This is a genomic window from Candidatus Rhabdochlamydia oedothoracis, assembly GCF_019453995.1.
In the GTDB taxonomy this organism is placed as follows: domain Bacteria; phylum Chlamydiota; class Chlamydiia; order Chlamydiales; family Rhabdochlamydiaceae; genus Rhabdochlamydia; species Rhabdochlamydia oedothoracis.
The window spans coordinates 685,795-916,480 of the sequence record NZ_CP075587.1; the positions used below are offsets into that span (position 1 = coordinate 685,795).

Consider the following 230,686-nt stretch of genomic DNA (forward strand, 5'->3'; position numbering starts at 1 on the left):
CAAAATCCATCTAATACTTGAGTCTACACGCAAAAAAACACGTCCACGAATAGTTGGTCTATAGTGGTTCCGATTCAATCATATAGAAAAATATTTGTTTTGTGTTAAGCTGTTGAGCATGAAAAAACTGATCCCTAGTCAGATAGCTGACTTAGAACACAAATTAAAGCGTCCAAAAAGACTATTCTGAACGGAATAGGCTTTGTGTAATCTTGGGCTATGATGAGGTGTAATAGACAAGACTTAAATTGACACTTAGTGGTAAATAGCAAAGAAAAACAGCTTTTGCAACTAAGGCATCATGCCTTGGTTGTAAAAGCAGAACCAAAGTGGTAATTTATGAATATAGCAATAGAGAGAAAAGTGATAAAAAATAAACTAGGCCTTTTAAAATTAGCAAAAACGCTAGGAAATGTATCTCAAGCATGTAAGCACATGGGATATTCAAGAAAAAGCTTTTATACATACAAAGAGCTTTATGAAAAAGGCGGAGAAGCCGCATTACAAGAAATCTCTAGAAGGAAACCCTGCCCAAAAAATAGAGTGGAAGAAAAAATAGAAACTAGCGTATTTGCATTTGCTATAGAAAAACCTGCATATGGACAGATCCGAGTTTCCAATGAGATGAAAAAGAAGAGAATTCTTGTTTCTCCTGGAGGGGTCAGATCGATATGGCTAAGGCATGATCTAGAAACATGTAAGAAGAGACTAAAGGCGTTAGAAGCAAAAGCAGCTCAAGATCAAGTGATCTTTACAGAAGATTAATTAAGAGCGCTTGAAAAAGCTAAAGAAGAAAAAGAAGCGCATGTTTTCTGTTTCCTGAATGGTTTTTTTCTTTGATATAAAAAGTTCTTTGGTAAGTTCTATGGGTTGCCTGGATCGATCTATCTTAGGCCCTTTCAACCTTGAAGTGCACAAAAAAGAACATATAAATACTTGAAAAAACATCTATTGTGCACCCGAGCATAGCATGTTTGTAGATAATCTCGTAAACACTTCTAGTGGAGTTTCGAAGTTGAGAGCCTTTCTAGGTCTGTTATTTAGTAAAGTTTCCACCCTTTCTATATCCTTGGAAGTCGTATCTAAAAAGCTTTGTGTTTTAGGAAAATATTGCCTAACTAGTCCGTTTGTATGCTCATTTAAGCCTCTTTCCCAAGAATGGTAGGGCGTTGCAAAGTAGAAGTCTGTCTCTAGCTCGAAACTAACCATTTGGTGATAGGCAAATTCTTTTCCGTTGTCTGCTGTTAATGTGTGTACAAAATCTTTGATAGGTTTAAGTTGTTCAATTAACGCTTGACTTACTTCCTCTGCAGTTTTATGAGAAACTTTGGCGAGCTTAGTTAGCTTGGAAGTTCTTTCTACCATTGATACAATTACGCCTTTATGTCCTGCCCCTATGACTGTATCTAGTTCCCAGTCTCCTAAACGAGTCTTTTTTTCTACAATACAAGGCCGTTGCTTAATATCTATACGACCAGGCATGTTCCCTCTTCCAGAAGCTCCCTTTCTCTGCTTGTTATATTTTTTCCCTCGATGACGGAGCTCTCTATAAAGCTGTCCTCCCTGTCGTTTATCTTTCCAGATATGATTATAGATGGTCTCATGACTAACATGTTCTTTACCATGTCTTTTAAGCCATCCGGATATTTGTATAGGGCTCCATTGCAACTTGATTTTTTCTTCAATACGGGTAACTATTTGAGGAGTCATTTTTTTATTGGGCTGAGAATTTTTTCTAAGAAATGCTTTTTCTTGAGCTTGCTGATGACGGTATCCTCGTTGCCCTTTATTTCTCTTAAGTTCCCTACTAATAGTGCTATGATGAACTTTTAGAATGTTTGCTATTGAGCTAGATGTATCTCCTCTAGCTTTTAAAATATAAATCTGACATCTTTGGTCATAGGTTAGGTGATGGTAGCCTTTAGGCAAGGTCTCTCCTTGTGTTTGATTGTTAAAAATCACAATAGAGATTCTTTCATCGCCTGCCTATTCTTTTTTTAATTCTTCTGTGCACTTCAAACTTGAAAAGACTTTATTAAAAACCTCGCTAATTTTACGAAACAAAAAATCCATGATTTTTTTATTTTTAGCATCAGGATTATCAATAAACTGACTGGAAGGACCTAAAGATACAAGATTTACAGAAGAAGACATTGTTTTCTTTCCTATAGGTTAGCTCTAAAATAGAAAAGCAATAGAGTAGTAAAAATTCAATTAATAATCATTAATTAGCTTTATCTTTTTTGGCTTGTGATCTTCCAACCAGACCACGGGCTTAACTTACACCACTCTTTTAGAGTTCTAGTACATATACCGTATTCTTTTTCGATTACAGCTTTTGCAATGCCTGAATGAATAAGATCTAGAATCTGTTGTTTTTTTTGTTCTGATGAATCAGTTTCCTCTTGAAAGAAGCGATATGGTTGGTAACGCAGGTGATATTTTATTTTTCTCCGAGGAAGTGATTCCTTAACTGAATTAGGTATTTGTTTTTTCTCGGCTTTATTTAGTAAAGCTTCAAATTTAGCATCTCCTTCATTTATAAACCTTGCTAAAGGTGAGAAATAAATAAAGGGGTGGGGATCTTTGAGGATTTTATCGACTTCGGCTTCGATCTGATTAAAATTAAGCGATGATTCTTGTTCGTTTAGGATACGTTCTTGAGGGTTTTTAGTAAAGAGTGCATGAGAACTCAAAATACATTTTTTTGTAATAGTCATAATAAGAACTCTTGAAAGATTGTTATCTTTCCATATGTATATTATTGTATAATTACAGTCAATTTCTATTAATTATTTTAATTTATAAAATATATTATTAACTGCTGGAAAAGAAGAAAATAATCTTGCAAAAACTGAGGAATTATAGAGCTAAGAAAACTCATTCTGATTTTCTTAGCTCTAAGTAATGCTGGAGTATTTTCATATCAGGGCTTACGCATGAAGAATTTCCTTTGCACCTACTAGATCTAATAAATAATCTTTACGACATGATGCAATGAAGCGCCGTTTACGTAAACTGACCTTGCTTGTCTTATCTTTTTGTAAAAGATTCAAAGTAGCCCGTCGGGCTATAGATAGATTTTCAGCTCCATTTCCTTTTCTAACACGACTTAAATCCTCTCGGAAATTAACATCAAGTTGCCAATGCAATTTGTTTTCGATGCTCCAGTGATTACGCACTTCCTTTGCAAGACGTTCTGCGTTAGCAGGTAGAATTGAAATAAAATACCGAATTTCACAGCTATTCCTCTCTTGCGATTTCTTCTGTACTTTTACGCATATCAAGCTATGCAGCTTCTTCCAAATCTGACGCTGAGGTAACCAATCTAATTTTTCAGTCGCCCATACTTCTCTTATCTCACTACGTCCTCGAGTATATTTTTCAGACCGCCAATAATCACAGCTAGCTTCTTCCGGTATAACGTCCTGTGCTTGTTCAAAAAAGTTATGAGCTTCTGCATGTAATTGGTCTTGACTGCCTTTAAGAGCAATAACATAATCTCCTCCCTGGGAACAAATCTGTTCTATGAACCTATCTTGAATTGAATATAAATTTTCGCTATGATACCAGATCTTTTTATTTTTTAACTAAAGACAGATGACATGAGCAAGCAAGGATTAAATGAAGAACAGTTTAAAATACTCGAACCTCAAATGGAAAAATGGGTAAATCGTAACCATTATGGAAGAAAATTAGCGCCATGGAGACCTGTAGTGAATACTATTTTCTGGGTGCTTCGGACAGGAGCTCCTTGGAAAGATGCACCTAGAAACAAGGAGTTTTCTCATCCCTCAACAGCACACGCATGGCTTGGAAGAATGCAATCTGCTGGATTTTTAGATCAATTTTTAGAAGAGCTGCTTAAGCTTGCCGAACAGCTGGGGTGTATTGATGCCCAGAGACTCTCTGTAGATGGTTTTTTTTTCCAGCGGACGCGGAGGAGGAGAGCAAGTTGATTATGGCTACAAAGGTAAAGGCGTGACATCGCATTTACTGGTAGAAAAATCAGGAAAGCCTCTTGCAATCACTTTTACATCAGCATCCGGGGATGAGAAAAAACAAGTGATCCCTCTGCTTAGGAAAGTCATTCCCTTCATTAAAAAAGCATGGAATCAGGGAAAAGTACCCATACTTGAAGCAGATAAAGGTTATGACTCAGAGCAAACACGTATCGATGTTCTTTCCCATGAGGTTTTTCCTCTGATAGCTCGGAAAAGAAACACTAAGGGATATAAGATAAAAGGCATTTGCTACCTTGAAAAGCAACGTTGGGTCGTTGAGAGAACGATTTCTTGGTTAAAGACATGCTTCCGTCGTCTTACAGTGCGCTGGGAAAGAAAGGCAATATATTGGAACGGACTATTAATGTTTGGACTACTGGGATATTGGATGAATTTCTTAAGTCGGCAAGTATCTTTAAAACAGTAAATTTAATTCAAGATAGGTTCATACTCGTTTACATTCAAATTAAGAGGTTGAATATATAAACGTTTTTATAAAAAGAATAACCTCTTCTTGCAAGATAGAGCAGCTTTTTCAAAAAAACCCAGTTATGCAATTCTTAACATGCGTTGGCCATGATTTTCATATTGTGTTGCTTGAACTAGCTGTTGATTTCTTGTCATTAGAATGAAGAACTAATATATTGTGAAGTAATAACAAGGGAGATTTGTGTGTTTTTAGAGCGTTTCCAGGAAAAGATTCATTCTAGCCCACATGATGTATTAGGTTTACACCTAGGCATTGATGGTAAAAAAGTGATTCGCCTTTGGCGTCCTGGAGCAGAGAATATTTATTTAAAAGTATTTGGATCCATAGTTCAAGCTAAAAAGATCGACAGCAAGGGATTATTTGAATATGAAGTCCCTGAAAAAACAGAATTTAGAGATTACCGTGTTTATCATCAAAATGGTTTGCTAGCAAGCGATCCTTATGCCTTTGGTCCTATTTTTGGCGAGTTGGATAAACATTTGTTTGCACAAGGTGTTCATTACCGTCTCTATGAAGTTATGGGAGGGAAAGTAAGCACGCATCAAGGAATTGCAGGAGTAAAATTTACAGTTTGGGCTCCTAATGCAAAATGGGTTTCTTTAGTAGGCGATTTTAATCATTGGGATGGTCGTGTTAACCCCATGCGCAGTTATGGGGGCATTTGGGAGTTATTTATTCCAGGGATTGGTAATTATCAAAAATACAAGTTTGAAATTCATACCGATGGGGAAGTATTTCTTAAAACAGATCCGTATGCGAACTATTGTGAGTTAAGACCTGCTAACGCTTCTATTGTATTTGATGTTGATCGATATGAGTGGCAAGATCAAGTTTGGCGAGAAAAACAACTAAAACGCAATAGAGATAGTTATCCTTTGAATATTTATGAGGTTCATCTTGGGTCCTGGAAGAAAAGAGATGGGCATTATCTCAATTATAGAGAGATGGCTTTTGAACTAGCTCAATATTGCAATCAGATGGGATTTTCTCATGTAGAACTTCTCCCTATTACAGAATATCCTCTTGATGAATCGTGGGGATATCAAGTAACCGGTTTTTTTGCCCCAACTAGTCGATTTGGAACTCCTGAGGATTTCCAATATTTTGTAGATTATCTACACCAGCAAAATATTGGAGTCATTTTAGATTGGGTCCCCGCGCATTTTCCCCTAGATAGTCATTCTTTACATCTCTTTGATGGAACGTGTTTATATGAGCATAAAGATATACGCCAAGGATATCACCCTCATTGGAGTACTTGTATTTTTAATTATGGTAGATTTGAAGTGTCGAATTTTCTGATCGCAAGCGCTCTTTTTTGGCTTGATAAGATGCATGTTGATGGCTTTCGAGTAGATGCAGTAGCTTCCATGCTTTATTTAGATTATGGAAGGGAAGCTGGTGAATGGATCCCTAATGCGTATGGAGGCAGAGAAAATTTAGCCGCCATTGAATTTATCAAACATCTTAACTCCATTGTACACCAATTATTCCCTTTTGCATTGATGTGTGCTGAAGAGTCTACTTCCTTTACCGGTGTAACGCATTCTTTAGAAAAAGGTGGTCTTGGTTTTAACCTTAAATGGAATATGGGCTGGATGAATGATAGTTTGCAGTATTTTTCTAAAAATCCTCTTTTTCGCAGCTATCATCAAAATATACTTACGTTTAGTTTACTATATGCTTTTTCTGAGAAGTTTATTCTTCCCCTATCTCATGACGAGGTCGTTCATGGTAAAGCTAATCTACTCTCTAAAATGCCAGGGGACGATTGGCGAAAATTTGCAAATGTACGCCTATTCTATAGTTGTCAAATCTGTTATCCAGGAAAGAAGCTAGTTTTTATGGGGGTAGAGTTAGGTGTGTGGAAAGAATGGAACTCACAAGAAGAGCTTCCTTGGGGGCTTTTAGCCTATGAAAGACATCAAATGCTTCAGAGATTTTTTCAGCAAATGAATGCTTTTTATCAGAAAAATTTCGCACTATGGCAGTGGGATTTTGATTCTAAAGGATTTGAATGGATAGATTTTTCAGACCAAAAGAATTGTTGTATTAGCTATTTAAGAAAGGCCGAGCAACAACTTTTGTTTTGTGTGCATAATTTTAGTGCTAATTGTATACCCAATTATGTAATTCATTTGTTAAATGTAGTACGAATAAAAGAAGTATTTAATACAGATAAAAAAGAGTATGGTGGTTCTGGTAAACTAAACTCTTCTGTAGAAATCATGAATAATCTGCAAAAAAAACCAATCGGTGTACAATTTCAACTCTCTCCACTTGCAACAATGATTTTTGAGGTGCAATTTGTCTGCTAAACAAGTTTCTTTTACACATAAACAGTACACGCAATACATAGAAGAGATCCATAAACACGATCGGCTCTATTTTCTCGAAGCCAAACCCGTTATCTCAGATTATGAATATGATCAGTTGGTAAAAAAAGTAGAAGAAATGGAGAAAATGCATCCAGAGTGGATTGATCCCTCCTCTCCTACTCAGCGTTTAACAGACCAACCTTCTAAGGGATTTATTCAAGTAAAACATACAACTCCTATGCTTTCCCTAAGCAATACCTATTCCCAAGAAGAGGTGGAAGATTTTATTAAACGCATGCAAAAATGGCTAGGTCCTCAAAACTTGCAGTTTTGTACAGAGCTAAAAATGGATGGGGTAGCTATAACCGTCTGTTATCAAGATGGCAAATTGCTACAGGCTCTCACTCGAGGGGATGGAAAAGTAGGTGATGATATTACCGCAAATATTAAAGCTATTCGCTCTATTCCTCTTTGTATAAAAACAAAAAAGAGAATAGAGGTTAGAGGAGAAGTATTTATGTTGCATCGGGTTTTTCAAAAGCTCAATCAATCCAAGGTAGCTGTAGGAGATGAGTTATGGGCAAATCCAAGAAATGCAGCAGCGGGGTCTTTAAAGCTACTTGATGCAAATCAAGTAGCTAAACGTTCTTTAAGCGCTGTGTTTTATGCTTTTGCTAATGAAGCAGAGGCTCCTTGCACAACTCAATATGATTGCCATCACTATTTAAAATCTTTAGGCCTTCCTAGCTTTTCCGATGCATATATCAAGCGTTGTCACACAGCAGATGAGATCATGGAGTTTGCAAAACAAATTGAGAAAAAAAGGCATCATCTTGCGTTTGATATTGATGGGATTGTAGTTAAAATAGATCTACTAAAAGATCACGCAGAGCTTGGTGTTACAGGTAAAAGCCCTAGATGGGCGATTGCTTATAAATTTGCTCCTGAGCAAGCCGAAACAAAAATTAGAGATATTACCGTGCAAGTAGGCAGAACAGGAGTATTAACCCCAGTAGCTGAATTAGAACCTGTATTGTTAGCTGGTAGCACAATTGCTCGGGCTACTTTACATAATCGAGAAGAAATAGAGAGAAAAGACATTCGTATTAAAGATTATGTAATCATTGAAAAAGGAGGCGATGTCATTCCTAAAGTGCTGCAGGTTAACTTAAAGAAACGCATAAAATCCTCAACTCCCTGGGATATGCCACATTTTTGTCCCAGTTGTGGTAGCAAAGTGGTGCAATATGAAGGCGAGGTTGCTATGCGCTGTCCTAATACTAAAAATTGTCCTGAGCAAGTTATGCGTAAAATCTTCTTTTTTGCAAGTAAAGATGCTATGAACATCGAACATTTAGGGGACAAGGTGACTAAACAACTCATCGCAAAAAAATTGATTCGCAGCGTAGCCGATCTCTATCAATTGACTAAAGAAGATTTAGCTCAATTAGAAGGATTTAAAGAAAAATCGATTCAAAACTTGCTAAATAGCATTGATAAATCTCGCCATGTAAGTTTGGATCGGTTTATCTTAGCTTTGGGAATTAAATATGTAGGAGAAGGCTCTGCCGAATTGCTTGCACAAGCAGCTAGGACAATCGATAGGCTTTTAGAAATGCACATGGATGAACTGCGGAAAATTCAAGGAATTGGAGAAAAAACGGCTATTGCTGTTGTTGAGTATTTTAAAGATCCAAATTATTTACAGGAGATAAAGGCTTTACTCGAAGCTGGGGTAAAACCTCAATCGATGCAAACAATTCAGATTGAAAATCACTATTTTGCCAATAAAATATTTGTGTTAACCGGTACTTTAAAAGAGTATAGTAGAATAGATGCTGCTCTTCTTATTAAAGAAAGAGGAGGCAGGGTAACAAATTCTGTGAGTCGTAATACCGATTATCTTCTAATAGGTGAAGATCCAGGGTCTAAATTGGCTAAAGCACAAGAATACAAAGTCCATATATTAAATGAGCAAGCTTTTAAAAAGCTGCTATAGGAGAGAAGATGTATAAAAAACTGGTTAAAGGCGCTCTTATTGGAGGAGTTACTGTTTTTATTTGGAGTATGCTCTCTTGGATGATTTTCCCTTGGCATACACAGACCTATTTTAAATTTACAAATGAAGCAGAAGTTGCAAAGGTTCTCAAAGAAAACACTTCACAGAGCGGAATTTATATTTTACCCAATACGAGTCATTATTCTAATAACACACCTACGAAAGAGATGAGAAAAGCAGAAGAGATCTTAAAGACAGGTCCTTTTGTATTTGCCTCCATAAAATTAGGAGGAATGAAAAAAATGGGGCTTACAACTCTAATGATCTCTTTATGTTCCTATATTCTAGCAGCAGCAATGATATCCTGGATGCTTTTACAAACACAAGGACTGCGTTTTTTAGAAAAGGCACTTTTTGTGACAATGATTGGGTTATTAACAGCGATTATAGGTGTATTACCTAATTGGAATTGGTGGCATTTTTCTACAGCTTATACCCTTATAACTTGCTTAAACCTAGTTATTGGTTGGGCATTAGCAGGCTTATTAATGGCTAAAACTCTTAAGACTTGAATGGGGAACAAGCTCTCCAAGTAGGGTTTGATTGCTAAATCCGATAATTTTTACGGTTTGCAAAGAGCCAATTAAAGAAGTATCTCCTGCAAAAATCACACTTTTCCAACATCTACTGCGCGCTTTGAGATTTTTATCTTTAGTGCATTTTTCTACTAGCACTTCTATACAAGAACCTAATATCTCTCGTCTTTGTTCTGTACAGATTTGCTCATGTAACTGTAAAAGACGCTGCAGACGCTCTTGTTTTACCTCTTCTGGGATATCATCTTTCCAGCGAAATGCAGGGGTCCCTTTACGGGCGCTATAAGAAAAAATGAAAGCTACGCTGTAACGAATTTCTCTCAAGACATCATAGGTTTGCTGAAACTCTTGCTCTGTTTCTGTTGGGAAACCGACAATGATATCTGTGCCAAGCGAAACATTGGGTACAATTTTTTTTAATAAAGCTACTTTTTCTAAGTAGGTTTCCAAAGTGTAAATACGATGCATTTTTTTCAAAATGCGATTAGATCCAGCTTGGATCGGGAAATGCACAAATTCACATACAGAAGGAAGATCTCGGATAGCTTGCATAAGTTCAACGGTGATATCCACAGGATGAGATGTCATAAAACGGATGCGTTGTAAACCCTGTATTTGATCTAAGCGGTAGAGCAAATCGTGGAATAAATAACCCCATTCTGCTTTATCCTTGCCATAGCTGTTGACGTTTTGCCCAAGCAGTGTAATTTCTTTGTAACCTTTTTCCACAAGGAGCTTACATTCTTCAAGAATTTGATCAGGATGGCGAGAAACTTCTTGCCCTCGCGTATAAGGAACAACGCAATAGGTGCAGAACTTATCACATCCTCGAATAATGGAGACAAAGGCTTTAATAGGATCATCTCGTTTCGCTACCAAATAATCCAGATTTTCTTCAAACCGATCCACAGTTCGAATGGTTTTTTTACCTTTTAGCAAAACCTCATCAAGCACCTCATTCAAATCGCTAATATTATTCGTACCTAATACGAAATCCACATGAGGAAGCTTGCGAAACAAAGAATCTTTTTTAGCCATTGCCATACAGCCTGTAATACCAATTATGGGTCTTTCTAAGAAATTTTTCCTCATCCGACCTATCTTGCCAAAGGCTTTGCGCTCAGCTAGATCGCGAATAGAGCAAGTATTAGCGATAAAAAGATCTGCTTGATCCTCTTCTAATACGCGTTTTAATCCTCTTTTTTCCAAAAGACCAACCATGATTTCCGTATCAAGCTCATTCATTTGGCAGCCATAGGTCTTTACGAAAAAAGTTTTTACTTGTTGTTTACGCATAATGATCTTCTTTGAATTTAAAAATTAAGAGGAGTCTAGCTTAAAAAGGAGCTTTTAGCAAGCTTATCTCAAGCAAAAGTCTTAAGTTCTTGGCAAAAAAAGAACAGACAAGTAAACTATCGTTTCTTTAATAAATAAACTTAAAACTCTTTTAAAGGCTTGTAGATGAATGCAAAACAAGATAAAACATTTTTTGTCACCAAAGAGGATGCTCGCCTTAACCGCAGATGGTTCAAACTAGATGCGTCAGGTAAGACTTTAGGAAGATTTGCTAGCGAAGTAGCTAAAATCTTAAGAGGGAAACATAAAACAGATTTTACTCCTAATACCGATACAGGGGATGGTGTCATTGTTGTTAACGCAAGTAAAATTGCGGTTACTGGTTCAAAAGATGCTCAAAAAATTTATCGCTATCACACAGGAGCTATGAGCGGAATGCGGGAAATCCCTTATCGTGTTATGCTTGATCGAAAGCCTGAATACATCATTTTAAAGGCGGTTAAAGGAATGATGCCAAAAACTAGGCTCGCAGAAGCTCAACTAAAAAAGTTGCGTATTTATGCAAAAGAGGAGCACGATATGCATGCACAATCTCCACAATCCGTTAACATCTAATAGGGACTTATGAAAGAACAAGAATTTATTGGAACGGGCAGAAGAAAAACAGCGGTTTCTTCTATTCGCCTACGTCCCGGTACTGGAAAGATAGAAGTAAATGGAAAAAAATTTGAAGAGTACTTTCCTTTAGCCCTGCAAAGAACAACCATTTTATCCCCTTTAAGTGAGGTGGATAACCCTGAGAACTACGACCTTATCATCCGTGTAAAGGGTGGTGGCATTGAAGGTCAGGTGATTGCGTCTAGACTGGGCATTTCTAGAGCTTTAGTTGAGCAGAACATAAACAATCGGCCAGTCTTAAAGGGTTTAGGCTTTTTAACCCGTGATTCTCGTAAAAAAGAACGTAAAAAGTATGGACAACCAGGAGCTCGTAAGCGCTTCCAGTTCTCAAAACGTTAGTTTCTCTCCTTGTTTTAGGGCTTTATTATTTAAAGCCCTTTTTCGATGGTCCTAAACAAGCAGTGATTATCTAAATTTTAATTTATAGATAAAGAATATATTATGCTCCAAAAACATTGGAGTCATAAATGAATATCTCTTACCCTAACTGCTGTTCACATACAGTAAGAGCCTGTTTAAAATCTTTTCAGTAAGGTATAATGATAGTTTTCATAAAACCTTTGGAGGTAATTATGACCCGCTCTTATCCAAGCGATATCTCTCGTAAGCAATTTAGCAAAATCCATCTAATACTTGAGTCTACACGCAAAAAAACACGTCCACGAATAGTTGATCTATAGTAGTACCGATTCAAACGGCTAGCTTAATGGGGTTCAAGTCAACGACTTGAAACTTGTCGTTAATCCTATATTTTTCTATACGATTGAATCGGAACCAATATATTACCCATAGATTATCCTAAATGCAGGGCCAACGCATGAAGATTTTGCTTGATAATTGAGAGATAAAAAATGATTCTGGCTCCTTTTTCATAAGGAGTATAAAATGGAAGGATTCATTCATTCTTCATCTATTATGATGCATTTTTCGAAATTACCAGATCCAAGAAAGGCGCGCAATCAACTATATAGCCTTCATGATATACTCGTTTACATTTAAATTAAGAGGTTTAATATATAAACATTTTTATACAAAAGATAACATATCCTTGTAAGATAGAGTGGTTTTTTCAAAAAAACCCAGTTATGCAATTCTTAATTTGAAATCAAACTAGTCTAATAAAAAATTTCGTAATAATCGATATTATGAAAAATTCTTAGATTTTAAGAAGGCGATTTGTTCTTTTTTTGAAAATATTCCTAAATATCGGGAAGAACTGCAGCCTCTTTTATCTAAGAAATTTTACTTAGTTAAATCTTAATTTAAAGATAAACGAGTATACAAGTTATGCAAGAGATCTATTAACGCAATTCGAAAGAAAGTCATTTGCTTGTTTGGAGAAACGGCAATTCAAATCTATGGGCTAATTCCAAAAAAGTGCCCTAAGGGGGTGGGAATGTAGGTAAGAGGTATTATGAATACATATTTGCGAACTGAAAAATATTTTAGCAGAACATTTTGATTGGAACAAGTCTAGACTAACCGTATTAGTCAATAGATCTATTTATGAAACTTTTAGAACCAACTTTAGAAAAGATCAAAAAGCGATACCCTATAACTGTGTTTGCTTAAAAAACGCTTTAAGAATCCAATTGATAGAGCGTACTGTATTTTTTTTGTAAGTAATCAATAAAGGGTTTTTCTGAAAGAATAGACCCTGTAATTTTTTGACAGAGTTCTTCTTGTGTATATTGCCTTCCAAATTTATGAATATGTGTTTGTAGCCAAGTGCGAATAGGGGAGAGATTTCCTTGTTCTGCTTGTGTTCCCCAATTAGGCTGATCTTTTTTGAACTGAGAGAAGAATTGCGCTGCATAAAGATTTCCCAAAGCGTAGGTAGGAAAGTATCCTATCATTCCTAAAGACCAGTGGATGTCTTGCAAGCAACCTTGGCTGTCGATCTTTGGATCAAGGCCCAGATAATCACGCATGCGCGTATTCCAAGCTTCAGGGATATCTTTAACCGATAAAGATCCTTCGATGAGCTGCTTTTCTATTTCAAAGCGTAATAAAATGTGCAGATTGTAACTAATTTCGTCGGCTTCGATTCGTATGAAATGGGGTTTTATACTATTAATAGCTCTATAAAACTGATCTAAAGTAATCAATCCAAATTGTTTAGGAAGATTTTGTTGTAATATGGGAAAAAAATACTGCCAAAAATGCCTGTTTTGACCAATTAAGGTTTCCCAAAAACGAGATTGGCTTTCATCAATCCCTAAAGAAAGTGATTCAGCAAGAGGAGTCCCGTAATGTTCAGCAATAAGGCCTATATGGTATAAGCCATGGCCTCCTTCATGCAGTGTTGCGCTAATGGTGCCTAGAATATTTTCTGGATTTACAGCTACAGTCATACGGGTATCTTTAGGTTGTAGGCCTGTACAAAAGGGATGTACAGAGTAATCTAAACGAGAAGAAGAGAGAGAAAATCCCATTTTTTCCAAAATCAAATGAGCAAATTCTAGCTGTATGTGTTTAGGACATAGCTGATAAAGAAAATGATTTTCTACAGGGCTTTTAATAGATATTTCTTTAAGCAATTGTTTTAAAGGCGGTTTTAATTGGTTAAATATATTTATCAGATCAGAGGTTTTAGCGTCCGGCTCATAGGTGTCTAATAGAGCATCATAAGGATGCTCTTGATAGCCGATAATATCTGCTTTTTTGCGGCAAAGAGAAATCACTTTTTGTAGATGAGGAAGAAATAGTTTAAAGTCGTTATGTTTTTTTGCCATTTGCCATACATGAGCTGCATTAGATGTCACAGTGGCAAATTTTTTGACAAAAGAAGAGGGAATTTTAGCCGCTAGCAGATAATCTCTACGCCATCTTTTCAAAGCGATTATTTGTAGGAGGGTTAGATGAGGGTCTTTGATTTCTTTTGTATCCAAATCAATTAAAGAATTTAAGCTTTTTGCAAAGGCTTTGCTTGTTTTTTTTTGATGAACCAAGCCAGAAAGAAGAGCGATTTGTTCGGGGCGATATGCAATTCCTTCTGCTGGCATGTAGATTTCTTGATCCCATTCGAGCAGATAGGTAATAGAAGAGAGATGGGCTATTTGTTTAGAGAGCTTAATGAGTTTTTGATAGGGATGCATAGATTATCCAATGATTTGCCTATCTTTAGATTAGATCAAAACTCTAAAAAGATGAAGCTAGATTTTAGTTATTTGCTATCTGCTTTTTATTAAATATACGTATAAAATAAGAGCTTATGCTATGAGCTAATGGGGTGCAGAAGGCAATGCTTAAGAAAAATAAAGTAATTCCACCACTACCCACAACCACATCAGAGAGCCAATGAGCGCCTGTGATCAACCTAGGTATACAAAGAAAACCAGCATAGAACCAAGCTACAATGGCAAAACGCCAACCAGCTAAATAAGAGAAGCTAGCGGCAAAAAGCAAGGCTGTTGTGGCATGGTCTCCCGGGAAGCTTGTTTTAGATACATCTTTGATTTTCATCCAAGGGATTTCCTGTGATAGCATTACGCTATTTTCAACTACTAAAGAAGGACTAGGTCTTGGTATGGAAATAAAATTACGAAAAAGCATACAATTTACAAAGAAGAGAATAAAAGCAATATATAAAATGCAAAAGAGCAATTGTGCGATACGTATTTTACGTAAAGAATACGGAGATTTTTGTATCCATACAGTGAAAAATACCAATATGCATAGATCTTCTACCCAGTCTGCATATTTGTGATTTGCGCAAGCCCAAAATACTTGCCAATAGTGACTATCTAATAGAGATTGATTGACCAGTTTAAAAAATGCAATGTCTAGCTTTTGCCAATAGATAGCTGCTTTGGGCCACAATAAGCTTGCTAGTAAAAGCGCTAGAAGAGTTTGTAAAAGAAAAAGGGATCTGAGTTTATATGAGGTGGTCATTGTACTCTCTTAAAGTATCGGTAGGAAAATAGACTAAAGCAAATGCAAAAAGGCATAAGGATTGCATAAAAAGCAGAAATGGTTTCATTTTCGCTTAAAATTAGAGCTGCATCTAGTAGAGTAAAAAAAGCAATAAATCCAAATAGGGCCAAAGCATAGGTTAAAAAGATAGGGAAAGAGCGTCTATGACTTATGCAAAAGGGGGCAATGGCAAGAACCGCTAATAAAGATAAAAGAGGCATAGTAATTTTCAATAAGAAATAAGAAAGAGCTATAGGATATTCGTAAGGGCTTACTCTCTTTTTAACTAAGTCTTTAAACAGAGTGCTGATCTTTTGATTCTCTAGAGAAAGAGGTGGTTTGTAATTTTCTAGAAGGCCTTTAAATAAGGTAAAAAGGTATTTTTCAAAAGACTCTACTTTTTCAAAATGCCCTTTACTATTTCGCTTAAGCTGGTCTACAAAAAACCCTATGGGCTGTTTTAGATCATAACAAAGAGATTTCATGCGCCAAATTTCGTCAGCACTGCGGATCCAAAATACATCGGTTAGTAGTTGTTTTTGAGGGTCTTTAGCTTGATAAATGAGTTTAGATTGGTCAGATAAAGACATCATGTAAAGATGGCTATCTTTAGAAGAGGATTTCCAATGCTGTTCTTGGAATTGATCGACAAAAGTTAAACTAGAAGGAAGTATCCATTCATTACTCATATAATTGAAAAGAGCTAAAGCAATAGCTAGATAAAAGAAAGGGCGTAGAATCACTTTTAAAGATAAACCGGAAGCTCTTAGAGCCACCAATTCCCCCCTTGTCTTGAGTGCAAATAACACCTTTATCGTAGTGATTAAAACACCTAGGGGAATCAATAAGTCAGCTCTTTTAATGAATTCAAATAGATAATATAAAAACATATGAGAAAAAGTAATTTTTGTGTCTTGCATAAAGTCTTGCATGTGTAAAGAATAATCTATTAATGCATAGATGGAGTAAAAGCAGCCTAAAAAAAGAAAGAAAAAACTGCTTATTTCTCGGATGAGATAGCGTTGCCAAATTTTCACATGCATTATTCAATCCCTTTAGAAACCAATTTTAGCTGTCTATAGCTAGCACAAACTATTAAAAGGTGGGGGATGAGTAATAGGCTAATAGCTAAAAGCGCGTTAGGATACATGGATTTAGCAATAATAAAACATAACATAAAAAAAGCTACTAAAGAAATAGCCCACAAGATTTTTTTCTTGGATTGATTGCGACCAATCTGCAGCCCTAGGTAGGTGCCAATCAATGTAAAGGTAAACGCGGCAAAAGCGATGGAGATTCGTTTAGCTATTTCAATGAGTATTTTCTTGGGTATTTTAGAATGTGCTTCTAAGCTCTCTTTTGCCAGGAGCATACGCAATGTTAGGTAATCGTGATGAGATAACCAATTTGTATGCTGCATAAACTGACCAAGCTGAATGGCCTTTATTTTCATGTGATCTTGATTTTCAATCATAAGATGATCAAAACCCTGCTCTTGTTTGGAATCAAAAGAAGAAATATAAGAGATTGCACTTCCTTCTAATTCTTCATTAACCAAAGAGAGATTTCTGAAAGAAAACAAGCTAAGGCGCTTGTTAGAGCTATTGTTAATAGCAATAATAACATCCTCTGCAGACGTAGCTCCTTTGGAGACCTGCAGGTCTATATACATATTTTTAAGTTTGACAGGGCTTTCTTTTTGTAAAATAAATAAAGGATTAAAAGTTACTGTTTCGTAGATGAGCATTCTTGCTTTGCTGCGACAAATGGGGGCTAATTCAAAAGCAATCATAGCATTGAGCAAAACCAATAGAAATCCTGAAGCTAAAATGGGGCTTACAATTTTTTGCAGGCTAAGGCCAACCATACGTAAAGCTGTAATTTCTTGATGATAGCTCAGCCTTTGAAGAAGCAAAATGGAAGAGATTAGGCAAGAAATAGGAATAGCAATCGGCAAAATATAGGGGATTTGATATAGAGAGAATAGAATAATCTTGGTAAAAGAAGCTTCAGATGTGATAAATCTAGCAATTTCTTGAAAACGAAGCACAAGTAATACACTAATAAATGCGCTTACACAAAGAAAGAAAACTTGGAAGTAGTTGCGCAATAAATAGCGCCATAAAATGGGCATAAGCGTAAAATAATGAATTAAAAGTCATGCATCATTCTAGGGGATTGCGAAATATTTCAAAAAGAGTAAAATGTTAAAGATAAAAGACCCGCTTAAAACCGTAAAAGATTTTCTAAAATCCAAAAATGCATCTAACCAACCTATTTTAATGGGTTATTCAGGAGGATGTGATTCTAAAGCTTTGCTTTACTTAAGCTTAGAATGTTCTTTATTATTCAAATTTTCCCTCTGTGTGGCTCATATTGATCATGGATGGCGAGAAGAGAGCGGTAAACAGGCTAAAATGCTGCAAGAAGAAGTAGAAGAGCTTGGATTGCCCTTTTACTTAAAAGTTTTACATTTTGAAGATTTTGAAAAAAAAAATCTAGAACAACAGGGTCGAGAAAAAAGATTACAGTTTTTTAAAGAACTTTATCAAAAATTAGATTGTCAGGCTCTTTTGTTAGCACATCAAGCAGAAGATCAAGCAGAAGTTGTTTTAAAAAGAATCTGTGAAGGAGCTCATCTTACGTCACTTCGTGGAATGCAACCAGATATGAGATTAGAAGAAATGCGTATTTGGCGTCCTCTACTCCCGGTTTCTAAAAAAACTCTTCGTAGTTGGTTAGAAAAAAGGTCTCTTGTTTCTATAGAAGATCCTACAAATGAGAACTCTCAATTTTTAAGAGCAAGAATGCGCAAAGAGATTTTTCCGGAATTAAGTCGCCTTTTTGGTAAGGAAATTGCTGGAAATCTTTGTAAATTAGGAAAGCAAGCACAAGAACTAGATAGCTATTTTTATCAAAAAAATCTTATCTTATTCACAACGCAAAAAGAAGATTGCAGCAAAGTAGAATGGGATTTAAATCCCTTTCTGCCTTTAGATAGAGTGGAACTCCATTATGCTGTTAAACAATGGTTGCGCATGCAGAAAGTGATATTACCTAGTTCTTTTATGGATATAATCATGGAATTTGTAGTAAAAAATAAAATTAAAAAAGAATTTATTTATAAGGAAAAATTATTAAAAATTGATTCCGGGCGGCTTATTTTAATAAAAAATAGTATAAAAAAATAGTTATTTAATATTTATTATATAATTCTAAATCATTTAGATTCATATAATTCAAACAAATTAATTTGAAAATTAAAGAAAAAATAATTTTCTTTTTGCTAAGATGTGAAAAAGCCCCATCTTGCAAGATTTCGTACTTTAGAGTGGAATATGCTTGTTTTCAGTGATTTGATTGTAAAACTAAGAGATAAAAATAGCTTTACTTTAATCGAGATTGAGTGGTTTAATCTTTTAATCCAAGAGAGTGTTTAAATACTATGAATAATGACAATTTAAAACCAGAATCTAGTCCTAAAAAAAGCTTGCCAGGAGGATTTTTTATTCTACTACTAGCAGCCGTCTTAGTGATTTTGACCATTCAGAATTTACAGGACGATAAAGCTGCTAAAGTTTCTTTTAGTTATCAGGTAGAGCATCTTGTGAATTTGGATCTGATCCAAAAAGACGAGAGCCGTAAAGCAGCATTAAATGATAATTTAGTGACCTTTACCGGCAGGTTTAAGGACAAACAAAGCGATGAAGCAAAAGGCCATTATCGCTACCTTGAACTTCTTTATTTAAATCATGAACTTAGCGGAAAAAAAGAAGAACTTGCTTCTGGGATTGGTCAATCAAAAAGACTAGTGGAAGAATCAGCAGATCTATTACTCCGCTTAAGTGGGCAGCCGATTCCCAAAGAGGGATATGTTGTCATAGACCCTATTTATAATACTCCTAATGAAAACCATAGCGTTGTCATTAAATCCGTTTCCAATCAAGGATTAATAAGTCTTAATGACCTAGAAAAAATATTTCCCTTGCTCTCTCGAGAAACAAACCCCACAGAAACCGCTACTTTTGGTAAAGATTTACTGACCTTGATTGAGAGGTTTCGCTCTCCAGCTCTTGGTATCGGTAATGAAAAGATGAAACAGCAGCTTAAAGAGCTCTATCAAGAAGTGAACCAAGCTTCTTCTTTAACTCCACAAGAGCAAATTTCCATCTATCGAAGTGCTCTTACTTCATTAGATCAACTCGTTTCAGAGCTCAATCAAGAACAACAGAATGTATGCCTGCTTCAATTAAGAAGTGTACGGAACTATAAAACTCAGTTGGAAGATTATGCTAGCGTGCTTTCTCTATTAGAAAAAAATGAAGCGCAGTTTGAAAAATCTAGACAAAATGTTGCAAATGTCACTTGGTATTTTAATAATCAAGAGTTATCCACTCGGATGCTAGAAAAACAAGATCCTGAGGTTTATGCCCATTGGTTCTCTCAAGCTAAACAAGAATGGGATAACTTTGGAGTGAATAAAGGAGCTGTATTTAAGGCTCCAGATCAGCCACGTAATCTTGTATTGGAAAAGACCTTTAAAAGCGAAGAGCCCTCTCCTAATTACTTTAGCTATATTTTGACGATCTTGCCAGTAGTGCTTGTTGTTGCTGTATTGTATTTTATCTTTTCTCGTCAGATGAAAGGAGTAGGGACAAATGCAATGAATTTTGGGAAGTCTCCCGCTCGTCTTTTAACTAAAGATAAAAATAAATTTACTTTCAAAGATGTAGCTGGTTGTGAAGAGGCTAAAGAAGAATTACAAGAGATTGTTGATTTTTTAAAAGAACCTGGCAAATTTACCGCTTTAGGAGCCCGCATTCCTAAAGGTGTTTTAATGGTAGGTGCTCCTGGAACAGGAAAAACTTTAATAGCCAAGGCTGTTGCTGGAGAAGCCGATCGTCCTTTTTTCTTTATCTCAGGTTCTGATTTTGTAGAAATGTTTGTCGGTGTGGGTGCAAGCCGAATTCGAGATCTCTTTGATCAAGCTAAAAAGAGTGCTCCTTGTATCATTTTTATCGATGAGATTGATGCTGTGGGACGCCATCGCGGCTCTGGAATTGGGGGAGGACATGATGAAAGAGAACAAACGCTCAATCAACTTCTTGTCGAAATGGATGGATTTGATACGAATGAAGGGGTCATTTTAATTGCTGCAACCAATCGCCCTGATGTACTAGATAAAGCGCTATTGCGCCCTGGTCGATTTGACCGAAGAATTGTGATCGATCTTTCCGATATTAAAGGTAGGTATGAAATTTTAAAGGTACATGCTCGTAAAATTAAACTGGATCCTACCGTGGATCTCATGAATATTGCTCGTAATACACCGGGCTCATCAGGTGCTGATCTAGCAAACATCCTGAATGAAGCAGCTTTGTTGTCAGCTCGTAAAGGTCGTTACGCAGTAACAGCAGCTGATGCTGCAGAAGCTTGTGATAAGGTGCGTTATGGCAAAGAGCGCAGAAGTTTGGAAATCTCTCAAAATGAAAAGAAAACCACAGCTTATCATGAAGCAGGGCATACCGCAGTTGCTCTTTTTGTCAAACACTCAGATCCTGTAGACAAAGTTACCATTATTCCTAGAGGGCTGTCTCTTGGTGCTACGCATTTTATGCCCAAGAAGAATAAATTAAGCTATTGGAAAAAAGAACTCCTGGATGAGCTTGCTGTACTTATGGGAGGGCGTATTGCAGAAGAGATTTTTATTGGAGATATCTCAAGTGGTGCGCAAATGGATATTTCACAAGCTACAAGACTTGCTCGTCGTATGGTGTGTGCATGGGGAATGAATGAAAAATTAGGTACTGTTGCCTATGACAAAGGATCCGATAATGGGCAATATATAGGAGTATCTAACTACCATGAAAAAAGCTATTCTGAAGCAACAGCGGAAGCTATTGATGAAGAGGTAAAAAAGATTCTTCATGAAGCAAATGAAAAGGCAACACAGATTATTTCAGAGAAGAAGGACGGCCTGCAAAGGCTTGCAGAAGCTTTAGTGGAATATGAAACCGTAAACGGTGAAGAAGCCCGCGCTCTCATCGATGGAACTTTTGACATCGAGAAAAAGAAACAAAGTTTAGAAGAAGAAAAGCTGCAGAAAAAAGTACCTCCGCCACCACAAATATCATCTGATCGGACCTTCCCGATTAGTGATAGTCCTTCTTCTCAGCAGATTTAAATCCTTACGAAAAGCTCTTTTTAAAAGGGCTCTTTCAACCTCGAAGTGCACAAAAAAGAACACTATAAATAATTGAAAAAACATCTATTGTGCACCCGAGCATAGCATGTTTGTAGATAATCTCCTAAATGCTTCTAGTGGAGTTTCGAAGTTGAGAGCTTTTCTAGGTCTGTTATTTAGTATAAGTTTCCACTCTTTCCATATCCTTGGAAGTCGTATCTAAAAAGCTTTGTGTTTTAGGAAAATATTGCCTAACTAGTCCGTTTGTATGCTCATTTAAACCTCTTTCCCAAGAATGGTAGGGCCGTTGCAAAGTAGAAGTCTGTCTCTATTCATCAAAAAAGAATATGAAGCAATAAAAAAAGCCTTATTTCAATATGAAAAAACAGTAGATGCAAAAAACCAACCAACTTTTAGAGGAATGCGTAGAAACCTATTGATGATTTTTCAAAAATGTGAAAAATCTTTTAATGTAATCAATACTTCTCAAGTACCATGTATTACAGATCTTAAAAACCTTAGAGCTTGTTTAAAATCTTTTCAAAAGTAGAGCAATAAAAGCGAGAACCACCATATTCAGGCTTGTATACTAGTTTGATTTCAAATTAAGAATTGCATAAATGGGTTTTTTTGAAAAAGTTGCTCTATCTTGCAAGAAGAGGTTGTTCTTTTTATAAAAATGTTTATATATTAAAACTCTTAATTTGAAATCAAACTAGTATACTGACCCCTAGCCAGAGAGCTGACTTAGAACACAAGTTAAAGCATCCAAAAGACTATTCTGAACGGAATAGGCTTTGTGTAATTTTGGGCTATGATGAGGGTATCTCAACAAAAAATCTTGCTAAAGCACTTCGGATAAGCCCTATCACTGTTCAGGAATACCTCAGAGAATATGATTCCGAAAATAAAACTGGAAGTAGCCCTCGAGGCGGTAGCAAATCAAAACTTTCACAAGACCAAACAGAGTCTCTACTAAAACACCTACAGGAAAAGACCTATCTTAAAGTCAAAGGGATCATAGCTTATGTGCATGAGCAATATGGGATAAAATATTCCCGAAGTGGCATGAAGGAGACCTTAAACCCTGATGAAGAGATCTATTTCATAGATGCTGTGCATCCTGAACATCAGTCCCAAGCCGTATGTGGATGGATCAAAAAAGGCGTTCAAAAGACTTTGCAGACATCCGGGAAACAATTGCGATTGCATTTTGCTGGAGCTCTTTGCCTGACAGGAATGAAGATTGTTACAGAGGAATATAAGACAGTTGATGCCGATGCAATGCTCGATTTTTTCAAGAAGCTAGAAAAACAGACAGAGGCTCGAATTATTCATGTAATTTTGGATAATGCGAGATCAAACAAAAATAAGAAACTAGAAGAGTTTCTGATGTCTTCTAGGATTAAAGTGCACTATCTCCCTCCTTATTCGCCGAATTTGAATCCTATTTGAATCGGCACTAGTATATGCGATAACGCTGCCTACTATAGGTCAAAAATCGTTGCAAATTACCTAAAAACATCCAGAGTAGAAATCAAATTCTTGCCTCCTTATTCTCCCGATCTCAATCTGATTGAACGCCTTTGGCGATTCATGAATAAAAAAGTCCGCAATAATCGATATTATGAAAAATTCTTAGATTTCAAGACGGCAATTTATGCCTTTTTTGAAAATTTTCCTAAATATCGGGAAGAACTGCAACCTCTTTTATCTAGGAAATTTTGCTTAGTTAAATCTTAATTTAAAAACAAACGAGTTCTCTAGTTGCACACAAGGGGAATATAAATTCTCTTAATTCTTCATAAGCTCTCCGAGCCGATATTTTGCTTGCAAAATAAAAGGCGTTTTTTAAGATCTTAGGACAGCAAAGTTTAATGCGGGGGGTAAGTCCAGGGTTCTCTGCGGAGTCTTTTTGAAGAAAACTATTTTAGATTCTTCGCTCCATTATGCTATCCGAAATGAAATGGGCAAGACAATGTATATTACGGCTTCTAAGAGCCAACTCATTTGTCGTCTTTACCTATTTCTTCGGTTTTCTCCTGCAAAAAATTTTAGTCACTTTTCCTAATGTTTTTATTTCTAAAAAAATGCGTTTTTAAGCTGCCTTTGGCTCACCGTAAATAAATTCTTTTTGTTCAATCAGCATCTTGTGCATAATTACGGATAACTTTCTACCTACTGCTAAGGCGGCTTTCTTCATTCCTTTTTTTCTCATGATTTTTAATCCCCAAGCTTTTAGCTTGCTCCATTTCTTACTTCGTGTCAGCATTACTATTCCGGCTTCAACTAATAGAGATCTAAGTTCACTGGATCCACATTTTGAAATTCTTCCCTGTCTTTGCACCTCTCCGGAGGCATACTGTTTAGGCGTCATACCAAGATAGGCTCCTACTGATTTAGAATCGTTAAAACGAGTGGGATCAAAAATTTCTGTTTTATAGGTTAATGCTGTTACAGGTCCTACGCCAGGGATTGTCATAAGCCGTTGTACTTCTTTATCTTGACTGACCAGCTTAAGCATTTCTTTATCCAGTTTTTCTACTTCCTCAACTACCTTATCAAAGGTATTTAATAGAGAGGTTATGCTCAGAACAATACTTTTTTCCTGTTTTTCTATCTGCTTTACAACCACAGACGAAAATCTTTTGGATCCCACAGATCCCAATCGTATTCCGTAACTTTTAAGCAAGCCCCTTACAGTATTTCTGCGTTTGCTGTTTAATTAGCGCTCTTCTGGAAACTAACAAAATGCTTTTTTCTACTGAATCTTGGGGCTTACAGTGTACTCGTGTATACATACCTGATCGAAGGGCTTCTGCGATTCCTCGTGCATCATTTTTGTCTGTCTTATTTATTTTCAAAGCAAGAATCGTACTCAGCTTCCTTGCATCCATACATAGGGGATCTATAGCTCTTTTTCTAAATCCTGTGACTAGGTAATGAGATAAACATCCACTTTCAAAGCCAACAACGATTTCTTGAAAATCTCTTTTGGAAAAATCATCTGCTAGTAAATCAGGATCTGTTTTTTCTGAACCTTCATGGACAATCTTACCTTGTTCATTTAATACACAGATAAAAGTTCTTTTCATTGATACATCTCATCCAATATAATGCTTCATGGGTTGCTCCTCATTTTTTTGCTCTTTAATGAGCGGTTTTGAGATTTGAAAAAATCTCGTTTATATTGGAGAGTTTAACCTACTCCGTTTAAGGAGCAACCCCTTCTTTGTATGCAATTATGGCATGTATAGTAAAATAACTTCATAGAACATATCGCTTTTTAATAAGGCTTTACGCCCAGGAAATGCAAAGTCAGGGTGCTTAATCAGCACGTCTTCTATCCAACGGATATTAGGAAAGATCTACCTGATAAAATCAAAAAAAGTATATCGTTTTGTTAAACGAGCATTAAGGCAACAGGCTGTTGCCCAATTTTTAAATTGCTTTTAAGCTTTAGCTGAGGGTTTTTAATGGATAAAAAAGAAAAAGTTCCTTTAATTGGTTTAGGCACATGGGAATTATCGGGTAAATCTTGTGTTTCTGCGATAAAAATGGCTTTAGAATTAGGCTATCGTCATATTGATACAGCGCTGATTTATGAAAATCATCGAGATGTTGCAAAAGCAATTCGGGGATTTAATCGACAAGAATTATTCATTACCTCTAAATTTTTTCTAAATCAAAAGAGCGCTGAAGAAAGCTGTGATCTAGCTTTACAAGAATTAAATTTGGACTATCTTGATTTATTTCTAATTCATTGGCCTGATCGAGAAAAGCCGATGGTGAAAGTTCTAAAAGAGATGGAAAAATTAAAAAAACAGGGTAGGATTCATCATATTGGGGTGAGTAATTTTACGAGACATCATCTGCAAGATGCGATAGATAAGGGCATTCAGATTGATTACAACCAAGTGGAGTTTCATCCTTATCTTTATCAAAAGGAGCTGTGCCAGTTTTGTCAAAATCACCAGATCGGCTTAATTGCTTATCGTCCTTTGGGTAAAGGAGAGCTTGTTCAGGAGGAAATATTTAAAAAGATAGGGGATAAGTATCGAAAAACACCTGCACAAATCATCTTGAAATGGCTGATTCAAAAGGAAATAGCAGTGGTGGTTAAAGGTTCTTCTAAGAAACACTTACAAGAAAACTTTCATGTGTTTGATTTCTTTTTACACCCTGAAGATATGAAACAGATTAACGAATTAAACCGGAATCAACGGTTTTGTAAAACCGATTATTCCGATTTTAATTATTAAAAACCTTAGCCTCCGCAGCCTCTTCTGCAGTCTCTATGTGCTACATCTTTTTGAGAGGTTGGAAGAGTTGCTTTATGACTGATCTTAACTTGGCCACGATCGTTAATATCTAAGACTTTAACTTCAATGATATCGCCTAGTTTTAGTACTTCTTCTACATTTTGAACCCTGCTATAAGAGAGCTCAGAGATATGACAGAGGCATTCTCTGCCATAGATTTCTACAAAAGCACCAAAATTAACAATGGATACCACTTTCCCTTTATAAGTTTTTCCAATCTCTACATCAGTTGTTAGGTTGTGAATCATCTCTTTTGCTCTGTTCATCGATTCGCTATTGGTGGATGCAATGCTAACACGACCACTATCATCGATATCGATTTGCGCACCGGTTTCTTCAATAATGGCGCGAATTTGCTTACCTGCTGGTCCAATTAATGTTCCAATTTTTGAAGGTTTAATCATAACGGTTTCAATACGAGGAGCATAGGAGGAAAGATTTTCTTTAGATTTAGGACATGTTTCAAGCATTTTGTGTAGAATGTGAAGTCTTCCTTGCTTAGCTTGAGCTAATGCTGCTTGCATAACCTCGATGGTAATCCCTTCTACTTTAATATCGAGTTGGAAAGCGGTTATTCCTTCCATATCTCCTGCAATTTTAAAATCCATATCGCCTAAAGCATCTTCTAATCCAAGAATATCGGAGAGAATAGCAAATCTTGTATCTTCTAAAATTAATCCCATAGCAATTCCTGCTATAGGTCTTTTAATCGGTACGCCTGCATCCATTAAGGCTAGGCAACCCCCACAAACAGATGCCATGGAGGAAGATCCATTAGATTCTGTGATGTTTGATTCTAAGCGAATAACATAGGGAAATACATCTATGGAAGGAATGGTCTTTGCTAATGAGCGCTCTGCTAATTTGCCATGACCAATTTCTCGTCTTCCAGGGGCTCCCAAGCGTCCTACTTCACCGACTGAAAAAGGAGGAAAGAAGTATTGTAAATAAAAGCGATCTGAAACCTCTCCATCTAAATTTTCAGAGCGTTGCGCCATATTTTCTCCACCAAGTGTACAAACAGATAAAGATTGAGTTTCTCCTCTTGTAAATAAAGCGCTGCCGTGTGTACGGGGTAAAAAAGAAGGCTTAATATCAATAGAGCGAACTTGATCTGATCTTCGGCCATCAGCGCGTATGTTTTCATTTAAAATCATTTTACGTAGAAGTTCGGCTTGAAGTTTTTTAAATGCGCTTTTAATCTCCAATTCTGTGTATACAAGATCTCTATCAGTATATTGAGTGAGCATTTCTGTAAATAGCGCTTTAATAGCGGACTCTCTATCCAATTTTTCTTTGATCCTTAGTGCAGTATTTAGATGAACGCTTATTTTCTCACGCATGTCATCGATCAAATCTGTAGATAAGAGTTTTAACTCTCCAGGGTTTTTGGGCTTGCCGATCTGTGTTTGCCATTTACTTAGAGTTTGGCAAATCATTCTAATGGCAGCATGACCTTTTTCTATAGCTACTAAAATCTGCTCTTCTGCAAGAAAATCAGCGTATCCTTCAATCATTAAAATAGCTTCTTCTGTTCCAGCTAATATGAGATCTAATTTAGAGGATTTCTGTTCTTCCACAGTTGGATTGATGATAAATTTCCCTCCAATCATTCCAACGCGTACAGCTCCAATAGGTTTAATTAAAGGAATATCGGAAATGACAAGTGCTGCTGAAGCCGCACAAATAGCTAAAGGCTCGGGCGCATTTATTCCATCATAGGATAAAACATAAGAGAGGACCTGGACTTCATTAAAGTATCCTTTTTCAAACATGGGCCTTAGAGGTCTATCGATTAATCGACAAACGAGGGTTTCTTTTCCCGTAGGACGTCCTTCGCGTTTAATAAAACCACCTAAAGTTTTTCCTGAAGAAGAGAATTTTTCCTGATAATCTATGCGTAAAGGAAGAAAATCTGTTTCTGCAGAAGGTATATTTCCTTGGCAAGCGGTGCTTAATAAAAGGGTTTCTCCGCAAGTTAAAATAACGGCGCCGTTTGCTTGACGAGCCACTATGCCTGTTTCAAAAGTTATGGTTTTTCCTTCTTCAATAGATACAGTTATTTCCTGATGGTCAAATTGCATGAGATATTATCTCCTTAAATAGTTTTTTAGTGGAGGCTACTTTAGTTGGAGGATGAATTGACCATTTCTTAAGAAGAGAACTCTTCCTAAGAGATGGGCACTTCATCAATTCGTCAACTAAAATATTACCCTGAAAATACAAAAGCTTAAGTAAAACTATAGCAAGAAGAAAGATATGCAACAAGTCAAATGCAGAGCTTTTAAGATGTTAAAGAAAAAAACCGCTAGGCGAAGAGTCCTAGCGGTTAGGGTGTAAGCACTCAAGAATTTGCGATTTTAAAATTTTTGACGCAAATTTAGTCGTTTGACTAAACTTTGGTATCGCTGAGTATCAGTGGAATTGAGATAGTCAAGAAGCTTACGCCTCTGTCCAACAAGCTTCATTAAGGTAAGTCTGGAGACAATATCCTTGGATTCACGCTTAAGATGCTCATTAATTTCTGCAATTCTTTCTGAAAGGATAGCAATTTGTACATCTGCCGATCCAGTATCTTTTTCATGCAATTGAAATTTCTTCGTGATCTCTTCTTTGGTACCTTTATCTAAAGACATTATAAAAAATCTCCCGTAAAGATTGAGAGTTAAAACAAATAGGCAAACTTTAAATTGTAAAGCATAGGCTCCATTATAACGCAAACCTTTAATGAAAGCAACAGAAAAGCCTTTTTTATAAATGATTTTTGCCTTTTTAAAAAATTAGTTAGCATTGTTTTAAAGGCGCGCATTCCTCTGTATATAGTGGTCCCGATTGAACGCTTGTGGAAGATCTTAAGGGGAAAGACGGTATATACTAGTGCCGATTCAAACGGCTAGCTTAATGGGATTTAAGTCAACGACTTGAAACTTGTCGTTTATCCTACATTTCAAAATATCTGTTATTTTCGGTATCTCTTCTAAGAAGAATCCTCTAATTGCCTGAAAAAAAGTCACCGACGTTTCGTAATATCGATTGTATACCGTCTTTTCCTTTAAGATCTTCCACAAGCGTTCAATAGGATTCAAATTCGGCGAATAAGGAGGGAGATAGTGCACTTTAATCCTAGAAGACATCAGAAACTCTTCTAGTTTCTTATTTTTGTTTGATCTTGCATTATCCAAAATTACATGAATAATTCGAGCCTCTGTCTGTTTTTCTAGCTTCTTGAAAAAATCGAGCATTGCATCGGCATCAACTGTCTTATATTCCTCTGTAAAAATCTTCATTCCTGTCAGGCAAAGAGCTCCAGCAAAATGCAATCGCAATTGTTTCCCGGATGTCTGCAAAGTCTTTTGAACGCCTTTTTTGATCCATCCACATACGGCTTGGGACTGATGTTCAGGATGCACAGCATCTATGAAATAGATCTCTTCATCAGGGTTTAAGGTCTCCTTTAAAGCCCTATATTGTTCTATGAAAATTCGTTGTTTTTCAGGATCTAATTTCCCAGGAATCTTTTTAGGACGTTTATAAACAAATCCGTGCTGTATGAGCCAATCTGTCATGCCACTTCGGGAATATTTTATCCCATATTGCTCATGCACATAAGCTATGATCCCTTTGACTTTAAGATAGGTCTTTTCCTGTAGGTGTTTTAGTAGAGACTCTTTTTGGTCTTGTGAAAGTTTTGATTTGCTACCGCCTCGAGGGCTACTTCCAGTTTTATTTTCGGAATCATATTCTCTGAGGTATTTCTGAACAGTGATAGGGCTTATCCGGAGTGTTTTAGCAAGATTTTTTGTTGAGATACCCTCATCATAGCCCAAAATTACACAAAGCCTATTCCGTTCAGAATAGTCTTTTGGATGCTTTAACTTGTGTTCTAAGTCAGCTCTCTGGCTAGGGATCAGTTTTTTCATACTCAATAGCTTAACACAAAACAAAATATTTTTCTATACGATTGAATCGGAACCACTATATACTAGTGCCGATTCAAACGGCTAGCTTAATGGGATTTAAGTCAACGACTTGAAACTTGTCGTTTATCCTACATTTCAAAATATCTGTTATTTTCGGTATCTCTTCTAAGAAGAATCCTCTAATTGCCTGAAAAAAAGTCACCGACGTTTCGTAATATCGATTGTATACCTTCTTTTCCTTTAAGATCTTCCACAAGCGTTCAATAGGATTCAAATTCGGCGAATAAGGAGGGAGATAGTGCACTTTAATCCTAGAAGACATCAGAAACTCTTCTAGTTTCTTATTTTTGTTTGATCTTGCATTATCCAAAATTACATGAATAATTCGAGCCTCTGTCTGTTTTTCTAGCTTCTTGAAAAAATCGAGCATTGCATCGGCATCAACTGTCTTATATTCCTCTGTAAAAATCTTCATTCCTGTCAGGCAAAGAGCTCCAGCAAAATGCAATCGCAATTGTTTCCCGGATGTCTGCAAAGTCTTTTGAACGCCTTTTTTGATCCATCCACATACGGCTTGGGACTGATGTTCAGGATGCACAGCATCTATGAAATAGATCTCTTCATCAGGGTTTAAGGTCTCCTTTAAAGCCCTATATTGTTCTATGAAAATTCGTTGTTTTTCAGGATCTAATTTCCCAGGAATCTTTTTAGGACGTTTATAAACAAATCCGTGCTGTATGAGCCAATCTGTCATGCCACTTCGGGAATATTTTATCCCATATTGCTCATGCACATAAGCTATGATCCCTTTGACTTTAAGATAGGTCTTTTCATGTAGGTGTTTTAGTAGAGACTCTTTTTGGTCTTGTGAAAGTTTTGATTTGCTACCGCCTCGAGGGCTACTTCCAGTTTTATTTTCGGAATCATATTCTCTGAGGTATTTCTGAACAGTGATAGGGCTTATCCGGAGTGTTTTAGCAAGATTTTTTGTTGAGATACCCTCATCATAGCCCAAAATTACACAAAGCCTATTCCGTTCAGAATAGTCTTTTGGATGCTTTAACTTGTGTTCTAAGTCAGCTCTCTGGCTAGGGATCAGTTTTTTCATACTCAATAGCTTAACACAAAACAAAATATTTTTCTATACGATTGAATCGGAACCACTATATGCTCGTTTGTTTTTAAATTAAGATTTAACTAAGCAAAATTTCCTAGATAAAAGAGGTTGCAGTTCTTCCCGATATTTAGGAATATTTTCAAAAAAAGCACAAGCAGTTGATCTGTTTGAGCGAGTTCTTTTTCTAGATTTTGCAATTCTTGTGAAAAAAGCTCTTTAGCTTCCTCATTCACTTTTCCAGGAATCAGCTTAGGCTTTTTATAGGTAAAGTTTAACCGATGCAATAAAGAAACCATAGCTGATGGTGTATAACATATTCCAAAGTGGTCTTTGGCAAAATTGACAACTTGTTTAGCTGAACTGGGAGCTTCTTCTTTTACATAGATTTTTAGTTGTTTAAGTTGGCCTTGATTGAGCCGGCATGCTTTTCCTGCATAGTTCAAATTCAGCAAGGCTTCTTTGCCACCTTCTAAATAAGTTTTATATTAACGCCTTATCGTATCCTCATCTAGGAGTAAAGCATGTGCTACTTGTGGGTATGTCCACCCTTCATCTAACAATAAAATAGATTTGATTCTATCGCATAGCCTTTTATCCCGTTCATGGCGATGACGAGCCTTGAGGATGTCTTTTTGGTTTCTTGTTAAAAAGTTCGCTTCAGGTTGCATAGATGTAAGATTTATAACTCAATCAATGAGAAAAATTCAATGAATTTAGTGTTTGAAAAGTCTTTTTTCTAATGCATTTCAGTATACAATCGATATTACGAAACGTCGATGACTTTTTTTCAGGCAATTAGAGGATTCTTCTTATAAGAGATACCGAAACTAACAGATGTTTTGAAATGTAGGATTAACGACAAGTTTCAAGTCGTTGACTTGAACCCCATTAAGCTAGCCGTTTGAATCGGCACTACTATATATTGATTTAAGAAATTTTTACAGCTAGAATTTTTATATTAAAACCTTGATATTTGAGTGTTCTTAAATGGTTTTACCCTACTGCTTAAAGCTTTTAGATTTTTGTGGAAAGCGATATTAAATTTATGCAAAAAGCGCTGATAGAGGCGAAAAAGGCCTACAGAAAACAAGAAGTTCCTGTAGGTGCTGTGCTTGTATTAAATGACCAAATTATTGCGCGAGGCCATAATCAGACAGAAGGTAAATCAGACCCAACTCAGCATGCAGAAATCATTTGTTTACAAAAAGCTTCAAGAAAGCTCAAAAATTGGCGGCTTTTGCAAGCCACTCTTTATTCTACTTTAGAACCTTGTTCTATGTGTGCTGGAGCTTTGTTACAAGCTCGTGTTGCTCGTCTTGTATGGGGAACTCCTTATAAGCGCTGTGGAGCTAATGGAAGCTTTGTAAACTTATTTTCTTTAAAACATCCTTTTCACCAAATTAGGATAACCGCTGGTGTTCTAGAGCAAGAATGTTCAGAGATTATGATTCATTTTTTTAAACAGAGGAGAAAGGAAAGACATGGAAAGTGTTTTTGATGATTTAATAAGATTTCAAAAAAAAAGATTACTTGTTTGTGCGCAAAGAATTGTTCCTGGGATTATCGAAGATGACCTGTTGCAACCCAACGACTTTCCTAACCTCGAGCTTCATCCCCATTTTCGATATGAAGAAGGTGTGCTTGAGGGACTGCTAACAGCTCGTATGGCCTACTTATCTTTAGCTCAGAGCTCTTAAATTCTTGTTTTTAAATGAAAAAGCGATTAAATTACATGATCAAAACCTATTTTTCTCTTAAGGAGTTATTATGAAAAAGAAAGGCCACCCTATCTATCAAGAAGTCCTATTTGTTGATTCTGCAACTGGATTTTCCTTCGTTTGCGGTAGCACTCTGCAGACCAAGGAAAGACAAGTCTATGAAGGAAAGGAATATCCTGTATACAGAGCTCCTATCACTTCTGCATCTCATCCATTTTTCACAAAAGACAAAAAATTAGTTGATTCCGAAGGCAGAGTAGGTCGATTTGTTAATCGATATGCTAAAAAGGTAAAACAAAAGCAAGAAGAGACTGTAGAGGAGCTCGTTGAGAATAAGGTCGGTAAAAAAACCAGCCGTAAAAAAACAAAATAAACTTAAAAAAGCAATTAGGTAGCATATGCAAGAGCAGATAGGTAAGCTTCTTTTTCGATTTGAACAAGTAGAAGAATTACTGGCTCAAGCAGATGTGCTCTCTGATCAAAAACGTTACCAAGAGCTTGCGCAAGAGCATTCTTATCTATTAGAGATAAAAGATAAATGGCTTCTTTGTGAAGATCTGCAAAGACAGCTAGAAGAAAATCAAAATTTGTTAAAAGAAGAGAAAGATCTTGTTTTTGCAGATTATATTCGACAAGAAATAGAGGAATTGGAGAAAAAAATTTCTGTTTCTACTTCTGATTTAAATCATTTATTGATCCCTCCTGATCCTCTTGATAGTCGTAATGTCATTTTAGAAGTCCGGGCTGGTACAGGAGGCGATGAAGCAGCTATTTTTGTCGGAGACTGCGTTAGAATGTATAAATTATACGCAGATTTTAAAGGCTGGAAGCATGAGCTTTTGTCTTGTACTCCATCTGAGATGGGCGGATTTAAAGAATATTTCATGGTTCTCTCTGGTCATAATGTGTATAGATGTTTGCAATACGAGGCAGGAACACATCGCGTTCAGAGAGTTCCTAAAACCGAAGCGCAGGGGCGAGTGCACACATCAGCGGTTACTCTTGCAATTTTAGTTGAGCCGGATGAGAGTGAAAAAATTGTTTTAGATGAGAAGGATCTTAAAATCGATACATATCGAGCTTCAGGAGCTGGTGGTCAGCATGTAAATACCACAGATTCTGCTGTGCGCATTACTCATGTTCCAACCGGACTTGTTGCTACTTGTCAAGAAGAGCGTAGCCAGCATAAAAATAAAGATAAAGCAAAACGTCTTTTAGTTGCTAAACTTGCAGAAAGAAAAAAATTGAAAGCAGAATCGGAAATGGCTTCTCTTCGAGCCTCTCAAGTAGGAACAGGGGATCGTTCAGGAAGAATTCGCACCTACAATTTCCCTCAAAATCGCGTAACCGATCATCGGATTGATTTAACCCTTTATAAACTTCATTTAATTATGGAAGGGGACCTTAATGAGATTATTAATGCTTTGATTGCTTATTTTTATCAGAAGAAACTCGAGATTGTTGGAAATCAATTTTCATGAGATCCTTAGGCGAAGTTTTACAAATAGCAACACAATTTTTGCAACAAAAAGAAATTGTACAAGCCAAGCGCTCTGCGGAAGACCTTCTAGCTTTTGTATTGAAAAAATCTCGCTTAGATCTTTATCTGCAATTTGACTTGCCTTTAGAAGAAAAAGAACTCGAGCATTTTTGCTCCTTGGTTAAGCGCTTATCTTTAAAAGAGCCTATAGAATATATTTTAGGACGGATTGAGTTTTACAACTGTCTTTTTTCTTTGAATCCTTTTGTTTTGATTCCTCGCCCAGAAACAGAAATCTTATTAGATCACATTTGCCGAGAAATCGAGCTAGAAGAAAAAAAACCGCAAATTGCCTGGGATATTTGTACAGGATCCGGTTGTTTAGGTGTCGGCCTAAAAAAAAGATTTCCATTTATGAATATAACTCTTTCCGATCTTTGTCCCGATGCTTTACATGTAGCTTCTTTAAATGCCAAGCAAAACCAAGTAGAAGTAGAGGTTTTATTAGGGGATTTTCTAAAGCCATTTGAAGGAAAAAAAGTAGACCTTGTGATTTGTAATCCCCCTTATGTTTCTTTATCTGAGTATGAAACATTAGATCTTAGCGTAAAAGGATTTGAGCCAAAACAGGCTTTTGTAGCAGAAGAAAACGGTCTGGCTTTTTATCGTCTTTTGAGTCAGCAATTACCCCAGTTTTTAAATCAAGGTGCTAAGGTTTATTTAGAAATAGGAGCTACCCAAGGGCAAAAAATAAAAGAATTATTTGCTAGCCCGTCTTGGACACGGGTTCTTATAGAAAAAGATTTGAGTGGCCATGATCGTTTCTTTTTCCTTGAATTTGAATCTTAATCCGCTTATCCTAAAAGGCAGTATTTTTTTGGTGTATATGGTGTAGAACATGTTTGATTCGCTAACCCAAAAGTTTCAAGGGATTATTGCTTCTCTAAAAGGGAAAAAAACCTTAACAGAAGATAATATAACCGATGCCGTAAGACAAGTGAGAATGGCTCTTTTGGACGCAGATGTAAACTACTCTGTTGCAGGAAGCTTAGTTAAAAAGATCCAAGAAAAGGCTCTTGGAAAAGATGTACTCAAAGCACTTTCTGCTAGTGAGCAGTTCATTAAACTTGTACATGATGAGCTTGTTTTGTTTATGGGACAACAAGAAAATCCCCTTGCATTGCAAGAAAAACCAACGGTTATTATGTTATGTGGGCTCCAGGGTTCAGGCAAAACAACACAATGTGCAAAATTAGCTTATTACTTAAGAAAAAAACATCCCAATAAGAAGGTCCTTTTAGCTGCTTGTGATTTACAAAGACCTGCTGCAGTGGAACAACTTAAAAAACTTGCAACTGAGATAGAAGTTCCAGTTGTTGTCTTGAATCAAGAAATGAATCCTATTGAAGTAGCAAAAGCTGCAAAAGAAAAAGCTGTTTTAGAAGGATTTGATGTTCTCATCATTGATACAGCAGGACGGCTACATATCGATGAAGAATTAATGCAACAGCTTATAGAAATTAAACAGGTCGTTAAACCACAGGAAATACTTTTTGTAGCAAATGCAGCTACTGGGCAAGATGCTGTAAAAACAGCTTTAGAGTTTGATAAGCATGTGCAGATTACTGGAACTATCTTAACTATGTTGGATGGTAGTTCACGAGCAGGAGCTGCTATTTCCATTCAAGAGGTAACAAAAAAGCCTTTAAAATTCGAAGGGATTGGAGAAAAAGTTAGCGATCTACAGCTGTTTAATCCACATTCCATGGCAGATCGAATCTTAGGGATGGGAGATGTAATTAATCTCGTGCGTAAGGCTGAAGAGATCACAAGTAAAGAAGAAGTGAAAACCCTAGAAAAAAAAATGTTAAAAGGTTCTTTCACCTACGATGACCTTTTAAAACAAATGAAGCTGCTCAATAGTATGGGACCCCTTAAAGGCTTATTAAAAATGCTCCCAGGTGGGGCAGAGCTTGCAAATATGGATTTTGATGAAAAAGAGTTTGTTCGTCGATCTGCGATTATTTCTTCTATGACAAAAAAAGAACGCTTGGAAAAAGTGGAATTAGTGCCTAGTCGAAGAAGAAGAATTGCAGATGGGAGTGGAAATTCTATCGATGAAGTGAACCGCATGATTAAAGAACATAAAAGATTGAAACATATCTTTAAAGACATGCCAAGCTTAAAACAAAAAATGGCAAAAAACAAAATCCCATCTTCTTTTAAAGGATGGAAATTTTAAAGAATACAGAGGAACCTTATGGCATTAAAAATTCGTTTTAGGCAACAAGGATCTGCAAATAGGCGAACCTATCGTCTAATATTAGCAGATGGACGAGAAAGACGTGATGGCAAATATATTGAGAAATTTGGTTGGTATGATCCTTCTAAAGCAACAAATAATTGTCTATTAGATGAGACAAGAATTAAGTATTGGATCGATCAGGGAGCGCAGTTTACCCCCGATGCCGAAGCTTTAGTTGCGCGTGCTCTTCCTGAACTAATGAGAGAGATTCGTTTAAAAGAGCAAGCTCGCCTTGTCAAACAAGCTAAGAAAAGAAGAACTAGAAAAAAGCAACATGTACCAGCTGCTTAAAGTTTTATATTATGCAGATTGATATTCTTTCTCTTTTTCCTGAATATTTTGAAGGTCCTTTTAAAGTAAGTATTTTGAAAAAAGCTCAGGAAATAGGGCTTATACATATCAATCTCATAAATATTCGCGATTTTGGTGAAGGCAGGTGGAAAAAAGTAGATGATCGTCCTTATGGTGGTGGCCCTGGAATGGTTTTAATGCCAGGTCCTGTAACTAGAGCGGTTCATAGTGTAAAAAAAGAAAATACTCATGTGATTTACCTCTCTCCTCAAGGAAAACTATTAGACGTAAAAACCTGCCAGAGGTTAGCTGCTTATCCTCACTTGGTGTGTATCTGTGGACATTATGAAGGGATTGATCAGAGAGTGATTGAAACGCAAGTAAATGAAGAGATTAGCATTGGAAATTATATTCTTACCAATGGCTGTTTAGCATCTATTGTTCTTGTAGACGCAGTTGTACGATTTATTCCTGGTGTTTTAGGAAACGAAGATTCTTTGCTAGATGAATCATTTCAAGAAGATGGAATTTGCGAAGGACCATGTTTTACAAGACCTGGGATATTTGAAGGAAAGTGTGTGCCTAAAGTTCTTTTGAGCGGTAATCACGCTGAAGCTCGAAGATGGAAAGAAAAGGCAAGAAAGAAACAAAATGATATGCCTTGGGCGGATAAGCAATAATTATTTAGTTGAAAAGGAAATACAATGATTCAAGATATGTTAATACAATCAATCGATGAAGATCAGTTAAAAACCGATCTTCCTGTGTTTTGTGTAGGTGATACGGTTCGTGTGCACCAACGCATTATAGAAGGAGAAAAAGAAAGAATTCAGGCTTTTGAAGGAATTGTCATAGCTCGTAAGGGAGCCGGTATTTCAGAAACATTTACTCTTTATCGATATTCTTCAAGTGGAATAGAAAGGGTATTTCTCTTGCATAGTCCACGAATCAATAAAATTGAAGTGATGAAAAAAGGTAGTGTGCGTAGGGCGAAGTTATATAACTTCCGCGGTAAATCGGGTAAGGCGATAAAAGTAAAAGAACGGATATATAAAGCTCCATCTAAAAGCTAAAGGCTTTATCTTTTTATGATGACTCCTCAAAGCGAATATAATCGACTTGAGAGAATGACAAGGTATGAGCGTGCTTTATATAAACAAGGGTACGCTCGGTTAGCAGGAGTTGATGAAGCAGGAAGAGGCCCCCTGGCGGGACCTGTTGTAGCTGCTGCCTGCGTTTTACCCAAAAATATTCTTATCTGTGGAGTCGATGATAGTAAAAAACTAACAGCTGCTGAAAGATCTACTATTTTTGCAGCAATCATCAAACTCGATGGAATTGATTATGCAATGGGGATAGTTTCTGCAGAGGTCATTGATCGCATAAATATTCTTCAGGCGACATTTGAAGCAATGAGGATCGCGCTTTCTGGTTTAAAGAATTCAGCTGATTATCTTTTAGTTGATGGGAATCAGTTTATTCCCAAAGTTACAATACCGGGTAAAGCTATCATTAAAGGAGATGCTACTTCGCAGTCCATTGCAGCAGCTTCTATTTTAGCAAAAAAAACGCGAGATGACCTCATGCAAGATTATCATAAGCAATGGCCTGAATATGGATTTTCGCAGCATAAAGGGTATCCAACAAAAAAACATTTAGAAGCTCTTGAACATTTTGGACCTTGCCCTATTCATCGTCTGAGCTTTGCTCCGCTAAAAATCCAAATATAGTTGCTTTCTATCAAAGAATTTTACATAATAATGTTCCCATGATTAAGAGTATGACGGCCTATAGCCGATGCAGTAAAACTACCTCTGATGGGCGCTATACATTAGAGCTTCATTCAGTCAATCGCAAAATAATGGATTTTGCCATATACTTGCCTAAAGATCTTTTGCGATTTGATGTCGATTTACGTAAATGGCTAGCTCAAGAGCTAGAGCGAGGGCAAATTACTGTACGTCTTTTAGTGCAACACGAGAATATCAATTCGGATAGTAATTATATTTTGCAATTAAAAGAATCTAAGGAAAAATGGGAAAATATTTCTCGTGAATTAGGGTATAACCCAGATAAAACCATTGATTTCCCTTTTGTTCTCTCTCATTTTTCTCCACCTATTTACTTTAATCAAGCAGAAGAAGAAAAAATTAAAACATTTTTATTTGAGCTAACCCAAGAGGGTTTAAAGCAATTATTAAGAATGAAGTGCGAAGAAGGTAAAGCCCTTGAGATTGATTTGCAAAATCGACTTAAAAATATAGAAGAGGCTTTGCAAAAAATTCATCAAAAAAAAGAGCTTCCCATAGAGAGGTATCGTAAGAGAATTTTGGAGGTTTTGAAAACTTATCAGGCAAATTCCCCTGATTTAGTAGAAAAAACAGGTAGAGAAGTGGCTATTTTTGCTGAAAAAATGGATATTGCGGAAGAACTTATGCGTTTAGAGACTCATATCTTTCATTTTCGTAATTATTTACTCTCTTCGGAAAAAGCAGTTGGTAAAATACTAGAGTTTTTAATGCAGGAAATGCAACGAGAGATTAATACTCTAGCTAGTAAAGCAAGCGATAGCGAAATCATACCTATAGTAATCTATATAAAAAGCGAGTTAGAAAAAATGAAAGAACAAATTCAAAATATTGAATAACGTATCATAGTCTATGTTATCAAATTTTTTAACCGGGCTTGTATTTGTTTTAAGTGCTCCAGCAGGAACTGGGAAAACTACTCTTGTACGGATGCTATCTAATGAGTTTGACTCTATCGTAGAGAACGTTTCTTATACAACACGCCCTCCTCGCTCTAATGAGATAGATGGAAAGGATTATTTTTTTATTTCTGAAAAAGAATTTGAATCTAAAATAAAAGAAGGGGATTTCCTTGAATATGCAAAAGTCTTCGGGTATAATTATGGCACCTCCTGTGAATATGTAAATTCTCAGCAGAAAAGAGGTAAGCATGTCTTCTTAGTAATTGATACACAAGGGGCAATACAGCTAAAAGAAAAGAATTTTGCTGCCATTTATATTTTCTTAAGCCCTCCTTCGCTTGAAGTGCTTGAATCTAGACTCTTAAACCGTAAGACAGAAAATAAAAAAACTCTAGCTCGAAGGTTATCTTGGGCAGAGCAAGAATTAAAAAAAATTAGTTATTATGACTACCATATTGTAAATGATTCCTTGAAGCATGCTTATGCTATTTTACGCAGCATTGTCATTGCCGAGGAACATCGTGTACGCTAACTTTCAACTTAAGGTTTTTTATGCCACCGCTGTCTAAACATCCTCTTACAAATGAGTATTTACGAGGATTATTTAAAAGTAATTTTGAATTAGCTAATCAAGTCATTGATTTGGCGCGTTTTTATATTCGTTCTGGTAGGGAAGTAAATTTAACAAGGTTGCTCGATGAAATTAAATGCAATCCTCAAAAGGATTATATTGAAGTATTAAGACAACTAGATTCTGAAGAATAATTGCAATTTCATGGCTCAAAAAATTTTGATTACATCTGCGCTCCCCTATGCAAACGGACCTTTGCATTTTGGTCATATTGCAGGGGCTTATCTTCCCGCTGATTGCTATGCCAGATTTATGCGTCTTTGTGGCCATGATGTTCTCTATGTTTGCGGATCAGATGAATATGGCATTGCAATCACTTTAAGTGCAGAGCTAGCTAAACATAGCCCTCAAAAGCATGTGGATTTATTTCATGCGATCAATCAGCGTTTATTCGCTCAATTGAATTTTTCCTTTGATCATTATTCACGTACGACTTGGCCAAAACACAAAGAAACCACTCAGCAGTTTTTTTTAGATTTATTACATAATGGGTATATTGAAGAAAAAACAACAAATCAGCTTTATTCAGAAAAAGAGGGCAAATTTCTAGCAGATCGCTATGTAATGGGGACTTGTCCTAAATGCCAATTTTCTCAAGCAAGGGGAGATGAGTGTCAAAGATGTGGTGCAAATTATGAAGCAACAGATCTTATACAGCCAGTTTCTAAGATTTCAGGTTTGCCTCTTGTATTAAAGCCTACTACTCATTGGTTTTTGCGCTTTGATCTTTTTAAACAAAAATTATCTGATTGGCTTATTTCTAAGGACTGGAAACCCAACGTTTTGCATTTTGCAAGCTCTTATGTAGAAGATTTAAAGATGCGTTCGATCACTCGTGATATGGATTGGGGAGTACCTGTTCCTTTACCTAATGCTCAAGGAAAAGTGTTCTATGTTTGGTTTGATGCGCCCATTGGCTATATTTCAGCTACTAAAGAGTGGGCAGAAAATCAAGGAAAACCCGAGGAATGGAAGAAGTATTGGTTTGATCCTACGACAAAACTTGTACAATTCATAGGCAAAGATAACGTCCCTTTTCACGCTTTATTTTTTCCTGCAATGATTATGGGACAGAATCAGCCTTACAAGCTTGTCGATGAGCTGCCTGCCAATGAGTTTTATAATTTGGAAGAGAAACAATTTAGTAAGTCAGATGGCTGGTATATTGAGTTTAAGTCCTTTTTTTGCTCTTTTTCAGCAGACCAGATTCGTTATACAATTGCTGCAAATGCACCAGAAACCCAAGATAGCGAATTTACCTGGAAAGATTTTCAAATGCGCTGCAATGTAGAGCTTTTGGGTAAGTATGGAAATCTGGTAAATAGAGTGCTTGTATTTACTAAGGAGCTGCTTTCTGCTAAAGTTCCTCCTAGATTAGAACTTCTTGAAGAAGATCGATTGTTTCTGGATAAAATCAAAAACATAGTTAAGCAAACAGAAACAGCTTATGCCTCTTTTCATTTGAGAAAAGCTTCACAACTTATCATGGAATTAGCGCAAGCTGGTAATGTGTACTTTGATTTGAAAAAACCTTGGATTTTAGCTCGCAGCCCATCTACTTTTTCACAAATGCAGACAACTATTTCCTGTTGTCTGGAATGTCTTAAAGCCTTAGCGCTTATTTCTTGCCCCATTATTCCCCAAAGCGCGCAAAAGATTTTCTCCATGCTTGGGTTTAAAGTTTCCTTAGAAACAGCCAATTGGTATCAGGTTTTAGAATCAACCATTGTTGTAGGGACAGCTTTGCCTGAGCCTAAGATTTTATTTAGTAAAGTAGAGGATGAGGTTATTGTGGAACAACAGAAAAAACTTTATGCTCATACTCTACCCCACAAGAATCTAGAGATTTCTATTGATGATGTGCGCAAACTAGACCTGCGAGTAGCGCAGATCATAGATGTAGAGAGGGTTCCTAAATCTAAAAAATTACTAAAGCTTTCCTTAGATTTGGGAGAGGAAAAAAGGCAAATTGTTTCTGGAATTGGTGAAAAAATAACCGATTTAACCTCTTTAATCGGTAAAAAAATAGTGGTAATTACCAATCTAAAGCCGACTAAAATCATGGGCATTGAAAGTCAAGGGATGTTATTTTCTGCAGATACAGAGCAAGGATTTGAGCCTTTAGAAGTGTCTTTAGCTGCTATCGGTGCAAAAATTAGCTAGTTTATACCTTAATAGTTTTATTTTTTTAGACATAAAAGTTCTTTGTGAGTTCTCTATTAGCTTATTCTAAATATGATTGGTAATATAAGAGATACTTACCAAGTATATAGTGGTTCCGATTCAATCAGATAGAAAAATATTTTGTTTTGTGTTAAGCTATTGAGTATGAAAAAACTGACCCCTAGCCAGAGAGCTGACTTAGAACACAAGTTAAAGCATCCAAAAGACTATTCTGAACGGAATAGGCTTTGTGTAATTTTGGGCTATGATGAGGGTATCTCAACAAAAAATCTTGCTAAAACACTCCGGATAAGCCCTATCACTGTTCAGGAATACCTCAGAGAATATGATTCCAAAAATAAAACTGGAAGTAGCCCTCGAGGCGATAGCAAATCAAAACTTTCACAAGACCAAACAGAGTCTCTAACACCTATAGGAAAAGACCTATCTTAAAGTCAAAGGGATCATAGCTTATGTGCATGAGCAATATGGGATAAAATATTCCCGAAGTGGCATGACAGATTGGCTCATACAGCACGGATTTGCTTATAAACGTCCTAAAAAGATTCCTGGGAAATTAGATCCTGAAAAACAACGAATTTTCATAGAACAATATAGGGCTTTAAAGGAGACCTTAAACCCTGATGAAGAGATCTATTTCATAGATGCTGTGCATCCTGAACATCAGACCCAAGCCGTATGTGGATGGATCAAAAAAGGCGTTCAAAAGACTTTGCAGACATCCGGGAAACAATTGCGATTGCATTTTGCTGCAGCTCTTTGCCTGACAGGAATGAAGATTGTTACAGAGGAATATAAGACAGTTGATGCCGATGCAATGCTCGATTTTTTCAAGAAGCTAGAAAAACAGACAGAGGCTCGAATTATTCATGTAATTTTGGATAATGCGAGATCAAACAAAAATAAGAAACTAGAAGAGTTTCTGATGTCTTCTAGGATTAAAGTGCACTATCTCCCTCCTTATTCGCCGAATTTGAATCCTATTGAACGCTTGTGGAAGATCTTAAAGGAAAAGACGGTATACAATCGATATTACGAAACGTCAGTGACTTTTTTTCAGGCAATTAGAGGATTCTTCTTAGAAGAGATACCGAAAATAACAGATATAGTTATTTAAAATATTATTGATAAAGTTGTATATTTTTCTCCAACAAAATATATGGAGGTAGAGAAATGCCTAAACCTTATTCAATGGATCTAAGAAAACGAGTGCTTCAATACCTAGAAGAAAATAACGACAAAATGAAGGCCAGCCAGCTATTTCAAGTTGGGATTGCAACTGTCTACCGATGGGTAAAGCGTAAGAAACAAAGAGGAAACGTAGAACCTCTAAAAAAGAAAAGCACTTATAAGAAAATTGATGATCAGAGATTAATCGCTTATGTAGAAAAAAACCCCGATCATTTTTTATCAGAGATTGCAAAGCATTTTGGTTTGACTTTGCAAGCAATCTTTTACGCTTTGAAAAGACTCAAGATCACAAGAAAAAAAAGATTGCGTTTTATAAGGAAAGGAATGCGGAAGCAAGAGCGGAATATCTAAAAAAGATAGAAGCAATTTCTCCTGAAAAAAGGGTCTATTTGGATCAGAGCGGAATCAGTCAATATGTGCATAGGCAATATGCGAGGAGCGCGAGGGGAAAACAAATATTTGGAGGAATTTCAGGAAAACGATTTGGTAGACAGAGTGTAATTTCGGCACTACAAGGGAAGAAATTGCTGGCACCGATGTGTTTTGAAGGAACTTGCAATACGGATCTATTTAATGTATGGCTAAAACAGGAATTGATTCCAAATTTGACTCATGGCCAAGTTTTGATTCTCGATAACGCGAGCTTTCATAAATCAAAGACAACTAGAACATTGATAGAGGAAAGTGGATACGAAATGCTCTTTCTCCCGCCTTATTCACCGGACTTAAATCCTATCGAAAAATATTGGGCCAATATGAAAACGAAAATCCGAGAACTTTTACCTACTGTAGCTAATTTATCCGAAGCCTTAGATCAAGCTGTTTTATCAATGTCGATTTAAATAACTATATTTTGAAATGTAGGATAAACGACAAGTTTCAAGTCGTTGACTTAAATCCCATTAAGCTAGCCGTTTGAATCGGCACTACTATATACTCGTTTGCATTCAAATTAAGAGTTTTAATATATAAATATTTTTATACAAAAGATAATACCTTCTTGCAAGATAGAGCAGTTTTTTCAAAAAACCCATTTATGCAATTCTTAATTTGAAATCAAACTAGTATACTCCTTATGAAAAAGGAGTCAGAATCATTTTTTATCTCTCAATTATCAAGCAAAATCTTCATGCATTGGCCCTGACTCTTTCATGGAGAAGCTTAGATTAGAATTTCGAATCAATCTCTTTTTATTAAAAAAAATTGACTATAAAAAAGTTATCTGCGAAAATTTTTATTCCATTAAGAATGTTACACATTTTGAACCGAATACAAGTATTTAACGATGTGCATTCTACTATTCAAAATGCATTAGAAAAAAGACTTTTCAAACGCTAAATTCATTGAATTTTTCTCATTGATTGAGTTATAAATCTTAGATCTATTCAACCTGAAGCGAACTTTTTAATAAGAAACCAAAAAGACATCCTCAAGGCTCTTCATCGCCATGAACGAGACAAGAGATTGTGTAATAGAATTAAAACTATCCTGCTCTTTAAGTTTATACGAATTTTTGCATAGCTTGTTTTAATCCTGTATGACGTTTTAGGACAGTTTCATTTTTTACGGCAATAGCCAATGCCTTTTTTGTACCTACAAAAATTACCCGTGCCTTAGCACGGGTAATTCCTGTATATAATAAATTGCGATAAAGCATCTTAAAATGAGATGTGTGCACAGGAATAATTACACAAGGGCATTCACTACCTTGATATTTGTGGATAGATACTGCATAAGCTAAAATTAGCTCATCAATTTCTGTAAAATCGTAATTGATGATTTTCAAATCAAAGACCACTTTGAGCGTTTGTTCAGTAAGATCCATTTCTGTAATTTTTCCTACATCTCCATTATAAACTTCTTTTTCGTAGTTATTACGGATTTGCATGACTTTATCTCCTACTTGAAAAGAGCGCCCCATGCGATGTAGAGCTGTAGGACAGGGATTGAGTTTTTGTTGTAGAACAACATTTAGATTTTCACTGCCAATAAGTCCTCTTTTCATAGGGGATAATACTTGAATATCATCAAAACGATGAAAGCGATATACCTTAGGTAATTGATTTACGATCAGGTTTACAATAGTATCAATGACCTCTTGTAGGTCTTCTTTTTCTATAAATTGAAAATCGCTACGTGGATGATAGGAAATATCAGGAAATTGTCCCTGGTTGATCCTATGTGCATTGGTGACAATTAAAGAACCTGCTGCTTGACGAAAGATCTTTTTTAATTCCACTACAGAAATCCTTTCTGAAGCAATCAGATCTTTAAGTACATTTCCTGGACCGACACTGGGTAATTGGTCGATATCTCCAATAAGAATTACCCTCGCATCATCAGGGAGGGCTTTGAGCAAGTTGTACATGAGTTGCGTATCTATCATACTTGCTTCATCAATAATCAGTAAATCACAGCAAATAGGATTTTCTTTATTGCGTTTGAACTTCCCTATTTTAAAATCCATTTCTAAAAGACTATGAATAGTGGATGCTTTTTTTCCAGTAATTTCACTCATTCTCTTAGCGGCTCTTCCTGTAGGAGCTGCTAAGACAATCTGATTTGCAATCCTCTCAGTAATTGTTAATATGGCTTTAGTAATTGTGCTTTTTCCTGTCCCTGGGCCACCTGTTATAATGAGAGCCTTGGCCTTAAGCCCACAGGCTACCGCTGCTAGTTGTTCTTCTGCTAAATCGATTAAGAGTTTTTGTTGGACCCAGGTTAAGGCCTTATCTAATTGTACTTCACGTATTCGACAAGGATGCTGTGTTAAACGCATCATCTCTCGAGCAATCCCCATTTCCATTAAAAAAAGAGGCTTTATCCATACCGTCTGTTCTTCTTTAACAACTTCCTCTGACTGGATTAGCGAAGAAATACCTTCTGTAATTAGATCTTTAGAAACCTCTAGTTTTTCTTCTACTTTAGGAGCTAAATCCTGGACGGGATAGCATGCATGTCCTTCTTGACTTAGTTCCCATAGAGTATGTTCGATCCCTGCACAAATTCGTTCTTTAGCGTCTTTTGCAATTCCTAATCCTTGCGCGATTAAATCCGCTGTTTTAAAACCAACTCCGTGAATATCTTTAGCTAAGCGAAAGGGATTAGAGCGCACTTTTTCAATACTTTGAGCACCGTACATTCTAAAAATTTTTTGTGCAAAAGAAGGGCTAACATTATGGCCCCTTAGAAAAATCATCACATCTCTAATAGCTTGTTGTTCATGCCAACAAGTTTTAATTTTTTCGACCCTTTTTTCTCCAATACCAGCTACTTCTAATAAGCGGTCGGGCCTTTGATCAATCACATCTAGCGTATTTAGTCCAAAGAGTTTGACTATGCGTTCTGCATAAATAGGTCCGATTCCTTTAATCATTCCTGATTCTAAATACTTTTGAATCCCTATTAGATCAGAAGGGGCTTGTAATTCAAAAGCCTTTACCTCAAATTGCTGTCCATGTTCAGGGTGAATACGCCAAGTACCTTTACAGCGAATGGTTTCCCCTGGTTGGACAGAGGGCATAATCCCTACAATACAAGTCAGTTCTTTTTTTTTAGGTTCTTTCAAGCGAGCTACAGTGAACCCTTTTTCTTCTTCTGCAAAAACAATTGTATCGATAAACCCGTAGATCTCTTCCATGATTACTCCTAAAAAGATTAAGTTTACATTTTTTTATCAGAAACGCAAAGCTATTATTGCTCTAAAATACAACTCTTTATAAAATGGTTCTTCTGTTCCGGGTTAGCTCAGCGGTAGAGCAGTAGACTGTTAATCTATTGGTCGCAAGTTCGAATCTTGCACCCGGAGTTTGCTGGTTGATGTGGCATTGTAGATAGGATCAAAAATGGCTAACCCAGTGTCACAAGCAGCCTTTTTTCATCCAATTCAAAAGTTTTCAAACTTATGAAGAGTTTATTTGATTATTTTTGCTATAATAGCTGCTGCTTTAATTAGCTATTTTGGAAACTATCAAAGCGGGTTTTTTAAATACTTTTCGTTCTCTTTCGGGATTGCAAATTAGAATTTAGTCTTTTCAAGTTTGAAGTGCACAGAAGAATTAAAAAAAAGAACAGGCAGGCGATAAAAGAATCTCTATTGTAATTTTTAACAATCAAACACAAAAAGAGACCTTGCCTAAAGGCTATCATCACCTAACCTATGACCAAAGATGTCAGATTTATATTTTAAAAGTTAGAGGAGATACATCTAGCTTAATAGCAACCATTCTAAAAGTTCATCATAGCACTAGCAGACAACGGAAAAGGATTTGCCTATCACCAAATGGTTAGTTTCGAGCTAGAGACAGACTTCTACTTTGCAACGCTCTACCATTCTTGGGAAAGAGGCTTAAATGAGTATACAAACGGACTAGTTAGGCAATATTTTCCTAAAACACAAAGCTTTTTAGATACTACTTCCAAGAATATGGAAAGGGCGGAAACTTATACTAAATAACAGACCTAGAAAGATTCTCAGCAAACATGCTATGCTCGGGTGCGCAATAGATGTTTTTTCAAGTATTTATATGTTCTTTTTTGTGCACTTCGAGGTTGAAAAGGCCTATCTTAAAACTCCATAAGTTTAAAGGTTACGTAGCCATTTTATCAAGAAATCAATGATAAATGCAAGAGAGTTTTTTAAAGTCTTTCGAATATAAGTTCTGTTTTTTTAATCAGGATTTTCCTTGCTCTTTAAGGTTTTAAGACCAAAAGAAGATGAACTTTAAATGAAGTTGTTCTAGATTTATATTCCAAAACAGTAAATGAGGCTCTTATGCATCAATTCTTACTTTCAAAATTCATGACTTGTCTATTATTTGTTTTTCCCTGTGGATACTCTTTTTCAGCTGAGGAAAATTTTCTTCTCATCAATGGCACATCGAATGAGAAAATATTAGAGCTAGGCCCTCATATCTATGAACGCGTTGCTCCTTGCTCTACCTTTAAGATTGCTTTAAGCTTGATGGGATATGATAAAGAGATCTTAAAAGATGAAAAGACTCCAACTTGGTTGTTTCAAGAAGGGTATGATAACTTCTTAGAATCCTGGAAAAATCCTCAAACTCCACAATCTTGGATGAAAACCTCTTGCGTCTGGTTTTCTCGTGTTTTAGCAATACAATTGGGATTGGAAAATATGCAAAAATATTTAACCTTATTAGAATACGGTAATAAAGATATATCTGGAGGGTTAACAGAAGCATGGCTGGTTTCCTCTTTAAAAATCTCGCCTAAAGAACAGGTGGATTTCATCCAAAAAGCTCTGCTTGGAAAGCTGCCTATTTCAAATGATGCCATACAAATGACAAAAAAGTTGTTATTTGTAGAGCAATTGCCCGAAGGATGGAGATTAGAGCTCTTTCAAAACTAGGAAATAAAAAAGCCCTTGTATAAAATAATGCCCTTAAAAATACGTAAGGGCATGATGAAATTTGAAAAAGCAAAAAGTTTAGACAACGAGAAATTCCGAAGATTAACCGGAGTAAAACGTAGCACATTTGATCAAATGAGCTTGATTTTGGAGATAAGTCACAAAGAGAAAAAAGCCCGAGGAGGCCGCGTCAATAAATTAAAAATAGAAGACATGTTACTGATGACCTTAGAGTATCTAAGAGAGTATAGAACCTATTTTCACATAAGCCAGAGCTATAATATCAGTGAAAGTACAGCTTATAAAAAGTCTTTTCAAGTTTGAAGTGCACAGAAGAATTAAAAAAAGAATAGGCAGGCGATGAAAGAATCTCTATTGTGATTTTTAACAATCAAACACAAGGAGAGACCTTGCCTAAAGGCTACCATCACCTAACCTATGACCAAAGATGTCAGATTTATATTTTAAAAGCTAGAGGAGATACATCTAGCTCAATAGCAAACATTCTAAAAGTTCATCATAGCACTATTAGTAGGGAACTTAAGAGAAATAAAGGGCAACGAGGATACCGTCATCAGCAAGCTCAAGAAAAAGCATTTCTTAGAAAAAATTCTCAGCCCAATAAAAAAATGACTCCTCAAATAGTTACCCGTATTGAAGAAAAAATCAAGTTGCAATGGAGCCCTATACAAATATCCGGATGGCTTAAAAGACATGGTAAAGAACATGTTAGTCATGAGACCATCTATAATCATATCTGGAAAGATAAACGACAGGGAGGACAGCTTTATAGAGAGCTCCGTCATCGAGGGAAAAAATATAACAAGCAGAGAAAGGGAGCTTCTGGAAGAGGGAACATGCCTGGTCGTATAGATATTAAGCAACGGCCTTGTATTGTAGAAAAAAAGACTCGTTTAGGAGACTGGGAACTAGATACAGTCATAGGGGCAGGACATAAAGGCGTAATTGTATCAATGGTAGAAAGAACTTCCAAGCTAACTAAGCTCGCCAAAGTTTCTCATAAAACTGCAGAGGAAGTAAGTCAAGCGTTAATTGAACAACTTAAACCTATCAAAGATTTTGTACACACATTAACAGCAGACAACGGAAAAGAATTTGCCTATCACCAAATGGTTAGTTTCGAGCTAGAGACAGACTTCTACTTTGCAACGCCCTACCATTCTTGGGAAAGAGGCTTAAATGAGCATACAAACGGACTAGTTAGGCAATATTTTCCTAAAACACAAAGCTTTTTAGATACGACTTCCAAGGATATAGAAAGGGTGGAAACTTTACTAAATAACAGACCTAGAAAGGCTCTCAACTTCGAAACTCCACTAGAAGTGTTTACGAGATTATCTACAAACATGCTATGCTCGGGTGCACAATAGATGTTTTTTCAAGTATTTATATGTTCTTTTTTGTGCACTTCAAGGTTGAAAGGGCCTTTCCAGATATGATTATAGATGGTCTCATGACTAACATGTTCTTTACCATGTCTTTTAAGCCATCCGGATATTTGTATAGGGCTCCATTGCAACTTGATTTTTTCTTCAATACGGGTAACTATTTGAGGAGTCATTTTTTTATTGGGCTGAGAATTTTTTCTAAGAAATGCTTTTTCTTGAGCTTGCTGATGACGGTATCCTCGTTGCCCTTTATTTCTCTTAAGTTCCCTACTAATAGTGCTATGATGAACTTTTAGAATGTTTGCTATTGAGCTAGATGTATCTCCTCTAGCTTTTAAAATATAAATCTGACATCTTTGGTCATAGGTTAGGTGATGGTAGCCTTTAGGCAAGGTCTCTCCTTGTGTTTGATTGTTAAAAATCACAATAGAGATTCTTTCATCGCCTGCCTATTCTTTTTTTAATTCTTCTGTGCACTTCAAACTTGAAAAGACTAAAGATAAACGACAGGGAGGACAGCTTTATAGAGAGCTCCGTCATCGAGGGAAAAAATATAACAAGCAGAGAAAGGGAGCTTCTGGAAGAGGGAACATGCCTGGTCGTATAGATATTAAGCAACGGCCTTGTATTGTAGAAAAAAAGACTCGTTTAGGAGACTGGGAACTAGATACAGTCATAGGGGCAGGACATAAAGGCGTAATTGTATCAATGGTAGAAAGAACTTCCAAGCTAACTAAGCTCGCCAAAGTTTCTCATAAAACTGCAGAGGAAGTAAGTCAAGCGTTAATTGAACAACTTAAACCTATCAAAGATTTTGTACACACATTAACAGCAGACAACGGAAAAGAATTTGCCTATCACCAAATGGTTAGTTTCGAGCTAGAGACAGACTTCTACTTTGCAACGCCCTACCATTCTTGGGAAAGAGGCTTAAATGAGCATACAAACGGACTAGTTAGGCAATATTTTCCTAAAACACAAAGCTTTTTAGATACGACTTCCAAGGATATAGAAAGGGTGGAAACTTTACTAAATAACAGACCTAGAAAGGCTCTCAACTTCGAAACTCCACTAGAAGTGTTTACGAGATTATCTACAAACATGCTATGCTCGGGTGCACAATAGATGTTTTTTCAAGTATTTATATGTTCTTTTTTGTGCACTTCAAGGTTGAAAGGGCCTTTATTAGCCTTTCTTTGCACAGGTTATACGGCTGGAAAAAAAATAGATTATTGGAATGTCCAGCGTAAAGGAGCAAACTATTTCAATCAAACCCCTTCTTTGTGTGCAATTATGACATGTCTATTAGATGGATTTTGCTAAATTGTTTACGAGAGATATCTCTTGGATAAGAGCGGGCCATAATTACTTCCAAAGGTTTTATGAAAACTATCTTTATACCTTATCGAAAAGATTTTAAACAGGCTCTTAGAAGCTCATAAATGCAGTTTTCAAAGAGCTTTTGAAACTGCAGTTCGTACAGGAACCTCTCTTATATTTAGTCAAGATGGCAAAATTGTAGAGGTAAAGTCGCCTTATCGATATGAGCTTGTTCGAATCAAAGAAAATAAAAAGAAGAAGTAGCGAATTTCTTTTTTTATACCAGCTATTTATAAGAATAGCTTCCTTCTGTGTTTTTAATTTCCTAGAGGTTTCACTAAATGCTTAAGAGATGAATTAAAGCTCTTCGTTCTGGGGTCTTGGTTTGTAGAAGATTTATTAAATAATACTTTATTTTTTCTCTAAAATTAGATTAGAGTTTAAATAAATATGTAATATTTTTTGATCACTTGCAAACACTTGAGGTATTATGGCTCAGTTAATTACAGTTGAAGAGGCAAATCTACAGCAGATAGATTATCATCAGAGGTATTGTGAAGAACTAGAAAAAGGAAATATCCTTTTTTTTCCAAAATGCCCCTTTGATTTTCCTCAAGAAGAGCTGGATTTTTTACTTTCACAAAAGCAGACAGGTGCGGCTAATCGCAAAAACATTGCCTATAAACCACAATCTAATAAGATCACAAATGTTGTTGCTTTGTCAGAAGAACAAAGGATGAAGATGTTAGACATCATGCAGAGCTACTCTCGAAAAACAATGGATTTATTAGCTCATCTTTTAGCTCCTTATGCAGATAAATGGAAATTGGATTATGCGAGTTTTCGACCTTTTCAGGAAAAAGGTAGGCAATTAAGAACAAGAGCACGTAACGATCTTTTGCACGTGGATTCTTTTCCTTCTCGCCCGGTACATGGAGATCGCATTTTACGTTTTTTTACCAATATTAATCCCTTGGAAAAACGACATTGGATTACTTCCGATCCTTTTGAAACTTTAGCAGAGCTTTTTGGCGGAACCAATAAGTTGCCTTTTCCTCAAGGAGTTCATGAAACCTTTTCAGGACGCTTAATCCGAGCTTTAAAAAAAAGTGCTCATAAACTAGGTCTGCCGATTACCCTGCGTTCTCCTTATGATTCTTTTATGTTGAATTTACATAATTTTTTAAAAGAGAACGAGGAATTTCAAGAAATTTGTTCGAAAGATTATTGGGAATTTCCTCCGCATTCTTGTTGGGCTGTATTTACCGATCAGGTTTCACATGCAGCAATATCAGGACAATATGCATTAGAACAAACTGTGATTATTCCAAGATTATCCCTTATTATACCAGAGGCTGCCCCTGTTTCTATTTTGGAGAAAATCACAAAAAGCTCCATGGTAGATTCTTTATTTTTAGCTCATTGATCTAACTTTTCTGTCAAAAGATCTAAAAAAAGCGCTATTTCTTTTTTTATATCGTTTGAAGGACCCTTGTAATGGTTGCAAAAAATAGCAAATGCATATTGTTTTTTGGCTCCAAGAGTTAGGTATCCGGCCAAATTGTAGATATTACCCATGCTTCCTGATTTTGCTCGTAAATGAGCATAAGGAATTTTTGGGAAAAACCGGGGTGTTCCTGTTTGGTTTAGCTCGGGTAGAGAGGTGTATATAGAAAGATATACATCAGAGCTTTTAATATGAGATAAAAGTGTAACCATTCCTTTAGGAGTTAATAGGTTGGTTCGAGAAAGTCCTGCTCCATCATGGACTTGAGAGGGGATATGTAAATTTTTTAAAAAAGACTCTATGTATTTTGTCCCTTGTTTGCTATTGCCTTGACCAATTGCTTTTAAAAGATGTTCTGCATAAAGATTAATGCTAAATTGATTCATTGGTTGTAGTAGTTCCTTTAAAGAAACAGACTTATAGCGAGTAATCACTGTTTGTTGTGGGATGCTTGTATTTTTTTCTCTAATAAGCTTAATGCCTTTTGTTGGTTTTAGTTGTTTGCTCAAGAGTAAACCACAAAGTAGAGCGGGATCGGGTATTGCAGCTTTTATAGTAAAGCTAGTTTGATCTATGGGAATGGTTCCTCGATAAAATTGGATAGGAGAATACTCAGATCCAAAAACGTACACTTGGTCACCAGAGCCAGCTGGACCTGTAGTTACTTCATTATAGAAAGTTAAATTAGGAATAGGGGGATCTATTTTGATGACGGTCGTAGGATCGTTTTCTTTTTTACCTGGCTGAAAGGTGATGTAATAGGTGTTTTGATTTAAAGTAAATCCTGAGGCGCCAGCTCCATAGTAATTGCCTAAGTCTTCAAAACTCCAAGATCTAGAAGCTAATGCTGTTTCAAAACAGCTTGTATCGATAAAAAGAGTTCCATTGATCTTAGTAATAAGAGATTGAAGATCTGCTTCCCATTGTAATAGACTTGTTAAGGAAACAGTCGGATCTCCTCCTCCTCGAATCCATAAGTTTCCTTGTAAAGTTTTTTCCTGATCGATATGACCTTCATACTCTAAACTAGTTGTAAATCGATAGTCTTCTCCTAAAAGGGCGATTGCTACTGCACTAGTTGGAATTTTCATCAAAGAGGCAGGTATGAAAAATTGCTCAGCGTTTCTTTGATAAATGGGTTCTCGTGTGTTAAGGTTTAATACATAGATTCCAATATGCGCTCTTTGAAATTGCTTCTGACAGAAGCAATCGGAGAGCTCTTTTGCAGAAAGGTTTGCTAAAAAAATTAGGAGGAAAACAAAGTACTTATACATAGATTTTAAACATTCAAGTTCTTTTAAGAACACGATCAACTTTTAATCTTTTTGCTGCTATTGTTTTTTATATGTTGCTCATGAAAACTCTTAAAAAAGGAGATACATGGATATAAAAAATTTTATTGAGTGTTTTACTTTATTTATTGTTTTTCCAGCTATTGTTTGTTCTGGTACATATCTCACTTTGAAGCTACGTTTTATCCAAGTCTTTCAATTAAAAAAAAGCTTTCTTTGTGTTACTAAAAAAAATACAGGCCAAGAAGGCAACATTAGTCATTTTGGTGCTATATCCTCTGTTTTAGCAGGGAATTTTGGCACAGGAAACATATCAGGCATGGCTGTAGCCATAGCTACGGGAGGTCCAGGCGCTTTAGTATGGATGTGGGTAATGGCCTTTTTTGGAGCAGCCATTCAATATGTAAGCTGTGTTTTGAGCATTTCTTTTCGTCAAAAAACCGCAAAAAATGAGTATGTAGGTGGTCCTATGTACTATTTAAGAGATGGCTTAGGTTATAAAATGCTAGCTATCTTGTTTGCTGTTTTTACTCTTTTTGGCTCTATTACAGTAGGAAATTTTGCACAAATTAATTCTGTTGTTCTTCCTTTAGAAAAAATGGGGTTCAATCCTTTATATTGTAGCATGATCCTTGCAGTAGTAGTGGGCATAGTGATTTTAGGGGGCATTCAAAGAATTGCAAGCTTTGCTTCTTATATAGTTCCTTTTAAAGCGCTCATTTATTTAAGCACCGCTTTTGTCATTATCGTTTTGCAATACGATAAAGTCCTGCCTTCTTTTAGATTGATGTTTCAACATGCTTTTGGTTTTTCTTCTTTTGTAGGAGGGGCTTTAGGAATAGGAGTGCTTAAAGCAGTGATTACAGGATTTGATCGGGGGCTTTTTGCCACTGATGCAGGAACGGGAATAGTGCCTATTTTACAAGCAAGCGCTCATGCTAAAAATCCTATTACTAATGGAATTACCACTTTAATTACCCCTTTAATTGTTATGATTGTTTGCACAACTACAGGACTTGTATTGATCATAACAGGAGCGTGGCAGATTCCCGATCTATCTAGCACTAATATGGTTACCTATGCTTTTTCCCAAGGATTAAATTCTGCGATAGGAGGGTATATAGTTATTATAGCGCTTATCTTGTTTGCCTATACCACGATTTTAGCCTGGTCTTACTGTGGAGAAAAAGCTTTAGGTTTCTTAATAGGTAATGAAAAAGCGTATTATTTTAGATTTTTTTATTTGCTTTTAGTTCCTATAGGAAGTGTGATGAAAGTAGATATGATTTGGAGTTTAGCAGATATAGCTATTGCTCTAATGTTAATAACTAATTTAATCGGAGTTATGAAGCTATCAAAAAAAGTGATTGCTTCTAGTCATCAATTCGAATTATCCAATTGATCTTACATCTTTTCATAAGCTGCCTTAATGGACACAATAGCGGGACTGAAGGTTGTGATTAGGGCATCTGCATCAGAGAATAAATGAGCCCCGATAGGGTCTTTTACAGAAAGTAAAATAAGAGGTTTCTTTGTCTTTAAAAGAGATTGAATCAACGTAATTTGCTGAGGATTTTTCCATACACCGTAACAAAAACATGCACAAGAAGAAGTATTTTGGGCTAATTCTTGAGCCTTTTTATATTTATCCTGACAAGGATTGAGGTTAAAAAAGAAATAATCACTCTCTATTTGAGAAAAGCGAGTTTGTTCAATATCTGTTCTAAGAATTTTAGGGGCAAGTAAAACAATTGCTTTTTTCAAAGAAATAGGTGTATTTTTTGTTTTTTAGGATTTAGATTTCAAGAAGGCAATTTATGCCTTTTTTGAAAACATTCCTAAATATCGGGAAGAACTGCAGCCTCTTTTATCTAGGAAATTTTACTTAGTTAAATCTTAATTTAAAGATAAACGAGTATATCTGTGAAGCAGAGACAAGACCATTGCACCAATTGTAATAAAGAATTCCTCCCACATATAGCTTTACTACATAAATGGTTTCTGTATGATTTTTTGAGGTTTTTTGTTATCATGTATCCTTTGTTAATTGCTCTCAGGAGGAAAAAAGATGTTATGGAAATTTGCTTTAAGCTCAATTGCTTTTTTAATGATGCCTATTTGGGCTATGGCTTCTCTTATGGTAGGAATCTCAAAAGAAGAGATCACACCTCCCATTAATAGCCCTTCAGCTGGATATGCAAGGAATACGAATATGATAGGAGTGCATGATCCTCTATGGGCAATGGCACTCTTTATTGATAATGGAGAAAAACAGATTGTTTTGTGTAGTGTGGATCACTTGGGATTTAACTATGAAATGGTTCAAAGGGTTATAGAAGAGGTTCATTTAGAAAAAAGCTTATCTAATTGTGAGATATATATAGCCTCTTCTCACACTCATTCCGGTGGAGGGGGGTATTTAGACATTCCTGAATTAGGGGAATATTTAGCAGGATCTTACGATCCTAACTTGAGTGAATTATATGTAAGGCAAACCGCTAAAGCCATTATTGAAGCAAGTAAGAGTCTAAACCCAGCCAAAATAGGAATTGGATATGGCAAAGCAGAAGATATAAGCCAATATCGAGGTACTTGGCCAGTAGGAGCTACACCTTTATCCGATGTGACCGTGATTAAAGTAACCAAAATGGACGATAGTCCATTAGCTGTGCTTTTTAACTATTCTGTCCACCCTACAGTTCTTACTGGTGAAAATCTGCTTTTTTCTGCAGACTTTGTAGGATATGCAAGGGATTATATCTCGGAAGAAAATGGGCAAACGATCTATTTTAATGGAGCACAGGGAGATATTATTCCTTATATTAACAGTCAAGAAGAACAATGCTCAGTGATAAGTAAGACTTTATCTCAAATAGTGCAAAATATTTTTACTTCTCTTAAAGAAAATGGACAAGCCACTATTGATGAAGCACAGGAATATATTCATTGCGATGCTTTAGGTAAATCTTTAGCAGAAACGGTACAGAAGATCTTACATTCGATCAGTACTAAAGAATCGTTGCACATTAAGACAGATAAACATGTGTACTCTTTTAAACCACAACCAACGCCTTTTGGGCTAACTTTACCTATTGAGGAGTATCAAAGTGAAATTAACTTACTTGTTTTTGATCATGTTCACGCCTTTGTGACTATTCCAGGAGAGCTTAGCTGTTTCTATGATCAAAGACTCAAAAAACTAGGAGAAACACTTGGTTATCAACAGGTATCTATTTTTGGACTGGTAAATGATGCACATGGTTATATGATTCCTCCTAAGGCATTCAATACTTCCTCTACAGAAGCTCATTTTTCTTTTGGAGGGGAACATTATGCAGAATTGGTGGAACAAAAAGTATCAGCTTTATTAGAAGCAAATAAAGCCTTGTAGATTTATCTTTTCTGAGTTGATTAAGAAAAATTTTAATTAGCTCAGTCTGTAATCATTTATCTTATTTTATTTGTTCTAATATTTTGTGATTTGTAATAATCAAACTATATATAATATTAAAATAAGAGTGTTTATTAATGATTATTAGTTTATCAGAATATTATTATACTAATAGATTTATTCCTGCTTCTACAGATCCCACAATATTAAAGGTAGTTAAGGTAAGTGCTCTTATTTTCTTAGGGCTCTTTGCCTTCTTTCTAGATTGCACACATAAGTTATTGGCTTACAGAAATATTACACAGGAAAAAGATCCATTAAATCTTTCTAACCTAAAAGAAACGCCGCATAGCGCAGAAAAAATTCAAAGTACACCACCAATTGTAGAGCAAATTTCCATAGAAACGCACGTGGATAAATATGCGATGAACTTGGCAGTACAAAGAAAGACGTTAGAAAAGTATATATTATTGAATAACTTTCAAGTAACTCCTGAGGAGTTCTTTAAAAATTTAAAACTGTTTATGGCAGAAAAGCCTATAAATTTTAAGCTTGTACCGGTTTTTAAAGAAGGCCTTTTCTCTATATATAAGCACTTGATTAAAGTTATAGAGAGCTTGTTAAAACAACACTCTAGTAATGAGCTATCCAACGATTATGAAAAATATACTTATGCTATAAGAGATCTTCTTCAGACAGAGGAGTATAAAAAAAATAAATTCTCTAACTCTATCTGCCTTCTTATTCAAGAGCTTTGTTTTGCTAAATTTATGGATACGGTTCTTACTGATCTTCAAGAAAAGACTCTTGAAAATAGGATCAAATTTGATCCATCGCGAAATATGACCCTTACTAATATAAGCAAATGGATAGAGGAAGATAATAGAATTCTAAGAAAGCTACCTAAAGGGGTAAGACAATCATTTTCATTAAATTGCGAAAAGGCCTGTAATGCGGCAGGCATCAACTCTGATCAACTTTCTAGTGCAAACATACCTGAGTTAAGGTCGGTTCATAAGGTTAAATGGGGCATTATTGAATCATATGACGTTTACTATATTCGTTATCCAACGCCAACCATTGAAACAACAAAATCGTTTTGTGCTCGGATTACAAGAAATAATGCTACTGTTATAGCTCCCGAATTTCTAGGATTTTTAGATAGTATACAGAGAAAAAAAATACGCTTTCTATATGTAAATCACCAGTATATGGATAAGAAAGGCAATGGTTTTTTACTATCCGCAGATAATAATCGCGCAGAGGCTATCCAAAGACTTGAAGAGACATATACCGAAGTCTTCTATTTTCTTTCCCTTCCCTTTGATGGTCCTACTATTGAAGAAATAGATAAAAAAAACCTTGCAAAATGGAAAGAAAATTTAGTAGATAATGTAATAGGAGAAAAAGAAGGATTTAGGATTCCTAAAAAATTCAGAGAATTTGCTACGAGCAAAAGAGAAGAGATAGAGCATTTACTTAACAAATTGCTCAGTCTCTATTTTTCTGGGAAATCAGAGTTTAATAAGATAGAAAGACGGGTTTTATTGGTCATTTTTTATTCTTATTTGAAGGAGTATTTTAAATCGGAATATCAAATTCGTATAATGGCATCGGTTTGTAAGGATAACAAAGACCGAGGAAATGTTAGTGCCTGTATTGATGAGGTCTTATTTAATCTTAGGTTAGGAAAAGAAAAGGATCAACAAACTTTAAAAGATCTGCATTTACGCATTCTTAGTCCTTTTATCTTTAGAAATGAGGGGATTGTAGAGCACAGGTTGCAGTTTTTAACAGATCTTCTCAATCACATCGCTAAGTTAGACGATGATCAAAAAGAAAAGATTCGCGCCTTTAAGGTAAATGAGCAATACCAAATTGTCGATCAATGGATATCTAGATCTAATGACGGTATTATTGTTTAACTTATCAATTCGTCTTTTAGTACTACTTTTGTATTAAAAATCTTCTTGAAAGGATTCAGAATTCTCTTTATACCTTTTTCTGGATTTTTGATTACATCCTTGATCATGTTTTGTAGATTTTGCTCTTGTAGAACATGTTTGATCATCTCTTTTATGACAAGAGAGGTGATTTGGTTAGCAGGAATGCCTTCTTCACTGCTGACGTCGTTTAACTCAATTCGATCAATGCGGCGAAGGCGTTTGACAGAGTTTCCTTCAGAGATATAAACTAGATCTACATCAATATTGGTTAAAATCAATTTACGGATTAAAACGGTACGGAAAGTGCTTGTAGAGGAAGTGTTAATTTGATCTATAATCTTGGACCAATTTCCATCCGTGCTTAAAGGGGCTTTAAATTCTAAACCTAGATAGACATTATCGATTTTGATTTGATCGATAATAACGTGTCTTTTTAAATAATTGGTGAAAGGGGCTATAGAAAATAATCGATCGCAGGAAAAAGCTTTTGGTAAAACAGACCCTGATGAGTTACCGATAGTAATTTTATCTATATCGATCCTATTCCAATTGAGATGGATATCATCTATCTGTACAGGGACATGTATTTTTTTGGATAAGTTATTAGAAACAATATCGGGTAGTCTAGATTTAGCGATAAATGCAAAAATAATTAAAGCTATAAGAATAACAACGACGAGCTTTACCAATCCAAAGCAAAATGATTTCACGAGAACCTCTTTTTTTTATCTTAATTTTCAAAATAAATAAAAAAAATATTTGATGCAAGAAAACAAAAAAAGGCGCTTAAAGATTTAAGCGCCTTTTTGCAATTTACAGATTAATAATCTGCGCCTGGCATGCCGGCAGGACTTGGCATCTTCTCTTCTGGTTCTTGCGCAATGATCACTTCCATTGTCAAAAGCATTGCAGCAGTAGATGCTGCTGTTTGAATAGCGAAAATAGATACGTTTGCAGGATCGATAATCCCTTTTTCTAACATATCGCAATAGCTATCATTTAAAGCGTCCCATCCTTCATACGTGCTCATTTTTGCTACGTTTTGAACGATAACAGAACCTTCACAGCCTGCATTCTCAGCAATTTGACGTAAAGGCGAGCTTAGCGCTTTTATCACAATATTTACCCCTGCTTTTTCATCAGGATCGGTTAAACTATTGCATAGTTGTTCTAGTTCTGGGATACAGCGAATGAAAGAAACTCCACCACCTGGCAAAATACCACCTTCTACAGCAGCCTGAGTTGCATGAACTGCGTCATCTACGCGATCTTTTTTCTCTTTCATTTCCACTTCAGTAGCCGCTCCTACACGGATAATGGCTACGCCGCTTGCAAGTTTAGCAAGACGCTCTTCTAGCTTTTCGCGATCGTAGTCAGACTCAGAATCTTTGATTTGAGAACGCAGCAAGGCTTTTTGTTCTTCAATTTTTGCTTTATCTCCAGCACCTTCTACTAGAGTGAAGCTATCTTTACCAATAACCGCTTTTTTAGCGCGGCCTAGCATGTCAAGCGTTACTTTCTCTAATTTAAGACCAAGCTCTTCTTTGATCAATTGGCCACCGGTTAGAATAGCGATATCTTCTAGAATCGCTTTGCGTCTATCTCCAAAACCAGGAGCTTTTACAGCACAGATCTTAAGACCTGTAGTCAAACGATTGTATACAAGCGTTGTTAAAGCTTCGCCTTCTACATCTTCTGCGATGATCAAGAAAGGACGGCCTGTTTCAGCAACCGATTGCAAAATAGGAACAAATTCTTTAACGGAAGAAACTTTTTTCTCATAAAGTAGAATATAAAGATCTTCAAAAATGCATTCCTGTGTTTCTCGATTTGTTACAAAATAAGGGGATACATAACCGCGATCCAGGCTCATTCCTTCTACAACATCAAGAATTGTTTCTAGTCCTTTGCCTTCTTCAACCGTTATGGTTCCATCTTTGCCCACTCTTTCCATGGCCTTAGCAATTGTTTGTCCAATATCTGCATCTCCGTTAGCAGAAATTGTTGCTACTTGCTCAATCTCGAGTTTGTCTTTAATAGGCTTGCTCAGCTTCTTAAGTTTTGCAATAGTTGCATCGGTAGCTTTATCAATTCCTCGTTTAATTGCTGTAGAATTAGCTCCAGATGTAGTGTGACGCAAGCCTTCGCTGTACATAGCTTCGACTAGAACAGTAGCAGTAGTGGTTCCATCTCCTGCTTTATCAGCTGTTTTACTAGCTGCTGCTTTAATCATTTGAGCGCCCATGTTCTCGTGCTTATCTTCTAGCTCGATTTCTTTAGCAACTGTTACACCGTCTTTTGTTACAACAGGTGCACCATAAGATTTTTCGATAGCAACATTTCGTCCTTTAGGACCTAGAGTTACTTTAACTGCAGAAGCGAGTGTACGCACCCCTTTTAAAATCTTCTGACTAGCTTCTTCTTTAAATTTCATGTTTTTGGCCATATTAGATAACTCCTTTTTGGCTTAATTGATAAGTGCAATAATTTCGTTTGCTCGTAAAATAACGAATTCTTCATCTTTAATCGTTAATTCTTGACCAGCGTATTTATCGATTAAAACCTTGTCTCCCTCTTTAACTAGAATGGGAATTGGTTTTCCCTCAGGTGTAGTAGCACCTGCCCCAACAGCAATAACCGTAGCAAATTGCCCTTTTTTCTTGGCTGTATCCGGGAGCACAATACCGCCTTTTAGTACCTCTTGTTCTTCTGTATGCTGAACAAGAACGCGATCTCCTAAAGGTTTAAATTTTTTTTTAGTTGCAGTTGTCATTTTCATCTCCTTTTAAGTAAAGAGTTTGAAGGAAATCATAAAAAGAGAGAAGATCTCTCTTTGTAAATTTGTAAAAAAACTTCAAGCTTCATTGTAGAAAAATAAGGGAATTTTGACAACGTAAATTAGCACTTTTGATGTTATAGTGCTAAAAATCATCAATTAAAAAATTTAATACCAAACACTCTTATAGAGATAGAGTTGACTAATCAAAGAGGTTTTGCGTATGATAGCATCTTCATTAAAGTTCTTAAAAGGTACTATTCATGACAACAGAAGAGGTTTATACCCCGTCTTTTAATTCAAGAGAGCAAATGCAGAAAAATGATTGCTGGGATGTAGAGCAGCTATATAGCTCCTGGGAAGTTTGGGAAGAGCAAATGCAGCTTTTTGCAAGAGAAAAACAAACCCTTCATTGGCCAGAAATTGCAATTTTTGAATCTAGCTGGCAAAAAAATCCAGAGCAATTAAAGAGTCTCATTGAGACGTGTATGGAGCTTGAAAGACAGCTATCCAAGCTTTATACCTATGCGCATTTAAGACATGACGAAGACGTAGCAGAAGAAGTTGCAAAAATAGCTATGTCGCGCATTAGTACGATTTTATATGCCTTCCGTCAAGAAACAGCATGGGTTGAACCAGCTTTATTGCGAGCACCGGAAAAAGCATTAGATGCTTTTATTACAGATCCTGTTCTAGCTTCTTATCGTTTATACTTAGAAAGGATTGTCCGCCTTAAAAGTCATACTTTATCTCAAGAGCAAGAGGAACTAATGGCTCTTGTAGGCAAATCCTTAGAAACCTCTAGCCAAGCATTTGGCGCTTTTAATAATGCAGATTTGAAATTTCCAGATATATGTGATAGTAAAGAGAATAAGCACGCCTTAACTCATGGTAAGTATTTAACCCTTTTGAAAGAAAAAGATCGTACATTAAGGGAAAATGCATTTAAAACATTACATCGTGGTTTTTTGTCTTATGAAAATACGCTTAGCGAATTACTGCAGGGTCAAATACAAAAGCATGTCTTTGAAAGAAAAGCGCGTAAATATTCTTCTTGTTTAGAGGCGGCTCTTTATGTAAATGAGATCGATCCTCAAGTCTATTTTTCTTTGATTCAGTCGGTGCATGAGCATTTACCTTCTCTACATCGTTATATTTCTTTGCGTAAAAAATATTTAAAAGTTTCAAGTTTGCATGCCTATGATCTGTTTGTACCACTGGTAAAAGATGTAGAAATGGATGTTGATTACGATACAGCGGTAGAGTGGATTGTGGCTTCTTTAGCTCCCTTAGGAGTAGATTATCAAGAAACTGTCAAAAGGGGATTAACACATGAGCATTGGGTAGATCGTTATGAAACCCCGCGCAAACGCTCAGGTGCCTATTCAAGCGGGTGTTATGATAGTATGCCCTATATTTTGATGAATTACCAGGGAACATTTAATGATATGATGACCTTAACTCATGAAGTAGGTCATAGTATGCATTCCTATTTCAGCCGTTTAAACCAACCTTATCAGTATTCTCAGTATGGCATTTTTGTAGCAGAAGTAGCTTCTACCTTCCATGAGGAGCTGCTCTTTCGCTATTTGTTTAATCAAGCACAGACAAAAGAGCAAAAGGCATTCTTAATCAACCAAAAGTTAGATGCCATCCGATCTACCTTAATTCGGCAAACCATGTTTGCAGAATTTGAATTATACATGCATGAAAAGGTGGATTCCTCTCAAGTTTTAACACCGGCTGTCTTAAAAAATCAATATAGAAAGCTAAATGAAGAATATTTTGGTAAAGATTTTAGTTTAGATGCAGAATTAGATGTTGAATGTTTACGCATTCCTCATTTCTATTATAATTTTTACGTATACCAGTATGCAACAGGAATTAGTGCTGCTCATGCTTTAGCAGAAAAAGTTTGTAGTGAAGAAACTTTTGCTCAGGAAAAGTATTTACGGTTTTTATCTGCCGGTTCTAGCAAGAATCCTTTAGATCTTCTAAAAGAAGCAGGTGTAGATATGCGCTCTACAGAATCCGTTAAGATTGTCATGCGTTCTTTTGATCAATTGGTAACTCAATTGGAAAAATTTCTTGAAGCGCCTTAAAGCAAATTTGGCTAGATAGGATAGTTCAATATAAAGTATAATTTTTTATGGCAGCGTTATATTAGGGTGAAATAAATAAAAAGCTGCTTTATCATAAAAAATTATATTAGAGTTTTGTTGAAAAACAAGGCTTGCTTTTAATGAGTGTTTTTAATTCTAAAATGAAAAAAAAATACAAAGGCTTTTTTATTGTAGCTAATGAAAAAGGCCTACATACACGTCCTTCAACGGAATTACTTAGATGTGCTACAAGCTTTAAAGCAGAGGTTACATTAAAATACCAACAAGAGATTGTGAATGCTAAATCTCTTCTGGGTATTTTGATCTTAGCTGCTGATAAAGGAGCTAAGATCGATGTAGAGGCTATTGGAGAAGATGCAGACGAAGCTGTAAAGGCAATACTTACACTAGCCCGTAATAAATTTAACATTAATTATTAGAGCCTGTTTAAAATCTTTTCAAAAGTAGAGCAATAAAAGCAAGAACCACCATATTCAGGCTTGTATGTAGTTTTCTTTCGCAAGAAAAATTTGCAAAGAGTGTGCAGGAGATATTAGGATGTATAGTAGAAATAGCTAAAAGAAATACACTTCATACTTTTACAGTTATTCCCAAAAGATGGGTTGTAGAGCGTTCTTTTGCGTGGATAGAAAAATGTCGCAGGCTATGGAAAAATTGTGAAAGAAAACTACATACAAGCCTGAATATGGTGGTTCTTGCTTTTATTGCTCTACTTTTGAAAAGATTTTAAACAGGCTCTAAAACACAAAGCTTTTTAGATACTACTTCCAAGGATATGGAAAGGGTGGAAACTTATACTAAATAACAGATCTAGAAAGGCTCTCAACTTCGAAACTCCACTAGAAGTGTTTAGGAGATTATCTACAAACATGCTATGCTCGGGTGCACAATAGATGTTTTTTCAAGTATTTATATGTTCTTTTTTGTGCACTTCGAGGTTGAAAGGGCCCTTTGTGTGCAATTATGGCATGTGTAGTTATGCATCTGAAGTAGCGGGAAGGAGTCCAGGCATGATCATGGTGTTGCTCCCGATTCCTTTTTCTCTTGCTTTTCAATTAAGCGGGGTCTTAAGCAAGATGGTAGCTATAGAAAATCGTGATTTTTCGTTACAGGTCTATGGTGCTGGGTTTGGATTAATTGCTCTTCTTGTATTTAAAGGAGAGTTTGATATTGAGCTTATTCCTCAACAGGGATAGCTTTTTCGAGAACTTCTTTTCTGCAAAAGACGGGAATATTGTTTAAAAGAGAAAGAGTGATGCAATCGCTAGGCCTAGCATCAATTTCTAAGATTGTTGTTTTTTCACCGATTTTTTGTTCCAAATATAAACGTGCAAAGTAGATGGTATCTTCTACATCATGGATAACAATTTGCGCTGTCCGAATATCAAAACCCGAAAAAATGGCATGAATGAGATCATGGGTAAAAGGGCGTGGTTTTTTTTTCTCTGTTAGGTGCATTTGAATGTTATTTCCCACTTGGGGGTCTGTATAGATAGCAAAACGCTTTTCTTCCGTGCCCAGGATAATCACGGTATAAGAGCGTGATTGCATAATTTTATTGAAAGTAATGGGAATTAACTCAGAATCCATACTTTTCCTCTTTTAATTTGACTATTTATTGTTTAATTACAATTTGTCCATCGAAAAATCCAATAATTACTCGTTTAGCTAAATTAAAAAAGAAACCGGTATCTATAACTCCTGGAATTTGGATCAATTTTTGATGTTCTTGTTCTGGAAAAGCAATGAATGTAGGGAAATAGATGTCGAAAAGATAATTTTGATTATCTGTAATATACAAAGATTGATCAGCATTTGTACGTAGAAGACCTTTATAGCCCGCTTGTTCAATATGGTGTATGGTAGCTCTTGCAGCAAAGGGGAGAATTTCAACAGGCAGCTTGATTTTTCCTAACTCTTTTACTATTTTGCTCTCATCTATAATTACAAGCATTTCTCGACTCATACTTGCCATAATTTTTTCTCTTACATGAGCGCCACCAGCTCCTTTAATCATACGCTTTTGAGAATCGATTTGATCTGCTCCATCTACGGTTAAATCAAGAGAACATAGTTTATCGATATCTAAAAGATGGAGACCGCCTTGTTTAGCTTGTGTAAAAGATTGTTGAGAGCTAGCAACAATTTCTATTTTTAATCCTTGATGAAAGCGTTGGATCAATCTTTCAATAAAATAAAAAGCAGTAGAACCGGTTCCTAGCCCAACTAACATATTATTTTCAATTAGTTCAGCAGCTTTGTAACCAACCTTTTTTTTTATTTCTTCTCTAGACATAAACTAATCATGTATTTAATCATCATTGCTAATGATTACCTTACAAGATTTGTTACAATACCTCAATCAGCTTTTGCAGCCTGAGTTGTTTTCAGATGTGTGCCCAAATGGTTTGCAGATAGAGGGTAAAAAGACTATTTCCCGTGTTGCATTTGCTGTATCAGCTAGCCTAGCAACCATTAAACAAGCGATAGCCTTAAAAGCAGATGCTCTTATTGTGCACCATGGGATTTTTTGGGATAAAACCTCTTGTATTCTTTTAGGTTCTAAAAAACAAAAATTTCAGCTTTTGCTGGAAAATGAAATCTCTCTATTAGCTTATCATTTACCACTAGATGCGCATCAAACAGTTGGCAATAACTGGAAAGCAGCTCGTGATTTAAATTTAACAGACTTAAAAGCATTTGGATCACTATGTGGAAATAAGATTGGAGTAAAGGCTCAAATTAAGCCCACTCTAGTAGAGAGTTTTCAAACAAAATTAGAAGCGTACTATGAACATGTAGCGCATACGTCATTAGGGGGTAAGAAGCAAATATCTTCTGTTGCCATTGTGTCAGGAGGGGCGCATTGGATGATAGAACAAGCTATTCAAGAAGAGGTAGATTGTTTTATCACAGGTAGTTTTGATGAACCAATCTGGGACTTAGCTTATGAGAATGGGATTCATTTCTTTGCTTTAGGTCATTTTTCTACAGAAAAAGTGGGTGTAAAATGTTTAAAACAAATCACAACTAAACATTTTGCTATTCCTGCCCATTTTATCAATCTTTTTAATCCATTTTAGATTTTGTTAAATAAAAAATTGATTATATATATATATTACTTTATCATGCGAACATTGGCTTGATTTTAAGGAAATAGATAGGAGCTTTGGATGAAATTTGGAAATGAAAAAAAAATTGCGGAAGAGAGTTTAAAAACAAAAAAAGTAAGAGAAAAATTAAAAAAACATCTAGAATCTTTCGATCAAAAAGTCACAGCTCCTGCTCTTAAAAAGAAGTTAATTGAAATCCATAGATGGATTGAAAGGTACGCTTCTCAAAGAGTTGTATTAAAAGAAAAAAGCATATCTTTGTTCGATGAAAACCGCAATGCTGCAGAATTTAGTCAGCGAGTTGGTATTCTAGTAGAAAAGTTAAAACAAGACATGCAAGTGATCTACAACAAAGATCGTTCTTAAATAACATTCAAAAGTTGATGGAAAATCCCTTCTAATTTAAGATGGAGCCTTTGTTTTCATTAAAAGATCCCATGATTATAGAGCATTTGCAAAAACGCGGTTTGTTGGAAGCTACTACTAGTGATGAACTGACAAATCTTCTTCAAAAACCTACCAAAGTATATTTAGGATTTGATCCAACAGCAGATAGTTTGCATATTGGTCATTTAGTTGGTATTATCGTTTTGCACTGGTTTCAAAAATTTGGCCATACTCCTGTTGTTGTTTTAGGAGGGGCTACTGCACGAATTGGAGATCCTTCGGGTAAAAGTATAGAGCGTCCCTTACTCGATACTCAAACAATTATCACTAATGTGCATTCTATCACCAAACATTTTGAGCAAGTGCTTGATTTTTCAGACCCTTCTACGCGTCCTCTTATTCTCAATAATGATCAATGGTTCAAAGAATATGGATTTATTGATTTTTTACGAGATATAGGAAAGTATTTTCGATTGAGTACTATGCTAGCTAAAGATAGTGTAAAAACCCGTCTTTCTTCTGAAGAGGGAATAAGTTTTACAGAGTTTAGCTATCAATTATTGCAAGCTTATGATTTTTATCGTTTGTATACCGATCATAACGTACAGGTGCAGTTAGGTGGTAGCGATCAATGGGGCAATATTACAGCTGGAATCGATTTTGTACGCAAAAGAATAAGTGCGCAGGTGTTTGGATATACTTTTCCTTTACTTACTCGCATGGATGGCAGAAAATTTGGTAAAACAGAAGAAGGAGCGATTTGGCTTTCTAAAGATAAGTGTTCTGCTTATCAATTTTATCAGTATTTTTATCGAACCCAAGATGCAGAAGTTATTCGTTTAATGCGCATGCTTACCTTTATGGACTTAGAAGAAATTGCAGAATACGAGAGATCTATAAAGAGTTCAGAATATGTTCCCAATACGGCACAAAAGCGTTTAGCAGAAGAGGTGACTCAGCTGATTCATGGAAGCACAGGACTGCAAATCGCTCAAAAAGTTACCCAGTGCTTAGCTCCTGGTGGTAAAGCAATTTTAGAATTTGATGTGTTAAAAGAGATTTCAGCTAATGATATGCCCGTTGAATATGTACAACAGTCCGAGTTAATTGGTCAAAAATATATAGATATTTCTGTGAAAATAGGCCTTGTTTCTAGTAAAAGCGAAGCAGCAAGGCTTATTCATAATAGTGGCGCGTATCTCAATAATCAAAAAATTCATGATATCAATTTTTTAATTGAACCAGAAATGGCAATTGCAGGTCGGTTTTTAGTTTTCAGTTCTGGTAAAAGAAAAAAAATATTAGTTTCTATTAAAAAATAGTTTGAAGACAAACTACATTTTTCACTCTCTTTGTTAAGAGATGTCGATTTTTTTTTATAAAAAACAACTTGATTGAAAATCAAGACGATACAACAATGAGCCTAGTGAATGTAAATAGATAAATACCGCTCTTTTCTTTTGAAAGAGAAAAGAGAGGTATTTTGAAAATGCTTATATTTAGAAACAAGGAGAGCAAGATTTATGGCAACAATTACTAAAAAAAAGTTGATTCAGATGATTTCTAGACATCGAGGATTGCATCCTAACGATGTACGCAATGTGATTCAATCATTTTTAGATAAAACAACGGATTATCTCTCTGAAGGAAATCGTCTGGAATTACGCGATTTTGGGGTTTTTGAAGTAGTAGAGCGGAAGCAGAAAATAGGTCGTAATCCTAAAAACGCAGCTGTTCCTATTATCATTCCGGCTCGATTGGCTGTAAAATTTACTCCAGGTAAGAAAATGCGTAAGCTAATGGAAAAGAAAAGAAAACTAGCCACAGCCACAGAGCACCAATCTGTATATAAAAATGTGCCGATTAGTTAACTCAAATCAAGTTGCATTTCTTGTTGTTAAATAGTTGAAATGCAACTTTTTATCTCTATATAATGGGGTGCTCTCTATTCATTATTTTATTTTAGTTTAATCTGAAATAGTTTACAATCTTTACTATCTTAGTTGGATTAATCGATATTTTGTTAAAATTAAACGTATTATGAGTTTAACCCTTATCATCTAATCCTTAAACGAGGAGAGGCTACATTTGGCTATTGCAAGAATTCTACTGATTGGTTCAACTGCCTTGTTTTCTATGATAGCAATTACAGCTATGATTAAAAAAAGTAGAGCTCATGATGAGCAAGTAAGTGGCCAAATAGAGAAAAACCCGAATCCTCCTATAATTGTGCAACAAAAAGTAGAAATAAAAAAGCCTTATACTAAACCGCTTTCGCTAAATGGAGACTTGCCTTGTATAAATCGGATTTATCAACTCTTTTCTAAAAATTCAACTTCTCAATTTCCGATTGTCGAGACGATTTCTTATAGCAGCTCTGTTTCTTGGTTAGTAGGTAGGCCTGCTTGGTTAAATGATTACGCTGACTACTATCAAACCTCTTCTTCTTTTATTTTACGCAGTCTAGGTGCAAAAGGGGAGTATCCTTCACAAAGAAGGATAGTAGAAGGAAATCGCTTTAATGTATTTCGCAGAGATAAAAAAATGGAATTTTATCTGCTTGTAGATATTTCTCGTTGCAAAATGGGATTTTATTATTTTGATACGGGAACTAATGAGAGGGTATTGTTAAAAACATATTCTATTGGTTTAGGCAAATTAGATCCTAGCAAACCCTCTGGTAGTTTAACGCCTCTTGGCAAATATCTTTTGGGAAAGAGAGTTGCTACTTATCAATTGGAAAGCAAAGGGGTTTACCAAAATAAAACGGTGGAAATGATTACAGTATTTGGTACTCATTGGATCCCTTTTGAGCAAGAAGTAGAACGTACTTCTGAACCAGCTAAAGGCTATGGATTACAAGGTTCTCCCTGGGTTGCTGATTCTAGCGGACAGCTTGTAGAGGATTTGACGTGCATTGGAGACTATAGCAGCAATGGATGTATTCGATTAGCCTCAAAAGATATAGAGGAGCTTTTTTCCATTGTAATTACCAAGCCAACATTTATTGAAATTGTGAAAGATTTTAAAGAAGCCACCCTGCCTGGTATAGAAGTGGCAACGCCTTCGCGTTAGAAAAAGGAAAACATTATGTTAGCCCATGAAAAACAGATTGTAGAATACGAAAAGACAATATCTCAATTAAAAGAGCAAAATAAAAAAGATAGCACTTTGTGGACAGAAGATGAAATAGAACAGTTAGAAACAAAGTTAGAAAAACTAAAAAAAAATATATGTTCTCAGCTAACCCCTTGGGAAAGAGTTACCATTAGTCGCCACCCTAAAAGGCCCAAAGCAACTGATTATATTCGCAATTTAACGGAAAAATTTATTGAATTACATGGAGACAGGGCATTTGGGGACGATCCTGCAATTATATGCGGGTTGGCAAAGATAGATGATGTGAATTTTATGGTGATTGCACAAGAAAAGGGTCATGATACAGAAAGTCGTTTGCATCGCAATTTTGGAATGCCTCATCCAGAAGGATACCGTAAGGCTTTAAGATATATGCGTCTTGCCGCTAAATTTCACCTGCCTATTTTGTGTTTAATCGATACTCCAGGTGCTTATCCAGGTCTTGCTGCAGAAGAAAGAGGTCAGGGATGGGCCATTGCACAGAATCTTTTTGAAATGAGCCGTCTTTCTACTCCAATTATTGCTATTTTAATAGGGGAAGGATGCTCTGGTGGAGCTCTTGGAATAGGAGTAGCCGATGTAATAGGGATGTTAGAGCATTCTTATTATTCCGTAATTTCTCCAGAAGCAGGTTCTTCTATTCTTTGGAAAGACACTAATCAGAATGAAACCGCAGCTAAAGCTTTAAGAATGCATGTGGAAGATTTATTAAAATTCAAGATTGTGGATGCAAAAATTGAGGAGCCTTTAGGTGGTGCTCATCACGATCCATCTTTTATATATGCTCAAGTTAAAAGATATGTTCTTGAGCAATATAAGAGGCTAACACATATAGATCCCGATGTTCTTGTTGAACAACGCTATCAAAAATATCGGCAAATTGGTAAATTCTTAGTTGAAGATACGGGGTTACCTCAAGAGTAATCCTTAGATTCAAGGAATTACTATGAAATTACTTTTAGATGCTGCTCTAAGAAGCTGTCGCCATTTATATTTATTTATCATCACTTTCTTTACATTGCTTTGTCTAACGATTTCTAGTCAAATGGAGATGTTCGCTCTAGGTGTATTATCCAATAATGGAGCAGATTTTTTTATCTTATTTTCTAAAGAAAACAGTCGAGATGTGGTTGCTTTAGAACAAGTGCAAGAGAAATGGGACCTGATTGATAAAGATCACACAGGACTTATCACAAAACAACAAGCCACCTCTTTTATTGCACAAAAAAGCGAAGGTAATCCATTAAGTTGGATGCTTGCTAAGGTAAAGCAAAAACTCCGCCTTTCTCATAATATTAAAGCTTTGATCCTAGTCCTGATTTCTGTTGCGATCTTTAAAGCAATTTGGCTTTTTGCAAGCCGCTATACTACACAATTACTTGCTATTCGCGTTAGCCGGGATTTGCGCCAGCAGTACTTTGAGCATATTCAATCCTTACCGATGAGTTTTTATCAGCAGCATAATATTGGTAGCCTTTCTGCTCGAGTCGTTGGTGATGCAGGACAGATAGCTACTTCTATTAATTCTTGGCTAACGAATTATCTGCAAACGCCTTTTACGATTATTACTTGTTTGTCCATGTGCTTTTATCTTTCTTGGCGCTTATCTCTTGTCATCTTTTTTGGAGTGCCTTTAATTATTATTCCCATTGTATTTTTAGCCCGTAGAGTTAAGAGGGTTTCTCGCCAACTACAAAAAAATCAGGAGAGTTTTGCCAATATATTGATCGAATTTTTAGCTGGCATACAGACGGTTAAGATTTTTTCTATGGAAGGGTTTTCTTTGAGAAAATACAAAGAACAAAATGAACGTATGGCTGTTTTAGAAAGTAAAACAGCCAAATATGGTCTTTTGACTCGTCCTATCTTACATGCGATTACCACTTTGTGTTTAGCCTGTGTTGTTTTATTTGGTCTTTATACAATTGGGATGAGCTTATCGCAGTTGATCGTATTCTGTGGCATGCTTCAGCTCGTGTATGAACCCGTTAAAAAATTTGCTGATGAAAATGGAAATATCCAGCGCGGCATTGTAGCTGCTGAGAGGATGTTTGAAGTACTACACATTAAGCCCGATATTCAAGATCACCCAGATGCAACGGAACTTACCGGGTTTTTTGATTCGATAGAATTTGATAAAGTGTGGTTTCGTTATCAAGGGGATTGGATTTTAAAAGATATCTCCTTTACCGTTCGCAAAGGAGAGACTGTAGCCATTATTGGCCCCACAGGAGCTGGTAAATCAACAATTGTACAATTAATGCCTCGTCTTTACGATATTCAGCAAGGAGAAGTTCGTATTGATGGAAAACCTTTAAAAGCCTATACGCAAAAATCCTTACGGGAGCACATTGCTTTTGTTTCTCAAAAACCTTTTTTATTTTGTGATACAATTAGTGCTAATATTGCTTTTGGATGTCCCTTTACTAGCCAAGAAATTGAAGAAGCAGCTAAAAAAGCCCACGCTGAAGAATTTATAGTGCGCTTACCCGATCAATATGAGACAATACTTGCGGAATCAGGACAGAATCTCTCTGGAGGACAACAACAACGCCTGGCTATTGCAAGAGCCCTTGTTAAAAAAGCACCTATTCTTATTCTAGATGAAGCAACATCTGCGCTCGACTCCATTAGCGAAATGTATATTAAAGATGCGATTATCAATTTAAAAGGGGAGATTACTCAGATTATCATTGCACACCGTCTTTCTACGATTGAACACGCAGACAAGATCATTTATCTTTCCCAAGGAGCTAAAATTGCTGAGGGAACCAAAGAGCAGCTATTAGAGAACTGTCCTGAGTTCCGAAGAATGTGGGAGGTTCATTATAATCTAGAAAAAACTCCGGAAGAATCCCTGTCTTAATATCTCTTTATCTCTAGGGGTGACACTGTCAATGAAGTGCTACCTATACTCGTTTGTTTTTAAATTAAGATTTAACTAAGAGCCTGTTTAAAATCTTTTCAAAAGTAGAGCAATAGAGCTCTTTCAAAACTAGGAAATAAAAAAGCCCTTGTATAAAATAATGCCCTTAAAAATACGTAAGGGCATGATGAAATTTGAAAAAGCAAAAAGTTTAGACAACGAGAAATTCCGAAGATTAACCGGAGTAAAACGTAGCACATTTGATCAAATGAGCTTGATTTTGGAGATAAGTCACAAAGAGAAAAAAGCCCGAGGAGGCCGCGTCAATAAATTAAAAATAGAAGACATGTTACTTCGGCGAATAAGGAGGGAGATAGTGCACTTTAATCCTAGAAGACATCAGAAACTCTTCTAGTTTCTTATTTTTGTTTGATCTCGCATTATCCAAAATTACATGAATAATTCGAGCCTCTGTCTGTTTTTCTAGCTTCTTGAAAAAATCGAGCATTGCATCGGCATCAACTGTCTTATATTCCTCTGTAAAAATCTTCATTCCTGTCAGGCAAAGAGCTCCAGCAAAATGCAATCGCAATTGTTTCCCGGATGTCTGCAAAGTCTTTTGAACGCCTTTTTTGATCCATCCACATACGGCTTGGGACTGATGTTCAGGATGCACAGCATCTATGAAATAGATCTCTTCATCAGGGTTTAAGGTCTCCTTTAAAGCCCTATATTGTTCTATGAAAATTCGTTGTTTTTCAGGATCTAATTTCCCAGGAATCTTTTTAGGACGTTTATAAGCAAATCCGTGCTGTATGAGCCAATCTGTCATGCCACTTTGGGAATATTTTATCCCATATTGCTCATGCACATAAGCTGTGATCCCTTTGACTTTAAGTCCCTTTGACTTTAAGATAGGTCTTTTCCTGTAGGTGTTAGAGACTCTGTTTGGTCTTGTGAAAGTTTTGATTTGCTACCGCCTCGAGGGCTACTTCCAGTTTTATTTTCGGAATCATATTCTCTGAGGTATTCCTGAACAGTGATAGGGCTTATCCGGAGTGTTTTAGCAAGATTTTTTGTTGAGATACCCTCATCATAGCCCAAAATTACACAAAGCCTATTCCGTTCAGAATAGTCTTTTGGATGCTTTAACTTGTGTTCTAAGTCAGCTCTCTGGCTAGGGGTCAGTTTTTTCATACTCAATAGCTTAACACAAAACAAAATATTTTTCTATCCGATTGAATCGGAACCACTATATTTCATATTTCCTCTCAAAATTTACTTTAAAATCTATATTTTTTATTTTACATTTTTTATAGATTCTTTTAAAGAATGTTTTGCTTAAGAGGGAAATACATTAAGTCTTTGTAAGAAGTGGAGTTAAAATTCCTAATTTTTCAAAACCTTGCTTTAACTCTTTATTTTCCGGTTTATCAAAAGCACCACTAGATGCTAGCCATGTGACATAATTACGAGGAACCTCTTCTAAAGGCTTGCCTTGATGTTTACCAAATGGCATGCGAGATACAACTTGGGGTTTAGAAAGAAGTTGCAATACCGTTTGAATGGGCAAATCATCAATCATAACGCTAAAAACTTGGTGCAGTATAATTACATCATCAAGCGCTCTATGTGCTTGATTAGCGGAGAAACCATAGGTTTCTCTTAAAAACTGTAGAGAATGCCTAGGGAGATCATTGCGGTATTTACGTGCCCATTTAAGGGTGTCAATATATTGAAAAAAGGGAAGAGGAACTTCTGCTCGTTTAAATTCTGCTTCCAAAAACAATTGATCAAAGGCGTCATTATTGTGAGCGATTAACACCGTATTATCAGGGCAAAATTGTGTGAATTTTTCCGCAATTACTTTAAAGCTAGGAGCATCTTTTACCATTTCATCAGTAATGTGATGGATAGCACTAGCTTCTTTTGGAATAGGGCATTCTGGGTTGATTAACTCTACAAAGGAACGATCTTCTATCGGATCATAAGCAGCAATTTCAATAATTCGATCTTTAGCAGACTTTACGCCAGTTGTTTCTGTATCGTAGTAAATAGGTCGTAATTTTTTCATAAACCCTCTGTTTTTAACGGATTATAGATTACAAAATTAAATTGATCTATCATTTTATCCTAAAAATAAGAATGGTTAGATTCTTAGCTTTTCAATTTTTCTCATATGTAGTATCCTGATTGTCAATAAATTAGGAGTTATAATTATGCGCTTATTAAGTGTGATTTTTGGGATCATTTGTCTTTCTGGTTGTTACCAAATGCGTGGTGATGAGGATTTGCGTACAGTTCCGGTAACAAACAATCCCACTATTGTACCAAACAAAGGTGGATTTCCTCCTTTTCCTTCAATGTGATTGATTTATTTATTTTAATTGCGCTAGTTTAAGTCTTAATGAAAAAAAATCGAATATGAAAAAGCAAACCGTAATTGAATACAACTTTTTTCCAAGTAATTTAGAAAAAGAGATTGCCTTACTTGGCAAAAATAAGCTCCTTTTTGCGCTTGAGCAAATGCTATTGATACGCAATTTTGAAAATCGAGCTGAAGGGGCCTACCTGCAGGGTAAAATTGGTGGTTTCTTTCATTCTTATATTGGTCAAGAGGCAGTGCAAACAGCTGCTGTTTTTGCAATGGGGAAAGATCAGTGGTGGGCTACTTCTTATCGTTGCCATGCCTTGGCCCTATTATTAGGAGCTACTCCCATCGAACTCATGGCTGAGTTATTAGGTCGTATTAATGGTAATGCAAAAGGACGAGGTGGTTCGATGCATTTTTTTACAGAGCAGCTTTTAGGAGGGTACGGAATTGTAGGAGGACAAATCCCTATTTCAACAGGCGCTGCTTTTAGCATTAAATATAAACAAAAAAATGCTTTAAAAGAGTCCAAACAAGTTTCTGTATGTTTTTTTGGAGAAGGGGCAGTAGCTCAGGGTTCTTTTCACGAATCACTGAACTTAGCTTCTTTGTGGGATCTTCCTTGCATATATGTGATTGAAAATAATCACTGGGGTATGGGAACCCATGTAGCAAGAGCTCTTTGTTTAGAGCCTATTGCAGAGACAAAGGCGCCTAGTTTTAATATGAAAGGGTATACTTTAGATGGCATGGATTTTTTTAACTGCTATGCAGGTTTTTCTTCGGCATTTGAAGAAGTTAAAAAAACATCGCGTCCTATTTTAATTGAGGTGATTACAGAAAGATTTAAAGGACATTCCATTTCAGATCCTGCTTTGTATCGCAGCAAAGATGAATTAAAAAATAACATGCAAAAAGATCCTATCTTTTTGTTAATGCAAGTTATGCAAAAAGCAAACATGATCACAGAGAGCGAGTATCAATTTCTTAACCAAAAACAAAAGCAAATAGCAATAGATGCTTTAAAATATGCAAATCAAAGTTCTTGGCCCGATCTGGTAACATTAGGGCAAGATGTATTTGCTCCATCAGAAGAGAATAACACATGAGCACCCAACTAACGGAAATGCGAGAAGCGTTGCGACAAGCTCTTGATGAGGAAATGCAGAAAGACCCACGTGTTTTTATCATAGGTGAGGAAGTAGCAGAATATAACGGAGCTTATAAAGTCACTAAAGGGATGTTAGAAAAATGGGGTCCTGATCGTGTAATAGATACACCCATTGCAGAACTTGGTTTCTCCGGACTTGCCATTGGAGCTGCAATGACAGGCTTAAAACCTGTGGTTGAGTTTATGAGTTTTAATTTCTCTTTTGTAGCTTTTGATCAAATCATATCTAATGCCATCAAAATGTATTACATGTCAGGCAATAGATTTTCCGTCCCGATCGTTTTTCGTGGGCCTAATGGAGCAGCAGCACAGGTTTCTTCACAGCATTCGCATTGTGTAGAGGCCCTCTATGCTAATTTTCCTGGATTGATTGTGATTGCTCCTAGCAATCCTTATGATGCAAAAGGCCTTTTAAAGTCGGCTATCCGTCAGAACAATCCCGTGCTTTTTCTGGAAAATGAGCTTTCCTATGGAGATAAAATGGAAATCCCCACAAAAGAGTATCTAGTGCCGATTGGAAAAGCGCGTGTTGTTAGAAAAGGAAATCACGTTACATTAATATCGCATAGTCGGATGGTTTTGCTTTGTGAGGAAGCTGCAAAAGAACTGCAAACCCGAGGAATTCAAGTAGAACTCATCGATTTAAGAACCATTAAGCCCCTTGACATCGATACTATTGCAACTTCTGTACGTAAAACCCATTTCTGTGTTCTTGTAGAAGAAGGGCACATATTTGGAGGAATTTCTGCAGAAGTAGGTTTTCAGATTATAGAGCATTGTTTTGATGATCTTGATGCTCCTCTTGTAAGAGTTGCGCAAAAAGAAACCCCTATGCCTTATTCCAAGGTATTGGAAAAGCAAACTATGCCCACTAAAGAGCAAATTATCGAAGCGGTGCAAAAAGTTTTAGCTTAAAGGAGTGTCTATGCCATTTACTGTAACCATGCCAAAACTATCTCCTACAATGGAAGAAGGAAATATTGTAAAGTGGCTTAAGAAAGAAGGCTCATATATCAAAGAAGGGGATGCTTTTATCGAAATTGCAACAGATAAATCTACAGTAGAGCATGCTGCTTTAGATGAAGGATGGTTGCGTAAGATCTTAGTTCAAGAAAATCACACAGCACAGGTAAATCAAGCAATCGCCATTTTTACCGAAGAAGAAAATGAAAGCATAGAGGGATATCGACCAGAAGGGATTTCTCTTACTCAAGAAGAACCTCCTCAAGAACCCCAAAAACAACCAACTTCAAATACAGAAGAGCCTTTAGAGGCTACAACTAGAATAAAAGCATCTCCTTTAGCTCGCAAAATTGCAAAAAAACAAGGATTGAATTTAAATCTTGTTAAAGGATCAGGTCCAAAAGGTAGAATTATGAGTCGAGATCTTGTCTTTGCATCGTCAAGTACTAATATGAAGCAACAAGAGCTTCCTAAAAGAGCTGCTGGAGAATTTGAAGAAGAGTCTCTATCTCCTATGCGTAAAGTGATTGCTCAACGTCTGCAAGATGCAAAAAGTTTTATTCCTCACTTTTATTGCGCACAAGAAGTGCAAATGGATAAAGTGGTCTCTCTAAGAGAAGAGTTAATTTCTTTAGGCATTAAACTCTCTTTTAATGATTTTATCCTGCGTGCTACCGCTTTAGCTCTAAGAGAGTATCCTCATGTAAATTCTGGGTTTAATCCCGATTCTCGCACAATTATACGTTTTAAGACCGTAGATATAGCAATAGCTGTCAGCATACCCGATGGGTTAATTACGCCAATTGTTCGCGCAGCCGATGATAAAAATCTACAAGAGCTTTCTAAAGAAGTAAAATCATTAGCTGGAAAAGCGCAGGCAAATAAGCTAAAGCGGGAAGAATATGAAGGGGGCTCATTTACCATTTCTAATTTAGGAATGTACGGCATTTCAGAATTTGTAGCGATCATCAATCCACCACAAGCTGCTATTTTAGCTGTAGGAGCGATTGAAGAAAAACCTATTGTAGTGGATAAAAAAATAGTCATAGGCAAGACGTTAAAACTTCAATTGTCCGCTGATCATCGAGTATTAGATGGAATAGATGCGGCTAAATTTTTAAAAACCCTACAAAAGTATTTAGAAGCGCCGTCTATGCTTCTCTTAGAGCCTGTTTAAAATCTTTTCAAAAATAGAGCAATAAAAGCGAGAACCACTATACCCAGGCTGGTATGTAGTTTTCTTTCGCAATTTTTCCATAGCCTGCGACATTTTTCTATCCACGCAAAAGAACGCTCTACAACCCATCTTTTGGGAATAACTGATGAAGTGTATTTCTTTTTGCAAATTTTTCTCCAGAATATCCTCCATCTGCTAAAACATTTTTTACACCGAACAAATGGTTTTTATGTAGTGAAAATGCTTCTATACACCCATTTCTGTCAGTGATATTAGCGGTGGTAATGTGAATCGCATGAGGAAGCCCTTGGGTATCGAATGCTATATGTCTTTTTATTCCTGATATTTTTTTCCCTGCATCATGTCCTTATCTTCTCCGCTGTATCAGTATTTTTAACACTAGATCTCTTGCATAACTAATAAGCAATCTAAAATTTTAAAGTATTTTAATCCATGAGATATGATTGTTTGAGCGATATAGCTGGAAATGCTTTTGTTAAGATTAGGAATCTATAAATGAAAGCTTTAAAATAGGGGGTTATGCAAGAAATCTACTTTGAGCATCTTTATTCCAAAGAGTGAAATAATAATCACATCATTCCCATTTAGGATATTCTATGGGTAACATACGCCACTGGCAACCACTTTTTAAAATGTACAAAATTCCACAAAAAATATCATATATAGTGGTTCCGATTCAATCGTATAGAAAAATATTTTGTTTTGTGTTAAGCTATTGAGTATGAAAAAACTGATCCCTAGCCAGAGAGCTGACTTAGAACACAAGTTAAAGCATCCAAAAGACTATTCTGAACGGAATAGGCTTTGTGTAATTTTGGGCTATGATGAGGGTATCTCAACAAAAAATCTTGCTAAAACACTCCGGATAAGCCCTATCACTGTTCAGAAATACCTCAGAGAATATGATTCCGAAAATAAAACTGGAAGTAGCCCTCGAGGCGGTAGCAAATCAAAACTTTCACAAGACCAAAAAGAGTCTCTACTAAAACACCTACAGGAAAAGACCTATCTTAAAGTCAAAGGGATCATAGCTTATGTGCATGAGCAATATGGGATAAAATATTCCCGAAGTGGCATGACAGATTGGCTCATACAGCACGGATTTGTTTATAAACGTCCTAAAAAGATTCCTGGGAAATTAGATCCTGAAAAACAACGAATTTTCATAGAACAATATAGGGCTTTAAAGGAGACCTTAAACCCTGATGAAGAGATCTATTTCATAGATGCTGTGCATCCTGAACATCAGTCCCAAGCCGTATGTGGATGGATCAAAAAAGGCGTTCAAAAGACTTTGCAGACATCCGGGAAACAATTGCGATTGCATTTTGCTGGAGCTCTTTGCCTGACAGGAATGAAGATTTTTACAGAGGAATATAAGACAGTTGATGCCGATGCAATGCTCGATTTTTTCAAGAAGCTAGAAAAACAGACAGAGGCTCGAATTATTCATGTAATTTTGGATAATGCAAGATCAAACAAAAATAAGAAACTAGAAGAGTTTCTGATGTCTTCTAGGATTAAAGTGCACTATCTCCCTCCTTATTCGCCGAATTTGAATCCTATTGAACGCTTGTGGAAGATCTTAAAGGAAAAGAAGGTATACAATCGATATTACGAAACGTCGGTGACTTTTTTTCAGGCAATTAGAGGATTCTTCTTAGAAGAGATACCGAAAATAACAGATATTTTGAAATGTAGGATAAACGACAAGTTTCAAGTCGTTGACTTAAATCCCATTAAGCTAGCCGTTTGAATCGGCACTAGTATAGATCAACTATTCGTGGACGTGTTTTTTTGCGTGTAGACTCAAGTATTAGATGGATTTTGCTAAATTGGTTACGAGAGATATCGCTTGGATAAGAGCGGGCCATAATTACTTCCAAAGGTTTTATGAAAACTATCATTATGCCTTACTGAAAAGATTTTAAACAGGCTCTTATAACCACATCTTACGTTTGAAAAACCATAGAAAAAGTAAACTAAATCCAAAAATTAAAGATAAAATAATGGCAAAAGCATGCATGTTATCTGCGAAAGGTAGTGCTATGTTCATCCCATAAACACTGCTTACAATAGTGGGAATATTAAAGATAATAGTTAATGCTGTTAGCAGTTTAATTGTTTTATGTAAGTTATTAGTGAAAATGATCTGATAAGAATCTCTTAAGCTTCTAATACTTTTTAAAGCATTTTCGCAAATGGTTTCTGATTGTTTTAAAGAGTGGAATACATCTTCTAAAAGAGCTTGGTCTTTATCTTGCAGAGGAATGTATTTTCCAGATGGAAGTTCTTTCAATACCAATTCCATCGGCTCTAAGCTAGAGAGATATTGATTTAGAATTTCTTCCTGACGGGTTAAAATAGTGATATCCTCACTATCTACACTGATGATTTCTTTTTCTTGCATTAAGACGTAATAACGCACCTTTCTGATCTGCATAGTGAATTCTTGAATTACCCGCATACATAAATGAATAACTAATTTAGAGCGTTGTGTTGTAGCAAAGGTATTTGGTTTATTCAAAAATCCTCGTAATATGCCATTTTTTTGAGGACTAATGGTAATAAAGTAGCAAGGGGTAATGATCATGGTTAGTGTTTCTGTATATAAACCAACAGCATTGTCTAATTCGATAGGACAACGAGAAAAGATCAGTACATTATTTTTAATATGCTCAATACGAGCAATTTCATAACGATCAAGACTATCTTGAAGGTCACTATATTCCAACCCAATCAGTAGACCTACCTGATCTAAATCAGCAGCTAATGCTTCTTCCACATGAATCCAGCAGCCATCTTTAGCAGAGGGGATCGGAATAAAAGATTCGTCTTTTGCTGTTTTAAAGAAATACTGGATCATTTTGCCTTAGTTTTGTCTATTTAGTTTAAGCTATGGCAAAATGCAGAATTTAAGTGCAATACTAAAAAAGATTTAATGAGTGTTAATAAGCATTTCTAATGTTGTCTTACCATTATATCCATTTCCCCAAGAATGCTTTCTTAAGGAATAGCCAAACCATTTTATTCGAGTTAATGATTGAGCAGGATCTTCAGCATTATATACAGAGAAGTCTTTTAATGCTTCTTCTGGAGAATATAAGGCGATAAAACTGTAATACAAGCTATTACCTTGTTGACATAAAACATCTAATCGTTTTTCTGTTTCTGCATCATTTTTTTGACAGACGTAATAAAGAGCGGAAAGACCTACAATGATTACTTTAGCAAAACTTTCAATGGCAGAAGCAACAGCCCATAATCTGCAAAAGATCTGGATAGAAGGGTCTTTTGCTGTTTGTTGAGGGCTCAATTTATTATGGTAGTAAAAATACCAACGTTCAAAAGCTAAATGACCTCGTAAAAATCCTTTAGCACTAACAGAAGAACTTGTTGTATCCATAATTGTATCTAAAATATTTTTCATAACTATTTCCTCTTTTTAGAAACTTAAAAAGAATATTTTATATGAATTCATTATAAAATAAAATATAAAAATAATTTTAAGTTTAATATTAGTCTTTTAAAGTTTGAAGTGCACAGAAGAATTAAAAAAATAATAGGCAGACGATGAAAGAATCTCTATTGTGATTTTTAACAATCAAACACAAAAAGAGACCTTGTCTAAAGGCAACCATCACCTAACCTATGACCAAAGATGTCAGATTTATATTTTAAAAGCTAGAGGAGATACATCTAGCTCAATAGCAACCATTCTAAAAGTTCATCATAGCACTATTAGTAGGGAACTTAAGAGAAATAAAGGGCAACGAGGATACCGTCATCAGCAAGCTCAAGAAAAAGCATTTCTTAGAAAAAATTCTCAACCCAATAAAAAAATGACTCCTCAAATACTTACCCGTATTGAAGAAAAAATCAAGTTGCAATTTGAATCGTCTGATGAAACTTCTCACAGATTCCGTTGGTTTGAGGATGCCTTGCCTTTGTTCGATTATGTTCAATATCTTCTATTGTAAGATAGAGCTCATATTCATGGTATTCCCGACTCCCACAGTACTCTGTCCCTCTACGGTTAAGTATTCTTAACACTCTTAACTCTTGTTCTTCAAACCAGGGTATTGTTTTATCATTTAATACTTCTGCTGCTACTAGTGCATTTTTTCTGTCATACAACTTAAGCAGAAGCAACTTTACTATAGGTGTCAATCACTGTTTGCTGATAGATCCTTCCCACACCTTTAATATATTTATTTAAATCGACATTGATAAAACAGCTTGATCTAAGGCTTCGGATAAATTAGCTACAGTAGGTAAAAGTTCTCGGATTTTCGTTTTCATATTGGCCCAATATTTTTCGATAGGATTTAAGTCCGGTGAATAAGGCGGGAGAAAGAGCATTTCGTATCCACTTTCCTCTATCAATGTTCTAGTTGTCTTTGATTTATGAAAGCTCGCGTTATCGAGAATCAAAACTTGGCCATGAGTCAAATTTGGAATCAATTCCTGTTTTAGCCATACATTAAATAGATCCGTATTGCAAGTTCCTTCAAAACACATCGGTGCCAGCAATTTCTTCCCTTGTAGTGCCGAAATTACACTCTGTCTACCAAATCGTTTTCCTGAAATTCCTCCAAATATTTGTTTTCCCCTCGCGCTCCTCGCATATTGCCTATGCACATATTGACTGATTCCGCTCTGATCCAAATAGACCCTTTTTTCAGGAGAAATTGCTTCTATCTTTTTTAGATATTCCGCTCTTGCTTCCGCATTCCTTTCCTTATAAAACGCAATCTTTTTTTTCTTGTGATCTTGAGTCTTTTCAAAGCGTAAAAGATTGCTTGCAAAGTCAAACCAAAATGCTTTGCAATCTCTGATAAAAAATGATCGGGGTTTTTTTCTACATAAGCGATTAATCTCTGATCATCAATTTTCTTATAAGTGCTTTTCTTTTTTAGAGGTTCTACGTTTCCTCTTTGTTTCTTACGCTTTACCCATCGGTAGACAGTTGCAATCCCAACTTGAAATAGCTGGCTGGCCTTCATTTTGTCGTTATTTTCTTCTAGGTATTGAAGCACTCGTTTTCTTAGATCCATTGAATAAGGTTTAGGCATTTCTCTACCTCCATATATTTTGTTGGAGAAAAATATACAACTTTATCAATAATATTTTAAATAACTATAGTATCTACATAAATAGGTATCTTGTGCAACAAGATAGCCAGGGTGTTGTGTTTCTATTTCAACATGCGCTTCTTTTTCTTCTTTAGCTTTTTCAAGCGCTCTTAATTGATCTTCTGTAAAGATCAAGTGATCTTGAGCTGCTTTTGCTTCTAACGCCTTTAGTCTCTTCTTAAATGTTTCTAGATCATACCTTAGCCATCAGGGCTTACGCATGAAGAATTTCCTTTGCACCTACCAGATCTAATAAATAATCTTTACGACATGATGCATAGATGTGCTGATAATATCATGAAGGCTATATAGTTGATTGCGCGTCTTTCTTGGGTCTGGTAATTTCGAAAAATGCATCATAATAGATGAAGAATGAATGAATCCTTCCATTTTATACTCCTTATGAAAAAGGAGCCAGAATCATTTTTTATCTCTCAATTATCAAGAAAAATCTTCATGCGTTGGCCCTGCCTTAGCCATATCGATCTGATTCCTCTAGGAGAAACAAGAATTCCCTTCTTTTTCATCTCATTGGAAACTCGGAGCTGTCCATATGCAGGTTTTTCTATAGCAAATGCAACTACGCTAGTTTCTATTTTTTCTTCCACTCTATTTTTAGGGCAGGGTTTCCTTAGATTTCTTTCATAACCCCTTATTTTAAAGCTTTCATTTATAGATTCCTATCTTAACAAAAGCATTTCCAGCTATATCGCTTAAACAATCATACTCTCATGGATTAAAATACTTTAAAATTTTAGATTGCTTATTGGTTATGCAAGAGATCTCTTCTAGAGATTTCTTGTAATGCGGCTTCTCCGCCTTTTTCATAAAGCTCTTTGTATGTATAAAAGCTTTCTTTTGAATATCCCATGTGCTTACATGCTTGAGATACATTTCCTAGCGTTTTTGCTAATTTTAAAAGGCCTAGTTTATTTTTTATCACTTTTCTCTCTATTGCTATATTCATAAATTACCACTTTGGTTCTGCTTTTGCAACCAAGGCATGATGCCTTAGTTGCAAAAGCTGTTTTTCTTTGCTATTTACCACTAAGTGTCAATTTAAGTCTTGTCTATTACAAATAAGATTGAACCGTAAACCAAACCTTTTTCTTCTGTTCCTATATTTGCCACGTCGATACCCAAGGGCTTCCTCATGCGATTCACATTACCACCGCTAATATCACTAGACTTCTTTCGAAATTAAATTTTTGAGAGTAGATTTCTTGCATAACCCCTTATTTTAAAGTTTTCATTTATAGATTCCTAATCTTAACAAAAGCATTTCCAGCTATATCGCTCAAACAATCATATCTCCTGGATTAAAATACTTTAAAATTTTAGATTGCTTATTGGTTATGCAAGAGATCTACTGACAGAAATGGGTGTATAGAAGCATTTTCACTACATAAAAACCATTTGTTCGGTGTAAAAAATGTTTTAGCAGATGGAGGATATTCTGGAGAAAAATTTGCAAAGAGTGTGCAGGAGATATTAGGATGTATAGTAGAAATAGCCAAAAGAAATACACTTCATACTTTTACAGTTATTCCCAAAAGATGGGTTGTAGAGCGTTCTTTTGCGTGGATAGAAAAATGTCGCAGGCTATGGAAAAATTGCGCAAGAAAACTACATATAAGCCTGAATATGGTGGTTCTTGCTTTTATTGCTCTACTTTTGAAAAGATTTTAAACAGGCTCTTAGATTTTAAGAAGGCGATTTGTGCTTTTTTTGAAAATATTCCTAAATATCGGGAAGAACTACAGCCTCTTTTATCTAAGAAATTTTACTTAGTTAAATCTTAATTTAAAGATATAAGAGAAAGGCTGGTTATAAGATATTTTGCTGTGCTTTCAATCGCATAGTCTTTAGGTCATGAGAGGTTTCTAAAGCTTTCTCTAGTTCTTCTACTCTTTTTTTTAACTCTTCAATTTGCGCTAAGTACTTTGGAATATTTCTAACACGTGCTTGTTCTCTGTTGTACTTGGGAAGGGGTATGACAGGACTGCCTCCGTATTTGCCTGGTTTATCAATAGATTTACTGACTCCACCACGGGTAGCAATCATGACATTACTGGCAATTTCCACATGGCCTACAACACCTACTTGTCCGCCAAACATAACATTTTCACCTGTTTTCACAGAACCAGCAATCCCTGTTTGAGATACAACGATATTATGAGATCCAAGGCTTACATTGTGGGCGATCTGAACGAGGTTATCAATTTTTGTTCCTTTACCTATTCTAGTTACTTTAAAACGAGCTCGATCGATTGTGGTATTGGCACCTATTTCTACATCATCTTCAATAATAACAGAACCGAGTTGTTCTAATTTGGAATGTTGGCCATTTTGATCTGTCGTATATCCAAAACCACAAGAACCAACGACAACCCCCGGTTGTAGAATAACGCGATTACCAAGGATGATTTTTTCTCGAATGGTTACATGGGAATAAATGATGCAAGCTTCTCCAAGACAACTATTAAGACCCACAAAAGTGAAGGGATAGATGATGCATCCATTGCCAATTTTTGTATTTTCGTCGATTACAACGGAAGGGCCTATTTGTACATTTTGGCCAATTTCTGCACTCTCGTGAATAACTGCAGTAGGATGGATTCCTTTAAAACCTGAATTATTTTGCGGGAGCAAGAGAGCTTTTATAATCTTTTGAAAAGTAATGGAAGGGTTATCAGATAGAAGAAAATTTTTTCCTTCTTCTACAGGAAAAGTGTTGTCTACACAGATTACTCCCGCCTTAGACTGGCTCATCGATGTACAGTAACGAGGGTTAGCTAAAAAGGAAGCATCTTCAGGGCCTGCATTTTCTAGTGAGTCAACATTATTAATGAGATGGTGGGGATTGCCTACTAAAGTTGATTCTGTAAACGCAGCAATTTCTTGTAGAGTAAATTTTTTCATATGATTAATAGGCACTTATTCATCTAGATAAATGCCCAATTCCTTCTATTTTTAATTCTTTATACACAAAGGAACTATTTTACTACTTCGTGCTTTGTTTCATTAGGAGTTTTTTTTTGTGTTTGAGCTATTTGATCAAATCTTTCATCTAATTTTTTAACCACAGTGTTGGTTATATCTAATTCCTTAGGATAATAGTGGCATGCATCGCTCTTTAAAATAATACAACCATCTTCTTTGTTCATTTCCTCTAGCGCTTGATCAATATTGCTTTGTAGCTTTTGGCCAATCTGCATCTCTTTCTGATAGAGAATTTGCTGACATTCTTCATACATTCCTTTCAAATCTTGACTCAATCTAGCATAATCATTTTCTAATTTCTGCTTTGTTTCCGGATTCATGCTATCTAAAATGACTGGATCGCTTAGCTTTTTCACAATATCTTCGAGCTGTTTGCTTACGTCTTCAATTAAGGCTGCTTTTTGATTTTTAAGATTTTCGAAGGCTTCTTGCTCTTGTTTGCCTAACTTAGAATTCATAAAACAGTCCCTGGTGTTTACTACCTTGTACTCAGTAGCTATTAAAGACGTGCTAAGGACTGTAAAAAACAATACGGTCGAGATAAATGGATTTTTCATAAGATATACTCCTTGTTAAAATTGTCCACCCATAGAAAAGAAAAATCTACGCACTTCATTGCGTCCTGAAGGGTTGATTGGAAAACCCATTCCTAAAGTGATAGGAACTCGGTTTGCTATTTCAATACGTACTCCAAAACCTGCACTAAATTTAAAGTCTTTAATATACCAGTGTTTCAATCCAATACTCCCTGCATCTACAAAAATAAATCCATCTACAAAAGGGAGGATTTGATGTAAATATTCAAGAGATAGTACAGTAGAGGAAATACCACCGGTGGGATCTCCATTAGAAAAATGGTCTCCTAAATCAAAGTCGCGATAACCACGTACAGAGTTAATTCCCCCAATAAAGAAACGCTCTCCTAAAGGAATTTGCGTAGGTTGACTGGTTCTGCCAACAGGTTCAATAAAGTTAAAGTCAAAACGAGATTTAAAGGTTCCACATTTCCAAATAGGTATATAGTAACTATTTAAATAAGCAAAACGCCAAAAATAAAAATCTCCTCCTAAACCAGCAAACTCTGTTTCTAAGCGTGAACGAAATCCTTTGTGTGGTTTAAAAGGGCTATCAGTAGAATCAAAAGTAAGAGATGGTCCAAATCCTGATACAATCCCTTCTTGATGCGCCTGCTCTCTTTCTAATGGAGCAGCGCTTTGGGATATATGCGTTCTGGAATTATTGAAACGATATTTTATTCCAAAGGTCCAGAAACTATTAAGAGGATAAGAGGCGTGTAAATCAAAACCTAGCTTTTGAATATCGTACTTTTTAGACGTTAATTCGCTATAGGTATTAAATACATCAAAGCCCACTCTCCATAAACTATCGCAAAAATAAGGATTTAACCAAGAGAGCGTGTAGGCTTGTTGTTTTTTTCCGAAACTTAGACGAAGATGCGCATATTCACCCCCTCCTCTGAGCGCTGCAGAGCCTTCTGAAAAAAGACTTGCAAAACCTTTAATATTAAAATTCGCTTCAGAGAAATCCAATCCGCCAAAAATGCTTTCTGCACTACTAAACCCTACAAACAAGCTAGCATGACCGGTTTTGCTTTCTTTAACCTCAATGTAAATATCTCGGTAATTTTCACCAAATTGCTCTTCATCTTCTGTACGGACTGCATATACATTTACACTTTCGAAATAACCAACATTTTGCAATCTGTTTTCTGTAGCTTGCAGCTTTGCTGTATCAAAGGTTTCACCTGGTATGAGAAGTGATTCGCGCAAGATGACATGGGCTTGTGTAGCCATATTCCCATATATCCGAATCATGCCAATGCGATATTTTTTTCCCTCATCAATATGAAAAGAGGTATTAAAAGCTGTATCGTTTACGCATGGTTGGGCTTCAGCTTGGATATTTGCTTCTAAGTACCCCTTGCGTCCATATAGATCTTTAATGGCTTGCAAGGTTTTTCGTAATTTTTCAGGCGAATACACATCGCCTTCGTGGATGAGAAGGAGCTTTTCGATTTCTTCGTTGGAAAATAATTCATTACCTTCAAATTGAATGGCATTAAAATGAAAAATAGGCCCTTTTTCTGCGGAGATAACCAGAATAATTTTTCCTTCTGTTTCAGCTTCATGAATTTGTATATCAACCTTTGCATCTGCATACCCTAAGTTTTGAAGATAATTCACAATGGCTAAACGGTCTTGTTCTAATCCCTCCTCATGATAGGTCCCTTTACCTGTTAGCCAGCTGAGTAGATTATATTTTTTTGTATAGATCATCCCCAGCAATTCGCTTATTTCTTCTTTTGTGAAACCCTGAAAGATCATATCTTCAATTCGGCCTGAGCGTCCTTCATGAACTTCAATATTAATGGATACTTCATTTGTCTTTGGATGCGGTACGATTATATATTGTAGCTGTGATTCGAAATAACCTTTTTTAACGTAGTATTCTTTAACTTTGTTAAAAGATTTATTGAAAGACTGCCGATTGAAAACAGCATTAGGCTTAAGACCCAATTCTTTTTGCAAAGCTGTGGTTTTAATTTTTTTATTTCCATTCCATGTAATCGAGCGAACTTTAGATCTTGGCCACATTTTTAATGTGATATACACCTGTTGGTCCCGAACCTGTATAGAAGGTTCTACTCGATCGTAATCTGCAACAAGTGTTTTTAAATCCGCGTCAAAATCTGCTTGAGAAAAAATATTTCCCACCTTGCTTTTGAGCTTGGAAAGCACAATTTGAGGATTAAAAGAGGTGTTTATGCTCAAGTTCTCTACTTGCAAATCAATGTCTGCAATACGACACTCTTCAAATACTATTGTTGAAGAAGAGGTAAAAGCTGACGACAAAGAGCAGAGGCTGGTAAAAGCGATTAAAGAGAGATAAGTAGCAAACTGTTTGATCATTTGATATTTCATCCGATATGGTGTTTTATTCTAAGAACGATACAAATGGATTGATTATAAGAAAATTGCTGAAATTTTTGCAAACTACTAACTTTTATTGATTTTTTTAAAAAGAGCGTCTTCCTGTAAAAGATCTTGCAAGAGTGCCTCCATCGACAAAATCTAAACAGCTTCCTATAGGCAATCCAAAAGCTAAACGAGAAATATGCACATCGTTTTCTAGTTGTTCTTTTATGTATAAAGCTGTAGCTTCCCCTTCTAGGGTAGAATCTAAAGCTATAATTACTTCTTTAACCGAGCGATCTTTCACTCTTTGTTTAATCTTCTCCATGGGCAGGCCATCTGCATTTTTCCCTTCAATAGGAGAGAGTAACGATCCTAATACATGATATAGCCCTTGGTACATCCCCATTTCTTCTAGAGCATAAGCGTCTTTTACAGAGGCAATTAAGCACAGTTGAGAAGTATTGCGACTAGGTAATTGGCAAAAATGACAATCATTTTCTTCTGTTAAACAAGAGCATTCAGGGCAAAAGGAAACCTTTTGATTTAATTCAGAAAGAGTAGCGGAAAAATGCAACACATCTTCTAAAGGCCAATTAAATACTTGAAATGCAAATCGCTCAGCGGTTCTATTACCCACGCCCGGGAACTTTTTAAATGAATTAATGAGTAGTTGAAGGTGCTTAGGGTATTTAAGCATTTTTTTGGTTTTTTTGGTTAATTTACAATACGATAATGGAATTTGCATAGACGTGCAATGGAAATTTTAAATGATAAAAGACTTAAGTAAAGGCAAAAAACAAAACACTTTCATTTTTTAGCAGACTAAGATAAACTATTTTCGATAGAGTGTTAAACATGCAAATTTTGGTTTATGGTTCAAAAAGCGCGTATTATTTCTACCGGTTCCTATCTTCCTAAAAAAGTGTTATCGAATAGCGATTTAGAAAAAATGGTCGATACTTCTGATGAATGGATCGTCTCTCGCACAGGAATGAAGGAGAGAAGGCTAGCAGCAACAGATGAGCCTACCTCTGAAATGGGATTTCAGGCAGCTAAAAAAGCTATTGAGAAAGCAGGTATTAATGTAGAAGAAATCGAGCTTATTTTATTTGCTACTTTGACACCGGATTACCCTTTCCCCAGCACAGCCTGCTTAATCCAAGCTCGTTTAGGTGCTTTTAGTGCAGCAGCGGTAGATTTGCAGGCTGCTTGCACCGGGTATATTTATGCTTTATCTCAAGCTAAGGCCTATATTGAATCAGGGATGTATCGATCTATTTTAGTCGTAGCTTCTGAAAAACTCTCTTCCATTGTTAATTATAAAGATCGAGCTACTTGTGTTCTTTTTGGAGATGGTGCAGCAGCCTGCGTTGTTGCAAAAGAAGGAAAGGGATTATTCATTTCAGATGTTTGTTTAGGAGCTGATGGAAGATTGGCTGAGCTATTAATGATACCGGCTGGAGGGTCTAAAAAACCAGCTTCTATGGAGACTATTCAAGCAAACCAGCATTATCTACAAATGGAAGGCAAAGAGTTATTTAAACATGCGGTGCGTAGAATGGAAATGGCGGCTAGTCGCTGCTTAGAAAGAGCCTCTTTAAAAAAAGAACAGATCAAATGGCTAATTCCTCATCAAGCAAATATGCGTATTATTGAAGCTATTGCAAAGCGTTTTGATGTGCTAATGGAGCATGTTTTTTTGACATTGCATAAATATGGGAACACATCAGCTTCTTCTATAGGAATTGCTTTAGATGAGCTCTTACAGGAAAAAGACTTAAGAGATGAGGATCATATATTGCTAGTAGCTTTTGGCGCAGGACTTACTTGGGGAGCTACTATTTTAACCTATGGAGCTGAAAATGCATAAATGGGCATTTATCTTTCCGGGTCAAGGAACACAATATATAGGAATGGGAAAAGATTTTTACGATACTTTTCCTATAGCTAGAGAAGTGTTTCAAGAAGCTAATGAAATTTTACAGCAAAATTTCTCTTCTATTATTTTTGAAGGTTCATCAGAAATTTTAACCCTTACTAAAAACAGCCAAATTGCTATTTATCTGGTAAGCATAGCTATTCTGCGTACTTTGCAAACACAGATCCCTCTTTTTAAACCAGCAATTTGTGGGGGCTTGAGCTTAGGAGAATATACAGCTTTAGTCGCTTCTGAAAAAATGAACTTTAGCGATTGTTTAAAATTGGTGCAATTGCGTGCTGAGTCTATGCATGAAGCTTGTAGAGAGAATAATGGGAAAATGCAAGTTGTGTTAGGACTTACTGAGGAGCTGGTTGCTGAAGCTTTGCAAGAAATAAGCTCTAAAAGCGGTTCTATTTGGATCGCTAATATTAACTGTCCAGGTCAAATTGTAATTGCAGGTACAATTAAAAACCTCACAATAGCAGCCGAATATCTCAAGCAAAAAGGGGCTAAACGCATCGTTGACTTAGAAGTTGCTGGGGCTTTTCACAGTGGTCTGATGCAATCTGCCAAGAAAAAGCTTTTTGATAAGATTGAAAATGCTACTATTTGTGAAAGTAAAATTTGTTTTACTATGAATGTTCCTGGCGCGATAGTTGATTCTATCGCTATGATTAAGCAATATTTATTAGAACAAGTGACAAGTCCTGTTCGTTGGCAGCAATCCATTTTAACCATGCAAGATTTTGGACTGCAAGCCTATCTCGAAATAGGGCCTGGTAAAACATTGAGTGGAATGAATAAAAGAATAGGAGTGCAAGTTCCTACTTTCCATATAGAAAAAGTAGCCGATTTAGATGGATTAGTACGTCAATGGGAGTCTTTATGTCGCTCTTAGCAAATAAAAATGCTTTGATTACAGGAGGCACCGCTGGTATTGGTAAAGCTATTGCTTTAGCATTTCTGCAGCAGGGAGCAAATGTAGCTATTTTAGGAACAAATAAAGAGCATGCAGAACGCGTTGTAGAAGAGCTGCAAGCGGCTAAGATTCATCAACAACAAAGAATAGAATCCTTTCTTGTAGATGTCTCTCTTAAGCTAGAAGTGGATAACGCAATTAAGGATTTGATGCTCTCTTGGGAATCGATAGATATTTTAGTCAATAACGCCGGCATTACTCGCGATGGTCTATTGATTAGAATGAGCGAAGAAGACTTTGATCGAGTCATTGCAGTAAACCTCAAGTCGCTTTTTAATTTATGTCGCTTTGTTGTTCCTCTTATGGTAAAAGCTCGTAGTGGAAATATTATTAATATTTCCTCTATTGTAGCTTCAACAGGCAATCCGGGTCAGTTTAACTATGTAGCATCTAAAGCAGGTGTTGAAGGTGCTACAAAAGCGCTAGCAAAAGAGGTTGCCTCTCGCAATATCCGCGTCAATTGCATAGCACCGGGGTTTGTTCAGACGCGTATGACAGATAAATTAACAGAAGAGCAAAGAAAGCATATCTTAAGTCAAATCCCTATGAAAACCATGGGCAGGCCTGAAGATATTGCAAATGCAGTTGTCTTTCTGGCAAGTCATCTTTCTAACTACATCACAGGCCAAATATTGGCTGTAGATGGCGGAATGGTGATGTGATGATTTTGGTAAATGTAACTTAACTAAAGGATATCTTATGTCAACCGAGAAATCTATGGAACAAGAAGCTCTTGAAAAAGAAGTACTTGATATTGTTATTGAACAACTGCAATTAGATCCCACTCTAGTTTCTTTAGAAAAATCTTTTTCAGAAGATCTTAGTACAGACTCTTTAGATCTTACAGAGCTAATTATGGCCTTTGAAGAGCGTTTTGGATTTGAAATTCCACAAGAAGAAGCTGAAAAACTCTATATCGTCAGAGATGTAGTGGGCTACATTCAAAAAAAGCGCAATGAAAAAGATAAAAAAACTTCTGCAACTTAAGTTTTGGGCCGCTTAAATAGCGGCCCTAGATTTTTTGAATAATTTGCTATTTTCTAATAGAAATACGCCTTATTCCTGGGTCTTTTGCTCTTGGAAAAGTAATTACTAAAATACCATCTTTATAAGAAGAGTCTTTTCAAGTTTGAAGTGCACAGAAGAATTAAAAAAAGAATAGGCAGGCGATGAAAGAATCTCTATTGTGATTTTTAACAATCAAACACAAGGAGAGACCTTGCCTAAAGGCTACCATCACCTAACCTATGACCAAAGATGTCAGATTTATATTTTAAAAGCTAGAGGAGATACATCTAGCTCAATAGCAAACATTCTAAAAGTTCATCATAGCACTATTAGTAGGGAACTTAAGAGAAATAAAGGGCAACGAGGATACCGTCATCAGCAAGCTCAAGAAAAAGCATTTCTTAGAAAAAATTCTCAGCCCAATAAAAAAATGACTCCTCAAATAGTTACCCGTATTGAAGAAAAAATCAAGTTGCAATGGAGCCCTATACAAATATCCGGATGGCTTAAAAGACATGGTAAAGAACATGTTAGTCATGAGACCATCTATAATCATATCTGGAAAGATAAACGACAGGGAGGACAGCTTTATAGAGAGCTCCGTCATCGAGGGAAAAAATATAACAAGCAGAGAAAGGGAGCTTCTGGAAGAGGGAACATGCCTGGTCGTATAGATATTAAGCAACGGCCTTGTATTGTAGAAAAAAAGACTCGTTTAGGAGACTGGGAACTAGATACAGTCATAGGGGCAGGACATAAAGGCGTAATTGTATCAATGGTAGAAAGAACTTCCAAGCTAACTAAGCTCGCCAAAGTTTCTCATAAAACTGCAGAGGAAGTAAGTCAAGCGTTAATTGAACAACTTAAACCTATCAAAGATTTTGTACACACATTAACAGCAGACAACGGAAAAGAATTTGCCTATCACCAAATGGTTAGTTTCGAGCTAGAGACAGACTTCTACTTTGCAACGCCCTACCATTCTTGGGAAAGAGGCTTAAATGAGCATACAAACGGACTAGTTAGGCAATATTTTCCTAAAACACAAAGCTTTTTAGATACGACTTCCAAGGATATAGAAAGGGTGGAAACTTTACTAAATAACAGACCTAGAAAGGCTCTCAACTTCGAAACTCCACTAGAAGTGTTTACGAGATTATCTACAAACATGCTATGCTCGGGTGCACAATAGATGTTTTTTCAAGTATTTATATGTTCTTTTTTGTGCACTTCAAGGTTGAAAGGGCCAAGCATCTGGTTCTTGATTCTCGTCTATTTCATCAGGAAGAACAATATTGTAAGAATAAGATCGAAAAGATTTTTTATAAAATTTTTTATTTTTATCTATTTCTTCTTCTTTCTTTTCACCTTTTATCCAAAGCATTCCTTTATTTAAATTTATTTCAATCTCGTCTGATTTTAAACCAGGCATAGCTGCTTCTATAACAATATTATTTTTTTCATCATAAATGGTAAGTCCTTGATCTTTTCCTTCACTTTGAAGAATTTGTTCAAATTCTTGCAAAAAACCGGGCAAGGCATTTATAGATCCTTTTTTGATATTAAACATGGATGGAAGTAATTTGGACATTTTAAATTCTCCTTTGCTATAAGATATGATCTCTTTCATACACGTCTGAATAAACTTAGGTACTGCGCAGTAGAAGGGCAATTTCTTTTTTTTGCCAGTGCTTTCAACACCTACTTTAGCTGTACTTGCTTTTGTAGTTAATTAATGGTTAAAATTCAATTATTTTCGATCTTTCTTCTTTAAATTTTAAAAGATTTTTGTTCTAGATTTAATGGAAAAAAAGAGAAACACAAGAAAGCTGCTTAATGTCAGCAAAATAGCTGAGAGGGCATTGACAACAGGGGAAATCCCTGAGCGTAACATGGATAGTATGTAGAGGGAAAGAGTTTGACTATTACTGCCAACACAAAAGTAAGAAAGAATAAAGTCATCAAAAGAGAGAATAAAAACCAGTAGACCCGTTGCAATAAGAGATGGTCGTAGCAGGGGTAGTATTACGCGTAAAAATGTCTGAATAGGTGTAGCTCCTAGCACTAAAGAGGCCTCTGTCATGCGATCATCCAATTCTAAGAATCGAGCATAAACAATAGGAATAACAAATCCCAATCCTAAGACTGTATGGGCAACAATTAAAGTGTCAATTCCTAAAGAAACCTTAATTATGGTAAAGAACCCGAGCAAGCCAATTGCCAATACGGTTTCAGGAATGATGAGATTTCCATAGAATAGCGTTAAAAAAGTACGAATCCTCCCTCCTTGAGAGCAATAAAAGATTAAAAAAATACCCATTAATAGACTTAAAAGAGTTGCAGAAAAAGCTACGATTAAGGAATTAAGAAAAGATTGCCAAAGGTGTTCAGATTGAAATAGCTCTACATACCAATTCCAAGTAAATCCTTCCCAGGGAGAGGGGAAAGAAGCTGTATTAAAAGAAAAAATAAGAAGAACAGCTAAGGGAACATACAGGAATAAATAAACCGCTGCAATAGATAAAAGGGAAATGACTTTTGCTAAACTATTTTTTTGTTTCATAAGCGCGTCCAGGGATCATACGATCGATTAAAAAATAGAGAAGAATAGCACTTAGCAAAAGACAAATCGAAGCCACTGCTGTAAAAGCAGCTCCCAATGAACTTGTTTGTTCGTCGAGAATAAAGCTAGAAATTACAGTCCCCACAAACATCCACTTATCTCCACCCATGAGCTCTGGAATTGCAAACTCGCCAAAAGAAGGAATAAAGACTAAGAAAAATCCTGCCTGTAATCCTCGTTTAGTTAAAGGCAGTAGCACGCGACGCAGAGTATGAAACCAACTTGCACCTAAATCATAAGAGGCCTCTATAAGACGATTATCAATTTGTTCCATAGCCGAGTAAAGAGGCATAACCATGAAAGGCAAGTAGTAATAGACCATCATAATCATGATAGCAAAGGGGGTATTTAACATATGTAAGGGATTGTCTATAATCCCTATTAATTGCAAGAATTGATTAATAAGTCCTTTTTTTTCTAATACGAAAAACCAAGCGTACACATGTAAAAGAAAGTTAGTCCAGAAAGGCACAATTAATAAAAATAGCAGTACATTTTTAAATCTCTTACTATTAAAGGTCAAAAAATAAGCAAAAGGATAGGCAATGGTTAAGCAAATACAAGCATTGCTCAGAGCTAAAATTAAAGAATTAAAGATCACTTTTAAATATACAGGACGTAAAAAAAAAGTGATTTTTTGTAGAGTGATGCCTCCGATAGCGCCTGTGTTCGTTATGTATAAAAAGCTAGAAATAAAAATCATTGCGAGTGGTAAATAGAAAAATAATACCTGCCAGATCATTGCAGACGATCCTATGAAAAATGGCAAATCAGAAGATAATTTTGGCTTCATCTTTCTAAGATCACCACGTTCTCTTTTTGCCAATACAAAAATACTTCGTTATCATAATCAATGACCTCTTGTGGAAAGTGCTCTTCATTTTGTTCAAAAACTTGAATACGCATTTCATTTTTTATCAGAATGTTATATTGAGTAGACCTTCCATGATAAACAATGGATTGAACAGAGCCTTTTAGAGTATTAGAAAAGTTAGGAACGGCTTTTTTAGAGATAAAAATCTTCTCAGGTCGCAAACTAATCATGATCTGACGCCCTTCATCCATCCATTCTTTTTTTTGTGGAATATCAATTTTGAATCGACCTAGGTTAGGGATTTCAATTTCAGGGCCCTGATTTAAGTAGCGCAGTTGACCGTTTAAAATATTTGTGGTTCCTACAAACTTTGCAACAAAAGAAGAGATGGGGAATTCATAAATTTCTTTAGGAGTACCTATCTGCTCTATTTCTCCTTTATGGTTCATAATGGCCATTTGATCAGCTACGGTCAAGGCCTCAAATTGGTCATGAGTAACATAGATAAAAGTAGTTTTTAGTTTATCTTGTAGTTCAATCAACTCTAGCAACATTTTTTCACGCAACTTAAAATCTAAAGCAGCAAGAGGTTCGTCTAAAAGCAGAACAGTTGGCTCATCTACGATAGCTCTAGCTAAGGCAACACGTTGCTGTTGACCTCCAGAGAGTTGACTGGGGTATTTGTAGATATGTTGTTCTAAATGAAAGGATTCCAAGATCTTAATGACTTTTTGTTGAATGATTTCTTTAGAGAGTTTTTTAAGATTAAGACTATAGGCAACATTATTAAATACGTTTAGGTGAGGGAAAAGAGCATAATTCTGAAATACTATATTAACAGGTCTTTTGTAAATAGGCCAATTAGTAATTTCACTATCTCCTAAATAGATTCTTCCCGATTCAGCGCTCTCTAATCCAGCAATTAGTCTGAGTAGGGTGGTTTTGCCGCATCCACTCGGACCTAAAAGAGCAAAAAACTTACCAGCAGGAATCGTTAAATTGACTTCTGGGATAATAACCCCTCCATCTAGGGATTTTCTTAAAGCTTCTAACCGTATGCTCCGCGTTTTTTGTGTGATCATTTTTGTTATCCGATAGCTGGTTTATCTTTAATCTTTACAAGTGTTTAATTTTATGATCAAAATGTTTTACTGCATAGTATTTTTAGAGCAAATGGGAGAAGCTTATCTTTTTTATTTTTCTAAACTAGCGTTTATATATATAATTTTTTTAAATCATCTTTTTATGCTTTGTTTAATTCTTTTTAAAGAACTTCCAGCTGGAATCTTTCCTTGAGATAAAACCTGTTCTTTCTTATTTTTTCTAAAGTAGTTGATTTTATAGATGCATAACAAAAGTTTAGATATGAAACGAACAAAACTTGTAATCATTGGGTCTGGGCCTGCTGCTCTTACTGCCACTATTTATGCAGCTCGTGCAAATTTAGAGCCCATTGTCTTTGAAGGTTTTGCTTCTGGACCAGTTGGTGGGCAGCTAATGACCACAACCGATGTAGAAAATTTTCCCGGTTTTCCTGAAGGAATACAAGGACCTGAGCTGATGGATCGTATGCGTAAACAAGCAGTGCGCTTTGGAGCACAAATTTTGACAGAAGATGTGATTGCAGTAGAGCTGGAAAAAAGGCCATTTATGATAAAGGGACGCCGAACTTCAATACAAGTAGATGCATTGGTAATTGCAACAGGCGCTATAGCTCGTCGCCTTAATGTACCAGGAGCAGGGGATAAAGAATTTTGGCAAAAAGGAGTTACTGCATGTGCTGTATGTGATGGAGCATCCCCTATTTTTCGCAATCAGGATTTATATGTGATTGGGGGAGGAGACACTGCTGTAGAAGAGGCGATTTTTTTAACAAAATATGGAAAGAAGGTCTTTTTGGTACATCGTAGGGAAGAATTGCGTGCTTCTGAAATTATGGCTGATCGTGTAAAGAAAAATCCTAAAATAGAGATTCTTTGGAATCAGGAATTAGTGCGTATCGAAGGGGATACGGTTGTTCGTAAAGTGGTTTTAAAAAATGTAAAAACCCATCAAGAAAGTACTTTTTCAGCGGGCGGGGTGTTTTTTGCCATTGGACATGATCCCAATACCAAATTTTTAGGAAACCAACTGAAGCTAAAAGAAAATAACTATATTCATATAGAGCCAGGTAGCTCTAAAACCAGCGTAGAGGGGGTCTTTGCCGCTGGAGATGTGCATGATCATATTTACCGTCAAGCTGTTACAGCAGCAGCAACTGGATGTATAGCTGCATTAGATGCAGAGAGATGGCTATCTGAAAAAGGACATCTTTAAAGTCATGGCTCTACTTACGAAAATTGCTATTTTTCTTCCTTTAAGTTGTTTTGCTTTAACAACAAAACCTTGGTTATCCGATCTGTTTGAAGCAGATTTGATACCAAGATATACCTATCGGCATTATCCCGACGTACAGGGAGCAACCAAACCCTTTGCTTCAAACGATCAAATTTTATCAATTGGATTAGGAGCTACTTTATCTACACATTTTGATTTTGAATTAGAATTAGAAGTCGCTAATACAGCTCAGCAGTCTTGGGGAATGCGTAGTGGGGCTATGCAAATGCGTTACCTGTGGTTAGATGATGTCGCAGGAGATCCTATAAGTTTCCTTACAGGACTTAGCTTGCGCGATGTCTCTAAACGGAATCTGCGTGATGTGGGCTGTCCTTATTCTGCCCGTATAAACTGGGAATTGTTTTCAGCGATTGGTAAAGAATTCTCTGATGGAGCTAACTGGACTACCCGTATTTACGCTTGGTTAGCGGCAGGAATTGCCACCCGAGGCTCTTGGTGGACAAGGCAAGAGATCTCCTATGAGAACAATTGGTGCAATCGCCATCATTTAAAACTATTTTTGCAAGGGGATTTTGGTTTTGGAGATCTTCGGCAAGTAGTGGTAGATCATTTTAATGGCTGGGGAAGGTATCATCATCAATCCATTGATTTAGGCATATGTTATAGATGTCAGCTAGATTATTATGGTACTTTTAGTCTAAGTTATGCCTATCGTGTGTTTGCAAGAACATTTCCTGAGCGAGTACATTGTCTGACTTTGCTGTATTGCTTTCCTTTCTGTTTGTTTTAATTCTTTGTCCACAGAGCAGTAGCTGTTGCATATGACCTGCAATGACTCATGGAGAGAAGTATACAGGTTCCCTCGGTTTTCTTTTGAAGCTTTGTGCTGAAATAGACAATCGGTTTTCCGGAAACATCGTTGATAATTTCTATATCTTGCCAAGTGATGTGTTCGGTAAAGCCAGTTCCTAGAGCTTTTACAATAGCTTCTTTTGCGGAAAAACGCGCTGCAAAATGAGGAGTAGGGTCCTTGTGTTTTAGACAATAATCTTGTTCTTTGGGCGTAAATATCCGAGATATAAGACGATATCCGTGATTATCGATGCTTTGTCTAATTCTTTCAATTTCAATAATATCTGTTCCAAGTCCTAAAATGTGGTTACTCATGACTCTCTTCGTGCTCATACTCTTGATTGGATTCACCATCCATTGCATTACAAAATACCATGCGTCCTGAACTAGTATGTTTAACAGAAAGAACCTTTGCATCAACCATATCGCCTATATAATTCCCGCCACCATTTATAACGACCATTGTCCCATCGTCTAGATAACCAACCCCTTGTCTAGGTTCTTTGCCATAGCGCTGTACTTTAATTTTTATGAATTCTCCTGCCTGCATCAAAGGTTTTAAGGAGTTAGAAAGGGTATGGATGTTAATGACACGGATATCTTCAATTTCAGCAATTTGCATACGGCTAATATCTGCTGTGAGTAGGTTTGCATCTAAGAGACGAGCTAAGCGCAGTAGTTTGCCTTGTACATCTTTAACATCTGGAAAATCCGTATCATTGAAACGCAAGCCTAATTCAGCGATCAGCTCAATTTTTTTAAGCACTTCTAAACATTTTTTAGCTTTAAGCTTGGAAAATTCATCACCAATTTCCGCTTGAGTATAGAGCTCTTTAATAATAAAGCGTGGAATAATGATTTGATTATCTAATAAACCAGTAGTGGCAAGATCGATAATCCGAGCATCTGAGAGAACAGAGCTATCAATGATTAAATCCTTCTTTTTTTCTGCTGTAGGAGCAAACTTAATGAAAGGGATGCTTACATAGAGTTCATCCGCTGCTCTTAATGTCATAATTGTACCTAGATAGGTACCAAACAAGAATAAGGCAATTTTTAACATCTCTAAAGTTTGAGGTTGTAGGGAAATCGATGCACGACTGATATCTAGAATAGCATCGAATACCAATACCAGAGCCTGTCCCATTAAATAGCCAAGAAAGATACCAATAACTGCAATGTTGAAAGAGCGTAAATTAAACCTTTTAAATAATAGATCAAAGCTAATGAGAAACAATCCAAAGACAAAGCCTATTAATACGCCGATAAGAATATTGGTCTGTATGTTTCCAGAAGTGTTGGAGATCATAAACGTGGTCATGAAAAATATACTTAGGACTACAAAGAGGATGCGGATAAAGGCAACAGAGAGATTCATGAGGTTCTCCTAAGATGACGTAAAACGTTGAATAAAATTTTGTTTTTAGTAAAATGTTTATACTCATTCTAGATAGCAATACCTTTTTTGTCGATAAGCTTAGCTTTGAATTTAGGCTATTCGTTTAACAGAATATTCTGTTAGACTCATTAGACAAACTAACAGGAGCATGAATATGCGCTTAGGTCGATTTGGATGGATTGTAGTAAGTGGAGTAATATGGCTGATTATAGGTGGTTTTTTGCTATCGATGGGACTTTACTTACTGATTTTACAACCCTCTTTACAAAGTCGAGAACATGCCATGGTTTTGTTTTGCTTAGGGTTAGTTTTGGGGTTCATAAAAGGGTATTTTATTCTTTCTAAAACCGCGCAAAAAGCGGTAAAAAGGATATCCTTGATTCCAGAGCCCATTTCTATTCTACAAGTATACCCTCCTATATATTTAGGTTTGGTCATTGGTATGATGTTGTTGGGAATGGGTTTAAGATGGTTAGAAATAACCTCTTCTATTCGAGGTGTCATCGATGTAGCAGTAGGATTTGCTTTAATGAGTACTTCTAGAGTCTATTTCCAGTCAGCCTATATATTAAAACAATAAAGATAGCTTGTTTTTTATGTTTGGATTTTTATATTGGGATCCTAATCCAATGGTATTTCATTTTCTACTTCCTCTCATCCACAGACCATTGATGTGGTATGGTGTTTTATTTGCACTAGGGTTTATCGTAGGATATTCTATTTTTCGTTATTGTTGGCTGCGTTATCGCTTATTTTCTTTAAAATTTTCTAAACAAGATATTATTTGCTGGCCTTTATTTTTACAAAAAAAACATAAGTCTTCCTATCTACATATGCTTTTCGAAGCATTTCCTCAAAAAGTAAAACGATTTTGTCAGCAAAAGCAGGAAAATGTCCCTGAGGAAATTAAGAAAGAGGTAATTCAAGCGATAAATCATACCGTTGATCATCCAATCGATCTTCCAAATCCTCCTCAAGCAGAACCGTCTTTTATAGGCTTTGCTAAAAAATATATGAGCGCTTTTCAAATAGAAAAAGTGCAATCTTTTTTTAGATTGGACATTTGGCTACAGCCTTGGATTTTATCTTTTAGAAAACGCAATACGGTTATCATAGAAAGATTAACCACTTATTTGATTATAGGGATGCTCATTGGAGCTAAGCTTGGTGACTTTATCTTTTATCAAAACTGGATGGTTATTTATCAAAATCCTCAAGCCATTTTTGCCTTTTGGGAAGCAGGTCTTGCTAGTCATGGCGCTGCTTTGGGGATTTTAGCCACCCTATGGTTGTTTTGTCACAGATATAAGCTTAGCACTTTGCATATAATTGATTTAGTTGTTATTCCCACTCCTTTAGTTGGATCTTTTATTCGTCTAGGAAATTTTGTCAACCAGGAGATTTTAGGTGTCCCAACAGATCTTCCCTGGGGGGTAATTTTTCTACACCCTGTAGGATCTGCAGCTATTGTTGCACGCCATCCTGTGCAATTATATGAAGCATTGAGTTACGCAATTCTAACTGCTTGTTTATTTTTTTTATGGAAAAAAGAGCCCTCTTTAACACACAAGGGAAGAATAACCGGTTGGTTTTTCATTTCTGTGTTTAGCGTTCGGTTTATCTTAGAATTTTTTAAAGAAGAACAAAGCGCTTATCTCATATATTTACCCTTTAAAATGGGGCAAATTTTAAGCATTCCCTTTATTTTGTTTGGGGTTTGGCTTCTTTATCGATCTTATAAAAAATCTTTTCGCAGAGCTTAGCATCGATAGGGATTAAAGGAAGAATATCTTGACTTAACTTATCTATTTGACTGTGCAATTCTTGAGAAGAAAGAGGTTTTATATAAATGATATGCCATTTGATAAACCTTTCTATACAAGACTCTGTTGAATAAGAAAATAAGTTATACCAAGCGTATTTATATAAGGTCCATATGCGTCTAGAAAGCTGATCGGCGTATATGACTAATTTAGGATGTTTTTGTAAGTATTCTTCATAAACTTGGTTTACGAATTGTTCGTGGGTCTCAAAAGTTGTTTGCGTCCATTTTTGATGAATAAATTGTAATAAAAAAGGATTTATACCGATTTCAATCTTTTGACAAAGCATGTCTCCTTGGATGACCCAGGGATAGATTTTTTTTTCAATTTCTTTCCATTTTTTATTTTTTATCAATTCTTCTACTTTTTTAAAAAATTGGTTAATTACTTGCAGTAGATAATAAAAACTTTGTTTGGGATTATCAATTAATGCATGGGCAATTTCCTCTTCTATTTTTTTTGCAATACAAGGGGAAATTTTTTGTAATAGCTCTTCATCAAGTGTAAGATTTTTCCAAATAAGAACTTCTAAAAGCTCTTTTTGCTCTGTTAAATTAGGTAAAAGAATCGCTTCTTGGTAGGCATTCCAGATTGTAGAGAGTACATGTTCTACAGAATGGCAAAGTCGATCATTTTCCATTAATGCAAGCTCTGCCATGATAAAAGTATACACCACCTGTGATAAGTTTGGCTTTTTTTCCTTATTCACAGGATATACCGCTAAAATAGCTTCTTGTAATTCAAGTTGAGTTAAAGTTTTTGGCATTTGAGCAGCTAAAGCATAAAGGGCTATAATTCGCTTGAGTTGATTGCATAAAGCGCTCTTTGATTTTTTATACAGACTGTGCCTATGTAGGAAGTTTTCTAAATAGACTCTTTGTTCTTTTGAAGCGAATGCTTCAAAAGAGATAGTGGGATATAGTTTATCTGCAAGGATTAGAGAAGTATAATCATGGATGATTTCTTCAGAAATGGACAAAGGAAAAGCATAAAGAGCGCGAAGGCTCATTAGTGTGTTATGTTCTAGCTGACGATGTGTAATATTAGGGTGTTTTGTCGTTTCTTCTAAAATGGTTTTTACTATCAGTTCATCTATTTGATTATACTCATGGTAAGGACTGATATGATAATTTAAATGAGGATCTAGCTGGCATTGAGTTGTCCAGATCATTTTTGTTAATTCTTCTAGCTGAGGTTCTTCTCCATCAATTGCTGCAATGCATTCACTAATTCGACTTGCCATCTGATAAGCGGGATAATAAGGAACAGAAAAATTAGGCTTTTTTAAATGCAGGTGGTTTTTGAGATTTTGCTTAATTAAAAAAAGGATATTTACTTTGCCCTCATCAGTGATAGCTTCAGGTTGATCTTGAATTTGTTTTGTGTATAAAACAAGTTTTTCCCATGTTTTTTTTATTGCAGAAACACTTATTCGAAATTGAGGGAATTTCTTTTGAAATTCAGGAGTCATTTTTTCTAGAAGATACTGCTCTAATTGCATGGACCAAACTTTAGTCGGAGCATTTGGCATCTCTTGTTTCATTCTTCGAGATAAAAATAAATTTACTTCAGAATAAGGATGATATAGTTCTGGTACTTCATCAATCGGAATCAGATAGGAACAAGAACATTCTTTATTTGATTTTCTTTTTGTAGGCCGATTTAAAGAGCCAAATAAATGGTCATTAGACTTTGTTAGTTTAGTCATGAATTTCTTACAATAAGTAAACTGTTTTTTATAATGTGTATTTTCTTATCTAGCTGAGTTGATTTTTTTTTGTCTAATAAAATTTTAAAATAAATTAGAAAAATAAATGGTTTTAATAAATTTAAAACAAAAAAATCTCGATCAGAACTTACTCTCAACTGTATTTTAACTAATTTTATAATTTTATTTAAAATTCATTAAAATCTGGAAAAGAATTTATTTTCTAATTCATGAAGCATTTTGCAAATAAAAATAGGCTATAAATAAATGTTTTTTTTCTTTTAGGCTTAGGAATAAAAAATCATTTGGTTGCTTTTGTAGAAATTTATGATAAACTATTAATCCTATAAAAGGAGGACTAAGATGTCTGGCTTTTTTCCGTATTTGATCATTTTATTAACTAATTTTGCTTTCTTAAATCCCATGCAATCTTTAGAGGTACAAAAAGTGGAATCTAAACAATCTTTAGAAGAAGAACGAGTAAATCTTAAAACACCCGTTGTTATTTTTGAAACAAATCTCGGTACAATTGAGTTGCAACTCTTTCCTGATATCGCTCCCAAGGCCTGCGAGAATTTTTTAGGTCTGGTAAAAAACAAAAAGTACGATGGAACTATTTTTCATCGTGTCATTAAAGAGTTTATGATTCAAGGTGGAGATCCTAAAGGAAATGGCACTGGAGGAGAATCCATTTGGGGCAAAAGTTTTGAAGATGAAGTAACGTCTGAAAAAATATTCAATAAAAAAGGTCTACTTGCAATGGCTAACTCAGGGCCTAATACAAATGGTAGCCAGTTCTTTATTACAACAACAGACAATGCTTATTGGCTCAATAATAAACATACTATTTTTGGTGAAGTGATAAGCGACTATAAAATAGTAAAAAAAATTGAGGAAAGTAAAACAGACAGAGCTGATAAACCTTTGGAAGAAGTTAGAATTATCAAAGCCTCCGTAAAACCTTAATTTTTCCTATCAATAGGGCTGGAGTTCTTCTAGCCCTTTTAAGCACCTTATATAATTTTTTAAAATACAATTAATATTTAAAGTTTTATAATATACTTTTTATTTACATATTATTATAAATAATTGCACAATGTAAATTAAGAACAAGAATATAATATAATCTATTTTTTATAGAGAGTTTTCATGATTATTGAGGTTTGTGTAGCAGTAAGTACCATAGCCTTTGTGATTTTAGTCATTTTTTTAATTATGACGCTGCGAAACTCTTGTGCAACTTTAAAAAAAACTAAGAATACCTTAACTAAAGTTGAAGGGGAATTAAAGGAGATTTCTGCTGAAAGCCTTACTTTGCTTAAAAATGTAAATGATTTAACCGTAGATATAAAAGAAAAATCAGAGGCCTTAAATTTTCTATTCGATCCACTCCTTAAGCTTTCTCATGGAAAATCACATAAAGCAAAAAATAGCTATGAAAAACTTACAGAAGTAATTAATTATGTGGCAGATGCAGTGATCCTACTAAAAAAATAAAGGACGAGTAATATGTCAAATCTAAATAAAGATACAAAAAATATTCTTTTGGGGACTCTTATCGGAAGTGCTCTTGGTGCTAGTGCAATTATTCTTTTAAAGAGCTCTTCTTATAAAGATAGAAAATCTACCCTGCACTTAATAGGGAAAGCTCTTGCTAATGCAGGAGAGGTTGTCAAGGACAAAATTGAAGATCCCGAGAGTTTACTCAAAGAGCTAGATAAGAAAATTGCAAAAAACGAAGATAAGCTGGCCGACATCTTAGAATTAGCAGCTGCAGGAATGCAGCTATGGAAAAAACTGACAAAATGAAGGTAAATATGTTTCAACCAGATCATTCATGTAAAAATCTATTTTTGGGGACCTTTTTAGGAATTGCTCTAGGGGCTCTTACTACTTTATACTTAGATACCAATGGAGGAAAGAGTCTTCAAAAAGATGTTGTAAATAAATTATTTAAAGAAGTTAAAAAGCCTCGAGTTAAAAAAATCGCTAAACGAAGTAAAAAACAACTTAAAAGTTAAAAAAAACATCTCTTATTAGCAAAGTCGTTATTTGCTATTTGAACCTATCTTAAATTTAATTTACTTTTTAAAAATATTAGGAGTTATGCAGTTTTTTATAAGCTATAGCTGAGTTTCGAAATGCCCAAAAAGGCTGGTTGCGAGATTTTATTTTTATCTTCCTATTTACCAGGCTTAAATCCAATTGAACTATCTTTGGCTAACTTTAATCAACTCTTAATAAATTTTCCACTCTTTCAGAAGCTATTGATTAAGCGTTTTTACAAATGTGCTTAATAGCTGATGGTGTGTAAAATGCTCCAAAGTGGTTTTGGGCAAAATTGACAACTTGTTTAGCCGAACTAGGAACTTCTTCTTTTACCCTATATTCCTTACCCCCCAGGGTACAGGACATTAAAAGAGTAATTTGAATTTTTCTGGAAATTGTCCATTCCTTATTTTCCGCAGCCCTTATTATTGAAGCTATATTAAAAAAAATCATCTCATTTTTAAGTAAATTTTGTTTAGTTTTTGACAAACTAGAACATTCATTAACCTAATTTTTGATTTAATAGATCCCCTATGTATGGATGCAAGGAAGCTGAGTACGATTCTTGCTTTGAAAATAAATAAGACAGACAAAAATGATGCACGAGGAATCGCAGAAGCCCTTCGATTAGGTATGTATACATGAGTACACTGTAAGCCCCAAGATTCAGTAGAAAAAAGCATTTTGTTAGTTTCCAGAAGAGCGCTAATTAAACAGCAAACCCAGTTAAAAAATAGTGTAAGGGGCTTGCTTAAAAGTTACGGAATACGATTGGGATCTGTGGGATCCAAAAGATTTTCGTCTGTGGTTGTAAAGCAGATAGAAAAACAGGAAAAAAGTATTGTTCTGAGCATAACCTCTCTATTAAATACCTTTGATAAGGTAGTTGAGGAAGTAGAAAAACTGGATAAAGAAATGCTTAAGCTGGTCAGTCAAGATAAAGAAGTACAACGGCTTATGACAATCCCTGGCGTAGGACCTGTAACAGCATTAACCTATAAAACAGAAATTTTTGATCCCACTCGTTTTAACGATTCTAAATCAGTAGGAGCCTATCTTGGTATGACGCCTAAACAGTATGCCTCCGGAGAGGTGCAAAGACAGGGAAGAATTTCAAAATGTGGATCCAGTGAACTTAGATCTCTATTAGTTGAAGCCGGAATAGTAATGCTGACACGAAGTAAGAAATGGAGCAAGCTAAAAGCTTGGGGATTAAAAATCATGAGAAAAAAAGGAATGAAGAAAGCCGCCTTAGCAGTAGGTAGAAAGTTATCCGTAATTATGCATAAGATGCTGATTGAACAAAAAGAATTTATTTACGGTGAGCCAAAGGCAGCTTAAAAACGCATTTTTTTAGAAATAAAAACATTAGGAAAAGTGACTAAAATTTTTTGCAGGAGAAAACCGAAGAAATAGGTAAAGACGACAAATGAGTTGGCTCTTAGAAGCCGTAATATACATTGTCTTGCCCATTTCATTTCGGATAGCATAATGGAGCGAAGAATCTAAAATAGTTTTCTTCAAAAAGACTCCGCAGAGAACCCTGGACTTATCTCCCGCATTAAACTTTGCTGTCCTAAGATCTTAAAAAACGCCTTTTATTTTGCAAGCAAAAATCGGCTCGGAGAGCTTATGAAGAATTAAGAGAATTTATATTCCCCTTTTGTTTCAGGCAGACGACTTATCCCGTGTCTTTGTAAGCCATCGATGAAGGGTAGATCTTGTAAGGTTAAGGAATAGTGGACTGTAGAGTATACAAACAATCATCCTAAGGAAAGAAGGGTATGCTTGCGAAAGGCAACAATTATAGCCTCTTCTTCATTGCTTAGGATAGTGGAATGAATCTTTTTAGGCCGCCCCCATAGGAGCATCGTGCTGAAACCCTCTCCTCCTCCACTTAAGAACAGTTTTAGGGTTGAGACTCAACTCATCTGCTAATTTGGCTATGCTCTTTTGACTATTTTGTATTTTCCGACGTATCGCCTCAGTTGTTTTGGCGCACCCATGTACTATTTGTCCCATAATGTTTCCTTTGATGCTAAATGTTCATAGTATACACCATTATACTTTGGGACTAAACAATAAAATCCATGTCAAGGATATGGTTCATTAACGATTTTTATAGAGACGCCTTTAAATAGTAAATCACGGGATGAAACAGTTAAAGCCGTCCAAGGACTTATTAGAGAATTTATTAAAAATTACCAGTTTGCAAATCCTCATCAAACTCAAAAGCCTGTATTTTACATCTACGGAGATTTAAAAAAATCTAGTGGAGATTTAATTTGTGTAATGAAATCCTGCAAATAAAGAGAAGAATTATATGAAAAATAATCGCACTATAAAAATGCTCTTAGGGCTTTGTTGTTTGCTCTCAAGTGGTTTTTTTGCTGAAGAAGTGTCTTCTGATTGTCAAAGCGAGCTATCGCAAATCAATGAGGAGATTGTCTATTTAGAAGAGGTAAAAACTCGTTATCATGCATTGGTTTTAATCCATGAAGAGCAAGCTATGCGTTGGCAGTTTGATCCTCATTTAAAACAAGAAGCCAGACGCTCTTTGAAGTTGGCAGATTCTGAGCGTAGAGTGATTCAAGAGATTCAAGAGCGGATTGATCACTTATACATTCGTAGAGATCAACTTCTTAAGTCCTCTTAAGAGGTTTTTTCATGAGCCAAATCACAACGTAAATAAACGCTCCGGATAGAGCTAAGTTTAGCGTTAGACTAAGACCTGCTAGCTCTAAAGCGATAGGAGGGAGTTTGTATTGAGTAGAGATCATTAAAATTCCAGCTCCTACTTCTCCTCGAGGCCACATAGCAACGCTTAAAGCGGTTCTCTCTTTTAAACTTACTTCTTTTTTGTAGCAGAACATAGGGAATAATTTGCCTAGATTAGCAAGGATTGTCAGCATAAGCACATGAAAGAGGAGCATCGTCCAGGAGATATGACCAAAAGATATTTTAGCTAAAGAACATCCTACAAGGAACATATATATAAATTTAAGGCTACTATCAAATTTCATAGCAAGGGGCGGATCTATTTTCTTATGGGGGGCTTTGAGGATGCACCCTAATACAAAAGCTGGTAGTAAAATTTCAAGATCTAAAACATCAACTGCTTTAAGAGATTCTACCAACCCTGTTAAAAGCACCGCATAAATAAAAATGCACAGTTTGTTTGTAGGGAGAGATACTCGGTGTAAATAACGGTAAGCAACGATTAAAAGAAGTATGGTAATCAGTAAAATAAAAGTGATTTGAGATTGCAGACCGATGTATATAAGCTGAAGAGGAACAATAAATAATACGGTATCTAAATCGTCAAATATAGCTAAAATTCGAACCTTTTTAAATACCCAAGTGCCAGCCAGGCCCGCAGCCATTAACATGGCAAATAAAAGACCTGTTGAAGTAGGTGCAGCAAACCTTCCAATTAAAGCTGCTTGCTGAAGTGTTAGGTCCAAAAATAAGAAGAAATAAGCACTACAAAAAATCCAAGGAAAGGCTGCTGCAGTCATTGCAATAAGGTAATCTTTCCCATAACTTTTGAGATTTTTTTTATTTAAATCAAACTCTATGCCTACTTCGATCATAATATAGGCCAAAAGAGTTAGAGTGAAAAAGTGTAAATAGCTTTGATAAGGAGTTAGATAAGCGGTTTGTGAAATGATAATACCAACTACTAAAAGCAAACTATATATGAAAATCTTGTACATAGGGTTCTTATTCCTTAGGTCTAATTTCTTAAGTAAAAGATCTATGCACAAAAAGCAAGTGAATTATCACTAAAAATCAGAAGTAGCAGCTCTCAGAGCGGTCTCAAATAGAGAGTGCAAGCTATTTTCTACTTTTTCATCTTCCAAATGAGGCTCCCACTCTAGCTGAGTGTGAGAGTCGCTGATTACAACCATTGCCCCTAAATCGATTTGATGAACATGAGCTATAGCAAATAAAGCAGCTGTTTCCATTTCAACAGTTAACACTCCTTCTTGTTGAAAATGCTGGATTTCCAATGAGGTTTGTCTATAGAAACCATCTGTTGTCCAGGTGCTGCCAATGTGATGAGAAGTATTTGCTTGTTTTAATAAGTCGGTTAAGAGATTAGTCATACGGCGAGGGGCATGGATATATTTGCTAGCTTCTATGTAATGATAGGAGGTTCCTTCATCGCGAACGGCTTTTTCGAAAAGCACAATATCACCAATGCCTACTTTATCATGAAGCGTACCAGCTGTACCTATACAAACGAAACGGGTGACCCCCCAAGCAATGAGTGCTTCCATTTGATGGGCAGCAGCAGGGGCGCCGGTTCCTAAATAAGCAATGGCAAGTGAAGGAAAGTCATCTAGAAAGAAAACCTTTTTAAAACAACCCTCGTAACTTTTATGTTTGTATTTTTGTAAGATGGTTTCTAAAAAACGCCCATGAGAACAAAAAATAATGGCTTGAGGGGAGCTAATTGTAGGCAGCAATCCTTTTTGACGATTGTATTCCAGCCATTTAGCTGGGGTGATTAAAGAAGGATGGTTATATTTTTCATGCAATTGAGGTAACATATTTTTTTAGACCTTTTTAAATTATAGAAATGATAACACAAATCAAAATAAAATATGAATAAATTCATTTAATTAAAGTAAATTTTATTTACTTTTGGTTTTTTAACCATCCATAGATTAATCCTAAAATTATTCCAAAAACCACATACCCCAATAGTAAAAGCGGCCTTATAAAGAGATATACTTCAGAAGGACACTCGGTTTTCATTTTAGCCATAAGCATTATAAGGTTGATTACCCATAAAAGCACTCCATATAAAGGTCCCCAAATAATGGCTCCTATGGGCTTTTTGGAGATTTTACAAACAGCTACAGCAAATATAGCTCCTAAAATAGCTGTTAAAAACAAATAGAAGAATAAACTGCTAAAGATGTTAGATAAGCCAACTAGCTCCCCAATAACTAGAATAGAATCGAAATGAAGCAAAGCAAAGGCAAGAAGTATTCCTGCAAAAATTCCACTTAAAACACCAATAATTAGATTTCTTTGAGAAAAAGTCCTAGTTTGCATTGAATCCCTTTATTTATTTTATTATCATCTTATGTAATTTACTGCAAAAAATGAGTTGTACCAAAAAAAAAAATCTGGAATAGTTTCTATTCTATAAAAAATTAGTTTATGACTTATTTAGAACCTAATATGATTAGAAAAGATAATGTAGAACTCTGTCCCTGCGCTAGTGGTTTATCTTATCAAACATGTTGTAGGCCTCTTCACAATGGTGCTTTGGTAAAGAACGCCTTGATGCTTATGCGTGCTCGCTATGCAGCCTATGCACTTGATTTAAGCTCTTATATTATTAAAACCACCCATCCTGCGAGTCCACAATATGACGATGATCATGAAAAATGGGCAAAAGAAATCTCCCATTTTTCCAAAACCTTTCAGTTTAATCGATTAGAGGTGCTTTCTTTTAAAGAAAAGGAAAGGGTGGCTACTGTAACTTTTGTAGCACATATGTCTCAAAATGACCAAGATGCTACATTTACAGAGAGAAGCTACTTTGAAAAAATCAAAGATCGGTGGCTGTATAAAAACGGACAGCTTTGCAAAGGGCATGTCCCTAGTTTAATGACTACAGAACCATTAAAGGTATTGCCTCTTGCCTATTATGATGACCCTATTCTCCGAAAAAAGGCCGAACCAATTACAGCCATTACAGAAGATGTAAAAAAGCTCATCGAAGAGATGAAAGAGACAATGGATGCTTGCAATGGGATAGGTCTTGCCGCTCCTCAAGTTCATCATTCAATTAGGCTCTTTATGATCAGAGAGCCTACCAATAAAGAGCTAGATAAAAACAAAATAAAATGGGGCGAGGTAAAAGTATTTATCAATCCCAAAATATCTTCCCCTAGTAAAAAGAAATGGAAAAAATCTGAAGGATGTCTATCGATTCCAAATATTTATGCAGATGTAGAAAGAGCTCAAGAAATAACAGTTGAGTATATGAATATAGAGAGAAAAATCATTACACAGCGGTTTTTTGGTTGGGAAGCTAGAGTCATTCTGCATGAAAATGATCATATCAATGGCATCTTATTTATTGACCGACTAAGTCAACAAGAAGCTGAAAAGCTTACTCCTTTTTTAGAAAACTTAAAAAAACGCATACATAATAGCTTTATGTTGTAATACGCTTTTTTATGGGTTCTCTATAATTACACGCAAGAATTTCAAAGAGAAAATAATGAGCTTGGTTATTTCTAACACTTTTATTCAAACAATTCCCGTTAGAGTTGCAGGAATGGCTCTTGGTTATTGTACCTATGAAAGGTTTGCACAAATTGTAAATGCAAAATCTCCAACTGTACTCACTAATTTTTACCCTGTATGGGACTTTTTGCTGGTGCTTTAGCAATCACGCAGCAAGCTATTGTTAATATATGCTGTGGCGCTTCTTGTCTTGATTCCTTTATAAAATATGTACTAACAAAAGAACAGCTCGTAGCTAAAATCCCTTCGTTTTTGGAAGATATGCATGAGACTGTGGGTTTGGAAAATCACAATTATATTCCATTACCAAGTGCAGATTACCAGATAACGGTTTTTATTAATATGGCCCTTTCAACCTCGAAGTGCACAAAAAAGAACATATAAATACTTGAAAAAACATCTATTGTGCACCCGAGCATAGCATGTTTGTAGATAATCTCCTAAACACTTCTAGTGGAGTTTTGAAGTTGAGAGCCTTTCTAGGTCTGTTATTTAGTATAAGTTTCCACCCTTTCCATATCCTTGGAAGTCGTATCTAAAAAGCTTTGTGTTTTAGGAAAATATTGCCTAACTAGTCCGTTTGTATGCTCATTTAAGCCTCTTTCCCAAGAATGGTAGGGCGTTGCAAAGTAGAAAGTCTGACTCTAGCTCGAAACTAACCATTTGGTGATAGGCAAATTCTTTTCCGTTGTCTGCTGTTAATGTGTGTACAAAATCTTTGATAGGTTTAAGTTGTTCAATTAACGCTTGACTTACTTCCTCTGCAGTTTTATGAGAAACTTTGGCGAGCTTAATTTAGCTTGGAAGTTCTTTCTACCATTGATACAATTACGCCTTTATGTCCTGCCCCTATGACTGTATCTAGTTCCCAGTCTCCTAAACGAGTCTTTTTTTCTAAAATACAAGGTCGTTGCTTAATATCTATACGACCAGGGATGTTCCCTCTTCCAGAAGTTCCCTTTCTCTGCTTGTTATATTTTTTCCCTCGATGACGCAGCTCTCTATAAAAGCTGTCCTCCCTGTCGTTTATCTTTCCAGATATGATTATAGATGGTCTCATGACTAACATGTTCTTTACCATGTCTTTTAATCCATCCGGATATTTGTATAGGGCTTTATTGCAACTTGATTTTTTCTTCAATACGGGTAACTATTTGAGGAGTCATTTTTTTATTGGGCTGAGAATTTTTTCTAAGAAATGCTTTTTCTTGAGCTTGCTGATGACGGTATCCTCGTTGCCCTTTATTTCTCTTAAGTTCCCTACTAATAGTGCTATGATGAACTTTTAGAATGGTTACTATTAAGCTAGATGTATCTCCTCTAGCTTGTAAAATATAAATCTGATATCTCTTGGTCATAGGTTAGGTGATGGTAGCCTTTAGGCAAGGTCTCTTTTTGTGTTTGATTGTTAAAAATCACAATAGAGATTCTTTCATCTTCTTTTAATGAAAATAAAGTTAGGGAAATTTAGCATGACAGCCATCAGGCCAGATTTTTTTACACCCGTTCGCTTCGAAGAACCAAAAACAATTAAGCAATATATTCAGGAAGGGGTTGATAATTATTTTTATCTCAGCGGCAGATCTGTAGTTGTTATCCCTAGAGAAATTTTAAATGGTAGCCAGGCTGTAAGAATTATAAAAGATCAAGACCAAGGCAAAGTTAAACAAGTTATTCTTGGTGCTATCAAAGTTATCTCTTACATGATTGTGATCATCCCTTTGCTAATGCTTGTAGCAAAGGCCTCCTTTAGGCTTACCCATAAATTTCATATTGTATCGAAAGATAAATATGAATCCATAGTTAGACAAAAAAATTATTCTCTTGTAAAGAAAGTAAGCTTCTGGCGTCACTTTCTTTTTTCTTATAACAAGGCTATCGATGACGAGAAATGGAATAGCACCCAAGGGCTATCATTTTTGATAGCAGAATTTCAGACAATCAAAGGATCTTTTCATGCTTTATTAGCTGAAACAGAAAGTGAGCATACAGAATATCAAGAAAAAAAAGAGAACTTAAAAAACTTTATTTCTGAATTGATTGATCAGACAACAGAATCCTTAAGTGCTCTTCAGGAGAAAATACAAAATAAAACCCCTAGGGGTTTGGAAAATGTAGGTAATACCTGCTATATGAATTCTGCCCTTCAACCTCTTCTGGCTATAGGAAATTTTAAACAATTAATTCCAAATAGTGTAGCCCCCGAACCAGAAGACAGTTTTGAAGCGCGTAAAAACATTCTCGCTTCTTTTAAAGATTTTTTTGAAAGCTGGACAAATAAAGATAATGCAGCAAATCTGGGTCATAAGGTTGGAAATTTACGCAAAGAAATTTTCGAAGCAGGACTATCACAAGGTGGATTCACTAACAGCAGAGACCAAGACCAAGAAAGAGGGTTTCAAGATGCAGGGCAATTTTTTGAATTGATCCTTCATATTTTAGGTAAGGGTTTCCAGTTAGAAATAACAAGAACGCCTGTAATGAATGATGGAACGTCCATAGAGGCTAGAAAAACAGAAGAAACAACTCCCCAGGGAGTTTTTTATTTACAGTTGCCTGGTGATTCGCTTCAAGAAATCGTGAATGGATATCAAGCAGCTCTCGACCAAGAGGGTGAATGGCGAGTAGAAGATTCTCATTCTCAAAGCGAGATATTATTTTTTCGTTTTAAAGAAATGCAGAAAATTGTTGGCCCTGTACCTGAAATATTAGTTGTCGAGGTAAATAATCACGTTGTAAACCCCGAGCAGGATCATGTTATTAATTTTGCTCCTTTATTCAAAGAGCCTTCAGAAAATTGCGAGTACAAATTGGTCGGGTTTTCACAAAATCATCACCAGGTTCACTGGACTTCTGTAGTTTGGAAAGAAAACAATTGGTTCTACTGCAATGACGGTCAAACACAACAAGTACCTATAGAAAGCAATTTTTTTAAGCATCCTGCCAACTACATGATATTTCAAAAGCATGAAAATGGGTATCTCTAATAACACATTCCAGAAAAAGCGCATTTTTTAAATCAAGATCTGAAAAATTTGAAGTGTCGATTAAACAATTTTTGAATTTTATGGATAAAAACATTTTATCGCATTTGGAAAAGTCAACACCGAGGAGCTTGCAGTTTTAAAATTCAACATCTTGGAATCTTGTCCTAGACAGAACTTGAGTTGACAGACAGCACTTCATTGACAGTGTCAATTTGGTGTAATGTGTCTAGCATTTTCATTTGTGCTAGATGCTTTTTATCCACATCCATTTGCAGTTCTTCTAGACTATGATACACTTTTTGCCTAAATGCTGATGCAGAAAATTCATTTTGAATCGTCTGAGGAAACTTCTCACAGATTCCGTTGGTTTGAGGATGCCTTGCCTTTGTTCGAGTATGTTCAATATCCTCTATTGTAAGATAGAGCTCATATTCATGGTATTCCCGACTCCCACAGTACTCTGTCCCTCTACGGTTAAGTATTCTTAACACTCTTAACTCTTGTTCTTCAAACCAGGGTATTGTTTTATCATTTAATACTTCTGCTGCTACTAGTGCATTTTTTCTGTCATACAACTTAAGCAGAAGCAACTTTACTATAGGTGTCAATCACTGTTTGCTGATAGATCCTTCCCACACCTTTAATAGTGCCTACATAATAGGTATCTTGTGCAACAAGATAGCCAGGGTGTTGTGTTTCTATTTCACCATGCGCTTCTTTTTCTTCTTTAGCTTTTTCAAGCGCTCTTAATTGATCTTCTGTAAAGATCAAGTGATCTTGAGCTACTTTTGCTTCTAACGCCTTTAGAGCCTGTTTAAAATCTTTTCAAAAGTAGAGCAATAAAAGCAAGAACCACCATATTCAGGCTTGTATGTAGTTTTCTTTCGCAATTTTTCCATAGCCTGCGACATTTTTCTATCCACGCAAAAGAACGCTCTACAACCCATCTTTTGGGAATAACTGTAAAAGTATGAAGTGTATTTCTTTTGGCTATTTCTACTATACATCCTAATATCTCCTGCACACTCTTTGTAAATTTTTCTCCAGAATATCCTCCATCTGCTAAAACATTTTTTACACCGAACAAATGGTTTTTATGTAGTGAAAATGCTTCTATATATAATTTATTTAAACTTATAATTTGCTATACGCGAAATGCAGGAATCTTCATTCCCATAACACCAATCTGATTCAATTACTTTGTTGGCAACGTTTTGAGTTTTATTTTTTACTTGAGTTGCAGTAAAACCAACAACATCTCGTACTGTTTGCCTTGGAACCTGCGGGCATTTGTTAGCAACTGCTTGTTCTACTTTTGGAGTTACTGTCTCTTGGTATCTTTAGCTGATTTGTGATGATGAAGAGCACCGTCTTGTGTATAAGAATCAATTAAGTCAGCAACCGTTTTCTTGTGGTTCTGTTTTCCAAAATTGTATTTCCCCAGCTTGATTTGCCTTGTTGTTTCGTAAGACCAATCTAGTGCTTCCTGTTTTCTTTCAAAATGATCGCATACAGTAGGGTAGCCTTTTATGCGAATTACTGCTCGCCAAACTTTAGTGCTGTCTTTATTTATTCTTTGATAGACCGCCATAACTCAAACCTCTTTTTTATTGTTTTGGTTCGAGCAATTGAAGAGGTGCTTGTAAAGATTGTTTTTCGTTGCACCGTCATTGCACCGCCAAAACAAAATTAGAGTGGATCATTGAACTTAAGTCAAGCTAAAACCTGCTCACAGATACTTGTGAAGATATGGGGCAAGCAGGACTTGAACCTGCGACCGACGGGTTATGAGTCCGTTGCTCTAACCAACTGAGCTATTGCCCCTAAAAAGGCCTGAATGATAGCCAAAATTCAGCTAACATTGCAAGGGTTTTATGGATTTGCAAGGAAAATCTAGATAGGCTATCTAAAATATAAGATCTGAAGTTTGCATAGAAACAGAAAATTCGATATACAAAAGTCTTTTGGAGTATAATTTGATTTATGAAATTACGGCGGCTGGGACTGATTAGCTATGCATTGACTTGTTTTTCTCTGCAAGCATCGGAAGAAAAAGAAGAGATGGTTACAATCGAAATAGATAGAATTAGAACAGATATTTTAACGCGTACGGATAACTTATTAATCGATACTTTTGCTGATGCCACAGATCCTTATTTAGAAGGATATATTCAAGCATTAATCGATGTGCATTATTATGAGTATCAAGTTGTTGTGATTGTTAAAAACCATAAAGTTTACTTAGCAAATCTACCTAACAATGATCTTTTGTCAGAAAGTATCATCTCTTTTGTAGATGATCTACCAGGTGTAGAGTCTGTAGAGGTTGCAGATCTATCAGAAGCAGAGGAAGAAGCTAGAGAAGCCTATGTAGAACAACCTCGTTTAAATGGAATTTGGTTTCCTCAATCTACTGTTTTATTTGCCCCTTTGATAGCAGATCCTAGGCAGCCGGTTAACTCCGTAGCGGTTCGTTGGGGAGACCGAGTAATCGGTCACGATGTTGCAGCTATTTCTCTAGGGGATGATTTTCCGATTTTTCGTTGGCTGAATGTCTTTCGTTGTGAAGGAGACTTGCAAATCGGTATAGAAGCGGGTATTTGGTCTGTATTTAATTATTCTGATTCTTTAGGTCAGGGTAGAGGGTGGTGTGAGCTAATCAATACAGATTATCTTATAGCTATTCCTGTAACATATGCTTTGAACAGCTGGTCTTTTCGTTTAAGAATATATCATATCTCTTCTCACTTAGGAGATGAATTTTTATGCAATCATTCTGAGTTTTTAAAACATAGAAGAAATCCTAGTATGGAAGCAATTGACTTTTTCAGCTCCTATCAAGCTTCTAGTCATTTACGTCTTTATTTTGGACCCGGGGTTATTTTACATAGAGATCCCTCTTTTAATATGAAAACGCTATATGTCCAATATGGGGCAGAATTAAGGGTTTTTGGTAGTAAATTGTATTACCACCGTTTATATGGAACACCATTTTTTGCTATCCATGTAGAAAACTGGCAAGTCAGAGACTGGAATTTTGATGTAAGCATGAAATTAGGATACGAAATTAGTAAGTTGCAAGGAGTAGGCCGTAAAATGCGTATTTATGTGGAATATCATGATGGCTATTCTTATGAAGGGCAGTTTTTTAAAAAACGCACAGAATATGGTGGGATAGGGCTTTCTTGGGGATTCTAAGTCACGATTACAAACCCATCAGGGCTAGGTGGATATTCTGAACCAATAGGCAATGTACCTGAAAAGTATTGTTCATATATTTTAAGTCCTTGAGTAGCATTTTGTATGCAGTAAAAGCAATTGCTGACCCATTCAGATTCTTTAATAGTTCCTAGTTTTAGATTTGATTGGAAGCGAGAGGTGATTTTTTGCTGCCAGAAATGAGAGTCTCCAAATAAAAGAACAGGCGTGGGTGCGATAGAGCCCACTTTTCTTCTTACTTCTTCTAAACACTGTTCAAAATCGGTTCCAAATCCTCCTGGTAAGATAATCGGAAAATCTAAATTAAATTCCGCTTGTCTTTCTACAAGATGATCTAAGCGATAAGTCATTTTTGCTTTAACATAGGCATTTTGTTTTTGCTCTTGAATATTGAGATTATTGCTGTTGCGAAAGTCTACAAGATTTGCGCAGGATAAAACACCAATCCGTTCAGCTACTCTATTTCCCACTTCCATAATGCCAGGTCCTCCTCCGGTTACTAAAGCAATAGGAGTATTCTCATTTAAAAGAGGATGATTTAGAAAAGAGCGCATCTGTATTAAACCTTTTAATAAAGCGGTTAACTCTTCTTCAAAAATACCGGTAATTAGAGTAGATCCATATATGCCAAATGTTGTAGATCTAATAAATGCATCAACAAGCGGTCCGGGAACGAACATACCTGAATCTTTTCCTGGTTTTGGGGTATATTGTAGTACTTTATTTGTCGTGTCATCTACCCAATAGACCGGAATACCAAAACTGGCAAGGTCAAGCAAGAGAGATCTATCTTCATGAGAAAAGAAATTCCCATAAGCTAAAGAAGGTGTTTTAAAGAATATGCCTTTTAAGCAACGTTGAACAGAGTTGCTTAAAAGCATTCTTTTCATTAGAGGAGAGGGGAAGTAGCGGGTTAGCAAAATGCCCTGGCTGGTAATTAAGCCATCTTCAATATATTTTAAAAAGAGATAACAGGCCTGTTGTTCAATGTAGTTCTGCACTAAAAGGGCCTGTTCAGAGGGATGAAAAAGTCCTGGAAAGGGGGTTTTATGAGTATCTCTTACAATCCAATTTTTGGGTTTTAGATTTAATAACTGTTCCCCTTTAACGATAAAAACAGCAGTTCGGTGGTAAGAAGGGGTAGGCGCGGTTTCAAAAGCTTGAAAAAGTTTAGAAGAATCTTCTAAGCAATTTTGTAACTGGTCGCGATCGGTAAAAAACACATGTTCGCGGTGTGGCTCTAAAGTGTAAAATTCAATGGGGATAATCGATACATCTTCTTGAGAAGAACCGAATAACTCGTATACATCGCCAGATGCTGTTGTATCTGGCTCTAGAACATCTGCAGTTGTGTGTGTAACTGCTTTAGGTAAAAATTCGTTTACCACCTTGCCAAATGCCGTACGTATGTGAAGAGGAGCTGTTCGAACCAGTAGAATTTGATTTTCTTGTACTTGTCGTTTGGTGCCAGCTATCCAAGTTTGATCAAGCTGGATGAGTGTTCGCAAGCGAAAAGAAGGATGTATAAGAGCTTTGGATAAAGTGGGAAGTAGCCCTAAAATCGCTTTTTCATCGTAACTAAGAATGCCATTTTGCAGTGGTAAAAAGGCAACTGTACGCCCATCAATTTTTTCTAATAGCAGCTCATCTCTTCCTTTGTGACCAGCTAAAGAGAGTAAAGGTCTCCCTTTACGATCGCTGCGTTCAAACATACGCATCAGGTAATCAGGATCGCGTACCTTTCGTCTGGGATCAGCAGCGAATAGTTTCCCAATATAGGATCCTTGCTGGATAAAATCAAACAAAGCAAGGGCAATTTTTCCATAGGCTTGTAATTGCACTTTTGCCATAGCAAAAGCATTTTTTTCCTTTAGATCTATTTCTTGTAAAACAGCATTAAGCCCCAACTGTGCTAACGTGCTTTTTAGATTAAAGGTAATATGAACAGGGTCAATCCGAAATCCTACAAATGCAGGAGAAATATTTTGGATCTGGATTTCTACATTAAGCAGTTCTGAAAAGGGTCTATCCATTTTTGTTACTAGACCATCTGGAGTAATAAGGTCGTAATGATGTGCTAAAAGATAACTTTCCATGAAAAAAGAGCCTCATGCTTTTCTTTTTTTAGTGAAGCAGATTTTAGGCTTTAATAGGTAGCTCTTTTGCAGTTCTTGAGAATTAATTTTGTTAATGATACATTTAGAATTTGCTTTATTGATGCTTATATGATTAAAAAAAGTATTGGAATTCATGATGGGGCCTTTCATGCTGATGAGGTAACCGCTTGTGCTTTGCTTGTTCTATTTGACTTGGCAGATGGGGCCAAGATTGTCCGCACTCGCAATCTACAAAAACTGGCTTTGTGTGAATACGTCTGTGATGTGGGGGGTATATACGATCCTTCTTCCAAGCGCTTTGATCATCATCAAATAGATTACAAAGGAGAGTTGAGTAGTGCGGGAATGGTTTTGCTGTATTTGTTAGATCAAAAAAAACTAGATAGAGCGGTCTATGATTTTTTAAATAGCTCTTTAATAGCAGGAGTAGATGCGCATGACAATGGCAGAATAACCCCAGAGTTTGGTGTTTGTAATTTTTCTCAAGTAATTAGCAATTTTGTGCCAGTTGTTTACGATGCTCATGTACAAGACCTTGCTTTTCATGAAGCATTTACCTTTGTAAAAGGGCATTTAAAGCGGATTCTAGAAAGATTTTGCTATATCCAGACATGTCGTGAGAAAGTAGCTCAGGCGATGACGCTCAATCAAAAGTATCTTTTTTTCGAAGAAGCAATGCCTTGGATGGAATCTTTTTTTGAGCTAGGAGGAGAAAAACATCCTGCACTCTTTGTGATTATGCCTTCTCTTGGACATTGGAAATTGCGAGGTATTCCTCCTTGTATGGAAAAACGTATGCAGGTGCGGCTTCCACTTCCAGAAGAATGGGCTGGTCTTTTAGAAGAGGATTTAAAAAAAGCGTCTGCTATTTCAGGGGCTATTTTTTGTCACAAGGGAAGGTTTATTTCCGTTTGGGAGACTAAAGAGGATGCTTTTAAAGCATTGGAATATATATTAAAACGGTCTTGTTATGAGCACAATATTTGCTAGAATCATTCGGAAAGAGCTGCCCGCAACGGTTGTATTTGAAAACGAACGTATCTTAGCCATTGAAGACTTGCATCCTGTAGCTCCTATTCACATTCTGATTATGCCCAAAAAAGAAATCCCCAATTTTCAATCGATAGCTTCGGGGGACTGGCCTTTAATTCAGGAAATTTTCTCTGTGGCACAGGGCTTAGCTAAAAAATATCATATAGAGGAAGGATATCGATTTTTGACAAATAATGGAGAAAGAGCTGGTCAAACCATTTTTCATCTTCACTTTCATTTAATTGGAGGAAGAAGATTGAGTCTTCTGGCATGATGCGCTATTTCATTTCCTTTCTTCTATTTTCTTCTGTGTCTTTTGCTCTTACAGAAGGAAAACTAGAGAAGCGCATTTACTCCCATTTATTGATAGGGGATGATCTACAGGCAATTCAAGAGGCCAAAAAAGCCATAGAATCCTTTCCTAACTCTCTCATTTTACACAAAGCTCTACTTTATGCTTTGTGTCAATTTGGTAGCGAGATGCAAGCGTGGGATCAATGGTGTTATCTTTGCCCTTCCGTGCAAGATTATAAGAAAGAGCGACATTTGATCGAAATGCTCAGTTGGAGCGCTCTTAACAAAGGGCAATCCGCAACGCAGATTTCTGTGCGCTTTAATACTTTGATTGGAGCTGCTTTAACAAAAGATTCTAAAGCCATTCCCATGTTGCTCAAAGGTATGAGAGATTCTAATGCTCTACTACGCTCTAGTGCTATTAAGCTGTGCACCCAGTTCAAAGATGAGGTTTTTAAAGAAGAGTTAATAGCTCTGCTTAAACGGGAAAAAATTTGGTATGTGCGATTAGAAGCTATTCGAGCTATTGGAGCTTTACGCATATATGAGCTTATAGAGCCCTTGCAAGCAATTATTGAAGACCCTTGTAGCTTACCGGAAGAAAAAACAGCGGCTATGATGGCTGTAGTAGACATGTCCAATCAAATCAGTCGGCAAAAATTAGAAAACTTAATTACGCAATCCAGATCGCTTTTGCGTCAATTGGGAGCAGAAATCATTGCTCATTTTGAAAGAGCTCAAGATAGTGATCTTTTATTGCAGTTATTACACGATTCTTCAGCAGAAGTGCGTATATCAGCATTGAATGCTCTAGCGCTTCTACGTGTCAAATGCATTGAAAAAAAATCTATTCATAATCTAGTAGAGATTTGTGTAAAAGACTCTTCTCCACTTGTAGCCATTACCGCGGGATATCTATTATTAATCAATCAAGAAAAAACGGGCGAGATCACTCTTAATTATTGGTTGCAATCAGAGAACCTTAAGTGGCAGCGTTTGGCAGCAGCAGCTGTTGCTGCAAGCGGACGATTTGGCGTAGATTTAGCTTTTAAAAGTATCCATAAAGTAAAAGATCCTTATGCACGTTTGAATTTATGTATAGGTTTAATTGGCCAGCGTGCACACACTGCTATTGCCTCTGATACAATTTTTTCTATTATGTCTCAAGAATCAGGTCTGTGGATGTGGGATAAACAAACCCATTGCTTATTTTCTCCGATTGTTCCAAGCGATGTGACATATATAGAAACCATTCCTAATTACCCTCAGATAGTGGATCAACTGACGCGGCTAGATGTCTTATCGGTTTTGCACTTTGTTCAGTACCCAAAAGCACTGCAACTAACAAAAGATTTCTTGCGAAAAAAAGATTGGAATCTTACCGCTGCAGCAGCAGTTTTACTGCAAGAAGGGGATGAAAAAGCAGGTGAGCTTGTAAGTTCTCTACTCGATGATCCAGATGAAAAAGTGCGTATGCAGGCGGCTTTGGTTTTAGGACTTATGTATCGCGATCCAGTAGCTGTAGATGTTTTGCAAAAGGTTTACCCAAATGCAGATCAAAGAATAAAAATCACTATTTTAGAAGCTCTTGCGCAGATTGGAGATGCTAGTTCTATTCCTTTTCTATTAGAGATTTTAAAAGAGCCTTTTCAGACTTTACGTATTGTTGCAGCATCTGCGCTCATTCAGTGTTTATACCGCTAATTTATTTGCTTTGTTTAGTATAAAGCATTACATTAGATCTAATTTTATCTCATTTTATTTTATGACTATAACTACATCTTCTTATTCTGCGTCTAAAGGACGCTTGCTGTCAGCTGCTTTTTTAATTTCCGGAACTTGTGTAGGTGGAGGAATGTTAGCTTTGCCTGTGGAAACCTCTCAAATGGGTTTTTTTCCTTCTTTGCTAGCTATGGCTTTGACTTGGGTTTTTATGATGATATCGGGGTTATTGCTTGTAGAGGCAAATCTTTGGATGCCAAAGGGTGCTCACATAATGACTATGGCCTCGCACTTATTAGGAAAAATGGGTAAATGGCTCTGTGTAACTCTTTATTTATTCATGGCTTATGCCTCTTTAATTGCCTATAATAGCGGAGGAGCAGTCATTTTAATCAGATGTATAAAGATTTTTTTTAGTACTAGCATGACTTATGGCTCTGGTTGTGTATTGTTTGGGTTGCTGTTTGGAGTTTTGATTTATTTAGGTACTAAAAAAATTAGTAGAATAAATGTTTTGCTAATGGCTGGTATGATTCTATCTTACGTAGGGCTAGTTGGTTTTGGGTTTAAAGAAGTAAGCATTCATCGTTTGATCCAACAACAGTGGTCTTCTTTAGGCATGGCTTTTCCTCTACTTTTAGCCACTTTCAGTTATCAAATGATCATCCCTACACTTACCCCCTACCTGCATCGAGATCCCAAGAGTTTGCGTTTTGCGATCCTTTTAGGGACAACGATTCCTTTTTGTGCTTATGCTATTTGGCAGTGGATTGTTCTTGGTAGTGTGCCCTTAGTGGGATCTGGCGGGTTGCAAGAGGCTTTTGCTAAAGGGCAATCAGCTACAGAAGCTCTCTATGCTATTGTTTCTAATTCCTATTTTATCACTTTAGCAGAGAGCTTTGCCTTTTTTGCTTTAGTGACTTCTTATTTAGGTATAGCTCTTGGGTTATTTGATTTCTTAAAAGATGGTTTGAAATTGCAACAATGGATCTCTCATAAGCTCTCTATTGGGGCGCTAATTGTTCTTCCTGTAATCTTTTTTGCAGCAGCTTTTCCCAATGCTTTTGTGTTAGCTCTAGAGGTTTCTGGGGGCTTTGGCGATGCTTTGCTTAGCGGAATTATCCCCGCCTTAATGGTGTGGATGGGCCGTTATCGTAAGAGTTTAACCAGTATTTATCAAGTAACTGGAGGCAAAGGGTTGTTAGTAGCTATATTTTTCTGTTCTAGTTACGTTCTAGTTATTCAATGGATTAAATTGATAAAGTAAGAGGCCCCAGGTGACCGACCATTAAAAGCAATTTTTGACTAAATGGTCTCTGTATCTTAGTAGACGTAGCAGCTCGCATTTGCCTAGCGGGTTTTCCACACTTAAGTGATGTGTCCTTGGCTAATACCGCAAGTGCGACTTTCCTTAGCAAAGACAGATTTGCAGCGCCTATTTTATCTTGATAGCGATGTTTATCCTCTTCAAAAATAATATCTAGAGATAAATGAAGGCCATATTGATTGGCGAGGTCAGAAAAAGCAGTGGTCGGAAAGAGAAAACAAGCTTTGTAATTATTGATGCTCAAAGTGTTAAAAATACTGATACCGCGGAGAAGATAAGGATATGATGCAGGGAAAAAAATATCAGGAATAAAAAGACATATAGCAGTCGATACCCAAGGGCTTCCTCATGTATTCCCAAAAGATGGGTTGTAGAGCGTTTTTTTGCGTGGATAGAAAAATGTCACAGGCTATGGAAAAATTGCGAAAGAAAACTACATACAAGCTTAAATATGGTGGTTCTTGCTTTTATTGCTCTACTTTTGAAAAGATTTTAAAGTGAGGCCCATTCATAAAAGTAAATATATGCCTTACTAAAGCTTCAGGCGTTATGTTTGCCACCGCATCATGATAAAGGGTTTCTGGGTAATCATCAATAAGATTTGTAGAGCTTCCAGAAAGAGTGTCAAAAGTATTTCTAAAACGAATCAAAGGCTCTATTGTAAGTTTATTATGTAAAATTTCATTTAATCCCTGGATTTGATTTCTTTTCAAAGGGTCTTGATCAGAGATGATTAATAAATCTTTTTTTTCTCTAAGGCAACTGAGATTACCTGCAGCAACCGTATCAAATAGAGCAACCTTGAAGCATAGATCTATTTTTAAGAGCAATATTTGGTGTTGAAATTGAATAATTTCTTCTAATCTGGATTTGGGACTTGAAAGATTCGTGTGTATTAGCTCTTGTAGGCGTGCTTCTGCTTCGATGTATTTTTTCTCAACAAGTGAGGCATGAGACATTATGACTTTTTCAGGCTCAGAAAAGGAAGTTTTTTGATCTCTTTGGTATGTGTTTTGCATTTCTCTCAAGTCATTAGCAACTTTTCCCATTTCTTCTGCATTTTGAATCATATCGCTAGCTGTTTTAAGAAAGAACATTCCAGAGAACTGAGTAGTAATAGCTCCTGCTATTGATAACCAAAAGGGCAGCATCATTGTTTGAAGAGGGATAAAGCTTAGGAAAAAAGCCGTTGCAACTAAGCTTGATATAACCGTAGCTACATAATATAACTTTTTTTTATTTTCAAAATCAGCAGGGCTTTTGTGTAATTCTTCTTTAAGATGAAGAAGCACAGGGTGATTGGGAAAGTTTGAAGAAGTAATAGTCATAAATTAAATAACTAAAATTGTATGTTAAAATAATTTTAGAGTAAACAGTTAAATTAATTTACATTTTTAGTTAAAGCTTTTAAAGATTCTTGTTTCATGTGTAAAAATAAATTGGAAAGACCACTTGATCTACTAGGAGATAGGGCTGTATAAAGGCCGATCTCTTCTAAAAATAAAGGGGGGCATTTTAGGATTACTTCTGGGATTTCTCCTTGGTAGACAGAAAGCAAAAGAGCGGCAAGTCCTGCTGAAATAAGCGCTTCGGAATATACTTCAAAATGCATTTTTGTTTCTTTAAGATAGGAGCGAAGATACATAGTGCTTTGACACCCTTTGACCAAGTATTCAGGGGTTTTGTCTAAGAAAGGGTAAGGAGGCAAATTTTTTCCTAATTCAATAATTTTTTGATAGATCTCTTCGGGGACTATACAGGATTCAAAAGTTTTTTTTATAAGGATTTGCTTGCGAAGGCAACTTTCAAAAGTATGGGTTAAATCTATATTCATACAGGCAAGGATAACCTAATTGAAAATCTTAAGTCAAGAAAGTAATAATTCCCATTGACAATTTGCAGTAAATCGTGTTTGATGAATTCCGCATTTAGGTAAAATCTCTTGTTTATTACTAATAGCGGCTATTTTAAAGCTGAATTCAGTGTAGATAATTTTTTTAAAACACCTAAAACAGAATATATTACATTTTAAAACAAGCGCGTTATTTTTTATGCCAAAAGAAGACAAGATTAAAATTGATGGCACGGTAGAAGAGCTTCTTCCCAATATGACTTTTTCTGTTATTTTAGAAAACGGGCAGCGTGTTTTAGCTCATCTTTGCGGAAAAATGCGTGAGTGCAACATTCGCGTTTTTGTAGGAGATATTGTTACGGTTGAAATGTCCCTTTATGATTTGAGCAAAGGGCGTATCTTATATAGGAAGCGATAAGAAAACCGGTTTTTTTACGTAGGTATTGAATTTATTTGTCTTAAGGAATAAACTTTGTTGCTTTCGACTTAGAAAGAAGTCTCTTTATAAGGAGCAAGCAAAAGGTTTTATTATTAAAGCTTAAAAATCTTGCTCTATTAGGGCCCAGGTAGCTCAGTGGTAGAGCATTTGCATGGTAAGCAAAAGGTCGTAGGTTCAATTCCTATTCTGGGCAAAAAATTAGAAATATAAGCAACATATGCATACAGGAGCCTAACGGAGGATCTGATGGCCAAAGAAGCGTTTCAAAGAAATAAGCCCCACGTCAATATTGGGACAATTGGTCACGTTGACCATGGCAAAACCACACTAACAGCAGCAATCACCAAGATTCTTGCGCAAAAAGGGGGTGCAAAGTTTCGTGATTATGCATCTATTGATAATAGCCCTGAAGAAAAAGCGCGTGGAATCACCATTAACTCTTCTCACGTAGAATACGAAACAGAAAAACGTCACTATGCTCACGTAGACTGCCCAGGACATGCAGATTACGTTAAAAATATGATTACAGGAGCAGCTCAAATGGATGGAGCTATTCTTGTTGTAGCTGCAACTGATGGAGCAATGCCTCAGACAAAAGAGCATATTCTATTAGCTCGCCAAGTAGGTGTGCCTGCTATCGTAGTATTCTTGAATAAAATGGATATGATGAAAGGAGAAGAGGACCTTGTTGATCTCGTCGAAATGGAGCTACAAGAGCTATTGGAGAAGCAAGGTTATAAGAATGTTCCCATTGTACGAGGATCTGCTCTTAAAGCTTTGGAGAATCATGCTAAATCTTTAGAGGAAGAGGAGCTTGCAAAGAGTTCAGGAGGGCGCTCTAAAAGATCTTTAGAGGAAGAGTCTGTAGAAGCTGGCAAAGAGCTTGAGTCTGCAACAGAATGTATAGAACGCCTAATGAATGCTGTCGATGAAAGCATCCCCACTCCAAAACGAGATATAGAGAAGCCTTTCCTATTACCTATTGAAGATGTATTCTCTATTTCAGGACGCGGAACTGTTGCTACAGGTAGAGTCGAAAGAGGTGTAATTAAGCCCAATGATAAATTGCAAATAGTGGGGATAAAAGATACTCGTGAGACTGTGGCTACTAGCCTTGAGATGTTTTTAAAAGTTTTAGATAAAGCAGAAGCTGGAGAAAATGTAGGTGTTTTGTTGCGTGGTGTTGAAAAGAAAGACGTTGAGCGTGGTATGGTACTTGCTGCTCCTAACTCTTGTAAGCCTCATAGCAAATTTGAAGGAACTGTATACGTATTAAAAAAAGAAGAAGGAGGTCGTCATAAGCCCTTCTTTAGCAAATATCGTCCTCAGTTCTTCTTGCGTACGACCGATGTAACCGGAGCTGTTGCCCTTCCAGAAGGAACAGAAATGGTTATGCCAGGCGATAATGTAACTTTAACAGTAGAGTTAATTCAATCCGTTGCCATGGAAGAAGGAATGCGTTTTGCTATTCGTGAAGGCGGTAAAACAATTGGCGCAGGAACCATTACTAAGATTTTGAAATAGTGGTGTTTTAGAAAAATGTAAGCGAGTTCTTTTAAGAGCTCGCTATTTTGCTGTCAGGGGTGTGTAGCTCAGCCTGGCTAGAGCAGCGATCTCCAAAGTCGCCGGTCGGGGGTTCAAATCCCTCCGCACTCGATACAATATAAATTAAGGTGCTTTTATGTGTGCTATGGACACCAAACTAAATCCAACAAGATTGCCTTCAGATTTGCATGTGCAATCAGCCCTTAAGAAAAAGCCTACTTTAAGTTACATCCAAGGAATAAAAGCTGAGCTTAAAAAGGTGAGTTGGACGACAAAGGAAGAACTTATTTTGTCTACCAAGGTTGTCATTGCGGTAACCTTTGTTTGTGGAGTAGGGATTTATTTTGTGGATCTTCTTGTAAAGGGTGGCTTGAATTTTATTTCATATGTAACACATAAACTACTTGGTTAAAGTAATGAGGCTTCATGCATAAATGGTACGTCATACAAGTTGTCTCTGGTCAAGAAAAAAAGATCAAAAAATCTCTAGAAGAAAAGCGTATTGCAAGCGGAATGGATGAGATTCTTGAAGAAGTTCTCGTTCCGACTGAAAACGTGGCTGAGGTTAAGAATGGTCAACAAAAGATTAGCGAAAAAAAGTTATGGCCTGGCTATATACTTGTAAAAATGATTTTAACAGATGATTCTTGGCAGTATGTAAGTAAAACAAACGGCTTTTTAGGTTTTTTAGGTGGAGACAAACCTAATCCATTATCGCAAGAAGAAGTTAATGATATTTTAAAAGATCTCGAAGAAAAGAAAAAAGGGGTTGTTCAGAAACACAATATTACTATTGGAGATCAGGTAAAAATTACAGACGGTGTATTTATCAATTTTACCGGAAAAGTAATAGAGGTCTTCCACGAGAAGGGGCGCTTAAGCGTTATGGTTTCCATTTTTGGAAGAGACACTCGCGTTGATGATTTAGAATTTTGGCAAGTAGAACAACTGCCTACTGAATCTGAAGTAAACTAGTATTCAAGGAATGAAGAATGGCAAAAAAACTAAAGCTTTTAAAAAAAATTAAACTGCAGATTCCAGCTGGTAAAGCTAATCCTGCCCCTCCTATAGGACCCGCTCTTGGGGGTGCCGGAGTAAATATTATGGCTTTTTGCAAGGAATTCAATGCAAAGACACAGGATAAGGCTGGCGATATTTTGCCTGTTGAAATTTCTGTTTTTCAAGATAAAACATTTACGTTTATTACAAAGCAACCTCCTACTCCAAGAATGATTCTTAAAGAAGCGGGAATAGAAAAAGGCTCTAAAGTACCAAACCGCGACAAGGTGGGAAAGCTCAATAAAGAGCAGGTGATGAAAATCGCCAAAAACAAACGTTCTGATATGCGTGCTCGAACAGATGAAGCGGCTTGTAGGCTTGTAGAAGGTACAGCGCGTTCTATGGGAATAGATATTATATAAACTTTGAAGGAATAAAAATGCATCGAAGCAAAAGATTTCGGGAGATAGCCAGCAAAATCAAGCCTCATGAAAAGTATGATCTAGCGCAAGCTATCGAAATTTTAAAAAACTGTCCTCCGGTTAAATTTGACCAGTCGGTAGAGTTATCGCTTAAAACAAGCATCGATGCCCAGAAACCAGATCAACAGGTTCGTGGAACCGTTTCATTACCGAATGGAACTGGAAAACAAACCATTCTTGTTGTTTTTGCTAAAGGCGAAAAAATACAAGAAGCTCTTGATGCTGGCGCAGATTATGCTGGGAACGAGGAGTTATTTGAAAAAATCAAAAAAGGCTGGACCTCATTTGATGTTGTTATAGCAACACCTGACATGATGCGTGATTTAGGAAGATATGCAAAGATTTTAGGCCCAAGAGGGCTAATGCCTACTCCTAAGGCAGGAACTGTCACTAATGATGTCGCAAGCGTTTGCAAACAAGTGAAAATGGGTAGAATTGAATTTAGAACAGACAAACAAGGTGTGATTAACACTCTGATTGGAAAACTTTCTTTTTCACCAGAAAATCTTATAGAAAATATTACTGCTTTTTTAAACGCGATTGTTAGAGCTAAGCCATCTAGCGCTAAAGGACAATACATTCAATCTATCGTATTGTCGTCTACGATGGGACCTGGATTAAAAGTTGACTTAAGCGTAATTGCAGGACTACAGGGAACAAAGGGACAATAGCATGAGACAAGAAAAGCAATTACTTCTCAATGAGATTAAAGAAAAAATTGATGGTTCCAAGGCTCTTGTGCTAGCGCAATACCAATCCCTTGAGCCTAATGTTTCTGCAGATCTTCGTGCGAGTTTAGAGCAAACGGGTGCAGAATTAGAAGTTGTTAAAAAGAGAATACTCCTTAAAGCAGCGAAAAGTGCTGGAATCACTTTAAATACATTTGACATGCAAGGGCACATTGCGGTTGTTTTTGCAAGCCAAGATCCGATTCCAGCTACGAAGGTAATTTATAAATTTTGTCAAGACAATGAAAAAAATGTAGAGGTTGTTGGTGGATGTTTTGAAGGAGAAATTTGTTCTGCAGCAGATGTAAAGCAGATTTCGCAGCTACCAAACAAAGAAGAGATGCAAGCGCAACTCTTAAGCGTGCTTGAGGCCCCAATAGCGCAAGTACTATCGGTTGTGCAGTCTTTACTTACTAGTGTCATGTACTGTTTGGATAACAAAAGCCAACAAGAAAACTCGTAAATTTAAAACAAGAAGAGGTTGATCGTGAGTACCCAACAAAAAAATATTGAAGAATTAGTTGACTCTTTAAGTCACTTAAGCGTTTTAGATATGGCTAAGCTAAAAACGGCTCTTGAAGATAAATGGGGTGTAAAAGCAGCTGCTGCTGCTCCTATGATGATAGCGACCCAAGCTGCCGCCCCAGCTGCAGAGACCACTGTTGAATCTACCGAATTTGAGGTGTCCTTAATAAGCGCAGATCCAGATCCTAAAAAAAAGATAAGCCAGATTAAAGCGATCCGTGAAACTACAGGACTTGGTTTAAAAGAATCACAAAAGTTTATGGAAGATGCTTCTGCGACAACTCCAGGCATAATAAAAGCATCTTGTTCTAAACAAGAAGCTGATGAAATCTGCGCTAAGTTTAAAGAAGCAGGTGGAGAGATTAAAGTAAAAGGTCTTTAATTAGGTTTTCTTAAGAGCAAGTAGAGGTTATTTTATGACTTCTACTTGTGTTTTTTTTTGGTTTAGTTAAAGTTTTAGTATTTCATAACTTAAAGAGGTTATGAAAATAATAGAGAATTCTTACCTCATTCTAACAGACAAAGAGTAGGAGCCGTTTCAATGTTAAAAAGGCCGCCCCATAGGGTGAGTTTCCAAGACAGGAAAGAGATTATCGACCTGCCAAACCTGATTGAAATCCAAATTAAATCTTACAGTCAATTTCTTCAGGCAGATAAATTGCCTCATGAAAGAGAAAATGTTGGATTGCAAGAGGTTTTTACAGAAATTTTCCCCATCAAATCGTATGATGAAAAAACCATCCTTGAATACATTTCCTATACTTTAGGAGTTCCTAAGTATACGCCCGAAGAGTGCATTCGTCGCGGAATTACCTATAATGTTTTTTTGAAAGTTAAATTTCGACTGACCGATGAAACAGGTATTAAAGAAGAAGAGGTCTATATGGGGACCTTGCCTATAATGACTGATAAGGGCACTTTTATTATCAATGGTGCAGAGAGGGTAATTGTTTCTCAATTACATAGATCTCCCGGTATTTCCTTTGAACACGAAAGACATATAAAAGGTGTAAATATTTATTCTTTCCGAATCATTCCTTATAGAGGAAGCTGGTTAGAAGGAGCCTTTGATTCAAGTGATCATATTTATATTTATATCGATCGTAAAAAACGCAGACGTAAAATTCTAGCAACCTCTTTTATCCGTACTCTTGGATATTCTACAGATGCAGATATTATTGAAGAGTTTTTTAGCACGGTAAAAATTAAGATCCGTTCAGATAAGGATTTCCCAAAATTAGTAGGAAAGATTTTAGCAGAAGATGTTGTAGATGAAGAAAATGGTGTTATTTTTGGAAAAGCAGCAGAGAAGCTGACTACATCCATGTTAAAGCGCATGTTAGATGCGGGGATTTCCTCTGCGAGAATTGCTGAAGACGCAGATGAGACAAGTCCTGTTATTAAAATGTTAGCTAAAGATCCAACAGATTCTTACGAATCTGCTTTGAAAGATTTTTATCGTAAAATTAGACCAGGTGAACCAGCTACGCTTTCCAATGCGCGCTCTGCAATTATGCGACTATTCTTCGATCCAAAACGTTATAATTTAGGACGGGTTGGGCGCTATAAGCTCAATCACAAATTAAAATTTTCTACAGAAGATGAAGATTTAGATGTGGTTACCTTGCGTAAAGAAGATGTAATCGGTGCTGTCAGATATTTAATTCGTTTAAAGAAAGGTGATGAAGGGTTTGATATCGATGATATCGATCACTTAGGAAACCGTCGTGTTCGTTCTGTCGGTGAATTAATACAGAACCAATGCCGAGTAGGTCTTTCTCGAATGGAAAAAATTATTAAAGAAAGAATCAACTTATTCGACTTCACTTCTGACACATTAACCCCGGGTAAAGTGGTTTCAGCCAAAGGCTTAGCTGGTGTTTTAAAAGATTTCTTTGGAAGATCTCAACTTTCTCAGTTCATGGATCAAAATAACCCTATTGCAGAGTTAACGCATAAAAGACGTCTTTCTTCCCTAGGACCAGGTGGCCTTAATCGTGAAAGAGCTGGCTTTGAAGTTCGAGATGTGCATCCCAGCCATTATGGTCGTATTTGTCCTATTGAAACGCCAGAGGGTCCAAACATTGGCTTGATTACCTCTCTTGCTGCATTTGCTAAGCTCAATGAATTTAGTTTTATTGAAACTCCTTATCGCATTGTAAGAGATGGACTCGTGACGGATGAAATCGAGTACATGGATGCAGACCAAGAAAAAAATTGTGTGATTGCACAAGCATCTACTGCTTTGGATGAACATAATCTATTTATCGATTCTATTTGCTGGGCCAGACACAAAGGTGAACCTCTAAAAATTGAAACGAGTAAAGTGACGCATATGGATGTTTCTTCGAAACAACCAGTTTCTATTGTTACCGGTTTAATTCCTTTCTTAGAACACGACGATGCTAATAGAGCTTTGATGGGCTCTAACATGCAACGTCAAGCTGTGCCTCTTTTACAAACGGAAGCCCCCATTGTAGGGACAGGTCTTGAATCTAGAGCTGCTCGAGATTCTGGAGCTATTATTTTGGCAGAAGAAGACGGTCTTGTTGAGTTCGTGGATGGGTTTCAGATTGTAATTGCCGCTAAGTCGAATCCTTTACTTAAAAAGACGTATCATTTGAAAAAATTTATGCGATCTAATGCGGGAACTTGCATTAATCAAACCCCACTTTGCGCTAATGGAGATGTGATAGAAGCAGGGGATATCATTGCAGATGGACCTGCTACCGATAAAGGGGAAATCGCTCTAGGTAAGAACGTCTTAGTAGCGTTTATGCCCTGGTGTGGTTATAACTTTGAAGATGCGATTATTATTTCAGAGAAACTTGTTAAACAAGGAGCGTACGATTCTGTCTTAATTGAAGAATTTGAAGCTCAAGCGCAAGTTACTAAAATTGGTAAAGAAGAAATTACACCGGATATTCCTAATGTTTCAGAGTATCCTTTAAGACATTTAGATAAAACCGGTGTGGCTCGTAAGGGAGCTAAAGTTGTACAAGGGGATTACCTAGTTGGTAAAACCGTTCCAAAAGTAGAAGATAACGCTCCTTTAGAAAAAAAACTGCTTTGCGCTATTTTTGAAGAAAAAGGCGATGAAGTAAAAGATGCTTCTTTAATTGCTCCTCCAGGAACATCTGGGGTTGTCATGGATGTAAGGGTCTTTACCCGTAGAGATCGTTTATCCAAAACAGATGATGAGTTAGTAGAGGAAGCCACTCGTATTAAAGATATTCATCAAGAGTTTAAAGCTAAAGAATCAAAGCTCATTATAGAATTTCATGAGCAAGTAGGCGCTCTTTTATTAGGAGAAGCTGCTCCAGCACCCATTATGCATCGTAAAACAGGTGATATTCTGATTAAAGAAGAAGAGATTATCACTCAAGAGATGATTGAACTTCTAGAAGAGGAAAAGCCTGAAGACTTAATCATCGGGGAAGCAGAAGAGTATGACACTCTTAAAAAATTGATGCGTGAGTTTGATTCACAAATGCAGGCTTTACAGCAGCAGCATAAAACGGAAATTGAATTTATTCGCAAGGGAGATACCGAATTAGATCCAGGGGTTATTCGTCAAGTTAAAATCTATGTTGCTTCAAAGCGTAAGTTAGAAGTGGGAGATAAAATGGCAGGGCGCCATGGAAATAAAGGGGTTGTTTCTAAGATTGTTCCCGAGCAAGATATGCCCTATTTAAACAATGGAGAAACCATTGAAATGATTTTAAATCCTCTAGGTGTTCCTTCTCGTATGAATATGGGACAGTTATTAGAAACTCATCTTGGGTATGCAGCTAAAAAAGCAGGGATTTATGTAAAAAGTCCTGTTTTTGAAGGATTTCCAGAATCTCGTATTTGGGCAATGATGAAAGAAAACGGCCTTCCTTCTAATGGAAAGAGCTATTTATATGATGGACGCACAGGAGAGCGTTTTGAAAACCCTGTTGTGTGTGGCTACATATACATGCTTAAATTAAATCACTTAGCTGCTGATAAAATTCACGCTCGTTCAGTTGGTCCTTATTCACTTGTTACGCAACAGCCATTAGGGGGAAAAGCCCAGATGGGAGGACAAAGATTTGGAGAGATGGAGGTTTGGGGATTAGAAGCCTATGGTGCTGGTTATACGTTGCAAGAATTAGTAACTGTTAAATCAGACGCTGTGGAAGCAAGGCTTCGTGCTTATGAATTAATTGTAACAGGCGAAAACCTTCTATGGACCAGGGTCCCAGAGTCTTATAATGTACTTGAAAAAGAGATACGTGGTCTTGGAATAGATATGTGTGCCGTGTCAGCAGAAGAAGAGTAAAACTTGGAGTAACTTAAATGTCGGAAGAATTCAATAATTCCCGCTTTGAAAAAAGCTCTCGTTTTGGGAAAGTGACCATTCGAATTGCATCTGATGATAAAATTCGCAATGAATGGTCTCGTGGGGAGATTAAAAAAGCTGAAACAATTAACTACCGTACCTATAAACCAGAAAAAGGTGGGTTGTGTTGTGAAAAGATTTTTGGTCCTACTAAGGATTGGGAATGCGGCTGTGGAAAATATAAGAAGATCAAACACAAAGGGATTGTTTGTGACCGTTGTGGTGTAGAAGTTACCCTGGCTAAAGTGCGTCGTCAACGAATGGCGCATATTGAGCTTGCTGTTCCCATTGTTCATATCTGGTTTTTTAAAACCATGCCATCTCGCATTGGTAATATCTTAGGAATGTCTTCTGCTGATTTAGAAAGAGTCATTTATTATGAAGAATATATTGTTATTGACCCAGGTCAGACAGAGTTAGAAAAAAAGCAACTGTTAAGCGATGTTCAGTATCGAGAAGCGCAAGAGAAATGGGGAACCAATACTTTTGTTGCTAAAATGGGAGGAGAAGCCATTCGTGATCTTTTAGAAAGAGAAGATCTACAAACCCTTGTAGTAGAACTAAAAGACAAATTGCGTAAGACAAAGTCCATGCAAGCGCGGATGAAATTAGCTAAAAGGCTAAAGATTGTAGAAGGGTTTACTACTTCTCCTAACCGTCCAGACTGGATGGTGATGGCAGCTATTCCTGTAATTCCACCCGATTTAAGACCTCTTGTTCCTTTGGATGGGGGCCGTTTTGCGACCTCTGATTTAAACGATTTGTATCGCCGTGTTATTAACCGTAATAATCGTTTAAAAGCGATTTTAAAGTTAAAAACCCCCGATGTCATTGTGCGTAATGAAAAAAGGATGCTTCAAGAAGCGGTAGACGCTTTATTTGATAACGGTCGTCATGGCCATCCTGTTATGGGAGCTGGTAACCGTCCACTTAAATCCTTATCAGAAATGTTAAAAGGAAAACAGGGGCGTTTCCGTCAAAACCTTTTAGGAAAAAGAGTGGATTATTCTGGTCGTTCTGTCATTGTCGTAGGTCCTGAGTTAAAGTTTAATCAGTGCGGTTTGCCTAAGCAAATGGCCTTACAGTTGTTCGAACCATTTATCATTAAACGCTTAAAAGATTTAGACTACGTATACACGATACGTTCTGCTAAAAAGATGATTCAAAAGCAAGCTCCTGCAGTATGGGATGTATTAGAAGAAATTACAAAAGACCATCCTGTTATTTTGAACCGTGCGCCTACTTTGCATAGATTAGGTCTTCAAGCATTTATACCGACACTTGTTGAAGGAAAAGCCATTCGTGTACATCCGCTTGTATGCTCTGCGTTTAATGCGGACTTTGACGGTGACCAGATGGCGGTTCACGTGCCTTTATCATTAGAGGCGCAACTAGAAGTAAAGTTATTGATGATGGCACCAGACAACATCTTTTTACCTTCTTCTGGTAAACCTTCTGCGGTTCCTTCACAGGATATGATCTTAGGTTTGTATTACCTCATGTTAGATCCTATTTATATTCCGGAAGAGCATGTTAAAAAAACGAAAGTTTTTATCGATAAGCAAGAAGTTCTGATGGCTTTAGCGCCAGGTGCTGGGAGCTATAACTTTGATGAGCCTCAATTAGAAGGCAAGCGTCGTGATGACTTGGGAAGAGGAATCAGATTACATGAAAAAATCAAACTTAAGTTAGATAATAGCATTATTGAAACAACGCCCGGGCGTGTTTTATTCAATATGATTGTTCCTAAAGAGCTTGGATTTCAAAATTACACCTTGCGTAAGAAAAAAATGAGTGAGCTCGTTCTTGAGGTGTATAAAAAAGTTGGCTTAGAAGCAACTGTGTGTTTTCTAGATGATATTAAAACCCTCGGGTTTTCTGAAGCGACCAAAGCTTCTTTATCGATGGGGGTTTATGATGTTAAAATCCCAACTAATAAAAAGAAAGTCATTGAAGATGCTGAAAAACGAATCGAGACGGTTGTTAAACAGTATGAAGATGGTATTATTACCGAGGGAGAGCGCCACTCCAAAATTATTGGTATGTGGACAGAGGTAACAGATCTATTATCCGAAGAGCTATTTAAAATAATTAGTTCATTAAAAGAGGGTGAGTTAAATCCTCTTTTCTTAATGATGGATTCTGGTGCTCGAGGTAATAAATCCCAGGTTAAACAGCTCGGAGCTTTGCGCGGTTTGATGGCAAAACCATCTGGTGAAATTATTGAATCTCCTATTATTGCAAACTTCCGTGAAGGTTTAAGCGTTCTTGAGTTCTTTATCTCCTCTCACGGAGCTCGAAAAGGCCTTGCTGACACCGCTTTAAAAACAGCGGATTCCGGATATTTGACTCGTCGTCTTGTGGATGTGGGACAAAATGTCATTATTACAGAAGCTGACTGTGGAACGTTAAATGGAATTGATGTTTTTGCAATTAAGCAAGGACAAGAAGAACTTCTTTCTTTAAAAGATCGTATTTTTGGCCGCGCTGTCTGTGAAGATATTTACCAACCGGGTGATAGTACACAATTGATTGCAAAAGCAGGAGCTGTGCTCAATGTTCTGCAAGCAGAAAAAATTGATGATGCAGGAATGGAAAGCGTTCGTATTCGCTCTGCTCTTACTTGTGAAGCAAGAAGGGGAATATGTGCAAAGTGTTACGGTACGGATCTGGCAAATGGTATGCTGATTGGTTTAGGCGAAGCTGTGGGAATTATAGCTGCTCAATCCATTGGAGAACCAGGAACCCAGCTTACTATGCGTACTTTCCACACTGGGGGAATTGCATCAGCGGGTATTTCGCCTGAATTAATTGCAGAATACGATGGTGTTTTGGTCTATATGGGTCTTCGTACAGTAGAAACCGATGAGCATGTGTTCTTAGCTTTAAATAAAAATGGTACCTTGCATATTGTGCGTAATGAAGGAAGAACTTTGGACGAGTATAAGAAATTACTCAGTACTAAATCCATAGAACCTTTGCAAACCTTTACCGTAGAATTGGGGACGCGTATTTTACTTGCTAATGGAACTAACATCAAAAAGAAAACAAAAATTGGTTATTGGGAACAACACAATGTTCCGATTATTTGTGAGCGTCCAGGTTATGTAAAATATGAAGATCTTGTTGAAGGAATTTCTACGCAAAAAGAAATGAATAAGCAAACAGGTCAAACAGAACTAATTGTTAAGCAACACCGTGGTGAACTGCATCCTCAGATTGTCATTTATGCAGATCCTAAATGTACAGAACTTGTGGGAACGTATGCGATCCCATCAGGTGCGTATATTTCGGTACAAGAAGGACAAGCTGTAACAGCGGGTATGTTGTTAGCTCGTCTTCCTAGAGGAGCTATTAAGACAAAAGATATCGTCGGGGGCTTGCCGCGTGTTGCAGAACTATTCGAAGCTAGACGCCCAAAAGATGCTGCTGAGATTGCTAAGATCGATGGAGTTGTTGATTTCCGTGGGGTGCAAAAGAATAAACGTATTGTGATTGTTCGCGATGATGAATCCGGTATGGAACAAGAACATTTAATTCCTTTGACTAAACACTTAATCGTGCAAAGAGGTGACTTTGTTATTAAAGGACAACAATTAACCGATGGTTTAGTTGTACCGCAAGAAATCCTTGATATTTGTGGTGTTCGTGAGCTACAAAGATATCTTGTCAACCAAGTGCAAGAGGTTTATCGTCTACAAGGGGTGGATATCAATGATAAACACATTGAAATCATTATCCGTCAGATGTTGCAAAAAGTACGTGTAACAGATCCAGGCGATACTATCTTCTTATACGGAGAAGATGTGGACAAGAAAAACTTCCATGCGATGAACTCTAAAACTTTAAATGAAGGTGGGCGTCCTGCACAAGCAACTCCTGTGCTTTTAGGTATTACTAAAGCCTCATTGGGAACAGAATCCTTCATTTCTGCAGCTTCCTTCCAAGAGACAACACGTGTCTTAACAGATGCAGCTTGCGAAGGTAAAACAGACTATCTGCTCGACTTTAAATCCAATATTATCTTAGGGCATATGATCCCTGGGGGAACTGGATTTGAAGAGTATCGTGAAAGGGTTTTAAATCTTGATCGTGAAGAGAAAGAACCACTTATTTTTTCTTTTAACGATAGTGATCCTGTACTTGTTGGATAGCTTTTCTTCTAAATTAAAGCCCTATTGCAAAATAGGGCTTTTTTTATCTCATATAATTCTTACTTTTTTCACTTATAAGGTTTATAAAAAAATTAACAAGCTGAGAAAAAAGCCATTTAGCTGTTTGAATCTATGAGAAACAAGTCGAAAAGAGATCGAATAATAGCGGAATCTTCTTTTAATTTAATATTAAATGCTTACTATTTAGACAAATGTTTTATTAAATCATCTGCTTGAATCTGGGATGCTTAAAGATAAAACCCATTGATTTGATTTTCTGATTGCAAACTTTATAGCTGCTCTTTGATGAATCTTTGCTCCATATCGGGGAAGGAATACCAGCTAATTGACAAAGATGGGAGTAGAGTTCTCTACGAGGCGTATGATCATCATTGACCAAATGATAAATGCCCGTTAAAGAGTGATCCAAGCAAAACCTAATAGCTGCTATAATATCCTCTAAATGAATATGATTTGTGAACTCCTCTCCAGAGCTGAGCATTTTTTTTCCCGAAAAGTGTTTTACTCGATCGAGCAGTTCTCGTTTGGGACCATAAATACCTCCCAAACGAAGAATACAAGTAGAAGCATTGCAGTTTAAGTAGGAACGTTCTGCTTCAAGCAGTATTTTTGCATTCTCTGATTTTGGACAAAGAACCCTATCTTCTGTAACCCACTTATTTTGCTGTCCTTCACAGACAGAAGTGCTACTAGTATAAAGCAGATAAAAAGGTGTTTGCCTGTCTTTTAAAACTAAAGAAACTCTCTTAGCTGTTTGTAGATAAACCTCTTTGTAGCTTTGCAAATTTTTAGGGGCTATGAGGATGATCACCCCATCACAGGAATCGATTAATTCCTTGAACTCTTTATCTTCTATAGGAAGCAACACACTGTGTCCATAGTAACTGAGTGCATTGACTCGTTCTTTGCGCGTTGTAGTAATAAAAATCTTATGTTTTTGGATTTGAAGATATCTTAATAACGCCTCTCCTACATAGCCTGCTCCCATCACTAATAACTTCATTTAAGAAACTTTTTGTAAATATTTTAGATGGTACATGGATTTAAGTCTTCTGGTATTTTTTTTATTATAAGTATGTATCATACAATGACATACTCACACAATTTAAGAATTAAAGCTTTAGAATATATAGAAAAGTGTGGTTTCTCACTAATAGCAAAGTCAGACTTTTGCATCTCTACAAGAGATTTAGAATGGAAATCAAATTTATTATACCTAATATTCTCTAAAATTTTCATTTAGTCGAAAGATTTTGACGATTTATGTATGCACAAAATTCAAGATAATGTACTTTTTCGCAAAAGAATAACTTCAGCGTTATTTTGTTTTTTAAAAAGTTGAATAATTTAATATTAGGAAATAAAAATGAGCTTTATAAATTCAAGTATAGCAATCAATGGATCTTTTAATACAGAAAGTAATACTAGTATATATTTTGATAGATCTTTTCGAGGTCCCTTGCCTAATGAATCTCCAATGAATGCTACCAATATGTCTCCTTCAAATCGAAAAGCAGATAGATCTTTTCGAGGTCCTTTGCCTGATGATAGTCTAATAAATTCTATAGAGGCATTTTCAAATGAATCTCCAATGAATGCTACCAATATGTCTCCTTCAAATCGAAAAATAGATAAAGTGGCTAAGGTGAAAATTGGAAATGGGTTTACAGATCCAAAGTATGGAAATATTCCACGGTCAAAGCGTATTCATGCAAGACATACAAGATCTATTCCTTCTTCTGATATACCACCTGACCTATCTTTTTCTGAAAAAAATTCTCATGCAGATCGCTTATTTACTTGTGAAACGGAAAAACATAATTGCGAAAAAGAATTACGTACTTGTCAAGAGGAAAACCGTAATTATAAAGAGAAAAAAGATACTTGTGCACAAGAAAAACACAACATAATATCAGATTACAAACGAGAGATTTGCCAGATTCAGAAAAACTTAAGGGGTAACTTAGAAAAGGAACGAGATAAATGTCGCAAGGAAAAAGAAAAGTATTTTAGAACAATTGGCTGCGAGGAACTTCCCCGCGTTATGGAAACTAACCAAGATTTAGCATATCAAGGAGCTATTTGCAATAGAAACTTAAGTACATGTAAAGAGGAAAAAGCTAACTTAACAACAACCTATAATATAACTCTAGAAAAGAAAGATAGAGAGATCACTCAATTAAATAAACAAGCCAACTTGACAACAACCTCTTTAGAGGAAAAAGACCAAGAGCTTTCTAGTCTGAATGAAACTTTACAACGTTTAAAAGATGAAAAAAATACTTGTGAAGCTAACAAAGCTAACTTAACAACAACCTATAATATAACTCTAGAAAAGAAAGATAGAGAGATCACTCAATTAAATAAACAAGCCAACTTGACAACAACCTCTTTAGAGGAAAAAGACCAAGAGCTTTCTAGTCTGAATGAAACTTTACAACGTTTAAAAGATGAAAAAAATACTTGTGAAGCTAACAAAGCTAACTTAACAACAACCTATAATATAACTCTAGAAAAGAAAGATAGAGAGATCACTCAATTAAATAAACAAGCCAACTTGACAACAACCTCTTTAGAGGAAAAAGACCAAGAGCTTTCTAGTCTGAATGAAACTTTACAACGTTTAAAAGATGAAAAAAATACTTGTGAAGCTAACAAAGCTAACTTAACAACAACCTATAATATAACTCTAGAAGAGAAAGATAGAGAGATCACTCAATTAAACAAACAAGCCAACTTGACAACAACCTCTTTAGAGGAAAAAGAGCAAGAGCTTTCTAGTCTGAATGAAACTTTACAACATTTAGAAGATGAAAAAAATACTTGTGAAGCTAACAAAGCTAACTTAACAACAACCTATAATATAACTCTAGAAGAGAAAGATAGAGAGATCACTCAATTAAACAAACAAGCCAACTTGACAACAACCTCTTTAGAGGAAAAAGAGCAAGAGCTTTCTAGTCTGAATGAAACTTTACAACATTTAGAAGATGAAAACAATATTTGTAGTGTTAAGCTTCTTAAGGAGGTACAAACAGCCATTGCGTTAGAAAAAAAGAGGCGGAGTACTCAATCAAAACTTGGTAGCATTCCTGCGCAAAAGTAATTTTTTATGTTTATAAGATGAAAGCTAACTGAGAAGCAAAGCTAAAGTTGCAACGGTTAAAAAAATTATAAAATGGAGCTAGAGTAATATGTCAATTCCTTGAAATTTTCATTGTAATAGATAAGACTTAAATTGACACTTAATAGTAAGTAGCAAAGAAAAACAGCTTTTTCAACTAAGGCATGATACCTTAGTTGAAAAAGCAAATACCAAAATGATAACTTATAAATATATAGTAGTGCCGACTCAAACGGCTAGCTTAATGAAGTTCAAGTCAACGACTTGAAACTTGTCATTAATCCTAAATAGAAAAAGATAAAAAGAATAACTAATATTATAAATAAAAAATGACTATAAATACGGCTTATGTCTATTTATATTTGTTATCTTAATATATTAAAAATGCATCAAATCATCTTACTTTGGATATAAAAAAATGAATCCTATAATCTCTGTTTCAAATAATACAATAAACATGTCTTCTATGATTTTTTTTCCTGGAGGAAATATCAATGATCTAGGGCTACCTTCCTTTAATCAAAAAAAACACGAAGTAGCAGTTTTAGAAACTGACAATGGTTTTACAAAATATCCCTTTAATCAAATAGACAAAATAGCAGGGTTAAAAACTAGCAATAATTTTACAAAAAATCTCTTTAATCAAAAAAAAAAAGTAGTAGTTTTAGAAATTGACAATGACTTTACAGGTCCAAAATATAATAACATTCCACGGTCCAGACGTTTAAGAGCTATTCATAACAAAGGTAATAAAAGAAGTTCTGTGCCTCACAATATGAATTTGATCTTTCAAGGAAAAACAACTCGGTTAACAACGCCTGAATCAACTACAACAACAGCTGATTCTATATATCCTCCTAGGTTTGAAATGCTAATGAATCTTTTCAATACTAGTCAAGTAAATGATTTACCATTAAAAGAAACAGACTTCTATCCAGGTTTTTTAGATGAAGCTGTACAAGTAATTAATCAAATTCGAATCAATCTAAGCTCTCCTCTAGACCTCACTGAAATAGACTTAAAAAAAAACAGGGAAGATTATGACAAATTTATTATGATTATTATTGAATATTCATCACTAAACATACGACAAGATCCTGAACAATATTCTAAAATTAATCGTATAACGAAAGCTATTATTGATGTTTTTCCAGAATATTTTTCTCTAGAAGAATCAACTACAATACTTGAACTAACTCAATCAACAACTGCTCCAGAAACAACAGTTAAACAAACAAAACTAACAGCTGCTACTTCAACAACAATATCTGAACCAAACACAACATCTGAACCAAACACAACATCTGAACCAAACACAACAACAGAATCAATAACACTTGAGCTAACTCAATTAACAACTGCTCCAGAAACAACAGTTAAACAAACAAAACTAACAGCTGCTACTTCAACAACAATACCTGAACCAACCACCACAACAACAGAACCTAAAATAACTCAATCAACAAATAGTCAACCATTGATTGTATCAATAGCATTAGGTACATTGGCATTTGGAAGTTTATTAGCTGGTATTTTCATGTTTAAGAAAAAAAGAAGATATAAGTATAGTTTACATCTCGATAATAACTTAAAAACTTCACAGAGACAAGGCCATACTCAAGTATAATTTGTAATAGATAGGACTTAAATTGACACTTAGTGATAAATAGTAAAAAAACAGCTTTTTCAACTAAGGCATCATGCCTTAGTTGAAAAAGCAAATACCAAAGTGTTTAGTCTCAAAGTGTGATGGAGTGGGTTAATTCTAATGAACTTTAAATTTTCATGACAAAGAAGTATGATACTTGAAAGATCTTGAATCGGTTCACTTCCAAAGTATTTGGGAAGATGAGCCAAAAGAGTATCTGCTCAAAGACAAAGAAAAGGGTGTATTGCCTAAATGTATTGTAAATTACATTAATGAATATGGAGCCATTGAAGTAGCTCATAAATACTTACTTGATACCAGAGGTAATGCTATAGGAGTTGCTAGTAGCAGGTGTGAGCAAGTGTATTCATTTGTATAGAAAAAATTTAGTGCATATTCTGATATGTAACTCTCAGGCTTTTACATGTTATTTTTTTACTAACGGATTTTTAGGTTTTTTCTTTATACGAGAATGTTTGTTCTCTTTTTGCACTTCTTTTTGTGCGGGAGACAGGGGAAATAGTAACCTATCTCCCCATAGAGAGATATTAAACTCCAATTCTGGGTTCATAAGATATACATAATTTTTGTGATATAAGGGAATGACAGGCATATCATCGATTAGAACTTTTTCAGCTTTTTCCAGGGTTAATAAGCGCTTGCATCCTTCCTCATAGTTAGAGCGATTCAGTAATTCGATAAACTTTGGATGTTCCCAACCAGTGAAATTTCTTCCATAATTTCTATACTTAAACATTTGAAGGATGTTCATAGGATCATCGTAAAAAGCCAGCCAACTGGAAAGGCAGATTGAATAATCACGGCTATTTAATTTATCTATAGCAATGCTAAAGTCTAATTTCTCTAGTTTAATAAAGATTCCAAATACTTTTGCCCATTGCTGTTGAATGACTTGCACTATCTCATCTGCTGCATAATCCCCGGAGTGATAAAGGAAAGTCAGTGATTTAAAAGCCTCCTTGGTAATACCTAGTTCAGCCATTCCTTCATTGAGCAGAATATTCGCTTGGATGACATCGTTATCTTTGAAAAATTGGGGACATCGGTTTTCTTTTAAGCAAGGTGCAACTAGATTTGTTGCGGACAAGCCCGCTTTGTAAGCAGGACTGATTGCATCTGCTTGTATATTTTTTTTACATCCTTTGCCTAACATTCCGATCAATTCTTGGCGATTAATCGCTAGGGCAAAAGCTCTTCGAATCTTCACATGAGTAAAAGGCGGTTTAGTTGTATTGAGGCAAATAAATACAGAATAAGGTTGTGGCTCTGAGTTAAAGGTCCATGTTTTTTCTAGCTTAGATACCTCTTCTAAAGAAATATCTGTTAAAGAGTCACCAATCATATCAACTGTTCCTTGTTTAAACATTTCTAGTGTTACGTGATCGTTTTCCACAATATTGAATGTAATTTTTGGGGGATGTTGATCTTTTGTTTAGTCTTTTCAAGTTTGAAGTGCACAGAAGAATTAAAAAAAGAATAGGCAGGCGATGAAAGAATCTCTATTGTGATTTTTAACAATCAAACACAAGGAGAGACCTTGCCTAAAGGCTACCATCACCTAACCTATGACCAAAGATGTCAGATTTATATTTTAAAAGCTAGAGGAGATACATCTAGCTCAATAGCAAACATTCTAAAAGTTCATCATAGCACTATTAGTAGGGAACTTAAGAGAAATAAAGGGCAACGAGGATACCGTCATCAGCAAGCTCAAGAAAAAGCATTTCTTAGAAAAAATTCTCAGCCCAATAAAAAAATGACTCCTCAAATAGTTACCCGTATTGAAGAAAAAATCAAGTTGCAATGGAGCCCTATACAAATATCCGGATGGCTTAAAAGACATGGTAAAGAACATGTTAGTCATGAGACCATCTATAATCATATCTGGAAAGATAAACGACAGGGAGGACAGCTTTATAGAGAGCTCCGTCATCGAGGGAAAAAATATAACAAGCAGAGAAAGGGAGCTTCTGGAAGAGGGAACATGCCTGGTCGTATAGATATTAAGCAACGGCCTTGTATTGTAGAAAAAAAGACTCGTTTAGGAGACTGGGAACTAGATACAGTCATAGGGGCAGGACATAAAGGCGTAATTGTATCAATGGTAGAAAGAACTTCCAAGCTAACTAAGCTCGCCAAAGTTTCTCATAAAACTGCAGAGGAAGTAAGTCAAGCGTTAATTGAACAACTTAAACCTATCAAAGATTTTGTACACACATTAACAGCAGACAACGGAAAAGAATTTGCCTATCACCAAATGGTTAGTTTCGAGCTAGAGACAGACTTCTACTTTGCAACGCCCTACCATTCTTGGGAAAGAGGCTTAAATGAGCATACAAACGGACTAGTTAGGCAATATTTTCCTAAAACACAAAGCTTTTTAGATACGACTTCCAAGGATATAGAAAGGGTGGAAACTTTACTAAATAACAGACCTAGAAAGGCTCTCAACTTCGAAACTCCACTAGAAGTGTTTACGAGATTATCTACAAACATGCTATGCTCGGGTGCACAATAGATGTTTTTTCAAGTATTTATATGTTCTTTTTTGTGCACTTCAAGGTTGAAAGGGCCTTTTTCGATAGTATGGATTGTTAGTGAAAACGATTTGATCGTTTTGCTTAAAGCTTTCCAATAGGAAAGGTCCATTGCACACGAATTGAGCGCCTGTTTGAATTGCCCAATTAGGGTTCTTTCGGTCTAGTTCAACATGTATAGGAACAAATCTAGGGAGCGTAAACAGTTTAAGAAGGTAAGGAGTCGGGTGTTCTAGCTCAATCACTAGGGTTTTTTCATCAACGGCTTTAATGCCTACCTCACTTAAAGAAACAAGTCCTTTTTTAGCGCTTTCCGCATTTTTAATAGGAGCAAACAAATAATCCCCCATCGAAGGAAACTTGGGATCAAGAATATCTTTCCACGACTGTTCAAAATCATAAGCAGTAACAGGCTTACCATTAGACCAGTAGTTGTCTCCTAGCGTAAATGTATAGGTAAGTTTATCATCCGATACGGTATATGACTTAGCTTGAGCAAATTTGATGGATCCATCGGGATATCTCTTAGTAAGACCTTCAAACAGCAAGAAAATCATTTGCGAAGAATAAACATCGCCGGCTTTACGAGGATCAAACGTCTTAGGAGATGTTTTCATGTTTAAGTTAAGCATAGACAAGCCATGTTGGGATAAAGCTGAAGAAGTTAGCGCGGAAATACAGAGAATAGCAAATATAACAATCAGTGTTTTTCTATTAAAGGACCATCTTGGTTTTTTAACGATACAAGAAAGAATCGTCAAAATTCCGTGAAGTTTTTTGCATATCATATTAAAGAATAATTATAAATTTTATAAAGACATATTTTCCGATAAAACCGCATATTCCACAACAACAAAAAAAATTTAAGTTGGTTCTATCAGTGTAGCTACGGATAAAGATATTGTCTTTATCCCCTCTAGAAGGATAGTTTTTAGAAACTCTCCTGCGCTGAAAGGCAAGGGATAAAAAAGATGGAGTTCATCATTAGTAAATTGGCTAGCCATGCCCCATAATTTCTAAGCAACGCTTCCTTTAGGAAATTGAATTCCGTGCGGAATAACCTTAGTAGAAAGAACTTCCAAGCTAACTAAGCTCGCCAAAGTTGCTCATAAAACTGCAGAGGAAGTAAGTCAAGCGTTAATTGAACAACTTAAACCTATCAAAGATTTTGTACACACATTAACAGCAGACAACGGAAAAGAATTTGCCTACCACCAAATGGTTAGTTTCGAGCTAGAGACAGACTTCTACTTTAAACACAAAGCTTTTTAGATACGACTTCCAAGGATATGGTAAAGGGTGGAAACTTCACTAAATAACAGACCTAAAAAGGCTCTCAACTTCGAAACTCGAATAGAAGTGTTTAGGAGATTATCTACAAACATGCTATGCTCGGGTGCACAATAGATGTTTTTTCAAGTATTTATATGTTCTTTTTTGTGCACTTCGAGGTTGAAAGGGCCAGTTGGCAAAAAAAACCAAAAAGTTTTAGAATCAACCCACTCCATCACACTTTGGGACTAAACATCTTAGAGCCTGTTTAAAATCTTTTCAAAAGTAGAGCAATAAAAGCTAGCACCACCATATTCAGGCTTGTATGTAGTTTTCTTTCGCAATTTTTCCATAGCCTGCGACATTTTTCTATCCACGCAAAAGAACGCTCTACAACCCATCTTTTGGGAATAACTGTAAAAGTATGAAGTGTATTTCTTTTGGCTATTTCTACTATACATCCTAATATCTCCTGCACACTCTTTGCAAATTTTTCTCCAGAATATCCTCCATCTGCTAAAACATTTTTTACACAGAACAAATTGTTTTTATGTAGTGAAAATGCTTCTATACACCCATTTCTGTCAGTGATATTAGCGGTGGTAATGTGAATCGCATGAGGAAGCCCTTGGCTATCGACTGCTATATGTCTTTTTATTCCTGATATTTTTTTCCCTGCATCATATCCTTTCTTCTCCGCTTTTTTATTCCAAAGATGGAAATAATAATAACATAATTCCCATTTAGGATAATCTATGGGTAACATACGCCACTGGCAACCACTTGTTAAAATGTACAAAATTCCACAAAAAATATCATATAGATCAACTCTTCGTGGACGTGTTTTTTTGCGTGTAGACTCAAGTATTAGATGGATTTTGCTAAATTGTTTACGAGAAATATCGCTTGGATAAGAGCGGGTCATAACTACCTCCAAAGGTTTTATGAAAACTATCATTATACCTTACTAAAAAGATTTTAAACAGGCTCTTAGGTAATAATCTATTTTATCTTTTGCTCAATCAATTTTCTTAATTTTAAACTATCCTTAGCAAAAACGCGAATCCCTTCTGAGAGCTTCTCTGTTGCCATAGCATTTTCATTAAGATGCCAACGGAAAGATTGCTCATCTAATATAATTAGATCAGAGATGGTTTTTTTTGCTGTTTTAGGATCAAGTTTTCGCTTTAGAGGTCCTTCTAGATTTTGTAGTTCAGCGAGTAATTTAGGAGTAATAGTCAATAGATCACAGCCAGCCAATTCCAAGATTTCATCCGTATTGCGAAAACTAGCACCCATGACTTGGGTTTTATAACCCATTTTTTTATAATAGTTATAAATAGTTGTAACAGAGACAACACCTGGATCTTCGGTAGGGGAATAAGAGTCTTTTTTTTCCTGCTTTTTATACCAGTCCAAGATACGACCTACAAAAGGGGAAATCAGAGTAGCTTTTGCTTCTGCACAAGCTACTGCTTGTTCCAAACTAAAAAGCAGGGTCATATTGCAGTGGATACCTTCTTTCTCAAGTTGTTTGGCAGCTTTAATACCTTCCCATGTAGAAGCTAGTTTAATCAGAATGCGGTTGCGCTGGATACCAGCTTCTTCATATAAAGCAATTAAATAACGAGCTTTTTTGATACTTTTTTCTGTATCAAAAGAAAGATGAGCATCGATTTCTGTAGATACGCGTCCTGGGATAATTTTTAAAATTTCCAAACCGAAATTCACGAATAACTTATCGATAATGAATGCAATTAAAGTAGAGCCTGTTTGTTTGGTTTTTAATCCTGATTGGATAGCTTCTTCGATTAAGAATTGATATTCAGGTTTGTTAGAAGCTGCGAGAATTAATGAGGGGTTAGTCGTTGCATCTGTCGGTAGGTAAGTTTTAATTTCTTCAATTTCTCCCGTATCAGAAACAATGGTTGTTACTTTTTTAAGTTGCTCGAGCTTATTCATATAAACCTTTATTATTAGTAAAGCAAATGGTAACGAACACAGAGTTTAAGGAGAAGTAAAAAAATTAAAAATTTAGAAAGAGAATTGAACAGGGTTTATTAATTTAGAAAAGGTTTGTAATTTTTTAAAATTTTCTTGAAATTCAGTGGGTTTTATTATGGATTGATAACCACCGATTGCAATTTGTACTTCTTGGTTATTTTCTAATGCTTGTAAAAAAAAGGTAAGACATTCTAGAGATAAGAGTATCTTTTGCCCGCCTTCTAGACAATAAGCAGCAAATTGCTGGGATGCTTCTTTTGTGATAAGTTTAATTACAGCTGATTGCTTGATTGTGTGAGGATAGAGATTCAAATAAGCTTTCATGTTGCTTCCTATACACACGATCTCTAGATCTATGCCGCTCATGCGGTCTATATAAGATAGCTTGTTTGAGCAATGTTCTTTGCAGTCTGAGTAAAGGTGCTCTATTTGCCAGTTTGAAAAATGACCGCAGCTAAAAAGTGTAAGGAGAAAAAAAACAGATCTCATTTCAAGTAACTTATATGGAGCTGTTCACGAATAGATCTTAAGACAATCATTTGCCAATAGGCTCCTAGTGTTTGACAGTCTTCCAGCACTTTTTTCTGCAATGGCAACCAATATAGCTCTTGAAATTCTGTTTGGTTAAACATCTCTTCAAAATCGGTTTTCTTGGCGAGTAAAGCATTCCATTTTTCTAAAAGAGCGGTTTCTAATTGCTCTAAATATGCTTTTAATTCTTTAGGAAGGGATACATACAGATCGCAAGTACAAGTAAAAGACTTAAGCGTTTTTTGAAAAACTTCTAAGTGGCTAGGGAACTCTTTTTTTAAGGCTGTTGTGGTTAATATATAGGCTTTATTTTCTTTAATGAAAATAAGCTGCAATTTGCGTAAAGGGCCGTATTTAGTTTCCGTATCGATTTGTAAAAGATGGGCTGGACCAGCTTGTGTTTTCATTAAGCCCATGCTGCGCCAGCTTGTTTTTCGAGTTTTTTCATAGATGGCTTGTACCGCTTTTAAATACTCGGCAAGGTCCACTTTTATTTCTTCAACTGCCAAGATAACAGAAGGCGCAAGGGCTTGTTTGGTTTTACCGATAAAAGCAACTTTAACCCTTGGGGCCAGTATTTTAGGATCAGCAAAATCCCAATTAGGAGGAGGAGTAAAAAAACAAGAAGGCTGACCTGTGGTAATACAGAAACAAGAAGGGGAAAATAAAAGAGAAAATAAAAGAAGGCATATTTTATACATTAGATTTTAAACCTCTATTATGTCTTTAGATTTAAAAGTTTATAAAAAAGCATCTTATATAAAAGAGAGAGTTTTTGTGAAGAAAAATCTCTAATTCAAAGAGTATGTAATTGTTTTTATTAAATATAATCAAGGTATAAAAATTATTTAATAGATCATTTATATTCGATATTTGATATAATTATTGAAAATTACAACTAATTTATTTCAAAAAATATGATTCAGTCTATAAAAAGTTTTTTAAAACCTACTTATTACATTTCAGAAGAAGATAAGCAGCTGAAAGCAAGTGTTCAGATGATTTCTGATCACAAACAAAAAGGTGGCTTGAATGATCATGCCCGAGCTGTGGCCCAAGCTGTACACAGCATAGCGCTTGCAACCCTTGTTAATACTCCTTATTACCTCGCATTAGGAAGTAAAAATTTATGTTTAAACTGTATTCATTTGAATCTTGAGCACATGGTTTTAGGGCACTATAAATCTGCCATGCAAAATTTGATCTATTCCGTTATTGCCACGATTTATGCGGCGATGGGAATTTTCATTCCTTCTGTTCTTGATGGATTTAAGATGGGGGAATCTCAACCTGATGATCTCAATCCATCTCCTGATTCCGGTATGCCGAGTGTTACAAACCAAGAGGAATCTGAAAGATCTGAAACAAGAAGCTTTTTTAATACATCTCTTGGTTTTAGAGATCAAAATGGGATTGATAATGAACATGAAAGCAGAAATTCTATGCCTTCTCAGCTAAACTCCATACAGACATTGTCTATAGAACCTAAATTAGATAGCTTATCAGTTAGTGGTGGTTGGACAGTGATACCTAATATTGAATCCTTTGTAATTAAATCTACTAATATTCGTCTCCGTGACATGATTGGAGCCTACGGAGTTAACTTGGAAAGACAAGCTTATCGCACTGCTCTTAATGAGTATATTCGCATTCTTTGGGATGACTTTAACATAAATGTCAATGAAAGGCTTGGGGTAATTGAAAATTGGCTTAAAGGTCCGGCTCATCAAAACAATCCAATGATTAGCGCTCTTTACCGTACTTTACTCTGTTTAATAAAGCCTATTGCTTATTATAATGATAAAAGTCTTATCTATACTCATGCAAAAGAGCAATATGAAAAATATGTCACCTCACTGCGTGAGATAATTGCAACAGAGCAATATCAAAGCATCCGACAAGACCCTAATCTGAACGGAGATCTTAAAGAATGCCTTACTCTTACCCGCGCGCTTTGTGAAGCTCGTTTCCGTTCTGAAAACCATGGACTTCTACGCAGTCTCCTTCAGCTTCATGAAGATGAGTATGATCGACTACATCCTAAAAGAAAAGAGATCCCCGCTATAACCAGAGAGAATTTCGCTCGGGTCATAATAGCAAAAAACGAGAAGGTAAACGAAGCTCCTGCTTCAATGAAAGTTTCCTTAACTCAGAGAAGCTGTCGGATGGCTTATGGAGCTGTTGGGTTTGAAGATTTTTTAATGACAGATATTCCATTCCTGCGAGGAAAGCAAGTTTTCGTAAATGATCAGGGAGTGGAACGTAGCTTCTATTACATGCGTCATCCAACACCACATGTTGAGGGTTCTCCAGCTTGGATTACATTAGGAGCCATGTCAAGAATGCTTGGTTCAGCTTACATCGAATCAGGTGAAGCCATTGCTCCTGAGTTCGAAGGAATGTTGGGGGCGATAGCAGAGAGAAAAGAATCTTACCTTATTCAATCACACCAAAGACTAAATGATTTAGGTAAAGTAGAAAACGAAGATAGTCGATCACAAACCCTTTATCGCTTGCAAGAGAGTCATAAAAATTTTCATGTGGTCTTTCAGGCTGTGGAAGGCGATCTCTTTGATCGCATTGGCTCTTACGCAAAAATTACGACATTTGCAGATTTGAAAGAAGAGATTAAAGCATCTTTTGAATATGAAAAGCGTGATACAAGCCCTAATCGCTTACCAGCTTGCCTTGAGAAAGATGAAGAATATCGCGGTGTCATAGATCAACTTCTCAATCAGGTTCATCAAACCTTATTTGAAGGACGTCCTGATATTTCTTTCGATGGACAAGATCCAACGCAACCTGGAATAGACTATCCTAATCGCGAATGGCAAGCATTTATCTTAGCCTTCTATATTTTACAAGGGGATGATCTTAAGTTCCGCTTGCCGAATGTGAAGTACTTTTGCACAAACTGTAAGAACTTCTTTGACCGAGGAGGAAACCGCGCAATGGCCGAAGATCGCCTGCATCAAGAGATGAGCGAAAAAGAAGTTACAAATGAAGATCTTGAAGCAACCATTACTAATCTTATTCCTGTTCCTCTTCAAAGTAAAGGCAAGGCTGTTATCGAAAAGCGTTTGAAGCCAGGACTTGCTTTAGCAGAAATTTTAGCAGCGCTTCCTGTAGCAGATAGGCAACGCTTGCAAGAAATACGTTTTAAAGAAGGATATAAGCCAGAACGTTTTGAAGTGAGTAAAAAAGAGCAGCGTGCTGTTCCTCTTATTGAAGATGTGTGTACACTTCAAGAGATGCAAGAGGTGCTCAGAGCTTTACAAGGAAGGTCTTATTTGATTGTAGATAATGATATTGTTCAAAAAAACTGGGAGACTTACCAAGGAAAAGATCAAAGCTATTTATTTGATCAGATAGATTCAGATTTAAAACGTTCTACAGTGTATGTGGATGGGACTTGTTATAATGGTCAAGTCTGGTACCCTGGAACAACAAAATACAATGCGGAAGGAATTTTTGAATACTTAATAAGTCGTGGGATAAGTGAAAAGGTTACTCTTCAAGCAATGGCTCAAATGCAGCAAGGTATTTTTGTAGAACCTTTTAATGGCTTACAAGAAACATTTAAACATGATCATTTGGATCTATCTATTCTTCAGGGCAGAGAGAAACACACAATTCTTGCTCAAGTAGAAACAGACAGCATTATAATTGAAGCAAAAAAAAGCTTTAGATTTTTAAGCGCAGAACATCTAGCTGCTGTTTTTGATGTAACGATATGCGCTAAGATTCCTAAAGATGGAAGTGCTCCTAATGGTCGCTGGACTTGGGCAGTTGCTTAAGGTTTCTGTTTAAGCTTTATTCAATCGATCTTAGAGCCTGTTTAAAATCTTCTCATTAAGGTATAATGATAGTTTTCATAAAACCTTTGGAGGTAGTTATGACCCGCTCTTATCCAAGCGATATTTCTCGTAAACAATTTAGCAAAATCCATCTAATACTTGAGTCTACACGCAAAAAAACACGTCCACGAAGAGTTGATCTATATGATATTTTTTGTGGAATTTTGTACATGAACCTATCTTGAATTAAATTTACTGTTTTAAAGATACTTGCCGACTTAAGAAATTCATCCAATATCCCAGTAGTCCAAACATTAATAGTCCGTTCCAATATATTGCCTTTCTTTCCCAGCGCACTGTAAGACGACGGAAGCATGTCTTTAACCAAGAAATCGTTCTCTCAACGACCCAACGTTGCTTTTCAAGGTAGCAAATGCCTTTTATCTTATATCCCTTAGTGTTTCTTTTCCGAGCTATCAGAGGAAAAACCTCATGGGAAAGAACATCGATACGTGTTTGCTCTGAGTCATAACCTTTATCTGCTTCAAGTATGGGTACTTTTCCCTGATTCCATGCTTTTTTAATGAAGGGAATGACTTTCCTAAGCAGAGGGATCACTTGTTTTTTCTCATCCCCGGATGCTGATGTAAAAGTGATTGCAAGAGGCTTTCCTGATTTTTCTACCAGTAAATGCGATGTCACGCCTTTACCTTTGTAGCCATAATCAACTTGCTCTCCTCCTCCGCGTCCGCTGGAAAAAAAAACCATCTACAGAGAGTCTCTGGGCATCAATACACCCCAGCTGTTCGGCAAGCTTAAGCAGCTCTTCTAAAAATTGATCTAAAAATCCAGGCGCTAATTTTCTTCCATAATGGTTACGATTTACCCATTTTTCCATTTGAGGTTCGAGTATTTTAAACTGTTCTTCATTTAATCCTTGCTTGCTCATGTCATCTGTCTTTAGTTAAAAAATAAAAAGATCTGGTATCATAGCGAAAATTTATATTCAATTCAAGATAGGTTCATTAATGGGAATTATGTTATTATTATTATTTCCCTCTTTGGAATAAAAAAGATGATAAAAATTCTAAGAGTATTCTTGAAATAGTTTTAAAAAAAATTGATTGGCGAGGTCGGAAAGAGAAAACAAGCTTTGTAATTATTGATGCTCAAAGGGTTAAAAATACTGATACAGCGGAGAAGATAAGGATATGATGCAGGGAAAAAAATATCAGGAATAAAAAGACATATAGCAGTCGATAGCCAAGGGCTTCCTCATGCGATTCACATTACCACCGCTAATATCACTGACAGAAATGGGTGTATAGAAGCATTTTCACTACATAAAAACCATTTGTTCGGTGTAAAAAATGTTTTAGCAGATGGAGGATATTCTGGAGAAAAATTTGCAAAGAGTGTGCAGGAGATATTAGAAAGAAATACACTTCATACTTTTACAGTTATTCCCAAAAGATGGGTTGTAGAGCGTTCTTTTGCGTGGATAGAAAAATGTCGCAGGCTATGGAAAAATTGCGAAAGAAAACTACATACAAGCCTGAATATGGTGGTTCTTGCTTTTATTGCTCTACTTTTGAAAAGATTTTAAACAGGCTCTAAGAGAATGGGTTTTTTCGGCAGCATTTTATTAAACTCTTGAGCCCATTTATGTAAACCTTGCTCTGGTTGAGCAATTTGATAGGGATCAATAGCAATTACAGAGGAAATCTCTTTTTTTAAGACCGACCAATCCGACAGTAGGCCTAAAAATCCTGGTAGGGCATAGATCACTTACTTTCTACTTTGATGGATTACACAAGCTAAAACTACAATTCCTATGGCTAAACCAATTCCCCAACCAATCATACTGGTGGAAATAGCTGTAAAGTTACTATCTTCTACTGCAGCTCCTGTTTCCCAAACTTCATTTATCTCTTGTTGGTATACATCTAAACACTTATCAGAGTATAAAGGACTACTTATAATTGTAGTAATGGACAAAAGTGCGCAAATTGCTTTTTTCATGAATTTGTTCCTCTAAATAAAGATAGCTAATTTTATCACAAACAGAAGGGTTTCTTGTAAACTTTAATTTTTTAATTAGTCAGATGAATGAAAAATATCATCTTAAAGTCAATAACTTATAGCTGATTTATCATTTGTTCAAGTATAAATAATAGCACCTGGGTGCGCTTTATGCATCGTTTGGTTCTTTGAAGTGTCAAATTGTTCTGCAAAACACAAGGTTTTTGATAATGGAAACAGGAAAAGATAAAGTAAAAAAGATCTGCGATGTGCTGCGTAAAGAAACGTTAGAGCCCTCCCAAAAGCAGGCTGAAGAAATACTGGAACAAGCCAGTCTACAGGCTCAAGAAATTATTGCGCAAGCCCACTTAAAACAAAAGCAACTGCTTGTCAATGCTAAAGAGCAAATTCAAAAGGAAAGGGCTATTTTTGAATCTTCTCTATCTCAGACAAGCAAACAAGTCATCGAAGCTTTAAAGCAAGAAATCAAAGATAATATATTTCACAAGGAATTATTACATCTGCTTAAAAGTGAGATGAATAAGCCAGAAGTTTTATCTCGACTGATTAATGCGGTTATAGGAGCTATTGAAAAAGAGGGTATTGAATCGGATTTAAGCGTCTATATTCCAGAAGCGGTTCCTGCTCGAGAGATAAACGCGCTTCTTTTACAAAATACTTTGAAAAAATTACAGGAAAAATCTGTTTTGATTGGATCATCTATTCATGGTGGAATGGAGTTAAAATTACATGATAAAAACATTTCCATAGAAATTACAGATGCTTCCTTAGAAGAGCTTATAGAGCGATATAGCCGTAGAGATTTTCATGAAGTAATCTTTAAAAAACAGTCTATTTAAAAGGGATTTTTTAATGAGTCGATATGTTTTTTTAGTGCCTTTTTTGCCTCCTCTTTCTTTGGATAATCCCACAGAGCTATCTTTTGAAGAGCTAATCGGTTTATTACAGGTAAATTTAAGCCGCAAAGATTTAGAGAAAATCAAAGTATTGCGCTTAGCTGTGGATCTATCAAATATTAGGAATCTGCTTTTAGGAAAGCCTATTGATCCGCATGGGAACTTTTCAGAAAAAGAATTAGACGAAGCGCTACTTCTAAAAAGCGATTTACCTCAATATGTCTTTGATTTTCTGGATCAATTTGAAAACAATGCAATAAAATTAAAAAATTTATGGGGATTATTTACGCAGTTTTTTGCAGAAGAAATTGCTAAACAAAGGGGTTTTTTAAAAAGTTATTTGACCTTTGAAAGAGAATCTAGATTGGTTTTACTGAGTCTAAGAGCTATCCAAACTAAAAAAGATCTTCTACAAGAGCTTCAATTTGAAGATCCCTTAGATCCTTTTGTAACAAGCATTTTATTGCAAAAGGATTTAGAAAGATATACGCCTCCTCTTGAATATGCACGTTTGAAAGAGATCTTTTTTACCTATTACAAAGACCCTTGGGAACAATATCGAGCCCTTACAGAATACCAGTTTGCAACTATTGCAGACCTGGCGAGCAAAAGTTTATTTTCTATGGATCGTATTCTCTGTTATGTAGCGCAATTTATATTAGTAGAATCTCTTTACAATTTGAATAAAAGAGAAGGGGAAAAAATTCTTAATACATTTCAAACCGGATAAATAAGGATGAATTCTATGATGAAACAAGAAGCTATTGGCCTGGTAAAAAAAGTCTTTGGAAATCTACTTCATGTCGAATACCAAGGGAATATTCAACAAGGGGAAGTAGTCATGATCCAATTAAATAAGGGACACCCGCTAAAAGCTGAAGTGATTGAGATCATAGGAAATGCTGCTAAAATTCAAGTTTTTGAGGATACTAGGGATATATCGTTTGGTTGCCCAGTAAAATTTTCCTCTCACTTACTAGAGGCTGAATTAGGTCCTGGGCTTTTAACCTCTATCTTCGATGGATTGCAAAATCCCTTAGAGAAAGTAGCTGATGCTGCAGGCTTTTTTTTAAATCGTGGAGTCTATCTTCCTCCCTTAGATAAAAATTGTCGCTGGAATTTTCAACCTACTGTGAACATAGGGGATAGAGTGCATCGGGGAGATTCTCTAGGGTTTACTATGGAAGGTCGGTTTCATCATCAGATTATGGTGCCTTTTGTATACTTCGATCATTACACCATTGAATGGGTGATTCAACCAGGTGCTTACACTATTGACACAGTAGTAGCTCGTGGTGTTGATGATCAAGGAAAAGAACTCTCTTTTACCATGTCTCAAAAATGGCCGATTAAAGTGCCTCTATTTGAAGGGGAGAAAATTAAACCCAGTCAAATGATGAGTACAGGCCTACGTATTTTAGATACGCAATTTCCTGTGCTAAAAGGAGGAACCTTTTGTTCCCCTGGCCCATTTGGTGCAGGTAAAACGGTTATGCAACACCATCTTTCTAAGTATTCCTCCGTAGATATTGTAGTGATTGTCGCCTGTGGAGAACGCGCGGGAGAAGTGGTGGAATTATTGCGCACATTTCCCTATATGACCGATTTTCATACAAATGAGTCTTTAATGAGTCGTACGGTGATTATTTGCAATACATCTTCGATGCCTGTTGCTGCGCGAGAAGCTTCTATTTATACAGGAGCAACAATCGCTGAATATTATCGTCAAATGGGACTGAATGTTTTGCTCTTAGCTGATTCTACTTCCAGATGGGCACAAGCGATGCGGGAGATGTCAGGGCGTTTGGAAGAGATTCCAGGAGAAGAGGCTTTTCCTGCTTATCTAGCTTCTCGCATTGTTGCTTTTTACGAGCGATCAGGAGTGGTTGCACTCTCTCAAGATAGAACGGGTACTTTAACAATTGGGGGAACCGTGTCGCCAGCAGGGGGTAACTTTGAAGAGCCCGTAACGCAAGCAACGCTTACTGCTGTTGGAGCTTTTCATGGACTTTCTAGGGAGCGCTCTGATGCACGTAGATACCCAGCTATTGATCCTTTAATTTCCTGGAGCAAATATATTGAAAAGGTAAGTGTAGAGTTCCAAAAAATAGTTCCTGGTTGGGGAAATATGGTAAAAAGAGCTGCTCGATTCTTGCGTGATGGAGATGAAATCGGAAAACGTATGGAAGTAGTAGGAGAAGAAGGGGTGTCAATGGATGATATGTTGATCTTTCTTAAATCAGAATTATATGAATTTTGTTATCTACAACAAAATGCTTTTGATAAAGAGGATGCGTATTGCCCTTTAGATAGGCAGATTCCCCTATTTATTTTAATCGATAAAATATTTAATACGCCATTTTATTTTTCATCGCATGACGATGCCAGATCTTTTTTCCTCGATTTTCAAAATGAGCTCAAGAATATGAATTTTATGCCTTTTGAATCAGATCGTTATCGGCAAGCATTTGACCGAATAGAAAAAAAGATTCAAACCGCACAAGAACATAAAGGAACAGTCCAGTGAAAAAGGTGTATGACAAGATTGTTGATATGCGAGGTAACTTAATCACTGTTAAGGCAGAAGGAGTTGGCCTTGGAGAATTAGCGCGTATTCAAAAGCAGGATGGCCGTAGCCTATATGCTTCTGTACTAAGAATTGAAAACGACCTTGTAACCTTGCAGTGTTTTGAAAATACCCGTGGAATTGCGACAAATAGTCGAGTCACTTTTTTAGGCAGGCAAATGCAGGCTGTTTGTAGCGATGCTCTTTTAGGACGAAGATTAAACGGTTCAGGCGAACCGATTGATAAAGGTCCAGTAGTTGTAGGAGATGAAATAGAGATAGGAACGGCTTCCTTTAATCCCGTAAGACGAATTGTTCCTCATGAGCTTGTACGGACTAATATTCCTATGATCGATGTGTTTAATTGTCTGGTTAAATCGCAAAAGATTCCTATTTTTTCTGTTGCAGGTGAACCTTATAACGCTTTATTGATGCGCATTGCTAATCAAACAGATGCAGATGTTGTCATTATTGGTGGAATGGGATTGCGTTTTGATGACTACCAAGCGTTTATCGATAATGCAGAAACCTCTGGGTCTTTAGATAAAACAGTGATGTTTATTCACCAGGCAACCGATCCTGCAGTGGAATGTCTTTTAGTTCCGGATATGGTCCTTGCTTGCGCAGAGCGCTTTGCTATGCAAGATAAAAATGTTTTGGTGCTCTTAACAGATATGACGGCTTTTGCTGATGCGATTAAGGAGATCATGATTACTATGGATCAAGTTCCTTCTACAAGAGGATATCCTGGTTCTTTATATTCTGATCTTGCCTCTCGTTATGAGAAGGCAGTGGATATAGAAGGCAGTGGTTCGATTACGATTATTTCTGTGACAACTATGCCAGGCGGAGATGTGACACATCCGATTCCCGATAATACAGGATATATCACAGAAGGACAGTTTTACCTACATGGAGGCAGAATCGATCCTTTTGGTTCTTTATCGCGCTTAAAGCAAAACGTAATTGAGAAAGTAACCCGTGAAGATCACGGCTCTATTGCTAATGCCTCGATTCGTTTATATGCAGATGCTAAAAAAGCCAGAGAGCAACAGAGTATGGGTTTCCCTCTTTCGGCATGGCATAGGAAATTGATTGCTTTTGCGCAATTGTTTGAAGAGCGGATGATGAGTTTAGAATCGAACCTTCCTTTAGAGAAAGCTCTTAATCTGTTATGGCAAACTCTCTCTGAGTGTTTTGATCAACACGAAGTGGGGATAAAACAAACATTGATTGATAAGTACTGGCCTAAAAATAAAATATAAGAATTGGTGTTGTGGCAGAAATAAAACTTACCAAAATGGAGTTGCGTATACAGCAACTCAAACTAGAACAGTTACGAAAATATTTACCGACTCTGCAGATGAAAAAATCGATGCTGCAATTAGAAGTGAGTCATGCTGCTTTAGAAATAGATCGATTCGTTTCTCATCTAGGTGTTAAGCAGGAAAGAGCGCGAAAATATGCGCAGTTACTCACCGATCCGAGCTTTGATCGATTAGTAAATGCAACCCAGATTGAAAATAGAGAAGTCCTTTATGACAATATTGCAGGGATTAATGTTCCTAAACTAGGGAAAATAGATTTTGAAAAAACGCAATACTCCTTATTTGATACACCTCTTTGGTTTGAATCCGTATTAAGTGATATCAGAGATTTGATTGTTGCCAGGGAAAGAGTACAGATAGCTAAACAAAAAAAACAAGTTCTTGAAAGAGAGTTAAAAGAAGTTTCCATTCGCGTGAATCTTTTTGAGAAGATTTTAATCCCACGTGCTAGAGGCAATATTAGAAAAATTAAGATATTTTTAAGCGATCAGCAATTAGCAGCGGTATCTCAAGCTAAGATAGCAAAGAAGAAGATCTATCAACGCTCTCTTGAGGTTAATTTATGATTATTCCCATGAAAAAATATCTCATTCTAGGAGTACAGGAAGATCTTGAATCCTTCTTTAAAAAGGCACAGCAGCAAGGGGTATTAGAGTTTATCCCGGGAAAAAATAAAACGCCTAGCGCAGTCGCTAAAGAAATGCGGTGTTTTATCGATGCAATCCGCATATTGCGTAAACTCAATCCTACAGATAAATCAAAAGACCCAGAACAATCCGCAGAAGAGATTGCTCTCTATATTATTTATTTAAAGAAAGAGATAGAGCGCTTATCAGAACAGATACGGATTATCGGATTGGAAATCGCAAGAGTGTCTCCATTAGGGGATTTTTCTAAAGAGGATATTGCATACATTGAAACGGAAGCAAAAAAAGTCATCCAGTTTTTTTGCATGAAAACGCTCAAAAGAGAAGAGAATCCACCAGATGAAGGTTTGATTTATCTGAGTACCGAATATGACCTAGATTATTTTATGGCTATTCACGCAGCTCCTGTTAACTATCCTCATATGATTGAGATGCGCGTGGATAAATCAGTAGGCGTTTTAAAAGAAGAGCTAGAAGAGACTAAGCAGTCCTTACAGAAAATAGAAAGAGAGCTCAAAGAATCCGTCTGTTTTCAATCTTTTCTGCAAGAAGCGTTGATTACACATCTGAATACCTATCACTTAGAACAAGCGAAAAATACTGTTCAATATCCTTTAGAAAACTCTATTTTTTGTGTGGAAGCTTGGATTCCTCAAAATAAGGTGCGTATCTTATATTCTTTAGTCCATGATATGGCCATTCACTGTGAGTCTATTGCTGTAGAAGAAGGAGAAATAGTTCCTACTTATATGGAAAATAAAGGCATTGCTCGAATTGGTGAAGATCTTGTGCGTGTGTACGATATTCCAGCTCACACGGATAAAGATCCTTCTACCTGGGTATTCTGGTTTTTTGTGCTCTTTTTTTCTATCATTGTTGCGGATGGAGGTTATGGTTTGCTCTATCTTGCCCTAGCGGGTTTTTGTTGGTTTAAATTCCCTAATCTTAAAGGGCAGAAAAGAAGATTTTTAAAATTAGCTACTATTTTGGCAACAGGTTGTGTTTTATGGGGTGTGTGTACAGCTTCTTTCTTTGGGTTAGAGCTTAAACCCAGCGACTGGATTATGCGAATTTCTCCGCTTCAAACACTTGTGGTAAAAAAGGCAGATTACCACTTGCAGCAAAACGATGATGTACAAAAGGAATTAAATGAGAAGTTTCCTCAAATAAGAAGCGCTGTTAATGGACAAGAGGTCATTGAAAAAGCGGTTGAGTACAAAGACGGTAAAACAAGCTATGCTATATCGGATGATTTTTCTAGGAATATTCTGCTAGATTTTTCTATCCTATTGGGAATTGTACATATTTCTTGCTCCCTAATGCGGTATTTCTTCCGTAATTGGGCAGGAGTTGGCTGGGTTCTTTTTATGATAGGCGGTTATTTGTATTTTCCCTCTATCTTGAATGCTACTACTATTTTACATTTTTTAAACCTAGTAAGTAAAACCCAAGGAGCAGAAATTGGCCTGCAGTTGATTTTTAGTGGGATCATTATAGCTGTTGCATTAGCGCTCATTCAAAACCGTTTAAAAGGTTTCAAGCACCTTACACAACTTCTAGAAGTGTTTGCTGATGTGCTTTCCTATTTGCGCCTATATGCCTTAGCACTTGCTGGAAGTATTATGGCAGCTACATTTAATCAATTGGGAAAAAGTGCTGGGCTATTTGGATTTATACCTATTTTAGGAGGACATAGTATAAATATTCTCCTTGGGCTAATGGCAGGTGTTATTCATGGGCTTCGTCTCAATTTTATTGAATGGTACCACTATTGCTTTGATGGAGGAGGACGCTTATTTAAACCTCTAACCTATTTGAAATCGAAAGAAAATTAAGGAGACTTATGGATTATAGTATGGTAGGACCTGCACTAGTTTTAGGATTAGGCTGTGCTGGAAGTGCAATTGGTTGTGGAATTGGCGGTATGGCCTCTCACGCTGTTATGAGCCGCGTAGAAGAAAACCATGGGCAATTTATTGGTATGTCCGCTGTGGCTTCTTCTCAAGCAATTTACGGATTTGTTCTAATGTTGCTTATGAAAGCTAAAATTGTCTCAGGAGAATTATCCCCTCTTTCTGGTATTGGTATTGGTGTATCCGTTGGAGTGGCTTTTCTTTTTTCTTCTATCTACCAAGGGTTATGCGCAGCATCCGGTATTCAAGCTTCGGCTAAACAACCAGCGATTATTGGGAAGTGCTTTGCAGCATTAGGGATTATCGAATCATTTTCCTTATTTGCGTTTGTCTTTGCTCTTTTACTGATTTAAGACCCTCAGGGTTTATCTTTAAATAGGGATAATTATGGCTAAAATTATAGGTGCCTCACGTTTAAAGAATTATCAAAAGCATTTCCAGTAATGGATGAGCAGGTAGCTAAAAGCTTGCCCACCAGAAGGTATCCTCCTATAGGTCGATCAGATACAATAGAGGTGATTAGAGATGCTGAAGGAAAGCCGATAAGGGCAAAAGCTGTTCATGGTACGTGCAATATCTTTAACGATGAAGAAATTCTTCAAGTTCATCCCGTAGTCGGAAGAAAACCATTTGGAAAACGCTTTAATGACTATGGAGGAAAAGAGGAGGTATACATAGACTTTACTCAAGCTTGTAAAGCTATTATTCAACAACAAGCTACAAGAGGATGTAATGCAGCAACTGCAGCTATGCTTATTAAAGATCGAGGCGGAAAACCCGACTTTTACAAACTGCAAGATTGCAACCTTGGAAATGACGAAAATATAAAACAAGATATTAGACTTCTTGCGTAATTAGGTTTTTGCTATACTTCCTTCTTAAATGGAGGGAAAGGAAAAATTACTTAGAACTTCAATCACTCTCACCCGAGCAATTGAGAAGACAGACAGGAGTGAAACGAAAAACTTTTGAAGAAAAGGTCTTCATTTTATTAGAAGAGCAAAACAAAAGATATAGAAAAGCTGGGAGAAAAGGCTTACTTAAGCCTAGAAGACAAGCTTTTAAAGACTTTAGAATATTTGAGAGAATATCGAACGTATTTTCACACAGGTTTTAGTTACGGTCTGAGACAAAGCGCATGTTATCGAGCCTGCAGATGGGTAGAAGACACATGGATTAAAAGCAAGAAGTTTTCACAGCCTGGGAAAAAAGCTATTCTTAAGAGAGACATGGAATACGAAGTAATTCTTGATAGATGCATCAGAAACACCTATAGAGCGTCCCCAAAAAAAGACAAAGATAAAAAGAGGATAAAAAATCGCAATAATAGACAGAAGCATTTTTAATCCGGAAAAAAGAAAAAGCATACGATCAAAATAGTCGTAGATAAGAAAACGAAAAAAGTTGTCAGAATAAACTTTTGTAATGGCAAAAAACATGATTTTAGACTGTTTAAAGAGAGTAGGGTGCGGTGGACAGATCAACGTTGTTATAGTGGTTTAAATTTATTTTTTCTTTTAAGCACATTTTTCTAAAATTGCTTGATCAATAGCTTCTGAAAGAGTAGAAAATGTGTTAAGAGTTGATTGTACTTTTCTCTTAAAGTTAGCCCAAAATATTTCAATTGGATTTAAATCTGGGGAATAAGGGGGTAAAAATAAGACTTCGCAACCAGCCTTCTTGATCATTTCTAAACTCAGCTGTGAATTATGAAAACTTGCATTGTCCATGATGATAACTTGATCGGCTTTAAGTTCAAGAAGGAGCATTTTCTCTAACCATGTATTAAATAAATCAGTATTGCATGTCCCTGTATAACAAAAAGGAGCTATAATAAATGCCTCTGCTATTTCTCTAAGATAAGCATCAGCATGTTCTTGAATATAATATTTTAACTTTTCATTATGGAGTTTACTTGGTGATCTTTGCTTCAACTTGGGAGCTAAATCGCCTTGCTTTTCTAACTTTTTCCAATTTAGAAGAGAACGAGGAGAAACTCCAAAAGCCTGAGCCACCGCTAAAAGAGAACCACATCTTTTTAAATATTTTAGAGCCTGTTTAAAATCTTTTCAAAAGTAGAGCAATAAAAGCAAGAACCACCATATTCAGGCTTGTATGTAGTTTTCTTTCGCAATTTTTCCATAGCCTGCGACATTTTTCTATCCACGCAAAAGAACGCTCTACAACCCATCTTTTGGGAATAACTGTAAAAGTATTAGGATAGTGGAATGAATCTTTTTGCCCCATAGGAGCATCGTGCTGAAACCCTCTCTTCCTCCACTTAAGAACAGTTTTAGGGTTGAGACTCAACTCATCTGCTAATTTGGCTATGCTCTTATGATTGAATCGGAACCACTATATACTCTAGAAAGTTGAAGTCTGGAGTGGATTGAGCTCGATTTTTTGAAAGTTATCAGTATACTGAAATGCATTAGAAAAAAGACTTTTCAAAAACTAAATTCATTGAATTTTTCTCATTGATTGAGTTATAAATCTTACATCTATGCAACCTGAAGCGAACTTTTTAACAAGAAACCAAAAAGACATCCTCAAGGCTCGTCATCGCCATGAACGGGATAAAAGGCTATGCGATAGAATCAAATCTATTTTATTGTTAGATGAAGGGTGGACATACCCACAAGTAGCACATGCTTTACTCCTAGATGAGGATACGATAAGGCGTTACTATAAAACTTATTTAGAAGGTGGCAAAGAAGCATTGCTGAATTTGAACTATGCAGGAAAGGCATGCCGGCTCAATCAAGGCCAACTTAAACAACTAAAAATCTATGTAAAAGAAGAAGCTCCCAGTTCAGCTAAACAAGTTGTCAATTTTGCCAAAGACCACTTTGGAATATGTTATACACCATCAGCTATGGTTTCTTTATTGCAGCTGATTCCTGGAAAAGTGAATGAGGAAGCTAAAGAGCTTTTTTCACAAGAATTGCAAAATCTAGAAAAAGAACTCGCTCAAACAGATCAACTGCTTTATTTAGATGGGGTTCATCTTCAACACAATTCCAAACCCTCTTATGGATGGTATGAAAAAGGATCTAAGGCTATATTGCTAACAAATACAGGACGTAAACGTATCAATATCAATGGAGCCTTAGATGTAAAGCGCTTAGAAGTTACAACTCTTTCTTCCGACTCTATCAATGCGCAATCTACTCTTGATTTGTTTAAAAAATGGGAAGAAAAGTATCCTTTTGCACAAAGAATCGTGGTTATATGCGATAACGCTGCCTACTATAGGTCAAAAATCGTTGCAAATTACCTAAAAACATCCAGAGTAGAAATCAAATTCTTGCCTCCTTATTCTCCCGATCTCAATCTGATTGAACGCCTTTGGCGATTCATGAATAAAAAAGTTCGCAATAATCGATATTATGAAAAATTCTTAGATTTTAAGAAGGCAATTTGTGCTTTTTTTGAAAATATTCCTAAATATCGGGAAGAACTGCAACCTCTTTTATCTAGGAAATTTTGCTTAGTTAAATCTTAATTTAAAAACAAACGAGTTCTCTAATTGCACACAAGGGGAATATAAATTCTCTTAATTCTTCATAAGCTCTCCGAGCCGATATTTTGCTTGCAAAATAAAAGGCGTTTTTTAAGATCTTAGGACAGCAAAGTTTAATGCGGGAGATAAGTCCAGGGTTCTCTGCGGAGTCTTTTTGAAGAAAACTATTTTAGATTCTTCGCTCCATTATGCTATCCGAAATGAAATGGGCAAGACAATGTATATTACGGCTTCTAAGAGCCAACTCATTTGTCGTCTTTACCTATTTCTTCGGTTTTCTCCTGCAAAAAATTTTAGTCACTTTTCCTAATGTTTTTATTTCTAAAAAAATGCGTTTTTAAGCTGCCTTTGGCTCACCGTAAATAAATTCTTTTTGTTCAATCAGCATCTTATGCATAATTACGGATAACTTTCTACCTACTGCTAAGGCGGCTTTCTTCATTCCTTTTTTTCTCATGATTTTTAATCCCCAAGCTTTTAGCTTGCTCCATTTCTTACTTCGTGTCAGCATTACTATTCCGGCTTCAACTAATAGAGATCTAAGTTCACTGGATCCACATTTTGAAATTCTTCCCTGTCTTTGCACCTCTCCGGAGGCATACTGTTTAGGCGTCATACCAAGATAGGCTCCTACTGATTTAGAATCGTTAAAACGAGTGGGATCAAAAATTTCTGTTTTATAGGTTAATGCTGTTACAGGTCCTACGCCAGGGATTGTCATAAGCCGTTGTACTTCTTTATCTTGACTGACCAGCTTAAGCATTTCTTTATCCAGTTTTTCTACTTCCTCAACTACCTTATCAAAGGTATTTAATAGAGAGGTTATGCTCAGAACAATACTTTTTTCCTGTTTTTCTATCTGCTTTACAACCACAGACGAAAATCTTTTGGATCCCACAGATCCCAATCGTATTCCGTAACTTTTAAGCAAGCCCCTTACAGTATTTCTGCGTTTGCTGTTTAATTAGCGCTCTTCTGGAAACTAACAAAATGCTTTTTTCTACTGAATCTTGGGGCTTACAGTGTACTCGTGTATACATACCTGATCGAAGGGCTTCTGCGATTCCTCGTGCATCATTTTTGTCTGTCTTATTTATTTTCAAAGCAAGAATCGTACTCAGCTTCCTTGCATCCATACATAGGGGATCTATAGCTCTTTTTCTAAATCCTGTGACTAGGTAATGAGATAAACATCCACTTTCAAAGCCAACAACGATTTCTTGAAAATCTCTTTTGGAAAAATCATCTGCTAGTAAATCAGGATCTGTTTTTTCTGAACCTTCATGGACAATCTTACCTTGTTCATTTAATACACAGATAAAAGTTCTTTTCATTGATACATCTAATCCAATATAATGCTTCATGGGTTGCTCCTCATTTTTTTGCTCTTTAATGAGCGGTTTTGAGATTTGAAAAAATCTCGTTTATATTGGAGAGTTTAACCTACTCCGTTTAAGGAGCAACCCCTTCTTTGTGTGCAATTATGGCATGTATAATTCACCGTTTCAGCTGTTTCTGAAATATTTTGTAGGAAAATTGTAATTTTTACAGACTACAACTACGAGAAGTATATTAAGATATTAAAACATTTACATTAAAAACATATGTGGTTATTCTTAATTTAAAAAGTGATTTTTAACTATGTCTCTTCCTTTAGCATCCTATCCATTACGTTCTTTGCCTTTTCTTTTAGGATCAGAAATAAAAGTCTACCCAAGCCCAGAAACAACACAAAAGACTGATCTAGATTTAGATGAATTAAATACTGATCTAAACAGGAAAACCAAAATATATGATCAAGAATTTAAGCAAAAAGTTGTAGATGCAGTTAATAATGGTTTGAAAAAAAAAGAAGCTGTAAAACGGTTTAAAGTTCCTTATAGAATATTGTGCGAATGGACTCAGCATATAAAGTCTGATCTAAACAGGAAAACCAAAATATATAATCAAGAATTTAAGCAAAAAGTTGTAGATGCAGTTAATAATGGTTTGAAAAAAAAAGAAGCTGTAAAACGGTTTAAAGTTCCTTATAGCACATTGGACCGCTGGACCCAGCATGTAAAGTCTGATCTAAATTTAGATGAATTAAATTTAGATGAATTAAATACTGATCTAAACAGGAAAACCAAAATATATGATCAAGAATTTAAGCAAAAAGTTGTAGATGCAGTTAATAATGGTTTGAAAAAAAAAGAAGCTGTAAAACGGTTTAAAGTTTCTTTTAGAACATTGGAGCGCTGGACCCAGCATGTAAAGTCTGATCTAAACAGGAAAACCAAAATATATGATCAAGAATTTAAGCAAAAAGTTGTAGATGCAGTTAATAATGGTTTGAAAAAAAAAGAAGCTGTAAAACGGTTTAAAGTTCCTTATAGAACATTGTGCGAATGGACCCAGCATATAAAGTCTGATCTAAACAGGAAAAACAAAATATATGATCAAGAATTTAAGCAAAAAGTTGTAGATGCAGTTAATAATGGTTTGAAAAAAAAAGAAGCTGTAAAACGGTTTAAAGTTCCTTATAGAACATTGTGCGAATGGACCCAGCATATAAAGTCTGATCTAAACAGGAAAAACAAAATATATGATCAAGAATTTAAGCAAAAAGTTGTAGATGCAGTTAATAATGGTTTGAAAAAAAAAGAAGCTGTAAAACGGTTTAAAGTTCCTTATAGAATATTGTGCGAATGGACTCAGCATATAAAGTCTGATCTAAACAGGAAAACCAAAATATATAATCAAGAATTTAAGCAAAAAGTTGTAGATGCAGTTAATAATGGTTTGAAAAAAAAAGAAGCTGTAAAACGGTTTAAAGTTCCTTATAGCACATTGGACCGCTGGACCCAGCATGTAAAGTCTGATCTAAATTTAGATGAATTAAATTTAGATGAATTAAATTTAGATGAATTAAATTTAGATGAATTAAATTTAGATGAATTAAATTTAGATGAATTAAATTTAGATGAATTAAATTTAGATGAATTAAATTTAGATGAATTAAATACTGATCTAAACAGGAAAACCAAAATATATGATCAAGAATTTAAGCAAAAAGTTGTAGATGCAGTTAATAATGGTTTGAAAAAAAAGAAGCTGTAAAACGGTTTAAAGTTCCTTATAGCACATTGCGCGAATGGATCCGGTCTATCAAAGAGCTCTTTCGAAACTAGAAAATGAAAAGGACTTTCTATAAAACAAACCTCTTTTTGTTGTAAAACACTTCTATATATTCAAATAAGCTATCCATTTTATACCTGTATAACCACTGTCGGTCATACCACAACGTTGATCTGTCCACCGCACCCTACTCTCTTTAAACAGTCTAAAATCATGTTTTTTGCCATTACAAAAGTTTATTCTGATGCATCTATAAGAATTACTTCGTATTCTATGTCTCTCTTAAGAAGAGCTTTTTTCCCAGAACGACTTGAAACTTGTCGTTTATCCTACATTTCAAAATATCTGTTATTTTCGGTATCTCTTCTAAGAAGAATCCTCTAATTGCCTGAAAAAAAGTCACCGACGTTTCGTAATATCGATTGTATACCGTCTTTTCCTTTAAGATCTTCCACAAGCGTTCAATAGGATTCAAATTCGGCGAATAAGGAGGGAGATAGTGCACTTTAATCCTAGAAGACATCAGAAACTCTTCTAGTTTCTTATTTTTGTTTGATCTCGCATTATCCAAAATTACATGAATAATTCGAGCCTCTGTCTGTTTTTCTAGCTTCTTGAAAAAATCGAGCATTATATCGGCATCAACTGTCTTATATTCCTCTGTAAAAATCTTCATTCCTGTCAGGCAAAGAGCTCCAGCAAAATGCAATTGCAATTGTTTCCCGGATGTCTGCAAAGTCTTTTGAACGCCTTTTTTGATCCATCCACATACGGCTTGGGACTGATGTTGGATGCACAGCATCTATGAAATAGATCTCTTCATCAGGGTTTAAGGTCTCCTTTAAAGCCATCTTTTAAAGTTATTCCCAAAAGATGGGTTGTAGAGCGTTCTTTTGCGTGGATAGAAAAATGTCGCAGGCTATGGAAAAATTGCGAAAGAAAACTACATACAAGCCTGAATATGGTGGTTCTTGCTTTTATTGCTCTACTTTTGAAAAGATTTTAAACAGGATCTTAGATGGATTTTGCTAAATTGTTTACGAGAAATATCGCTTGGATAAGAGCGGGTCATAATTACCTCCAAAGGTTTTATGAAAACTATCATTATACCTTACTGAAAAGATTTTAAACACCTAAAAAAAGGTAGCAAGATCAAGCAGCTCTGATTATAATAATGAATTTATGTTTAATAATTTATCATATTGGCCAATTAAGAGACCAACTAAAAGTACGAAAAAGTACTTTACTTAAATCAGCTGAGTAGGGAAGTGGCAAACCCTACTTTAAGATGAATTTTCCAAGTCATGGAAGGAATAGGTATGGTCTATTTTTACGATGAATCGCTTTCATACACTATTCGAGAAGTTATCACTAATCTCAATGAGCTTCGAAAAAAAATTATTTTATTATTTGGAGAAATAGCTGCTCGAATGTATGGATTAATTCAAAAAAATCGCGCTGTAGGTCTAGAAATGTAGGATAGAAACACATATTTACTGATTAAAAAAAATCTAGTTTCTAAAAATTCTTTAAACTCTCTTTTGGAGTTACATACATTTCAGTTTGCCTAAATTACAGATCTTAAGATACAAGGAAGGTCTAGGAATTTAAGAGATAGGTATATGCGCAAAGAGAGAGATTCTTTAGGAGAGGTCGAAGTTCCAGAGGATTGTTATTGGGGAGCGCAAACACAACGCTCTTTAGCCAATTTTGCTATTGGAATAGAGAAGATGCCTATGTCTTTGATTCGTGCAATAACTATAGTGAAGCTTTCTGCTGCTAAGGTAAATCAAAAATTAGGTGTATTGGATCCTCAGAAAGCTAAAGCAATTGTTAGTGTGTGCAAAGAAATCTTGAAAGGAGATTTGGATGATCAATTCCCTTTAGTCATTTGGCAGACAGGTTCTGGTACACAGACGAACATGAATGTCAATGAAGTGATCGCCAATCGCGCCAATGTGAAACTAGGTGGAAAAAAGGGGAGTAAAGAGCCGGTTCATCCTAATGATGATGTAAATCAATCCCAATCTTCAAATGACGTTTTTCCTAGTGCTATGCATATTGCAGCAAAACTTGCTATTTGTCAAAATTTGCTTCCTAGCCTGCAGAGATTTTATCGTGCTTTAGAGCAGAAAGCAAAAGAGTTTGAAAAGATTATTAAGGTTGGTCGCACGCATCTTATGGATGCTGCTCCTTTAAGTTTAGGACAGGAATTTTCTGGATATGCTACGCAGATAAAACAGGGAATTTCTGCTATTGAAAATGCCTTAAACCCTCTTTCAGAGCTAGCTCTTGGAGGCAGCGCTGTGGGAACAGGGCTTAACACTCATCCTGATTACGCTAAACAAGTAGCTGAGGTGATTAGTCAGCAAACCCAAGTTGTATTTGTTTCAGCTGTTAATAAATTTGAAGCCTTGGCCGCAAATGATGCGATCGTTGAGATGAGTGGAGCTTTAAAAAGACTAAGCTGTTCTTTAATGAAAATTGCAAACGACATTCGTTGGCTTGGATCAGGTCCGAGATGTGGTCTTGCTGAGCTGATTTTACCAGAAAATGAACCAGGCTCTTCGATTATGCCAGGTAAGGTAAATCCTACTCAATGTGAAGCAATGACCATGGTAGCCACGCAAGTATTTGGGAATGACACAACCATTACCTTTGCAGGTTCACAGGGAAATTTTGAGCTAAATGTCTTTAAACCTGTTATGATTTATAATCTGCTCCAATCCATTCAACTGCTGTCTGATGTAGTTCGTAATTTCCAGGATAAGTGTTTAAGCGGCATACAACCCAATAAAGCTCGCATTGCCTATTACTTAGAGACCTCGCTGATGTTGGCTACTGCTTTAAATTCTGTCATTGGTTATGACAGAGCAGCAAAAGTTGTCTCTAAAGCCCATCGAGAAAATATCTCTCTTAAAGAAGCTGCAATGCAGCTGGGCTTTTTAACAGAAGCACAGTTTGATGCTGCTGTTAATCCTAACAAGATGGTTTAGGTGTTAATATGAATGCCTATTTTGGTCAGTAGATAACGAGTAACTAAAATCGGATGCAGGCATAAAAATTTGCATAAAACAAGATAAGAGACCCCTTCAACTTTTTTTTGGATAACACATTTTTGATGGGATGAAGCATCTTGAATCCAGCTTAAATAAGGGGGGGGTAATAGATTAGGCTTGGAGGATAGAAAAAATCCAATTTCTTTAGTTTCACTGCCTGTTTGTAGATTCCCTTGTACAATCGAGCATTCAAATAGATGTGTCAATTGAGTGAGCTTGTTTACTGGTGAGTACTCAGCTACTTTGCGCACAATCTGTACGCTTAAGCCTGTTTCTTCATACACCTCTCTTACCACAGCTTCTTCGGGAGTCTCTTGTTCTTCTACACCTCCTCCTGGAAGAACCCAAACAGGAATGTCTCTTCTTTTGATTAGAAGAACTTTTTGCCTCTCAGAGCAAAAGATAATTCCAGAGACCGCTTGCTTTAAATGCTTTGCCATCGATAACCTCATCTATTAGGATTTAAGTATAGAAGATTATGTTACAAATGGGAATGTGGTTTTTTGTTTTGCTGAGTTTATGTTCTTGTGGGCCTTATTATGTATCTGTTATGCAAAAATGGGTAGATGAGCGTTATTTGGCTAGTACGCATGTAGGAACCCCTGATCCAAGACAAGAAGCTCCTTTTATTGGACAAATGCTAGTTGTTCAGTGGTGTGTACCTAGTGAAATCTTAGCTTTAAACCCTGTTGCCGTATTAGATGTGATTTTCTGGGATCATACAGAGCAGAGAATTTGTTTTCCCATTACACATAAGCTCAATTATGCATATTATAAATTGTTTGATAGTGAATATGAGGAAAAAGGAGGAATTCTAACCTATAAAGCGGCTATTCTCACAGAAGATGGATGTATCTATAAGGAATGTAAACATCAATTTTGGGTAAATTTAATCAAGATTGAAGATTAGCACATCACACAGTTAGCTTGGGAAATCAACTCAGCGGTCTCTTCCCAATTTAAGCAAGGATCTGTAATGGAAAGACCAAACTCTAGCTTATCCGGTTCTAGAATTTGGTTGCCTTCTTTTAGATGACTCTCTATCATCAATCCTAAAATTTCATGCCTACCGTTCGAAATTTGCTCTAAGACAGATTCAAAGACATTTTTTTGTTTTTGGAATTGTTTTTCACAGTTATCATGCGCACAGTCAATGATAATACGCTGGGGTAAATTAAGGGCAGCTAATTTTTTCAAAGCTGTTTTGATTGACTTGGAATCATAATTAATTCCTTGATAAGAGCCTCTTAAAACAAGGTGTGTATGAGGATTTCCCACAGATTGAAAGGCACATGCAATCCCTTCTTGGTTGATGCTCATAAAAGTGTGCTTTTCTTTAGCAGATAAAACTCCATGAATGGCGTCTTCTAAAGAACCATCTGTGTGATTTTTAAAGCCTACAGGGAAATAAAGGCTAGAGGCTAATTCGCGGTGTACTTGAGAACTAGAGGTACGAGCACCAATGAATCCCCAAGTGATTAAATCGCTTAAAAAGCAAGATGAAAGAGGATCAAGCCACTCCGTTGCGCAAGGAACATGCATTTCAGCAAGAGTGGTTAGAAGCCTGCGAGACCAGAGTAACCCCGTTTGAATATCGTTACTTCCATCTAAGTAAGGGTCGTACATTAAACCCTTCCAACCTGTAATTGTACGAGGTTTTTGCAGATGAACGCGCATGACTAGAAAACAGCGGTTACTCAAAGTAGTACAAATTTTTTTAAAGCATTCGGCATAAGCAATAGCTGAGTCGATATCGTGAATAGAACAGGGACCGATAAAAAATACTTTGCTAGGATCTTCTGCTGCTGCAATCGCATTTGCCTTTTTTTTGGATTGCATAAGAAAATCTTGTGCGGATTTGGAAGGAGGGCATTGCTTTTTTAAAATAGCAGGAGAGAGTATTTGTATTTGCTTCATAAAGTTCTAGATCGGAAAAACATTGGTTTCAACCTAGCATATGTACAAAAAACGTGCAACTGCTAACACAAAAGAAGTTGTACTTGAGAATTTATAACCCAAGGTGAAAATGACTTATAAAGTATTTGTTTGGTATTTAAATCAATTAGATAAATGGATGTGGAGCTATATCTTATTCTTTCTACTCATTGGTGTAGGAATATTTTTTACGATTCGTTTAAAGGGAATGCAGTTTCGTTATTTGGGTTACTCCTTAAAATTAGCGTTTACTAGATCGGATCAGGATGCTGAAGGAGACATTAGCCAATTTCAATCACTGATGACAGCACTAGCTGCAACCATTGGAATTGGTAGTATTGCAGGGGTTGCAACCGCAATTGTTGCAGGGGGATTTGGTGCTGTCTTTTGGATGTGGATGATTGCTCTTGTAGGGATGGCGACTAAATTCATTGAGGCCATTTTAGCAGTGAAATATCGAGAGATAGATAAAAATGGAAGAATGTGTGGCGGACCTATGTACTATTTAGCAAATGGTCTGCAATTAAGATGGCTAGGGGTAATTTTCTCTATTTGCTGCTTACTAGCTACTCTCTGTGGAGGAAATCTCATACAAGCACACTCTATTGCAATAGCTTGTACCGAACTTATTCCTTGTTCGGTTATTTGGCCTGGAGTTATTATGGCGGTTCTTACAGCTTTTGTTTTGTTTGGGGGTATTAAAAATATTGCTAAGATTAGTGGTTTGTTAGTACCGATTATGGCTCTCTTATATATTGTTTCAGGTTTATTTATTTTATATGTCCGCTATGACCGTGTTTGGGAGGGATTTTTAACAATTATCCAAACAGCCTTTACAGGACAAGCGGCAGTTGGTGGTTTCTTGGGAGCATCTGTTATGATGGCAATCCAGTTAGGTGCAGCTAGAGGGATCTCTTCAAACGAAGCGGGTATGGGAAGTGCCCCCATTGCTGCAGCAGCAGCAAAAACCGATGTACCAGGAAGACAAGCCTTGATTTCTATGAGCGGGGTGTTTTTTTCTAGTTTTGTTGTATGCACAATTACAGCGCTTGTTATCTCGGTTACCGATGTTTTAGGAACAATAGGAGCAAATGGAGAAGCTCTCAATGGAGTAGCTCTTGTGATTCAGGCTTTTCGCATCATTCCCGGAGGGGAATTTATTGTGATTTTGGGAGTCATCTTATTTGGTTACACTACCATTATTGGATGGTCGTATTATGGAGAAAAAAGTATGGAGTTTCTTTTTAAAGGATTATTACAAAAAAGCTATCGGATTCTATTTTGTTTTTGTGTGTTTTTAGGCTCCATTATGAGTATAGAAATAGTTTGGCCTTTAGCAGATATTATGAATGGCTTAATGACTATTCCCAATTTAATCGGATTAATCGGCCTATCTTCTATTGCTTGCAAGGAAGCGCAGCATTTTTTTCAGCTGCTAAGCCAAGAAAAAAAAGCAGCATTCGATTAAATCGCATCACAAACTTTTTCTTTTTGGGAAAAAGGCTTTTTATCAAAATTTTATTTTACTTATTTTAGTGAATCTATAGAATTAAAAAAAAGAATAGGGAGGCTCTCAACTTCAAAACTCCACTAGAAGTGTTTAGGAGATTATCTACAAACATGCTATGCTCGGGTGCACAATAGATGTTTTTTCAAGTATTTATATGTTCTTTTTTGTGCACTTCGAGGTTGAAAGGACCACTGCTTATAAAAATAAACGGATAAAAAAAGATGTACATGAAGACACTATTGCTTTTAGCTTGCCATGTTTTGATTTTGAGCTCTAGAGCTATATGGAGCTCTGACTTTAGGGTTACAAATAATGCAGATAGTGGGACTGGGAGTTTTAGGCAATCAATCATTGATTTAAATGCTTTAGGAAGTTCACAACCCAGCACGGTTACATTTGAGCCAGGTCTTGGCAGGATTCAGCTTTTTAGCGATCTGCCCGCAATTGAAGTAGAGGGGGAATTTACCACATCTACTAGAGACTCTTTAGTCATCGATGGAAGCAAAAATCAATACCTTATATTCAGTGCATTAAGTAAACCTTTTAAAGTTAATGTTGCTCCTTCTTCTTCTTTGACTTTATCAGGAATCCTGGATTCAGGATCTCTGATAAGATCAGGTAAGGGAGAGCTCATCTTAGAAGGAAGTAATCGCTATACTGGAGGAACAGTAATCATTGGCGGTTTATTAGCTCTTTCTGGATCTGGAAGTTTAGCTCCTAATGGTAAAGTAGTAATCAGTTCTGGTGGGATACTTAATATCAGTGCTATTGAATCTGATTCTCAAACGATCAGCGATTTAAGTGGATCTGGAGGGGAAATTGTTTTAGGAGCAAAGACATTAATCATGGAAGAGAGACTTCCTACAGAATATGGAGGGGTTATTAGTGGAACAGGCTCTATTGTCAAGCAGGGATTAGCCAAGCTTACACTAACAGAGAGTAATACTTACACTGGAAGAACAACAATTGATACGGGAATACTAGCCCTTTCTGGATCTGGAAGTTTAGCTCCTACTAGTAAAGTGATAACTCATGCAGGAGCTATATTTGATATAAGTTCTATAGCAGCTTCATCTCAAGCTATAGGTAGTTTAAGCGGATCTGGAGGAGAAATTGTATTAGGAGAAAAAACATTAATCATAGGAGGAATGCTCTCTACCGTATATAGAGGAGTTATTAGTGGAACAGGTTCTGTTGTTAAGCAGGGACCTCAAATGTTCATCTTAATGGGAGAAAACACCTATACGGGTGGAACCATAATCAGTGGAGGGGTTTTACAAGGAAATACAACCAGTCTACAAGGGGACATCGTAAATGATTCTTCTCTTATTTTTGATCAAATGAGTTTGGGTGAATACGCCGGGGTGATTTCAGGATCTGGTATTCTAACCAAACAAAATATGGGATTGCTTATCTTAAGTAATGCAAATACCTATACTGGTGGAACCATAGTCAGTGGAGGGGTTTTACAAGGAAATACAATCAGTCTACAAGGGGACATCGTAAATGATTCTTCTCTTATTTTTGATCAAATGAGTTTGGGTGAATACGCCGGGGTGATTTCAGGAACAGGAGCTGTAATCAAGAAAAATGTAGGAACGCTTATCTTAAGTAACGCAAATACCTATACTGGAGGAACTACAGTCATTGAAGGGAGTTTACAGGGAAATACAACGAGTCTACAAGGAGATATTGTAAATGATGCGTTGGTTGTATTTGATCAAGTTGGTACGGGAACATATAATGGAATGCTCGCAGGAACAGGAACTGTAATTAAACAAAATACAGGAACACTTATCTTAAAAGGTAGCAATCACACCGGAAGCACAAGGATTAAAGCAGGGAGATTAGCTCTATCAGGAAGATTGCTTTCTATGGGATCTGTCGATATTCATGCAGGAGTCTTTGATATTAGTTCTATTTCAGCCACATCACAAACTATTCGTAATTTAAGCGGTATAGGGGGAGAAGTTGTCTTAGGGACAAAAACGCTTATAGCAGGATCGCTTGATGATACAATTTACGAAGGAGTGATTAGTGGAGCTGGCTCTTTTACTAAACAAGGATTAGGAACTCTTACATTTAGTGGAATACATACTTATACGGGAGCAACAAACATCTCTTCTGGGCGAATTGCACTTTCTGGTAATGGTTCTTTAGCAATAGATAACCTGGTTATTCTCAGTGGATCAGATAGCATTTTTGACATCACAGAAGCTAATGGAGCACGTAGTATTGGAAGCATTGATGGGGTTGAGGGCAGTCAAGTTTTATTAGGGGCTAATGCATTAACCGTTGGAGATTCTAATCAAACAACTTATGCAGGAATTATTAGTGGAACAGGCGCCTTTATTAAACAAGGCTCCGGAAGACTCATCTTAACAGGACCCAACACGTATTCTGGAGGAACTTTGGTTAGTGCTGGATTTCTACAAGGAAGTACAAATAGCCTGCAAGGAAATATTCTAAATAATGCTTCTATAGTGTTCGATCAAGCGCATACAGGAACATATGATGGGGTTCTTTCAGGAGATGGAGCTCTTAATAAACAAAATACAGGAACGGTTATTTTCACAGGAGCTAATACGTATTCTGGAGGAACAATGATCACTTTGGGGACATTAGCTCTTTCAGGATTGGGAACTATATTGCCTACTGGGACTGTTATAATCAATGTAGGAAACTTTGATATTAGCGATATCACTGCTTCATCGCAAACCATTGGCGAGCTAATTGGAGGAGGAACTATTTTTTTAGGAGAAAAAACGCTGATTACCGCAACTAAAAATAACACAAGTTACGTAGGAATCATTAATGGGACAGGGTCCTTTATTAAACAGGGTAGTGGGGTATTGACTTTGAGTGGAACTAATACCTATTCCGGAGGGACAACGATCAATGCTGGGACACTAGCTCTTTCAGGATCAGGAAAACTCTCTTCTACAGGATCTGTTACTATTCATGCAGGAGGCTTTGACATAAGTAACATTGCAGATTCATTTCAAAACATAGGTGATTTAAGCGGTAGTGGAGGAGAGATTATTTTAGGAGATAAAACACTAATTCAAGAAGCTTTTAATCATACAAGCTATGCAGGATTAATCAGAGGTTCTGGTGCTCTTATAAAACAGGGTTTGGGAACTCTTGTTCTAACAGGTGATAACGACTACTCCGGGGGAACTACAGTGAATGATGGGGTTCTGCAAGGAAATACAAATAGTTTGCAAGGAAATATTCTAAATAATGCTTCTCTAGTATTCGATCAAGCGCATACAGGAACATATAATGGGGTTCTCTCAGGAGCTGGATCTATTGATAAACGAGATACAGGAACAGTTATTTTTACAGGAACTAATACCTATTCTGGAGGGACAATGATCAATGCTGGGACACTAGCTCTTTCAGGATCAGGAAAACTCTCTTCTATAGGAGCTGTTACCATCAATGAAGGAGCTTTTGATATTAGTGGAATTGCAGCAGAATCTCAACCAATAGGAGACTTAACTGGAGTCGGCTTTGTTAATTTAGGAAACAAAAATCTCATTGAGGGCACTGCTAATCATACCACCTATTCCGGGGTCATTCAGGGAGGAGCTAATGGTAGATTTACTAAACAAGGCAGTGGCATACTCACTCTAACAGGAATCAATACTTATTCTGGAGGAACAATCATTAATGAGGGAACGCTAGCTCTTGTAGGTTCTGGTACTTTAAACCCCGCAGGAGATGTTATCGTCAATGCAGGGGTTTTTCATATTAGTGATATTACTGCTGCATCTCAAACAATAGGTAGCTTAAGTGGAACGGGAGGTATTGTTGAGTTAGGAACGAAAAATCTCATTGAAGGCACAGTAAATGATAGCACTTACTCAGGAGTCATTCAGGGGAGCGGATCTCTTATTAAACAAAATACTGGAACACTTACTCTAACTGGAGTTAATACCTATTCTGGAGGAACAATCATTAATGGAGGAACTCTTGCTCTTTCAGCTCTTGGGGCTTTACATTCTGCAGGAAATGTTACTATCAATGAAGGAGTTTTTGATATTAGTGATATTACAGCAGAGTTTCACACCATAGGAGATTTAACTGGAGCCGGCTCTGTTAACTTAGGATCTAAAATACTGATTACTGGAGCTAGCTCTGTTGACTTAGGATCTAAAATGCTGAGTAAAGGAATAGCTAATCACACCATTTATCATGGAGTTATTCATGGAGAGGATGATGGCGTGTTTATCAAGCAAGGCATTGGTACTTTGAAATTAACAGGATCGAGTATTCACACAGGACATACGCTAGTCGCTGAAGGCATTCTTCATATTCATGGGAAATTAAGAAGCACTGTTAACGTGTTGCCTAATGCCTCTTTAATGGGCAATGGAACAGTTGGCCATTTAATAAATATGGGGGATGTTTCGCCAGGAGAGTCCATTGGAACAATCGAAATCACTGGGGATTTTAAACAATCTACTGGGGGGCGATTGAGTATAGAGATAGCTCCCGATGGAGCAACTGATTTGCTTCAAATTACAGAGACCGCAACCCTAGACGGAGCATTGCGGGTCATTCCTGAAGCTGGGGTTTATCTAGAGGGAACAACCTATACCTTTCTTAGCGCAGGATCAGTTACAGGACAATTTAGCAGTACTTTTAGTACTCGGCGTCTTGATTACGCCATCAACTATTTTCCTACACAAGCCCAACTCTTAATTCTTGCCTCCTCTTTAATTATTCCTGCTAGACCAGATGGTAATGCAGGAGCTGTAGTAGATTACCTATTCTGTTCTTCTTTTGATTTTGCTAATCTTGACCTTGATGCAGTTGCAAAAGCCCTGCTTATTCTTCCCGCAGATCAGTATGCACAAGCCTTGAATAGACTAACCCCCTCTCAATTTGGAGCCTTTGCCTTAAACGAGTTGGAAAATAATTTTAGTCTAGCAAACACCTTCTTTGTAACAGGAGCAAACCAAAGATCCTGTTGTTATGCAACCTGTGAATCTACTAATATTTGGATCAACCCGCTAGGGCTTGTCTATTCGCAAAAAAATCGCCTTCAACTAGGTCAGGAAGCCATAGGATTTACCAATCACACTTATGGAATAGCAGCTGGGATAGATCATCTATTGAGTAATGATTGGACATTAGGTTTTGGTCTTGGTTATTCCTACTCTCATTTACACTGGAAACATCAAGCCGGAAAAGCTAGAGCTGATTCTGGGTATTTAGGTCCTTACATAGGATATGATTGTGGAAGTTTTTATTTTGGCCTTCTTGTACTAGGAGCAGGTAATTTTTATGATGTAGATCGAAAAATTGTATTTCCAGGGATATCTCGCGTAGCGAGTAGCCATCCCAATACTTGGGATCTTTCCGAAGTTATCTTAGCAGGTTTTAAACTAGAACCCTTTTATCACTTCTTTGTGCAACCAGAGTTTCTATTAGATCAGTTGAATATCTTTCAAGAAAGATTTCAAGAAAGCGGAGCTGGTTCGATTGATTTAGCTGTAAAAAGAAAACATACCTCCTTTCTACGCTCGTTAGTCAACCTAAAATTTACCAAAGAATGGGTTTGCTGCAATATGTGTTTAGCTTCTAGCGTCAACGTAGGTTGGCTGAGAACAACTCCTTTAACAGGAAGACATTACACCGCTAGTTTTCGAAAAGAAACCTTCTGCTCTCCTAATTTTTCCGTGACTAGCTTTAACCAAGTAATAGATCAAGCTCTTGTAGGTGGACAACTCCTCCTCTCTTCTCAAGGTGGTTTTAGTGTATTTTTAGGTTATGATGGCAGGTTTGGGAATGGTTCTAAGGTGAATGAGATAAATCTAGCTCTGGATTGGAGGTTTTAAGATCATTTGCAGCTCTGGATGTATTTTAAGAGCCTGTTTAAAATCTTTTCAGTAAGGCATATAGAAGCATTTTCACTACATAAAAACCATTTGTTCGTTGTAAAAAGTGTTTTAGCAGATGGAGGATATTCTGGAGAAAGATTTGCAAAGAGTGTGCAGGAAATATTAGGATGTATATTAGAAATAGCCAAAAGAAATGCACTTCATACTTTTACAGTTATTCCCAAAAGATGGGTTGTAGAGCATTCTTTTGCGTGGATAGAAAAATGTCGCAGGCTATGGAAAAATTGCGAAAGAAAACTACATACAAGCCTGAGTATGGTGGTTCTCGCTTTTATTGCTCTACTTTTGAAAAGATTTTAAACAGGCTCTTAGAACACAAGTTAAAGCATCCAAAAGACTATTCTGAACGGAATAGGCTTTGTGTAATTTTGGGCTATGATGAGGGAATCTCAACAAAAAATCTTGCTAAAACACTCCGGATAAGCCCTATCAATGTTCAGGAATACCTCAGAGAATATGATTCCGAAAATAAAACTGGAAGTAGCCCTCGAGGCGGTAGCAAATCAAAGCTTTCACAAGACCAAACAGAGTCTCTACTAAAACACCTACAGGAAAAGACCTATAAATGAAAGCTTTAAAATAAGGGGTTATGCAAGAAATCTAATGTATATCACGGCTTCTAAGAGCCAACTCATTTGTCGTCTTTACCTATTTCTTAGGTTTTCTCCTATGGCTTACCGTTTAAGTCTTGTCTATTACACATGATTTCCAAGTAACTCACCTTACGCACATACAGAGGGAAAAAGTGGCTTGATAAGCAGCGCGGTCCTCTATAGAGAGTACATAAGGTGAGCATGTAATATTTGTCCCATAATGTTTCCTTTGACGCTAAATGTTTATAGTATACACCATTATACTTTGGGACTAAACATGTAGCCTATTTCAGGTAATTATACAATTTGCAGTTTTCAAACTCTGCATATCTTTCTTTTGCTCTATAAAAAGGTTAATATAAATTAATGTGTTATTTAAATACAATTATATTAAAATAAATAATATAAAAATACCTCACTTAATAAGTAATAGTAATACTTAAAAACAAAGGTTAATTATGCAAGAGTTTGAAAAGGCCTCTTTAAATGACCTTCTTCATGAAGAAATATCCGAACACATTATACTAGAAACGATAAATAATGCTCAGCACGGATGTTCTCCTGAGCTATTACAGCAAATACTTCCCTCCATGTACCTTATGGATACACACATAAAATTTATGGTGCTTAAGTTTAAGGAAAATAACCTACTTGATGAAGAGTTGACGGATCTATTGTGTTCTGGGCTTGACCAATTTATTACAGCTCAACAACAAAATAGTATTACTCAAAAAAAGAGAGAAAACCTAGAAAAAACTCTAAATTTAACACAAGAAAAAATAAAAAGCCTCCTGTTCATTAAGCAACTTGAACCAGAAATAGCCAAGATTTTTCTCTATATACTCTTACTCAAGAAGGCTTATTTAAAAACGATAAGCACTAATTAGTGCTCTGCAAGAATAGTAAAATAATTTATAACAAGGAGTCATTATGACTATAAATCGTAGTGGAAACCATTCACCTGAAGGCCACGCTAGAATTAATTTAGATGAATTATTCAATAGTTCTTCGATGAATCCACAAACTGCACTTGCATATGCAAAGGTACAAATGATTAGCAATCTTACTAAAAGTATGTGAGATTCTTGGTTCAGCAAGAAACTTATCCAACCTTGCAGCAATAAAAGCAGGATTTGCTAGTGCAGATGAAACTGCAACGGCAGGCTCAATATTTTGCTTAGTTAAATCTTAATTTAAAAACAAACGAGTTCTCTAATTGCACACAAGGGGAATATAAATTCTCTTAATTCTTCATAAGCTCTCCGAGCCGATATTTTGCTTGCAAAATAAAAGGCGTTTTTTAAGATCTTAGGACAGCAAAGTTTAATGCGGGAGATAAGTCCAGGGTTCTCTGCGGAGTCTTTTTGAAGAAAACTATTTTAGATTCTTCGCTCCATTATGCTATCCGAAATGAAATGGGCAAGACAATGTATATTACGGCTTCTAAGAGCCAACTCATTTGTCGTCTTTACCTATTTCTTCGGTTTTCTCCTGCAAAAAATTTTAGTCACTTTTCCTAATGTTTTTATTTCTAAAAAAATGCGTTTTTAAGCTGCCTTTGGCTCACCGTAAATAAATTCTTTTTGTTCAATCAGCATCTTATGCATAATTACGGATAACTTTCTACCTACTGCTAAGGCGGCTTTCTTCATTCCTTTTTTTCTCATGATTTTTAATCCCCAAGCTTTTAGCTTGCTCCATTTCTTACTTCGTGTCAGCATTACTATTCCGGCTTCAACTAATAGAGATCTAAGTTCACTGGATCCACATTTTGAAATTCTTCCCTGTCTTTGCACCTCTCCGGAGGCATACTGTTTAGGCGTCATACCAAGATAGGCTCCTACTGATTTAGAATCGTTAAAACGAGTGGGATCAAAAATTTCTGTTTTATAGGTTAATGCTGTTACAGGTCCTACGCCAGGGATTGTCATAAGCCGTTGTACTTCTTTATCTTGACTGACCAGCTTAAGCATTTCTTTATCCAGTTTTTCTACTTCCTCAACTACCTTATCAAAGGTATTTAATAGAGAGGTTATGCTCAGAACAATACTTTTTTCCTGTTTTTCTATCTGCTTTACAACCACAGACGAAAATCTTTTGGATCCCACAGATCCCAATCGTATTCCGTAACTTTTAAGCAAGCCCCTTACAGTATTTTTTAACTGCGTTTGCTGTTTAATTAGCGCTCTTCTGGAAACTAACAAAATGCTTTTTTCTACTGAATCTTGGGGCTTACAGTGTACTCGTGTATACATACCTGATCGAAGGGCTTCTGCGATTCCTCGTGCATCATTTTTGTCTGTCTTATTTATTTTCAAAGCAAGAATCGTACTCAGCTTCCTTGCATCCATACATAGGGGATCTATAGCTCTTTTTCTAAATCCTGTGACTAGGTAATGAGATAAACATCCACTTTCAAAGCCAACAACGATTTCTTGAAAATCTCTTTTGGAAAAATAATCTGCTAGTAAATCAGGATCTGTTTTTTCTGAACCTTCATGGACAATCTTACCTTGTTCATTTAATACACAGATAAAAGTTCTTTTCATTGATACATCTAATCCAATATAATGCTTCATAGGTTGCTCCTCATTTTTTTTGCTCTTTAATGAGCGGTTTTGAGATTTGAAAAAATCTCGTTTATATTGGAGAGTTTAACCTACTCCGTTTAAGGAGCAACCCCTTCTTTGTGTGCAATTATGGCATGTATATAAAAGCTTTCTCTTGAATATCCTATGTATATAAAAGCTTTCTCTTGAATATCCTATGTGCTTACATGCTTGGGACACGTTCCCAAGGGCTTGAGCTAGTTTTAAAAGGCCTAGTTTATTTTTTATCACTTTTCTCTCTATTGCTATATTCATAAATTACCACTTTGCTATTTGCTTATGCAACTACGGCATCACGCCGCAGTTGCATAAGCTGTTTTTCTTTGCTATTTACCACTAAGTGTCAATTTAAGTCTTGTCTATTACATTTAAAACTAGCTCAAGCCCTTGGGAACGTGTCCCAAGCATGTAAGCACATGGGATATTCAAGAGAAAGCTTTTATACATACAAAGAGCTTTATGAAAAAGGCGGAGAAGCCGCATTACAAGAAATCTCTAGAGAGACTAAAGGCGTTAGAAGCAAAAGCAGCTCAAGATCACTTGATCTTTACAGAAGATCAATTAAGAGCGCTTGAAAAAGCTAAGAGCCTGTTTAAAATCTTTTTAAAAGTGAGGATATTCTGGAGAAAGATTTGCAAAGAGTGCACAGGAAATATTAGAATATACTAGTGCCGATTCAAACGGCTAGCTTAATGGGATTTAAGTCAACGACTTGAAACTTGTCGTTTATCCTACATTTCAAAATATCTGTTATTTTCGGTATCTCTTCTAAGAAGAATCCTCTAATTGCCTGAAAAAAAGTCACCGACGTTTCGTAATATCGATTGTATACCTTCTTTTCCTTTAAGATCTTCCACAAGCGTTCAATAGGATTCAAATTCGGCGAATAAGGAGGGAGATAGTGCACTTTAATCCTAGAAGACATCAGAAACTCTTCTAGTTTCTTATTTTTGTTTGATCTTGCATTATCCAAAATTACATGAATAATTCGAGCCTCTGTCTGTTTTTCTAGCTTCTTGAAAAAATCGAGCATTGCATCGGCATCAACTGTCTTATATTCCTCTGTAAAAATCTTCATTCCTGTCAGGCAAAGAGCTCCAGCAAAATGCAATCGCAATTGTTTCCCGGATGTCTGCAAAGTCTTTTGAACGCCTTTTTTGATCCATCCACATACGGCTTGGGACTGATGTTCAGGATGCACAGCATCTATGAAATAGATCTCTTCATCAGGGTTTAAGGTCTCCTTTAAAGCCCTATATTGTTCTATGAAAATTCGTTGTTTTTCAGGATCTAATTTCCCAGGAATCTTTTTAGGACGTTTATAAACAAATCCGTGCTGTATGAGCCAATCTGTCATGCCACTTCGGGAATATTTTATCCCCTATTGCTCATGCACATAAGCTATGATCCCTTTGACTTTAAGATAGGTCTTTTCATGTAGGTGTTTTAGTAGAGACTCTTTTTGGTCTTGTGAAAGTTTTGATTTGCTACCGCCTCGAGGGCTACTTCCAGTTTTATTTTCGGAATCATATTCTCTGAGGTATTTCTGAACAGTGATAGGGCTTATCCGGAGTGTTTTAGCAAGATTTTTTGTTGAGATACCCTCATCATAGCCCAAAATTACACAAAGCCTATTCCGTTCAGAATAGTCTTTTGGATGCTTTAACTTGTGTTCTAAGTCAGCTCTCTGGCTAGGGATCAGTTTTTTCATACTCAATAGCTTAACACAAAACAAAATATTTTTCTATACGATTGAATCGGAACCACTATATATAGTAGAAATAGCAAAAAGAAATGCACTTCATACTTTTACAGTCATTTCTAGAAGATGGATTGTAAAGCGTTCTTTTGCGTGGATGGAAAAATTGAGAAAGAAAACTACATACAAGCCTGATATATGGTGGTTCTAGCTTTTATTGATCTACTTTTGAAAAGATTTTAAACAGGCTCTAAGAGAGTGCCTATTCCTAGCTTATTGCATGCCAATATTAAATTTATAGAGCAAGCTGCAGGATTCTTTGCAGTAATATGAAAAAGCTCCATCATGGGGAAAATCAGCTACACCTACTACAGAAGTTCCTATGCTTAAGATTGCTAAATCTTTAACTGTAAAGCGCTTTCTTATTCGAGATAGAATAGTTGTAGAGGTTGGTTCTGTTAAATTTTGATATGCAATATTTGTTGGACCCACTTCTATTGACATAACTTTTCTCTCTTGTTTTTTAGAAGCAAAAGTATAATCGAATAAATCATTAAAGATTATTTAATTCTGTAGTTGGTCTAATTTTTCTATGGTTTCCTCAAGTTTTTTTTCCGCTTGGGAAAGGTTATCTTTTAACGTACTTACAAGAGAAGCAGGTGCCTTTTCAAGAAAATTTGCATTAGCAAGTTGAGCTCGAAGCTTATTTTGTTGTTGGATGAGTTTTTCCTTTTCTTTAACCAAACGGATTTTTTCTCTAATTTTTAGTTCTTGCGGCAGGGGAATCTGTAATTTTAAGGAACCAATAAGGGTTTCTGAACTAAAGAGGAGATTCTGAGTTTCTTCTGTAAAGGTAATCGATTGGATACGGATAAGTGCTTTTAAAAAACCAGAATTTTTCTCTAAAGCAGCTCTTTGTTCATCTTGAGATGGTGCTTGAACAAATAGATCAATAGCCATATTTGGTGGCATTTGCATTTCAGCTCGAATAGCACGGATAGCATGAGTTACTTGGTCTAAGAAGGTAAATGTTTCTTCCACGTCAGGACGAATATCTTCTAGAATAGCTTGCGGGTAATTTGATACGATACAAGCTGAACTATTAATGGCTGCTAGCGCTTCTTGAGTGTAAGGATCTGTTTGATTTTCTATTCGAGAATCCAATTTTTGCTTGATTTTATCAAAGAGCTCTTCTGTTACAAAAGGTGCTATAGGATGCAGTAGACGAATAGAACTAAATAAAACCAAAGAGAGGATTTTTTGTTTATTTTCTCTGTTAGCGTTTACAGGATCTGTTAAGATAGGTTTAACCAATTCTACATAATAAGCACAGAATTGATTCCAGAAAAAATCATAAGCTGTAGAAAGCGCTTTATCAAAAGCATATTCTTTTAAATAGCTATTTACGCTTTGGATTGTACGGTTTAGCAAGGAAAAAATCCAACGATCCTCTAGAGTAAGGATAGACAGGTCAAGTCCTGTAGCGAAATTATCTGCACTTAAGTCCTTAATATTCATAAATACAAAACGAGCGCCATTCCAAATTTTATTCACAAAATTTTTAAATTCTTCAAATCTACGCCGATCTAAATCAATTTGACGCGCTTGTGTAGCGCTTGCGCAAAGACCCATACGCATCGCATCTGTTCCATAGAAATCGATAACTTCTAAAGGGTCGATGATGTTTCCTTTGGATTTAGACATCTTTTCCCATTTGGAATGAATCTCTGAAGGGGGTGTTTGCCCAAGTTCAAAGGGATGTTTTTCTGCATGCGTTAAATAAGCAATAGAGCCGTTTTCTTGATGACGCCAATAAGATTTTCCATAGATAAGTCCATGTAAAAAAACTTCAGGAAAAGGTGGCTGATTAAAAACATATTCTCCCATTAGGATCATCCGTGCTACCCAAAAAAATAAAATATCATGGCCTGTAATGAGAGTAGAGTTAGGATAGAACTTTTTTAACTCTTGTGTTTGATGAGGCCAACCAAGTGTACTAAAAGGCCAAATGGCTGAAGAAAACCAGGTGTCGAGTACATCTTCATCTTGGTACCAATGATCAGGGTTTTTTTGCACTTCAAGCGGTAGGCTAATGCCATCAAACACCAGAATCTGATCAGGATTGTTTTTATTGTACCAAATGGGAATCCGATGACCCCACCAAAGTTGACGGGAGATACACCAATCCCTTAAATGATCAATCCAATGAAAATAGGTATTTTCCCAATGAGGTGGAATCAAGGATACTTTTTTGTCTTCAACCAATTGGCGCAGGCGGTCTTTAAATTGACTAACTCGAACAAACCATTGCTTGGAAAGATAAGGCTCAATAATCGCTTTTGAGCGATAAGAAATTCCTATGCGATGGTTGTGGGGCTCAATCCTATTGATAAGGTTTCTTTTCTGTAGGGCATCTACTATAGCTACCCGTGCCTCTTGCATAGTTAAACCTGAGAATTCCTGACCTTGCTCATTAATCCGACCATCAGGGGTCATGATATTGATACTATCGAGTTTATGTGTTTGTCCCATTTGGTAGTCATTCAAGTCGTGCGCAGGGGTTACTTTAACAACACCTGTTCCAAAAGAGGGGTCGATAAGACGATCTGCTATAATGGGAATACTTCTTTTTACAAAAGGAACAATAACTCTTTTACCAACTAGGTGTTTATAACGCTCATCGCAAACAGATACTGCAAGAGCAGTATCGCCAAGCATTGTTTCAGGACGGGTTGTTGCAACTGTAATGAGTTTCTCTGGAGCATCTTCAAAGCAATAGTTAATATACCAGAGGAAAGAACTTTTTTCTTCATACTCTACTTCATCATCAGCTAACGCTGTTTGTGAAATAGGATCCCAATTAACTAGATAATCTCCGCGGTAAATCAAACCATCGTCAAACATTTTTTTAAACAAGGTGCAAACAGCTAAGTTGCGCTCTTTATCCATAGTAAAACAAAGACGAGACCAATCACAGGAGCAACCTAATTTCTTTAGTTGATTTAAAATTTGATTTTCACTTCTTTCTTTCCATTGCCAGATCTCTTGGAAAAATTCTTCTCTTGTAAAATCTTTACGTTTCTTCCCTTCTGTTGCTAGTAAACGGCGCTCTACAACGGTTTGTGTAGCAATTCCCGCATGATCGGTTCCTGGAACCCATAATGTTTCATAGCCCGACATTCTCTTCCAACGAATCAAGACATCTTGCAGAGTGTTCACAAGAGCATGCCCCATATGCAGCACACCGGTTACATTGGGCGGAGGCATACAAATACAAAAAGCGGGCTTTATAGAGGCCGGATCTACTTTAAAAAATTGTTTTTCTTCCCAAAAGAGATACCACTTCTTTTCGACTTCTTGAGGCTCATAACTTTTAGATAACGTCATAGATAACAAGAGGTTTTACATAAACAAGCCAGGATAGCATGTAAGGAGAGAAAATTTCAACGTATTCCCTATTAAGCAATGTTTTCTAGGCAATCAGTAGAGTGATTAAATTAATTCGACAGCAATGGGCGCTTTTGCTATACGCTTAAGCTCTTCTGGATTGAGATATAAGTTTTGCTCATATGCAACTAAAAGCGAACTTTTTAACAAGAAACCAAAAAGACATCCTCAAGGCTCGTCATCGCCATGAACGGGATAAAAGGCTATGCGATAGAATCAAATCTATTTTATTGTTAGATGAAGGGTGGACATGCCCACAAGTAGCACATGCTTTACTCCTAGATGACGATACGATAAGACATTATTATAAAATCTATTCAGAAGACGGAAAAGAAGCCTTACTAAATTTGAACTATACAGGAAAGGTTTGCTGGCTCAGTCAAAATCAGCTTGACCAACTAAAAATCTATGTAAAAGAAGAAGCACCCCATTCGGCTAAACAAGTGATTAATTTTGCCAAAGACCGCTTTGGAATATATAGTGGTTCCGATTCAATCGTATAGAAAAATATTTTGTTTTGTGTTAAGCTATTGAGTATGAAAAAACTGATCCCTAGCCAGAGAGCTGACTTAGAACACAAGTTAAAGCATCCAAAAGACTATTCTGAACGGAATAGGCTTTGTGTAATTTTGGGCTATGATGAGGGTATCTCAACAAAAAATCTTGCTAAAACACTCCGGATAAGCCCTATCACTGTTCAGAAATACCTCAGAGAATATGATTCCGAAAATAAAACTGGAAGTAGCCCTCGAGGCGGTAGCAAATCAAAACTTTCACAAGACCAAAAAGAGTCTCTACTAAAACACCTACAGGAAAAGACCTATCTTAAAGTCAAAGGGATCATAGCTTATGTGCATGAGCAATATGGGATAAAATATTCCCAAAGCGGCATGACAGATTGGCTCATACAGCACGGATTTGCTTATAAACGTCCTAAAAAGATTCCTGGGAAATTAGATCCTGAAAAACAACGAATTTTCATAGAACAATATAGGGCTTTAAAGGAGACCTTAAACCCTGATGAAGAGATCTATTTCATAGATGCTGTGCATCCTGAACATCAGTCCCAAGCCGTATGTGGATAGATCAAAAAAGGCGTTCAAAAGACTTTGCAGACATCCGGGAAACAATTGCGATTGCATTTTGCTGGAGCTCTTTGCCTGACAGGAATGAAGATTTTTACAGAGGAATATAAGACAGTTGATGCCGATGCAATGCTCGATTTTTTCAAGAAGCTAGAAAAACAGACAGAGGCTCGAATTATTCATGTAATTTTGGATAATGCAAGATCAAACAAAAATAAGAAACTAGAAGAGTTTCTGATGTCTTCTAGGATTAAAGTGCACTATCTCCCTCCTTATTCGCCGAATTTGAATCCTATTGAACGCTTGTGGAAGATCTTAAAGGAAAAGAAGGTATACAATCGATATTACGAAACGTCGGTGACTTTTTTTCAGGCAATTAGAGGATTCTTCTTAGAAGAGATACCGAAAATAACAGATATTTTGAAATGTAGGATAAACGACAAGTTTCAAGTCGTTGACTTAAATCCCATTAAGCTAGCCGTTTGAATCGGCACTAGTATATATAGTTTTCTTTCGCAATTTTTCCATAGCCTGCGAGTATTTTCTATCCACGCAAAAGAACGCTCTAGAACCCATCTTTTGGGAATAACTGTAAAAGTATGAAGTGTATTTCTTTTATTATATAAAAATAGTGTTTTTCTGTAATCAATCTCAATAACTTATAAAAGCTGCCATAGAAATAGAGCTGTGCATAAGATGCCATCTACCGGGGTTTTATTTTGAATCTCTTGATACAGCTCTTGTTTTGTTTTTAATAAGGTTTTAATGAGTTCTGATTCCTCTACTTTAGCAGCAGATAGATGAACTACATCTTGAGCCAAAAAATAAAATATTCTCTGATCTGTTATAGCAGGAAGGGGATAAATAGAAGGAAGTGCTTGCCAGGTCCCTCCTCCATAACCGGTTTCTTCGAGTAGCTCTCTTTTAACAGCTTCTAATGGGGTTTCACTTTGATCAACCCTTCCTCCTGGGCAACTGAGCAGCCATTTTCCTGTGGGATGTCTATATTCTAAATTGATGATAAAGCGCCCATCCGCAATGCGGGCTAAAACAACTGCTGCAGAAGAGCAAAGATCAAGACGAGTATAGGTATTTTGAAATCCTGTTGGCCATCTTAAGGAATCAACGTGTACATCAAAAAAGCCATGATAAGCAAACTGGCTTTTTTCTATTTTAGGGATAGTGGTATTTGACATGGATAGAGCGTATTTCTTTATGAATGCGATTAGAGTAGAGTTTGGCTTTTTTTTGATTTCCAGTACAATGAAAAAACAAACGCAATTGACGAAATAAGGAAATCTTTTCCCAAGTCAAAGCTGTTTGACTCCAAGCTTTATTAGTTATTTTTCCCTGTAAAAAATAGCTGAGTAATAGCTTACTAGTGGGAAAGGGAGCATCTATTGCTCCTTTAAGATAGGAAATGGCTTTAGCCTCTGACTGTTTATAACATAACCAACAACCTATCAGTGGATAAAAAACAGAAGAATCATCTTGTAAATCTTCTAAGTGATAGTAAGTAATGAGTTTTTCTGCCGCGCTCCATCGATTTTGGAGCAATAACAATTCTACTCCAAGAGGAGCTAGTTGTTGGTTCTGGATAAATAACTCAAAGAGCTCTTCTGAATATAGAGACTCTATTTTATTTTTTAGTATCGTTTGATCAAGTAAGTAATAGAGTGCTCTTGAAGCATTTTTAGCCCCGGGAAATTGAGTGAGATAGGTTTGAATAGCCAATGGAAATCCTTTTTTGTGCCCTAAACAAGCAATTTGAATTTTCTCTGCTTCTACGGGATCAGAACAGAGGTGTAAGTTTTCTCCTACCCAATGGTCAAACCCCATTGCTAATAAACCAAAGAACGCATTGGTTAGAATAAATAGAGGAGGCGTATTTTCTAAAATTTCAATCAGAGTAATTGGCTTTGCTAACCAAAAGGCTAACTGGCAGCTAAGATCTGAATACTTCGTCATTTTATCTTGATTGTCTAAATGGATAAAAAAGGGAATTGGTTCAAGATACTGATTAAGTAGGGTAACAATGCGTTTGTTTTCTGAGGAAGTAAATAATTTAGGAAGATGGCGCAGAGCTAAAAGGGCAAAATGGTAAGCAGGTATGCGTTTATAAGAAGAGGTTTGATGTAGGCGCATCATGATTTGTTCAACAATCATTTTAAACAAAGGGTGCTTTGAGTATTTGCGGATACAGATTTCTAAACATTTAATTTCTTCTTCAATCTCTTGGGTCTCTTTATAAACAAGCGATTTGCCTAAATATTCTAAAGGAGCTCCGGGAGTATGGCGCAATTTGCTAAATTCATCCAAAGCAAATAAATACAGTCGTTCTCTTTCGCTAGATTTCTTCTGTACAGTTGCGTATTTAATTAAAGTAATCCCTGCGCGAAATAAAGCCTCCCTTCCCTCCATGCGCCCAGAAAAAGAGTTGCCTATTCGTCGATACTCTAACAGTGCTTTGCTATAATTTTTATTAGATAAAAAAGCATCGGGAATCGCTAAGCAATTAATCATTGCATTTTGACTCCCTAAGCTAATCCGAATATTAGAAACGGTAAAATAATTATCGTAGGATACTAAAGCAATCTGAGTCGTAGGCAAAGGAATCAAACTTATATAGTGACAAATTAGTGTGTGATTTAAATAGACATATAAATGGTTATCCATTTTATCGATCTGCAAACTCAATGCGATATTTTGGGGAATATCTAAATCATTTACAGTCATAACTTCAGCACTACCATAGAAAAGCCTGCAGCTCATAGGAGACTGATTGAACCATATAGTATATCCCTCTCGGAGAATCCCTCGTTTATTTACCTCAGTAGTAGTAAATAATAGTCCCATTCCTACTGAATGAGATTGGATGTAAATCTCTGTTTCAACTCGAATGTTTCCATTAAAGGAATCTTTTGAAAGCATTAATTGTAGCCATTCCATGACCTCTGGAGATCTTGTAATTGCTAGATGTTTAGTGAATAAAATATTTTCCTGAAAGGCCCAATCTTGCTTGCAATTAATATCTAGCTCAGATGTTAAAACCCATTCAGGTTTGCCTTCTATAAACTTTTTGAGCTCAACGATCATATCATCAACGCTTTCAAATCGATCAGATGCAATTGGTTGTAAACAGCGTTTTGCAATATCAGAGAGATGCACAGAAATATCTCTATAGGGAGCGATTTCTGTGGGGTTAATCCATTTTTCTAAATGCATAGTTTTACGAAAACTACGTAAAGAGCTTCGATAAAAAGGCAGGCGAAGGGTGAGTATTTGATATAGAATTACGCCTAGAGAATAAATGTCGCTTAAAGGGGTGGATTGTTCTCCTTTTGCACGCTCTGGTGCAAGGTAATTAAGTGTACCTGGTACTTTTCCTGGTCTTGTAAGATTCTGGTAATTTCCCATGAGCTCGGAAAAAGAGGTTTCTTCTTGGCCTATGAAATCAGCTAAGCCCCAATCTAAAATGAGCACTTCTCCATATTTTCCAACGATAATATTATCAGGTTTTAAATCTCTATGTAGAATTCCTTTAGAATGCGTATAAGCAATGGCTTCGCACACAGAGAGAAAAATACGAGTAAGCGCCATAATGGAGCTGCCAATAGGATGTTTGGGCTCGGCTATTTTCTCCTCTTCAAAAGCGGTTTTTAAGATTTTTTTAAGTGTTTCTCCTTCTACATAAGGCATCGTAAAATAAGGGATTGCTTGATCAGCATAGATGTTAAATACAGGGATAATGGAAGGATGCGTCAGAGTAGCCGTTACCCGGGCTTCTCTTAAAAAACGCTCTCTTAAAACCGCACTATCTTTTAATTCTGCGCGCATCCTTTTAAGGGCAACTAGTCGACCAGATACCCCTTCTTGGGCTAATAAAACCTCTCCCATACCTCCTTTGCCCAAACTTCGTAGGATTTGATAGGAACTAGAATGATCAAATCTTAAGCTCATGAGTTCAATTTAAATCCGCTAAATGCTAATATGATTTCAATGTTTTTACCTTTATCATCTTCAAGTGTTGTATTTGGTAGAGTTTTAGGTAGATTTTTGCAAGAAAAAAATGATAGGAGCTCAGCTTTTGGTTAAACAAATTGTACTAACAGGAGATCGACCAACAGGACCTTTGCATATCGGTCATTATGTAGGATCTCTAAAAAGTCGACTAGATTTACAAAAAACGTGTAGACAATTTGTTATGATTGCAGATGCACAAGCATTAACCGATAATGCAAAAGATCCTAAAAAAGTACGAGAAAATATTCTACAAGTGGCACTAGATTACCTTGCTGTAGGAATAGACTCTGAGCAAACCACTATCTTTATTCAGTCATTAATACCTCCTTTATTTGAGCTTACCTCTTATTTTTTAAATCTTGTTACTTGGAATCGTTTGAAGCATAATCCCACCATCAAGAGGGAAATTTTACAAAAAGGGTATGAAAAAAATATCGCTGCTGGATTTATGATATATCCGGTTAGCCAAGCAGCGGATATCACAGCTTTTAAGGCAGATATAGTCCCGGTTGGAGAAGATCAGCTACCCATGATTGAGCAAACCAATGAGCTTGTACGCCATTTTAATCATGCCTACAACACGAATGTATTCACTAGCTGTAAAGCGCTTACTACAAAGGTATCGCGCTTACCAGGTCTTGATGGTAAAGAAAAAATGAGTAAATCGCTGAATAATGCTATCTTTTTATCCGATTCTCCTGAACTCATTTCCAAAAAAATCAAAGGTATGTATAGCGACCCCAACCACACCCGAGTAGAAGATCCAGGCAATGTGGAAGCAAGTCCTGTTTTTACCTACCTTGATTGCTTTGATCCGGATCTCTCTTTTTTAGAAGACCTTAAACAAAAATATCGTAAAGGAGGTTTAGGGGATGCAGTGGTTAAAAAACGCTTAAACGAAGTTCTACAAGCTTTTCTAGAACCCATTCGCAAAAGACGAGAGCATTACGCACAAGATCCTCGTGAAGTGATGAATATACTCCAAAAAGGTACGGATAGGGCTAATCTGGTTACGCATCAAACTCTTATAGAAGTTCGTCAAGCAATGGGATTAGATTACTTTTCTTCATCATCTTCTTCCAGCTCATGATTGAGGTCTTCTTCCTCTTCAGCAAGGGTTTCTTCCTTGCCTTCCATGAACTCGCGAAACAACAAGTAGATCCCACCTGTAGCAAATAAGACAGGTAGTAAAACCTCCCATATATCAAATTGTACGGTGATAAACACTCCCACAAACACAAAGAGAGTAATGACCATATCGTAAAATCGCCCTAGTAAATACTGTCTAAAAGCTAAAGGCAATCCAATTACTAACATAATAGCAGGCCACCAAGTATGTAAGTAACTGATGATAGCCAGCCCAATCAAAAATAAAGCTACAGAGAATACCTTAGCGCGTCTTCTAGAAACAAGAGGGTGATACATGATTTTTTCCTTTTTCTTCACTCTAAAAAGAAAGTCATTTTTATTTCAAACTTTAATTAATTTTAATTATAAACAGTAGTGATAAATTATATCACTACTTGTATTAATCATTTTAAATAACAATTTAGGTCATTATTAGATAGAGTTTCTGATAGTTTTTCTTTCAGAAAAGGGATTTTGTTGTTTTAAGCTCTGATTTATGTGTTCTTGGAAGGTTTTTGTATATTTCCCTCCATGATAAGTAATTTTAGCATGACATGGTTTAGGAGGGGAGTTCTCCTCTAGTTTCTGAATTGTCTCGCTTTTGGGAAGATAAGAGATATTAGCATAACATAATTTAAGCTGTGGTGCTTGATATGATTCAAACCAATGCTGTAAATCCTCTGTTATTTTATGTGAGTTATCTAGGAGGTTAGACATAGTATTTGATGTAACAGGTATAGACATATAATAATTTTCCTATTTATTTTTTTATTTAATAATTATTAAAAATGAGCAAGTTATCTTTAAATAGACTGAATGTTTTCCTGTCTATTCTGTTTTTTCGACTGAATTAAACTGCTTTATTCTATCAGAAACTGATAATCCCTGTTCTTCAGTTTGTTTATAATTGCTTTTTACATGCATGGATTGCGTTCTGCGAAGATTAGTTCTATTCTGTAGTGGTTCAGCTTCTAACGAAAGCATTGTACTAGTTTGGGGCAATGGGCTAGCTTCCTTAGGCTTGTTTACTATTTTATTGTATTGATTTTTTATTAATTCTTGTGTTGGATATAGTATTTTAAATTTAGGAACTTTTGCTCCATTCGTACAATTAGAATCAGATTCTGCTTGTTTTTTCTCTATCTTCTTTGTATCTTCTACAGAAGAAGGAGGAGGAGGTGGTGGTGGTGGTGGAATAGTAGTCTTTTTCTCTTCTTGTTGTTGTGAAATAAGAGCTTGGTTTTGTGAAGTAAGATCTTGTTTTTGTAAAATAAGAGCTTGGTTTTGTGAAGTAAGATCTTGTTTTTGTAAAATAAGAGCTTGGTTTTGTGAAGTAAGATCTTGTTTTTGTAAAATAAGAGCTTGGTTTTGTGAAGTAAGATCTTGTTTTTGTGAAATAAGAGCTTGGTTTTGTGAAGTAAGATCTTGTTGTTGTGAAATAAGAGCTTGGTTTTGTGAAGTAAGATCTTGTTTTTGTGAAATAAGAGCTTTTCTATGAATGTTTTTTCTTGTTTTTGTAAAATAAGACCTTGGTTTTTTATAGACATTTGTTTTAGGGCAATAAGAACAGTGGTTTTTTATAGACATTTGTTTTAGGGCAATAAGAACAATGTCTAAAACTTTTTTATCTATAGATTCTTCTTCATCAGAGGTAATTTTCTTAACCTCTAATAGATTATTAATATTACTAGTGCTTGCTGAGTTGCTTGTAGTAACTACAATCGCCATGATATATCACTCCAATTTTATAATAATGAATTAATATTAATTTAATTATTTATATTTTTTAATTTACTTATTAAAGTAAATTGATTTTCTTCACTTATGAACTAGTAGAATATAAAAATCCAGAAGCAATTGAAAAAGAAACTACAGAGGTAAGTTACTTCTTGAGAAAGATTAAATGTTCTTTTAAATAGGGCGCAGTTCTTGATTGAGAACTTTTTGCTACCTGTTCGGGAGTTCCCTTTGCCATGATTTCTCCTCCGTTTAGACCACTGCCGGGACCTAGATCAATGAGGTAATCTGCAGAAGAGAGTAAATCAAGGTTATGCTCGATCATGATTACCGTGTGGCCTTTATCGACTAGTTTTTGGAAGATGGGAATGAGTTTAGCGATGTCGTCTGCATGAAGACCGACGGAGGGTTCGTCAAATAAATAAAGAGTATGTCCTCGTGCAGATTTAGATAGCTCGCGGCTAAGGCGTAGGCGCTGAGCCTCTCCTCCGGAGAGGGTAGCTATTTCTTGACCAAGAGCTAGATAACCAAGACCGACTGTTTGTAGGGTTTCTAAAATGCGTATAGCTTTGGGAATGGGAGGAAGGAAAGAAAGAGCTTGTTCTACTGTCATATGTAGAATATGCCCGAGGTGTTGGCCTTTATAGGTTACAGTAAGACTAAGGGCATTAAGACGAAAACCTTTGCATGATTCACAAACGATAGATACATCGGGTAGAAATTGTAGGGAAACACGTCTGATTCCATGTCCTTGGCAGGTTATGCACATTCCTTTAGGATGATTAAAGCTAAAGTTTTTAGGAACAAGACCACGTTTTTTAGCTTCGGGAAGTGCAGAGAAAAATAGGCGAAGAGAAGCGAGTAAATCCACATAGGTAGTAATATCAGATCGATTGGTTTGGCCAATGGGATTTTGATCGAGCATAAGGACCTTATCGACAGCTAGATTGCTAAAGTGTGTGTTTGAGTAAGCAAACTCCGATTTTTTTGTACGGATAGCTTCTAAAGCAGCAGGATAGATTAGATCGGTTAATAGAGTGGATTTACCAGATCCTGATACGCCTGAAAGACAGGTCCAAACGTGTAAAGGAATTTGTGTAGTAATCTTTTTTAGATTGTGTAGGTGCGCATTTTTTATCTTGATAAAAGAAAAGGGTTTTCGACGGGAGGAAAGAGGGATTTTCTTTTTTCCTGTTAAATAAGCCCCGGTTAGAGAATGAGGGTTGTCTTTAATTTCTTGCAGAGTGCCTTGTGCGATAATTTTACCGCCTTCTTTTCCTGCTTTTGGCCCAAAGTCCAATACATAATCGGCGAGTTGAATCGTGAGCGGATCGTGTTCCACTAAAACAAGGGTATTGCCTAGTTGACAAAGGTGAAGAAGGGCGCGGTTGAGCTTTTCATTATCATAGGGGTGCAGGCCAATGGTTGGTTCATCCAATACATAAAGGCAGCCTGTTAAACCACTGCCAATTTGTCTGGCTAATCGAATGCGTTGAGTTTCTCCGCCAGAGAGAGTAGGAGCGCTGCGCTCCAAAGAGAGATATTCAAGGCCGATCATTTGCAAAAGCTTTAAGCGTTGAGTGATTTGGTCTAGGACATCTTGCATGAACTCAACATCAGCTGTTAAAGAACTTACAAAATGTATAGCTTGGTCAATAGAAAAATGACACAGATCTACAATCGATACCTGATTGATGGTAACATGACGAGCAAGAGGATTTAATCTTCTACCTTGGCAAGCAAAGCATGTGCTTTGATTGAGCAGGGTAGAAAGGATTTGTTTAGTAGGGGCATCTCCTAATTTTGCTAGGTTGGCAAGTATAGAGTTAAATCCTAGCCATTGCAGTTCTAAATGATCTAAAGAAATGGTTTCTTTAGCCCCGTTAAAAAGAAAATGGATCTGCTCTGGTAGAAGAGATTGAATGGGTTGATTAGGATCGATTATCTGTTTTTTTAATAATTGATAAAAAACTTTAAGGCAGTATTTAGAGGCAGCTTCTTTCCAAAAAATACAGATGAGTTCATAAGAAGAGAGCTTCATTATCTCTGGAAATCTATAAAGATCGGCTCCATATTGAAATCCCAGGCCATGACATTCTAAACACATCCCTTGTTCTGTGTTAAACGAAAAGGTATGTGGAGTAATAGGTGGATAAGACTTGCCGGTACTAGGGACTGCAAAAGAGAGATTGAAAAATAAGTCTCGATCTTCCAGAGCTACGACAAGAGATCCTTTAGAAAGATCGGAGGCTTTTTCAATCGCATCAAACAAGCGCTGTTCTATTTGAGGCTCTACCTGCAGACGATCAATGACCAGAAATAATTGATGTCTGCGATTGGGATCAAAGGGAATAGGATCATCTAAGGTAAAATAGGTATTATCTAAACGAATACGCAAGTAGCCTAATTTCTGTAGACGTTTGGTAAGCTCGGTAAAGCTCTCACAGCGCTTGAGTTCTATTGGAGAAAGGACTTGTATTTTAGTATGTAGAGGTAATTGAGTTAGGCTCTTTACTACATATTGTTTGCTAATGGTACGGATTTGTTCTTTTGTCTCAGGACAGTGAGGAATGCCTAAGTGTGCATAAAGGATACGTAAAAAATCATAGATCTCCGTCATGGTACCGATAGTAGATCTGGGATTACCCGCATGATTTTTTTGTTCAATTGCAATGGCAGCGGAGAGATTTTCAATAGACTCTACTTTAGGCTTAGGCATTTGTTTGACAAACTGCCGTGCATAAGGAGAGAGAGATTCAATGTAGCGCCTTTGTCCTTCTGCATAGAGTGTTTCAAAAGCTAAGGAAGATTTCCCTGAACCAGAAGGACCTGTACAGAGAGTGATTTTATTTCTAGGAATAGAAACATCGATTTCTTTCAAGTTATTCTGGGAAGCTTTTACAACGGTAATTAACTGGTTTTGTTGCCTTAGATCTATCGTAGAAGATGGTGGTAGCAAAGGTAGAGATTTTAATGCCTGTTTGATAAAAAAAGCGGTAGGAGTGTGCATTTTAGCCAGCTTTTCAGGAGTTGTAGAGGCGATGATTTTACCTCCTTTTTTTCCTCCTTCAGGCCCTAATTCGACAACCCAGTCCGCTATTTTAATCAGGTCGATGTTATGCTCGATTACCAAAACACTATGACCTTTGTTAACAAGTTTTTGCAATACTTGAAGTAGCTTATCAATGTCATAAAAATGTAGTCCCGTTGTGGGCTCATCTAAAATGTACACGGTATGTCCTCTACTGGAACGACAAAGTTCTTTAGCCAACTTAATCCGCTGTGCTTCGCCACCTGATAGAGTAGGCGAGGCTTGGCCTAATTTTAAATACTCAAGCCCTACTTGATGCAACATGTCTAATTTTTGATGGATATGAGGAATAGAGGAAAAAAATACAGACGCTTCTGCAATAGTCATTTCTAAAACATCGTAGATCGTTTTCCCTTTATAGGTAATGGATAGAGTATTTTCATCAAATCTTTTCCCTTCGCAAATCGAGCACTCTATCCATTCATCTTCCATAAAATCCATATCGACTTTGATCATTCCCATGCCATGGCAATGGATACAAGATCCTTGCTTAACGTTAAAACTAAAACGACCTGCTGCATACCCTTGCGCAATGCTTTGCGGAAGTTGACTGTATAGATCGCGAATATCGTCGAAGAGTTTAATGAAAGTAGCGGGATTTGATCTGGAGGTTCTGCCTATGGGGGTTTGGTCAATCGCAATCACTTTATCAATTTGTTCTATGCCTTTTATGTTTTTATAAGTTCCAATGGGTAGTTTTGCACGGTGAAGAGCATTATCGAGTATCGGATAAAGGGTATCTGTAATTAAAGAGGACTTACCCGATCCCGATACCCCTGTAATCGCAACGAGCAAATGCAAGGGAATTTTCAGGGTAACTTGCTGTAGATTGTGATGAGAAGCTCCTTCTATAGTTAAAAAAGAAGTGCTTGTGCGTCGTTTAGGAATGAGAATATTTAATTTGCCAGAAAGATAGGCACCTGTAAGAGAAGAAGGAGTATTCAGTAAATCTTCAAGTGAGCCACAAGAGATAATTTCACCTCCTTCTTTTCCTGCTTTTGGGCCTACGTCGACAATTGTATCTGCTGCGCGAATGGTTTCTTCATCGTGCTCTACAACAATCACAGTATTGCCTAGCTCTTTGAGTTTTCTTAAAGTATGTAGCAGCTGGGTGTTGTCTTGTGGATGCAGACCTACCGAAGGCTCATCGAGTACATATGTGGCGCCGACAAGTCCTGAGCCAATTTGTGTAGCCAAACGTACACGTTGCGTCTCTCCTCCAGACAAAGTAGGTGCGCTGCGCTCAAGGCTGAGATAATGCAAACCGACTCCTTTTAAAAAAGCAAGACGTTGCTTGATCTCTTTTAAAAGTTCTTCTGCAATGATCTGTTCTTCATCGGTAAAGACAAGGTTTTCAAAAAAAGTATAAGCATCATGAATAGATAGATGGGTAATTTCCGCAATTCTTTTTCCATGAATAGTAGTTGCTGCAGGATAGGGTTTAATGCGCTCTCCTAAACAACTAGGACAGATGGATGGTATAAGTAATTCTTGAATTTTTGCACGATAAAGATCGCTTTGTGCTTGCTCGTAACGCTCTTTTGCATCAGCTAATACGCCTTTAAAATGCACATATTCCGTCCAGCGCGTTTTTTTTATAGGATGGACAAATTTCATGGGTGTCCATTTTTGCTCTATTCCGTATAGAAATACTTGTTTGGCTTTATCAGAAAGCTTTTTCCAAGAAGTACTCACACTAAAGCCGTAAATACGAGCTAAATTATCGTAAATATTGCCCCAGCGTACTGTATTATAAGATCCTGCAACTGTGCAGCAGTCTTCTTTAATAGACAGGTTGGGGTTGATGATTTTCTCCAAATCAAAATCTTCTATCCTTCCCAATCCTAGACATCTTGGACACATCCCTTTAGGGTGATTAAAAGAAAAATCAGAGGGTTCTAAAGGGGCATAAGATAACCCAGATTCTGAAGAGAAAGCATGCTCTGAAAAAAGCAGCTCTTCTTGTGTATCGACAAGGATGACGCGCATAACGCCAAGACCTGCTTCTAACGCTTGAGAAATGGATTCAAGAAGTCTTTTCTCTTCAGTTGGATCAAGAGTCAGTCGGTCAATAATGAGATCTACATCGTGTGCTACTTTTCCATCGATCGCAATCTCTTCTGTTAGATTAACCATTTTTCCATCTAGGAGTATTTTGGTAAATCCTTTACGCAAAAGCTCTTTAAAATCTTCTTTGAATTCTGCTTTTTTATTGGAAGCATAGGGCGCTAAAATCAAAATTTTAGTACCTGTTTTAAGTTTTTGGATGCGCCGTATGATTTGACTCATGCTTTGAGGGGTTACTATTTGCTTACTAATAGGGCAATGAGCAATGCCCACTCGTGCAAAAAGAACACGTAGATAGTCATAGATTTGCGTGATTGTTCCTACCGTAGATCTTGGATTGCGACCAGCTGTTTTTTGTTCAATGGCTACAGTAGGGGATATTCCTTCTATACTTTCTGCCTTCGGTTTAGGCAGATCTCCTAAATGGCGTCTGGCATAAGTAGAAAGAGATTGTAAATAACGCCTTTGTCCTTCCACGTAAATGGCAGAAAAAGCTAATGAGGATTTACCCGATCCCGATACGCCTGTAAACACAATCAGTTGGTTGTGATTTAAAGTAAGATTTACTTCTTTTAAGTTGTGAACGGCTACTTTTTTTAAAATAATCTGGCGCATAGACAACAAATCATACATTATTTCCCTTTTTTTGAAATACTTGCATTAAGTATCATAATCCTTTTAGACAACCATTAAATAATAGTTTATAGCACATGTTAAGAAAGACAAAAATCATTTGTACGATTGGCCCCTCTGTTAGAAGCTATGAAAAAATTCTACAACTCATCGATGCAGGGATGAACGTAGCCCGCTTAAATTTTAGCCATGGAAGCCCTCAAGAACATCGAGAAACCATTGAAATGCTAAAAAAAGCGCATAAGGAGAAGGCGGTTCCTCTTGCTATTATGCTGGATACCAAGGGACCTGAAATCCGTTTGGGGGCCATTAAAAATAATTGTTTGGAAGTTTTCCCCAAACAAAAAATATTAATTACCAAGGAAAAGGTGCTAGGAGATGCTAATGGCATAGTTATCCAGCCCTCTTTTGTGCTTGATTCTCTTCAAGTAGACGCTCAAGTTTTGTTTGATGACGGCTATATACTAACCAAAGTTGTAGCAATCTCTAAAAAAGGGGTTTTAGTTGAAATAGAAAATCATGGGGTTATTCGATCTTACAGGGGTGTCAATGTCCCGGGAATTAATATCAATCTGCCTTCTATGACAAAGCAAGATATAGAGGATATTGTATTTGGCTGCAGATTAGGCGTTGATCTGATTGCCGCTTCTTTTATTCGTTCTGCTGAACATGTTTTAGAAATCAAGCAGTTGTTGATGGATCAAGAAAGGTCTGAGATTCTTATTATTGCTAAAATAGAAAATAGTTTAGGTATACAAAATTTTGATGCCATTTTGCAAGTGGCAGATGGGATCATGGTAGCAAGAGGAGATTTAGGAGTAGAACTGCCTTTAAACCAAGTACCTCGATTACAGAAAATGATGATTCGTAAGTGTCGTCAGGCAGGTAAACCCGTTGTGACTGCAACCCAAATGCTAGAATCAATGATTGCAAACCCTCTGCCCACACGTGCTGAGGTGTCAGATGTAGCTAATGCTATCTATGATAGCACATCTGCTGTCATGTTATCAGGAGAGACCGCTGCTGGAAAATACCCTATTCAAGCAGTGCAAATGATGAAAGAGATTGCAGAAGAGACCGAAAAGGATTTTAATTACCGGCAATTATTTGCTAATGATTCGGCAATAGGTTTTAAGGATATAGCCATAACAAACTCTGTAGCTCTAGCCTCGGTTAAAACCGCCTATAGTTCTCATGCTAAGGCAATTTTTGTTTTTACCAATAGCGGGTTTTCTGCACGAGCTCTATCCCGTCTTCGCCCAGAAATTCCTATTATTGCTTTAACTCCCCATGTTAAAGTGTATCATCAATTAGCTCTTGAATGGGGGGTTACCCCCGCGTTATCTTCCGCACAAAAAAATATCCAAGAGGCTTTTATACAAATAAGTAACTTTGCTCTAGAGCAAGAAATTGTACAGTTAGGAGATTTGGTGGTAGTGGTAGCAGGAGATCCTTTTGGAATTAGTAGAACAACTAACACCATGATTGTAGAAACCATCGGAGGCAATAGTTTCTCTTAAATGTTTAGTAGCACTTAAGAAATAGCTGCAATTCTTTAGAGGCCTCTTTTAAAGCTGTTAAAAAAGAAAGCTTTTGCATTTGAGGTGCCATTTCTGGAATAGCAGTTAGATCAATCAAAGCCGCCTTAAGAAAATTTTCATGATTGTGGAATTGATCATGGTATTGATTCATTAAATCCATCAAGGTTTTTGCGTGCTTTCCTATTTCTTTGCGGCTGGGACTAAAGTGTTCATCTTGTTGGATCTTAGAAATTAAAGAATCGACTTTTGCCTTTAATTTTTCAGCCTCTTTGATGAAAAGAGGATGAGCTCCTGAAGAGGGTTGAAAAGCGCTCATACGCATACTCCTTAGTTTATAATTTCATCCTACATTTACTATATAAATAATTCAACGATTTACTATTAATTATATTTTTATTTTAGATTGTATTAAACTAAGTGCTACTAAACTAGCTGTTTCTGTTCTTAGAATATTCGAATGAAGACGTATGGGTTTAGCGTGTAAATGCGAGATTACATAAGATTTTTCCCTATCAGACAATCCTTTTTCTGGTCCGATACAGAAAATAATAGGAGGAATGCACTCATTTTTAGGCATTTCCCATAAATAAGGATTTTGTATAGAAAGATCGCCAACTAACATAGTTGCTTTTATCTGTTGCCACTGGTTAAGAGGAGGTTTTATTTCTATACCGGGTAAATCAAGTCTACCACACTGTTTAAGAGCTGCAATAGAAAGAGCTTGTAGACGGTGTAATTGCTGGTCAGAAACCCCTTTTTTTTCACTCAGCTCCCCAGGAAAAAGCCAAAATTCTGTGGCATTTAGCTCTGTTGCTTTTTCTATGATCCATTCTAAATGGTTCATCTTAGCAATCCCTTGAGCTATAATAATACTTGGCTTAGCATCTTCTTTTACTACGGATAATATCTCTATTTGCATGCGTGTTTTTTCTATTTGTACAACAGATCCGATAGCTAGCTGTCTTTTTCCGTTTACCAATTCCACTTTCTCTTTTAAACGAATGCGGTCCACATTCAGATGATGTAATTCTTTACTAGTAACAGATAAGATATCTGCTTTTTGAAAAGAAGATTCTAAAAAAAATCGATTATGGGGCACGCAAAACCGCCCTTTTTAAAACCTGAGAAAAAGGTTGATCGTCTTGCGTATTTCCTAAGCGATACAATTGCTCTAAAGAAATGATCTGAAAAGCCGATAGCTTTAAAAAATAACGATAGAGTTTGTGGTAAGAAGAAAAGTTATAGATCAGCTTATAGCAGAAGTTGCTCTGCAAAAGATCCTCTTCTTTTTCATAATACTCTATTTGCATATCTTTGATTTGTACAGAGTAGCTTTTAGGAACTTTAAGTGTAATGAATTCATGCGGATACACTTCGCGAAAAGCTATCAAATCAGAAGCTATTTTTTCAAATAAAGATCTTTCTTGGGGCAAAATTACACAAATAGACTCAAAACGAAACTTTCCTTTTATTCTTTTTAAGGTTTGTTGTTTCCAACGATTGTGCAGCCAAAGCCATTGATCCGGTTTTTCCATAATACTTGTCTCTAGTATAGATAAGGCTTGCAGCATCATTCTCTCTATTTCTTGATGAGCAGGAGCTTTTCGATTAGGCCAAATAGGCTCGGAATACCGAATATGGTAGCCTGTTTTTTGACGTTTCATAGTTGCTACAACAAGAGGGGATCCTGTCCGATAAGATAACAATGCAGGTATAGGAGATGTCCAAGCTTTCCTGCCTAAGAAAGAGGAGCACAAACCCCTCTCTGGCATTCCTTGATCACCGACGATTCCCAAAAAAGACCCTGCTCTTAAAGCTTTCAATCCTTCTCTTACCGCTTCTCTGGGATGGATAATCTTACCACCGTATTTTTGTCTGATTTTAAGTGTCCAATTATAGAGAAATTGGTTTTTAATCGGTCTTCCTATAGCAACCCCTCGCATGCGCTGAGATCCTTCTAGAAAAAAAAGTTCCCAGTTTGCTTGGTGTCCACAAAAAAAGATCGGAGATGTTCCTGCTTTGTACAAACCCTCTACCTGTTCTGGATTTTCGCACTGCACAAGGTGATGGATGTTTTTTTCTCTAGAAAGCTTAGGGTATTCTAAATAGGTGATCATCACATTTTGTATAGAGCGCTTAGCTAGAGAAACCAATTCCTTCTTAGAGAGATGTAAACTACTAGCTAAGCTCAAATTGGTCAATGCACGCTTACGGAACTTGGAAGATCCATAGAAAAGACAAGCCCCTAGAAAAGCGCCTATCTTATGAATACTTCGATAAGATAGCCAACGCAAAGGCCAGGTAAAGACTAAAATACTAAAATATACCAAACGATCGGAGAACATTTTTTATGTATAACAGGTTAAGGCATAATATATGAATAGGTAAGTTATTCTCATAGTTTTAATAAATTCAAAAAAAACCCTTAATTAAGGGTGCTTATAGTAGCATCTTTAGGGTTTACCAAAAGCCCTTTCAACCTCGAAGTGCACAAAAAAGAACATATAAATATTTGAAAAAACATCTATTGTGCACTCGAGCATAGCATGTTTGTAGATAATCTCCTAAACACTTCTATTGGAGTTTCGAAGTTGAGAGCCTTTCTAGGTCTGTTATTTAGTATAAGTTTCCACCCTTGCCATATCCTTGGAAGTCGTATCTAAAAAGCTTTGTGTTTTAGGAAAATATTGCCTAACTAGTCCGTTTGTATGCTCAATAGCTTAACACAAAACAAAATATTTTTCTATACGATTGAATCGGAACCACTATATACTGATATCTTTGATAATTTAAAGAACAGTTCAAAAAAATAAAGCGATAGTAATCCTATAAATCTTTATACAAGCCCTCTTTTGTTTTTATTCGTAGTTAATATTTAATTAAAATTAACATTGAAATGTTAATATATAGACTTAATTAATATTAACTATAGGATTTTAATGTCATATTATCTAGATACCATTAATATTGAAAAAACAACAGCCTCAGAAACATACAGTAAAGTACCGGGAAAGGTGATTGAATTACCTGCTGGTTCAAAAAAGAACCGCTTGAAGTTCGAATTACCATCAAATGACACCTCTATTCAAGCAGCAGCAAATGTATACGTAGAAGTTATTGGTAAGGGTTTTTTTGAGTGCAGTAAGTCTTTTATTTTATCCATCATGTCCATGATGGATCTTAAATTCTTTAAAACCACATATAAAGGGAAAACAATCTATATCAATATGAATAGCCTTTCAAATCGATTAGGTATTAAGGTTAATAAAACCTGTTCGAAAAATTTTCATTTAGAAATTGAAAAGCAATTTGAAACAATTCGTGAAGCCGAAAAGAAAATAGATGCGTTTTTTCAAGAATTAACCAAAACAAGATATAAAGAAAACGGTAATGAGTTAAAAACTACTAATGGGGATCCCATATCAAAGACTTGTTTTCGCAAACTGCTTGGATTAACAGCATTCTCCCATTTTCATGCTAAACAAAAACAAGAATCGAGTTATTTACTAAAAGATGGGAGCATACTTTTTTTAAAGAAGCAAGAAAATAAAGAATGGCCACTAATCACATTATTTACAGAAAAGGTGTTGGGTAAAGGTTGCTTTGGAAAAGTATTAACCGTCCAAGAATTATCTATGGGTAGAATATCTGTTGCAAAAATAGCTCATGCATCTAATCAAAATGAAGATGTTAGAAATGAAGATCTCATCTTAAGCAAGATTTTTCATAATAGCAACCCGGCTGGAATTCAACAAAAACCCTATTCCTTATTTAACTTTAGACTAAAAGATATCAATTATTGTGGATACATAGCACCAAAATATGACACTAGTCTTGATAATATAATGCGCCAATTAGAGACAGCGGAAAAAATAGAGGCTGCTAGACAGCTCCTTAGAGGGTTAAAAGAATTGGAAAATCAGAAAATTAGCCACGGAGATATTAAAGAATCAAACTGTCTGTTTAGGAGAAAAAGCGATACTTCTATAGAATGTGTTATTGCGGATTTTGGAGGAGCCAATGACCTATCAAAACAGCCTAAATGGGCATACGGCGCTCCCTATTATCAATTAGAAGAAGACTATAAAGCGTATCAGTCTTTGTACGAACAACAAAACTCTAAGAAAATAAAGAAGGGAAGAGCTAAAATTTATGCAGACGTAACAAAACTCCTACTGCGTAGAGATGTTTATGCCATGGGAGTTACCCTAGCAATGCTGCTAGAGAACTCTAGAATTAAAGCAGAAAACAGCGAAAAGCTGTATTCTCTTGTAAACCGAATGCTAGAAGCCTCCTGGAAAGAGCGCATTAGTGCCTCTGAAGCTTTAGCAGAATTTGAAAGAATCTTTCCTTTTCAAGCTGTAAGTGAAGCTATTTAATAGCTGGAAGATTCAATCTTAACCTTCCCTCTAAAAACGCGATAAATCATAGCGCTATAACAAAATACAAAGGGAAGTCCAATAGCTACAATAATCAATAGCACGGTAAGATTTAAATCTGAACCAGAAGCGTTTAAGAAGTTCAGGCTTAAAAGATCTGGCTGTATTAAAGAGCGTACAAGATTAGGAAATGTGCCTATCCCAAAAACAACAAGCATGAGGATAATTCCTAAGCAGGAAAAAAGAAAAGCTTGAAAGTCTTTTTTTAGAGAAAATAGTCTGGGTACATTTAGAATAGCTAATAGAGCAGCTATAGGAACAAGCGAGAGCCATCTATACTCTTTAATGCGCTCTACCATATGAGGCATAAACATCCAAGTAGAAAGCGTTGTGATAAAATAGGTAATTACAAATAAGAGAATGCAGCGTTTGACCCAAATACGCAATCGCTCATGCAACACCCCTTCTGTTTTCATAGTTAAATAGATGGAGCCGTGCATAATAAACAGTGTTGTGGTAAATAATCCAATCAAAATAGGATAAGGACGGAAAAATAGACTAAAGCTTCCTATGAAGTTGCCTTCCTGATCCAGGGGAACGCCTTGGATTAAATTACCCAATCCAAGACCTAAGATGAATCCAATGATAAAACTAGCAACCGAAAAAGTACTATCCCAAACCCTGCGCCACAATACAGAATTTTGCTTACTACGAAATTCAATAGCCACTGCACGGAAAATAAGCCCGCAAAGAAAAATCATAATGAGATTGTAAAAACCGGACAACAAAGTAGCATATACAGGAGGAAATCCCGCAAGCAAGCTCCCTGCTACAATGACAAGCCATACCTCATTCCCATCCCAAACAGGACCTATAGCATTTAAAAAAATACGTCTATCTCGATCTGTTTTTGTAAATAAATGCAACATTCCAGTTCCTAGGTCAAAGCCGTCTAAGGCAACATAAAAAATGATTGCAATACCTATTACAAGATACCAGATAAAACTAAGGGTAAAATCCATTCTTTAAACCTCTTTTTCAAAAGGGTTACGATACACTAGATCTTGCTGTGTTTGCAAAGCATCTTCTGGACCGTATTGGATTTTATGATTCAGTAGATAGATAAATAGAGCAAATAACAAGGCGTAAATCACTAAAAACATCATAATCGAAAAAAAGACCTGACTTTCGTGAATATTGGTTGAAACACCATCCACTGTTTTAAGAATTCTATATACAATCCAAGGCTGTCTTCCTACTTCTGCTGTCATCCAGCCGCTAAAATTGGCAATCTGAGGAAATAGGACAGAAATCACTAAACCGCGTAAAATCCATTTAGAATGCATGAGCTTTTTACGTCTGTATTGAATACAAGCTAAAATGGTAAGCAAAGCCATTAAAGACCACATAGCAATCATCATATGGTAAGACTGAAAAACCACTTGAATAGGAGGTCTTTCATCTTCTGGTATTTGATCAAACCCAGTAACAGGGGTAGTAAAATCATGAAAAACCAAAAAGCTCAAAAGGCCAGGAATTTTAAGCCCTTTTACCGTCTTTGTAGCATCGTTAGTCCAACCAAATAGCGTGATTGGGGTTTTAGGCTCTGTTACATAGATCCCTTCCATAGCGGCTAATTTTGAAGGCTGATTCTTGGCAACTCCTCTTGCTGTGCTATCTGCTGAAACGAGTTGCAAGATGAGAACAAGGGCTGCTGCGATTAAAGATATGCGTAAAGTAGCCTTTGTAAATAGCGTATAGCGCTTTTTTAAGTAGTAATAACTGCTCACGCTCAAAATGCAAAAGATCCCCGCTAGCCAGCAACCTAAAATGACATGAATTAAGCGATCTACACTCGAAGGATTAAAGACCATTTCCCAAAAATTATGAATGATGGCGCACGCTTGCTTACCTTCACCTGCGATGATATGCCCAGCGGGTGTCTGCATCCAAGAGTTGGCTACAACAATCCAAATAGCGCTAAAATGCGCACCACAAGCTACGCAAATGGTAGCAAAATAATGAAATTTAGGACTGCATCTTTCCCAGCCAAATAACATAACCCCCAAAAAACCCGCTTCTAAAAAGAAAGCAAAGATCCCTTCCGCTCCCAAAGCACTGCCAAAAACATCGCCTACAAAACGGGAATAATTAGCCCAATTTGTCCCAAATCCAAATAATTGTACAAGTCCTGTTGCAACACCAAGGGCAAATGTTAAGGCAAAAATTTTCGTCCAAAATTTTGCAATTTGTTGATAAAGAACATTTTTTGTTTTTAAATAAAAACCTTCAAAAATGACAAGCATTAACCCTATACCAATACTTAAAGGGGGGTAAATATAGTGGAATGCACTTGTTAGTCCGAATTGAATTCGAGACAACATAACAACATCCATAAGTTCTCTTCTCAAGTTTAAAAAATGAATAGTTCTTGATCCTAACAACATCGTGAAAAAAACTCAAAGCCAAGATCAGCTAAGATCGTTTAAATTAAAAAATATTCTTTTTTCTAGCCGTCTTTTCTGTTATATTTTGCCTGGGCTCAAACTCTATTAAACAACTCCTAAGATGTAAAAAATGAGTGCGCTTTTTCATAGTTTTACTTCTCTCTTTGAAATTCTAGTAATTACTTTGGTGATTAACTATTTACTTATGTTTTTCTGGAATACGCGTTCTATGGATGTGGTGTTGGGATTATTAGCTATTTTATTAGCTTTTTTCTTTGCTGCTTGGTTAAATTTTCCGATATTACACAGAATTATAGGATTGTTAAGCAATACAGCATTATTGGGGTTATTAATCATCTTTCAACCGGAAATGCGTGTAGCTTTATCTAAGCTTAGTCCTAAAGGACGACGTTATAAAGAAGTAACAGAATTTGATAAGTTCTTAGACCATTTAGGAACTTCTGTATATCGTCTTGCAGAAAAAAGACTCGGGGCTCTTATTTTACTAGAAAACGAAGATTCCCTAGATGATTTTGCCAGAAAAGCCATACAACTCAATGCAACTTTTTCTTCTGAGCTACTAGAATCCATTTTCGATACAACAACTCCTCTGCACGATGGTGCAGTGATTATTCGCAATACGACTATTCTTGCTGCTTCTGTAATTCTGCCTCTTGCTGAAGATAGCCTACAACTAACCAGGTCCATGGGTACACGGCATAGAGCAGCTTTAGGAGCAAGTCAATTGACAGACGCTGTAATTATCATTATCTCCGAAGAAGCGGGCAGAGTTTCTATTGCTCGTGATGGAGTGATGACACCTGGCGTGAAAATTGACAGATTTAAAGGAATTATCCGCAGCATTTTTACACCTCCTGCTCCTATGAACACAAATTTTAAAACTAAACTTAACTTTAGAAATTGGTTTCAGAAATGAATGCTGTAATTTCCAAAATATTCTCTAATTGGCTTAGAAAACTTGTAGCCTTAGTTTTAGCAATTATTATCTGGTTTATTGTGAACCAAACACTGATTAGTACACGCACTATTAATAATGTCCCTATTCGCATCATTAACCTACCTCCAGAAAAAATATTGGAGGGAATACAGACAAACGGACATCTTATTAAACAGCTCAATCTAACAGTCACTGGCAACAAAACCATTATTGACGAGTTAAGTTCTTATGATTTGGAAGTTGTGTTGGACGCAACGGATAAACCAGACGAATTCATGGGTACCATATCTAAAAAAAACCTGTCTTCGCTAAATCCTGAAATTGATCTATCTAAAGTGATTAAACGTGTTCAATACCCTAGCTTTATTGTGCGAATGACTAATTTAGTAACAGAGCAAATACCTATCATCATCACTAAGCCCATAGGAGAAGCCCCGCGCGGTTATCAATTTTTAAATATCTGGCCCTATCGCTTACTTCTTACAGTACAAGGACCTGAAGATACTTTAAAACGGCTCAAAGAAAAAGAGTTAAGGCTTACTTTAAACCTTAATGAAGTGAAAAAATCACAACTTGATGCTCTAGACCACGTTGAACAAGAGGTCATTAGCTTTTTTGTACCTGATTATTGGACACAGATTAAAGTGCCTTCTTTAAGCGATGTTCCTATCTCTATCGATGATCCAAACGCAAAATTACTTAGAATAGATTTTATTCGTTCTAGCTTTTCTCCTCTCAATTACGCTATCCCTGTATCTTTATTCTTTCCTATTGAAACCTTAAACAAATTAAACCCCGATACAGTGCAATTAGCTGAATCTACTTTGTTGAAAAAAATACACGGACAAGGCGTCCTTCAGATTCCTCTTTTAGTTAATGGATTGGGACCTCGCTTTTTAAATCTTATTGAAAAAATGATTCAGATCGAAATTATCGTTATACCACACGCTAAGCAAGAAAGGCTTTCTTGGAATGTACAACTGGTTAATCCCAGGCAATTAGAAAACCAATATGTACAAGCTTTTAACGGAGAGCTCGTCGATCCAGATATTTTGCTATTAGCTCCTATACTAAGAGAGGAGTACTTAAGAAATCGCTTTCGCAGTTATGTAAATCGTCTGCTATTATTCAAAACCGATGAAACAAAACTAAATCTATCTATTTCCCTAAAAAAAAACGTAATTACTATCGAAGAAATGGATTCTTCTGTTAGCCTTACAACACCATCTAATTTGTAATAAATGAAATATCAAATCACCCTTTTAAAAAGCAGCCTTACACAAACAGGTGGATTAGAAAAATACACTTGGCAGATAGCACAAAGATTTTGTCAAAAAAATCTTCCCGTAACTCTATTAACAACAGGAGCTTCTCATCCTCCGTTTATATCAGATTACCTTAACATCGTTTCTTTTCCCATTGACTATCGATTAAGCGTTTTGAATCTATTGCAATTTAATCGTTGCTGCGCTCAATACATAAAAAAGCATCCTACGCCGATTATTTTTGGATTAGATCGCAATCAATTTCAAACGCATATTCGTGCAGGAAATGGAGTCCATGCAGCTTATTTAAACTACCGAGCACAAGAAGAAGGGGTATATAAAAAGCTTAGCTTCTTTTTTAACCCCTTACATCAAATGACTTTACAATTGGAAAAGAAAGCTTTTGAGCACCCAGAATTACAGATTTTATTTACAAATTCGCATCTTGTTAAACAAGAAGTGCTCTCTCACTATGATATTGCTCCAGAAAAAATACAAGTTGTACATAATGGAGTAGAATGGACTGCCTTGGAGCCTCATTTTCAAAGTTGGCATCAAAAAAAACAAACTATTCTCCAGGAATTAAAACTCCCTTCTTCTTGCTACCACTTCTTATTCATTGGAAATAATTACCGCCGTAAAGGGTTATCTAAATTGCTACAAGCTCTTTCTTTGATAGACAATCAGAGCTTTCATTTAAGTGTAATTGGAAAAGAATATCATTTAGCAGACTTTGAACAACAAGTATCAGAGCTAAATCTAGAATCTAAAGTCACCTTCTTTGGGCCTAGAAATGACACCTATCAATTCTATCAATACGCTGATTCTTTAGTTATCCCTTCTTTCTATGATCCTTTTGCCAATGTTACAGTTGAGGCTCTTGCTATGGGCTTATTCGTCGTGTCCTCTGCACGTAATGGCGGCTCAGAAATTCTATCCCCTACTAATGGAACCGTAATTGAGTCTTTAGAAGATATATCCTCATTTGCTCAAGCTCTACATACAGCCCTTTCTCATCCCAAGACAGAGAAAAGCGCGGTTGCTATTCGCGAATCTGTAAAAAGCTTCGATTTTTCCCATCAATTAGATCGCATGGTTGAATTAATCTTAGATCCTGTTTAAAATCTTTTCAAAAGTAGAGCAATAAAAGCAAGAACCACCATATTCAGGCTTGCATGTAGTTTTCTTTCCCAATTTTTCCATAGCCTGCGACATTTTTCTATCCACGCAAAAGAACGCTCTACAACCCATCTTTTGGGAATAACTGTAAAAGTATGAAGTGTATTTCTTTTGGCTATTTCTAATATGCATCCTAATATCTCCTGCACACTCTTTGCAAATTTTTCTCCGGAATATCCTCCAATGGTTTTTATGTAGTGAAAATGCTTCTATACACCCATTTCTGTCAGTGATATTAGCAGTGGTAATGTGAATCGCATGAGGGAGCCCTTGGGTATCGACTGCTATATGTCTTTTTATTCCTGATATTTTTCCCCCTGCATCATATCCTTATCTTCTCCGCTGTATCAGTATTTTTAACACTTTGAGCATCAATAATTAAAAAGCTTGTTTTCTCTTTCCGACCACTGCTTTTAAGGAATCCTTCCATTTTATACTCCTTATGAAAAAGGAGCCAGAATCATTTTTTATCTCTCAATTATCAAGCAAAATCTTCATGCGTTGGCCCTGACATACGCCACTGGCAACCACTTTTTAAAATGTACAAAATTCCACAAAAAATATCATATAGATCAACTCTTCGTGGACGTGTTTTTTTGCGTGTAGACTCAAGTATTAGATGGATTTTGTTAAATTGCTTACGAGAGATATCTCTTGGATAAGAGCGGGTCATAATTACCTCCAAAGGTTTTATGAAAACTATCATTATACCTGGCCCTTTCAACCTTGAAGTGCACAAAAAAGAACATATAAATACTTGAAAAAACATCTATTGTGCACCCGAGCATAGCATGTTTGTAGATAATCTCGTAAACACTTCTAGTGGAGTTTCGAAGTTGAGAGCCTTTCTAGGTCTGTTATTTAGTAAAGTTTCCACCCTTTCTATATCCTTGGAAGTCGTATCTAAAAAGCTTTGTGTTTTAGGAAAATATTGCCTAACTAGTCCGTTTGTATGCTCATTTAAGCCTCTTTCCCAAGAATGGTAGGGCGTTGCAAAGTAGAAGTCTGTCTCTAGCTCGAAACTAACCATTTGGTGATAGGCAAATTCTTTTCCGTTGTCTGCTGTTAATGTGTGTACAAAATCTTTGATAGGTTTAAGTTGTTCAATTAACGCTTGACTTACTTCCTCTGCAGTTTTATGAGAAACTTTGGCGAGCTTAGTTAGCTTGGAAGTTCTTTCTACCATTGATACAATTACGCCTTTATGTCCTGCCCCTATGACTGTATCTAGTTCCCAGTCTCCTAAACGAGTCTTTTTTTCTACAATACAAGGCCGTTGCTTAATATCTATACGACCAGGCATGTTCCCTCTTCCAGAAGCTCCCTTTCTCTGCTTGTTATATTTTTTCCCTCGATGACGGAGCTCTCTATAAAGCTGTCCTCCCTGTCGTTTATCTTTCCAGATATGATTATAGATGGTCTCATGACTAACATGTTCTTTACCATGTCTTTTAAGCCATCCGGATATTTGTATAGGGCTCCATTGCAACTTGATTTTTTCTTCAATACGGGTAACTATTTGAGGAGTCATTTTTTTATTGGGCTGAGAATTTTTTCTAAGAAATGCTTTTTCTTGAGCTTGCTGATGACGGTATCCTCGTTGCCCTTTATTTCTCTTAAGTTCCCTACTAATAGTGCTATGATGAACTTTTAGAATGTTTGCTATTGAGCTAGATGTATCTCCTCTAGCTTTTAAAATATAAATCTGACATCTTTGGTCATAGGTTAGGTGATGGTAGCCTTTAGGCAAGGTCTCTCCTTGTGTTTGATTGTTAAAAATCACAATAGAGATTCTTTCATCGCCTGCCTATTCTTTTTTTAATTCTTCTGTGCACTTCAAACTTGAAAAGACTCCTTACTGAAAAGATTTTAAACAGTCTCTTAGAAAAAATTCTCAGCCCAATAAAAAAATGACTCCTCAAATAGTTACCCGTATTGAAGAAAAAATCAAGTTGCAATAGAGCCCTATACAAATATCCGGATGGCTTAAAAGACATGGTAAAGAACATGTTAGTCATGAGACCATCTATAATCATATCTGGAAAGATAAACGACAGGGAGGACAGCTTTATAGAGAGCTCCGTCATCGAGGGAAAAAATATAACAAGCAGAGAAAGGGAACTTCTGGAATAGGGAACATCCCTGGTCGTATAGATATTAAGCAACGGCCTTGTGTTGTAGAAAAAAAGGCTCGTTTAGGAGACTGGGAACTAGATACAGTCATAGGGGCAGGACATAAAGGCGTAATTGTATCAATGGTAGAAAGAACTTCCAAGCTAAATTAAGCTCGCCAAAGTTTCTCATAAAACTGCAGAGGAAGTAAGTCAAGCGTTAATTGAACAACTTAAACCTATCAAAGATTTTGTACACACATTAACAGCAGACAACGGAAAAGAATTTGTCTATCACTAAATGGTTAGTTTCGAGCTAGAGACAGACTTCTGCCCTACCATTCTTGGGAAAGAGGCTTAAATGAGCATACAAACGGACTAGTTAGGCAATATTTTCCTAAAACACAAAGCTTTTTAGATACGACTTCCAAGGATATGGAAAGGGTGGAAACTTATACTAAATAACAGACCTAGAAAGGCTCTCAACTTCGAAACTCCACTAGAAGTGTTTAGGAGATTATCTACAAACATGCTATGCTCGGGTGCACAATAGATGTTTTTTCAAGTATTTATATGTTCTTTTTTGTGCACTTCGAGGTTGAAAGGGCCTATTATTAAAAATGCTATTTTTGCTTAAACGATAGAAATATCTACATTTATTCAATTTTGTATACATTATTATCATTACGGAATTTGTTGGTCAAGTTTTGCTTTAACCAATTAAAAATCAGTAACATACAGTAAAAATTTGAACCCATTCATAGCTTAGGTGAGGATTATTAGAAAATATATCTTGGGAGCTTTAGTTTTTTAAACTATGTACTTGGGAAAGCCTACAATTGATTTATAGCATAATAGAAGGTGTAGAACACCATTCATAGCTCGATGCGGGTGCTGTTCACCTCTGAGAGAATACGCCTTTGCAATAGCATCCTTAGAGCAACCTGTTTCCCAGGGAAAAAGCTTTAGACCCATTTTTGCCTGGCGTATTGCTTCTACCCAATACATGGAAGCCAGATCTAACCAGTGATAAGGAAAGAGGAGAGCTTCTTGTAATTCAGGATCGATGAGATAAGAAAAAAAAGCTCGGTCAAAAGAGGGATTTTGACAAATAAAAACAGCTTTGCCTCGGGTGATTTGGTTTTTAGCAAAGCAATCTTGTATTTGTTGAGCCACTAATTGAGAAGGTAACCCTTGACGCACCATTTGCCAATTGAACCCATTAACTTCTAGACTTTTAAGATCACTTTTTTGCCAATCTTCTAGGCTGATGCCAATTACTGACTCAAAAGAATCTTTGTAAGTACCTGTTGTAAGGTTCATTATTTGAAAAGCAATTTCTATGATTTTATGTTTTTGTGGGTTTAAACCATTGGTTTCTGTGTCTAAAAAAATTCCTAACACATTAATCCTTTTAATTAAAAAATTAAGAACAGTCGAGGTTAACAAGAAAAGTAAACAGATTCAATAAGTATTTTCTTTGTACATAATATTTTATTTGATATATCCCATTTAGTTCTAAGAGAAAGCAATTGAGGTATTAAGCCCCTATAGGGCATTATTTTTTTAACTCTTTTAAAGAATGGTAGCAAACTAAGTAATCTGTTACTATAGATGATCTATTATTTTACTCCTAAAGGTCGATCATCCATGATTTCTCCGCATAAGTTTCGAGAAGTTGTATTTCAACTCCTTTATAGTGCTGATTTTAGTCAATGTCCAATGGAAGATATAATGCCTATGGTTATGGAAAAAGTTACTGTTACAAAAAAAGTGGTTCGTGAAGCATATGCTATGCAGCAGCTAATTACCGCTCGAGAAGAGGAGATAGATGCTATGATAAAAAAGCATGCACAGAATTATCAGGTAAATCGTATACCTAAGGTTGAACATAATGTTTTGCGTCTAGGTATTTACGAATTGCTTTATTGCCCAGATCAGCCTTTTAAAATAACCATTTCCGAAGCCATTCGCTTATCTCGTAAATTTGCTACAAAAGAATCAGCTAATTTTATCAATGCTGTTTTAGATAGCGTCTATCAATCTATAGAACCATGTTAGTATTTCAATCCGGGAAATTATTAAAAGATTATACAACCATCCAAATAGGCGGCCCAGCAGATGAGTTTATTGCAATAGATTCTATAGAAGGGATGCAAGAGGTTTTGCATTATTGTTTTACATGCAACCGAGATTTTTTCATTTTAGGTAAAGGCTCAAATTGTCTATTTCACGATGATGGATTTAAAGGACTTGTTATTTTAAATAAAGTTGCTTTTTGCTCATTTGAACAAGAGGTTGTATCTGTGGGTGCAGGCTATAGTTTTTCTTATTTAGGAACTCAAACAGCAAAAAGGAGTTTATCCGGCTTAGAATTTGCTTCAGGAATTCCAGGCTCTGTTGGAGGAGCAATTTACATGAATGCAGGAGCCTCTTCTTTTGAAACAGCAGATTGTTTGCAAGAGGTTACATTTATTGGACAAAGCGGTAAAATAGAGGTTTTGTCCCGTGACCAGATGGACTTTTCCTATCGATTTTCTTCTTTTCAAAACCGCAAAGGAGCAATTGTAGCAGCAAGGTTTAAGCTAACTAAAACAGAAGATGTAAAGAAAAAACAGCTTGATCTGATAGGTTATCGAATCAAAACACAGCCTTATAAAGATTTATCAGCGGGGTGCATATTTCGTAACCCTGATAAGTTATCGGCAGGGGCTCTTATTGAAAAATGCGACCTTAAAGGCGCTTGTATAGGAGATGCAGAGGTTTCCTTAATGCATGCAAACTTTATCATTAATAAAAAAAAAGCAACCGCTAGTCAAGTCTGTACATTAATACAACTTGTCCAACGGACAGTAAAAGAAAAAGAGGGGGTTGATCTAAAGATGGAAATTCTTTGTATCCCATATTGCTTAGATGTTTCGCGCTGATTTACATTGCCATACAACCTGTAGCGATGGAACAAGTAGTCCTGAAGAGTTGCTACATCAAGCAAAAAGTATTGGCCTGCAAGGGCTGTCAATTACAGATCATGACACAACCGCTGCTTATACGACTGCCGCTCCTATTGCTAAGAAGCTTGGACTCCTTTTAGGTACCGGGGTAGAATTTTCTTGCAGCTTCGAAGAACAAAGCGTTCATATATTAGCTTATGATTTTATTTTATCGAACCCCATTATTGAAACGCTTTGCAAAGAGCAACAGTTTAATCGAACAAAGAGAAATCAAGTTATTTTAGAGAAATTGCAATCTAAAGGAATTTTCATAGAGCAAGAAGAGCTAAATAGCTTAAGAGGAGTTCTCGGACGTCCCCACATTGCGCAATTAATGATAAAAAAAGGTTATGTGAACTCCATACAAGAAGCATTTACTCTTTATTTAGGAGATAATAAATCGTGTTTTTATCGAGGAGACTTACTTCAAATAGAGGAGACAATACATTTAATTCACCGGGCCCAGGCAAAAGTTTTTCTAGCTCATCCGCATCTTCTTTTGTCGCGATCTATCTTTGTAAAAAATCTATTCAAATTACCCTTTGATGGAATAGAATGCTATTATGCAAAAATTTCTTCTACCCAAGAAAAAAGATGGGTTAAATTAGCTAGATCTAAAGATTTATTAATAAGTGGGGGATCTGATTATCATGGGAATATAAAAAGTTATTTGCCTTTAGGTTGTTCATGGGTAGATAGAGATACTTTCTTTTCGATTTTTCAAAATATATTATAAAAAATATGTCTAATTATAAAAAAATGCTTAAACAGCTTTTAGAAACGCCTTTATTAAAAGAAAAGCCAAGCACTCTAGAAAATGTGCAGTCTTTGAATAGAGCGCTTTCTTACCCTACAAGCACGTATTCTACCATTCACGTTGCAGGAACCAACGGAAAAGGTTCTGTCTCTATGAAAATAGCTAAAGCTTTAGAATACTGTGGTTATCGTGTTGGATTATATACTTCACCTCATATCCATTCGCCTCGTGAGAGAATTTGCATTAACTCAGAAATCATTTCTGAAGAAGAAATGGTCTGTGGAGCGGAAAAACTTTTTAATGTGTGTCAAAAGCTAGAATTGAATCTCTCTTTTTTTGAATATATGACCTTTTTAGCTTTTGAATTTTTCTGTGAAAAGCGTGTAGATGTAGCAGTCATTGAAACGGGACTGGGTGGTAGGTTAGATGCTACCAATATATTATGTCCTATTCTTACGATTATTACCTCTATTAGTAAAGAACATATCCAATTCTTAGGTCAAAATTTAGAGAAGATAGCTTTTGAAAAAGCGGGCATTTTAAAACCTAAAGTTCCTGTTGTTTTAGGGCCTAGAGCTCGTTTTCAATCTATTTATAAACACGCTTGCGCTTTGCATTGCCCAGTTTGTTATGTAAGTAAATTTTTTCATTTTTTTGATGAAGAAAACAGTGAAATTGCTAAAAATGCCTTAGAGCAACTTAAAACCGATTTTATTTTAAGTCAAAAAGCCATAAATCAAGCTCTTATTTTACGGCCTAGTTGTCGTTTTGAAATTTGTGGGGATATAATTTTTGATGTAGCGCATAATCCAGAAGCTATATTTTATCTCTTGCAAGCGTTGCACTATTTTTTCCCCAAAAGGAGCTTACGTTTTGTAGTAGGCTTTTCAAAAGATAAAGATTATGAAAGCTGTTTAGAGCTAATAGCACCTGTTGCAATACATATTCATTTAGTCCAGGGAAGCTCTAGGTTAGTGTCTACAAATGAACTCTCTTTTGCACTAAAAGATGCGCCTTCCTCCTTTTACACCTGCCATCAGAGTATAGAAGAAGGAGTTAAGGCAGCTTTTAGCTTTGCTTTTCAAGCAAATGAGTTAACAGTTGTCTGTGGTAGTTTTTATATTATGCAAGAAGCTAAAAGCGTTGCTTATCCTATAAAAGCCTTTGATTTAAATATGCAAGGAGCGCCTATTGCTTTTTCTTGATCTAAAATTTCAAATAATTCCAAGAAGATCTCATTAACTTCTTCTTTAGAAGGAACTCCTTCATGTGTACCTACCAATTCCCGAGCGGTCCCTATTAAACATTGAATGGTTTCAAAAGTATTTTCAAAAATGTTTGTATTTAAGAATTCCATGTTTTCACGCACACGTTTTTTATATTCCTCAGGTAAAAGATTAAAACGATGTTTTGCCTGGCTGTTCTGATCGTTATATAACAGGGCTGCAATTTCAAATAATTCTTCTATGTATTCGATGTAAAACCCTAGATAAAGCAAGCTTTTTTGCTTAGAAAACCAGTTCAAATGAGAGAAGTTTTTATTTTTTTTGAGATTTTTTTCCGCTTGTTTAAGAATCACTTTGGCTTCTGCAACTACCTGCCTATCAGCAACAGCAGGGCGGTGATGATATTCAAAATCGTGAATCTGTTGTTTTAAAATGCGTATTGCTTTACGGGTAACATGCTCTTTTAGTTCTTCAGATCTGTATCTGATTAAACTAATTTCTTGTTCCACTAAGCGATCTTCAAGTTGTCTGTATAGGCTGATAAGAATTTCTTTAGAGTGCTTAGCAAAAGAAAGATCTATTTGATATAAATTTTGAATCTCCTTTTCTATAGCAGCTAGCTGCTTAGAAAAATACTCGTATGCTTTAGGGGAAATAAAGCAACGTCCGATCTCTTCAGAAAGAGATTGTAGCTTAAAATGTAAGCTTAAATAAGTAATTTTTTGTGTCATATTAATTAATTGTTTTATTTATTAATCTTAATTAAGTGTAATTAACCGTACGCTTGATTCTATTTCTAAATTATTTAGAAATCAATGCTAATAAATATCTTTATTGTTTGTTGTTAATTATTTTTTCTTTTGTGGTTTTTTCTTTTTTCTCTATATATCTCTTCAATAAAAGAGATATATTATTATTTTTAATATGTAAACTTTTTTATCATTTTTTGCTTTTTGTTTTAGCTAAAGAATAGACAAGAGAGATGCAAGAAATGATTTAATAACTATTTTTTTTTTGAATCAATAACAAAGAAGCAGACGCGTATTTATTTGGCCAGGAATGATGGCAAATCACATATTGAGAAGGAGACAATTCTTGTGCTTTCTGTAACAATAAGTTTTGCTCTCTAGCGCCTTCTACATGACCTGGGTAGCAGCAAATAGTAATTAACCCCCCTGGCATAATCAGTTCAAGAGCGAGCTTAAGACTTTTTAGCGTATCTTCTGTAAAGGTAGTGATTTTTTTATTGCTGCCTGGAAGATATCCCAAGTTGTATATAATTAAGCGGATAGAGTATTTATAGGCAAGAGAAGGGAAACGAATATGCGATGTACAAAATAAATGCATTTTTTTATATTCGTCTTCTTGTAAATGATTTTTTAATAAAGTAGTGGTATTTTCAATGGCAATTTGTTGTTTATCTAGGCCAATAACCCCGCCTAAAGAAAGCTTCCCTAGCTGCAAAGTATCTTTGCCATTTCCGCAAGTTGCGTCAATGGCCCAATCTCCTGGTTGTAAGACTATTTTCCAATAAAAGCGCGCCAATTCTAAGTGGGAGTGCAGGGATAGATAAGTCATAAAAATCTTTTGAAAAAAGCAAATGGTTCTTCAGTATAAATCCAAAAGGAAATTCGATCAACTATATTTAGTAAAATGAGTTGTTTTAAAGAAGTTGATTAGAATTCAATCATTTCGGTATCATCTTTAGATATCTAAACTTTTATTAATGGGGTATTAGCTCAGTTGGTTAGAGCGCCACGTTGACATCGTGGAGGTCGGCTGTTCGAGTCAGCTATATCCCAAGCTTTCTATGTCTAAAAATAACGATATAATTGAAAATCAAGTAAATTCTCTGCTTTTAGCAGCAGCAGTTGTAGAACTATTTCCAAAAGCGCTCTTGGTAGAAGGCCAGGGGACAGAGACTTGTTTTTTTTACGATATCGTTTTTCCTTTTGATTTTGAACCCCATCTTATAGGGGTTATTGAAGATAGAATGAGGATGATTTATAAAGAAGATAGGGTTTTAAGATTTCTTGAGATGACACCTCATAATGCTGCTTTGTGGATGGAGCATCAAAAACAATATCTAATCGCTAAAAAATTAAAAAAACACTTCTGTTCTTTAATAATCATGGGGCAAATAGGAGAATTTGCTACATGGGTTCCTCATCTAAATCTTCCCACGAATAGAACCCCATTTACAGCAAAATTAAAAGAATCTTTTTTAGTTTGCTCTTTTATCCCAAGGCTTGTTCGGATTGTTGGCATAGCAAACAGCTCTTGCAAAAAAAAGCGTTTATTTTGGCAGGAACACAATCATCTTCAGCTAGTTTGTGATATGCAGCTTTTTATGCCTTTAGAAAACCAGAAAGGATGGGTTTGGCTATCTAAAGCAGAAGCCTTAAAAGAGCTTTTGATAAACTACTGGAAAAAAGAATCCATCAAGGAGAATATGGAATTTATCACCTCTCCTTATTTGCTAGCTCCTGCTAAGAGCTTTGATCCTGTAGTTGCGTATCATAAGCAGGTCTTTCAGACTTCTCAAAAAAAAATAAATAGGTTAGGAGAGCTTGCATGGGTCATAAATCCAGATTCTAGCGATATGCAGCAAGGGCTTTTTCAGTCTTTTTGTCATTTGACTGATTTTACCCATCTCTTTTGCTCGAAAGAAAACTTATTAAAAGAGTGTATTTCTTCCTTGCAATTCATTTTAAAAATCCCTAAAATCTTGGGTTTTGAGTTCGAAATTGTTTTACGCGGTTCTTATAGTAAAATTAGAAAAAAAAATGACATGCATTTATCTATCATGCAAAAGGCCTTAAAGAAATTGCAGTTAGAGTATCGTATAGAGAAGAAAGGTCATTCTGATTTTATAGAACGCATAGAAATACATATTGCAGACAGCTTAAAAAGATGGTGGTGCGGACCTTTTTTAAGCCTTTTAAAGAGCGATCAAGAAGCAATTCTTCTACGCTCTATGTTTGGTAATTTGGAAAGAATGGTAGGATTGCTTGTTGAGCAAACAGGAGGCAAGCTGCCGTTTTGGTTAACTAGTGAAAATGTACGTGTTATTGTGGTTGATGCTGAAAGCAAGTTATAAGCCGAGACGGTTCGCTCGCAATTAAGCCGAAAAAGCATTAATAGATGATTAATATTAGCGTTTCTTTAGCACAGCGTTTCTATAAGGCAATTAAAGCACATATTTCTTATATTGTGTTTATTGGCAAAAAGAAGCGGTTAACAAATATGCTTACTTTGCATGAGTCAGGCTTAAATCAAGAACAGAGCATAACATTAGATGCTTTGTTTACACGGATACAAATGGCAACTGGGGGTAAGAACTCTGAATCTGAGAATCAATAGAGAAATTCGTGCTTTAAAAGTGCGTGTAATTGATAAAGAAGGAAATCAATTAGGGATTTTGTCATTAGCTGAGGCTTTGACAAAAGCAGAGCAAATGGGACTGGATTTGGTGGAAATCGCTCCAAATGCGGCTCCTCCTGTTTGTAAAATTATCGATTATGGTAAATATCGTTATCAACTAACAAAAAAAGAAAAAGAACAAAAAAAGTCGCAGCATCAGGTTAAAGTTAAAGAAATAAAGATTAAGCCAAATACAGATGATCACGATATCATGGTAAAATTAAAACATGCACGTGACTTCATCTCTAAAGGGAATAAAGTTCGAATTACTTGTACATTGCGCGGTAGAGAAATGGCGCGACCTGAATATGCACAAAAAGCGGTTTTAGGAGTGTGTGAAGCTCTTATCGATGTAGCCACCCCTGAATCTCCGGCTAAAATGCTTGGGCGTAGTTTATCAGTTGTATTAGCGCCGGGGACTGCAAAGAAAAGCAGTAAAATAGTTTAAGAATAAAGAGGTAAGCTATGCCAAAAATGAAAACGAAAAAAGCAGTAAGCGCCAGGTTTAAAGTGACGGGAACAGGAAAACTGGTTCGTCGACGTCCTGGATGCCGT

Annotated in this window: 214 protein-coding genes, 5 tRNA genes and 34 pseudogenes (2 of these 253 running past the window's edge); 146 read left to right on the forward strand and 107 right to left on the reverse strand. The window is 36.3% G+C overall.

Annotated elements, in window-relative coordinates; translation table 11 throughout:
- Both RHABOEDO_RS10745 and RHABOEDO_RS03825 read left to right on the forward strand, forming a co-directional pair.
- A pseudogene (locus RHABOEDO_RS10745) lies at nt 1-61 on the forward strand (IS5/IS1182 family transposase) (its annotated part extends 44 nt beyond the left edge of the window); the annotation flags it as partial.
- A 278-nt stretch (nt 62-339) separates the two neighbouring features.
- Nucleotides 340-762, forward strand: a pseudogene (locus tag RHABOEDO_RS03825) (helix-turn-helix domain-containing protein); the annotation flags it as partial.
- A gap of 186 nt (nt 763-948) precedes the next feature.
- Here RHABOEDO_RS03825 and RHABOEDO_RS03830 read toward each other — a convergent pair.
- The 4 genes from RHABOEDO_RS03830 to RHABOEDO_RS03845 all read right to left on the reverse strand — a co-directional run bounded on the left by RHABOEDO_RS03830 (nt 949) and on the right by RHABOEDO_RS03845 (nt 3,575).
- Nucleotides 949-1,962: an IS30 family transposase gene (locus RHABOEDO_RS03830; protein ID WP_215216525.1), complete on the reverse strand. Its 1,014-nt coding sequence runs from the start codon at nt 1,960-1,962 to the stop codon at nt 949-951.
- A gap of 24 nt (nt 1,963-1,986) precedes the next feature.
- On the reverse strand, nt 1,987-2,154 hold the full coding sequence (locus RHABOEDO_RS03835; RefSeq protein WP_215217793.1) for a hypothetical protein: 168 nt from the start codon (nt 2,152-2,154) through the stop codon (nt 1,987-1,989).
- Nucleotides 2,155-2,234: 80 nt separating this feature from the next.
- Nucleotides 2,235-2,720: a hypothetical protein gene (locus RHABOEDO_RS03840; protein ID WP_215217792.1), complete on the reverse strand. Its 486-nt coding sequence runs from the start codon at nt 2,718-2,720 to the stop codon at nt 2,235-2,237.
- A gap of 213 nt (nt 2,721-2,933) precedes the next feature.
- The gene (locus RHABOEDO_RS03845; protein ID WP_220017872.1) at nt 2,934-3,575 is read right to left on the reverse strand and encodes an ISAs1 family transposase; all 642 of its coding nucleotides are present in this window, start codon (nt 3,573-3,575) and stop codon (nt 2,934-2,936) included.
- 30 nt (nt 3,576-3,605) lie between these two features.
- Between RHABOEDO_RS03845 and RHABOEDO_RS03850 the strand changes: the two genes are divergently transcribed.
- The 5 genes from RHABOEDO_RS03850 to RHABOEDO_RS03870 all read left to right on the forward strand — a co-directional run bounded on the left by RHABOEDO_RS03850 (nt 3,606) and on the right by RHABOEDO_RS03870 (nt 9,383).
- Entirely contained in the window at nt 3,606-3,959 is a 354-nt protein-coding gene (locus tag RHABOEDO_RS03850) for a transposase (protein ID WP_215217041.1), read from the forward strand.
- Nucleotides 3,916-4,431, forward strand: a complete 516-nt coding sequence (locus tag RHABOEDO_RS03855; protein ID WP_215216393.1) for a transposase — start codon at nt 3,916-3,918, stop codon at nt 4,429-4,431. The genes RHABOEDO_RS03850 and RHABOEDO_RS03855 overlap by 44 nt, the downstream gene beginning before the upstream one ends.
- 245 nt (nt 4,432-4,676) lie before the next feature.
- Nucleotides 4,677-6,812: a 1,4-alpha-glucan branching protein GlgB gene (gene glgB / locus RHABOEDO_RS03860; protein ID WP_245397556.1), complete on the forward strand. Its 2,136-nt coding sequence runs from the start codon at nt 4,677-4,679 to the stop codon at nt 6,810-6,812.
- A complete protein-coding gene (gene ligA, locus RHABOEDO_RS03865; RefSeq protein ID WP_215216721.1) occupies nt 6,802-8,811 on the forward strand; it encodes an NAD-dependent DNA ligase LigA in 2,010 nt (669 codons plus the stop codon). The genes glgB and ligA overlap by 11 nt, the downstream gene beginning before the upstream one ends.
- Nucleotides 8,812-8,819: 8 nt before the next feature.
- Entirely contained in the window at nt 8,820-9,383 is a 564-nt protein-coding gene (locus tag RHABOEDO_RS03870; RefSeq protein WP_215216720.1) for a hypothetical protein, read from the forward strand.
- Here RHABOEDO_RS03870 and miaB read toward each other — a convergent pair.
- Complete coding sequence (miaB, locus tag RHABOEDO_RS03875) at nt 9,357-10,703, reverse strand: tRNA (N6-isopentenyl adenosine(37)-C2)-methylthiotransferase MiaB (RefSeq protein WP_215216719.1); 1,347 nt, start codon at nt 10,701-10,703, stop codon at nt 9,357-9,359. The two genes, RHABOEDO_RS03870 and miaB, sit on opposite strands and share 27 nt — an antisense overlap.
- Nucleotides 10,704-10,868: 165 nt before the next feature.
- On the opposite strand from miaB, the gene rplM reads away from it, so the two are divergent.
- From rplM to RHABOEDO_RS03890, 3 genes and pseudogenes are all read left to right on the forward strand, one after another.
- Nucleotides 10,869-11,318: a 50S ribosomal protein L13 gene (gene rplM, locus RHABOEDO_RS03880; protein WP_215216718.1), complete on the forward strand. Its 450-nt coding sequence runs from the start codon at nt 10,869-10,871 to the stop codon at nt 11,316-11,318.
- A 9-nt stretch (nt 11,319-11,327) separates the two neighbouring features.
- A complete protein-coding gene (rpsI, locus tag RHABOEDO_RS03885; protein ID WP_215216717.1) occupies nt 11,328-11,720 on the forward strand; it encodes a 30S ribosomal protein S9 in 393 nt (130 codons plus the stop codon).
- Between the two features lie 233 nt (nt 11,721-11,953).
- Nucleotides 11,954-12,058 (forward strand): annotated as a pseudogene (locus RHABOEDO_RS03890) (IS5/IS1182 family transposase); the annotation flags it as partial.
- Between the two features lie 903 nt (nt 12,059-12,961).
- Here the strand turns inward: RHABOEDO_RS03890 and RHABOEDO_RS03900 are convergent.
- From RHABOEDO_RS03900 to RHABOEDO_RS03915, 4 genes are all read right to left on the reverse strand, one after another.
- Nucleotides 12,962-14,479: a carboxypeptidase M32 gene (locus RHABOEDO_RS03900; RefSeq protein ID WP_215216715.1), complete on the reverse strand. Its 1,518-nt coding sequence runs from the start codon at nt 14,477-14,479 to the stop codon at nt 12,962-12,964.
- Nucleotides 14,480-14,543: 64 nt separating this feature from the next.
- Entirely contained in the window at nt 14,544-15,275 is a 732-nt protein-coding gene (locus RHABOEDO_RS03905) for a phosphatase PAP2 family protein (RefSeq protein ID WP_215216714.1), read from the reverse strand.
- On the reverse strand, nt 15,272-16,333 hold the full coding sequence (locus RHABOEDO_RS03910; protein ID WP_220017794.1) for an LptF/LptG family permease: 1,062 nt from the start codon (nt 16,331-16,333) through the stop codon (nt 15,272-15,274). The genes RHABOEDO_RS03905 and RHABOEDO_RS03910 overlap by 4 nt, the downstream gene beginning before the upstream one ends.
- Nucleotides 16,334-16,338: 5 nt before the next feature.
- A complete protein-coding gene (locus RHABOEDO_RS03915) occupies nt 16,339-17,430 on the reverse strand; it encodes an LptF/LptG family permease (RefSeq protein WP_215216712.1) in 1,092 nt (363 codons plus the stop codon).
- A gap of 70 nt (nt 17,431-17,500) precedes the next feature.
- Here RHABOEDO_RS03915 and tilS point away from each other — a divergent pair, with 70 nt between their 5' ends.
- Together tilS and ftsH are read left to right on the forward strand one after the other, a co-directional pair.
- On the forward strand, nt 17,501-18,487 hold the full coding sequence (tilS, locus tag RHABOEDO_RS03920; RefSeq protein ID WP_215216711.1) for a tRNA lysidine(34) synthetase TilS: 987 nt from the start codon (nt 17,501-17,503) through the stop codon (nt 18,485-18,487).
- 254 nt (nt 18,488-18,741) lie between these two features.
- Nucleotides 18,742-21,480, forward strand: coding sequence for an ATP-dependent zinc metalloprotease FtsH (ftsH, locus tag RHABOEDO_RS03925; protein WP_215216710.1), 2,739 nt, complete (start codon nt 18,742-18,744; stop codon nt 21,478-21,480).
- 172 nt (nt 21,481-21,652) lie between these two features.
- Here ftsH and RHABOEDO_RS11700 read toward each other — a convergent pair whose 3' ends face one another.
- On the reverse strand, nt 21,653-21,793 hold the full coding sequence (locus tag RHABOEDO_RS11700) for a hypothetical protein (RefSeq protein WP_220017795.1): 141 nt from the start codon (nt 21,791-21,793) through the stop codon (nt 21,653-21,655).
- A 410-nt stretch (nt 21,794-22,203) separates the two neighbouring features.
- Between RHABOEDO_RS11700 and RHABOEDO_RS11705 the strand changes: the two are divergent.
- Together RHABOEDO_RS11705 and RHABOEDO_RS11710 are read left to right on the forward strand one after the other, a co-directional pair.
- Nucleotides 22,204-22,434 (forward strand): annotated as a pseudogene (locus RHABOEDO_RS11705) (helix-turn-helix domain-containing protein); the annotation flags it as partial.
- 75 nt (nt 22,435-22,509) lie between these two features.
- A pseudogene (locus RHABOEDO_RS11710) lies at nt 22,510-23,110 on the forward strand (transposase); the annotation flags it as partial.
- A gap of 468 nt (nt 23,111-23,578) precedes the next feature.
- Here the strand turns inward: RHABOEDO_RS11710 and RHABOEDO_RS03945 are convergent.
- The 3 genes and pseudogenes from RHABOEDO_RS03945 to RHABOEDO_RS03955 form a co-directional block, all read right to left on the reverse strand.
- A complete protein-coding gene (locus tag RHABOEDO_RS03945) occupies nt 23,579-24,172 on the reverse strand; it encodes an IS110 family RNA-guided transposase (protein WP_220017797.1) in 594 nt (197 codons plus the stop codon).
- Nucleotides 24,165-24,575 carry an IS110 family transposase gene (locus RHABOEDO_RS03950; RefSeq protein ID WP_220017798.1) on the reverse strand — a complete coding sequence of 137 codons (411 nt, stop codon included), beginning with the start codon at nt 24,573-24,575 and terminating at the stop codon, nt 24,165-24,167. Before RHABOEDO_RS03950 ends, RHABOEDO_RS03945 begins: the two co-directional genes overlap by 8 nt.
- Nucleotides 24,576-24,734: 159 nt before the next feature.
- Nucleotides 24,735-24,836, reverse strand: a pseudogene (locus tag RHABOEDO_RS03955) (IS5/IS1182 family transposase); the annotation flags it as partial.
- Between the two features lie 120 nt (nt 24,837-24,956).
- Between RHABOEDO_RS03955 and RHABOEDO_RS03960 the strand changes: the two are divergent.
- Nucleotides 24,957-25,742, forward strand: a complete 786-nt coding sequence (locus tag RHABOEDO_RS03960; protein WP_215217596.1) for an aldo/keto reductase — start codon at nt 24,957-24,959, stop codon at nt 25,740-25,742.
- A 5-nt stretch (nt 25,743-25,747) separates the two neighbouring features.
- On the opposite strand, the gene pnp is transcribed toward RHABOEDO_RS03960, so the two are convergent.
- The 6 genes from pnp to RHABOEDO_RS03990 form a co-directional block, all read right to left on the reverse strand.
- Nucleotides 25,748-27,886, reverse strand: a complete 2,139-nt coding sequence (pnp, locus tag RHABOEDO_RS03965) for a polyribonucleotide nucleotidyltransferase (protein WP_215217597.1) — start codon at nt 27,884-27,886, stop codon at nt 25,748-25,750.
- 276 nt (nt 27,887-28,162) lie between these two features.
- Entirely contained in the window at nt 28,163-28,438 is a 276-nt protein-coding gene (gene rpsO / locus RHABOEDO_RS03970) for a 30S ribosomal protein S15 (protein WP_138107118.1), read from the reverse strand.
- 249 nt (nt 28,439-28,687) lie between these two features.
- Nucleotides 28,688-29,722: an IS630 family transposase gene (locus RHABOEDO_RS03975; RefSeq protein WP_220017502.1), complete on the reverse strand. Its 1,035-nt coding sequence runs from the start codon at nt 29,720-29,722 to the stop codon at nt 28,688-28,690.
- A gap of 73 nt (nt 29,723-29,795) precedes the next feature.
- On the reverse strand, nt 29,796-30,830 hold the full coding sequence (locus RHABOEDO_RS03980) for an IS630 family transposase (protein ID WP_220017482.1): 1,035 nt from the start codon (nt 30,828-30,830) through the stop codon (nt 29,796-29,798).
- 89 nt (nt 30,831-30,919) lie between these two features.
- Nucleotides 30,920-31,282: a winged helix-turn-helix domain-containing protein gene (locus tag RHABOEDO_RS03985; protein WP_220017799.1), complete on the reverse strand. Its 363-nt coding sequence runs from the start codon at nt 31,280-31,282 to the stop codon at nt 30,920-30,922.
- A gap of 42 nt (nt 31,283-31,324) precedes the next feature.
- Nucleotides 31,325-31,507 (reverse strand): hypothetical protein, encoded by a 183-nt coding sequence (locus RHABOEDO_RS03990; protein WP_220017800.1) that lies wholly within the window; start codon nt 31,505-31,507, stop codon nt 31,325-31,327.
- A gap of 350 nt (nt 31,508-31,857) precedes the next feature.
- Between RHABOEDO_RS03990 and tadA the strand changes: the two genes are divergently transcribed.
- The 18 genes from tadA to RHABOEDO_RS04080 all read left to right on the forward strand — a co-directional run bounded on the left by tadA (nt 31,858) and on the right by RHABOEDO_RS04080 (nt 44,191).
- Nucleotides 31,858-32,337, forward strand: coding sequence for a tRNA adenosine(34) deaminase TadA (gene tadA, locus RHABOEDO_RS03995; protein WP_350339706.1), 480 nt, complete (start codon nt 31,858-31,860; stop codon nt 32,335-32,337).
- The gene (locus RHABOEDO_RS04000) at nt 32,321-32,536 is read left to right on the forward strand and encodes a hypothetical protein (protein ID WP_215216938.1); all 216 of its coding nucleotides are present in this window, start codon (nt 32,321-32,323) and stop codon (nt 32,534-32,536) included. The genes tadA and RHABOEDO_RS04000 overlap by 17 nt, the downstream gene beginning before the upstream one ends.
- A 70-nt stretch (nt 32,537-32,606) precedes the next feature.
- On the forward strand, nt 32,607-32,930 hold the full coding sequence (locus RHABOEDO_RS04005; RefSeq protein WP_215216939.1) for a type B 50S ribosomal protein L31: 324 nt from the start codon (nt 32,607-32,609) through the stop codon (nt 32,928-32,930).
- 25 nt (nt 32,931-32,955) lie between these two features.
- Entirely contained in the window at nt 32,956-34,038 is a 1,083-nt protein-coding gene (gene prfA, locus RHABOEDO_RS04010; RefSeq protein WP_215216940.1) for a peptide chain release factor 1, read from the forward strand.
- A complete protein-coding gene (gene prmC / locus RHABOEDO_RS04015; RefSeq protein WP_215216941.1) occupies nt 34,035-34,886 on the forward strand; it encodes a peptide chain release factor N(5)-glutamine methyltransferase in 852 nt (283 codons plus the stop codon). Before prfA ends, prmC begins: the two co-directional genes overlap by 4 nt.
- Nucleotides 34,887-34,935: 49 nt before the next feature.
- Nucleotides 34,936-36,279, forward strand: a complete 1,344-nt coding sequence (gene ffh, locus RHABOEDO_RS04020; protein ID WP_215216942.1) for a signal recognition particle protein — start codon at nt 34,936-34,938, stop codon at nt 36,277-36,279.
- Nucleotides 36,280-36,297: 18 nt separating this feature from the next.
- The gene (gene rpsP, locus RHABOEDO_RS04025) at nt 36,298-36,633 is read left to right on the forward strand and encodes a 30S ribosomal protein S16 (protein WP_215216943.1); all 336 of its coding nucleotides are present in this window, start codon (nt 36,298-36,300) and stop codon (nt 36,631-36,633) included.
- Between the two features lie 11 nt (nt 36,634-36,644).
- Nucleotides 36,645-37,313 carry a tRNA (guanosine(37)-N1)-methyltransferase TrmD gene (gene trmD, locus RHABOEDO_RS04030; RefSeq protein ID WP_215216944.1) on the forward strand — a complete coding sequence of 223 codons (669 nt, stop codon included), beginning with the start codon at nt 36,645-36,647 and terminating at the stop codon, nt 37,311-37,313.
- A gap of 36 nt (nt 37,314-37,349) precedes the next feature.
- On the forward strand, nt 37,350-37,706 hold the full coding sequence (rplS, locus tag RHABOEDO_RS04035) for a 50S ribosomal protein L19 (protein WP_434062182.1): 357 nt from the start codon (nt 37,350-37,352) through the stop codon (nt 37,704-37,706).
- A gap of 15 nt (nt 37,707-37,721) precedes the next feature.
- A complete protein-coding gene (gene rnhB / locus RHABOEDO_RS04040; protein ID WP_245397559.1) occupies nt 37,722-38,363 on the forward strand; it encodes a ribonuclease HII in 642 nt (213 codons plus the stop codon).
- A 38-nt stretch (nt 38,364-38,401) separates the two neighbouring features.
- Nucleotides 38,402-39,280: a YicC/YloC family endoribonuclease gene (locus tag RHABOEDO_RS04045; RefSeq protein WP_215216946.1), complete on the forward strand. Its 879-nt coding sequence runs from the start codon at nt 38,402-38,404 to the stop codon at nt 39,278-39,280.
- A 13-nt stretch (nt 39,281-39,293) separates the two neighbouring features.
- Nucleotides 39,294-39,875 carry a guanylate kinase gene (gmk, locus tag RHABOEDO_RS04050; protein WP_215216947.1) on the forward strand — a complete coding sequence of 194 codons (582 nt, stop codon included), beginning with the start codon at nt 39,294-39,296 and terminating at the stop codon, nt 39,873-39,875.
- Between the two features lie 20 nt (nt 39,876-39,895).
- Nucleotides 39,896-40,108, forward strand: coding sequence for a hypothetical protein (locus RHABOEDO_RS04055; protein ID WP_215216948.1), 213 nt, complete (start codon nt 39,896-39,898; stop codon nt 40,106-40,108).
- Nucleotides 40,109-40,118: 10 nt separating this feature from the next.
- Nucleotides 40,119-42,137, forward strand: a complete 2,019-nt coding sequence (gene metG, locus RHABOEDO_RS04060) for a methionine--tRNA ligase (RefSeq protein ID WP_215216949.1) — start codon at nt 40,119-40,121, stop codon at nt 42,135-42,137.
- A 165-nt stretch (nt 42,138-42,302) separates the two neighbouring features.
- On the forward strand, nt 42,303-42,590 hold the full coding sequence (locus RHABOEDO_RS04065) for a helix-turn-helix domain-containing protein (RefSeq protein ID WP_220017802.1): 288 nt from the start codon (nt 42,303-42,305) through the stop codon (nt 42,588-42,590).
- Nucleotides 42,591-42,612: 22 nt separating this feature from the next.
- Nucleotides 42,613-43,275 carry an IS630 family transposase gene (locus RHABOEDO_RS04070; RefSeq protein ID WP_220017803.1) on the forward strand — a complete coding sequence of 221 codons (663 nt, stop codon included), beginning with the start codon at nt 42,613-42,615 and terminating at the stop codon, nt 43,273-43,275.
- A 56-nt stretch (nt 43,276-43,331) separates the two neighbouring features.
- Nucleotides 43,332-43,700, forward strand: coding sequence for an IS630 transposase-related protein (locus RHABOEDO_RS04075; RefSeq protein ID WP_215216866.1), 369 nt, complete (start codon nt 43,332-43,334; stop codon nt 43,698-43,700).
- Between the two features lie 5 nt (nt 43,701-43,705).
- Nucleotides 43,706-44,191: an IS630 family transposase gene (locus RHABOEDO_RS04080; RefSeq protein WP_245397582.1), complete on the forward strand. Its 486-nt coding sequence runs from the start codon at nt 43,706-43,708 to the stop codon at nt 44,189-44,191.
- 659 nt (nt 44,192-44,850) lie between these two features.
- On the opposite strand, the gene recD2 is transcribed toward RHABOEDO_RS04080, so the two are convergent.
- Entirely contained in the window at nt 44,851-46,989 is a 2,139-nt protein-coding gene (gene recD2, locus RHABOEDO_RS04085) for an SF1B family DNA helicase RecD2 (protein WP_215217589.1), read from the reverse strand.
- 96 nt (nt 46,990-47,085) lie between these two features.
- Here recD2 and RHABOEDO_RS04090 point away from each other — a divergent pair.
- From RHABOEDO_RS04090 to RHABOEDO_RS04115, 6 genes and pseudogenes are all read left to right on the forward strand, one after another.
- Nucleotides 47,086-47,157, forward strand: a tRNA-Asn gene (locus RHABOEDO_RS04090).
- 323 nt (nt 47,158-47,480) lie between these two features.
- Nucleotides 47,481-47,639, forward strand: a complete 159-nt coding sequence (locus RHABOEDO_RS04095; RefSeq protein WP_215217588.1) for a helix-turn-helix domain-containing protein — start codon at nt 47,481-47,483, stop codon at nt 47,637-47,639.
- Complete coding sequence (locus tag RHABOEDO_RS04100; RefSeq protein ID WP_215217587.1) at nt 47,632-47,805, forward strand: hypothetical protein; 174 nt, start codon at nt 47,632-47,634, stop codon at nt 47,803-47,805. The genes RHABOEDO_RS04095 and RHABOEDO_RS04100 overlap by 8 nt, the downstream gene beginning before the upstream one ends.
- Nucleotides 47,806-48,123: 318 nt before the next feature.
- Nucleotides 48,124-48,720, forward strand: a complete 597-nt coding sequence (locus RHABOEDO_RS04105; RefSeq protein WP_215217586.1) for a penicillin-binding transpeptidase domain-containing protein — start codon at nt 48,124-48,126, stop codon at nt 48,718-48,720.
- 54 nt (nt 48,721-48,774) lie between these two features.
- Nucleotides 48,775-49,026, forward strand: a pseudogene (locus tag RHABOEDO_RS04110) (helix-turn-helix domain-containing protein); the annotation flags it as partial.
- Nucleotides 49,027-49,097: 71 nt separating this feature from the next.
- Nucleotides 49,098-50,111, forward strand: a complete 1,014-nt coding sequence (locus tag RHABOEDO_RS04115; protein WP_215216525.1) for an IS30 family transposase — start codon at nt 49,098-49,100, stop codon at nt 50,109-50,111.
- Nucleotides 50,112-50,119: 8 nt separating this feature from the next.
- Here the strand turns inward: RHABOEDO_RS04115 and RHABOEDO_RS04120 are convergent, their stop codons facing one another.
- Complete coding sequence (locus RHABOEDO_RS04120) at nt 50,120-50,554, reverse strand: helix-turn-helix domain-containing protein (protein ID WP_220017805.1); 435 nt, start codon at nt 50,552-50,554, stop codon at nt 50,120-50,122.
- Here RHABOEDO_RS04120 and RHABOEDO_RS04125 point away from each other — a divergent pair.
- The gene (locus RHABOEDO_RS04125; RefSeq protein ID WP_220017806.1) at nt 50,541-51,254 is read left to right on the forward strand and encodes an IS30 family transposase; all 714 of its coding nucleotides are present in this window, start codon (nt 50,541-50,543) and stop codon (nt 51,252-51,254) included. The two genes, RHABOEDO_RS04120 and RHABOEDO_RS04125, sit on opposite strands and share 14 nt — an antisense overlap.
- Nucleotides 51,255-51,939: 685 nt before the next feature.
- Complete coding sequence (locus RHABOEDO_RS04130) at nt 51,940-52,875, forward strand: Kdo hydroxylase family protein (protein ID WP_215216664.1); 936 nt, start codon at nt 51,940-51,942, stop codon at nt 52,873-52,875.
- On the opposite strand, the gene dacB is transcribed toward RHABOEDO_RS04130, so the two are convergent.
- Nucleotides 52,869-54,230, reverse strand: coding sequence for a D-alanyl-D-alanine carboxypeptidase/D-alanyl-D-alanine endopeptidase (gene dacB, locus RHABOEDO_RS04135; protein WP_215216663.1), 1,362 nt, complete (start codon nt 54,228-54,230; stop codon nt 52,869-52,871). The genes RHABOEDO_RS04130 and dacB overlap by 7 nt on opposite strands.
- 106 nt (nt 54,231-54,336) lie before the next feature.
- Between dacB and RHABOEDO_RS04140 the strand changes: the two genes are divergently transcribed.
- The gene (locus tag RHABOEDO_RS04140; protein ID WP_215216662.1) at nt 54,337-55,650 is read left to right on the forward strand and encodes an alanine/glycine:cation symporter family protein; all 1,314 of its coding nucleotides are present in this window, start codon (nt 54,337-54,339) and stop codon (nt 55,648-55,650) included.
- A gap of 2 nt (nt 55,651-55,652) precedes the next feature.
- On the opposite strand, the gene RHABOEDO_RS04145 is transcribed toward RHABOEDO_RS04140, so the two are convergent.
- Nucleotides 55,653-56,012, reverse strand: a complete 360-nt coding sequence (locus tag RHABOEDO_RS04145) for a hypothetical protein (protein ID WP_215216661.1) — start codon at nt 56,010-56,012, stop codon at nt 55,653-55,655.
- 304 nt (nt 56,013-56,316) lie between these two features.
- On the opposite strand from RHABOEDO_RS04145, the gene RHABOEDO_RS04150 reads away from it, so the two are divergent.
- Both RHABOEDO_RS04150 and RHABOEDO_RS04155 read left to right on the forward strand, forming a co-directional pair.
- Nucleotides 56,317-57,639 carry a neutral/alkaline non-lysosomal ceramidase N-terminal domain-containing protein gene (locus tag RHABOEDO_RS04150; RefSeq protein WP_215216660.1) on the forward strand — a complete coding sequence of 441 codons (1,323 nt, stop codon included), beginning with the start codon at nt 56,317-56,319 and terminating at the stop codon, nt 57,637-57,639.
- A gap of 137 nt (nt 57,640-57,776) precedes the next feature.
- The gene (locus RHABOEDO_RS04155; protein ID WP_215216659.1) at nt 57,777-59,564 is read left to right on the forward strand and encodes a hypothetical protein; all 1,788 of its coding nucleotides are present in this window, start codon (nt 57,777-57,779) and stop codon (nt 59,562-59,564) included.
- On the opposite strand, the gene RHABOEDO_RS04160 is transcribed toward RHABOEDO_RS04155, so the two are convergent.
- From RHABOEDO_RS04160 to RHABOEDO_RS04170, 3 genes are all read right to left on the reverse strand, one after another.
- A complete protein-coding gene (locus tag RHABOEDO_RS04160; protein ID WP_215216658.1) occupies nt 59,561-60,295 on the reverse strand; it encodes an AsmA family protein in 735 nt (244 codons plus the stop codon). The genes RHABOEDO_RS04155 and RHABOEDO_RS04160 overlap by 4 nt on opposite strands.
- A 110-nt stretch (nt 60,296-60,405) precedes the next feature.
- Complete coding sequence (groL, locus tag RHABOEDO_RS04165) at nt 60,406-62,031, reverse strand: chaperonin GroEL (RefSeq protein ID WP_215216657.1); 1,626 nt, start codon at nt 62,029-62,031, stop codon at nt 60,406-60,408.
- 21 nt (nt 62,032-62,052) lie between these two features.
- Nucleotides 62,053-62,358 (reverse strand): co-chaperone GroES, encoded by a 306-nt coding sequence (locus RHABOEDO_RS04170; protein ID WP_215216656.1) that lies wholly within the window; start codon nt 62,356-62,358, stop codon nt 62,053-62,055.
- A gap of 266 nt (nt 62,359-62,624) precedes the next feature.
- Between RHABOEDO_RS04170 and pepF the strand changes: the two genes are divergently transcribed.
- From pepF to RHABOEDO_RS04190, 4 genes and pseudogenes are all read left to right on the forward strand, one after another.
- On the forward strand, nt 62,625-64,463 hold the full coding sequence (gene pepF / locus RHABOEDO_RS04175) for an oligoendopeptidase F (protein ID WP_245397561.1): 1,839 nt from the start codon (nt 62,625-62,627) through the stop codon (nt 64,461-64,463).
- Between the two features lie 161 nt (nt 64,464-64,624).
- Nucleotides 64,625-64,903, forward strand: coding sequence for an HPr family phosphocarrier protein (locus tag RHABOEDO_RS04180; RefSeq protein ID WP_215216668.1), 279 nt, complete (start codon nt 64,625-64,627; stop codon nt 64,901-64,903).
- Between the two features lie 83 nt (nt 64,904-64,986).
- Nucleotides 64,987-65,214: pseudogene (locus RHABOEDO_RS04185) on the forward strand (transposase); the annotation flags it as partial.
- Nucleotides 65,215-65,494: 280 nt separating this feature from the next.
- Nucleotides 65,495-65,680, forward strand: coding sequence for a hypothetical protein (locus tag RHABOEDO_RS04190; RefSeq protein ID WP_215216655.1), 186 nt, complete (start codon nt 65,495-65,497; stop codon nt 65,678-65,680).
- On the opposite strand, the gene RHABOEDO_RS04195 is transcribed toward RHABOEDO_RS04190, so the two are convergent.
- Nucleotides 65,661-66,074, reverse strand: coding sequence for a bifunctional nuclease family protein (locus RHABOEDO_RS04195; protein ID WP_215216654.1), 414 nt, complete (start codon nt 66,072-66,074; stop codon nt 65,661-65,663). The two genes, RHABOEDO_RS04190 and RHABOEDO_RS04195, sit on opposite strands and share 20 nt — an antisense overlap.
- Before the next feature lie 25 nt (nt 66,075-66,099).
- A complete protein-coding gene (rpiA, locus tag RHABOEDO_RS04200; RefSeq protein ID WP_215216653.1) occupies nt 66,100-66,780 on the reverse strand; it encodes a ribose 5-phosphate isomerase A in 681 nt (226 codons plus the stop codon).
- Nucleotides 66,781-66,814: 34 nt separating this feature from the next.
- Between rpiA and RHABOEDO_RS04205 the strand changes: the two genes are divergently transcribed.
- The 7 genes from RHABOEDO_RS04205 (at nt 66,815) to RHABOEDO_RS04235 (ending at nt 73,988) form a co-directional block, all read left to right on the forward strand.
- Nucleotides 66,815-67,567 (forward strand): Nif3-like dinuclear metal center hexameric protein, encoded by a 753-nt coding sequence (locus RHABOEDO_RS04205; RefSeq protein WP_350339707.1) that lies wholly within the window; start codon nt 66,815-66,817, stop codon nt 67,565-67,567.
- A 90-nt stretch (nt 67,568-67,657) separates the two neighbouring features.
- Nucleotides 67,658-67,963 carry a hypothetical protein gene (locus tag RHABOEDO_RS04210; RefSeq protein WP_215216651.1) on the forward strand — a complete coding sequence of 102 codons (306 nt, stop codon included), beginning with the start codon at nt 67,658-67,660 and terminating at the stop codon, nt 67,961-67,963.
- Nucleotides 67,964-68,034: 71 nt separating this feature from the next.
- The gene (gene tyrS, locus RHABOEDO_RS04215) at nt 68,035-69,306 is read left to right on the forward strand and encodes a tyrosine--tRNA ligase (protein WP_215216667.1); all 1,272 of its coding nucleotides are present in this window, start codon (nt 68,035-68,037) and stop codon (nt 69,304-69,306) included.
- 201 nt (nt 69,307-69,507) lie between these two features.
- Nucleotides 69,508-69,855, forward strand: a complete 348-nt coding sequence (locus tag RHABOEDO_RS04220; RefSeq protein ID WP_215216650.1) for an HU family DNA-binding protein — start codon at nt 69,508-69,510, stop codon at nt 69,853-69,855.
- A 217-nt stretch (nt 69,856-70,072) separates the two neighbouring features.
- The gene (locus tag RHABOEDO_RS04225) at nt 70,073-71,059 is read left to right on the forward strand and encodes a L,D-transpeptidase (protein WP_245397562.1); all 987 of its coding nucleotides are present in this window, start codon (nt 70,073-70,075) and stop codon (nt 71,057-71,059) included.
- A 15-nt stretch (nt 71,060-71,074) separates the two neighbouring features.
- Entirely contained in the window at nt 71,075-72,046 is a 972-nt protein-coding gene (locus RHABOEDO_RS04230) for an acetyl-CoA carboxylase carboxyltransferase subunit alpha (RefSeq protein ID WP_215216649.1), read from the forward strand.
- 22 nt (nt 72,047-72,068) lie between these two features.
- Nucleotides 72,069-73,988: an ABC transporter ATP-binding protein gene (locus RHABOEDO_RS04235; RefSeq protein ID WP_215216648.1), complete on the forward strand. Its 1,920-nt coding sequence runs from the start codon at nt 72,069-72,071 to the stop codon at nt 73,986-73,988.
- A 349-nt stretch (nt 73,989-74,337) separates the two neighbouring features.
- Here RHABOEDO_RS04235 and RHABOEDO_RS04240 read toward each other — a convergent pair whose 3' ends face one another.
- The 3 genes from RHABOEDO_RS04240 to RHABOEDO_RS04250 all read right to left on the reverse strand — a co-directional run bounded on the left by RHABOEDO_RS04240 (nt 74,338) and on the right by RHABOEDO_RS04250 (nt 76,062).
- Entirely contained in the window at nt 74,338-74,958 is a 621-nt protein-coding gene (locus RHABOEDO_RS04240; protein ID WP_320412795.1) for an IS630 family transposase, read from the reverse strand.
- Complete coding sequence (locus RHABOEDO_RS04245; RefSeq protein ID WP_220017444.1) at nt 74,898-75,185, reverse strand: helix-turn-helix domain-containing protein; 288 nt, start codon at nt 75,183-75,185, stop codon at nt 74,898-74,900. The genes RHABOEDO_RS04240 and RHABOEDO_RS04245 overlap by 61 nt, the downstream gene beginning before the upstream one ends.
- A 160-nt stretch (nt 75,186-75,345) precedes the next feature.
- The gene (locus RHABOEDO_RS04250) at nt 75,346-76,062 is read right to left on the reverse strand and encodes a putative quorum-sensing-regulated virulence factor (protein WP_215217566.1); all 717 of its coding nucleotides are present in this window, start codon (nt 76,060-76,062) and stop codon (nt 75,346-75,348) included.
- A 145-nt stretch (nt 76,063-76,207) separates the two neighbouring features.
- Between RHABOEDO_RS04250 and RHABOEDO_RS04255 the strand changes: the two genes are divergently transcribed.
- From RHABOEDO_RS04255 to RHABOEDO_RS04270, 4 genes are read left to right on the forward strand one after another with little or no spacing between them, the layout of a single operon-like run.
- Entirely contained in the window at nt 76,208-76,357 is a 150-nt protein-coding gene (locus RHABOEDO_RS04255; RefSeq protein WP_215217567.1) for a hypothetical protein, read from the forward strand.
- A gap of 55 nt (nt 76,358-76,412) precedes the next feature.
- Nucleotides 76,413-77,468, forward strand: coding sequence for a pyruvate dehydrogenase (acetyl-transferring) E1 component subunit alpha (gene pdhA, locus RHABOEDO_RS04260; RefSeq protein WP_215217568.1), 1,056 nt, complete (start codon nt 76,413-76,415; stop codon nt 77,466-77,468).
- A complete protein-coding gene (locus RHABOEDO_RS04265) occupies nt 77,465-78,445 on the forward strand; it encodes a pyruvate dehydrogenase complex E1 component subunit beta (protein ID WP_215217569.1) in 981 nt (326 codons plus the stop codon). The genes pdhA and RHABOEDO_RS04265 overlap by 4 nt, the downstream gene beginning before the upstream one ends.
- A 10-nt stretch (nt 78,446-78,455) precedes the next feature.
- On the forward strand, nt 78,456-79,670 hold the full coding sequence (locus RHABOEDO_RS04270) for a pyruvate dehydrogenase complex dihydrolipoamide acetyltransferase (RefSeq protein ID WP_215217570.1): 1,215 nt from the start codon (nt 78,456-78,458) through the stop codon (nt 79,668-79,670).
- Here the strand turns inward: RHABOEDO_RS04270 and RHABOEDO_RS10755 are convergent.
- Both RHABOEDO_RS10755 and RHABOEDO_RS11715 read right to left on the reverse strand, forming a co-directional pair.
- Nucleotides 79,667-80,071: pseudogene (locus tag RHABOEDO_RS10755) on the reverse strand (transposase); the annotation flags it as partial. The gene RHABOEDO_RS04270 and the pseudogene RHABOEDO_RS10755 sit on opposite strands and share 4 nt — an antisense overlap.
- A 194-nt stretch (nt 80,072-80,265) precedes the next feature.
- Nucleotides 80,266-80,367 (reverse strand): transposase, encoded by a 102-nt coding sequence (locus RHABOEDO_RS11715; RefSeq protein ID WP_220017876.1) that lies wholly within the window; start codon nt 80,365-80,367, stop codon nt 80,266-80,268.
- A gap of 45 nt (nt 80,368-80,412) precedes the next feature.
- Between RHABOEDO_RS11715 and RHABOEDO_RS04290 the strand changes: the two genes are divergently transcribed.
- Complete coding sequence (locus tag RHABOEDO_RS04290; protein ID WP_215216421.1) at nt 80,413-81,447, forward strand: IS630 family transposase; 1,035 nt, start codon at nt 80,413-80,415, stop codon at nt 81,445-81,447.
- 10 nt (nt 81,448-81,457) lie between these two features.
- On the opposite strand, the pseudogene RHABOEDO_RS04295 reads toward RHABOEDO_RS04290, so the two are convergent.
- From RHABOEDO_RS04295 to RHABOEDO_RS04305, 3 genes and pseudogenes are all read right to left on the reverse strand, one after another.
- Nucleotides 81,458-81,565, reverse strand: a pseudogene (locus RHABOEDO_RS04295) (IS5/IS1182 family transposase); the annotation flags it as partial.
- Between the two features lie 65 nt (nt 81,566-81,630).
- Entirely contained in the window at nt 81,631-82,557 is a 927-nt protein-coding gene (locus tag RHABOEDO_RS04300) for a magnesium transporter CorA family protein (RefSeq protein ID WP_215217755.1), read from the reverse strand.
- Nucleotides 82,558-82,629: 72 nt separating this feature from the next.
- Nucleotides 82,630-83,121: a hypothetical protein gene (locus tag RHABOEDO_RS04305; RefSeq protein WP_215217754.1), complete on the reverse strand. Its 492-nt coding sequence runs from the start codon at nt 83,119-83,121 to the stop codon at nt 82,630-82,632.
- A 160-nt stretch (nt 83,122-83,281) separates the two neighbouring features.
- Between RHABOEDO_RS04305 and RHABOEDO_RS04310 the strand changes: the two genes are divergently transcribed.
- Nucleotides 83,282-83,671, forward strand: coding sequence for a helix-turn-helix domain-containing protein (locus RHABOEDO_RS04310; RefSeq protein WP_215217753.1), 390 nt, complete (start codon nt 83,282-83,284; stop codon nt 83,669-83,671).
- Here the strand turns inward: RHABOEDO_RS04310 and RHABOEDO_RS10760 are convergent.
- The 6 genes and pseudogenes from RHABOEDO_RS10760 to RHABOEDO_RS04330 form a co-directional block, all read right to left on the reverse strand.
- Nucleotides 83,586-83,898 (reverse strand): annotated as a pseudogene (locus tag RHABOEDO_RS10760) (IS481 family transposase); the annotation flags it as partial. The gene RHABOEDO_RS04310 and the pseudogene RHABOEDO_RS10760 sit on opposite strands and share 86 nt — an antisense overlap.
- A gap of 8 nt (nt 83,899-83,906) precedes the next feature.
- A complete protein-coding gene (locus RHABOEDO_RS04315) occupies nt 83,907-84,446 on the reverse strand; it encodes an IS630 family transposase (RefSeq protein WP_320412789.1) in 540 nt (179 codons plus the stop codon).
- Nucleotides 84,398-84,766 (reverse strand): IS630 transposase-related protein, encoded by a 369-nt coding sequence (locus RHABOEDO_RS04320; protein WP_215216866.1) that lies wholly within the window; start codon nt 84,764-84,766, stop codon nt 84,398-84,400. Before RHABOEDO_RS04320 ends, RHABOEDO_RS04315 begins: the two co-directional genes overlap by 49 nt.
- A gap of 81 nt (nt 84,767-84,847) precedes the next feature.
- Nucleotides 84,848-85,033 (reverse strand): annotated as a pseudogene (locus tag RHABOEDO_RS04325) (IS481 family transposase); the annotation flags it as partial.
- Between the two features lie 263 nt (nt 85,034-85,296).
- Nucleotides 85,297-85,473, reverse strand: a pseudogene (locus RHABOEDO_RS10765) (IS481 family transposase); the annotation flags it as partial.
- A 137-nt stretch (nt 85,474-85,610) separates the two neighbouring features.
- Nucleotides 85,611-85,793: pseudogene (locus RHABOEDO_RS04330) on the reverse strand (helix-turn-helix domain-containing protein); the annotation flags it as partial.
- 401 nt (nt 85,794-86,194) lie between these two features.
- Between RHABOEDO_RS04330 and RHABOEDO_RS04335 the strand changes: the two are divergent.
- A pseudogene (locus tag RHABOEDO_RS04335) lies at nt 86,195-86,515 on the forward strand (transposase); the annotation flags it as partial.
- Between the two features lie 138 nt (nt 86,516-86,653).
- On the opposite strand, the gene lpxD reads toward RHABOEDO_RS04335, so the two are convergent.
- The 4 genes from lpxD to recR form a co-directional block, all read right to left on the reverse strand.
- Complete coding sequence (lpxD, locus tag RHABOEDO_RS04340) at nt 86,654-87,748, reverse strand: UDP-3-O-(3-hydroxymyristoyl)glucosamine N-acyltransferase (RefSeq protein WP_215217284.1); 1,095 nt, start codon at nt 87,746-87,748, stop codon at nt 86,654-86,656.
- Nucleotides 87,749-87,822: 74 nt separating this feature from the next.
- A complete protein-coding gene (locus RHABOEDO_RS04345; RefSeq protein ID WP_220017810.1) occupies nt 87,823-88,386 on the reverse strand; it encodes an OmpH/Skp family outer membrane protein in 564 nt (187 codons plus the stop codon).
- 15 nt (nt 88,387-88,401) lie between these two features.
- The gene (bamA, locus tag RHABOEDO_RS04350) at nt 88,402-90,771 is read right to left on the reverse strand and encodes an outer membrane protein assembly factor BamA (protein ID WP_215217282.1); all 2,370 of its coding nucleotides are present in this window, start codon (nt 90,769-90,771) and stop codon (nt 88,402-88,404) included.
- Nucleotides 90,772-90,865: 94 nt separating this feature from the next.
- Nucleotides 90,866-91,510, reverse strand: a complete 645-nt coding sequence (gene recR / locus RHABOEDO_RS04355) for a recombination mediator RecR (RefSeq protein WP_320412787.1) — start codon at nt 91,508-91,510, stop codon at nt 90,866-90,868.
- 126 nt (nt 91,511-91,636) lie between these two features.
- On the opposite strand from recR, the gene RHABOEDO_RS04360 reads away from it, so the two are divergent.
- The 5 genes from RHABOEDO_RS04360 to RHABOEDO_RS04380 all read left to right on the forward strand — a co-directional run bounded on the left by RHABOEDO_RS04360 (nt 91,637) and on the right by RHABOEDO_RS04380 (nt 95,865).
- A complete protein-coding gene (locus tag RHABOEDO_RS04360) occupies nt 91,637-92,635 on the forward strand; it encodes a beta-ketoacyl-ACP synthase III (protein ID WP_215217280.1) in 999 nt (332 codons plus the stop codon).
- The gene (gene fabD, locus RHABOEDO_RS04365) at nt 92,628-93,584 is read left to right on the forward strand and encodes an ACP S-malonyltransferase (RefSeq protein WP_251368234.1); all 957 of its coding nucleotides are present in this window, start codon (nt 92,628-92,630) and stop codon (nt 93,582-93,584) included. The genes RHABOEDO_RS04360 and fabD overlap by 8 nt, the downstream gene beginning before the upstream one ends.
- A complete protein-coding gene (gene fabG, locus RHABOEDO_RS04370) occupies nt 93,572-94,327 on the forward strand; it encodes a 3-oxoacyl-[acyl-carrier-protein] reductase (protein WP_215217278.1) in 756 nt (251 codons plus the stop codon). Before fabD ends, fabG begins: the two co-directional genes overlap by 13 nt.
- A gap of 37 nt (nt 94,328-94,364) precedes the next feature.
- A complete protein-coding gene (gene acpP, locus RHABOEDO_RS04375) occupies nt 94,365-94,652 on the forward strand; it encodes an acyl carrier protein (RefSeq protein WP_245397565.1) in 288 nt (95 codons plus the stop codon).
- Between the two features lie 199 nt (nt 94,653-94,851).
- A complete protein-coding gene (locus tag RHABOEDO_RS04380; RefSeq protein ID WP_215216525.1) occupies nt 94,852-95,865 on the forward strand; it encodes an IS30 family transposase in 1,014 nt (337 codons plus the stop codon).
- Nucleotides 95,866-95,904: 39 nt separating this feature from the next.
- On the opposite strand, the gene RHABOEDO_RS04385 is transcribed toward RHABOEDO_RS04380, so the two are convergent.
- The 4 genes from RHABOEDO_RS04385 to RHABOEDO_RS04400 all read right to left on the reverse strand — a co-directional run bounded on the left by RHABOEDO_RS04385 (nt 95,905) and on the right by RHABOEDO_RS04400 (nt 99,192).
- The gene (locus RHABOEDO_RS04385) at nt 95,905-96,303 is read right to left on the reverse strand and encodes an Hsp20/alpha crystallin family protein (RefSeq protein WP_215216606.1); all 399 of its coding nucleotides are present in this window, start codon (nt 96,301-96,303) and stop codon (nt 95,905-95,907) included.
- 147 nt (nt 96,304-96,450) lie between these two features.
- Nucleotides 96,451-97,236, reverse strand: coding sequence for an ABC transporter permease (locus tag RHABOEDO_RS04390; RefSeq protein WP_215216607.1), 786 nt, complete (start codon nt 97,234-97,236; stop codon nt 96,451-96,453).
- Nucleotides 97,220-97,999: an ABC transporter permease gene (locus RHABOEDO_RS04395; protein WP_220017812.1), complete on the reverse strand. Its 780-nt coding sequence runs from the start codon at nt 97,997-97,999 to the stop codon at nt 97,220-97,222. The genes RHABOEDO_RS04390 and RHABOEDO_RS04395 overlap by 17 nt, the downstream gene beginning before the upstream one ends.
- 86 nt (nt 98,000-98,085) lie before the next feature.
- The gene (locus RHABOEDO_RS04400; RefSeq protein ID WP_215216609.1) at nt 98,086-99,192 is read right to left on the reverse strand and encodes an ABC transporter ATP-binding protein; all 1,107 of its coding nucleotides are present in this window, start codon (nt 99,190-99,192) and stop codon (nt 98,086-98,088) included.
- Between the two features lie 283 nt (nt 99,193-99,475).
- On the opposite strand from RHABOEDO_RS04400, the gene trxB reads away from it, so the two are divergent.
- Together trxB and RHABOEDO_RS04410 are read left to right on the forward strand one after the other, a co-directional pair.
- The gene (gene trxB / locus RHABOEDO_RS04405) at nt 99,476-100,426 is read left to right on the forward strand and encodes a thioredoxin-disulfide reductase (protein ID WP_215216610.1); all 951 of its coding nucleotides are present in this window, start codon (nt 99,476-99,478) and stop codon (nt 100,424-100,426) included.
- Between the two features lie 4 nt (nt 100,427-100,430).
- Complete coding sequence (locus RHABOEDO_RS04410; RefSeq protein WP_215216611.1) at nt 100,431-101,237, forward strand: hypothetical protein; 807 nt, start codon at nt 100,431-100,433, stop codon at nt 101,235-101,237.
- Here the strand turns inward: RHABOEDO_RS04410 and acpS are convergent.
- Together acpS and RHABOEDO_RS04420 are read right to left on the reverse strand one after the other, a co-directional pair.
- Entirely contained in the window at nt 101,234-101,614 is a 381-nt protein-coding gene (gene acpS, locus RHABOEDO_RS04415) for a holo-ACP synthase (RefSeq protein WP_215216612.1), read from the reverse strand. The two genes, RHABOEDO_RS04410 and acpS, sit on opposite strands and share 4 nt — an antisense overlap.
- On the reverse strand, nt 101,607-102,677 hold the full coding sequence (locus RHABOEDO_RS04420) for a PIN/TRAM domain-containing protein (RefSeq protein WP_245397566.1): 1,071 nt from the start codon (nt 102,675-102,677) through the stop codon (nt 101,607-101,609). Before RHABOEDO_RS04420 ends, acpS begins: the two co-directional genes overlap by 8 nt.
- Nucleotides 102,678-102,852: 175 nt before the next feature.
- Here RHABOEDO_RS04420 and RHABOEDO_RS04425 point away from each other — a divergent pair, with 175 nt between their 5' ends.
- Both RHABOEDO_RS04425 and RHABOEDO_RS04430 read left to right on the forward strand, forming a co-directional pair.
- Complete coding sequence (locus RHABOEDO_RS04425; RefSeq protein WP_215216613.1) at nt 102,853-103,278, forward strand: hypothetical protein; 426 nt, start codon at nt 102,853-102,855, stop codon at nt 103,276-103,278.
- Between the two features lie 16 nt (nt 103,279-103,294).
- Nucleotides 103,295-104,461 carry a prolipoprotein diacylglyceryl transferase gene (locus RHABOEDO_RS04430; RefSeq protein ID WP_215216614.1) on the forward strand — a complete coding sequence of 389 codons (1,167 nt, stop codon included), beginning with the start codon at nt 103,295-103,297 and terminating at the stop codon, nt 104,459-104,461.
- On the opposite strand, the gene RHABOEDO_RS04435 is transcribed toward RHABOEDO_RS04430, so the two are convergent.
- Nucleotides 104,400-106,229: a hypothetical protein gene (locus RHABOEDO_RS04435; protein WP_215216615.1), complete on the reverse strand. Its 1,830-nt coding sequence runs from the start codon at nt 106,227-106,229 to the stop codon at nt 104,400-104,402. The genes RHABOEDO_RS04430 and RHABOEDO_RS04435 overlap by 62 nt on opposite strands.
- A gap of 423 nt (nt 106,230-106,652) precedes the next feature.
- Between RHABOEDO_RS04435 and RHABOEDO_RS04440 the strand changes: the two genes are divergently transcribed.
- The 4 genes from RHABOEDO_RS04440 (at nt 106,653) to RHABOEDO_RS04455 (ending at nt 108,250) form a co-directional block, all read left to right on the forward strand.
- Nucleotides 106,653-107,195: a peptidylprolyl isomerase gene (locus tag RHABOEDO_RS04440; RefSeq protein WP_215216631.1), complete on the forward strand. Its 543-nt coding sequence runs from the start codon at nt 106,653-106,655 to the stop codon at nt 107,193-107,195.
- Between the two features lie 183 nt (nt 107,196-107,378).
- Nucleotides 107,379-107,726 (forward strand): DUF948 domain-containing protein, encoded by a 348-nt coding sequence (locus RHABOEDO_RS04445; RefSeq protein WP_215216616.1) that lies wholly within the window; start codon nt 107,379-107,381, stop codon nt 107,724-107,726.
- Between the two features lie 12 nt (nt 107,727-107,738).
- Nucleotides 107,739-108,038: a hypothetical protein gene (locus RHABOEDO_RS04450; RefSeq protein WP_215216617.1), complete on the forward strand. Its 300-nt coding sequence runs from the start codon at nt 107,739-107,741 to the stop codon at nt 108,036-108,038.
- Nucleotides 108,017-108,250: a hypothetical protein gene (locus RHABOEDO_RS04455; RefSeq protein WP_220017813.1), complete on the forward strand. Its 234-nt coding sequence runs from the start codon at nt 108,017-108,019 to the stop codon at nt 108,248-108,250. The genes RHABOEDO_RS04450 and RHABOEDO_RS04455 overlap by 22 nt, the downstream gene beginning before the upstream one ends.
- A gap of 250 nt (nt 108,251-108,500) precedes the next feature.
- Here RHABOEDO_RS04455 and RHABOEDO_RS04460 read toward each other — a convergent pair whose 3' ends face one another.
- Complete coding sequence (locus RHABOEDO_RS04460) at nt 108,501-108,767, reverse strand: hypothetical protein (RefSeq protein ID WP_215216619.1); 267 nt, start codon at nt 108,765-108,767, stop codon at nt 108,501-108,503.
- A 171-nt stretch (nt 108,768-108,938) separates the two neighbouring features.
- Between RHABOEDO_RS04460 and RHABOEDO_RS04465 the strand changes: the two are divergent.
- A pseudogene (locus tag RHABOEDO_RS04465) lies at nt 108,939-109,619 on the forward strand (IS110 family RNA-guided transposase); the annotation flags it as partial.
- A 314-nt stretch (nt 109,620-109,933) separates the two neighbouring features.
- On the opposite strand, the pseudogene RHABOEDO_RS04470 reads toward RHABOEDO_RS04465, so the two are convergent.
- Nucleotides 109,934-110,300 (reverse strand): annotated as a pseudogene (locus RHABOEDO_RS04470) (transposase family protein); the annotation flags it as partial.
- Between the two features lie 301 nt (nt 110,301-110,601).
- Here RHABOEDO_RS04470 and RHABOEDO_RS04475 point away from each other — a divergent pair.
- On the forward strand, nt 110,602-110,934 hold the full coding sequence (locus RHABOEDO_RS04475; protein ID WP_215217576.1) for a hypothetical protein: 333 nt from the start codon (nt 110,602-110,604) through the stop codon (nt 110,932-110,934).
- Here the strand turns inward: RHABOEDO_RS04475 and RHABOEDO_RS04480 are convergent.
- From RHABOEDO_RS04480 to RHABOEDO_RS04490, 3 genes are all read right to left on the reverse strand, one after another.
- Nucleotides 110,921-111,994 (reverse strand): cation:proton antiporter domain-containing protein, encoded by a 1,074-nt coding sequence (locus RHABOEDO_RS04480; protein WP_215217575.1) that lies wholly within the window; start codon nt 111,992-111,994, stop codon nt 110,921-110,923. The genes RHABOEDO_RS04475 and RHABOEDO_RS04480 overlap by 14 nt on opposite strands.
- A gap of 69 nt (nt 111,995-112,063) precedes the next feature.
- A complete protein-coding gene (locus tag RHABOEDO_RS04485) occupies nt 112,064-112,834 on the reverse strand; it encodes a nucleoside phosphorylase (RefSeq protein ID WP_215217574.1) in 771 nt (256 codons plus the stop codon).
- 88 nt (nt 112,835-112,922) lie between these two features.
- Nucleotides 112,923-113,345 carry a hypothetical protein gene (locus RHABOEDO_RS04490; RefSeq protein WP_215217573.1) on the reverse strand — a complete coding sequence of 141 codons (423 nt, stop codon included), beginning with the start codon at nt 113,343-113,345 and terminating at the stop codon, nt 112,923-112,925.
- Nucleotides 113,346-113,474: 129 nt separating this feature from the next.
- Here RHABOEDO_RS04490 and RHABOEDO_RS11440 point away from each other — a divergent pair.
- The 3 genes and pseudogenes from RHABOEDO_RS11440 to RHABOEDO_RS04500 form a co-directional block, all read left to right on the forward strand.
- Nucleotides 113,475-113,546: pseudogene (locus RHABOEDO_RS11440) on the forward strand (SEC-C metal-binding domain-containing protein); the annotation flags it as partial.
- Nucleotides 113,547-113,585: 39 nt separating this feature from the next.
- Entirely contained in the window at nt 113,586-114,470 is an 885-nt protein-coding gene (def, locus tag RHABOEDO_RS04495; RefSeq protein ID WP_245397568.1) for a peptide deformylase, read from the forward strand.
- Nucleotides 114,471-114,525: 55 nt separating this feature from the next.
- Nucleotides 114,526-114,693: a hypothetical protein gene (locus RHABOEDO_RS04500; RefSeq protein WP_220017815.1), complete on the forward strand. Its 168-nt coding sequence runs from the start codon at nt 114,526-114,528 to the stop codon at nt 114,691-114,693.
- 258 nt (nt 114,694-114,951) lie between these two features.
- Here the strand turns inward: RHABOEDO_RS04500 and RHABOEDO_RS11720 are convergent.
- Nucleotides 114,952-115,937 (reverse strand): annotated as a pseudogene (locus RHABOEDO_RS11720) (IS30 family transposase).
- 86 nt (nt 115,938-116,023) lie between these two features.
- On the opposite strand from RHABOEDO_RS11720, the gene RHABOEDO_RS04515 reads away from it, so the two are divergent.
- Nucleotides 116,024-117,538, forward strand: a complete 1,515-nt coding sequence (locus RHABOEDO_RS04515) for a ubiquitin carboxyl-terminal hydrolase family protein (RefSeq protein ID WP_215217750.1) — start codon at nt 116,024-116,026, stop codon at nt 117,536-117,538.
- A gap of 254 nt (nt 117,539-117,792) precedes the next feature.
- On the opposite strand, the pseudogene RHABOEDO_RS10770 reads toward RHABOEDO_RS04515, so the two are convergent.
- From RHABOEDO_RS10770 to RHABOEDO_RS04540, 4 genes and pseudogenes are all read right to left on the reverse strand, one after another.
- Nucleotides 117,793-118,363, reverse strand: a pseudogene (locus RHABOEDO_RS10770) (transposase family protein); the annotation flags it as partial.
- Nucleotides 118,353-118,625 (reverse strand): annotated as a pseudogene (locus tag RHABOEDO_RS04530) (transposase); the annotation flags it as partial. The pseudogenes RHABOEDO_RS04530 and RHABOEDO_RS10770, both read right to left, overlap by 11 nt.
- Nucleotides 118,626-118,859: 234 nt before the next feature.
- A complete protein-coding gene (locus tag RHABOEDO_RS04535; protein ID WP_215216584.1) occupies nt 118,860-119,129 on the reverse strand; it encodes a hypothetical protein in 270 nt (89 codons plus the stop codon).
- 159 nt (nt 119,130-119,288) lie between these two features.
- A tRNA-Ile gene (locus RHABOEDO_RS04540) sits at nt 119,289-119,362 on the reverse strand.
- 159 nt (nt 119,363-119,521) lie between these two features.
- On the opposite strand from RHABOEDO_RS04540, the gene RHABOEDO_RS04545 reads away from it, so the two are divergent.
- On the forward strand, nt 119,522-120,736 hold the full coding sequence (locus tag RHABOEDO_RS04545) for a DUF1207 domain-containing protein (protein ID WP_215216585.1): 1,215 nt from the start codon (nt 119,522-119,524) through the stop codon (nt 120,734-120,736).
- Here RHABOEDO_RS04545 and RHABOEDO_RS04550 read toward each other — a convergent pair.
- A complete protein-coding gene (locus RHABOEDO_RS04550; protein WP_215216586.1) occupies nt 120,733-122,853 on the reverse strand; it encodes an LOG family protein in 2,121 nt (706 codons plus the stop codon). The two genes, RHABOEDO_RS04545 and RHABOEDO_RS04550, sit on opposite strands and share 4 nt — an antisense overlap.
- Nucleotides 122,854-122,982: 129 nt before the next feature.
- Between RHABOEDO_RS04550 and RHABOEDO_RS04555 the strand changes: the two genes are divergently transcribed.
- From RHABOEDO_RS04555 to RHABOEDO_RS04575, 5 genes and pseudogenes are all read left to right on the forward strand, one after another.
- Nucleotides 122,983-123,864 carry an MYG1 family protein gene (locus RHABOEDO_RS04555; protein WP_215216587.1) on the forward strand — a complete coding sequence of 294 codons (882 nt, stop codon included), beginning with the start codon at nt 122,983-122,985 and terminating at the stop codon, nt 123,862-123,864.
- Complete coding sequence (locus tag RHABOEDO_RS04560; RefSeq protein WP_215216588.1) at nt 123,845-124,180, forward strand: HIT domain-containing protein; 336 nt, start codon at nt 123,845-123,847, stop codon at nt 124,178-124,180. Before RHABOEDO_RS04555 ends, RHABOEDO_RS04560 begins: the two co-directional genes overlap by 20 nt.
- Nucleotides 124,180-125,904 carry a HEAT repeat domain-containing protein gene (locus RHABOEDO_RS04565; RefSeq protein WP_220017820.1) on the forward strand — a complete coding sequence of 575 codons (1,725 nt, stop codon included), beginning with the start codon at nt 124,180-124,182 and terminating at the stop codon, nt 125,902-125,904. The genes RHABOEDO_RS04560 and RHABOEDO_RS04565 overlap by 1 nt, the downstream gene beginning before the upstream one ends.
- A 61-nt stretch (nt 125,905-125,965) precedes the next feature.
- On the forward strand, nt 125,966-127,189 hold the full coding sequence (locus tag RHABOEDO_RS04570; RefSeq protein WP_215216590.1) for an amino acid permease: 1,224 nt from the start codon (nt 125,966-125,968) through the stop codon (nt 127,187-127,189).
- Nucleotides 127,190-127,424: 235 nt separating this feature from the next.
- Nucleotides 127,425-127,745 (forward strand): annotated as a pseudogene (locus tag RHABOEDO_RS04575) (transposase); the annotation flags it as partial.
- On the opposite strand, the gene RHABOEDO_RS04580 reads toward RHABOEDO_RS04575, so the two are convergent.
- Together RHABOEDO_RS04580 and RHABOEDO_RS04585 are read right to left on the reverse strand one after the other, a co-directional pair.
- Nucleotides 127,717-128,577, reverse strand: a complete 861-nt coding sequence (locus RHABOEDO_RS04580) for a hypothetical protein (protein WP_215216591.1) — start codon at nt 128,575-128,577, stop codon at nt 127,717-127,719. The pseudogene RHABOEDO_RS04575 and the gene RHABOEDO_RS04580 overlap by 29 nt on opposite strands.
- A gap of 53 nt (nt 128,578-128,630) precedes the next feature.
- Nucleotides 128,631-129,083 carry a SufE family protein gene (locus tag RHABOEDO_RS04585; protein WP_215216592.1) on the reverse strand — a complete coding sequence of 151 codons (453 nt, stop codon included), beginning with the start codon at nt 129,081-129,083 and terminating at the stop codon, nt 128,631-128,633.
- 217 nt (nt 129,084-129,300) lie between these two features.
- On the opposite strand from RHABOEDO_RS04585, the gene infA reads away from it, so the two are divergent.
- The 12 genes from infA to rpoC all read left to right on the forward strand — a co-directional run bounded on the left by infA (nt 129,301) and on the right by rpoC (nt 142,339).
- Nucleotides 129,301-129,519, forward strand: coding sequence for a translation initiation factor IF-1 (gene infA, locus RHABOEDO_RS04590; protein ID WP_215216593.1), 219 nt, complete (start codon nt 129,301-129,303; stop codon nt 129,517-129,519).
- A gap of 142 nt (nt 129,520-129,661) precedes the next feature.
- Nucleotides 129,662-129,733: transfer RNA gene (locus tag RHABOEDO_RS04595), tRNA-Thr, on the forward strand.
- A gap of 53 nt (nt 129,734-129,786) precedes the next feature.
- On the forward strand, nt 129,787-131,064 hold the full coding sequence (tuf, locus tag RHABOEDO_RS04600; protein ID WP_215216594.1) for an elongation factor Tu: 1,278 nt from the start codon (nt 129,787-129,789) through the stop codon (nt 131,062-131,064).
- A gap of 57 nt (nt 131,065-131,121) precedes the next feature.
- Nucleotides 131,122-131,196 (forward strand) — tRNA-Trp (locus RHABOEDO_RS04605).
- 34 nt (nt 131,197-131,230) lie between these two features.
- Nucleotides 131,231-131,497: a preprotein translocase subunit SecE gene (secE, locus tag RHABOEDO_RS04610; protein ID WP_215216595.1), complete on the forward strand. Its 267-nt coding sequence runs from the start codon at nt 131,231-131,233 to the stop codon at nt 131,495-131,497.
- Nucleotides 131,498-131,511: 14 nt separating this feature from the next.
- Nucleotides 131,512-132,060, forward strand: a complete 549-nt coding sequence (gene nusG, locus RHABOEDO_RS04615; protein ID WP_215216596.1) for a transcription termination/antitermination protein NusG — start codon at nt 131,512-131,514, stop codon at nt 132,058-132,060.
- Nucleotides 132,061-132,077: 17 nt separating this feature from the next.
- On the forward strand, nt 132,078-132,506 hold the full coding sequence (gene rplK / locus RHABOEDO_RS04620) for a 50S ribosomal protein L11 (RefSeq protein ID WP_215216597.1): 429 nt from the start codon (nt 132,078-132,080) through the stop codon (nt 132,504-132,506).
- 17 nt (nt 132,507-132,523) lie between these two features.
- A complete protein-coding gene (rplA, locus tag RHABOEDO_RS04625; RefSeq protein ID WP_215216598.1) occupies nt 132,524-133,237 on the forward strand; it encodes a 50S ribosomal protein L1 in 714 nt (237 codons plus the stop codon).
- Nucleotide 133,238: 1 nt separating this feature from the next.
- Nucleotides 133,239-133,757: a 50S ribosomal protein L10 gene (gene rplJ, locus RHABOEDO_RS04630; protein WP_215216599.1), complete on the forward strand. Its 519-nt coding sequence runs from the start codon at nt 133,239-133,241 to the stop codon at nt 133,755-133,757.
- 24 nt (nt 133,758-133,781) lie between these two features.
- The gene (gene rplL, locus RHABOEDO_RS04635) at nt 133,782-134,201 is read left to right on the forward strand and encodes a 50S ribosomal protein L7/L12 (RefSeq protein ID WP_245397569.1); all 420 of its coding nucleotides are present in this window, start codon (nt 133,782-133,784) and stop codon (nt 134,199-134,201) included.
- A 159-nt stretch (nt 134,202-134,360) separates the two neighbouring features.
- Nucleotides 134,361-138,125 (forward strand): DNA-directed RNA polymerase subunit beta, encoded by a 3,765-nt coding sequence (gene rpoB, locus RHABOEDO_RS04640; RefSeq protein ID WP_215216600.1) that lies wholly within the window; start codon nt 134,361-134,363, stop codon nt 138,123-138,125.
- Nucleotides 138,126-138,142: 17 nt separating this feature from the next.
- Nucleotides 138,143-142,339, forward strand: coding sequence for a DNA-directed RNA polymerase subunit beta' (rpoC, locus tag RHABOEDO_RS04645; protein ID WP_215216601.1), 4,197 nt, complete (start codon nt 138,143-138,145; stop codon nt 142,337-142,339).
- A gap of 220 nt (nt 142,340-142,559) precedes the next feature.
- Here the strand turns inward: rpoC and RHABOEDO_RS04650 are convergent, their stop codons facing one another.
- The gene (locus tag RHABOEDO_RS04650) at nt 142,560-143,363 is read right to left on the reverse strand and encodes an NAD-dependent epimerase/dehydratase family protein (RefSeq protein ID WP_215216602.1); all 804 of its coding nucleotides are present in this window, start codon (nt 143,361-143,363) and stop codon (nt 142,560-142,562) included.
- Between the two features lie 363 nt (nt 143,364-143,726).
- Here RHABOEDO_RS04650 and RHABOEDO_RS04655 point away from each other — a divergent pair, with 363 nt between their 5' ends.
- The 3 genes from RHABOEDO_RS04655 (at nt 143,727) to RHABOEDO_RS04665 (ending at nt 147,511) form a co-directional block, all read left to right on the forward strand.
- Nucleotides 143,727-145,466 carry a coiled-coil domain-containing protein gene (locus tag RHABOEDO_RS04655; protein ID WP_220017821.1) on the forward strand — a complete coding sequence of 580 codons (1,740 nt, stop codon included), beginning with the start codon at nt 143,727-143,729 and terminating at the stop codon, nt 145,464-145,466.
- A gap of 484 nt (nt 145,467-145,950) precedes the next feature.
- Nucleotides 145,951-147,111, forward strand: coding sequence for a hypothetical protein (locus tag RHABOEDO_RS04660; RefSeq protein ID WP_220017822.1), 1,161 nt, complete (start codon nt 145,951-145,953; stop codon nt 147,109-147,111).
- Nucleotides 147,112-147,289: 178 nt separating this feature from the next.
- Nucleotides 147,290-147,511, forward strand: coding sequence for a hypothetical protein (locus RHABOEDO_RS04665; RefSeq protein ID WP_215217670.1), 222 nt, complete (start codon nt 147,290-147,292; stop codon nt 147,509-147,511).
- Between the two features lie 48 nt (nt 147,512-147,559).
- Here the strand turns inward: RHABOEDO_RS04665 and RHABOEDO_RS04670 are convergent, their stop codons facing one another.
- Nucleotides 147,560-148,561, reverse strand: a complete 1,002-nt coding sequence (locus tag RHABOEDO_RS04670) for an ABC transporter substrate-binding protein (protein WP_256439936.1) — start codon at nt 148,559-148,561, stop codon at nt 147,560-147,562.
- Nucleotides 148,562-148,657: 96 nt separating this feature from the next.
- On the opposite strand from RHABOEDO_RS04670, the gene RHABOEDO_RS04675 reads away from it, so the two are divergent.
- Entirely contained in the window at nt 148,658-149,671 is a 1,014-nt protein-coding gene (locus tag RHABOEDO_RS04675; RefSeq protein WP_215216525.1) for an IS30 family transposase, read from the forward strand.
- A gap of 39 nt (nt 149,672-149,710) precedes the next feature.
- Here the strand turns inward: RHABOEDO_RS04675 and RHABOEDO_RS04680 are convergent, their stop codons facing one another.
- From RHABOEDO_RS04680 to RHABOEDO_RS04700, 5 genes are all read right to left on the reverse strand, one after another.
- Complete coding sequence (locus tag RHABOEDO_RS04680) at nt 149,711-150,451, reverse strand: ABC transporter substrate-binding protein (RefSeq protein ID WP_215217773.1); 741 nt, start codon at nt 150,449-150,451, stop codon at nt 149,711-149,713.
- A 779-nt stretch (nt 150,452-151,230) separates the two neighbouring features.
- Nucleotides 151,231-151,887, reverse strand: a complete 657-nt coding sequence (locus tag RHABOEDO_RS04685) for an IS5 family transposase (RefSeq protein WP_220017877.1) — start codon at nt 151,885-151,887, stop codon at nt 151,231-151,233.
- 77 nt (nt 151,888-151,964) lie between these two features.
- Nucleotides 151,965-152,924: a transaldolase gene (tal, locus tag RHABOEDO_RS04690; protein ID WP_215217532.1), complete on the reverse strand. Its 960-nt coding sequence runs from the start codon at nt 152,922-152,924 to the stop codon at nt 151,965-151,967.
- Nucleotides 152,925-152,996: 72 nt separating this feature from the next.
- Nucleotides 152,997-153,290 (reverse strand): hypothetical protein, encoded by a 294-nt coding sequence (locus tag RHABOEDO_RS04695; protein ID WP_220017824.1) that lies wholly within the window; start codon nt 153,288-153,290, stop codon nt 152,997-152,999.
- Nucleotides 153,291-153,451: 161 nt separating this feature from the next.
- Nucleotides 153,452-154,198 (reverse strand): hypothetical protein, encoded by a 747-nt coding sequence (locus tag RHABOEDO_RS04700; protein ID WP_215217530.1) that lies wholly within the window; start codon nt 154,196-154,198, stop codon nt 153,452-153,454.
- A 216-nt stretch (nt 154,199-154,414) separates the two neighbouring features.
- On the opposite strand from RHABOEDO_RS04700, the gene RHABOEDO_RS04705 reads away from it, so the two are divergent.
- Complete coding sequence (locus RHABOEDO_RS04705; RefSeq protein ID WP_215217529.1) at nt 154,415-157,294, forward strand: hypothetical protein; 2,880 nt, start codon at nt 154,415-154,417, stop codon at nt 157,292-157,294.
- 98 nt (nt 157,295-157,392) lie between these two features.
- A pseudogene (locus tag RHABOEDO_RS04710) lies at nt 157,393-157,527 on the forward strand (IS5/IS1182 family transposase); the annotation flags it as partial.
- A 19-nt stretch (nt 157,528-157,546) separates the two neighbouring features.
- Here the strand turns inward: RHABOEDO_RS04710 and RHABOEDO_RS04715 are convergent.
- A complete protein-coding gene (locus RHABOEDO_RS04715) occupies nt 157,547-158,062 on the reverse strand; it encodes a transposase (protein WP_215216393.1) in 516 nt (171 codons plus the stop codon).
- On the reverse strand, nt 158,019-158,243 hold the full coding sequence (locus RHABOEDO_RS04720; RefSeq protein ID WP_220017825.1) for a hypothetical protein: 225 nt from the start codon (nt 158,241-158,243) through the stop codon (nt 158,019-158,021). The genes RHABOEDO_RS04715 and RHABOEDO_RS04720 overlap by 44 nt, the downstream gene beginning before the upstream one ends.
- A 101-nt stretch (nt 158,244-158,344) precedes the next feature.
- On the opposite strand from RHABOEDO_RS04720, the pseudogene RHABOEDO_RS04725 reads away from it, so the two are divergent.
- Nucleotides 158,345-158,900, forward strand: a pseudogene (locus tag RHABOEDO_RS04725) (IS5 family transposase); the annotation flags it as partial.
- Here RHABOEDO_RS04725 and RHABOEDO_RS04730 read toward each other — a convergent pair.
- Together RHABOEDO_RS04730 and RHABOEDO_RS04735 are read right to left on the reverse strand one after the other, a co-directional pair.
- Nucleotides 158,897-159,082 carry a hypothetical protein gene (locus RHABOEDO_RS04730; RefSeq protein WP_215217069.1) on the reverse strand — a complete coding sequence of 62 codons (186 nt, stop codon included), beginning with the start codon at nt 159,080-159,082 and terminating at the stop codon, nt 158,897-158,899. The pseudogene RHABOEDO_RS04725 and the gene RHABOEDO_RS04730 sit on opposite strands and share 4 nt — an antisense overlap.
- Nucleotides 159,083-159,316, reverse strand: a complete 234-nt coding sequence (locus tag RHABOEDO_RS04735; protein ID WP_215217070.1) for a hypothetical protein — start codon at nt 159,314-159,316, stop codon at nt 159,083-159,085.
- A gap of 230 nt (nt 159,317-159,546) precedes the next feature.
- Between RHABOEDO_RS04735 and RHABOEDO_RS04740 the strand changes: the two genes are divergently transcribed.
- The 9 genes and pseudogenes from RHABOEDO_RS04740 to RHABOEDO_RS10775 form a co-directional block, all read left to right on the forward strand.
- Complete coding sequence (locus RHABOEDO_RS04740) at nt 159,547-160,176, forward strand: V-type ATP synthase subunit E (RefSeq protein WP_215217071.1); 630 nt, start codon at nt 159,547-159,549, stop codon at nt 160,174-160,176.
- A 13-nt stretch (nt 160,177-160,189) separates the two neighbouring features.
- On the forward strand, nt 160,190-160,963 hold the full coding sequence (locus RHABOEDO_RS04745) for a DUF2764 family protein (protein WP_220017826.1): 774 nt from the start codon (nt 160,190-160,192) through the stop codon (nt 160,961-160,963).
- Nucleotides 160,964-160,969: 6 nt separating this feature from the next.
- On the forward strand, nt 160,970-162,760 hold the full coding sequence (locus RHABOEDO_RS04750; RefSeq protein ID WP_215217072.1) for a V-type ATP synthase subunit A: 1,791 nt from the start codon (nt 160,970-160,972) through the stop codon (nt 162,758-162,760).
- Nucleotides 162,757-164,064 (forward strand): V-type ATP synthase subunit B, encoded by a 1,308-nt coding sequence (locus tag RHABOEDO_RS04755; protein ID WP_215217073.1) that lies wholly within the window; start codon nt 162,757-162,759, stop codon nt 164,062-164,064. The genes RHABOEDO_RS04750 and RHABOEDO_RS04755 overlap by 4 nt, the downstream gene beginning before the upstream one ends.
- 11 nt (nt 164,065-164,075) lie before the next feature.
- On the forward strand, nt 164,076-164,693 hold the full coding sequence (locus tag RHABOEDO_RS04760) for a V-type ATP synthase subunit D (RefSeq protein ID WP_215217074.1): 618 nt from the start codon (nt 164,076-164,078) through the stop codon (nt 164,691-164,693).
- Entirely contained in the window at nt 164,690-166,609 is a 1,920-nt protein-coding gene (locus tag RHABOEDO_RS04765) for a V-type ATP synthase subunit I domain-containing protein (RefSeq protein WP_215217075.1), read from the forward strand. The genes RHABOEDO_RS04760 and RHABOEDO_RS04765 overlap by 4 nt, the downstream gene beginning before the upstream one ends.
- 8 nt (nt 166,610-166,617) lie before the next feature.
- Nucleotides 166,618-167,040, forward strand: a complete 423-nt coding sequence (locus RHABOEDO_RS04770) for an ATP synthase subunit C (RefSeq protein WP_215217076.1) — start codon at nt 166,618-166,620, stop codon at nt 167,038-167,040.
- Nucleotides 167,041-167,130: 90 nt separating this feature from the next.
- Entirely contained in the window at nt 167,131-167,541 is a 411-nt protein-coding gene (locus RHABOEDO_RS04775) for a hypothetical protein (RefSeq protein WP_215217077.1), read from the forward strand.
- An 8-nt stretch (nt 167,542-167,549) separates the two neighbouring features.
- Nucleotides 167,550-168,153 (forward strand): annotated as a pseudogene (locus RHABOEDO_RS10775) (helix-turn-helix domain-containing protein); the annotation flags it as partial.
- Nucleotides 168,154-168,204: 51 nt separating this feature from the next.
- Here the strand turns inward: RHABOEDO_RS10775 and RHABOEDO_RS04785 are convergent.
- The 4 genes and pseudogenes from RHABOEDO_RS04785 to RHABOEDO_RS11725 all read right to left on the reverse strand — a co-directional run.
- On the reverse strand, nt 168,205-168,537 hold the full coding sequence (locus tag RHABOEDO_RS04785; RefSeq protein ID WP_256439908.1) for a transposase: 333 nt from the start codon (nt 168,535-168,537) through the stop codon (nt 168,205-168,207).
- Nucleotides 168,520-168,732 (reverse strand): annotated as a pseudogene (locus tag RHABOEDO_RS11100) (IS630 transposase-related protein); the annotation flags it as partial. The gene RHABOEDO_RS04785 and the pseudogene RHABOEDO_RS11100, both read right to left, overlap by 18 nt.
- A 13-nt stretch (nt 168,733-168,745) precedes the next feature.
- Nucleotides 168,746-168,904, reverse strand: a pseudogene (locus tag RHABOEDO_RS04790) (transposase); the annotation flags it as partial.
- 18 nt (nt 168,905-168,922) lie between these two features.
- Nucleotides 168,923-169,024: pseudogene (locus RHABOEDO_RS11725) on the reverse strand (IS481 family transposase); the annotation flags it as partial.
- 166 nt (nt 169,025-169,190) lie between these two features.
- Between RHABOEDO_RS11725 and RHABOEDO_RS04795 the strand changes: the two are divergent.
- The gene (locus RHABOEDO_RS04795; protein ID WP_220017827.1) at nt 169,191-170,192 is read left to right on the forward strand and encodes an IS630 family transposase; all 1,002 of its coding nucleotides are present in this window, start codon (nt 169,191-169,193) and stop codon (nt 170,190-170,192) included.
- A 355-nt stretch (nt 170,193-170,547) separates the two neighbouring features.
- Here RHABOEDO_RS04795 and RHABOEDO_RS04800 read toward each other — a convergent pair whose 3' ends face one another.
- Entirely contained in the window at nt 170,548-171,141 is a 594-nt protein-coding gene (locus RHABOEDO_RS04800) for an IS110 family RNA-guided transposase (RefSeq protein WP_220017797.1), read from the reverse strand.
- A complete protein-coding gene (locus RHABOEDO_RS04805) occupies nt 171,134-171,574 on the reverse strand; it encodes an IS110 family transposase (protein WP_220017738.1) in 441 nt (146 codons plus the stop codon). The genes RHABOEDO_RS04800 and RHABOEDO_RS04805 overlap by 8 nt, the downstream gene beginning before the upstream one ends.
- 277 nt (nt 171,575-171,851) lie before the next feature.
- Here RHABOEDO_RS04805 and RHABOEDO_RS04810 point away from each other — a divergent pair, with 277 nt between their 5' ends.
- Nucleotides 171,852-173,309, forward strand: a complete 1,458-nt coding sequence (locus tag RHABOEDO_RS04810; RefSeq protein ID WP_220017828.1) for an IS630 transposase-related protein — start codon at nt 171,852-171,854, stop codon at nt 173,307-173,309.
- Between the two features lie 289 nt (nt 173,310-173,598).
- Here RHABOEDO_RS04810 and RHABOEDO_RS04815 read toward each other — a convergent pair whose 3' ends face one another.
- The gene (locus RHABOEDO_RS04815) at nt 173,599-174,129 is read right to left on the reverse strand and encodes an IS630 family transposase (protein ID WP_220017829.1); all 531 of its coding nucleotides are present in this window, start codon (nt 174,127-174,129) and stop codon (nt 173,599-173,601) included.
- A gap of 48 nt (nt 174,130-174,177) precedes the next feature.
- Here RHABOEDO_RS04815 and RHABOEDO_RS04820 point away from each other — a divergent pair.
- From RHABOEDO_RS04820 to fumC, 3 genes and pseudogenes are all read left to right on the forward strand, one after another.
- A pseudogene (locus RHABOEDO_RS04820) lies at nt 174,178-174,333 on the forward strand (transposase); the annotation flags it as partial.
- A gap of 313 nt (nt 174,334-174,646) precedes the next feature.
- A complete protein-coding gene (locus RHABOEDO_RS04825; RefSeq protein WP_215216961.1) occupies nt 174,647-174,805 on the forward strand; it encodes a hypothetical protein in 159 nt (52 codons plus the stop codon).
- A gap of 144 nt (nt 174,806-174,949) precedes the next feature.
- Nucleotides 174,950-176,323, forward strand: a complete 1,374-nt coding sequence (gene fumC / locus RHABOEDO_RS04830) for a class II fumarate hydratase (protein WP_215216960.1) — start codon at nt 174,950-174,952, stop codon at nt 176,321-176,323.
- Here fumC and RHABOEDO_RS04835 read toward each other — a convergent pair.
- Nucleotides 176,320-176,826 (reverse strand): NUDIX hydrolase, encoded by a 507-nt coding sequence (locus tag RHABOEDO_RS04835; protein ID WP_215216959.1) that lies wholly within the window; start codon nt 176,824-176,826, stop codon nt 176,320-176,322. The two genes, fumC and RHABOEDO_RS04835, sit on opposite strands and share 4 nt — an antisense overlap.
- A gap of 47 nt (nt 176,827-176,873) precedes the next feature.
- On the opposite strand from RHABOEDO_RS04835, the gene RHABOEDO_RS04840 reads away from it, so the two are divergent.
- Nucleotides 176,874-177,296 carry a hypothetical protein gene (locus RHABOEDO_RS04840; RefSeq protein WP_220017830.1) on the forward strand — a complete coding sequence of 141 codons (423 nt, stop codon included), beginning with the start codon at nt 176,874-176,876 and terminating at the stop codon, nt 177,294-177,296.
- Here the strand turns inward: RHABOEDO_RS04840 and RHABOEDO_RS04845 are convergent.
- Entirely contained in the window at nt 177,293-178,303 is a 1,011-nt protein-coding gene (locus RHABOEDO_RS04845; protein ID WP_215216957.1) for a 3-deoxy-7-phosphoheptulonate synthase, read from the reverse strand. The two genes, RHABOEDO_RS04840 and RHABOEDO_RS04845, sit on opposite strands and share 4 nt — an antisense overlap.
- A gap of 109 nt (nt 178,304-178,412) precedes the next feature.
- Between RHABOEDO_RS04845 and RHABOEDO_RS04850 the strand changes: the two genes are divergently transcribed.
- The 5 genes and pseudogenes from RHABOEDO_RS04850 to RHABOEDO_RS04870 all read left to right on the forward strand — a co-directional run bounded on the left by RHABOEDO_RS04850 (nt 178,413) and on the right by RHABOEDO_RS04870 (nt 187,223).
- Nucleotides 178,413-179,789 (forward strand): alanine/glycine:cation symporter family protein, encoded by a 1,377-nt coding sequence (locus tag RHABOEDO_RS04850; RefSeq protein ID WP_215216956.1) that lies wholly within the window; start codon nt 178,413-178,415, stop codon nt 179,787-179,789.
- 269 nt (nt 179,790-180,058) lie between these two features.
- Entirely contained in the window at nt 180,059-185,680 is a 5,622-nt protein-coding gene (locus tag RHABOEDO_RS04855; protein WP_215216955.1) for an autotransporter-associated beta strand repeat-containing protein, read from the forward strand.
- A gap of 90 nt (nt 185,681-185,770) precedes the next feature.
- Nucleotides 185,771-186,043: pseudogene (locus tag RHABOEDO_RS04860) on the forward strand (transposase); the annotation flags it as partial.
- Nucleotides 185,947-186,312, forward strand: coding sequence for a helix-turn-helix domain-containing protein (locus RHABOEDO_RS04865; RefSeq protein ID WP_220017832.1), 366 nt, complete (start codon nt 185,947-185,949; stop codon nt 186,310-186,312). The pseudogene RHABOEDO_RS04860 and the gene RHABOEDO_RS04865, both read left to right, overlap by 97 nt.
- Before the next feature lie 482 nt (nt 186,313-186,794).
- Nucleotides 186,795-187,223, forward strand: coding sequence for a hypothetical protein (locus RHABOEDO_RS04870; protein ID WP_220017833.1), 429 nt, complete (start codon nt 186,795-186,797; stop codon nt 187,221-187,223).
- A 660-nt stretch (nt 187,224-187,883) separates the two neighbouring features.
- On the opposite strand, the gene RHABOEDO_RS04875 is transcribed toward RHABOEDO_RS04870, so the two are convergent.
- The gene (locus tag RHABOEDO_RS04875; protein ID WP_220017406.1) at nt 187,884-188,915 is read right to left on the reverse strand and encodes an IS110 family RNA-guided transposase; all 1,032 of its coding nucleotides are present in this window, start codon (nt 188,913-188,915) and stop codon (nt 187,884-187,886) included.
- Between the two features lie 162 nt (nt 188,916-189,077).
- Nucleotides 189,078-189,200: pseudogene (locus RHABOEDO_RS10780) on the reverse strand (IS481 family transposase); the annotation flags it as partial.
- 68 nt (nt 189,201-189,268) lie between these two features.
- Here RHABOEDO_RS10780 and RHABOEDO_RS11730 point away from each other — a divergent pair.
- A pseudogene (locus RHABOEDO_RS11730) lies at nt 189,269-189,448 on the forward strand (helix-turn-helix domain-containing protein); the annotation flags it as partial.
- A gap of 173 nt (nt 189,449-189,621) precedes the next feature.
- Here the strand turns inward: RHABOEDO_RS11730 and RHABOEDO_RS04890 are convergent.
- Together RHABOEDO_RS04890 and RHABOEDO_RS04895 are read right to left on the reverse strand one after the other, a co-directional pair.
- The gene (locus tag RHABOEDO_RS04890) at nt 189,622-190,323 is read right to left on the reverse strand and encodes an IS630 family transposase (RefSeq protein WP_281069571.1); all 702 of its coding nucleotides are present in this window, start codon (nt 190,321-190,323) and stop codon (nt 189,622-189,624) included.
- A 3-nt stretch (nt 190,324-190,326) separates the two neighbouring features.
- Nucleotides 190,327-190,656, reverse strand: coding sequence for a helix-turn-helix domain-containing protein (locus tag RHABOEDO_RS04895; RefSeq protein ID WP_220017836.1), 330 nt, complete (start codon nt 190,654-190,656; stop codon nt 190,327-190,329).
- A 64-nt stretch (nt 190,657-190,720) separates the two neighbouring features.
- Here RHABOEDO_RS04895 and RHABOEDO_RS11735 point away from each other — a divergent pair.
- Nucleotides 190,721-190,819: pseudogene (locus RHABOEDO_RS11735) on the forward strand (IS5/IS1182 family transposase); the annotation flags it as partial.
- Between the two features lie 98 nt (nt 190,820-190,917).
- Here RHABOEDO_RS11735 and RHABOEDO_RS04900 read toward each other — a convergent pair.
- Together RHABOEDO_RS04900 and RHABOEDO_RS04905 are read right to left on the reverse strand one after the other, a co-directional pair.
- A complete protein-coding gene (locus tag RHABOEDO_RS04900) occupies nt 190,918-191,148 on the reverse strand; it encodes a hypothetical protein (RefSeq protein WP_215217640.1) in 231 nt (76 codons plus the stop codon).
- Between the two features lie 60 nt (nt 191,149-191,208).
- Complete coding sequence (locus RHABOEDO_RS04905) at nt 191,209-194,031, reverse strand: valine--tRNA ligase (RefSeq protein WP_215217639.1); 2,823 nt, start codon at nt 194,029-194,031, stop codon at nt 191,209-191,211.
- Between the two features lie 182 nt (nt 194,032-194,213).
- On the opposite strand from RHABOEDO_RS04905, the gene RHABOEDO_RS04910 reads away from it, so the two are divergent.
- Genes RHABOEDO_RS04910 through RHABOEDO_RS04920 form a run of 3 tightly spaced genes read left to right on the forward strand, consistent with a single transcriptional unit; the run spans nt 194,214 to nt 195,662 of the window.
- Entirely contained in the window at nt 194,214-194,594 is a 381-nt protein-coding gene (locus RHABOEDO_RS04910) for a helix-turn-helix domain-containing protein (RefSeq protein WP_215217638.1), read from the forward strand.
- A gap of 33 nt (nt 194,595-194,627) precedes the next feature.
- Nucleotides 194,628-195,176 carry a helix-turn-helix domain-containing protein gene (locus RHABOEDO_RS04915; protein WP_220017837.1) on the forward strand — a complete coding sequence of 183 codons (549 nt, stop codon included), beginning with the start codon at nt 194,628-194,630 and terminating at the stop codon, nt 195,174-195,176.
- Entirely contained in the window at nt 195,177-195,662 is a 486-nt protein-coding gene (locus RHABOEDO_RS04920) for an IS630 family transposase (RefSeq protein WP_281069572.1), read from the forward strand.
- Between the two features lie 173 nt (nt 195,663-195,835).
- On the opposite strand, the gene RHABOEDO_RS04925 is transcribed toward RHABOEDO_RS04920, so the two are convergent.
- Together RHABOEDO_RS04925 and RHABOEDO_RS04930 are read right to left on the reverse strand one after the other, a co-directional pair.
- Nucleotides 195,836-196,372, reverse strand: a complete 537-nt coding sequence (locus tag RHABOEDO_RS04925) for an NUDIX hydrolase (RefSeq protein WP_215216509.1) — start codon at nt 196,370-196,372, stop codon at nt 195,836-195,838.
- Nucleotides 196,350-199,136 carry a protein kinase domain-containing protein gene (locus tag RHABOEDO_RS04930; protein ID WP_256439892.1) on the reverse strand — a complete coding sequence of 929 codons (2,787 nt, stop codon included), beginning with the start codon at nt 199,134-199,136 and terminating at the stop codon, nt 196,350-196,352. Before RHABOEDO_RS04930 ends, RHABOEDO_RS04925 begins: the two co-directional genes overlap by 23 nt.
- Nucleotides 199,137-199,245: 109 nt before the next feature.
- Between RHABOEDO_RS04930 and trpS the strand changes: the two genes are divergently transcribed.
- Entirely contained in the window at nt 199,246-200,289 is a 1,044-nt protein-coding gene (gene trpS / locus RHABOEDO_RS04935; protein ID WP_245397573.1) for a tryptophan--tRNA ligase, read from the forward strand.
- On the opposite strand, the gene RHABOEDO_RS04940 is transcribed toward trpS, so the two are convergent.
- The 3 genes from RHABOEDO_RS04940 to uvrA form a co-directional block, all read right to left on the reverse strand.
- Complete coding sequence (locus RHABOEDO_RS04940) at nt 200,256-200,624, reverse strand: UbiA prenyltransferase family protein (protein ID WP_215216511.1); 369 nt, start codon at nt 200,622-200,624, stop codon at nt 200,256-200,258. The genes trpS and RHABOEDO_RS04940 overlap by 34 nt on opposite strands.
- Before the next feature lie 531 nt (nt 200,625-201,155).
- A complete protein-coding gene (locus RHABOEDO_RS04945) occupies nt 201,156-202,055 on the reverse strand; it encodes a hypothetical protein (protein ID WP_220017839.1) in 900 nt (299 codons plus the stop codon).
- Between the two features lie 154 nt (nt 202,056-202,209).
- Entirely contained in the window at nt 202,210-207,837 is a 5,628-nt protein-coding gene (gene uvrA / locus RHABOEDO_RS04950; RefSeq protein ID WP_245397574.1) for an excinuclease ABC subunit UvrA, read from the reverse strand.
- A 95-nt stretch (nt 207,838-207,932) separates the two neighbouring features.
- On the opposite strand from uvrA, the gene pyk reads away from it, so the two are divergent.
- Nucleotides 207,933-209,375 carry a pyruvate kinase gene (gene pyk, locus RHABOEDO_RS04955; protein WP_215216514.1) on the forward strand — a complete coding sequence of 481 codons (1,443 nt, stop codon included), beginning with the start codon at nt 207,933-207,935 and terminating at the stop codon, nt 209,373-209,375.
- A gap of 4 nt (nt 209,376-209,379) precedes the next feature.
- On the opposite strand, the gene RHABOEDO_RS04960 is transcribed toward pyk, so the two are convergent.
- The 3 genes from RHABOEDO_RS04960 to RHABOEDO_RS04970 all read right to left on the reverse strand — a co-directional run bounded on the left by RHABOEDO_RS04960 (nt 209,380) and on the right by RHABOEDO_RS04970 (nt 211,726).
- Entirely contained in the window at nt 209,380-209,718 is a 339-nt protein-coding gene (locus RHABOEDO_RS04960) for a hypothetical protein (RefSeq protein WP_220017840.1), read from the reverse strand.
- Nucleotides 209,719-209,781: 63 nt separating this feature from the next.
- Complete coding sequence (locus tag RHABOEDO_RS04965) at nt 209,782-210,495, reverse strand: RsmE family RNA methyltransferase (RefSeq protein ID WP_215216516.1); 714 nt, start codon at nt 210,493-210,495, stop codon at nt 209,782-209,784.
- Entirely contained in the window at nt 210,485-211,726 is a 1,242-nt protein-coding gene (locus RHABOEDO_RS04970) for a lysophospholipid acyltransferase family protein (protein ID WP_220017841.1), read from the reverse strand. The genes RHABOEDO_RS04965 and RHABOEDO_RS04970 overlap by 11 nt, the downstream gene beginning before the upstream one ends.
- Before the next feature lie 609 nt (nt 211,727-212,335).
- On the opposite strand from RHABOEDO_RS04970, the gene RHABOEDO_RS04975 reads away from it, so the two are divergent.
- Complete coding sequence (locus RHABOEDO_RS04975) at nt 212,336-213,775, forward strand: protein kinase domain-containing protein (protein ID WP_215216518.1); 1,440 nt, start codon at nt 212,336-212,338, stop codon at nt 213,773-213,775.
- On the opposite strand, the gene cydB is transcribed toward RHABOEDO_RS04975, so the two are convergent.
- Both cydB and RHABOEDO_RS04985 read right to left on the reverse strand, forming a co-directional pair.
- Nucleotides 213,772-214,797: a cytochrome d ubiquinol oxidase subunit II gene (gene cydB, locus RHABOEDO_RS04980; RefSeq protein WP_215216519.1), complete on the reverse strand. Its 1,026-nt coding sequence runs from the start codon at nt 214,795-214,797 to the stop codon at nt 213,772-213,774. The two genes, RHABOEDO_RS04975 and cydB, sit on opposite strands and share 4 nt — an antisense overlap.
- Nucleotides 214,798-214,800: 3 nt before the next feature.
- Nucleotides 214,801-216,159, reverse strand: coding sequence for a cytochrome ubiquinol oxidase subunit I (locus RHABOEDO_RS04985; RefSeq protein ID WP_245397575.1), 1,359 nt, complete (start codon nt 216,157-216,159; stop codon nt 214,801-214,803).
- 193 nt (nt 216,160-216,352) lie between these two features.
- On the opposite strand from RHABOEDO_RS04985, the gene RHABOEDO_RS04990 reads away from it, so the two are divergent.
- Genes RHABOEDO_RS04990 through RHABOEDO_RS05000 form a run of 3 tightly spaced genes read left to right on the forward strand, consistent with a single transcriptional unit; the run spans nt 216,353 to nt 219,567 of the window.
- A complete protein-coding gene (locus tag RHABOEDO_RS04990) occupies nt 216,353-217,159 on the forward strand; it encodes a diadenylate cyclase (RefSeq protein ID WP_215216521.1) in 807 nt (268 codons plus the stop codon).
- A complete protein-coding gene (locus RHABOEDO_RS04995) occupies nt 217,156-218,418 on the forward strand; it encodes a YbbR-like domain-containing protein (RefSeq protein WP_215216522.1) in 1,263 nt (420 codons plus the stop codon). The genes RHABOEDO_RS04990 and RHABOEDO_RS04995 overlap by 4 nt, the downstream gene beginning before the upstream one ends.
- A gap of 3 nt (nt 218,419-218,421) precedes the next feature.
- Complete coding sequence (locus RHABOEDO_RS05000; protein ID WP_215216523.1) at nt 218,422-219,567, forward strand: glycosyltransferase family 4 protein; 1,146 nt, start codon at nt 218,422-218,424, stop codon at nt 219,565-219,567.
- Here the strand turns inward: RHABOEDO_RS05000 and RHABOEDO_RS05005 are convergent.
- Nucleotides 219,564-220,297: pseudogene (locus RHABOEDO_RS05005) on the reverse strand (IS5 family transposase). The gene RHABOEDO_RS05000 and the pseudogene RHABOEDO_RS05005 overlap by 4 nt on opposite strands.
- 96 nt (nt 220,298-220,393) lie before the next feature.
- Entirely contained in the window at nt 220,394-221,407 is a 1,014-nt protein-coding gene (locus RHABOEDO_RS05010; RefSeq protein ID WP_215216525.1) for an IS30 family transposase, read from the reverse strand.
- A gap of 190 nt (nt 221,408-221,597) precedes the next feature.
- Between RHABOEDO_RS05010 and RHABOEDO_RS11450 the strand changes: the two genes are divergently transcribed.
- Entirely contained in the window at nt 221,598-221,909 is a 312-nt protein-coding gene (locus tag RHABOEDO_RS11450; RefSeq protein WP_350339709.1) for an IS30 family transposase, read from the forward strand.
- Between the two features lie 636 nt (nt 221,910-222,545).
- Here the strand turns inward: RHABOEDO_RS11450 and RHABOEDO_RS05020 are convergent.
- Nucleotides 222,546-223,139, reverse strand: coding sequence for a 3'-5' exonuclease (locus tag RHABOEDO_RS05020; RefSeq protein ID WP_215216437.1), 594 nt, complete (start codon nt 223,137-223,139; stop codon nt 222,546-222,548).
- A gap of 246 nt (nt 223,140-223,385) precedes the next feature.
- Here RHABOEDO_RS05020 and nusB point away from each other — a divergent pair, with 246 nt between their 5' ends.
- The 4 genes from nusB to RHABOEDO_RS05040 are packed head-to-tail and all read left to right on the forward strand — an operon-like array spanning nt 223,386 to nt 226,687.
- Nucleotides 223,386-223,796 carry a transcription antitermination factor NusB gene (gene nusB, locus RHABOEDO_RS05025; RefSeq protein WP_215216438.1) on the forward strand — a complete coding sequence of 137 codons (411 nt, stop codon included), beginning with the start codon at nt 223,386-223,388 and terminating at the stop codon, nt 223,794-223,796.
- A complete protein-coding gene (gene murB / locus RHABOEDO_RS05030) occupies nt 223,790-224,662 on the forward strand; it encodes a UDP-N-acetylmuramate dehydrogenase (protein WP_215216439.1) in 873 nt (290 codons plus the stop codon). Before nusB ends, murB begins: the two co-directional genes overlap by 7 nt.
- Nucleotides 224,649-225,461, forward strand: coding sequence for a PHP domain-containing protein (locus RHABOEDO_RS05035; protein WP_215216440.1), 813 nt, complete (start codon nt 224,649-224,651; stop codon nt 225,459-225,461). The genes murB and RHABOEDO_RS05035 overlap by 14 nt, the downstream gene beginning before the upstream one ends.
- Before the next feature lie 5 nt (nt 225,462-225,466).
- Nucleotides 225,467-226,687, forward strand: coding sequence for a bifunctional folylpolyglutamate synthase/dihydrofolate synthase (locus tag RHABOEDO_RS05040; protein ID WP_215216441.1), 1,221 nt, complete (start codon nt 225,467-225,469; stop codon nt 226,685-226,687).
- On the opposite strand, the gene RHABOEDO_RS05045 is transcribed toward RHABOEDO_RS05040, so the two are convergent.
- Nucleotides 226,630-227,439, reverse strand: a complete 810-nt coding sequence (locus tag RHABOEDO_RS05045) for a hypothetical protein (protein ID WP_215216442.1) — start codon at nt 227,437-227,439, stop codon at nt 226,630-226,632. The genes RHABOEDO_RS05040 and RHABOEDO_RS05045 overlap by 58 nt on opposite strands.
- Nucleotides 227,440-227,704: 265 nt before the next feature.
- The gene (mnmM, locus tag RHABOEDO_RS05050; protein ID WP_215216443.1) at nt 227,705-228,286 is read right to left on the reverse strand and encodes a tRNA 5-(aminomethyl)-2-thiouridylate-methyltransferase MnmM; all 582 of its coding nucleotides are present in this window, start codon (nt 228,284-228,286) and stop codon (nt 227,705-227,707) included.
- 150 nt (nt 228,287-228,436) lie between these two features.
- Between mnmM and RHABOEDO_RS05055 the strand changes: the two genes are divergently transcribed.
- The 4 genes from RHABOEDO_RS05055 to rpmI all read left to right on the forward strand — a co-directional run.
- Nucleotides 228,437-228,510, forward strand: a tRNA-Val gene (locus RHABOEDO_RS05055).
- An 8-nt stretch (nt 228,511-228,518) separates the two neighbouring features.
- A complete protein-coding gene (locus RHABOEDO_RS05060; RefSeq protein WP_215216444.1) occupies nt 228,519-229,808 on the forward strand; it encodes a hypothetical protein in 1,290 nt (429 codons plus the stop codon).
- 198 nt (nt 229,809-230,006) lie between these two features.
- Nucleotides 230,007-230,579, forward strand: a complete 573-nt coding sequence (gene infC / locus RHABOEDO_RS05065) for a translation initiation factor IF-3 (RefSeq protein WP_245397576.1) — start codon at nt 230,007-230,009, stop codon at nt 230,577-230,579.
- 17 nt (nt 230,580-230,596) lie between these two features.
- On the forward strand, nt 230,597-230,686 hold the 5' end (the start) of the coding sequence (gene rpmI / locus RHABOEDO_RS05070) for a 50S ribosomal protein L35 (protein WP_215216445.1). It continues 108 nt past the right edge of the window; only the first 90 of its 198 coding nucleotides appear in the window; it begins with the start codon at nt 230,597-230,599; the stop codon falls past the right edge of the window.

Coding starts and splice junctions, on each gene's coding strand:
- RHABOEDO_RS03835 (WP_215217793.1), bottom strand. CDS start 2,154: ATGTCTTCTTCTGTAAATCTTGTATCTTTAGGTCCTTCCAGTCAGTTT.
- RHABOEDO_RS03840 (WP_215217792.1), bottom strand. CDS start 2,720: ATGACTATTACAAAAAAATGTATTTTGAGTTCTCATGCACTCTTTACT.
- RHABOEDO_RS03850 (WP_215217041.1), top strand. CDS start 3,606: ATGAGCAAGCAAGGATTAAATGAAGAACAGTTTAAAATACTCGAACCT.
- RHABOEDO_RS03855 (WP_215216393.1), top strand. CDS start 3,916: ATGGTTTTTTTTTCCAGCGGACGCGGAGGAGGAGAGCAAGTTGATTAT.
- RHABOEDO_RS03870 (WP_215216720.1), top strand. CDS start 8,820: ATGTATAAAAAACTGGTTAAAGGCGCTCTTATTGGAGGAGTTACTGTT.
- miaB (WP_215216719.1), bottom strand. CDS start 10,703: ATGCGTAAACAACAAGTAAAAACTTTTTTCGTAAAGACCTATGGCTGC.
- rplM (WP_215216718.1), top strand. CDS start 10,869: ATGAATGCAAAACAAGATAAAACATTTTTTGTCACCAAAGAGGATGCT.
- rpsI (WP_215216717.1), top strand. CDS start 11,328: ATGAAAGAACAAGAATTTATTGGAACGGGCAGAAGAAAAACAGCGGTT.
- RHABOEDO_RS03900 (WP_215216715.1), bottom strand. CDS start 14,479: ATGCATCCCTATCAAAAACTCATTAAGCTCTCTAAACAAATAGCCCAT.
- RHABOEDO_RS03905 (WP_215216714.1), bottom strand. CDS start 15,275: ATGACCACCTCATATAAACTCAGATCCCTTTTTCTTTTACAAACTCTT.
- RHABOEDO_RS03915 (WP_215216712.1), bottom strand. CDS start 17,430: ATGCCCATTTTATGGCGCTATTTATTGCGCAACTACTTCCAAGTTTTC.
- tilS (WP_215216711.1), top strand. CDS start 17,501: ATGTTAAAGATAAAAGACCCGCTTAAAACCGTAAAAGATTTTCTAAAA.
- ftsH (WP_215216710.1), top strand. CDS start 18,742: ATGAATAATGACAATTTAAAACCAGAATCTAGTCCTAAAAAAAGCTTG.
- RHABOEDO_RS03950 (WP_220017798.1), bottom strand. CDS start 24,575: ATGAAAAGAACTTTTATCTGTGTATTAAATGAACAAGGTAAGATTGTC.
- RHABOEDO_RS03960 (WP_215217596.1), top strand. CDS start 24,957: ATGGATAAAAAAGAAAAAGTTCCTTTAATTGGTTTAGGCACATGGGAA.
- pnp (WP_215217597.1), bottom strand. CDS start 27,886: ATGCAATTTGACCATCAGGAAATAACTGTATCTATTGAAGAAGGAAAA.
- rpsO (WP_138107118.1), bottom strand. CDS start 28,438: ATGTCTTTAGATAAAGGTACCAAAGAAGAGATCACGAAGAAATTTCAA.
- RHABOEDO_RS03975 (WP_220017502.1), bottom strand. CDS start 29,722: ATGAAAAAACTGATCCCTAGCCAGAGAGCTGACTTAGAACACAAGTTA.
- RHABOEDO_RS03980 (WP_220017482.1), bottom strand. CDS start 30,830: ATGAAAAAACTGATCCCTAGCCAGAGAGCTGACTTAGAACACAAGTTA.
- RHABOEDO_RS03990 (WP_220017800.1), bottom strand. CDS start 31,507: ATGCAACCTGAAGCGAACTTTTTAACAAGAAACCAAAAAGACATCCTC.
- RHABOEDO_RS04000 (WP_215216938.1), top strand. CDS start 32,321: ATGGAAAGTGTTTTTGATGATTTAATAAGATTTCAAAAAAAAAGATTA.
- RHABOEDO_RS04005 (WP_215216939.1), top strand. CDS start 32,607: ATGAAAAAGAAAGGCCACCCTATCTATCAAGAAGTCCTATTTGTTGAT.
- prfA (WP_215216940.1), top strand. CDS start 32,956: ATGCAAGAGCAGATAGGTAAGCTTCTTTTTCGATTTGAACAAGTAGAA.
- prmC (WP_215216941.1), top strand. CDS start 34,035: ATGAGATCCTTAGGCGAAGTTTTACAAATAGCAACACAATTTTTGCAA.
- ffh (WP_215216942.1), top strand. CDS start 34,936: ATGTTTGATTCGCTAACCCAAAAGTTTCAAGGGATTATTGCTTCTCTA.
- rpsP (WP_215216943.1), top strand. CDS start 36,298: ATGGCATTAAAAATTCGTTTTAGGCAACAAGGATCTGCAAATAGGCGA.
- trmD (WP_215216944.1), top strand. CDS start 36,645: ATGCAGATTGATATTCTTTCTCTTTTTCCTGAATATTTTGAAGGTCCT.
- rplS (WP_434062182.1), top strand. CDS start 37,350: ATGTTAATACAATCAATCGATGAAGATCAGTTAAAAACCGATCTTCCT.
- rnhB (WP_245397559.1), top strand. CDS start 37,722: ATGATGACTCCTCAAAGCGAATATAATCGACTTGAGAGAATGACAAGG.
- RHABOEDO_RS04045 (WP_215216946.1), top strand. CDS start 38,402: ATGATTAAGAGTATGACGGCCTATAGCCGATGCAGTAAAACTACCTCT.
- gmk (WP_215216947.1), top strand. CDS start 39,294: ATGTTATCAAATTTTTTAACCGGGCTTGTATTTGTTTTAAGTGCTCCA.
- RHABOEDO_RS04055 (WP_215216948.1), top strand. CDS start 39,896: ATGCCACCGCTGTCTAAACATCCTCTTACAAATGAGTATTTACGAGGA.
- metG (WP_215216949.1), top strand. CDS start 40,119: ATGGCTCAAAAAATTTTGATTACATCTGCGCTCCCCTATGCAAACGGA.
- RHABOEDO_RS04065 (WP_220017802.1), top strand. CDS start 42,303: ATGAAAAAACTGACCCCTAGCCAGAGAGCTGACTTAGAACACAAGTTA.
- RHABOEDO_RS04075 (WP_215216866.1), top strand. CDS start 43,332: ATGCCTAAACCTTATTCAATGGATCTAAGAAAACGAGTGCTTCAATAC.
- recD2 (WP_215217589.1), bottom strand. CDS start 46,989: ATGGAAGAGATCTACGGGTTTATCGATACAATTGTTTTTGCAGAAGAA.
- RHABOEDO_RS04100 (WP_215217587.1), top strand. CDS start 47,632: ATGGTTAGTTTCGAGCTAGAGACAGACTTCTACTTTGCAACGCTCTAC.
- RHABOEDO_RS04105 (WP_215217586.1), top strand. CDS start 48,124: ATGCATCAATTCTTACTTTCAAAATTCATGACTTGTCTATTATTTGTT.
- RHABOEDO_RS04130 (WP_215216664.1), top strand. CDS start 51,940: ATGGCTCAGTTAATTACAGTTGAAGAGGCAAATCTACAGCAGATAGAT.
- dacB (WP_215216663.1), bottom strand. CDS start 54,230: ATGTATAAGTACTTTGTTTTCCTCCTAATTTTTTTAGCAAACCTTTCT.
- RHABOEDO_RS04140 (WP_215216662.1), top strand. CDS start 54,337: ATGGATATAAAAAATTTTATTGAGTGTTTTACTTTATTTATTGTTTTT.
- RHABOEDO_RS04150 (WP_215216660.1), top strand. CDS start 56,317: ATGTTATGGAAATTTGCTTTAAGCTCAATTGCTTTTTTAATGATGCCT.
- RHABOEDO_RS04155 (WP_215216659.1), top strand. CDS start 57,777: ATGATTATTAGTTTATCAGAATATTATTATACTAATAGATTTATTCCT.
- groL (WP_215216657.1), bottom strand. CDS start 62,031: ATGGCCAAAAACATGAAATTTAAAGAAGAAGCTAGTCAGAAGATTTTA.
- RHABOEDO_RS04170 (WP_215216656.1), bottom strand. CDS start 62,358: ATGACAACTGCAACTAAAAAAAAATTTAAACCTTTAGGAGATCGCGTT.
- pepF (WP_245397561.1), top strand. CDS start 62,625: ATGACAACAGAAGAGGTTTATACCCCGTCTTTTAATTCAAGAGAGCAA.
- RHABOEDO_RS04180 (WP_215216668.1), top strand. CDS start 64,625: ATGAAAAAAAAATACAAAGGCTTTTTTATTGTAGCTAATGAAAAAGGC.
- RHABOEDO_RS04190 (WP_215216655.1), top strand. CDS start 65,495: ATGATCATGGTGTTGCTCCCGATTCCTTTTTCTCTTGCTTTTCAATTA.
- RHABOEDO_RS04195 (WP_215216654.1), bottom strand. CDS start 66,074: ATGGATTCTGAGTTAATTCCCATTACTTTCAATAAAATTATGCAATCA.
- rpiA (WP_215216653.1), bottom strand. CDS start 66,780: ATGTCTAGAGAAGAAATAAAAAAAAAGGTTGGTTACAAAGCTGCTGAA.
- RHABOEDO_RS04210 (WP_215216651.1), top strand. CDS start 67,658: ATGAAATTTGGAAATGAAAAAAAAATTGCGGAAGAGAGTTTAAAAACA.
- tyrS (WP_215216667.1), top strand. CDS start 68,035: ATGATTATAGAGCATTTGCAAAAACGCGGTTTGTTGGAAGCTACTACT.
- RHABOEDO_RS04220 (WP_215216650.1), top strand. CDS start 69,508: ATGGCAACAATTACTAAAAAAAAGTTGATTCAGATGATTTCTAGACAT.
- RHABOEDO_RS04230 (WP_215216649.1), top strand. CDS start 71,075: ATGTTAGCCCATGAAAAACAGATTGTAGAATACGAAAAGACAATATCT.
- RHABOEDO_RS04235 (WP_215216648.1), top strand. CDS start 72,069: ATGAAATTACTTTTAGATGCTGCTCTAAGAAGCTGTCGCCATTTATAT.
- RHABOEDO_RS04245 (WP_220017444.1), bottom strand. CDS start 75,185: ATGAAAAAACTGACCCCTAGCCAGAGAGCTGACTTAGAACACAAGTTA.
- RHABOEDO_RS04250 (WP_215217566.1), bottom strand. CDS start 76,062: ATGAAAAAATTACGACCTATTTACTACGATACAGAAACAACTGGCGTA.
- RHABOEDO_RS04255 (WP_215217567.1), top strand. CDS start 76,208: ATGCGCTTATTAAGTGTGATTTTTGGGATCATTTGTCTTTCTGGTTGT.
- pdhA (WP_215217568.1), top strand. CDS start 76,413: ATGAAAAAGCAAACCGTAATTGAATACAACTTTTTTCCAAGTAATTTA.
- RHABOEDO_RS04265 (WP_215217569.1), top strand. CDS start 77,465: ATGAGCACCCAACTAACGGAAATGCGAGAAGCGTTGCGACAAGCTCTT.
- RHABOEDO_RS04270 (WP_215217570.1), top strand. CDS start 78,456: ATGCCATTTACTGTAACCATGCCAAAACTATCTCCTACAATGGAAGAA.
- RHABOEDO_RS04290 (WP_215216421.1), top strand. CDS start 80,413: ATGAAAAAACTGATCCCTAGCCAGAGAGCTGACTTAGAACACAAGTTA.
- RHABOEDO_RS04300 (WP_215217755.1), bottom strand. CDS start 82,557: ATGATCCAGTATTTCTTTAAAACAGCAAAAGACGAATCTTTTATTCCG.
- RHABOEDO_RS04305 (WP_215217754.1), bottom strand. CDS start 83,121: ATGAAAAATATTTTAGATACAATTATGGATACAACAAGTTCTTCTGTT.
- RHABOEDO_RS04320 (WP_215216866.1), bottom strand. CDS start 84,766: ATGCCTAAACCTTATTCAATGGATCTAAGAAAACGAGTGCTTCAATAC.
- lpxD (WP_215217284.1), bottom strand. CDS start 87,748: ATGAAAAAATTTACTCTACAAGAAATTGCTGCGTTTACAGAATCAACT.
- RHABOEDO_RS04345 (WP_220017810.1), bottom strand. CDS start 88,386: ATGAAAAATCCATTTATCTCGACCGTATTGTTTTTTACAGTCCTTAGC.
- bamA (WP_215217282.1), bottom strand. CDS start 90,771: ATGAAATATCAAATGATCAAACAGTTTGCTACTTATCTCTCTTTAATC.
- recR (WP_320412787.1), bottom strand. CDS start 91,510: ATGCAAATTCCATTATCGTATTGTAAATTAACCAAAAAAACCAAAAAA.
- RHABOEDO_RS04360 (WP_215217280.1), top strand. CDS start 91,637: ATGGTTCAAAAAGCGCGTATTATTTCTACCGGTTCCTATCTTCCTAAA.
- fabD (WP_251368234.1), top strand. CDS start 92,628: ATGCATAAATGGGCATTTATCTTTCCGGGTCAAGGAACACAATATATA.
- fabG (WP_215217278.1), top strand. CDS start 93,572: ATGTCGCTCTTAGCAAATAAAAATGCTTTGATTACAGGAGGCACCGCT.
- acpP (WP_245397565.1), top strand. CDS start 94,365: ATGTCAACCGAGAAATCTATGGAACAAGAAGCTCTTGAAAAAGAAGTA.
- RHABOEDO_RS04385 (WP_215216606.1), bottom strand. CDS start 96,303: ATGAAAGAGATCATATCTTATAGCAAAGGAGAATTTAAAATGTCCAAA.
- RHABOEDO_RS04390 (WP_215216607.1), bottom strand. CDS start 97,236: ATGAAACAAAAAAATAGTTTAGCAAAAGTCATTTCCCTTTTATCTATT.
- RHABOEDO_RS04395 (WP_220017812.1), bottom strand. CDS start 97,999: ATGATTTTTATTTCTAGCTTTTTATACATAACGAACACAGGCGCTATC.
- RHABOEDO_RS04400 (WP_215216609.1), bottom strand. CDS start 99,192: ATGATCACACAAAAAACGCGGAGCATACGGTTAGAAGCTTTAAGAAAA.
- trxB (WP_215216610.1), top strand. CDS start 99,476: ATGAAACGAACAAAACTTGTAATCATTGGGTCTGGGCCTGCTGCTCTT.
- RHABOEDO_RS04410 (WP_215216611.1), top strand. CDS start 100,431: ATGGCTCTACTTACGAAAATTGCTATTTTTCTTCCTTTAAGTTGTTTT.
- acpS (WP_215216612.1), bottom strand. CDS start 101,614: ATGAGTAACCACATTTTAGGACTTGGAACAGATATTATTGAAATTGAA.
- RHABOEDO_RS04420 (WP_245397566.1), bottom strand. CDS start 102,677: ATGAATCTCTCTGTTGCCTTTATCCGCATCCTCTTTGTAGTCCTAAGT.
- RHABOEDO_RS04425 (WP_215216613.1), top strand. CDS start 102,853: ATGCGCTTAGGTCGATTTGGATGGATTGTAGTAAGTGGAGTAATATGG.
- RHABOEDO_RS04430 (WP_215216614.1), top strand. CDS start 103,295: ATGTTTGGATTTTTATATTGGGATCCTAATCCAATGGTATTTCATTTT.
- RHABOEDO_RS04435 (WP_215216615.1), bottom strand. CDS start 106,229: ATGACTAAACTAACAAAGTCTAATGACCATTTATTTGGCTCTTTAAAT.
- RHABOEDO_RS04440 (WP_215216631.1), top strand. CDS start 106,653: ATGCAATCTTTAGAGGTACAAAAAGTGGAATCTAAACAATCTTTAGAA.
- RHABOEDO_RS04445 (WP_215216616.1), top strand. CDS start 107,379: ATGATTATTGAGGTTTGTGTAGCAGTAAGTACCATAGCCTTTGTGATT.
- RHABOEDO_RS04450 (WP_215216617.1), top strand. CDS start 107,739: ATGTCAAATCTAAATAAAGATACAAAAAATATTCTTTTGGGGACTCTT.
- RHABOEDO_RS04455 (WP_220017813.1), top strand. CDS start 108,017: ATGGAAAAAACTGACAAAATGAAGGTAAATATGTTTCAACCAGATCAT.
- RHABOEDO_RS04475 (WP_215217576.1), top strand. CDS start 110,602: ATGAAAAATAATCGCACTATAAAAATGCTCTTAGGGCTTTGTTGTTTG.
- RHABOEDO_RS04480 (WP_215217575.1), bottom strand. CDS start 111,994: ATGTACAAGATTTTCATATATAGTTTGCTTTTAGTAGTTGGTATTATC.
- RHABOEDO_RS04485 (WP_215217574.1), bottom strand. CDS start 112,834: ATGTTACCTCAATTGCATGAAAAATATAACCATCCTTCTTTAATCACC.
- RHABOEDO_RS04490 (WP_215217573.1), bottom strand. CDS start 113,345: ATGCAAACTAGGACTTTTTCTCAAAGAAATCTAATTATTGGTGTTTTA.
- def (WP_245397568.1), top strand. CDS start 113,586: ATGCGTGCTCGCTATGCAGCCTATGCACTTGATTTAAGCTCTTATATT.
- RHABOEDO_RS04500 (WP_220017815.1), top strand. CDS start 114,526: ATGAGCTTGGTTATTTCTAACACTTTTATTCAAACAATTCCCGTTAGA.
- RHABOEDO_RS04515 (WP_215217750.1), top strand. CDS start 116,024: ATGACAGCCATCAGGCCAGATTTTTTTACACCCGTTCGCTTCGAAGAA.
- RHABOEDO_RS04535 (WP_215216584.1), bottom strand. CDS start 119,129: ATGGCGGTCTATCAAAGAATAAATAAAGACAGCACTAAAGTTTGGCGA.
- RHABOEDO_RS04545 (WP_215216585.1), top strand. CDS start 119,522: ATGAAATTACGGCGGCTGGGACTGATTAGCTATGCATTGACTTGTTTT.
- RHABOEDO_RS04550 (WP_215216586.1), bottom strand. CDS start 122,853: ATGGAAAGTTATCTTTTAGCACATCATTACGACCTTATTACTCCAGAT.
- RHABOEDO_RS04555 (WP_215216587.1), top strand. CDS start 122,983: ATGATTAAAAAAAGTATTGGAATTCATGATGGGGCCTTTCATGCTGAT.
- RHABOEDO_RS04560 (WP_215216588.1), top strand. CDS start 123,845: ATGAGCACAATATTTGCTAGAATCATTCGGAAAGAGCTGCCCGCAACG.
- RHABOEDO_RS04565 (WP_220017820.1), top strand. CDS start 124,180: ATGCGCTATTTCATTTCCTTTCTTCTATTTTCTTCTGTGTCTTTTGCT.
- RHABOEDO_RS04570 (WP_215216590.1), top strand. CDS start 125,966: ATGACTATAACTACATCTTCTTATTCTGCGTCTAAAGGACGCTTGCTG.
- RHABOEDO_RS04580 (WP_215216591.1), bottom strand. CDS start 128,577: ATGACTATTACTTCTTCAAACTTTCCCAATCACCCTGTGCTTCTTCAT.
- RHABOEDO_RS04585 (WP_215216592.1), bottom strand. CDS start 129,083: ATGAATATAGATTTAACCCATACTTTTGAAAGTTGCCTTCGCAAGCAA.
- infA (WP_215216593.1), top strand. CDS start 129,301: ATGCCAAAAGAAGACAAGATTAAAATTGATGGCACGGTAGAAGAGCTT.
- tuf (WP_215216594.1), top strand. CDS start 129,787: ATGGCCAAAGAAGCGTTTCAAAGAAATAAGCCCCACGTCAATATTGGG.
- secE (WP_215216595.1), top strand. CDS start 131,231: ATGGACACCAAACTAAATCCAACAAGATTGCCTTCAGATTTGCATGTG.
- nusG (WP_215216596.1), top strand. CDS start 131,512: ATGCATAAATGGTACGTCATACAAGTTGTCTCTGGTCAAGAAAAAAAG.
- rplK (WP_215216597.1), top strand. CDS start 132,078: ATGGCAAAAAAACTAAAGCTTTTAAAAAAAATTAAACTGCAGATTCCA.
- rplA (WP_215216598.1), top strand. CDS start 132,524: ATGCATCGAAGCAAAAGATTTCGGGAGATAGCCAGCAAAATCAAGCCT.
- rplJ (WP_215216599.1), top strand. CDS start 133,239: ATGAGACAAGAAAAGCAATTACTTCTCAATGAGATTAAAGAAAAAATT.
- rpoB (WP_215216600.1), top strand. CDS start 134,361: ATGTTAAAAAGGCCGCCCCATAGGGTGAGTTTCCAAGACAGGAAAGAG.
- rpoC (WP_215216601.1), top strand. CDS start 138,143: ATGTCGGAAGAATTCAATAATTCCCGCTTTGAAAAAAGCTCTCGTTTT.
- RHABOEDO_RS04650 (WP_215216602.1), bottom strand. CDS start 143,363: ATGAAGTTATTAGTGATGGGAGCAGGCTATGTAGGAGAGGCGTTATTA.
- RHABOEDO_RS04655 (WP_220017821.1), top strand. CDS start 143,727: ATGAGCTTTATAAATTCAAGTATAGCAATCAATGGATCTTTTAATACA.
- RHABOEDO_RS04660 (WP_220017822.1), top strand. CDS start 145,951: ATGATTTTTTTTCCTGGAGGAAATATCAATGATCTAGGGCTACCTTCC.
- RHABOEDO_RS04685 (WP_220017877.1), bottom strand. CDS start 151,887: ATGACCCGCTCTTATCCAAGCGATATTTCTCGTAAACAATTTAGCAAA.
- tal (WP_215217532.1), bottom strand. CDS start 152,924: ATGAATAAGCTCGAGCAACTTAAAAAAGTAACAACCATTGTTTCTGAT.
- RHABOEDO_RS04695 (WP_220017824.1), bottom strand. CDS start 153,290: ATGAAAGCTTATTTGAATCTCTATCCTCACACAATCAAGCAATCAGCT.
- RHABOEDO_RS04700 (WP_215217530.1), bottom strand. CDS start 154,198: ATGTATAAAATATGCCTTCTTTTATTTTCTCTTTTATTTTCCCCTTCT.
- RHABOEDO_RS04705 (WP_215217529.1), top strand. CDS start 154,415: ATGATTCAGTCTATAAAAAGTTTTTTAAAACCTACTTATTACATTTCA.
- RHABOEDO_RS04715 (WP_215216393.1), bottom strand. CDS start 158,062: ATGGTTTTTTTTTCCAGCGGACGCGGAGGAGGAGAGCAAGTTGATTAT.
- RHABOEDO_RS04720 (WP_220017825.1), bottom strand. CDS start 158,243: ATGAGCAAGCAAGGATTAAATGAAGAACAGTTTAAAATACTCGAACCT.
- RHABOEDO_RS04735 (WP_215217070.1), bottom strand. CDS start 159,316: ATGAAAAAAGCAATTTGCGCACTTTTGTCCATTACTACAATTATAAGT.
- RHABOEDO_RS04740 (WP_215217071.1), top strand. CDS start 159,547: ATGGAAACAGGAAAAGATAAAGTAAAAAAGATCTGCGATGTGCTGCGT.
- RHABOEDO_RS04745 (WP_220017826.1), top strand. CDS start 160,190: ATGAGTCGATATGTTTTTTTAGTGCCTTTTTTGCCTCCTCTTTCTTTG.
- RHABOEDO_RS04750 (WP_215217072.1), top strand. CDS start 160,970: ATGAATTCTATGATGAAACAAGAAGCTATTGGCCTGGTAAAAAAAGTC.
- RHABOEDO_RS04765 (WP_215217075.1), top strand. CDS start 164,690: ATGATTATTCCCATGAAAAAATATCTCATTCTAGGAGTACAGGAAGAT.
- RHABOEDO_RS04770 (WP_215217076.1), top strand. CDS start 166,618: ATGGATTATAGTATGGTAGGACCTGCACTAGTTTTAGGATTAGGCTGT.
- RHABOEDO_RS04775 (WP_215217077.1), top strand. CDS start 167,131: ATGGATGAGCAGGTAGCTAAAAGCTTGCCCACCAGAAGGTATCCTCCT.
- RHABOEDO_RS04795 (WP_220017827.1), top strand. CDS start 169,191: ATGCAACCTGAAGCGAACTTTTTAACAAGAAACCAAAAAGACATCCTC.
- RHABOEDO_RS04805 (WP_220017738.1), bottom strand. CDS start 171,574: ATGAAGCATTATATTGGATTAGATGTATCAATGAAAAGAACTTTTATC.
- RHABOEDO_RS04810 (WP_220017828.1), top strand. CDS start 171,852: ATGTCTCTTCCTTTAGCATCCTATCCATTACGTTCTTTGCCTTTTCTT.
- RHABOEDO_RS04815 (WP_220017829.1), bottom strand. CDS start 174,129: ATGCTGTGCATCCAACATCAGTCCCAAGCCGTATGTGGATGGATCAAA.
- RHABOEDO_RS04825 (WP_215216961.1), top strand. CDS start 174,647: ATGGTCTATTTTTACGATGAATCGCTTTCATACACTATTCGAGAAGTT.
- fumC (WP_215216960.1), top strand. CDS start 174,950: ATGCGCAAAGAGAGAGATTCTTTAGGAGAGGTCGAAGTTCCAGAGGAT.
- RHABOEDO_RS04835 (WP_215216959.1), bottom strand. CDS start 176,826: ATGGCAAAGCATTTAAAGCAAGCGGTCTCTGGAATTATCTTTTGCTCT.
- RHABOEDO_RS04840 (WP_220017830.1), top strand. CDS start 176,874: ATGGGAATGTGGTTTTTTGTTTTGCTGAGTTTATGTTCTTGTGGGCCT.
- RHABOEDO_RS04845 (WP_215216957.1), bottom strand. CDS start 178,303: ATGAAGCAAATACAAATACTCTCTCCTGCTATTTTAAAAAAGCAATGC.
- RHABOEDO_RS04850 (WP_215216956.1), top strand. CDS start 178,413: ATGACTTATAAAGTATTTGTTTGGTATTTAAATCAATTAGATAAATGG.
- RHABOEDO_RS04855 (WP_215216955.1), top strand. CDS start 180,059: ATGAAGACACTATTGCTTTTAGCTTGCCATGTTTTGATTTTGAGCTCT.
- RHABOEDO_RS04865 (WP_220017832.1), top strand. CDS start 185,947: ATGTCGCAGGCTATGGAAAAATTGCGAAAGAAAACTACATACAAGCCT.
- RHABOEDO_RS04870 (WP_220017833.1), top strand. CDS start 186,795: ATGCAAGAGTTTGAAAAGGCCTCTTTAAATGACCTTCTTCATGAAGAA.
- RHABOEDO_RS04875 (WP_220017406.1), bottom strand. CDS start 188,915: ATGAAGCATTATATTGGATTAGATGTATCAATGAAAAGAACTTTTATC.
- RHABOEDO_RS04895 (WP_220017836.1), bottom strand. CDS start 190,656: ATGAAAAAACTGATCCCTAGCCAGAGAGCTGACTTAGAACACAAGTTA.
- RHABOEDO_RS04900 (WP_215217640.1), bottom strand. CDS start 191,148: ATGTCAATAGAAGTGGGTCCAACAAATATTGCATATCAAAATTTAACA.
- RHABOEDO_RS04905 (WP_215217639.1), bottom strand. CDS start 194,031: ATGACGTTATCTAAAAGTTATGAGCCTCAAGAAGTCGAAAAGAAGTGG.
- RHABOEDO_RS04910 (WP_215217638.1), top strand. CDS start 194,214: ATGCAACTAAAAGCGAACTTTTTAACAAGAAACCAAAAAGACATCCTC.
- RHABOEDO_RS04915 (WP_220017837.1), top strand. CDS start 194,628: ATGAAAAAACTGATCCCTAGCCAGAGAGCTGACTTAGAACACAAGTTA.
- RHABOEDO_RS04925 (WP_215216509.1), bottom strand. CDS start 196,372: ATGTCAAATACCACTATCCCTAAAATAGAAAAAAGCCAGTTTGCTTAT.
- RHABOEDO_RS04930 (WP_256439892.1), bottom strand. CDS start 199,136: ATGAGCTTAAGATTTGATCATTCTAGTTCCTATCAAATCCTACGAAGT.
- trpS (WP_245397573.1), top strand. CDS start 199,246: ATGATAGGAGCTCAGCTTTTGGTTAAACAAATTGTACTAACAGGAGAT.
- RHABOEDO_RS04940 (WP_215216511.1), bottom strand. CDS start 200,624: ATGTATCACCCTCTTGTTTCTAGAAGACGCGCTAAGGTATTCTCTGTA.
- RHABOEDO_RS04945 (WP_220017839.1), bottom strand. CDS start 202,055: ATGGCGATTGTAGTTACTACAAGCAACTCAGCAAGCACTAGTAATATT.
- uvrA (WP_245397574.1), bottom strand. CDS start 207,837: ATGCGCCAGATTATTTTAAAAAAAGTAGCCGTTCACAACTTAAAAGAA.
- pyk (WP_215216514.1), top strand. CDS start 207,933: ATGTTAAGAAAGACAAAAATCATTTGTACGATTGGCCCCTCTGTTAGA.
- RHABOEDO_RS04960 (WP_220017840.1), bottom strand. CDS start 209,718: ATGCGTATGAGCGCTTTTCAACCCTCTTCAGGAGCTCATCCTCTTTTC.
- RHABOEDO_RS04975 (WP_215216518.1), top strand. CDS start 212,336: ATGTCATATTATCTAGATACCATTAATATTGAAAAAACAACAGCCTCA.
- cydB (WP_215216519.1), bottom strand. CDS start 214,797: ATGGATTTTACCCTTAGTTTTATCTGGTATCTTGTAATAGGTATTGCA.
- RHABOEDO_RS04985 (WP_245397575.1), bottom strand. CDS start 216,159: ATGTTGTCTCGAATTCAATTCGGACTAACAAGTGCATTCCACTATATT.
- RHABOEDO_RS04990 (WP_215216521.1), top strand. CDS start 216,353: ATGAGTGCGCTTTTTCATAGTTTTACTTCTCTCTTTGAAATTCTAGTA.
- RHABOEDO_RS04995 (WP_215216522.1), top strand. CDS start 217,156: ATGAATGCTGTAATTTCCAAAATATTCTCTAATTGGCTTAGAAAACTT.
- RHABOEDO_RS05000 (WP_215216523.1), top strand. CDS start 218,422: ATGAAATATCAAATCACCCTTTTAAAAAGCAGCCTTACACAAACAGGT.
- nusB (WP_215216438.1), top strand. CDS start 223,386: ATGATTTCTCCGCATAAGTTTCGAGAAGTTGTATTTCAACTCCTTTAT.
- murB (WP_215216439.1), top strand. CDS start 223,790: ATGTTAGTATTTCAATCCGGGAAATTATTAAAAGATTATACAACCATC.
- RHABOEDO_RS05035 (WP_215216440.1), top strand. CDS start 224,649: ATGTTTCGCGCTGATTTACATTGCCATACAACCTGTAGCGATGGAACA.
- RHABOEDO_RS05040 (WP_215216441.1), top strand. CDS start 225,467: ATGTCTAATTATAAAAAAATGCTTAAACAGCTTTTAGAAACGCCTTTA.
- RHABOEDO_RS05045 (WP_215216442.1), bottom strand. CDS start 227,439: ATGACACAAAAAATTACTTATTTAAGCTTACATTTTAAGCTACAATCT.
- mnmM (WP_215216443.1), bottom strand. CDS start 228,286: ATGACTTATCTATCCCTGCACTCCCACTTAGAATTGGCGCGCTTTTAT.
- RHABOEDO_RS05060 (WP_215216444.1), top strand. CDS start 228,519: ATGTCTAAAAATAACGATATAATTGAAAATCAAGTAAATTCTCTGCTT.
- infC (WP_245397576.1), top strand. CDS start 230,007: ATGCTTTGTTTACACGGATACAAATGGCAACTGGGGGTAAGAACTCTG.